Consider the following 229,330-nt stretch of genomic DNA (forward strand, 5'->3'; position numbering starts at 1 on the left):
CAGCCGGCGAGGTGGCGCCAGCGGGGGGCCAGCCGGGACCAGGGTCCGCTGGCGGCGATGGTGCCGTCGACGAGGACCACGACGCGGTCGGCGCGGGCGAGGGCGGCGGTCTTGGAGGTCGCCCCGACCACGGTGGTCCCGCGGGCACGCAGCGACTCCCACAGCTCGATCTCGGTGGCGGCGTCCAGGGCCGAGGACACGTCGTCGGCCAGCAGCAGCTCGGCGTCGCAGGCCAGGGCACGGGCGAGCGCGACGCGCTGCACCTGCCCGCCCGAGAGGCGTACGCCGCGGTGCCCGACCAGCGAGTCGGCGCCGCCGGCCTCCTCCACGTCGCGGCCCAGCCGGGCGGCCGCGACGGCCGGGTCGACCTGGCGGTGCTGGTGGTCGAGGCTGATGTTGTCGCGGAACGTGCCGGAGAGCACGCGCGGCACCTGGGCCACGTGGGCCACCCGGCCGGGACGCAGCTGGGTCTGCGGCTCGTCGAGCAGCCGACCGTTCCAGCGCACCTCCCCGGTCGTCGACACCAGCCCGGCCAGGGCGCCGAGCAGGCTGGACTTGCCGGAGCCGACCTGGCCCAGCAGCAGCACCAGCTCGCCCCGCGCGACCTGCAGGTCGATGCCGTGCGCGCCGACGGTGCCGTCGTCGTGGACGGCGCTGAGGCCGCGCACGTCGAGCTCGTGCAGCGGGTCGTGGCTCTGGGCGGCCGGACGGGGCGCGGCGCCGCTGACCAGGTCGACGCCCGGCGGCTCGGCCATCAGGTCTCCGCCGCCGGCGAGCCGGCTGGTCTCGTGCATCCAGGCGCGGGTGCCGGGGGCCTCGGTCACGATCGACCCGGCCACGCGGCCGAACCAGTCGAAGCCGGCCACGGCGTTGGCGACCAGCAGCGCGGTCGCCAGGCCCCAGCCGTCGGCGACGTAGATGCCCCAGGCCGCGACGACGCCGAGCTGGACCATCACGATCGGGACACCGTCGAGCAGGGCCTGCACCCGGTGCTCCTTGACCGCGGCCTCGACCCGTCCGGAGTCGACGTCGCGCAGGTGCTGGTGGACCTCGGGGGTCGCGGCCGCCAGCTTGACGGTGCGCACCGACTCGAGCGCCGAGACGAGGGAGCGCCCGAACTGTGCCCGCGCGGACGACGACGCCGCGGCGGAGCGTCCCGCGACGCGCCGCCCGAGGGAGGAGGCCGCGGCCGAGATGACCATCACCGCGAGCAGGACGCCGCCGGCGAGCAGGCTGCCGGCCAGCACCGAGGTCAGCGCGACGATGAGCAGCCCGTTGACGAAGTCGACCCAGCGGTCGGCGTACCGGGCCAGCCGGTCGGCGTCCATGGCGCGGGCCACGACCTCGCCGGGAGGGGTGCGGGTCAGGCGGTGCTGCTCGGTCTGGCCCTGCAGGACGGCCGCGCGCACGCGCAGCATCACCGCGATCCACCAGCGCGGGTAGACCTTGAAGGCCTGGGCCAGGATCAGCGGGGAGACCATCAGCGAGGCGATCAGCGCGACGGTGAGGCCGAGCGGGCGGCCGCCGTCCTGGAGGTCGGTGACCAGCAGCCCCCAGATCCAGCCGGTGACCGCGCCGAACGCGCCGGTCATCGCCGAGACCGTGAACAGTCCGGCGCCGACCAGGCCCCAGCGGGGCTCGACCAGCAGCGCGTTCCAGGTGGCCCGGGCCAGGCTGGGCAGCGGGCGCAGCGCGGGGGGCGCCGGGGGCAGGCCGGTACGCCGCGCACTGCCGATGTGGGCGGTGGCCGCCCGGTCGTCCGTGCCGTCCGGGCGGTCCGTGCCGTCGTCGGCGGCGCTGGCCTGCTCGTGCGCGGAGGCGTCGAGCAGCTCGCGGAACGGTCCGGGCTCACGGGCCAGGACTCCGCGCGGGCCCTGCTGGACCACCCGTCCGGCCTCGAGCACCGCCACCTGCGAGGCGCGCTCGGTGGTGCCGAGCCGGTGCGCGACCAGCAGGCCGGTGCGGCCGGTCAGCAGCCGGTCGGCGGCGCGCACGACGCGCGCCTCGGTGACCGGGTCCATGCGCGCGGTGGCCTCGTCGAGCACCACCACCCGGACGTCGCGCACCAGCAGGCGGGCGAAGGCGACCAGCTGCTCCTCCCCGGAGGAGAGCGTCGTGCCGCCGGGCCCGAGCGGGGTGTCGAGGCCCTGGGGCAGGCCGGACACCCAGCTGTCGAGCCCCAGCTCGGTGACCGCCGCCTCGACCCGGGCACGGGCACCGTCGGCGAAGAGGGCGATGTTCTCGGCCAGGGTGCCGGCCAGGATCTCGGTGCGCTGGGTGACCACACCGACGGCGCTGCGCAGCGACTGCAGGTCCAGGTCGAGCACGTCGGTGCCGCCGAGCACGACGCTGCCGGGCTCGGGGTCCACGGCCCGCGAGACGAGGGAGGCCAGGGTCGACTTGCCCGAGCCGGTGCGCCCCACGAGCGCGCACGTGGTGCCGGCGGGCACCGTCAGGTCGACGCCCTGCAGTGCGAAGGTGCCGGTGCCGTAGGAGAAGTGCAGGTCGCGCAGCTCGAGGTCGAGGGCGCGCTGGCTCAGCTGTTCCCCGCCGACCGGCTCCGCCTCGGCCCCGAGGAGCCCCCGCAGCCGCAGCACCGCACCGAAGCCCGCCTGCAGGTCGGGCAGGTGCCGGGCCAGCTGGTCGACCTGCCCCACGAAGGTGGTGGTGACCAGGAACAGCGTCACCAGCGCGGCGGTCGAGAGCGAGTCGCCGAGCACCAGGGCCACCCCGACCACGGCGGTGCCCGCGAGCATCCCGTGCAGCAGGGTCCCGGTGCGCCGTCCCACCTGGCTCTCCAGCTGGAGCACCTCGGCGAAGCGGGCGTGCACCGTCGCGGCGAGCTCGGTGCAGCGGCGTACGAGGTAGGCCTGGCCCAGCGTGGTGCGCAGGTCGTCGCGGGCGGCGATGCCCTCCTCCATCGCCGCCGCGTGGTCGGTCCAGGCGATCTCCTCGACGATCTTGCGCTCGGAGATCTGCGGCAGCAGCGGGCGTACGACGGCGACCGCGGCGACGCCCGCCAGCGGGAAGAGGAGGAAGGCCGGCCACCAGGTCAGGCCTGCGACCAGCCACAGCGGGCCCGAGGCGAGCAGGGTGCGGATCGCCATCCACACGCTCTGGCGCAGCAGCGAGCCGACCTCGTGGGTGTCGTCGTCGACCCGGTCGAGCACCTCGCCGACGGCCTGCTCGTCGAGCGCGGCCAGCGGCTGCATCATCGCCGCGTCGAGCAGGTCGGCGCGCAGCCGACCCTCGGCCCGGTCGACCACGCCGGCCCAGACGGTGCGCCCGATCGAGTCGAGCACCGCTGCGCCCACCACGCACACCGCCAGCGCCCACACCAGGGCGGTGGTGGCGTCCTCGGCGAGCTGCCCGGCCACCGCGGACCCGACCGCGGTGCCGACGGCCCCGAGCAGGGATCCGAGCAGGGCCAGGAGCGCCCACGGGCTGCGCATCCGACGCCAGTCGACGGGTCGTCGGTGGGCGGCGGGGCCGGTGGGCTGGTGGGTCTGGGCGAGCGCGGGGTGTGCGCCGAGATCGGTCGTAGTCACGGTGCTTCAAAGGTAGGCCCTCGCACCGACTCCCCGCCTCTGCTTTTGCGGGTACCCCCGGGGGTGTGACGAGCACGACACCCCGCCCGGAAGAGCTCCGGGCGGGGCGTCGTGGTTGCTGCTGTGGTGCTCAGACCTCGAACTGGCCGCTCTCGAGACGCTGCTTGACGTCGGAGAGGAACCGGCCGGCGTCGGCACCGTCGACGAGACGGTGGTCGTAGGTCAGCGCCAGGTAGACCATGTGGCGCACCGCGATGGTCTCGCCCAGGTTCGGGTCGTCGATGACCACCGGGCGCTTCACGACCGCGCCGGGGCCGAGGATCGCGACCTGCGGCTGGTTGATCACGGGGGTGTCGAAGAGCGCACCCACGCTGCCCAGGTTCGTGATCGTGAAGGTGCCGCCGGACAGCTCGTCGGGGCCGATCTTGTTGGTGCGGGTGCGCTCGGCCACATCGGCGATCTTCTTGGCCAGGCCCGAGATCGACAGGTCGCCGGCGTCCTTGACCACCGGGGTGATCAGGCCCTTCTCGGTGTCCACCGCGAACGCGAGGTTCTCGCGGTCGTAGTAGGTGACCTCGCCGGCCTCGGTGTCGATCGTCGCGTTCAGCGAGGGGTGCTGCTTGAGCGCGTCGACCGTCGCCTTGGCGAAGAACGGCAGGTAGGAGAGCTTCACGCCCTCCCGCGCCAGGAAGTCGGCCTTGTGGGCCTCGCGCAGGCGCGCCACGTTGGTGACGTCGACCTCGATCACCTGGGTGAGCTGGGCCGAGACCTGCAGCGACTCGACCATGCGCGAGGCGATGATCTTGCGCAGCCGGGACAGCTTCTCGGTCTTGCCGCGCAGCGGCGACGGCGTGCTGGGCGCCGACGCGCCACCGGACGGTGCGGACGAGGCGCCGGACGCCGCGGGAGCGGCCGGGGCCTGCTCCTTCGGCTTGGCCGCCTCGAGGACGTCCTGCTTGCGGATGCGGCCACCGACACCGGTGCCGGTGACGGTGTTGAGGTCCACGCCGTGCTGGCCGGCGAGCTTGCGCACCAGCGGGGTCACGTACCCGGGACCGTCGTTGCTGGAGGACGCGCTCGACCCGGAGGCGGGCTTCTCCTGCTCCTTGGTCGGCTCGGGGGCCTTCTCCTGCGCCGGCTCGGCCGGCTGCTTCGGCTCGGGAGCCTTCTCCTGCTTCGGCTCCTCCTTCTTCGGCTCCGGCTCGGGCTCGGGCTCGGGCTCCGGCTCGGGCTCGGGCTCGGGCTCGGGCTCCGGCTCCGGCTCGGAGGACTGCTCACTCGCGGAACCGTCACCGATGACGGCGAGCTCGGCGCCGATCTCGACGGTCTCGTCCTCGGCGACCTTCACCTCGAGCAGGGTGCCGGCCACGGGGGAGGGGATCTCGGTGTCGACCTTGTCGGTGGAGATCTCGAGCAGCGGCTCGTCGACCGCGACCTCGTCGCCGACCTCCTTGAGCCAGCGGGTGACCGTGCCCTCGGTGACCGACTCGCCCAGCTCGGGGAGCGTGACGGTCGTGCCACCGCCGCCGGACTTCTTGGTGTCCGCGGCGGGCTTCTCGGTCTCCTCGAGCGGCTGGTCGTCCGAACCGTCCGACTTCTCCGACTCGGGCGTCTCGTCGCCGGCGGGGAGGTCGCCGGTCTCGTCGGCGATCTCCTCCTCCTGCTCGGCCTTCTTCTCGGCCTCGCCCTCGTCGGCCGGCTCGGCCTCGGGGGTGGCGCTGTCGCCTCCCTCGGAGCTGTCGCCCGAGGACTCGCCCTCGTCACCGATGACGGCCAGGAGGGCGCCGATCTCGACGGTGTCGTCCTCGTCGACCTTGATCTCGAGCAGCGTGCCCGCGACCGGCGACGGGATCTCGGTGTCGACCTTGTCGGTGGAGATCTCGAGCAGCGGCTCGTCGACGGCCACGGTGTCGCCGACCTGCTTCAGCCAGCGCGTGACGGTGCCCTCGGTGACGGACTCGCCCAGTTCCGGGAGGTTGACTTCGGTGGCCAATGCAGTTCCTTCGCTCGCGGTCTTCAGTGGGAGTGCTCGGTGGTGCGGGTGTGACGGGGTGTGTCGGGCTCCAAGGCTAGGAGGCCGTCACGAATGTGCATGCAGCGCCTTGCCGGCCAGGGCGAGGTGCGCCTCGCCGAGAGCCTCGTTCTGGGTGGGGTGGGCGTGGACCAGGGGCGCGACATCCTCGGCGTGCGCCTCCCAGCCGTAGATCAGCTGGGCCTCGCCGATGAGCTCGCCGACCCGGTCGCCGACCAGGTGCACGCCCACGACCGGACCGTCGGTGCGGCGTACGAGCTTGACGAAGCCCTGGGTCTTGAGGATCTGGCTCTTGCCGTTGCCGCCGAGGTCGTAGGTCAGCGTCTCGATCGCGTCGTCGCCGTACGTCGAGCGCGCGGTGGCCTCGTCGAGTCCGACGGAGGCGACCTCCGGGTGGGAGTAGGTCACCCGCGGGATGCCGGCCTCGTCGATGGGGGCCGGGTCGAGCCCGGCGATGTGCTCGGCCACGAAGATGCCCTGCTGGAAGCCGCGGTGCGCGAGTTGGAGCCCGGGCACGATGTCGCCGACGGCGTAGACGCCCTCGAGGTTGGTGCGGCAGCGGTCGTCGGTGCGCACGAAGCCGCGCTCCATCTCGACGCCCTGCTCGTCGTAGCCGAGGCCGTCGGTGCTGGGACCGCGCCCCACCGCCACGAGGAGCAGCTCGGCCTCGATGACGTCGCCTCCCTCGACCGTGACGGCGACCCCGTCGTCGGTGGTCTTCACGCTCTGGAACGGGGTGCCGGTGCGGGCCTTGATGCCGCGCTTCTTGAACGCCCGCTCGAGGACCTTGGAGGACGCCTCGTCCTCGGCGGCCACCAGCCGGGGCAGCGCCTCGACGATGGTCACCTCGGCGCCGAAGCTGCGCCACACGCTGGCGAACTCGCACCCGATGACGCCGCCACCGAGCACGACCACGGAGGCCGGCACCCTCTCGAGGCGCAGCGCGTGGTCGGAGGTGAGCACGTGGGTGCCGTCGACCTCGAGGCCGGGCAGCGAGCGGGCGTACGAGCCGGTGGCCAGCACGACGTGGCGCCCGGTGTAGGCCGTGCCGTCGACGGTGACCTCGCGGGGACCGGTGAGCCGGCCCTCGCCGGCGACGACGGTGACGCCGCGCCCCTTGACGAGGCCGGTCAGGCCCTTGAAGAGGCGCGAGACGACGCCGTCCTTGTAGGAGTTCACCCCGGCCATGTCGATGCCCTCGAGCGTGGCGCGCACGCCGAACTGCTCGGAGTCGCGGGCGGCGTCGGCGATCTCGGCCGCGTGCAGCAGGGCCTTGGTCGGGATGCAGCCCATGTGCAGGCAGGTGCCGCCCAGGTCGCCCTTCTCCACCAGCGCCACGCTCAGGCCGAGCTGGGCAGCGCGCAGCGCGCACGCGTAACCCCCCGAGCCAGCGCCGAGGATGAGTACGTCGAAGTCGGTGTCAGGCACCGTCGTCCTTCCGGTGGGTCGTCACGATCGCGCGGCCATCCTTGCACTTAACCCGGGCGTGTCCACACCGACCTTCGGGTGGGTTGGCAGACTGGACCCCATGGGAATGATGGATCGCTTCCGCCGCGGCTCGAAGATGCGCATGCGCAGGCCCGCGAGCGACGCCGCCCGCACAGGGTCGACCACGGTGCGCGCCTCCGACGCGGTGGACCGCGAGCACCTGAGCTCGTGGGTCTCCGAGCGCCGCGGGGTGGAGGGGTTCGTCGAGCCGCGCACCGCGGTCAGCGACGTGACGCTGCTGCTGGTGGCCCACGACGGTGAGTGGACGCGGCGACGCGTTCCGTCGGTCAGCTGGGCGCACGACTTCTGCAACCGCTTCCAGGTGCCGTCGTACGACGCCGGGCTGGTGGGCATCCCGCAGCGGATGCGCGACTACAACAGCCGGATGAAGCAGCAGAAGAAGCTGGGCGAGCAGGGTCCCTGACCCCGCTCGCCCCGCCCCTCGGCGTCGACCCGCTCAGGCCAGGCCGCGGGCCAGGTCGACCAGAGTGGTCACGGCGAAGCCGGTGCCCCCGGTGGTCAGGTGCCCGTCGGGGCCGCCGGCGTTGTACGACGGCCCGGCGATGTCGAGGTGCGCCCACGGGCGACCGTCGGTGAACTCGCGCAGGAACGCGCCGGCGAACAGTCCGCCGCCCCAGCGCACCCAGTCGTGCTGGGCGAGGTCGGCGATCTTGCTGGAGGTGACGCGCTGCTTCATCTCCTCGGGGATCGGCATCGCCCAGATCGGCTCCCCGGCGCTGGTGCCGGCCGCGACCACCTGGGCGACGACCTCCTCGGAGCCCATCACCCCGGCCATCTTGTTGCCGAGCGCGACGACCATGGCTCCGGTCAGGGTGGCGACGTCGACGATCAGGTCGGGCTCGGTCTCCACCGCGCGCACCAGCGCGTCGCCGAGCACGAGGCGGCCCTCGGCGTCGGTGTTGAGCACCTCGACGGTGCGGCCGCCGTACATCGTCAGGATGTCGCCGGGTCGCGTCGCGTCCCCGGAGACCATGTTCTCGGCCATCGGGGCGAAGCAGGAGACCTTGACGGGCAGACCGAGCTCGGCGATGGCGAAGGTGGCCTGGATGACCGCGGCGGCGCCGGCCATGTCGGACTTCATCTCGTGCATGCCCTGGGCCGGCTTGATGCTCAGGCCGCCGGAGTCGAAGGTGATGCCCTTGCCGACCAGCGCGAGGTGCGTGGTCGCGCCCTTGGGTGCGTAGGTGATCTCGACCAGCCGGGGCGGGGCCGAGGAGCCGGCGCCGACCCCGAGGATGCCGCCGCAGCCGAGCTCGGCGAGCTCGACCTCGTCGAGCACCCGCAGGGTGATCTTGGGGGCGCCACGACCCTTGCCGAGCTCCTTGGCGCGCGTCTGCGCCGACTCGGCGAAGGCCGGCGGGCGCAGGTCGCCCGGGGGAGTGTTGACCCAGTCGCGGGTGGCGGCCACCGCGCGGGTGACGACCTGGGCCTCCTCGAGCGCGGTCACGACCTCCTTGCGGCGCGCGCCGCCGCTGAGGATGACGACGTCACCGGCGGTGGTGTCGTCCTTCGCGGTGTCCTGCTTGTACGTCGTGAAGGTGTAGGCGCCCAGCGCCCAGCCCTCGGCCACGGCGCGGACCTCCGCGGCGGTCTCGGCCGGGAGGGCCACGGCGACGCTGGCGGCGTTGGTGACCGCGCGGGCGGCGGCACCGGCGGCGCGGCGCACGTCAGCGGGCTGCGGGTCGGTGCCGAGTCCGACGAGGACCAGCAGCGGGGCGCCGATCACGCCGGAGGTGGGGATGCGGGTGACCTCCCCGACCGTGCCCTTGACGTCGAGGGAGGCGAGGAGGGGTCGCAGCTTGCGGCCGTAGGCCTTGGCGACGTCCTCGGCGCCGGGCGCCAGCTCGAGCCCCGGCGCGGACGCCGACGCGCCCTTGGCTTGCTTGCGGCCGCCCGACGGGCTGCTCTGGACGATCCCCACGACCACGGCGTCGGCCTTGGTCTTGGCGGGGCTGGCACTGCGGAGTATGAACGAGGTCACCGCGCCACACTAACCATCCGCGGCCACGTCGCACGCCACCCCGGTTCGGGCCCCGTGCGCCGCCCCGGTCGATGTCGGGGGCTGGGGTAGGTTCGCGCCATGGCTGAGCTGCTGACCTCTCCGCTGCACGACCGGCACCTCGCGCTGGGTGCCAAGACCGCCCCGTTCGGTGGCTGGGAGATGCCGCTGGAGTACCCGACCGGCGTGGTCGCCGAGCACACCGCGGTGCGCACCGCCGTGGGGGTCTTCGACGTCAGCCACCTCGGCAAGGCCGAGGTCACCGGCCCCGGTGCGGCGGCGTACGTCAACGCCTGCCTGACCAACGACCTCGACCGCATCGGGCCCGGCCAGGCGCAGTACACGCTGTGCTGCGACGACGAGACCGGCGGTGTGGTCGACGACCTGATCGTCTACCGCTACTCCGACGAGCGGGTGCTGCTGGTGCCCAACGCCGCCAACACCGCCGAGGTGGTGCGCCGCCTCGCCGCGAGTGCCCCGGACGGGGTCACCGTCACCGACCTGCACCGCGACCTCGCCGTGCTGGCGGTGCAGGGCCCGCACAGCGACGAGGTGATGCAGGCGCTCGGCCTGCCCGTCGACCACGACTACATGAGCTTCGCCGAGGCGACGTACGCCGACGCCACGGTCGTGGTGTGCCGCACCGGCTACACCGGCGAGCGGGGCTACGAGCTGGTCGTGGCGAACGCCGCCGCCGGCGCCCTGTGGGACGCCCTGCTGGCCGCGGGCGCCGACCTCGGCATCCTCCCGTGCGGCCTCGGCGCGCGCGACACGCTGCGCACCGAGATGGGCTACCCGCTGCACGGGCAGGACATCTCCCTCGACATCACCCCCGTGCAGGCGCGGATGGCCTGGGCCGTGGGCTGGGACAAGCCGACCTTCTGGGGCAAGGAGGTGCTCGCCCGCGAGCGCGCCGAGAAGCCGCGCCGGGTGCTGCGCGGCATCGTGGCCACCGGTCGCGGCATCCCGCGCCCCGGCATGAGCGTCTCGCTGACCGCCGACGTCCTGGTCGGCGAGGTCACCTCCGGCACCTTCTCGCCCACCCTGCGCAAGGGCATCGGCCTGGCCCTGGTCGCCGCGAGCGTGCACCCCGAGGCGGAGGTCGGCGTCGACGTCCGCGGGCGCCGCGAGATCTTCCAGCTCACCAAGCCCCCGTTCCTCGACCCGTCGGTGAAGGAGTCCTGAGCAGTGAACCTGCCCGAGCAGCCCGCGACCTTCCGCCCGCCCACAGCCGAGGAGCGTCCCTGGTGGTGGCGCCTCGAGGACGCCTCCGGCCAGGAGGTCGAGGTCGACGGCGACCTGGCCGGTGAGCGCTTCGCCAGCCAGGCCGACGCCGAGTCCTGGGTGGGCGAGGCCTTCGCGGACCTCGCCGACCAGGGCGTCGACGCGGTCGTCCTCTTCGAGCTGGAGCGACGGGTCTACGGCCCGATGTCGCTGCACCCCTGACCACCCCGCACCGGCGGAGCTGAGGGTCACGTGCACGGTGGCGCGGGCGACGACGAGGACTTCGCGGCGTACGTCGCTGCGAGACGCGCCGCTCACGTGCGGGCCGTCGTGGCGCTCGGATCACCGCCGGGTCACGCCACCGCGCTGACCGACCGGGCCCTGGCCCGGGCCCGCGCCGAGTGGCGCGTCCTGCGCGAGAGCGCCGACCCCGGGGTCGAGGTGTGGCGCCTGCTGCTCGAGGTGCGGGCCGAGGACACGACGCGCTGGTGGCACAGCGAGCCGGCGACACCGGCCCCGGGGCTCGACCGGCTCACGCCGGTGCGGCGCACGTGCCTGGTGCTGGCAGCGGTGGCCGGTCTCGACGACGCCGCCCTGGTCGAGCTGACCGGCGAGTGGCCCCGACCTGGCGACCCCCGCACTGAGGACCTCTCCCAGGAGGCCCGCGACCTGGCGGCCGGCGTCGAGGTCACACCGCGAGCGGCCGGTGCGGTGGCCGCGGTCCCGCGCGGGCGGCGGGTGCCGCGCCGTGTGCTCGTCGGCGGCGTCCTGCTCGCGGTCGTCGTCGGGCTGGGCACCTGGCAGGCAGCCGGCCCCGGGGGTCCCGACCCGGACGCGGGCGGGCTCGGCCCGGTGCCGGTGCGTGCCGTGCGCAACTCGGTCCCCACGGCGTGGGCCGCCGCGGGCGAGCTGGTCGTCGACGACAGCGCGCTGACGCTGCCCGGTGTACGACGCCTGGTCCGCGTCCGGGGCGCCGTGGTCTACAGCGACGGCTCGGGCCGGGTCGTGCGCACCGACGCCACGGGGGAGCGGCTGCAGCTGGGCACCTCGGCGCCGGGTGCGGCGCTGGTCGTCGAGCGGGAGCGGGCCTGGGTGGCCTGGACGGACGTCGCGGGCACGGAGCTGGTCGTCGCGGACGTCCGCACGGGCGAGGAGCTGGCCCGGCACGGCCTCGACCCGGGGCCGCCCGCCCCGGGCCCGCTGAACCTCGAGGGCCCCACCCTCTACTACGTCGACGGGTCCGGTTCGCACACCTGGGACCCCCTGGCCGACCCCGACGGACAGGCGGGCGACCCACCCGAGGGGCCGGGACCGGCCGGCCTCCTCGACGTGGACGGTCTCACGACGGTCGTGCAGGTGGGTGAGCGGCGGATCCGGTTCGACGGGCCGTTCGCCCCGGCGCGCACGCGCCGCGGCGTCGGCGCCCAGCTCTCGCCCGGGGGCGGCTACGTCCTGACCCGCACCGGCCCGGACCCCCGGGCGCCGGTCCGTGTCTACGAGACCGCCAGTGGCCGCAGCCGCCGCACCGGCATCGGTGCCGAGGAGATCGCCCTCGACGCCGTCTTCAGCACGACCGGGGCCATCACCTACGTCGTCGGCGACGCCGACCAGGTGGCCGCCGCGGGCGAGTTCCGCCGGCTGTCGGGAGCCCGGGGGTGGTTGTTGCGGACCTGTTTCATCCGCTCCGGCACCTGCGTCGACCACCTGCGCGTCTCGAGCGCCGACGGCGAACCGGTCCTGGCCCGGTGACCGCAGCCGCCTACGCTGGGGGCGTGCGGATGAGCCAGGTCGACGTGTTCAGCACCGAGCCGCTGCTCGGCAACCCGGTCGCGGTCGTCCACGACGCCGACGACCTCACCGACGAGCAGATGGCGGCGTTCGCGCGCTGGACCAACCTGTCGGAGACGACGTTCCTCCTGCGGCCCACCGTGGAGGGCGCCGACTACCGGCTGAGGATCTTCACCCCCGGCGAGGAACTGCCGTTCGCGGGGCACCCCACGCTCGGGTCGGCGCACGCCTGGCTCGAGGCCGGCGGGCGGCCGCAGGCTGACGACGTCGTGCAGGAGTGCGGAGCCGGTCTGGTCACGGTGCGCCGCTCCGGCGAGCGCCTGGCCTTCCGGGCGCCGCCGCTGGTGCGCGCCGGCCCGGTCGGGGAGGTTGACCTCGGGCGGGTGCGCCGTGCCCTGGGACTGGGCGTCGAGGACGTGCTGGCCTCCGCCTGGGTCGACAACGGCCCCGGGTGGGTCGCGGTGCTGCTCCGCGACGCCGACGCGGTGCTCGCCCTGGCCCCGGACTGGTCGGCGTTCGACGACCTCGAGATCGGTGCCGTCGGCGCCCACCCGGCGGGCGGCGAGGCGGCCCTGGAGGTGCGGGCGTTCTGCCCCGGCATCGGGGTCGCCGAGGACCCGGTCACCGGCAGCCTGAACGCCGGGATCGCCCAGTGGCTGCTCGGCGAGCGCGTGCTCGGCGACGCGCTGGCAGCGTCGTACGTCGCCGCGCAGGGCACCGCGCTCGGCCGGCGCGGGCGCGTGCACGTGGAGCGCGTGGGCCACGGCGCCGAGGCCGAGGTCTGGGTCGGTGGCGCGACCCGCACCACCATCGCCGGCGAGCTCGACCTGCGGGGCTAGGGTCGTCCCCGTGCAGGCCTACCTCGACCTCGTCCGACGCATCCTCGACGAGGGCGTCGAGAAGTCCGACCGTACCGGCACGGGGACGCTCAGCGTCTTCGGCCACCAGATGCGCTTCGACCTGCGTGAGGGCTTCCCGCTGGTGACCACCAAGAAGGTGCACACCCGCTCGGTCTTCGGCGAGCTGCTGTGGTTCCTGCGCGGCGACACCAACGTCGCGTGGCTGCAGGAGCGCGGCATCAGCATCTGGGACGAGTGGGCCGACGAGCACGGCGACCTCGGCCCGGTCTACGGTCACCAGTGGCGCTCCTGGCCCACCCCCGACGGGCGCCACGTCGATCAGCTGGCGCAGGTCGTGGAGCAGATCCGCACCAACCCCGACTCGCGGCGCCACATCGTCTCGGCCTGGAACGTCGCCGACGTCGACGACATGGCGCTGCCGCCGTGCCACACGCTCTTCCAGTTCTACGTCGCCCCGTCCCCCGACGGCGGCCCGGGCCGGCTGTCGTGCCAGCTCTACCAGCGCTCGGCCGACACCTTCCTCGGCGTGCCGTTCAACATCGCCTCCTACGCGCTGCTGACCCACATGGTCGCTCAGGTGACCGGTCTCGAGGTCGGCGACTTCGTGCACACGCTGGGCGACGCGCACCTCTACACCAACCACCTCGAGCAGGCCCGCCTCCAGCTGACCCGGGAGCCCCGGCCGCTGCCGACGCTGCACCTCGACCCCTCGGTCACCGAGATCGACGCCTTCGAGCTCGACCACCTGCGCCTCGAGGGCTACGACCCGCACCCGGGGATCAAGGCGCCGATCGCGGTATGACTGCTGAGCACTCCGCGGGCCGGCGGGTCGTGCTGGTCGCGGCGTACGGCCGCAACCGCGTGATCGGTGCCGACGGCGAGATCCCCTGGCACCTGCCCGAGGACTTCGCGCACTTCAAGCGCGAGACGCTCGGCCACGTCCTGGTGATGGGCCGGCGCACCTGGGACTCGATCGGGCGCCCGCTGCCGGGGCGCAGCACCGTGGTGCTGACCCGCGACCCGGCCTTCGATCCCGGCTTCGAGGGCGTGCACGTGGTGCGCGGCCTCGAGGAGGCCCTGGAGGTCGCCGCCGAGCTGCCCGGCGACGTCGTGGTCGCCGGGGGAGGGGAGGTCTACCGCCTCGCCCTGCCGCTCGCCACGCACCAGGTGCTGACCGAGGTCGACCTCGAGCCCGCGGGAGACGCGACGTACCCCGACTTCCCGCTCGAGGAGTGGGCCGAGACCCGCCGCGAGCACCGCCCCGACCTGGGTCTGGACTGGGTCTGGTGGGAGCGCCGGGTGGCTGCGTCGTGAGGGTCCCGTGATCGTTGTCGCCGCCGTCGCCTTCGTGCGTGACGGCCGGGTGCTCACGGTGCGCAAGCGGGGCACCACCCGGTTCATGCTGGTCGGCGGCAAGCTCGACCCCGGCGAGTCGGCGTACGACGCCGCGGTGCGCGAGACCCGCGAGGAGGTCGGCCTCGACGTGGGTGCACCCGGCGCGCTCGAGCCGCTGGGCGTCTACCTCGCCCCGGCCGCCAACGAGCCCGGGCGAGAGCTGCACTCCACCGTCTTCACCGCCCCGCTGCCGGCCGAGCCGCACGCCGCCGCCGAGATCGCCGAGCTGCGCTGGATGTCGCTCGACGGCGACGGCCACCTCGACCTGGCCCCGATGCTCGAGCACCACGTCCTCCCGGCGCTGCGGGCCCGCCACCAGGTGCGCTGAGCCCGCCCCCGTCCGGGTCGCCCTCTCCATTCGTCGATCGGTCGATCAATGCGGCGCCTCGTTGATCGACCGATCGACGATCGTGGAGTGCCGGTGCCGGTGCCGGTGCCGGTGCCGGTGCGGGTGCGGGTGCCGGGGAGGCTCTGTCACCTGACGTCGGGCGAGCAGGCACGCGAGACACCGCGCCGGAGCCAGCGGTCAAGCTCCTCGTCGGTGGCGACGGCAGCGATCGACACCACCAACCAGCCGCGCATCTGCCTCCCGTGCATCTCCATCGGCCGCACCCCTGGCTCGTCGAGCCACGCGTCGGCCTCGCCCGGGTCCACGCGCACCATCAGGTCCCCGCCGCTGGCCACGGCCACCGCCATGTGCCCGCCGACCATGAAGCCGAGCCCGCCGAACATCTTCTGCGACCGCACGTCCGGCAGGTCCCCGAGCAGCTCGGCTACCCGAGCTGCGAGCACCTCGTCGTAGGCCATGGACCTCAGTACAGCACCACCTGGCAGGCTGGTGCCATGGAGCTGCGCATCTTCACCGAACCCCAGCAGGGCGCCACCTACGACGACCTGCTGCGGGTGGCCCTGGAGGCCGAACGACTGGGTTTCGGGGCGTTCTTCCGCTCCGACCACTACCTCGGCATGGGCACCGAGGGACTGCCCGGACCCACGGACGCGTGGGTGAGCCTGGCCGGGCTGGCGCGTGAGACGAGCACCATCCGCCTCGGCACGATGATGACCAGCGCCACCTTCCGCCACCCCGGTCCGCTGGCGATCTCGGTCGCGAACGTGGACCAGATGAGCGGCGGGCGGATCGAGCTCGGCCTGGGTGCGGGCTGGTTCGAGGCCGAGCACCAGAAGTACGCCATCCCGTTCCCGCCGGTGGGGGAGCGCTTCGACCGCTTCGAGGAGCAGCTCGCGATCGTCACCGGGCTGTGGGCCACCGAGGGCGGCTTCACCTACGAGGGCACCCACCACTCGGTCATCGACTCGCCGGGTCTGCCCAAGCCGGTGCAGCGCGACGGGCGCGCCGGTGGCCCGCCGGTGCTGATCGGGGGCGGCGGGAAGAAGCGCACCCCGGCCCTCGCGGCGGCGTACGCCGACGAGTTCAATCTGCCGTTCATGTCCTTCGAGGACGGCCTGGTGCAGAACGACCGGGTCCGGGCAGCCTGCGAGGCGATCGACCGCGACCCGGCCTCGCTGATCTTCTCCAGCGCCCTGGTGCTGTGCGTCGGCGAGACCGACGCCGACGTCGTGCGCCGCGCCGAGGCGATCGGCCGCGACGCCGACGAGCTGCGCCGGAACGGCCTGGCCGGCACCGTGGCAGAGGTCCTCGAGAAGATCGGTCGCTACGCCGAGTCCGGTCAGAGCCGTCTCTACCTGCAGACGCTCGACCTCTCCGACCTCGACCACCTGCGCCTGGTGGCCGAGGAGGTCATGCCCCACCTGTGAGCCGAGGCGCGAGCGCACCTCGACCAGCGATAGCCTGACCCCATGCAGTCGACCCCCGCGCCCTTCGGACGCGTGCTCACCGCGATGGCCACCGCATTCCACGACGACGGGTCGGTGGACCTCGACTCGACCGCCCGGATCGCGGCCTACCTGGTCGACCACGGCCACGACGGCGTCGTCGTCTCCGGCACGACCGGCGAGGCGCCGACCACCACCGTGGCCGAGGACGGGGAGATCCTGGCCGCGGTCAAGGACGCCGTGGGCGCCCGCGCCACCGTCATCGCCGGCGTCGGCACCAACTCCACGTCGCACTCGGTCGAGCTGGCCCGCCAGGCCGAGAAGCTCGGCGCCGACGGGATCCTGCTGGTCACGCCGTACTACAACAAGCCCGGCCAGGCCGGCGTGCTGCACCACTTCCGCAGCGTGGTCGAGTCCGCCGACCTGCCCGTCATGCTCTACGACGTCCCCGGACGCACCGGCACCACGATCGCGATGGACACCTTCGAGCAGGCCTTCGCCTGGGACCGTGTCGTCGCGGTCAAGGACGCCACCGGCGACCTCGTGCGCGCGGTGCGCCTGAGCCAGATGGGCTACGCCGTCTACTCCGGCGACGACGAGGCGAACCTGGGCTACCTGGCGCACGGCGCCGTCGGCGTCGTCAGCGTCGTGGGCCACGTCGCCGGGCGCGAGCTGCGCGCCCTGGTCGACGCGTACGCCGCCGGCGACCACGCCGGCGCCCTCCAGATCTTCACGCGGCTGCTCCCCGCGATCGACGCCGTGATGGGCGTCGACAACTACGGAGCCACCACCGCCAAGGCTGCGCTGCAGCTGCTGGGTGTGCTCGACAACCGCAACGTCCGCAGCCCGCTGGTGGCGCTGGACGAGGCCGAGGTGGACGCGCTGCGCGTCGGGCTCGACGCGGCTGGGCTCCTGGCGACCAGTGCGTCCGAGGCCTGACCCACAGATCGGACCTGCATGTCTCATCCCCACCCCGAGCTCTCCGCTCCGCCGGCCCTGGCCGACCACGGACTGAGGGTCACGGCGTTCGGTGGTCTCGGCGAGATCGGTCGCAACATGACCGCCTTCGAGCACCAGGGACGCCTGCTCATCGTCGACTGCGGCGTGCTGTTCCCCGAGGACCACCAGCCCGGCGTCGACCTCGTCCTCCCGGACTGGTCCTCGATCAGCGACCGGCTCGACACCGTCGAGGCGCTGGTGCTGACCCACGGTCACGAGGACCACATCGGGGCCACGCCCTACCTGTTGCGCGAGCGCGGCGACATCCCGCTCGTGGGCTCCGAGCTGACGTTGGCCCTGCTCGGCTCGAAGCTGCGCGAGCACCGGCTGCGCGAGACGGTGCACCACGTGGTCAAGGAGGGCGACCGGATGAGCTTCGGGCCCTTCGAGCTCGAGTTCGTCGCGGTCAACCACTCGATCCCCGACGCCCTGGCGGTCGCGATCCGCACCAGCGCCGGCACCGTGCTGCACACCGGCGACTTCAAGATGGACCAGCTGCCCCTCGACGGACGGATCACGGACCTGCGGGCCTTCGCCCGGCTGGGGGAGGAGGGGGTCGACCTCTTCCTGACAGACTCCACCAACGCCGAGACGCCCGGGTTCACCCCGACCGAGAAGGCGATCACCCCGGTCATCGACCAGGTCTTCCGGGAGTCGAAGCAGCGCATCATCGTCGCCTGCTTCGCCTCCCACATCCACCGCGTCCAGCAGGTCCTCGACGCGGCGTACGCCCACGAGCGCCAGGTGGCCTGGGTGGGGCGCTCCATGGTGCGCAACATGGGCATCGCCCGCGACCTGGGCTACCTCCGGGTGCCGCCGAACACGGTGGTCGAGGCCAAGCAGCTCGCCGACCTGCCCGCCGAGCGCCAGGTCCTCATCTCGACCGGCTCGCAGGGCGAGCCGATGAGTGCGCTGAGCCGGATCGCCCAGCGCAACCACCACTTCGTGCACATCGAGGAGGGCGATACCGTCCTGCTCGCCTCGAGCCTGATCCCCGGCAACGAGAACGCCGTCTACCGCGTCATCAACGGCCTGTCGCGCTGGGGCGCCCGGGTGGTGCACAAGGGCAACGCGATGGTCCACGTCAGCGGGCACGCCAGCGCCGGCGAGCTCCTGTACTGCTACAACATCGTGAAGCCGCGCAACGTGCTGCCGGTGCACGGCGAGATCCGGCACATGCTCGCCAACGCCGAGCTGGCCCGGATGACCGGCGTCGAGAACGTCGTCGTCGCCCAGGACGGCATGGTCGTCGACCTCGTCGACGGGGTGGCCGAGATCGTGGGCAAGGTCGACTGCGGCTACGTCTACGTCGACGGCTCCTCGGTCGGCGACGTCACCGAGTCCGACCTCAAGGACCGCCGGATCCTCGGCGAGGAGGGGTTCGTCTCGGTGATCGTGGTGCTGGACTCCGTGACCGGCAAGGTCGCCAGCGGGCCCGAGATCCACGCCCGCGGCAACGCCATCGACGCCGCAAGCCTCCAGGAGGTCAAGCCGGCCATCATCGAGGCCCTCGACCGGGCCGTGGCCGAGGGGAACACCGACACCTACGCCCTGCAGCAGACGGTGCGCCGGGTCGTGGGCCGCTGGGTCTCCAGCACCCACCGCCGCCGCCCGATGATCATCCCGGTCGTCCTCGAGTCCTGACCCCCACGGACGAGCGGTCACTTTTGCACCACCCACCGGTCACTTTCGCACCGTGGACCGGCCCGGCCGGGTGCACAAGTGACTGCTCGGTGGTGCGAAAGTGACCGCTCGTGCGAAACCCTCAAGCGACACGTGAGGGTGGTGCGGGTGTTAATCCCTGGGACGGGTGAGGCGTTCACCTAGGGTGTGGACCATGGCGACCCGTACGTCTTCCCCGCCGGGGTCGCGGAGCACGAGCACGTCCACGACCGGTTCCTCGAGCCGGTCCGGAAGCTCAGGCACCCGATCCCGGAGTACATCCACCACCAGCGCTGCGCGCGCGACCTCGACCGGCAAGCGCCCGTCGAGCTCCAAGCGCGCCACCCCGACGAAGAGGAGCAGCACCGCGAAGCGGCCGGCTCCGCGCGCCGTGCGCAGCGGTCCCGGCCCGGTGCTGCTGACCCTGGGCGCGCTCGCCCGGGGTGCGGTCGCGCTCTGGCTGGCCTTCGCCCACGGCGTCGGCGCGCTGGCGCGCGGCATCGGGCGCGGTGCCCGTGACCTCGACCCCGAGCACCGCCGCGACGGGGTCGGCCTGCTGCTGCTGGGCCTCGCGGTCGTGAGCGCCGGTGCGGTCTGGTTCCAGATCCAGAGCCCGGTCACCGACCCGGTGCGCGTCGCCGTCGCCGGATCGGTCGGCAAGCTCGGCTGGTTCGTCCCGATGGCCCTGGTCTGGGTGGGCTGGCGCACCATGCGCGACCCGGTCAGCAACGGACCGGCCGGGCGCCAGGTGATCGGCTGGACCGCGCTCGCGTTCGGCCTGCTCGGCATCGTGCACATCGCCAACGGCAGCCCGCAGCCGGTCGCCGGCGACGCCACCCCGCTGCAGTCCGGCGGGGGAGCCGTCGGGTACGTCGTCTCCTCGCTGCTGCTCGACCTGCTCCGCTCGCCGTACGTCGTCGTCCCGCTGCTGCTGATGCTGGTCGTCTTCGGCGTCCTGGTCGTGACCGCTACGCCGGTCTACCAGGTGCCCCAGCGGCTCGCCGACCTGCGCGACCAGGCCCTGGGTCGCCACCTCGACGACGAGGACGGCGCCTCGCCCCGTGGGCGCGGACGCCGGGCCTCCGGCGACATCGACCCCGACATGGGCGACCCCGCCTACGACACCCCGGTGCTCAGCGACCGGGAGCTCGACAAGCGCAAGCGCAAGCGTGAGCGCGACGCCCTCGACGTGGCGCTCGACGAGGACCTCACCGTCGAGCAGCAGGCCGCCCGCGGCCAGCGCGAGGACAGCAGCGTGGGCGTCGACATCTTCGCCCCCGCCGCCGCGGCCGCGGTCCCTGGCGGCGCCGACAAGCCCGGCAGGGCAGCGAAGGCCGGCAAGCCGGAGATCGCGACCGCGGAGGCCACCGAGGACCTCGAGCCGCCGCCGCACACCCCGCTGCCCCCGCGCGTCGAGCAGCTCTCGCTGTCCGGCGACATCGCCTACTCGCTACCGGCCAACGAGGTCCTCAAGCCCGGTTCGGTGCACAAGGCCCGCTCGCAGGCCAGCGACGACGTGGTCGCGCGCCTGACGAACGTGCTGGACGAGTTCGGCATCGACGCCCAGGTCACCGGCTACACCCGCGGCCCGACCGTGACCCGCTACGAGGTCGAGCTCGGCGCCGGCATCAAGGTCGAGAAGGTCACCGCGCTGAGCAAGAACATCGCCTACGCCGTGGCCTCGGCCGACGTGCGGATCCTCAGCCCGATCCCCGGCAAGTCCGCGATCGGCATCGAGATCCCCAACGTCGACAAGGAGATCGTCAGCCTCGGCGACGTGCTCCGCTCGGGTGCGGCCCGCAACAACCACCACCCGATGGTCGCGGGGCTCGGCAAGGACGTCGAGGGCGGCTTCGTGGTCGCGAACCTCGCGAAGATGCCGCACCTGCTCGTGGCCGGCGCGACCGGATCGGGCAAGTCGAGCTTCATCAACTCGATGATCACCTCGATCCTGATGCGCTCCACGCCCGACGAGGTCCGGATGATCATGGTCGACCCCAAGCGGGTCGAGCTGAACGCCTACGAGGGCGTCCCGCACCTGATCACCCCGATCATCACCAACCCCAAGAAGGCCGCCGAGGCGCTGGCCTGGGTCGTGCGCGAGATGGACATGCGCTACGACGACCTGGCCAACTTCGGCTTCCGCCACATCGACGACTTCAACAAGGCCGTGCGTGCCGGGGAGGTGGAGGTGCCGGCGGGCAGCGAGCGCGAGCTCGCGCCGTACCCCTACCTGCTGGTCATCGTCGACGAGCTCGCCGACCTGATGATGGTCGCCCCGCGTGACGTCGAGGACGCGATCGTGCGGATCACCCAGCTGGCCCGTGCGGCCGGCATCCACCTGGTGCTGGCCACCCAGCGCCCCAGCGTCGACGTCGTCACCGGTCTGATCAAGGCCAACGTGCCGAGCCGGCTCGCCTTCGCCACCTCCAGCCTCTCCGACAGCCGGGTCATCCTCGACCAGCCGGGTGCGGAGAAGCTGGTCGGCCAGGGCGACGGGCTCTTCCTGCCGATGGGCTCGTCGAAGGCCGTGCGGGTGCAGGGCTCGTGGGTCACCGAGGCGGAGATCGCCCAGGTCGTCGCGCACTGCAAGACCCAGCTCGAGCCGACCTACCGCGAGGACGTCACCGCCCCGGCGGCCGCCAAGCGCGACATCGACGACGACATCGGCGACGACATGGACCTGGTCATCCAGGCCATCGAGCTCGTCTGCTCCACCCAGTTCGGTTCCACCTCGATGCTGCAGCGCAAGCTCCGCGTGGGCTTCGCCAAGGCCGGCCGTCTCATGGACATCATGGAGTCCCGGGGCGTGGTCGGTCCCTCCGAGGGTTCGAAGGCACGAGACGTGCTCGTCAAGCCCGATGAAATCGATGGCCTGATCGCCACCCTGCAGGGGGAGATGTGAGCGAGACCCAGATGGACCAGACCCAGCCCGAGACCCAGCCCGAGACCGGGGGCGAGAACCAGACCGAGCACCGTGTCGTCGAGGTGCGTCGCGACGTGCGCGTCGCCGGTGCGCTCGGCGTCGTGGCCGCGCTGGTGGCCGCGGCGTACGTCGCACGCGTCGCCGGTGGCGGGAGCGCGCTGGACTGGGCGCTGCTGACGCTGGTGGGTGCCATCGCCGTGGTGCACCTGGCGACGCTGGCCGACAGCCGTGCGCCGCTGTTCGTGGCCGACGAGCAGGGTGTCCGGCTGCGGCGCGGCCGGACCTGGCACGGGCTGCCGTGGTCCGACATCGACGCCGTCGAGGTGCTCGCCCGCCGGCGCTGGTGGCGCGACGGCTCCGTCGACGTGCTGTCCGGTGAGGACGAGCCGCGCAGCGTCGCCCTGGCCCTCGCGACCACCGTGACCGGCGTCCCCGAGGGCAGCGACCTGGTCGCCGCGCTCGACGAGCTGGCCGGGGGAGCGACCGAGGTCGCCGAGATCCAGGGCTACGAGTACGTCGACGAGCACGAGTGGGCGGCGACGCGCACCGACGACGAGCCGGAGCTCCCCACCGGAGCGACCGACCAGCCCAACGAGGACGAGGACGAGGACGAGGCCGAGATCGACATCGAGGACGAGTCCGGGAACGACGAGCCCACCGGGGTCGAGGAGGCTGCGCGGCACCGCCTGCCCGACCCGCGCCCGCTGCTGGCCCACGCCATCGGTCGGGTCGCCTCCGGGCTGCCGGAGCGGTTCCGGCCGGCGGCGACGGACGCACCGGTGGTCGAGCCCGCGGCGGCCCACGCCAGCGCGACCCCGGCGCCGACGCGGGACCCGGTCACCGCGGTGCGCGCCGAGATCCGCAGCGACGTCACGATCGGGCGCGGCGACGACTTCCAGACCCAGGTCTTCGGGTCGAACGCGCTGCGCCTCGACCACGCCGAGGGGGACGACGACACGGCCGTGCGGTTGCCCGAGGGGCGCGAGCTGCGCCGTCCCGGCAGCGTCTCGCTGGTCGAGGACACCGTCGTGTGGGGGGACCGCGACGGTCGGGTCCGCCCGATCGCGACCGAGGGCTCCCCGGTCGAGCCGATCGTCATCGACGACCTCGGCGAGCCGGCGCCCGACCCCGTGGTCGGCCCCGAGCTGGCCGCCGCCCGCACCCGCCTGGGGCTCACCGTCGACCAGCTGGCCGACCGCACCCGCATCCGCCCGCACGTCATCGAGTCCATCGAGGTCGACGACTTCGCACCCTGCGGTGGCGACTTCTACGCCCGCGGCCACCTGCGCACCCTTGCGCGGGTGCTGGGCACCGACGCCACCCCGCTGCTCGCGCACTACGACGAGCGGTACGCCGACGCCCCGATCAACCCGCGGCGCGTCTTCGAGGCCGAGCTCGGCTCGGGCGGCGCGATCCGCGCGACCCGTGGCGGGCCGAACTGGTCGGTGCTGATCGCCGCGGTGATGGCGCTGGTGCTGGCCTGGTCGGTCGCGCGCCTGATCACCGACAGCCCCGTCGAGCTGCGCGACCCGGTGCCGCAGCTGTCCACGGCCGGCGCCACCAGTGCCGGCGCGCCGGTGCCGGTGGTGCTCAACGCCGCCGGTGGGGGCGCGGAGGTCGTGGTGCGCGACGGCGCCAACGAGCTGGTCTATAAGGGCTCGCTGTCCTTCGGAGAGGTCAAGGTGCTCCCCAAGGTCTCGCAGCCCGTGCGCGTGCAGTCCAGCGACGGCTCGCTGGAGATCACCGTGGACGGGGTCGAGCAGGGAGCGCTGGGCAGTACCGGCCAGGAGGCCCAGAACACCTTCGTCGCCCGCGACTGACCCACGACCGCACGGCCGCCCGCACGGGCGGCCGTGCGCTGGGTCACCCGAGCCCGTCCCCGCGGCCCCGCGGGTTCGCGTCGGTGCGCGCCCGGCGGCCATACTCGAGGACAGCCATGACTACCCAGACCCCCACCCCGGACCAGTCCACCGCCCCCGACCTGTTGTCGGTGGCGATGGTGACCCTCGGCTGCGCGCGCAACGAGGTGGACTCCGAGGAGCTCGCGGGCCGCCTCGAGGCCGGCGGCTTCCGCCTGGTCGAGGACGCCTCCGAGGCCGACACGGTCGTGGTGAACACCTGCGGCTTCGTCGAGGCCGCCAAGAAGGACTCGGTCGACACCCTGCTCCAGGCGGCCGACCTCAAGGTCGAGCACGGCGGACGCGCCCAGGCCGTCGTGGCCGTGGGCTGCCTGGCCGAGCGCTACGGCAAGGACCTCGCCGAGTCGCTGCCCGAGGCCGACGCGGTCCTCGGCTTCGACGACTACCCCGACATCGCGGCGCGGCTGCGCTCGATCGTCGCGGGGGAGACCCACCAGGCCCACACGCCCCAGGACCGTCGCCGGCTGTTGCCGATCAGCCCGGTCGACCGCGCCGACACCGAGTTGGCCGTGCCGGGCCACGGCGACGTCACCACGGTCGGCCAGGGCGGGCCCGCCACCGGCCCCCGCGCCGTACGCCGCCGCCTCGACTCCGGACCGATGGCCCCGCTCAAGCTCGCCTCGGGCTGTGACCGGCGCTGCTCGTTCTGTGCCATCCCCGCCTTCCGCGGCTCGTTCGTGTCGCGTCGCCCCGCCGACGTGCTCACCGAGGCCCGCTGGCTGGCCACCCAGGGCGTGCGCGAGCTCTTCCTGGTCTCCGAGAACTCGACCTCCTACGGCAAGGACCTCGGCGACCTGCGCCTGCTCGAGACCCTGCTGCCCGAGCTGAGCGCGATCGAGGGCGTCGACCGGGTGCGGGTCTCCTACCTGCAGCCCGCCGAGACGCGCCCGGGCCTGATCGAGGCGATCGCCACCACCCCCGGCGTGGTGCCCTACTTCGACCTGTCCTTCCAGCACGCCAGTAACGCGGTGCTGCGCCGGATGCGCCGCTTCGGCGACCCGGAGAGCTTCCTGGGTCTCCTCGAGCAGGTCCGCTCCCTCGCCCCCGAGGCGGGGGTGCGCTCCAACGTCATCGTCGGGTTCCCCGGTGAGTCCGAGGACGACCTCCAGACGCTGTGCGACTTCCTGGTGGCGGCGCGGATGGACGTCACCGGTGTCTTCGGCTACTCCGACGAGGACGGCACCGAGGCGGCCCGCCTCGACGGCAAGCTTGACGAGGACGAGGTGCGGGCCCGCACCGAGCACGTCACCGGCCTGGTCGAGCAGCTCAACGCCGAGCGCGCGGAGGAGCGCGTGGGCGAGCGGGTGCGGGTGCTGGTCGAGAGCCTCGTGGACGAGGACGGCGCCCCGATGGTCGCCGGCCGCTCCGCCCACCAGGGCCCCGAGGTCGACGGCACCACCTACCTGCCGGCCTCGGCCGGTCTGCGGATCGGGGACCTCGTCGACGCCGTGGTCACCGACACCGAGGGCGTCGACCTGTTCGCGGAGGAGAGCCGATGAGCGGGACGACCGGGGGGACCGGCCAGGAGGCCCGTCCCAGCAACTGGAACCTGCCCAACGCGCTCACCACGCTGCGCATCGTGCTGGTGCCGTTCTTCGGTGCGGCGCTGCTCATCGACGGCGGCGACTCCGCCGTCTGGCGCACCGTCGCCTACGTGATCTTCGCGGTCGCGATGATCACCGACAAGATCGACGGCGACATCGCCCGGGCCCGCAACCTGGTCACCGACTTCGGCAAGATCGCCGACCCGATCGCCGACAAGGCCATGACCGGGATGGCCCTCATCGCCCTCGCGATCATCGGCGACGTGTGGTGGTGGGTCGCGATCGTGGTGCTGGTGCGTGAATGGAGCGTGACGCTGCTGCGGCTCTCCATCGCCAAGCGGGTCGTGCTGGCCGCCAAGGACCTCGGCAAGCTCAAGACGACCGTGCAGGTGCTCTCGCTCGGCGCGCTGACCCTGCCGTTGCGCGACCCCGACCTGCCCGCGGTGCTCGACGTGCCCGGTGAGGTCCTCTTCTACGTCGCCCAGGTCCTGCTCGCCGCGGCGGTCGCGCTGACGCTGTGGTCGGGCTGGGAGTTCTTCCGCGACGTGTGGAAGCAGCGGGACTCGCTGTCCGGTCCCCGCCCCCCGCGCCCCTGACGGTCGCCCGGGCTATCACGCCGGTCGCGCGGGTATCTACGGCGGAACCTGTCGAGAGATCCACGTCACTTGTGGCAGTGGTTCACCCGATGCCGGATCGACACCGTTTCGCCCGGCCCTGTTCACGCCCGGCTAACGACTTTGCCGCCCCGTGAGGGTTACGTTGCCGTCGCCGTATCCGGACGACGTCAAAGGACCCCCACACGTGTCATCTCGTTCCTGGGCAGGGCGCGCCACCCGCCCCCTGGCCGTCGGGCTCGGGCTGGGCCTCGCGGCCAGCGCCCTCACCCTGACCACCACCACCGCGGCGTACGCCGCCGACCCCGTCGACGTCACCATCGTCGGTATCAACGACTTCCACGGCCGTCTGCTGCCGGCGCGGGACGCGGGGGGTGCTGCCAAGCTCGCGAGCGCCGTCGACTCGGTGCGCGCCGCGCACCCGAACACGATCTTCGCCGCGGCCGGTGACCTCATCGGCGCCTCGACCTTCGAGTCGTTCATCCAGCAGGACAAGCCGACGATCGACGCCCTGAACGAAGCGGGCCTCGACGTGTCCGCGGTCGGCAACCACGAGTTCGACCAGGGTTACGACGACCTGGTCAACCGGGTCATGAAGCCCGCCTCCGACGCCAACCCCTACGGCGGGGCCGAGTGGGCCTACATCGGCGCGAACGTGAAGATGCGTGACACCGGCTCCGACGCCCTCGAGCCGACATACGTGCAGACGGTCGGGACGGGAGACCAGGCCGTCGAGGTCGGCTTCATCGGCGCCGTGACCGAGCACCTGCCCGAGCTGGTGACCCCTGCGGGCATCTCGGAGATCGTGGTCACCGACATCGTCGACGAGGTGAACGCGGAGGCGGACTCCCTCGAGGCCGCCGGCGTGGACGTCATCGTGATGCTCGTCCACGAGGGCGCGCCGAAGGCGAGCTGCACCGACATCGCGGCGCTGGGCGCCGACACCGACTTCGGCTCCATCGTCAAGGACGTCGACTCCTCGGTGGACGCCATCGTCTCGGGACACACGCACCTGGCCTACGACTGCAAGATCGGGTCCGCCGAGGCGCCCGCGACGCTGCGTCCGGTCGTGTCCGCCGGCCAGTACGGCTTCAACATCAACCGGCTCAGCTTCAGCGTCGACCCGGCCAGCGGGAGCATCGCGGGCGTCGACACCGAGCTCATCAACGTCGCGCGCACCGCGGAGCCCTTCCCGGAGGACGCGGCGGTCAAGAAGATCGTCGACGACGCCGTGGCTGTCTCCGACGAGCTCGGCGCGGCACCTCTCGGCGAGATCGCCGGTCCCTTCACCCGCGCCAAGCGTGCCGACGGCACCACCGAGAACCGGGGCGGGGAGTCCACGGTGGGCAACCTCGTCGGGGAGGTCCAGCGATGGGCCACCGGCACCGACATCGCGTTCATGAACCCCGGTGGTCTGCGCGACGACATCATCGGCCTCGCCGAGGGTGGCTACCCCGCGACGGTGACCTACAAGCAGGCCGCGATCGTCCAGCCCTTCGCCAACACCCTGGTGAAGATGGGGCTGACCGGCACCCAGCTGAAGTCGCTGCTCGAGGAGCAGTGGCAGCCGGACGGCTCCTCGCGCCCGTTCCTGCACCTCGGCGCCTCGGACGGCTTCGAGTGGACCTACGACCCGACCGCGGCGCGCGGCGAGCGGATCACCGGCATGTGGCTCAAGGGTGAGCCCATCGACGCCGGGACCACCTACTCGGTGACCGCCAACTCGTTCCTGGCCTCGGGCGGTGACAACTTCGGCACCTTCGCCGCCGGTTCGAACCCGACCGACACCGGTCAGTCCGACCTGCAGGCCATGGTCGACTACATGGAGGAGTTCGGCTCCGAGGCCCCCGTGGCCGTGGACTACGCCCAGCACAGCGTGGGTGTGAGCTTCCCCGACGACGCCCCGGCGACCTACGCCGCCGGTGACACCCTGGCGATGGACCTCTCCTCGCTGCTGCTGGCCCCGACCAAGGATGTCGCCGGTCTCAGCGACGACGAGGTCGAGGTCTTCCTGGCCGGCAGGTCCGTGGGCGTCTTCGACGTCGACAACACCGTCGTCAGCGACGTCGCCGACGAGAACGGCACCGCCTCGGTCAGCCTGACCGTGCCCGCCTACTCCGGTTCGCCGGACTCGGTGCGCGTGGTCGGCACCACCACCGGCACCGAGGTCGAGGTCCCGGTCGCGTTCGAGGCCGGCACCGACGCCGTCGTCGAGGCCAAGCGTCGCCCCAAGGGCGCCATCAAGGCCGGCAAGCGGCTCAAGGTGACCGCGATCGTCACCATCGACGGTGAGCCCGCCTCCGGCGAGGTCACCCTCACCGGCTCGGGCGTCGACAAGACGATCGAGCTGAACAAGAACGGCAAGGCCAAGACCAAGGTCGGTCCCTTCACGAAGGGCAAGCACACCATCCTCGTCAGTTACGGGGACTTCTCGGACCTGTTGCGCTTCCAGGTCCGCTGATCCACCCGGAGGCCCGCCGACCGAGTCGGCGGGCCTCCGGCCTTTCCAGCCCACCTCCCTCCTCGGAAGGCTTTCCCATGCCTGTCTCCACCCGGGCCACCCGTCGGTTGGCCCCGCTGCTCGCCGGCACGCTCGGCCTCGCGGCGCTCGCCACCGGCGTCAGCATCGCGCCCGCCTCAGCCGTCAGTCCCGGCCTCGTCATCAGCGAGGCGTACGGCGGCGGCGGCAACTCCGGCGCCACCTACACCCACGACTTCATCGAGCTGCACAACCCCACCGACGCCGCCATCAGTGTCGACGGGATGTCGGTGCAGTACCGCTCCTCCGGAAGCAACAGCGCCGCCACCGGCGTGACCCCGCTGAGTGGCACCGTGCCCGCGGGTGGTCACTACCTGGTCCAGCAGAACGCCGGAGCCAACGACCAGCTCGACCCGTTGCCGACCCCCGACGCGACCGGCTCGGTCTCCATGTCCGGGACGGCCTTCACCGTCTGGCTGGCCGAGGGCACCACCGCCCTCAACCCGGTCGCCGGGTCGGTCACCTCCGCTCCGGGCGTCGTCGACCTGCTCGGCGTCAACAGCAACACCTTCGAGACCGCCAAGACCGGGGCCACCAGCAACTCGACCTCGGCCGGGCGGACGTCGCCCGACGGCGACAACAACCTCGCCGAGTTCACCGTCGGCGCGCCCGGCCCCCAGAACAGCGGAGGCGGTGGCGGAGAGCCGGAGCCGACCGAACCCGTCGAGGCCACGATCCCGGAGATCCAGGGCAGCGGCGCGACCTCCCCGCTCGCCGGGCAGGACGTCGTCACCACCGGCGTCGTCACCGCCGCCCCGCGGTTCCTCTACGGCTTCTACCTCCAGGACCCGCAGGGCGACGGCGACGCCGCGACCTCCGACGGGGTCTTCGTCTACTACCCGCAGGGCTCCGGCTCGATCAGCGTGCAGCCCGGCGACCACGTCGAGGTCACCGGCGAGGTCGACGAGTACGCCGGCCAGACGCAGGTGGTCTCCTCCGAGGCCGGCACCGTCGCGCTCGTCGAGCCCGCCGACGAGGTGTCGGCGTACACGGGGCAGTGGCCGGCCACCGACGCGGCCAAGGAGTCGCTCGAGGCCATGCTCTTCAGCCCGCAGGGTGGGTTCACGGTCACCGAGACCTACAACACCAACCGGTTCGGCGAGGTCGGTCTGGCCCGCGGCGACAAGCCGTTGATCCAGCCCACCGAGGTGGCCGACGCCCAGGACGCGGCGGCCATCGCCGCGGTCGAGGCCGACAACGCCGCCCGGGCGATCACGCTCGACGACGGCTCCGGCACCGACTACACCCGCAACAGCTCGCTCACCCCGGCCTACATCTCCAACGAGGCCCCGGTCCGCGTGGGTGCCGCGGTGGACTTCACCGAGGACGTCATCCTCACCCAGGGCGGTTCGCCGAGCTCGCCGACCTACCGGTTCCAGCCGCTGGTGTCGGTCGACGGGGAGAACTTCCCGGCGACCTCGCCGGCGACGTTCGAGAACACCCGCACCGAGGCACCCGACGCCGCCCAGATCGCGGCCGACGGCACCCCGGACCTGACGGTGGCGTCCTTCAACGTGCTGAACTACTTCACCACCCTGGGTGACCCCGACGACGACAACGTCGGCAACGACGGCTGCACCTCCTACACCGACCGGGACGGCGACGGCACCACCGTGCGCGGCGGCTGCGACCTCCGCGGCGCCTGGGACCCCCAGGACCTCGCCCGGCAGCAGGAGAAGATCGTCGCGGCGATCAACGGCCTCGACGCCGACGTCGTCGGCCTGATGGAGATCGAGAACTCCGCAGCCCTGGGCGAGGAGGCCGACGAGGCCACCGAGACCCTGGTCGCGGCACTCAACGCCGACGCCGGTGCCGGCACCTGGGCGGCAAACCCGTCCTCGACCGAGCTGCCCGCCGCCAGCGAGCAGGACGTCATCACCAACGCCCTGATCTTCAAGCCCGCCGCGGTCGAGCGGGTCGGCGAGGCCCGTGCCCTGGGCGACCAGAGCGCGAGCGGTCAGGCCTTCGGCAACGCCCGCGAGCCCATCGGGCAGGTCTTCGCCCCCGTCGACGGAGGCGAGGACGTCCTCGTCGTCGTCAACCACTTCAAGTCCAAGGGTTCCGGGACCAACGACGGCACCGGCCAGGGCAACGCCAACCCCGACCGGGTCGCCCAGGCGACCGCGCTCGAGGCGTGGGTGCCCGCCGTCCAGGGCGACACCGGCACCGACGCGGTGCTGCTCGTCGGTGACTTCAACTCCTACTCGATGGAGGACCCGCTGCAGGTCCTCTACGAGGGCGGGTACACCAACGTGCAGGAGCTGTCCCCGGTCGAGGAGTGGTCCTACTCCTTCAGTGGGCTCTCCGGCTCGCTGGACCACGTGCTCGCCAACGAGGCCGCGCTCGAGCTGGTCACCGGTACCGACATCTGGAACATCAACTCCGGTGAGTCGATCGCCATGGAGTACAGCCGCTTCAACATCCACGGCACCGACTTCCACGCCCCGGGTCCCTACCGCTCCAGCGACCACGACCCCGTGGTCGTGGGTCTGGACACCAGCGACGAGGCCGAGCTCGCCGACGCCGACCTGCGCGTCAAGGTGCGTCCGAAGCACCCGAAGGTCGGCCAGCGCAACGTCAAGGTCGAGGTGCGCGTGGTCGCCGAGGGCACGGTGCCGACCGGCGAGGTGAGCATCGAGCTGCCCGACGGTTCGACGTACACCGCGGTGCTGGACCGCAAGGGGAGGGCCAAGATCAAGGTCCGCAAGGCCTTCCAGGAGTCCGGCCGCCAGAAGATCGTGGTCCGCTACTCCGGTGACGACGCCGTCGCTGCGACCGAGGAGAGCGTGACCGTGCACGTCAAGAAGAGCAAGAAGAGCAAGAAGAGCAAGAAGGGCAAGAAGTAGCAGCAGCAGGACCGCTCAGCGGCCCGTCCGCACCCCGCTCAGCGAGGTGCGGACGGGCTGTTGCTGTTGCGGGCCAAGGCGAAGGCGGCCTGGGTGAGCGTGAGGTGGCTGAAGGCCTGCGGGAAGTTCCCGACCATGCGGCCGGTGGCCGGGTCGTACTCCTCGGCGTAGAGGCCGACGTCGTTGGCCAGGCCCACCAGCCGGTCGTACAGCGCCGTGGCGTCCTCCATGCGCCCGGCCTCGGCGTAGGCCTCCACCAGCCAGAACGAGCAGGCCAGGAACGGGTGCTCGTCACCGTCGAGGCCGTCGACGCCCGAGGAGGTGCGGTAGCGCAGCACCAGCCCGTCGCGCATCAGGTCCTCCTCGACCGCGCGGATCGTGCCCAGCATCCGGGGGTCGTCGCCGTCGACCAGGCCGAACGCGCCGAGCACCAGCAGCGAGGCGTCGACCTCGTCGGTGTCGTAGTGCTGGGTGAAGGTGCCGCGCTCCTCGTCGTAGCCGCGGGTCAGCACCTCCTCGCGGACCTCGTCGCGAATGCGCCGCCACTCCTCGACGGGGCCTTCGAGCCCGTGCTCCTCGACCGCGCGCACCGCTCGGTCGAAGGCCACCCACACCATCGCCTGGGAGTGCGTGAAGTGGCGCGGCTCGCCCCGGACCTCCCAGATCCCGCTGTCCGGCTCGCGCCAGTTCTCGGCCAGCCCGGAGAGCAGCGCCGTCTGCAGGGCCCAGGCGTTGGGGTCGGCCTCGTCGGTGGCCCCGCGCACCCGCTCGAGGGCATCCATCACCTCGCCGATGACGTCGTGCTGCAGCTGGCCGACGGCGGCGTTGCCGACCCGGACCGGACGGGAGTCCTCGTAGCCGGGCAGGTGGTCGAGCTCGTACTCCTCGAGCCGGCGGGCGCCGTCCACGGCGTACATCACCTGCACGTCGTGCGGGTCGCCGGCGACGGCGCGCAGCAGCCAGTCGCGCCACAGCATGGCCTCGTCCGAGTAGCCGGCCTCCAGCAGGGAGGCCAGGGTCAGTGCCGCGTCGCGCAGCCAGCAGTAGCGGTAGTCCCAGTTGCGGGAGCCGCCGAACGCCTCGGGGAGCGAGGTCGTGGGGGCGGCGACGATCCCGCCGGTGGCCTCGTGGGTCATCAGGCGCAGGGTCAGCAGCGAGCGCTTGACGGCCTCGGGGTGCCGCAGGTCGGTGCGGCACAGCTGGGCCCAGTCCTCGTCTTGGTCGATGGTCTGGCGGATGCGGTCGTCGAGCTCGCCGAGGTGCTCCACGCGCCGGTGCGAGGGCATCCAGGCCATCGAGTAGGTCAGCTCCTCGCCGGCCTCGACGTCGAACTCGTCGTTGTGCGTGTGGTCGCGAGCGGTGGGCAGCCGGGGACCGCGCAGGACCAGGAGGTCGGGGCCGGCGACGGCGGTGATGACCTGCTCGCCGCCGATCTCCTCCCGGCGCACCCACGGCACCACCTGGCCGTACTCCATCCGTACCCGCCACTGCAGGCACAGGCGCACGGTGCCCTCGACGCCGCGCACCCGGCGCACGACGTCGGCGCGGCCGTCGCCGCGGGGCATCAGGTCGGTGAGGGTCACCGTGCCGGTCGCGGTGCGGAAGGTGGTCTCGAGGACCGAGGAGGAGGACAGGTAGCGCCGGCTCGACTCGTACTCGCCCGCGGGCTCGATCTGCCAGTGCCCGTGCTCCTCGCTGCCGAGCAGGGCCGCCATGCAGGCCGCGGAGTCGAAGCGGGGCAGGCACAACCAGTCGATCGACCCGTTGCGGCCCACGAGGGCGGCCGTGCGTCGGTCCCCGATGAGGGCGTAGTCCTCGATGCGCAGAGCCATGTCGCGACCCTACGTGTGCCACGCTCAGCACGTGGACGACACCGACGAGACCACCCAGGCGATCGTGCGGGCGCTGCACGCCACGCTGCGTGAGCGCGGCGCCACACTGGCCACCGCCGAGTCGCTGACCGGGGGGCTGCTGGCCGGGCTGTTCACCGCCGTGCCCGGCTCGTCCGCGACCTACGCCGGCGGACTGGTCACCTACGCCACCGAGCTCAAGCAGTCGCTGCTGGGAGTGCCGGACGCGCTCGTGGCCGAGCACGGCGTGGTGTCCGGGGCCTGCGCGGTGGCGATGGCGCAGGGTGCGCGGACGGTGACCGGGGCGACGTACGCACTGAGCACCACGGGGGTCGCGGGCCCGGACCGCCAGGAGGGCCACCCGGTCGGGACCGTCTTCGTGGGGGTGGTGGGCCCCGGGGTGGAACGGGCCGTGCCGCTGCTGCTGCCCGGGACCCGGAGCGAGGTCCGCAGTCGCACCTGCCGCGAGGCGGTGTCGGTGCTGACGCAGATCCTGGCAGGGTGAGCCGAGGAAGAACGGGGGCTCCGCTAGTGTTGGCACCCATGCACGCCCGATCCCGAGGCCCGCAGTCAGGAGAACCCCGCATGGTGCTGTTTCGTCGGTTGCTCGGCGACGTGCTCCGCGCGCAGCGCGTCGAGCGCGGCATGACCCTGCGTGAGGTCTCCGCGGAGGCCCGCGTGAGCCTCGGTTACATCTCCGAGATCGAGCGGGGGCAGAAGGAGGCGTCCTCCGAGCTGCTCGCCTCGCTCTGCAACGCCCTCGAGGTACCGCTGTCCTCGGTGCTGCGCTCGGTCTCGGACGCGGTCGCCCTCGAGGAGGCCGTGGCCGCGGCCACACCGATGGTGCCGCGCCCCGCAGCCGCCCGACGCGACAGCGTCGTCGCCTCCGCCGCCTGAGCCAGGTGCCGCAGTCGGCCGCTGGTGAGGCGAGAGTCATCACGCTCTGCGGCTCGACCTCGTTCGAGGCTGCGTTCGCGGAGGTCAACCGGCGGCTCACGATGGAAGGTTGCGTCGTGCTCAGCCTCGGGATGTTCCACCTGCCCGATCTGCCGGGCTACGACTGGACGGCCGACGGCTCGGACCTGAAGGGGCGGCTCGGTGACGTGCACTTCCAGAAGATCCGCATGGCTGACGAGGTCTACATCGTGGATCCCGGCGGCTACGTCGGTGAGTCGACCCGGCGGGAGATCGCCTACGCGGAGTCGCTCGGCAAGCCGGTTCGGTATCTGAGTCGCGACGAGGGCCGCGCCCGCCTCTGCGAGTGAGGTGTGATGGATCCACGCTCCCATGGGCATGGAAGCGCGCGGATCGCGGCAGTTCCGGGCGGTGCTTCAGCAACCGTTCTGACTGCCCGTTCGGTTGCCGGTTCACCGCTGGCCCCCGTCCGGCCAGGTCGGCGGTGCATCGGTAACCGGATGCGGTCGGCACATGGTTGCTGGGTCACCGCTGACCCGCGCGCACGACTATCCGAGGCTCGGCATGAGCGTGCGTCTCCACGGCTGGATGTATCCCACCTCAATCGCAGAGGGGGGCGCTGGTACCTACGTTCTCTGTTCGTCGATCGGTCGAAGAGCTCGCGGATGCGTTGATCAACCGATCGACGATCCTGGGAGAGCCCTACCCGGAGTGGTCCCCGGCTCCGGCTGGCAGCGCGGGCACCAGTAGATCGCCCGCTCGCGCCCGGCCGGTCCCTGCTGGGCCACGGCGATCGGGGTGCCGCAGCGCCGGCAGGGGGAGCGGTCTCGGCGGTAGACCCACATCCGCTCCCGTTCGCGCAGGTCGCCGGTGGTCGACTGCACCGCCCGCTCCTTGTTGAGCTCGAGCATCTGCCGGCCGCGACGCACCACCCGGGCCAGGCCGCCCACGTCGGCGATCGGCAGGCGGGGGTGCAGGCCCGAGACGAAGCACAGCTCGGCGACGTACATGTTGCCGAGCCCGGCGAGCCGGGTCTGGTCACGCAGGGCGTCCCCGACCTCGCGGTCGGGCTCCTCCAGCAGTCGGCGCAGCGCCTCCGGCTCGTCCCAGTCGGGACCCAGCAGGTCGGGGCCCAGGTGGCCCACCACGGAGTCCTCCTCGGCGGTCGGCAGCAGTGCGACGATGCCGAGGGAGAAGCCGACCGCGGTGACCCGGTCGTCGCCGAGCACGACGCGGGCCTGGTGCGCCGGGCGCGGCCACCGACCGCCCTGCTTGAGCACCCGCCAGGCGCCCTCCATCTTGAGGTGCGTGTGCAGCGTCAGCGGGGGACCGACGGGCGGGCGCAGCCTCGTCAGCAGGTGCTTGCCACGCGAGGCGGTGCCCTCGACGTGCGAGCCGACCAGGTCGGCGGTCGCGTGCTGCGGCACCCGCAGGTCCGCCACCGTGAGCGTGTGCCCGGTGAGGGCCCGGTCCAGCAGCCGGGCCGCCCGGTAGACGGTGTCGCCCTCAGGCACGGTCGGGGGTCCGCAGTCGTAGCCCGCGCGGGGTGGAGACGAAGCCGGCCTGTGTCAGCGCCTCGCGCAGCGGGGTCCCGCCCTTGCCCAGGAGCTGCTCCCCGTCGGCCTTCTCGACGGTGAGGCGCCCCAGGGCGCCGCGGCCGGCCGCCGCGGCCAGGGCGGCGACGGCGGGGCCCAGGAGATCGGCCTCCTCGCTCCAGGTCAGCAGGGTGCGGCCGCCGCGCTCGATGTAGAGCACCAGGCGCCCGTCGACGAGCACGACCATCGCCCCGGCCTTGCGCCCGGGTCGGTGGCCGGCCTCGCCCTCCTCGCGGGTCGGCCAGGCCAGCGCCGCGCCGTAGGGGTTGGCCGGGTCGGTGGCGGCCAGGGCGAGGGCGACCGGGGCCTCGTCGCGGCCGCCGGCGTTGTCGGGACGGGCGACGCCCTCGGCGAAGGTGCGCAGCCGGTCGACCGCGCCCGAGGTGCCGAACTGGGCGGCGCCGAGCCCGGACACGAAGTACCCACGCCGGCAGCGGCCGGTGTCCTCGAAGGCGGAGAGCACCTTGTAGACCGCGGCGAAACCGCCGGGGACGCGCTCGCTCACGACGGCCCCGCGCGTGACGACGCCGTGCCGGTCGAGCAGCCGCTCGGCCACGGCGTGCGCCCGGCGGGTCGGGTCGGCGTCGATCGCGGGCAGCAGCGCCCAGCGCCCGGCGGTCTCGGGCGGGCCGGTGCGTGCGGTGGTCGGGCGGGCGCCGGAACCGGTCGTCGACCCCATCCTCGGGCGCCCCATCCGAGCCCGCGGCGGCGGGCGTCGGGTGCGGTGGCTCGCGTTGCCACCACGGGTCAGGGCGCGCAGCGGCGTCAGGGTGTCGTTGCTGACCCGACCTGCCCACACGAGCTCCCACAGCGCCGCGGAGAGCACGGGGTCGCTCGCCTCGACGCCGGCGGCGTGCACGGTGTCGGCGAGCTGGCGGAAGAAGTAGGCGCCGCCACCGGCCAGGGCGTCGAGCACCGCCTGCCCGGCCTCGGAGTGCTCGGGCGCCTGCGGCTCGGGCAGGGTCAGGTCGGCGGAGTCGGCCAGGTGCAGCGAGACCCAGCCGTCGGAGCCGGGCAACGTGCCGTGCCCCGCCCAGATGACCTCGCCGGAGGCGGTGAGCTCGTCGAGGTACGACGCCTCGTAGTCGCGCACCCGGGCGGCCAGGACCAGCGGCTCGAGCGCCGACGCGGGCACCGGGCAGCCAGCGAGCTGGTCGATCGCCGACAGCACGCCGTCGACGCCGCGCAGGCCGCCCCGACCGCTGCCGGCGCGACCGCCCGCGGACGGCGCCGCGGCCCACACGTGCTGCCACGCGCCCAGGAAGCGGCCCAGGGCGTCCGGCTCGACCGGCTCGACCTCCTTGCGCAGCCGGGCCAGCGAGCGGCGACGCAGCTTGCGCAGCACCTCGGCGTCGCACCACTCGGTGCCCGAGCCCGCGGGACGGAACTCCCCGTCGAGCACGCGGCCCTGGGAGCCGAGACGCTGCAGGGTCTGGCGGACGACGGCGGTGCCCAGCCCCAGGCGGGCGGCGACGTCGTCGACGGTGAAAGGGCCGTGGGTGCGGGCGTGGCGCGCCACCAGGTCGCCGATCGGGTCCTCGACGAGGTCGGTGAACGCGTCGGGCGTGCCCGGCGGGACCGGCACCCCGAGACCGTCACGCAGGCGCCCGATGTCCTCGATGGCGCTCCACCGCTCGGCACCGGCCATCCGGACCTCGACGATGCGGCGACTGGCGGTGAGCTCCTGGGCCCAGGCGTCGACGTCGGCGCCGGGCACCGAGCGGGCCACCACCTCCTCCCGGGAGAGCGGCCCGAGCAGGCGCACCAGGTCGGCGAGCCCCTCGGCGTTGCGGGCCCGGCGGTCCTCGCTGAGTCGTTGCAGCTCGGCCTCGACCTCCTCGAGCACCTCGGGGTCGAGCAGCTCGCGCAGCTCGGCGCGCCCGAGCAGCTCGGCGAGCAGGCCCTGGTCGAGGGAGAGCGCGGCCGCCCGGCGCTCGGCGATGGGGGAGTCGCCCTCGTAGACGAACTGGGCGACGTAGCCGAAGAGCAGGCTGCGGGCGAAGGGGGAGGGGGCGTGGGTGGTGACCTCGGCGACCTGCACCTCGCGGCGCTCCACGCGGCGCATCAGCCCCACCAGGCTCGGCAGGTCGTAGACGTCCTGCAGGCACTCGCGCACCGCCTCGAGGATGATCGGGAACGAGGGGTAGCGCGAGGCGACCTCGAGCAGCGCTGCGGAGCGCTGGCGCTGCTGCCACAACGGTGAGCGCCGCCCCGGGTCACGGCGCGGCAGCAGCAGGGCCCGCGCCGCGCACTCGCGGAAGCGGGAGGCGAACAGCGACGACCCACCCACCTCCTGGGTGACCAGGTCGTCGACCTCGTCGGGCTCGAAGACCACGAGGTCGGCACCCGGCGGCTCGGCGTCGGTGTCGGGAACCCGGATCACGATGCCGTCGTCGGAGGCCACGGCCTGGCCGTCGACGCCGTACCGCTCCCGCAGGCGGGCGTTGATGGCCAGCGCCCACGGCGCGTGCACAGGGGTGCCGTAGGGCGAGTGCAGCACCAGGCGCCAGTCGCCGAGCTCGTCGCGGAAGCGCTCGACGAGGAGCGTGGTGTCGCTGGGCAGCAGGTTCGTGGCCTCGAGCTGCTCGTGCAGGTAGGTGACCAGGTTGCCGGCCGCGAACTCGTCGAGACCGTTCTCGCGGGCGCGTGCCTCCGCCTTCGCCCTCGGCAGCGCGCCGAGCTCTCGGGTGAAGGCGCCGACCGCGGCGCCGAGCTCGGCGGGCCGGCCCAGGCCGTCGCCCTTCCAGAACGGCAGCCGGCCCGGGATGCCCGGCGCCGGGGTGACCAGGACCCGGTCGTGGGTGATGTCCTCGATCCGCCAGCTGGTGGCGCCGAGCGCGAAGATGTCGCCGACGCGGGACTCGTAGACCATCTCCTCGTCGAGCTCACCGACCCGGCGACCGGGGCCCTCGCCCCCGACGAGGAAGACGCCGAAGAGGCCGCGGTCGGGGATGGTGCCACCGCTCGTCACCGCGAGCCGCTGGGCGCCGGGCCGGCCCGTCAGCTCGCCGGTGACCCGGTCCCACACGATGCGCGGGCGCAGCTCGGCGAACTCGTCGCTGGGGTAGCGCCCGGCCAGCAGGTCGAGCACCCCGTCGTACGCCGAGCGGGGCAGGCCCGCGAACGAGGCCGAGCGTCGCACCAGGTCGTAGAGCTCCTCGACCCCCCACGCCTCCAGCGCCGTCATCGCCACGACGTGCTGGGCCAGCACGTCGAGGGGGTTGGTCGGGACCCGCAGCGACTCGATCGCACCCGCGCGCATCCGCTCGACCGACACCGCGGTCTGGGCGAGGTCGCCGCGGTGCTTGGGGAACAGCACGCCGCGCGAGACCTCGCCGACCTGGTGGCCGGCGCGGCCCACCCGCTGCAGCGCGCTGGCGACGCTGGGCGGGGACTCGATCTGCACGACGAGGTCGACCGCGCCCATGTCGATGCCGAGCTCGAGGCTGCTGGTGGCGACCACCGCGGGCAGGCGGCCGCGCTTGAGGTCGTCCTCGATGAGCGCCCGCTGCTCCTTGGAGACCGAGCCGTGGTGGGACTTCGCGATGACGGGGGCACTGCCCTCGGTGGCCCCGGACTGGCCCATGGCCTGGGCCGGGATCCGGTCGCCGGGCTCGGCCTCGACCCCGGCCCGCTGGGCGGCGATCTCGTTGAGCCGGGCGGTCAGCCGCTCGGAGAGGCGGCGGGAGTTGGCGAAGACGATCGTCGAGCGGTGCTGCTCGATCAGGTCGACCACCCGCTCCTCGACGTGCGGCCAGATGCTCGAGACCCGCTCTCCCGCGCCCTCGTCGTCCGCGTCGGAGGCGTCTGTCCCGCCAGGGCTGGTCATGTCCTCGACGGGCACCACCACCGAGAGGTCCCAGCGCTTCTCGCTGGGCGGGGCGACCACCTCGACCGGGGCGGTGCCACCCAGGTAGCGCGCCACCTCCTCGACGGGACGCACGGTCGCGGAGAGCCCGATGCGCTGCGCCGGCCGCTCGAGGAGGGCGTCGAGCCGCTCCAGGGAGATGCCGAGGTGGGCTCCGCGCTTGGTGCCGGCCACGGCGTGCACCTCGTCGAGGATCACGGTCTGCACCCCGCGCAGCGCCTCGCGCGCCTGCGAGGTGAGCATCAGGAACAGTGACTCCGGCGTGGTGATCATGACGTCCGGCGGTGTGGTGACCATCTTGCGCCGGTCGGCGGCGCTGGTGTCGCCCGACCGGACCCCCACCCGGACCTCGGGCAGCTCGGCGCCGAGGCGGGCGGCGGTGTGGCGGATGCCGGTCAGCGGGGCCCTGAGGTTGCGCTCGACGTCGACCGCGAGCGCCTTGAGCGGGGAGATGTAGAGGACCCGGCAGCGCTGCTGCTTGTCCTCCGGGGGGGCGTCGGTGAGCAGCCGGTCGATCGACCACAGGAAGGCGCTCAGCGTCTTGCCCGACCCGGTCGGGGCCACGACCAGCGCGTGCCGCCCGGCGCCGATGGCCTCCCAGGCGCCTGCCTGGGCCGGGGTCGGCTCGGCGAACGCCGCCTGGAACCAGGTCCGCGTCGGTTCGCTGAAGCGGTCCAGTGCGGGGTGGGCGGCAGCGACGTCGGGCACGGCGCAAGTCTGTCGCACCGCACCGACACCCGCGCCCACCCCGGAGGGCCGGGCCGGGGATCAGCCCAGGTGCAGCTTCATCCCGTCGTGCGAGGGGACGTAGCCCAGGCGTTCGTAGAAGCGGCGGGCGTCCTCGCGTGCCCGGTCGGTGGTGAGCTGCACCAGTCCGGCGCCGTGGCTGCGGGCGTAGCCGGTCACCCACTCCAGCAGGGCGGTGCCGAGACCGAGGTCGCGCACCGAGGTCGCCACCCGGACCGCCTCGACCTGCAGCCGCAGCGTGGCGCCGCGGGAGAGGTCCGGCAGCATCACCAGGTGCAGGGTGCCCACCACCGTGCCCTCCGGCGCGCGCACCGCCACCAGCAGGTGGTCGGGGGAGCGGTCGATGCGGGCGAAGGCGCGCAGGTAGGGCTCGGGGTCGGCGGTCTCCCGCTGCCGGCCCAGCTCGTCGTCGGCGAGGAGGGCGACGAGCGCCCCGACGTCGCCGCGGCGCGCACGGGTGACGGCGTACGCCGTGCCGGCGACGTCGAGGGTGCCCAGCCGGGAGGCGTCGTCGGCGATGCCCATCAGGCAGCACCGATCGGGCTGGGCAGCAGGTGGGACGTCACGGGGCCGAAGATAGCGGCTGGTGGGGGTGGGTGTCCCCTAGAGTGCTCGCGTGCCCGATGCCCCTCCCGACCCGGACTCCATGATCCACGCCTCCGGGTTGCGCAAGAGCTTCGGCGACTTCGAGGCGGTGCGCGGGATCGACGTCGACGTGCGGCGCGGGGAGGCGTTCGGCTTCCTGGGCCCCAACGGGGCCGGCAAGTCCTCGACGATGCGGATGGTCGCGGCCGTGTCGCCGATCAGCGCCGGGCGGCTGCGCATCCTGGGCATGGACCCCGCGGTGGACGGCCCGTCGATCCGCGCCCGGATCGGGGTCTGCCCGCAGGAGGACACCCTCGACACCGAGCTGTCGGTGCGCGACAACCTCTACGTGTACGGCCGCTACTTCGGGCTGTCGCGCCACGAGGTGCGCGAGCGGGTCGACGAGCTGCTCGACTTCGTCCAGCTCACCGAGAAGGCCGGCGCCCGCGTCGAGGACCTCTCGGGCGGCATGAAGCGGCGCCTGACCATCGCCCGGTCGCTGGTCAACCGGCCCGAGGTGCTCCTGCTCGACGAGCCCACCACGGGGCTGGACCCGCAGGCCCGCCACGTCGTGTGGGACCGGCTCTTCCGGCTCAAGCAGCAGGGCGTCACGCTCGTGCTGACCACGCACTACATGGACGAGGCCGAGCAGCTGACCGACCGGCTCGTGGTGATGGACAAGGGTCTCATCGTCGCCGAGGGCTCGCCCCTCCAGCTGATCCGCGAGCACTCCACCCGCGAGGTCGCCGAGCTGCGCTTCGGGGTGGCCCGCGAGGGCGAGAGCCACGCGGGCGTCGCCGACCGGGTCGCCGATCTGGCCGAGCGGGTCGAGGTGCTGCCGGACCGGCTCCTGCTCTACACCGCCGACGGCGAGGAGACCATCGCCAAGGTCCACGAGCGCGGCCTGCAGCCGGCCGCGACCCTGGTGCGCCGCGCCACCCTCGAGGACGTCTTCCTGCGCCTGACCGGACGGACCCTGGTCGAGTGAGCGGCAGCACCGCCCCGGCCGGCCCCCTCCAGGGTGCGCTGCGCCTGCTCGACTACTGGGCGACCGTCTACCGCCGCACCTGGCGCGGCAGCATCGTCTCCTCGTTCGTCACCCCGCTGCTCTACGTGCTGGCGATGGGGGTGCTGCTCGGCGGCTTCGTCGAGGCCGACGCCGAGACGCTGGAGGGCGCGACGTCCTACCTGGCCTTCGTGGTGCCGGGGATGGTGGCCGCCACGTCGATGACCACGGTCGTCGGTGAGGTCACCTACCCCGTCATGGCGATGGTGAAGTGGAACAAGACCTACTACTCGATGACCGCCACGCCGCTGAGCGTGCCGGACGTGGTGCTGGCCCACCTCGGCTTCGTGGCCTTCCGGGTCGCGGTCACCGCGGCGGTGTTCCTGGCCGTGACCGCGCCGTTCGGCGTCTACGCGTCGTTGCCGGGCGTGCTGGCCGCGTTCGTGGCCCAGGTGCTGATCGGGATGGCCTTCGCCGCGCCCCTGTACGCCTTCTCGGCCGGCCTGCGCGACGAGAGCGCCTTCTCGATCGTGTTCCGCCTCGGGATGATCCCGATGTTCCTCTTCTCCGGCGCGTTCTTCCCGGTCTCGAACCTCGACGCACCCCTGGAGGCGCTGGCGGTGGCCACGCCGCTGTGGCACGGCGTGGACCTGACCCGGATGCTCGTCCTGGGCCTGCCGGACTGGTCGATGGTGCTGGTGCACGTCGCCTACCTCGCCGTCCTCGTCGTGCTCGGCTGGTGGTGGGCCGTGCGCCGCCTGACCCGGCGGATGGTCCTGTGATGACCCCGATCACGGGTGCGGTGGCCACGGGGCTGATCCTGCAGCGCAACTTCATCGCCTACCGGCGGGCCTGGTGGATCTTCGCCACCGGCTTCCTCGAGCCGGTCTTCTACCTCTTCTCCATCGGCGTCGGCGTCGGCGCGCTGATCAGCGGCTTCGAGGTGGGGGGTCGCGAGATCCCGTACGCCGAGTTCGTCGCACCCGGCATGCTCGCGGCGTCCGCGATGAACGGGGCGGTGCTCGACTCGACGTTCAACTTCTTCTTCAAGCTCAAGTACAGCAAGCTCTTCGACCAGATGCTGGCGACGCCGCTGACCACCACCGACATCGCCCGCGGAGAGCTGGCCTGGTCGCTGCTGCGCGGCGGCGTCTACTCGCTCGGGTTCCTGCTGGTGATGCTGGCGATGGGCCTGGTCTCGTCGTGGTGGGCGGTGCTGGTGGTCCCCGCGGCGCTGCTCATCGGCCTGGCCTTCGGCGGGGTCGCGATGGCGCTGACGACCTGGATGCGCTCCTGGCAGGACTTCGAGCTGGTCACCCTCACGACGCTGCCGATGTTCCTGTTCTCCGCGACCTTCTTCCCGGTCACGACCTACCCCGGGGTGCTGCGCTGGGTCGTGGAGGCGACCCCGCTCTACCGCGGTGTCGTGCTGTGCCGCGAGCTGACCACCGGCGCGGTGTCGTGGGACTCGGCGTTCTCGGTGGTCTACCTGGTCGCGATGGGCGTGGCCGGGCTGCTGGTGGCCCGCCGGCGCCTCGACTCGCTGCTGCTGACCTGAGCAGCGCATCATGGTGCCCGTGAGGCACACGGAATTCTGGGCACGGCTCGACGAGGCCCTCGGCAAGGAGTCCGCCGGCTCCTGGGCCGAGCTGTTCGTGCTGCCCGAGCTCGGCAGTCGCACCACCAGCCAGGCCCTCGAGGCCGGCATCGCTCCGAAGCAGGTGTGGGCCGCGGTCTGGAACGCGCTCGAGCTGCCGGAGCGCTACCGGTGACCGCACCGACCACGACCCCCGGGGACCCCCTCGGAGCGACCACGGTCGCGGCCGTGCAGCGGCGTACCGTCGCCGTGCTGGTGCTGACCCAGGCGGTCGGCGCGGTGGGCATCACCATCGGCATCGCGACCGCCTCCCTGCTCGCGCGCGACATCTCGGGCAGCGACGGGCAGGCCGGTCTGGCCCAGACCTTCCAGGTGCTCGGCGCCGCCCTGGCCTCCTACGTCCTGGCCCGGGTGATGGCGATGCGCGGGCGTCGCCTCGGGCTGACCACCGGCTACCTCCTCGGTGCCTGTGGTGCTGTGCTCGCCGTCGTCGCCGGCACCATCGACTCGATGGTCGTGCTGCTGCTGGGCGCGGTGCTGCTCGGTTCGACGACCGCCGCCAACAACGCCGCCCGGTACGCCGCCACCGACCTCGCCGAGCCGGCCCAGCGCGGCCGGGCGCTGGCGATCGTCGTGTGGGCCACCACGATCGGCGCGGTCGCGGGCCCCAACTTGACCGGCCCCGCCGCGGCCCTGGCCCGGTGGCTCGGGCTGCCCGAGCTGACGGGCCCCTTCGCGCTGGGCAGCATCGGCATGCTGCTGGCCGCCGCCCTCGTGAGCACCCTGCTGCGCCCCGACCCGCTGCTGCTGGCCCGCGAGGTCGCCGGCACCGCGGGCCAGGTGCCCTCGGGCACCTCGTGGGGCCGGGTGGTCGCCGCCGTGCGCGAGCGCCCGGTCCTGGTCGCCGCCGTCGTCGGCCTCGCCGGCGCGCACGCCGCGATGGTCGCGGTGATGGTGATGACCCCGCTGCACATGGAGCACGGGGGAGCCGAGCTGCGCATCATCGGTGTCGTCATCAGCGTCCACGTCCTCGGCATGTTCGCCTTCGCCCCCGTCGTGGGGTGGCTGGCCGACACGCTCGGCCGCCCGGTCACCCTCGGCACCGGCGGCGTCGTCCTCGTCGTCGCGCTCGTCATCGCGGGCTCGGCCCCCGAGGGCTCGTCGTGGCAGATCTTCGGCGGCCTCTTCCTGCTCGGGCTGGGGTGGTCCTTCGCCACGGTCGCCGCCTCGACGCTGGTCGCCGACCACGCGCCGCTCGACGCCCGCGCCGACGTCCAGGGCGCGGCCGACCTGGTGATGAACCTGGTCGCCGCGGCCGGTGGTGGGCTCGCCGGCGTCGTCGTGGCGCTCGCCGGCTACCGCGCCCTGTCGCTGGGCACCGTCGCGCTGGGCCTGGCCGTCCTGGCGGCCGCGGTCGCCGCGCACCGCCTCACCCCCGTGGCGGCCGCGGAGCACCCGGGCCACCTGACAGAGTGAGCGCCATGAGCCAGACGCGTGCAGACATCGCCGTGATCGGCGGCACCGGTTTCTACTCCTTCCTCGAGGACCCCGAGGAGGTGCGCGTCGAGACGCCGTACGGCGACCCCTCGGCGCCGGTCGCGATCGGCACCGTCGCCGGTCGCAGGGTCGCGTTCCTGCCGCGGCACGGCACCTCTCACGAGTACGCGCCGCACACCATCCCCTACCGCGCCAACCTGTGGGCGCTGCGCTCCCTGGGCGTGCGCCAGGTGCTGGCGCCCTGCGCGGTGGGCGGGCTGCGGCCCGAGGTGGCCCCGGGCGACGTGGTGGTGCCCGACCAGCTGGTCGACCGCACCTACCGCCGGGTCCCGTCGTACGTCGAGGGCGGTGCGGTGCACCTGCCCTTCGGCGACCCCTACTGCGACCGGTTGTCCGCGGCGGTCGCCGGCACCGCCGACGACGTGCACCGCGGCGGCACGATGGTGATCATCGAGGGCCCCCGCTTCTCCACCCGCGCCGAGTCGCGCCACTACGCCGACCAGGGCTGGACCCTGATCAACATGACCGGGCACCCCGAGGCGGCGCTGGCCCGCGAGATGCGCCAGTGCTACACCCCGATCGCGCTGGTCACCGACATGGACGCCGGCGCCGAGAGCGGTGCGGGCGTCGGCCAGGCGGAGGTCTTCGCACGCTTCAAGGCCAACCTCGAGCGGCTGACCGGTCTGCTCACCGACGCGATCGCCGCGCTGCCCGACCCCGACGGCTGCTCCTGCTCGACCTGGGCCGACGGACTCGAGCTGACCTACTCGATCCCGGGCGAGGTCCCGGCGCCGGTGTTCCCGTGAAGGTCCTGCTCACCGGCTCGGCCGGGTTCATCGGCGGCGCCATCGGCGACCGGCTCGAGGCGTCGGGCGACGAGGTGGTGCGCGTCGACCTGATGCTGCCGATGGCGCACGGATCCGTCACCGCGCCGTCCGGCACCCACCAGCTCGACGTCCGCGACGCCGACTCCTGGCCGGCCCTGCTCGACGGCGTCGACGTGGTGTGCCACCAGGCCGCGATGGTCGGCGCCGGTGTCACCGTCTCCGACCTGCCGCTGTACGCCGCCCACAACGATCTCGGCACCGCCGTGCTGCTGGCCGCGATGCACGAGGCCGGCGTGCACCGGCTGATCCAGGCCTCGAGCATGGTCGTCTACGGCGAGGGCCGCTACACCTGCCCCACGCACGGCGACCAGGTGCCGCCGCCGCGTCCTCGCGAGGCCCTCGAGGCCGGCCGGTTCGGCAACCCCTGCCCGGTGTGCGGCGAGCCGCTGGGCTGGGCGCTCGTCGACGAGGACGCCCGCCTGGAGCCGCGCTCCAGCTACGCCGCCAGCAAGGTCGCGCAGGAGCACTACGCGACCGCGTGGGTGCGCCAGGCCGACGCCGCCGCGGTGTCGCTGCGCTACCACAACGTCTACGGGCCCGGCATGCCCCGCGACACGCCGTACTCCGGGGTCGCGGCGATGTTCCGCTCCTCGTTGGAGCGCGGCGAGGCGCCGAAGGTCTACGAGGACGGCGCGCAGATGCGCGACTTCGTGCACGTCGACGACGTCGCCCGGGCCAACGTGGCGGCGCTGCGAGCGGTGCTCGAGGCGCCCCAGGGCCACCACCGCGCCTACAACGTCGCCTCCGGGCACCCCGTGGGCATCCGCGACGTCGCGACCCTGGTCGCCCGCGGCACCGGCAGCGACCTGGAGCCTGAGGTGACCGGCGGCTACCGCCTCGGCGACGTCCGGCACATCGTGGCGTCCCCGCAGCGGGCCGCCGACGAGCTGGGCTTCACCGCCACGGTGCACCCCGACGTCGGCCTGGCCGCCTTCGCCACCGCCCCCCTGCGAGCCTGACCCGGCCCAGATGTCTCGCCGAGCCGGCGCAGATGTCCCTCACCAGGACGTGTAGAGCAGGTGCTGGACCAGCACCGCCCAGACGATCTGCAGGGCGAGGCCCCACCGGCGCCACCCGGAGGGCAGCAGCGCGACCGCCAGGGTCAGGAACGGGATGAACGGCAGCCAGATCCGCTCGACCTCCGACTTGCTCATCCGCGACAGGTCCGCGACCAGGACGGCGAGCACCGCGCCGAGGACCAGCAGCGCCACGATGCGCGTGTCGGGGCGCGCCTCCGGGCGTTGGTCGGGGCGCCCGTCGGGACTGCGGCGGGCACGCCGGGCGGCGTGCGCGAGACCGGCCCCCACCAGTGGACCCGCACTGACGGCGAGCGCGGCCAGGTTGCCCCACATCCAGTACCAGGCGGGCCGGTCGGCGGCGATGCCCTCCCAGTAGCGCTCGGTGAGCACGGGGTAGGCCTCCCACCAGGCGAAGCCCGCGAGCGCCATCAGCAGCACGGGGACGAGCGCGGCTGCGACCACCACCGGCAGCGGGCGCCACGAGCGGGCGGCCAGCAGGACCGCGAGCGCGACCAGCCCCATCAGGCCCATGCCGTAGGACAGCAGCACCCCGCTGCCCAGGACGAGGCCCGCCCCCACCGACCAGGGCAGCCAGGCGCGACCGGTGCTCACCGCAGCCCGGGCCAGCAGCGCCAGACCGGCGGCCAGCACGGCGGCGAAGACGGCGTCGGCCGAGACGGCCATGAAGACCGCGGCGGGGGAGAGGACCAGGAACGGTGCCGCGTCGCGGGCGAGCCGCTCCGCGCCCAGGGAGCGCACCAGCGCCAGCACCGAGACCACGGTCGTGGCGCCCACCACGGTGACGACGAGACCGGCGGCCAGCGACCCGCCCAGCCCGACCCGGACCAGACCGACGAAGAACAGCAGCGCCAACGGCGGGTGCCCGGCGGCCTGGGTGGGCCAGTTGTCGGGGTGGCTGTAGGGGATCCGGTCGATGTAGGTGCGCAGCATCTCCGGGACGTCGTCGACCTCGCGCGCGCTCGGCAGGTACTCCGAGGAGTGGTCGAGGACCCGCGAGATCCCCTCGGGGCCGTCGACGAGGGCCAGCGAGAGCATCCAGGCCAGCGCCAGCACGTAGGACACCGCCAGGAGCCGGCCCCACGACGCGGAGGCGGCGAAGCGGGGGAACCACGCCCAGCCCAGGAGCGCGACGAGCAGCGTCGGTGCGGTCCCGGGCCCCACGAGCTTGGGCTCCCAGAAGCCGTGCAGCGGCGGTGCCGCCCAGGGGTGCGCCGAGCGGCTGGCCCGGCTCCAGGTCTCCCAGTCGAGCAGCACCGGCAGCGCGAACGCGGCCAGCACCAGCAGCAGCGCCAGCGCGAGCCCGGTGCCGGCCGCCCGCGAGCGGCGTACGGGCGCGGCGGGGGGTGAGGGCATGCCCAGACCCTAGAGGCGAGGCCGGCACTGGGGGCCCGCCCCTAGGGTCGGGGCATGGCTGTCGCTGATCTCGTCCTGCCCTGCCGCGACGAGGCACCCGCCCTCGAGGCACTGCTCCCGCTCATCCCGGAGGAGTTCTCGGTGATCGTCGTCGACAACGGCTCGCGCGACGCCACGGCCGAGGTGGCACAGCGGCTGGGTGCGCAGGTGGTCCGCGAGAGCGTGCCGGGCTACGGGGCGGCCGTGCACACCGGCCTGATGGCCGCCACCCACGAGTACGTCGCGTTCATGGACGGCGACGGCAGCTTCGACCCCGCGGAGCTGCTGGCGCTGCTCGACGACGTCGCGTCGGGCCGCGCCGACGTCGCAGTGGGTCGCCGGCGCCCGGTGGCACGAGGGGTGTGGCCCTGGCACGCCCGGATGGGCAATGCTCTCATCGTCGCCTGGTTGAGACGGAGGATCGCGATGGACGCGCACGACATCGCCCCCATGCGGGTGGCCCGTCGCCAGGCCCTGATCGACCTCGGGGTCGAGGACCGCCGCTTCGGCTACCCCGTCGAGCTGCTGCAGAAGCTCACCCTCGCCGGCTGGCGGGTCTCCGAGCGCGACATCGGCTACCACCCGCGGGCCGAGGGCACCCGGTCGAAGGTCTCGGGGTCCGTCAAGGGCACCGTGCGCACCGCCCGCGACTTCTGGCGGGTGCTCTCGTGACCCCTCCCCGGATGCTGCCCCGGATGCTGGTCGTCGCGAAGGCGCCCGTGGCCGGGAAGGTCAAGACCCGCCTGGGGGCCGACATCGGGCTCGAGGCGGCCGCCGAGGTGGCCGCCGCCTGCCTCCTGGACACCCTCGCCGCGTGCACCGAGGCCGTCGGCGCCAAGCACTGCCACCTCGACCTGGCCGGTGACCTCGCCGACGGCGTGCGCGCCGACGAGCTCGTGGCCGCGAGCGCCGGCTGGACCACCAGCCCGCAGCGCGGCGACGGCTTCGACGAGCGCCTGGCCCACGCCCACGCGTCGGTGGCCGCCACCGGCCCGGGCCCGGTCGTGCAGGTCGGCATGGACACCCCGCAGGTGACGCCCGCCCTGCTCCTCGACGCCGCCGCCGGGCTCGCCGACCACGACGCCGTCCTGGGCCCCGCCGACGACGGCGGCTGGTGGGTGCTCGCGCTGCGGGACCCGCTCGCCGCGCAGGCGCTGGTCGGGGTCGAGATGTCCACGCCGACGACGTACGACGACACCCGCGCCGCGCTCGAGGCCGCGGGCCTGCGGGTCGGCAGCACCGCCACCCTGCTCGACGTCGACACCGTCGCCGACGCCGAGGCCCTCCTGGCCGACGCCGCGCCCGGCGCCCGGTTCGCCGCCTCGTGGAAGGTGCTGGTGCCCCGATGATCCAGCGCGACGAACCGTTCTCGACCGTCTTCGCCCGTGCCCTGCAGGGCATCCCGTGCCGGGTCGTCGGCCTCGACGACGGGCCCTCCGTCCTGCCGATGGGGGAGTGGACCCGCGAGGCGGACGAGCAGGACCTCGCCGTGCTGGCGCACTGCAGCGGCCCCACCCTCGACATCGGGTGCGGCCCCGGCCGGATGACCGCGAGCCTGGCCCGGATGGGCCACCAGGTCCTCGGGATCGACGTGGTCCCCGAGGCCGTCGAGCAGACCCGGCAGCGCGGGGTCCCGGCGCTGCTGCGCGACCTCTACGACGCCCTGCCCGACGAGGGGCGCTGGGAGACCGTGCTCCTGGCCGACGGCAACGTCGGCATCGGCGGCGACCCGGTGGCGCTGCTGCGACGCTCGCGCGAGCTCCTCGGGAGCTTCGGCCGCGTCGTGGTCGAGGTCGCGGCGCCCGGGACGGCGCTGAGCACCCGGTGGGTCACCCTCGAGGCCGGCGAGGCGCGCAGCCGTCCCTTCCGCTGGTCGGTGGTCGGGGCCGACGACATCGCGACCGTCGCCGCCAAGGCCGGTCTGGGAGTGACGACCTGCACCGGCGTGGGCAGCGGCGACCGCTGGGTCTCCGTGCTGCAGGTGCGCGGATGAGCGCATCACTGCGGCTGCCCGACGAACGCTCCTTCTCGACCCGGCTGCGCAGTGCCGCGGTCGCGGCCCGGGTCGGCACCGTGCTGGGCGTGTGCTTCGCGCTGGCCTTCCTGACCGGGCTGGTCAGCCACTACGCCCAGAACCCCACCCAGCCGGTCCCGTTCCCGACCAGTCCCGCGTGGGGCTACCGACTCACCCAGGGGCTGCACATCATCAGCGGCACCGCCGCGGTGCCGCTGCTCCTGGTCAAGCTCTGGACCGTCTACCCGCTGCTGCTGGCCCGCCCGTCCCTGCGCCTGCGCCGCCTCGCGGTCGAGCTCGCCGAGCGGCTCTCGATCCTCCTGCTCGTCGGCGCCGCGCTGTTCCTGCTGGTCACCGGGCTGCAGAACATCAGCCACTGGTACCCCTGGGCGTTCTCCTTCCGCTCCACCCACTACGCGATGGCCTGGATCGCGATCGGATCGCTGGTCCTGCACGTCGCGGTCAAGCTGCCGCTGGTGCGGCACGCGCTGACCCACGACGTCGACGACACCACCCTCGACCGGCCCGGCGCGGCCGAGCCGGGCGCGGCCGAGCCGGGCGCGGCCGAGCCGGCTGCGGCCGGACCCGGTGCCCTGGGCCGCCGCGGCCTCCTGCGGGCGACGTGGCTGGCCACCGGCGCGGTGGTGCTCGCGACCGCAGGGTCGACGGTGCCGTTCCTGCGCTGGGTCTCCGTCCTGGCGGTGCGCTCGGGCGAGGGCCCGCAGGGCGTGCCGGTCAACAAGACCGCCGAAGACGCCGGGGTCACCGAGGCCGCACAGGACCCGGCGTACCGCCTCGAGGTGGTGCACGGCGAGCGCAGCGTCTCCTTGGACCGCGACGACCTCCTGGCCCTGCCGCAGCGCAGCGAGGAGCTGCCGATCGCCTGCGTCGAGGGCTGGAGCGCCTCCGGCACCTGGAGCGGCGTCCGGCTGCGCGACCTCCTCGACCTGGTCGAGGCCCCCCAGGACGTCGAGGTGGTCCTCACCTCGCTGCAGGAGTCGGGGCCGTTCCGGGTGACGCTGCTGCAGAGCGGCTTCGTCGACGACGACCGGACCCTGGTGGCGCTGGGCCTGGCCGGGTCGCCGCTCGACCTCGACCACGGCTACCCGGCCCGCCTGATCGCACCCAACCGACCCGGCGTGCTGCAGACCAAGTGGCTGAGCCGCATCGAGGTGCGGACGTGAGCCCCGGCCGTCTCCTGCTCGGCGCCGCCGGCGCGTCGGTGACGGCGTACGGCGCCTGGTTGCTCTGGTCGCGCCGCGAGCCGGCCGACGTGCTCGACGCCGCCGTGTGGGCCGGGGGTGCGGTGCTGGTGCACGACGTGCTGCTCGCAGCCGTGCTCCTGCTCGCGGGGCTGGTGCTCGCCCGGCTGGTCCCGGCCGTGGCCCGGGCCCCGGTCGTGGTGGGCGCCGTCGTGCTCGGCAGCCTGAGCCTGGTCGCGGTGCCCGTGCTCGGCAGCTGGGGGCGCGACACCGACCCGACCAACGAGACGCTGCTCGACCGCGACTACGTCGCCGGGTGGTGGGTGCTGGCGGCGCTGGTGGCCGCGGGCGTGCTCGTCGGGGTGGCCGTGCGCCTCCTCCGCGCCCGGCACGCGCGTCCCTGAGACCCGCTCGCCCGGCCGGCCGGGCGACACGCCGACCCTGCCTCCCACCTCGAACAGGTGTTCGGCCTACAGTAGGTGCACAGGTGACGCGCAGGACGCCGTTCCCCACAGGCCCGGGCTCCCGGCCCGGTCTTGTCGGTGGTCCCCTCTAGCGTCGGCCACGACGACAGACCACATGACCGCGGGGCCGCCGGCCCCGCACACGGACGGAGACATCATGGCTGGTGCAGACCGCGACAAGGCGCTCGACGCCGCACTGCTCAACATCGAGAAGCAGTTCGGCAAGGGTTCGGTGATGCGCCTCGGTGACGAGACGCGCGCCCCCCTCGAAGTCATCCCCACGGGCTCGATCGCCCTCGACGTGGCCCTGGGCCTCGGTGGGCTGCCGCGCGGTCGCGTGGTGGAGATCTACGGCCCAGAGTCCTCGGGAAAGACCACGGTCGCGCTGCACGCGGTGGCCAACGCCCAGGCCGCCGGCGGCATCGTGGCGTTCATCGACGCCGAGCACGCGCTGGACCCCGACTACGCCAAGAACCTCGGCGTCGACACCGACGCACTGCTGGTCTCGCAGCCCGACTCGGGTGAGCAGGCCCTCGAGATCGCCGACATGCTCGTGCGCTCGGGTGCCCTCGACCTCATCGTCATCGACTCCGTGGCCGCGCTCGTGCCCCGCGCCGAGATCGAGGGCGAGATGGGTGACAGCCACGTCGGCCTCCAGGCCCGGCTGATGAGCCAGGCGCTGCGCAAGATGACCGGTGCCCTGAACAACTCGAACACCACCGCGATCTTCATCAACCAGCTGCGCGAGAAGATCGGCGTCATGTTCGGCTCGCCCGAGACCACCACCGGTGGTCGGGCGCTGAAGTTCTACTCCTCGGTGCGCCTCGACGTGCGCCGCATCGAGACGCTCAAGGACGGCCAGGACATGGTCGGCAACCGCACCCGCTGCAAGGTGGTCAAGAACAAGGTCGCGCCGCCGTTCAAGCAGGCCGAGTTCGACATCATGTACGGCAAGGGCATCAGCCGCGAGGGCGGTCTGATCGACGTGGGCGTCGAGGCGGGCCTGGTGCGCAAGGCCGGCGCTTGGTACACCTACGAGGGCGACCAGCTCGGCCAGGGCAAGGAGAACGCGCGGACCTTCCTGCGCGACAACCCCGACCTGGCCAACGAGCTGGAGAAGAAGATCCTGGAGAAGCTCGGGGTCGGCCCGCAGGTCGACGCCGAGGTCCCCGCCGAGCTCGCCGAGCCTGTGGGTGTCGACGACTTCTGAGGACCGTCCGCCGCCGTCCTGGGCGGGGGACGTGTCCGTCGGTGTCGATGCCTGGACCCAGCGCGCCGCGCCGGACCCAGGTCACCAGCCGGTGCCACCGCCCGACCCGGTCGCCGAGGTGCCGCACGCCGACCCCGAGTCGGTGGCGCGCACGATCCTGCTGGACCAGCTCACCGGGCGGGCCCGCAGCCGCAAGGAGCTCAGCGACAAGCTCGCGGCCAAGCTCGTCCCCGACGACGTGGCCACGCGGCTGCTCGACCGGTTCGAGGAGATCGGCCTCATCGACGACGAGGCCTTCGCCCGGTCGTGGGTGGCTGCTCGAGGGCCGGGGGAGGGCGGCACCGGGCGCCGCCTCGCGCCCCGGGCGCTGTCCCAGGAGCTGCGGCGCAAGGGCATCGACGACGAGATCGTGCGCGAGGTGCTCGACGAGGTCGACCCGGACGACGAGGAGCAGGCCGCCCGGGCCCTGGTGCGCAAGAAGCTGCGATCGTTGAGCCGCGTCGACGACGTCACCGCGACCCGTCGGCTGGTCGGGATGCTGGCGCGCAAGGGCTACGGCTCCGGGCTGTGCTTCCTGGTGGTGCGCGAGGAGCTCGCCGCCGCCGACCGCGACGCGCCCGAGCGGTAGCCCCGCTGCGGGTCCGGGGTGGCAGGATGCCCCGGGTGATCGCCGAGCACCTGCGCCTGCCTCCGGGCCCCGTCGACCTGGCCGCAATCCCGACCGGGGCCACCCCCGGCTTCGACGGCGGCAAGAGCGACGGCAAGGAGGCGCTCACCGAGCTCGGTGACGAGCTGAGCGACCTGCAGGAGCGACTGTTCGCCGAGGGTCGCAGCGGCGGGCACCGCAGCCTGCTGCTGGTGCTGCAGGGCATGGACACCTCCGGCAAGGGGGGCGTGGTGCGCCACACCGTGGCCCTCGTGGACCCGCAGGGCATCGAGGTGACCGCGTTCGGCCGTCCCACCGAGGAGGAGCTGGCCCACGACTTCCTGTGGCGGGTGCGCAACGCGCTGCCGGCCCCGGGCCGGATCGGCGTCTTCGACCGCTCGCACTACGAGGACGTGCTGGTCGCCAAGGTGCGCGAGCTCGTGGACGCCGACGAGGTCGAGCGGCGCTACGACGCCATCAACGAGCTCGAGGCCGAGCTGGTCGCCGGGGGCACCCCGGTGCTCAAGTGCTTCCTGCACATCTCGCCCGACGAGCAGCGCGAGCGCCTGCTCAAGCGGCTCGACCGGCCCGAGAAGCACTGGAAGTTCGACCCCGTCGACATCGACGACCGCCAGCTGTGGCCCGAGTTCCGCGACGCCTACGAGACGGCCCTGGAGCGCACCAACACCGAGGTCGCGCCGTGGTACGTCGTGCCCGGCGACAAGAAGTGGTACCGCAACCTCGCCGTCGGCCTGCTGCTGCGCGACGCCCTGGCGCACCTCGCCCCGACCTGGCCCCCGGCCGAGATCGACGTCGAGGCCCAGCGCCAGCGGTTGCTCGACGAGCAGCCGGTCCAGTGACCTCCGTGGTCCCCGTGGAGGCGCTGGCGCGCGTCGCCGTCACCCGCTACGTCACCCCGCTGCGCGAGGGCGGCAGCCTCCCCGGCATCGTCGAGGCCGAGGACCTCGGCACCTACGTCTGCAAGTTCCGTGGCGCGGGTCAGGGCCTGCGGGTGCTGGTCGCCGAGGTGGTGGTGGCTGAGCTGGCCCGCCGCGTCGGGCTGCGCACCCCGCGGCTGGTGGTGCTGGACCTCGACCAGGAGCTGGCCCGCTACGAGGCCGACGAGGAGGTCCAGGACCTGCTGCGCGCCAGCGTCGGGTGCAACCTGGGCGTCGACTTCCTGCCCGGCTCCTTCGGCTTCGACGGCGCGCTGCCGACCGGCTCGTCGCCGGACGAGGCCGCCCGGGTGCTGTGGCTCGACGCGTTCTGCGCCAACGTCGACCGGTCCTGGCGCAACCCCAACCTGCTGGTCTGGAACGGCGACCTGTGGGTCATCGACCACGGCGCCTCGCTCTACTTCCACCACGGCTGGCCGGGGGGCACCCTGCTCAAGGAGGGCGCGGCCCGGCGCTTCGCCCAGCAGAAGTGGAACGTGGACGACCACGTGCTGGTCGAGCACCTCGACCGGCTCCCCGCCGTCGACGCCGCCATCAGCGCCGCGCTCGACCCCGAGGTCCTGCCCGAGGTGCTCGCGCTGGTGCCCGACGAGTGGCTGGAGCCGGTGCCGGGTGCGGACACGCCCGCGCAGGTGCGCGCGGCGTACGTCGAGTTCCTGGCGGCGCGGCTGGCGACCCGCGACTGGCTGCCCTCCGGCGCGACGGGCGGCAGCCGGTGACCGCCCTGGCCTACCAGTACGTGACGTTGCGCTGCGTGCCGCGCGTGGACCGCGAGGAGTTCCTCAACGTCGGCGTCGTCGTCTACTGCCACGCCCGGGAGTACCTCGATGCCGCCTGGCACGTGGACCGCGCCCGGTTGGCTGCGCTCGACCCCGGCCTCGACCTCGACCGGGTCTGCGAGGGCCTCGAGGTGGTGCGCGGCGTCTGCGCCGGCGAGCCGGGCTCCGGGGTGGCGGCCTCGCACCCGATCAGCATGCGCTTCGGGTTCCTCAAGGCGCCGCGCAGCACCGTCCTGCAGCCGGGGCCGGTGCACGGGGGACTGACCCGTGACCCGGCCCGCCAGCTCGAGCACCTGCTGGAGCGGCTGGTGCTCTGAGCCGGCGCGCCCGTCAGACCGGGACGAGCTCGACGGCACCGACCGCGTAGCGGGCCAGGATGGTGCGGGCGATCTCGGGGTGCGCGCCGAGCGGCTCGGAGACCGCGACGGCGCCGGCCTCGAGCGCGAGCTCGGCGGCCCGGTCGGGCAGGAAGCCCGGGGCGAGGAACAGCGAGGCGACCGCGATGTGGCGTCGACCCTCGGCGCGGAACGCCCGCACCGCCTCGCCGGCGGCAGGCGGGGCCGCGGAGGCGAACGCGGCGGTCACGGGCAGCTTGTGGTGGGTGCCCCACAGGCGGGCCATCCGGGCGACGCTCTGGTTGGCCAGCGCGTCGCTGGTGCCGGCCGCGGCCAGCACCAGGGCGTCGAGCTCCCGCACCCGCGAGCGCCTCAGCGCCTCGCGCAGCCGCACGTCGAGGACCTCGAGGAACGAGGTCTCCAGACCCAGCACGTCGGTGGCGCGGACCTTCAGCCCCGGGTGCCGCTGCATGGCGGCCTCGATCGCCGCGGGCACGTCGACGGTGGCGTGGTGGGCGCGCGTCAGCAGCAGCGGCACGACCACGATCTCGTCGTGACCGGCGCGCACCAGGCGGTCCACGACGGTCTGGAAGGAGGGCTTGCTCAGCTCGAGGAACGCCTTCTCGATGCGCAGGTCGGGTCGCGTGCTGCGGACCTCGTCGACCAGCGCACCGATCGTCTCGGCGGAGCGCGGGTCTCGGCTTCCGTGGGCCAGGGCCACCAGGGCGGGAGCGGTCATGGGAGGGACCTCCTCGGGTCGGGGGGTGCGACGGGACTCATGCGTGGATCCCGCACTCGGTCTTGGTGGTGCCGGCCCACCGGCCGCTGCGGGCGTCGTCGCCGGGGGCGACGCGCCGGGTGCAGGGCCAGCAGCCGATGGAGGGGTAGCCGTCGTGGACGAGCGGGTTGACCAGGACGCCGTGCTCGGCGACGTAGGCGCCGACCTGGTCGTCGGACCACCGCGCCAGGGGGGAGACCTTCACCTTCTGCTTGCGCGCGTCCCAGCCGATGACCGGGGCGATGACCCGGTCATGGGTCTCGGCGCGACGCAGCCCCGTCGCCCACGCGTCGTACGACGCCAGGGTGCGGCGCAGCGGCTCGACCTTGCGCAGCGCGCAGCACAGGTCGGGGTCGGTGCGGAAGAGCTCGGGCCCGTGGGTGGCGTCCTGCTCGGCGACGCTCTGCTCGGGCAGCACGGTGCGCATGGTGACGTCGAGGGTGGCCTCGACGGCGTCGCGGGTGCCGATGGTCTCGATGAAGTGGTAGCCGGTGTCGAGGAAGACCACGTCGACGCCGGGCACGACCCGCGAGGCCAGGTGCGCGAGCACCGCGTCACCCATGGAGGAGGTGATCGCGAACCGGTCGCCGAAGGTGGCCGCCGCCCACTCGATGATGGTCTCGGCGGGCGCCAGCTCGAGCTCCGCACCCCAGTGCGAGACCAGGTCGCGCAGCTCCTCGGGGCTGCGACCCTCGGTGCTGGTGGCGCGGTTGTCCCGCGCGGCGCGGGTCGTCGCGGTGCTCATCGCGGGCCCTCGTCGACGACGTCGGCCGGGCGCAGCTGCCCGATCATCCGCAGCGAGAACGCCCGCAGGCACGAGCGGCAGGCCCACGAGCCGTGCGGGGACGAGACGGTGCCGTCCTCGGCCACCACCTCGTGCGGTCGCAGGTCGTCGTCCCCGCAGTAGGGGCACTGGTAGGGCACCGCGCGCTCGCTCATCAGGCGCCGCCCCGCAGCAGGTCGTCGTCGGCGCGGGCGACCCAGTCGGCGAAGGGCTCGTCGGCCCCGGTGCGTCCGGCCAGGTAGTGGGTGACCACGTTGTCCACGTAGTCGCCGAGGCCTTCGCTGGTGACCTTGTGGGCGCGCAGCTTGCGACCGAAGCCGGCGTCGATGCCGGTCGCGCCGCCCAGGTGCACCTGGAAGCCCTCGACCTGACGGCCCTCGTGCATGACCAGCTGGCCCTTGAGGCCGATGTCGGCCACCTGGGTGCGGGCGCAGGCGTTGGGGCAGCCGTTGACGTTGATGCTGATCGGCACGTCGAGGTCGGGCCGGCGCTGCTCCAGCTCGGCGACGAGGTCGCGAGCCCGGTTCTTGGTGTCGACGATGGCGAGCTTGCAGAACTCGATGCCGGTGCAGGCCATCGTGTTCTGCCGCCAGCCCGAGGGCCGCGCCGACAGTCCGATGGAGTCGAGGCGGGCGACGAGGTCCTCGATGCGTGCGGGGTCGGCGCCCAGCAGGACGATCTTCTGGTACGCCGTCAGGCGGGCGCCGGCCAGGCCGAACTCCTCGATCACGTCGGCGAGCGCCAGCAGCGTCTCGCCGGAGATCCGGCCGACCACGGGGGCCACGCCGACGTACTTGAGCCCGTCGACCTGGTCGTGCACGCCGATGTGGTCGCGGTGGGCCCGTGGCGAGACGGGGGAGTCGCAGTCGACCAGGCGACGCTGCAGGTACTCGGTCTCGAGGACCTCGCGGAAGCGCTCCACGCCCCAGTCGGCGACCAGGTACTTCAACCGCGCCCGGTTGCGCAGGCGGCGGTAGCCGTAGTCGCGGAACACGGCGGCCACGCCGGCCCAGGCGTCGGCCACCTCCTCGAGCGGGATCCACACGCCGAGCTTCTGGGCGAGCATGGGGTTGGTCGAGAGACCGCCGCCGACCCACAGGTCGAAGCCCGGGCCGTGCTCGGGGTGCACGGTGCCCACGAACGAGATGTCGTTGGTCTCGGGAGAGACATCGTGGGAGGGGTGCCCGGTGAGCGCGGTCTTGAACTTGCGCGGCAGGTTGGCGTACTCGGGGTCGCCGATGTAGCGGCGGTTGATCTCCTCGAGCGCGGGGGTGCCGTCGATGATCTCGTCGGCGGCCACGCCGGCCAGCGGCGAGCCGAGGAAGGGGCGCGGCGAGTCGCCGCAGGCCTCGAGGGTGCTGAGACCGGCCGCCTCGAGGCGCTCCCAGATCTCCGGGACGTCCTCGATGCGGATCCAGTGGTACTGGATGTTCTGGCGGTCGGTGACGTCGGCGGTGTCGCGGGCGAAGTCGACACCTACGCTGCCCAGGGCCCGCACGGCTGCGGCGTCGAGCAGCGTGCCGTCGGTGCGCACCCGCATCATGAAGAAGCGGGCGTCGAGCTCCTCCTCGGACAGCACCGCGGTCTTGCCGCCGTCGAAGCCGGGGGCGCGCTGGGTGTAGAGGCCCATCCACCGGAACCGTCCGCGCAGGTCCGCGGGGTCGATGGAGTCGAAGCCGAGACGCGAGTAGGTGTGCAGGATGCGGGCCCGCACGTTGAGCGGGTTGTCGTCCTTCTTGGTCTGCTCGTTCTTGTTCAGCGGCTCGCGGTAGCCCAGGGCCCACTGGCCCTCCCCGCGCTTGGCGCGGGGGCGGGCCGGAGGGGCCGGGGGAGAGGTGAGGAGCTCGGTCATGGCGTGTCCTTCGGGAGCGGGTGCGCGGAGTGCGCGGGAAAGGGCGGCTCAGGAAGGTCGACACATGGAGCTACGGGTGCGACCGAGGTCCACGTGGCGGCGGACCACCAGGTGCACATGGGTCACGTCGAGGCTCATGACGAGGAGTCTCAACCTCTGGACCGTCGTCCCACAAGGCGAATTCTCATGCAGTGGGACGGGTGTCCCGACATGTGGACAGAGAGCGCGGTTCTGCGGCGCACCGCCGCCTCCAGTGCGTCGTACGTCACACCCTCATGGGTGACGAGCGTGGCTGTGGGGCGTGGGCTCGCTGCCCGTCGCTGCGTAGGCTGACCCCCATGAACGACGACCTGTCCCGTCTGTCCAGCAGCGCCTACTCCCAGGCACTCGAGGTCATCGCCTCGGTGGAGCCCCGGATCGCCGAGGCGACCCGCGCCGAGCTCGCCGACCAGCGTGCCTCGCTCAAGCTGATCGCGAGCGAGAACTACGCCTCGCCGGCGGTGCTGATGACGATGGGCACCTGGTTCAGCGACAAGTACGCCGAGGGAACCGTGGGGCACCGCTTCTACGCCGGCTGCCAGAACGTCGACACCGTCGAGTCGATCGCCGCCGAGCACGCGCGCGAGCTGTTCGGGGCGGAGTACGCCTACGTCCAGCCCCACTCCGGCATCGACGCCAACCTCGTCGCCTTCTGGTCGATCCTGGCCCACCGGGTCGAGGGCCCGTGGCTGGAGAAGGCCCAGGCCAAGAATGTCAACGAGCTCACCGACGCCGACTGGGAGTCGCTGCGCAAGGAGCTGGGCAACCAGCGCCTGCTCGGGATGAGCCTGGACGCCGGCGGGCACCTGACCCACGGATTCCGCCCCAACATCAGCGGCAAGATGTTCCACCAGCAGCAGTACGGCACCGACCCGACCACGGGGCTGCTCGACTACGACGCCGTCGCCGCCAAGGCTCGGGAGTTCAAGCCGCTCGTGCTGGTGGCCGGCTACTCCGCCTACCCGCGCCGGGTGGACTTCGCCAAGATGCGCGAGATCGCCGACGAGGTCGGCGCGACGCTGATGGTCGACATGGCGCACTTCGCCGGTCTGGTCGCCGGTGGGGTCTTCACCGGCGACGAGAACCCGGTCCCGCACGCGCACGTCGTCACCACCACCACGCACAAGTCGTTGCGCGGCCCGCGCGGCGGGATGGTGCTGGCCACCGAGGAGTACGCGCCCAGCGTCGACCGCGGCTGCCCCATGGTCCTCGGCGGCCCGCTCTCGCACGTGATGGCCGCCAAGGCCGTCGCGTTCGCCGAGGCCCGCCAGGACTCCTTCCGCACCTATGCCCAGCAGGTCGCCGACAACGCGAAGTCGCTCGCCGAGGGCTTCCTGACCCGCGGGGCCGACCTGGTCACCGGCGGCACCGACAACCACCTCGTGCTGCTCGACGTCAGCAAGTACGGCCTGACCGGGCGCCAGGCGGAGACGGCGCTGCTCGACGCCGGTGTGGTCACGAACCGCAACTCGGTGCCCGCCGACCCCAACGGCGCCTGGTACACCTCCGGCATCCGTCTCGGCACGCCGGCGCTGACCACCCGCGGCTTCGGGCACGACGAGTTCGACACCGTCGCCGACCTGATCGTCGACGTGCTCTCGAACACCCAGGCCGGCACCACGAAGGCGGGCGGCCCCTCCAAGGCGTCGTACGTCCTCGGCGACGGCGTGGCCGACCGGGTCAAGGCCGCCTCGGCCGAGATGCTCGACAAGCACCCGCTCTACCCGGGCCTCGAGCTCTCCTGAGCCCGGCCCGCTGACCTGGCCAGCAGGTCGAGGGCGAGAGCGGTGATGGCCGCGCGCGCAGGCGCGAGGGCCGCCACCCGCTCCGGCGGACCCTCCACGAGGTCGAAGGGCAGCGCGGACAGCCCGGCGAAGAGGAACAGCTGGAGCGCGTGCGCCCGGCGGAGGGTGGTGGCGTCCACCACCACCCCCTCCGCCGCCAGCCCGTCGGCGTACGCCGCCAGCACCAGCTCGTCGAGGTCCACCAGGTCGTCGGCAGGTCGCCGGCCGATCTGGATCTCACCCACGAGCAGCTGGGTGAGGTCGTGGGCGACCGGCTGGAGGTTCCACAGCCCGAAGTCGATGAGCACGAACCCGTCGGCGTCGTCCGGGTCGGGGAGCAGGTTGTTGGGGCAGGCGTCCCCGTGGGCGGCGAGGGTCGGCAGGGTCTCGATCTCGGCGACGAGGTCGGGCAGGTCCTCGGCCGCGGCGAGCAGGGGTGCCCGGAGGTCGGCGAACGCCGCGAGCCCCGGGTGCTCCCAGATGCTCGAGCGCAGCACGGGCAGCACCTGACCGGCCACCCGTCCCTCGAGGTAGCTGCGGACCGTGAGCGGGAAGTCGCCCAGCAGGGCCCGGGCCCGGGTGGCCGGGGAGCCGGCCAGCCGTCCGAGCGCGCGTGCCGCCGCTGCGAACCGGTCCCTCGTCCAGGGCTGCTGCTGCGCGGGCACGACCTCGAGCCACAGCGCGGCCATCGGTCCGGGCAGGTCGGCGACGTCGTAGGCGTGCGGCATCCGCAGGCCTGGCGGCAGCACGTCGGCCAGGTCGGAGCGGTAGACCGCGGGCTCGGTGCGCCACGGGAAGGAGGCAGCAGCCTGCTCCCGCAGCTCGGGGGGCACCTGCGCGAAGAGCGGGGAGAGCTGCCAGGGGCGCACCGTCTTGACGAAGAACGCGAACGGACGCGACCCCGCCGCGGTGGTCGCCTCGCCGCGGACCCACCAGCGTCCGGCCGTGGTCAGGGCGGGGATGTCGTAGGCCACGGTCTCGACGTGGCCCGCCAGGTCAGCGACCGGGGCACCGACCTGTGCCTCGACCAGGGTGCGCAGCCGCTCCGGGGTCGGGGCGGCCGGCCCCAGCAGGTCGAGCTCGCGGATCACCCCTCCAGTGAACGACTGCCCCCGGCGCGGGTCAACGGCAGCGGCAGGCGTGCCTCAGAGGGTGGGGGTGGTGCGGTCCACGACCGCGCGCAGGTCGCCGCCCTCGAGGGTGCCCAGCACGCCGTCGTACGTCGGTGAGAGCCGCGAGGCGCAGAACAGGTCAGCCACCTCGGCGGGCGCGTGGCGCACCAGCAGGGAGCCCTGGAGCACCGCAGCCATCCGCGAGGCCAGTCGGCGGGCGTTGCGCTCCATGCCCTCCGGCTCGCCCATCAGCGAGCCGATGAGGGCCAGGGTGTCCTCGACCGCCCGGTCGAGGCGGTGGTCGCCGCCGCGGGCCAGACCGACCTCGGTGATCCAGGCGTCGAGCGTCGCGGGCTCCCGGGTGAGGGCACGCAGCACGTCGAGGGCGTTGACGTTGCCCGAGCCCTCCCACACCGAGTTCAGCGGGGCCTCGCGGTAGAGCAGCGGCAGCACCGACTCCTCCACGTAGCCGTTGCCGCCCAGGCACTCCAGCGCCTCGGCGACCATCGTCGGGGTCCGCTTGCACACCCAGAACTTCGCCAGCGGCAGCGCGATGCGTCGCAGCGCCGCCTCGTGGGGGTCGTCGAGCGCGTCGACGGCCGAGGCCAGGCGCAGCGCCAGCGCGGTCGCGGCCTCGGACTCGACGGCGAGGTCGGCGACGACGTTCTGCATGAGCGGCTTGTCGACGAGCCGGGAGCCGAACGCCGAGCGGTGCGTGACGTGCCACGACGCCTCGGAGACCGCGCGGCGCATCAACGAGGCCGAGCCGAGCACGCAGTCGAGGCGGGTGGCGGCGACCATCTCGATGATGGTGCGCACGCCGCGGCCCTCGTCGCCGAGGCGCACGGCCACGGTGCCGTCCATCTCGAGCTCGGAGGAGGCGTTCGAGCGGTTGCCGAGCTTGTCCTTGAGGCGCACCACGTCGAGCTGGTTGCGGGTGCCGTCGGGCAGCACCCGCGGCACCACGAAGCAGGTCACGCCGGCGTCGGTCTGGGCCAGCACCAGGAAGACGTCGTTCATCGGTGCCGAGGTGAACCACTTGTGCCCGTGCAGCGTGTAGGTCCCGTCGCCGCCCGCCGGCCGGGCCTGCGTGACGTTGGCCCGCACGTCGGAGCCACCCTGCTTCTCGGTCATGCCCATGCCGGCCAGGGCGCCGAGCTTCTGGCTGGGGGAGCGCACGCCCGGGTCGTAGTGGCGCGAGGCCAGCAGCGGGGTCCACTGCTGCGCGATCGCGTCGTCGGCCCGCAGCGCCGGGACGGCGGCGTACGTCATCGAGATCGGGCAGCCGTGCCCGGGCTCGGTGTGCGACCAGGCCATGAAGCCCGCGGCGCGGCGCAGGTGGGCGTGCCGGTCGCCGGCGGCCTGCTCCTCCCACGGTGTCGCGGCCAGCCCGTGGCCCACCGCGCGCTCCATCAGCCAGTGCCAGGAGGGGTGGAACGCGACCTCGTCGATCCGGTTGCCGTACCGGTCGTACGGCGTGAGCTCGGGGTGGTGCTCGTTGGCGAGCTGCCCGTGCTCGCGGGCGTCGGCCGAGCCGGCCTCGGCGCCGAGACCGACGAGGCTGTCGAGCACCTGCTGGTCGCCGTGGCGCAGCACGCCCTCGGTGAGGGCGGCGTCGCTGGTCACGACGTTGTGGCCGGCGAGCGGGGGTGCCTGGTTCGTGACGACGCGCAGGTCCGCGCGAGCGCTGCTGGAGGTCTGCATGCGGATACCGTAGGCGCATGGCCCCGCAGACCGGTCGATACGCCCGGGCGGGCGCCGCCGGCCGGGCCCACGCCGCCCAGGTGCGTGCCGCGCTCGAGGTGCGGGCCCGTCGGGCCGGGCACCTGCTGTGGCGCCTGGTGGTCACGACCGTCGGCAGCTGCCTGCGCTACCGGGTGACCGGGCTGGCCGCCGAGGCGGGCTTCTTCGCGATCCTCTCGGTGCCGCCGTTGATCTTCGCGCTGGTGGGCGGCGCGGGTTTCGTGACCGACCAGTTCACCGCGGCCCAGATCGACGACGTGCGGCGGGCGATCCTCGAGCTCTCCTCGCGGCTGCTGAGCGACAGCGCCGTCACCATCGTCGAGCGCACGATCGACGACGACGTGGTGGCGGGCGGCCGCTTCGACGTCATCTCCCTGGGGTTCGTGCTCGCCCTGTGGTCGGGCTCGCGCGCCCTCAACGTCTTCGTCGACACGATCACCGTGATGCACGGGCTCGGCGGGCACCGCGGCATCGTGAAGACCCGGGCGCTGTCCTTCGTGCTCTACGTGCTGGCCATGATCACCGGGGTGGTCTCGCTGCCGCTGGTGGTGGCGGGACCGACGATGGTGCGCCAGGTGCTGCCCAACCGGGTCGACATGCTGATGGCGTTCTACTGGCCGGTCGTGGTCGCGGTGTGCATCTGCTTCCTGGCCACGCTCTACCACCTCTCGGTGCCGGTGCGGACCAACTGGAGCTTCAACCTGCCCGGGGCCACCTTCTCGTTGCTGGCCTGGATCGGCGGGTCCTACGTGCTGCGCTGGGTGCTGACCGTGACCGCCGCGGAGTCGCGCTCGATCTACGGCCCGCTGGCAGCCCCGATCGCGATCCTGCTGTGGCTCTACCTGCTCGCGCTGGCGGTGCTGATCGGCGCGGCCGTCAACGCCGCCTTCGACACCGTCTTCCCGCAGTCCGCGACCACGCGCGCCCGCCTGGAGCTGGTGCAGCGCTTCCGGGCGCGCATGTCGCGGGACCGCCTCACTCCGCCCGGGGATCCCGTCGAGTAGGTTCGCCCCTGTGAACCAGCCGCCCCGCGACCTGACCGAGGGCCGTGAGCGGGGGACGTTCTCGCTGCCCGAGGCGGTCCGCTCCCCGTGGTTCGAGCTGTCGCGGCGCCTGTTCGCGGCCATGGCGATCCTGGTGGGCACCGTGCTCCTGGTCTACCTGGACCGCGACGGCTACCAGGACGGCACCGGCACGCCCGGCGTGAGCCTGATCGACGCGATCTACTACACGACCGTCACCCTGAGCACCACGGGCTACGGCGACATCAGTCCCGTCTCCGACAACGCTCGTCTGATCAATGCCTTCGTCATCACCCCCGCCCGCATCGCGTTCCTGGTCCTGCTGATCGGCACGACCATCGAGGTGCTGGCATCGCAGGGCCGCGAGATGTTCCGCGTCGCCCGTTGGAGGAAGCACATGGACCACCACGTCGTCGTCATCGGCTACGGCACCAAGGGCCGCAGCGCGGTGCAGACCCTGATCAACAACGGTCTCGACCGGGAGGCGATCGTCGTCGTCGACCCCAGCGAGGTGGCGATGCAGGACGCGCACGCCGACGGCCTGGCCGTCGTCACCGGCGACGCCACCCGGCGCGGGGTGCTGCGGCGCGCGGGCGTCGCCGAGGCCGAGCAGGTCATCATCACGACCGACCGCGACGACTCCAACGTGCTGGCCACGCTCACCGTGCGCCAGCTCAACCCCGACGCCTACATCGTCACCGCGGTGCGCGAGCACGAGAACTCGCCGCTGATGCGCCAGTCGGGCGCCAACTCGGTGATCACGTCCTCGGACGCCGTGGGCCGCCTGCTGGGCCTGTCCAGCGTCTCGCCGAGCCTGGGCTCGGTGATGGAGGACCTGCTCACCTACGGCGAGGGGCTCGAGGTCGCCGAGCGGGACCTGCTCGTCACCGAGGTCGGTCGTCCGCCGCAGTCGCTGCCCGACCAGGTGATCTCCGTGGTGCGCGACGAGAAGGTCTACCGCTACTTCGACCCCGTGGTCAGCCAGCTGGCCCGCGGCGACCGGCTGATCGTCGTACGCCCGGCCAAGGAGCTGCCGTGGGCGCCGCGTCCGGGCACCCACAACGAGGACGCTGCGACCGACGAGGACTGAGCCGCCCCGCGGTTCAGCAGGTGGGGACCCGGCTCCAGGCGAAGTAGCCGAACTTCGCCGACCGCGAGCGGGTGCGCATCTTGACGCGCACCTTCTGTCGCTGCAGCTCCCCGGTGCTGCTGAACCGGGCGAAGACCTTGCGCCCACCGCTGCGCGTCCAGCCGCTGTGCGCCGACGACGTCCAGACCTTGCCGACCTCGGCGTTCTTGACCCAGACCTCCGCGCGGCGCTCGGCCTTCTTGTGCCGGTTGCGCATCCGCACCAGCAGGTGGGAGTAGCCGTCACCGGAGGCCGGCCGGCAGGCCTGGAGCTTGGCGCGCTTGTAGGTCTTCATCGTCTTCCAGCGCTTCGACGGCGCGGCGGCGGCCGCGGCGACCTGCTCGACCTGCCCGGCGTCGTCGGCGGGGACGTCGTCCGGCCGGGGCGCCGAGGCGGTGACCAGCGAGGGGGAGACCAGGACCGCGGCGACCACGAGCGCGGCAACGAGCGGCGCCAGCGCTGCGACGAGGCGCGGCTGTCGTGCGGCGGGGGTGGGGCGGTCGTGGGGGTTCGGCACGGTGTTCCTCCGCTGATCGGCTCCGGTGGCGCGGTCGGCTCGGGGGCAGGACGCCCCCGACGGTAGCCGACCCGCTCCGGTGCAGCAGCACCGGCGTTGGGTCGAACGCACGTTCGAACCTGTGGGAGGATCGGGGGATGGCCGGCGGGATGAACAAGCGGGGGAGCGGGGTGCCGCTCGGTGAGCGTCGCCGCAGCGACCGGCCGCCCGCGGCCGCGCCTGCGCGTCGTACCCCGACGTCCCCGTGCCCGGCCCGGCACTGCTGGGTGGGCGACCCCCTCGACGCGGAGGGGGAGAAGCGGCCGGGGCTCCTGCTGGAGTGGCGACAGGGCCCGGACGGCTGGCAGGGCCTGGTGGTGTACGCCGCTCATGTGCGGCCCGGCTCGTGGGGCCTGGTGCAGGAGTGGCTGCCCAGCTCCAGCCTCATCCCGCTGTGAGGATGCTCAGCGGCGCCGGGACCGCTCGCAGGGCGGGATCTGGGTCCAGCGCAGCGAGCGCACCGGACTGGCGTCGTGAGGAGTCCGCAGGCGCACCCGGACCCGCTGGGTGACCAGGCGACCCGTGGTCGAGACCCGGGCCAGCGGCGTGGCGCGCCCCGGGCGCACCCACGGGCTGCGTGCGCCACCGTTCCACGGGAGCGAGTACGCGCGGTCCTTGAACGAGACCTCGGCGCGACGCAACCGCTTGTCGTGGGCGTTGCGCAGCCGCAGCACGATGCGCCGGAAGCCGTGGCTCTTCGGCGGGCGACACCCCTCGAGGACCGCGCGCCGGTAGGTCGTCAGGCGGGACCAGCTGCGCGGCCGGTGGGTCCGCTTCTTCTTGCCATTCGACTTCCGGCCCCACACCTGGTCGTTCGCGCCCCGGCTGGTCGACCCCTGGCTGGTCGACCCCTGGCTCGTCGACACCTGGCTGGAGGGGGCTGCGGAGACGCTCGAGACCTCGCGAGGGGCGGCGGCCGTGCTCGTGGGTGCGAGGGTCAGCGCGAGGGTGGCGGTGGTCGCCGCCGCGGCGGCGCGCAGGGCGGAGGTCGTCGGCACGAGGTCACGGTAGTCCGCCCTGTGACTGCTGGGACGTATGTGACTGCTGTGTCGTTCGTGAGGTCTGTCGGCCGTGCCGGGCAGGCGCTCTGACCCGTCTCCGGCGGGGACACGCCGGAGACGGCCGGGAGAGCGCCCAGGACCGCGACCACCGGGACGTTGTGGGCGACGGCGTCGAGACGATGGTGCCTGCTCGGCGTGAAGGGTGCAGGAAGTTGAGGCATCTCGCACGGCGTCCAGGGTGAAATGTGGAGAGCTGTCCAGACGGGTCGGTCTGGGGGCCTCGTCGGAGGTCAGCCGGAGAGGGAGACGGTGAGCAGGACGACGGCGTCCTGGAGGGCCTCGAGGTCGTGGCGGACCGGCGGGATCACCACGTGGTCCCCGGTGCGCGCCTCGACCTGGTCGTCGCCGGCGTGCAGGACCACGGTCCCGTGGATGACCTGCAGGGTGGCCTCGCCGGGGCTCTCGTGCTCACCGAGACGGTGTCCGGCAGTGAGGGCGATCAGGGTCTGGCGCAGCGAGTGGCCCTGGCCGCCGTGCATGGTCACGGCGCTGCGGCCGGCGGTGGCTCCCGCGGCCTTGGCGAGGTGTTCGTGGCCGAGCGTGGTCAACGAAGTGGCGTTCATGGCGCCATCCTGCCCGTGCGGATGGTCCTGCGTCAGGGGTCGCCGGGCAGGGAGCGAGGGGACCTTGGTCCTGTCCACAGATCCGCGCCAGGCCCTTCTCCTCGAACTGGCGTTCGAGTAAAATGCGTACATGATCGAGACCGACAGCCACGGGCAGCCTCTCGAGGTCGACGACCTCGAGGGTGACTGGTTGCTGGACTTCGCGCACGAGGCGGAGGCCGAGTCCCGCAAGGCCGAGCGGCGTCGGATGCGGGTCGTGCTGCGCTGGTGCGAGACGCACGTGGCGGTCGACGACGACCACCGGTTGTCGTGGGGCGAGCAGGAGCGGGTCTGGGACTGCGACGCCTGGATCGGTGGAGAGGGGGTGCCGGCGGTGGCGGAGTTCGCCGCCGAGCCGCTGGCTGCGGCGATGCGGATGTCGCCGGCCGCGACCACGGCGCTGATGGCCGATGCGCTGGAGCTGCGGCACCGGCTGCCGCAGATCCATGCCCGGGTCGAGCGGCTCGAGTCCACCTTGTGGCGGGCCAGGCGGGTCGCGAAGGCCACCCAGTCGTTGTCGCCCGAGGCTGCTGCGCACGTCGATGCGACGCTGGCGCCGGTCGTGGACTCGGTCGGTGCGACCCGCATCGACCGGGCGGTGGCCGAGGCGGTCGCGCTCTTCGAGCCCGAGACGCTCGAGGAGGCGGAGGAGTCGCAGACGAAGTCGTGGGGCGTGAGCCTGCAGCACCACCGCCCCGACACCTCGGTCTCGGGACAGTGGGGCGGCACCTCGTGGCTCTCGATCACCGGTGACACCCCCACGTTGCAGCGGCTGCACGACCTGATCCTCGACACCACCCAGCCCGCCACCGGCCCCGAGGCCGAGCCGGACCTCGGCCTCGGCGTACGCCAGATCCGGGCGCTGGCTGCAGTCCTCGACGGGCTCGGTGTGCCCCGCCCCCGGGTCCGGCTCAACATCGACATCAGCGCCGAGGACCTCACCGACCACGACAGCGCGGACACCGCAGGTGGAGTGGGCACGGTCCAGGGCCTGGGGCCCGCGACGCTGGCCAAGATCCGCGACTGGCTCGCCGGCGCCCAGGTCAGCGTGCTCCCGGTCCTGGACATGGCCCGCACCGACTCCGTCGACGCCCACGACCCGCCCCGGTGGATGCACGAGCTGGTCACCCGCCGCGACACCCACTGCGTCTTCCCGTTCTGCGACGTCCCCGCCAGCCGCTGCGACCTCGACCACATCGAGCCCTACGTCCACCCCGACGACGGCGGCCCACCCGGCCAGACCCATCCAGGCAACCTCGCGCCGGCCTGCCGCCACCACCACCGCGCCAAGACCATCGACGCGTGGAGCTACGAGCGCACCGAGCACGGCGACTACCTCTGGACCAGCCCCACCGGGCAGGTCTACGCCGTCACCCGGCACGGCACGCTCGAGCTCAGGTCCTGAGCTTCCCCTCGTCTGCTCGACCCTCGGCGTTCGAAGGCAGTGTCTGTCAGGCTCTGGACCCCGGGCTACTGCGGTGGTACGACGGAAGGCATGACGAGACTCGAGAGTGGCCAACTCCTTGCCGAGCTCGAGCCGACGGTGGCGGACAACCTCAACCGGCACCTGGGCCTGGCCGACGAGTGGATGCCCCACGAGTACGTCCCGTGGAGCCTGGGCCGCGACTTCGCCGACCTGGGTGGGGAGCCCTGGGAGAGCGCCCAGTCGCAGCTCTCACCGATCGCGCGGACCGCGCTCGAGGTCAACCTGCTCACCGAGGACAACCTGCCCAGCTATCACCGCGAGGTGGACCGCGCCTTCGGCCGTGACAGCGCCTGGGGCACCTGGGTCAACCGGTGGACGGCCGAGGAGGGCCGACACGCCTTCTGCATCCGGGACTACCTGCTCGTCACTCGCGGCGTCGATCCGAACGAGCTCGAGCGGGCCCGGATGGAGACGATGGAGCTCGGCTACGACACCCAGGACAAGGCGCTGCTCAACGTGTGCGCCTACGTGTCCTTCCAGGAGCTGGCGACCCGTGTCTCGCACCGCAACACCGGCCGCTACACGGAGGAGCCGATCGCCGAGAAGCTCCTCACCCGGGTGGCCAAGGACGAGAACCTGCACATGATCTTCTACCGCAACATCGTGCAGGCCGCGCTCGAGCTCGCCCCGGACCAGACGATGCGTGCGATCACCGACGAGGTGCTCGACTTCCAGATGCCCGGCAACATCATCCCCGGCTTCAGTCGCAAGGCCGTTCAGATGGCCAAGGCCGGGATCTACGACCTCCGGATCCACCACGACGACATCGTCAGCCCGTTGCTGCGGCAGTGGGGTGTCTTCGAGGTCGAGGGGTTGCAGGCCGAGGGTGAGAAGGCGCGCGACGAGCTCGCCGCCGCCGTGGCTGCCCTCGACGCCGAGGCCGCTCGGTTCGTCGAGCGACGAGACGAGGTCGCGGCCCGCAAGGCGGCCCGCCAGGCGGACGCCTGAGACCAGAAATGTCGAAAGGCCGGCATCCTGTCGGAAACCGGCCTCTGACCTGCAGTGGAACTGGTGGGCGATACTGGGTTTGAACCAGTGACCTCTTCCGTGTCAAGGAAGCGCGCTACCGCTGCGCCAATCGCCCGAGGTGGAGACGGGATTTGAACCCGTGTAGACGGATTTGCAGTCCGTTGCCTCGCCTCTCGGCCACTCCACCAAGGAGGTCTAACCAAGAGAGAGACCTCTCCGAGCGGACGACGAGGCTCGAACTCGCGACCTCAACCTTGGCAAGGTTGCGCTCTACCAACTGAGCTACGTCCGCTTGCCGCCTGGGGTTTCCCCTGGGCTGCGAAAGGAACATTAGCGGAACCCCCAGGTCGCGCCAAATCAGGGTCCGGTTCGCGTGGCGTGGCGCCTCCTGCGGCCTACAGTGAGCGCCGTGCGCGCCTGGGTGAACGGACAACTCCTCGCTGATGCCCACCAGCCGGTGGTGCAGGTCAGCGACCACGGCTTCACGGTGGGGGACGGGGTGTTCGAGGCCGTCAAGGTCGTCGACGGCCGGCCCTTCGCCCTGGACCGCCACCTCGCCCGGCTGCTGAGCAGCACCGCGGGGATGGGCCTGCCGCTGCCGGACGAGGACGCCGTCCGCCGTGGGGTCGACGCGGTCCTCGCCGCGGAGCACCTGACCCTCGGGCGTCTGCGCATCACCGTGACCGGGGGACCGGCGCCGCTGGGGTCCGGGCGAGGGGACGCTGCGCCGACGATCGCGGTCGTCGCCGCGCCGATGCCGCCGGCCGCGTCCTCGGCCCGCGTCGCGACCGTGCCGTGGCCGCGCAACGAGCGCGGCGCCCTCGCGGGCCTCAAGACCACGTCGTACGGCGAGAACGTGGTGGCGCTGGCCGAGGCCAGGCGCCGCGGTGCCGACGAGGCCGTCTTCGCCAACCTGGCCGGCCACCTCTGCGAGGGCACCGGCTCCAACGTCTTCTACGCCGTCGGCGGCGAGCTCCGGACCCCGACGCTGGCCAGCGGCTGCCTGGCCGGGGTGACCCGAGCGCTCGTCCTCGAGTGGGTGGGTGCCCGCGAGGTCGACGAGCCGATCGAGGTGCTGCTGCAGGCTGACGAGGTCTTCCTGGCCTCCACCACCCGCGACGTGCAGCCCGTCTCGCACTGGGACGAGCGTGACCTGGGGGAGCCGGGCCCGCTGACCCGGGCCGCGGCCCGCGTGTGGCGCGAGCGGGAGGCCGAGGTGCTGCGGAGCCGGGGTCCGGATGCGGGCCCTTCCCGGTGATGCGCTAAAGTCTGCGACCGCACCTCCGGGTGCACCAGCGGGGCGATTGGCGCAGTGGTAGCGCGCTTCGTTCACACCGAAGAGGTCACTGGTTCGAACCCAGTATCGCCCACCGTATTGAACAGCCCCCGACCTGCGGAACGCGCAGGTCGGGGGCTGTTCTGCTTCGTGGCCCGCGCGGACTCATCGAGCTGCGCCGCCCGAGCGTAGGGCGACAGCGACCTCGAGCTGGAACAGGCGCCCGAGCCGACCACCCTGATCGGCACGTCCGTCGACGTCGCCCCCGATGAGGAGCCCGCCGGGGCAGCGTCGCCACGCCACCAGGCCGACTGATCAGGGAGCCTAGGGCGCGTCCTTACCTGGTTCTGGCGATGATCGGCCCCGGTGCCGGCTGTTAAGCCAGTGGATGCACGCATCCCGCGCACACCACGAGGAGCATCCTGATGGCGACCTACGTCTACCGGTGCGACACCGACGGGCCGGTCGACGTCCCCCTGCCGATGGGGACCGCACCCTCGAGTCTCCCGTGCCCCCGGTGTGCCCGCGAGGCGGTCCGCCTCTTCTGCCCGCCCCGGGTGTCGACGGGCTCTCGCCGGATCGTCGAGGCGATCGACCGCGCCGAGCGGAGCCGAGACGCCCCGGAGGTGGTCACCAGGGTCCCGGGCGCCGGCGCACGTCGCCCGCCGGTAGCAACGGCGACGAACCCCCTCACCCGGCGACTGCCACGACCCTGAGACACGGAGGTAGCGCACATGGGAATGGTCGGTCTGCTCTATGTGGGAGCGGTGCTCTTCATCAACGGCCTGATGCTGCTCGGCTACGTCGAGGCGAGGTCCGCCGGACCACTGAACATCTTCGTCGGTCTGCTGCAGGTGGTGACCCCGACGTACCTGATCTTCACCGCCAACGGTGACGGCGACGTCATCCTGGGCGCCTCGGGCCTGTACCTCTTCGGCTTCACCTACCTCTACGTCGCCTTCAACGTCCTCGGTGGGTTCGACGGCACCGGCCTCGGCTACTTCTCGCTCTTCGTGGCCGTGTGCGCCCTCGTCTACTCCGCGCTGAACTTCGGTCGGCTGGACGACAACGCCTTCGGTGTCATCTGGCTCTACTGGGCCTTCCTGTGGATGCTCTTCTTCCTGGTGCTCGGGCTCGGTCACGACGAGCTGGCGAGGTACACCGGAGCCGTCGCGGTGGTCCAGGGCTGGCTCACCGGGGTCGTGCCCGCCTTCCTGCTGATGACCGGCAGCTGGGCCGGCAACATCGACACCGCCGCCATCGTGCTCGCCGTGGCAGCGGTCGTGCTCTTCGGCGGCGCCTATCCCCGCTACCGGGGCCGCCCAGCCGCGCCAGTGCCCGCCACCGAGGCCACTCGCTGACCCTCCAACACCCGCCCAAGAAAGGTTCCGACCATGCCCGAGCTCGTGTTCCCCCTCGACTCCACCAAGCGTTTCACCGACCAGGAGCTGCTGGGACACAACCGCTGGCATCCCGACATCCCGGCCGCGGTGCACGTGAAGCCCGGTGACTCCTTCCGGGTCCACTGTCGGGAGTGGTTCGACGGTGCGATCCACAACGACGACTCCGCCGACGACGTGCGCGACGCCCCGCTCTCGACCGTCCACGTCCTCAGCGGGCCCATCGCGGTCGAGGGCGCCAAGCCGGGAGACCTGCTCGTGGTCGACATCCTCGACCTCGGTCCCATCCCGCAGGAGGACTCCGGGCCGCTGGCCGGACAGGGCTGGGGCTACACCGGCATCTTCGCCAAGCAGAACGGCGGTGGCTTCCTGACCGACCAGTTCCCCGACGCCTACAAGGTGATCTGGGACTTCATGGGCGGGACCGCGACCTCGCGGCACGTGCCGCACGTGTCGTTCACGGGCATCGTGCACCCCGGCCTCATGGGCACCGCCCCGTCCGCCGACCTGCTGTCACGGTGGAACCGGCGCGAGGGCGACCTGATCGCCCAGGACCCCGACCGCGTGCCGCCCCTGGCGCTGCCGCCACTGCCGGAGGACGCCATCCTCGGTGGTCTCGAGGGCGATGCCTTCGAGCGGGCCGCCGCAGAGGCCGCGCGGACTGCGCCGCCGCGTGAGAACGGCGGGAACCAGGACATCAAGAACTTCACCAAGGGGACCCGGGTGTTCTACCCGGTCTACGTCGACGGTGCCCACCTGTCGATGGGGGACCTGCACTTCAGCCAGGGCGACGGCGAGATCACCTTCTGCGGTGCCATCGAGATGGGTGGCTTCATCGACCTGAGGGTCGAGCTGATCAAGGGCGGCATGGAGGCCTACGGGGTGGGGGAGAACGCCATCTTCATGCCCGGCAACGTCGACCCGCAGTACAGCCAGTGGTTGGCCTTCTCGGGCACGTCGGTCACCCTCGACGGGACCCAGCACTACCTCGACTCCCACCTGTCCTACCAGCGGGCCTGTCTGCACGCGATCGACTACCTCACGACGTTCGGCTACGCGCCGGAGCAGGCCTACATGATCCTGGGAGCTGCTCCGATCGAGGGCCGGCTCTCCGGCGTCGTGGACATCCCGAACTCCTGCTCGACGGTCTACCTGCCCACGGCGATCTTCGACTTCGACGTGACCCCCGGTGCCGACGGACCCGCGAGGATCGACCCCGGCATGGGGGTCCCGAGATCGTCCTTCTGAGCGACTGAGCGACTGAGCGATTGACCGGCTCAGCCTGGTCGGCACGTCCTTCGATGTCGCCTCGGGTGAGGAGCTTGCGACGGCAGCGTCGTGGCGCAATCAGGGGCGACTGGAGTCGTCGTGCTGCTCGACATCGACCACTCGCTGCAGCACGTCCTCGGTCGCTCAGACCGGGTACCGACCGTCCGGCGTGACGATGGTGCCGGCCTTGCCGCCGAGGATCGCGGCGGCGTCCTCCAGCCGACCGACCGCGGCCATGTTCCCGGTGACCTCGACGAAGCGGCAGACCGCCTCGACCTTCGGGCCCATGGAGCCGGCCGCGAACTCCTCGCGGCGCAGCGCGACCGCCGAGGCGCGCAGGATGGGTTCGGGGTGGGCGGTGCCGAAGCCGCGCACCACGTGCGGCACGTCGGTGAGGACCAGCAGGACGTCGGCGTCGAGCGCCTCGGCCAGCACCGAGGTCGTGAGGTCCTTGTCGACGACCGCCTCGACGCCCTCGAGCCGACCCTCCTCGTTGCGGATGACCGGCACGCCCCCGCCGCCGGCGCAGACCACGATCGCGCCGCTCTCGAGCAGCAGCCGGATCACCCTCGTCTCGATCACGCGCAGCGGCGTGGGCGAGCCCACGACCCGTCGCCACACGTCGCCGTCGGGCTTGACCGTCCAGCCCCGCTCCGCGGCCAGCCGCTGCGCCGTCGGCTCGTCGTAGACCTCGCCCACGAACTTCGACGGGTCCGCGAACGCGGGATCGCCGGCCTCGACCAGGGTCTGGTTGATGATCGCGGCGACCTGGCGGCGGGGGAGCGCGTTCTGCATCGACTGGAGCAGCCAGTAGCCGATCATCCCCTGCGTCTGTGCCCCGAGGACGTCGAACGGGTACGGCGTGGTCAGGTTGGGGTCGGACGCGCTCTGCAGCGCCAGCACCCCGACCTGCGGACCGTTGCCGTGTGTGATCACCAGCTCGTGCTCCGCGGCCAGCGGGGCCAGCGCGGCCACGGCCGTGGCCACGTTGTGCTCCTGCACCTCGGCGTCCGGCGTCTGGCCGCGGCGCAGCAGCGCGTTGCCGCCGAGCGCGACGACGATGCGCACCTCAGCCGCCCAGGGTGGCCACGAGCACGGCCTTGATCGTGTGCATCCGGTTCTCCGCCTGGTCGAAGACGATGGAGTGCTTCGACTCGAAGACCTCGTCGGTGACCTCGAGCGCCGACATGCCCGTGGCCTGGTAGAGGTCCTCACCGACCTTGGTGTCCCGGTCGTGGAAGCCGGGCAGGCAGTGCATGAACTTCACCCGCGGGTTCCCGGTGAGTGCGAGCAGGTCCATGTTGACCTGGTAGGCCTTGAGCAGGTTGATGCGCTCGGCCCAGACCTCCTTCGGCTCGCCCATGGAGACCCAGACGTCGGTGTAGACGAAGTCCACGTCCTTAACGCCCTCGGCGACGTCGTCGGTGAGGGTGATCCGGGCTCCCGTCGCAGCCGCGATCGCCCGTGCCTGCTCGACCACGGTGTCGTGGTTCCACAGCTCCTTCGGAGCCACGATCCGCACGTCCATGCCCATGAGCGCTCCCGCGACCAGCAGGGAGTTGCCGACGTTGTTGTGGGCGTCGCCCACGTAGGCGAACGCGACGTCGGAGTCGTTCTTGCGGGTGTGCTCGCGCATCGTCAGCATGTCGCAGAGCGACTGGGTCGGGTGCCAGTCGTCGGTCAGCCCGTTCCACACCGGCACCCCGGAGTGCTCGGCCAGGGACTCCACGTTGCGCTGCGCCGAGCCGCGGTACTGGATGCCGTCGTACATCCGACCGAGCACGCGTGCGGTGTCCTCCATCGACTCCTTGTGGCCGATCTGCGAGCCGCTCGGGTCGAGGTAGGTCACGTTGGCGCCCTGGTCGAAGGCGGCCACCTCGAAGGCGCACCGGGTGCGGGTCGAGGTCTTCTCGAAGATCAGCGCGATGTTCTTGCGGATCAGGCCCGGCTGCTCGGAGCCGGCGTACTTGGCCCGCTTGAGCTCGGCGGCGAGGTCGAGCAGGAAGCGCCACTCCTTCTGGGTGAAGTCGATCTCCTTGACGAAGCTGCGGTTGCGCAGGTTGAACGCCATCTCAGATCCCCTCCCGCTCGATGGGGCAGGTCATGCAGCGCGGTCCGCCGCGGCCCCGGCCCAGCTCGTTGCCCTGGATGGTGACGACCTCGATGCCGTTCTTGCGGAGGTGGGTGTTGGTCGTGACGTTGCGCTCGTAGGCGACGACCACGCCGGGACTGACGGCCAGGACGTTGCAGCCGTCGTCCCACTGCTCGCGCTCCGCGGACTTCACGTCCTGGGTCGCGGTGAGCACCTTGACCCGGTCCAGTCCCAGGGAGTCGGCGATGGCGGCGTACATGTCCTCGGGAGCGTGCGCGGTGACCTTGAGCTCCTTCTCCGAGTCGCCGGGCTCGATCGTGTACGACGGCAGCAGGCCCAGGCCTGCGTACGACGTGAAGGTCTCGGCGTCGAGCATCGTCATCACCGTGTCGAGGTGCATGAAGGCCCGCTTGACGGGCAGGGAGAGCGCCACGATCCTCGTGGCCCTCCCCGCCGCGAACAGCCTCTGTGCCAGGCGTTCGACGCCCTGCGGCGTGGTGCGCTCGCTCATCCCCACCAGCACCGCGCCCCGACCCAGCACGAGCATGTCGCCGCCCTCGGCGGTGGCCCGGCCGTTGACCTGGCCCTCGGACCAGACCTGGAAGTCCTCCTCGGCGAACTGCGGGTGCCACCGGTAGATCGCCTCGTAGTGGATCGTCTCGCGCACCCGTGCCTTCATCCGCATCGAGTTGATGGCCACGCCGTCGTAGATCCACGCCGAGGTGTCTCGCGTGAACAGGTGGTTGGGCAGCGGCGGCAGGAAGAGGTCGTCGAGGTCGAGCGCGGAGATGACCACCGACGGCGGCTGCTCGACGCGCTCGAGGAGCTCGCGCTTGGTCATGCCGCCGATCAGGTAGCTCACCAGCGTCTCGTCGTCCATGGCCGAGAACGTGTTGTGCAGCGCGTCGGTGGCCATCGGGCCGTAGACCCGCTCGTCGAAGGAGGCGTCCAGGATGTGCGTGCGAGCCTCCGGGATCGCCACCGTCTCGCGGAGCAGGGTGTCGAACATGTGGACCCGCACGTCGAGGTCGCGCAGCGTCTCCGCGAACGCGTCGTGCTCCTGCTTGGCCCGCTTGACCCACAGCACGTCGTCGAAGAGGTAGGAGTCCTTGTTGGTCGGGGTCAACCGCTTGAGCTCCAGGTCGGGGCGGTGCAGGATCGCCTGCCGCAGGACGCCCACCTCTGAATCCACGTGCAACGTCATGAAAGCCTCCTGGACCTCGTCGACCGGCCTCGTGGCCGTCCGCCCCACCCTCCGTGAGAGGCGGCGGCCCGCGCGAGGGCGAAGGGCCGCTGGTCCCGGGACCTTCGGCACCATCGGCGTGGGTCGCTCTGCTGCTTCGCTGGCCTGTGTCAGACATCCGACAGCGTTGAAGGGCTGGACATGAGCACCGAGACACCCCCGGCGTCACCCGCGGCGGCGGACAGCACGAAGCGCCGCTTCAGCTTCCCCAGCGCCTTCACCGTCCTCTTCGCGGTGACGGTCGCGGTGTGGCTGGTGGCGTTCCTGGTGCCCACGGGCACCTACCGGATGAGCGAGGAGACCGGGGGGCCGGTGCCGGGCAGCTACCAGGGCGTGGAGTCGGGGCTCTCCTTCGGCGACCGGGTGATGGAGCTGTTCCTGGCGCCGATCAACGGCCTGTACGGCGTCCAGTCGGCCGAGACCGGCTTCATCGGCCCCTACGAGAGCGGTGAGCTCTTCGGGGCGGCCGGTGTCTTCCTGTTCGTGATCGCCATCGGCATCTTCATCACCATGTCGATGCGCACCGGTGCCATCGACAACGCCATCGCCCGCGTGGCCCAGCGCTACGGCTCCAAGGGTGCCGTGGTGATCGTCCTGCTCATGGTGCTGCTGTCCATCGGCGGCACCACGGAGGGCATGGCCGAGGAGACGCTGGGCTTCTACGCCCTGGTCGTGCCGCTGGTGCTGAGCCTGGGCTACGACCGGATGGTGGCCGCCGGCACCATCTTGATCGGCGCCGGCATCGGGGTGCTCGCCTCGACCGTGAACCCGTTCGCCACCGGGGTGGCCTCCGACGCGGCCGGGATCTCCATCGGTGACGGCATCGGCTTCCGGCTGCTGATGTACGTCGTCCTGGTGCCGGTCGGCGTGCTCTACGTGCTGCGCTACGCCCGCAGGGTCAAGCGCGACCCCTCCACCTCGTTGACGACCACCCAGCCCGGTGACGACGAGCTCGCGGCCCGCGGTGTCGAGCAGGTCACGATGACCGGTCGCCAGAAGGCGGTGATCGCCGTGGTCGCCGCCACCTTCGCGTTCATGATCTTCGCCATCGTGCCGTGGGCCCAGGTCGTCAACGGGCCGGCAGCGGACAGCTTCGCCTGGCAGCTCGACTGGTACTTCCCGGAGCTCGCCGCGCTGTTCATCGTGATGTCGATCGTGGTCGGGCTCATCGGGGGACTGGGGGAGAAGGGGCTGACCGACACCCTCGTGCGGGGTGCCGGGGACTTCATCGGCGTGGGGCTGATCATCGTGCTCGCGCGGGGCGTCACGGTGATCATGAACAACTCGCTGATCACCGACACGGTCCTGAACTCCATGGAGAACGCCGTCAGCAACACCTCCGCCGGGCTCTTCGGAGGGTTGATGTTCCTGCTCAACGTGCCGCTGGCGTTCCTGGTCCCCTCGACCTCGGGGCACGCCGCGCTCGCGATGCCGATCCTCGCGCCGCTCGCGGACTTCGCGAACGTCCCGCGCTCCCTGGTGGTGACCGCCTTCCAGTCGGCGTCCGGCGTCGTCAACCTGGTCACGCCCACCTCCGCGGTCGTGATGGGCGGGCTCGCGCTGGCCAAGGTGCGCTACGACCAGTACCTGCGCTTCGTGGCGCCGCTCCTGGTGTTCCTGCTGGCGGCCTGCACCCTGCTGATCGCCGGGGCCGCGGTGCTGTCGTAGCGCCGCCCCCCGGGGCGTAGCCTCGGCGCGTGGCGTTGGACATGCAGGAGCTCGGCTGGGCCGAGACCCCGATCGGGGTGATCAGCCTGCGTCGTCGCCACGAGCCGGGCGTCGGTCACGACGTCTACGAGGTCAAGATCGACGACGAGTTCCTGATGTCGAGCCTCTTCCACGTGGTGGAGACCGAGCTCGCGCACCTGGGTCTGGCCCGGGCCGAGGGCGAGCGGCTGCACGTGCTGGTCGGGGGACTGGGGCTGGGCTACACGCTGGTGGCCGCGCTCGAGGACGACCGGGTCGAGCAGGTGCAGGTGGTGGAGGCGGTCGCCGCGGTCATCGACTGGCACCGCCGTGACCTGCTGCCGGACACCGCCGGCCTGGCCGCGGACCCGCGCTGCGACCTCCACCTGGGCGACTTCTTCGCCCTGGTCGCCGACGGCGCCACCCCGCGGGCGACGTACGACGCCGTGCTGCTGGACATCGACCACTCGCCCCAGCACGTGCTGCACCCCAGCCACGCCGCCTTCTACACCGCCGACGGGCTGCGACGCATGGCAGCGCGGATCGTGCCCGGTGGCGTCTTCGCCCTGTGGTCCGACGACCCGCCCGACCCGGTCTTCCAGGCCGCGCTCGCCGAGGTCTTCGTCGAGCCGGTCGCGCACGTGGTCACCTTCGCCAACCCGCTCACGGGTGGCGAGTCGGCGAGCACGGTCTACGTCGCCACCAGGTAGCCAGGCTCAGCCCGGTCGCGACGTCCCACAGGCCCCACAGGGCCGCGACGAGCACCACGCCGCCGAGGTCGGCGAAGAACCCCAGCGCGAGCACCACCGCCAGTGCGGTGTTGCGCACGCCCAGCTCGAACGTCATCGCCCGGACGCCCCGCTCCGGGAGCCGGCAGGCGCGGGCCGTGCCGTAGCCGACCCCGAGCGCCAGGAGGTTCTGCGCCGCGATCGCCAGGGCCACCACGCCGACGTAGTCGATGAAGGTGCGCAGCTGCCCGGCCAGACCGCCGACGACCACCAGGAGCAGCAGCACCAGCACCCCGGGCTCGACGTACCTCTTGACCCGGGTGGTGAGGGCCGGCCACCGCCAGGCCACGAGGAGACCGGCCGCGAAGGGCAGGCCGATCAGCAGCGCCACCTCGCCGACCACGTCCCACGGCTCGAGGGAGACCTCGCGCATCAACGCGTCGGCGGCCGGGCTGAGCCCGGTCCAGAACGCGAACGCCGCCGGGGTCGCCACCACGGCCAGCACCGTGGAGACACCGGTGAGCGAGATCGAGAGCGCGACGTCGCCGCGTGCCCGGTGGGTCAGCAGGTTCGACAGGTTGCCCGCCGGGCAGCAGGCGACGAGCAGCATCCCGATGGCGACCGAGCCGCGGACGTCGAGCGCCATCACGAGCAGCACCGTCAGGCCGGGGGCGACGACGTACTGCGCGACGAGGCCCACCGCGATGACCGCCGGGCGCCGGACCACGTCGCGGAAGTCCGTGAGCCGCGTGTCGAGCGCGATGCCGAAGAGGAAGAGCCCGACCACGACTTTGACGACCACCTGGACGCCGTCGGGCAGGTCGAGGCTCAGCCGGTCGATGTCGGGGGCCAGGGCCACCAACTGGCAGTGAATTGTCATGTGGCAGTAGGATGACAGTATTGGCGGCACGGCGCTACGGTTCCCCGGTGACGACTTCCTCGGGCTCCGCACCGATCCCCGGCCGCCAGCTCATCACCTCGCGGGTGCACGGCTCCGAGCCCCGCTTCGTGGGTTACCCGCAGCCACCGGCGGGCGCACCCAACGTGGTCATGGTGGTCCTGGACGACGTGGGGTTCGCCCAGCTGGGCTGCTTCGGCGCCACGCTCGAGACGCCGAACATCGACCGGCTCGCCGAGCAGGGCCTGCGCTACAACCGCTTCCACGTCACCTCGGTCTGCTCCTCGACCCGCGCCGCGCTGCACACGGGGCGCAACCACCACGCCGTCGGGATGGGGGTCACCGAGGAGGCGGCCCTCGGCTTCCCGGGCTACACCGGCCGGATCCCGCCGTCGGCAGCGATGCTCGCGCGCCTCCTGCGCGACGCCGGCTACAACACGATGTCGGTCGGCAAGTGGCACCTCACCCCGAAGCACGAGTACTCCTCGGCCGGTCCCTTCCACCGCTGGCCCCTGGGCATGGGCTTCGAGCGGTTCTACGGCTTCCTCGGCGCCGAGACGAGCCAGTGGGCCCCCGAGCTGGTGCGCGACAACACCCAGGTCGACCCGCCCCGGACCCCGGAGGAGGGCTACCACCTCACCGAGGACCTGGTCGACGAGTCGATCCGGATGATCCAGGACCAGCAGCAGGCCGAGGCCCGCAAGCCGTTCTTCCTGCACCTGGCCACCGGCGCGGCCCACGCCCCGCACCAGGTGCCGCCCGAGTGGGTGACGCCGTACGAGGGCCAGTTCGACGACGGCTGGGAGGTCTGGCGAGAGCGTGTCTTCGAGCGCCAGCTCGCCGCCGGGGTGGTCCCGCCCGAGACCCTCCTGACCGAGCGTCCCTCCTGGGTGCCGGACTGGGACGGGCTGCCCCCCGAGCAGCGCCGGCTGTTCGCGCGCTACATGGAGGTCTTCGCCGGCTTCATGACCCACACCGACCACCACCTCGGGCGGCTCTTCGACCACCTGGACGAGCGGGGCATCGCCGACGACACCCTGGTCATGGTGCTCTCGGACAACGGGGCGAGCGCCGAGGGAGGGGTCACCGGCACCCTCAACGAGGCGGCCGGCTGGCTCGGTCACCAGGAGGACGTCGAGGCCTCCATCGCCCGCAGCGACGAGATCGGCGGCCACGGCGCCTACAACCACTACCCGTTCGGCTGGGCCTGGGCGGGCAACACCCCGCTGCGCCTGTGGAAGCGGCACGCCTGGCTCGGCGGCGTGCGTACGCCGCTCGTCGTGCGGTGGGGCGCACGGGTCGCCGACCCCGGTGGCGTCCGGGGGCAGTTCTGCCACGCCGTCGACCTCTTCAGCACGATCCTCGACGCCGCCGGCGTCCCGGTGCCCGAGACCGTCGACGGCATCACCCAGCAGCCCGTCGACGGCACCTCGATGCTCGCCTCGTTCACCGAGCCGGACGTCGCCGAGCACCGCCGCCTGCAGTACTTCGAGATGATGGGTTCGCGGGGGCTCTACCAGGACGGCTGGAAGGCCACGACCAACTTCGTGCCCAACCAGTTCAACGAGCGCGACGCGATCCCGGGCAGCCACGACTTCGCGACCGACCGCTGGTCGCTGTTTGACCTGACGCACGACTTCTCCGAGGCCACCGACCTCGCCGACGAGCACCCCGACGTCGTCAAGCGGCTCGAGGCGATGTGGTGGGCGGAGGCGGGTCGCCACCAGGTGCTGCCGCTCTTCGAGTTCCCCGACTCGATGGCCCACATGCACCCCGGCCCGTTCCCGGCCCCGCACCGGGTCAGCTACACCCCCGGTGGCGGCCCCATCCAGGACAGCCAGCTCCCGTCGCTGTTCGGCGGGTTCGAGCTGAGCGCGGAGGTGGTGGTCCCCGAGACCGGCGCCGAGGGGATCCTCGCCGCGATCGGCGACGCCCACGGCGGGTGGGGCTGCTACCTGCTCGACGGCGTCCCGGTCGCCGCGTTCGCGATGCTCGACGGCCTGGTGCGCGTCGCCGGCACCGAGCCGCTCGCTCCGGGGCGGCACCGGATCGGGGTGCAGTACGTGCCCGGTGCCGAGCCGCTCGCCCGGGTGCTCGTCGACGGGGTCGAGTGCGCTGCGGCCCCGCTCCCGGGACTCTTCTTCTTCCCGAACCTGTCCACCGCCGCGGTGGGCATGTTCATCGGTCGTGACCGCGGCCTGCCGCTGTGCCGCGACTACCGCCCGCCCTTCGCCTTCACCGGCGAGCTCCTGCGGGTCGACATCGAGGGGGGCAACCCCGAGGCGCGGGCCGACGAGGAGACCCGGTTGCGCGCGGCGCTGGGCTCGGACTGAGAGGCTCGCTCCATGACGGAGGAGAACCCGGGGCTGCGCGAGCGCCGCAAGGCCAGCACCCGACGCGCGCTCGAGGACGCGGCCCTCGAGCTCTTCGCGCGCGACGGGTTCGACGCGACGACCATCGAGACGATCGCCGCGGCCGCCGACGTGTCGCCCCGGACCTTCTTCCGCTACTTCGCCTCCAAGGACGACGTCGTCAACCCCCAGCGCGAGGCTCGCCAGGCCCAGCTGCGCGACGAGGTGCGGGGGCTGGCGGCCACGCTCACCGATCTGGAGGCGGCGGCGGCGGCCTTCGCCGCGCTGTGCCCGTCGTTCGAGGCCGAACGCGACCGGATGCTCCTGCGTCGCCAGGCGGCCGCGACCTCGCCCGCGCTGCGCGGGCGGATGCAGGACGTCGTGCACTCGTGGCAGCGCACGCTCCTCGAGGCGCTCGCCGCACGCCGCGGCGTCGACGTGCGCGAGGTGGAGGTCCAGGTCGCCGCCGCGACGGCCGTCGCGCTCTGGCAGACCGCGATCATGCGGTGGTTGAGCGACGACGGAGCCGCCCTGGCCGACGAGCTCGCGGCCTGCTTCTCCGCCCGCCAGGTGTGATCCCTAGGGACGGGCGCCGCGCAGCACGTGCGCGCTCATCGGACCAGAGACGGGCCCCTCGCCCAGCAGCGCCGTGAGCTCGTCGGCGACCCGCTCGGTGGCCTCCGCGAGGTCGCCGCGCTCGGCGAGCCCGGCACGCAGCGGCGACCCGGTGCACACGCCGCGGGCGAAGCTGCGGGCCGAGGGAGCCCGGCTGGTGAGCGCGACGGTCTCGACCTCGACGTCGACGAGACCCGCGGCCCGGGCGTCCGCCCGGAACCGCGCGACGTCGGCGTACCCGTGCGGGACCCGCACCACGAAAGCGGGCGGGTCCTCGGGGAAGACCCGCTCCAGCGCCACGACCAGCTGCGCGGCGAGGTGGTTGGTCTCCACGGTGTCCCAGGTGCTCACCAGCAGCGAGCCACCGGGTGCCAGCACCCGGGCGGCCTCGCCCAGCGCGGCGACCCGGTCGGGGAAGAACATCACCCCGAACTGGCAGACCACCACGTCCACCGAGCCGTCCTCGAACGACAGGTCCATCGCGTCGGCCTGGCTCCACCGCGCCTGCGGCACCCGCCCGCGCCCGTGGTCGACCATCGCCTGGTTCAGGTCGGTGGCGGTGACCTGGGCCGCCGGGAGGGCGGCGACCAGCTCCGAGGTCAGTCGGCCGGTGCCGGCCGCCAGCTCGAGCACGCTGCTGGGGTGGCAGGCGGCGACGCGGGCCGCCATGTCCTCGGCGTACGGCGCGAAGAGCACCGGGCCGAGCAGCGCGTCGTAGGCGGCGGGCATGTCGGCCGCCCACGTGGTGTCGGCGTCGGGAGCCATCTGTCGACGATAGACCCGGGCGGCCCGCGTGGGAACGGGCGGAAACCGATGCGTCGTTCGCCCGGCGTGCTGGATACGATCGCCGGGTCAGCCCTCCCGGGCCCCGCCACGAATGGAGCACCCTGTGTCCGACCTCAAGATCGCCCTCGTCCACGCCGGTGAGCGTGAGGTGCGGGAGGTCACGACGGGCACCAAGGCGTGGGAGCTCTTCGCCGAGGACCCGGCCGTGGTCGTGGCCCGCGTCAACGGCGACCTGAAGGACCTCGCCCACGAGCTCGCCGACGGCGACGAGGTCGAGGGCGTGCTGATCGACAGCCCCGACGGCCACGACGTGCTGCGCCACTCCACCGCCCACGTGATGGCCCAGGCCGTCCAGGACCTGTTCCCCGACGCCAGGCTCGGCATCGGCCCGCCCGTCGTCGACGGCTTCTACTACGACTTCGACGTCGAGACCCCCTTCGTGCCCGAGGACCTGGTCAAGATCGAGTCGCGGATGCGCAAGATCATCAAGGAGGGCCAGAAGTTCTCCCGCCGGGTCACCAGCGACGCCGACGCGCTCACCGAGCTCGCCGACGAGCCGTACAAGATCGAGCTCATCGGTCTCAAGGGCGGAGCGGCCGACACCGAGGGTGCCGCCGTCGAGGTCGGCGCCGGCGAGCTGACGATCTACGACAACGTCGACCGGAAGGGCGAGACCGCCTGGTCGGACCTGTGCCGCGGCCCGCACCTGCCCACCACCAAGCGGATCCCGGCCTTCAAGCTGATGCGCTCCGCGGCGGCGTACTGGCGCGGGGACGAGAAGAACAAGCAGCTCCAGCGCATCTACGGCACCGCCTGGGAGTCCAAGGAGGCGCTCGAGGCGCACCTGCACCGCATCGAGGAGGCCGAGCGCCGCGACCACCGCAAGCTCGGTCGCGACCTCGACCTGTTCAGCTTCCCCGACGAGATCGGCTCCGGCCTGCCCGTCTTCCACCCCAAGGGCGGGGTGATCAAGCGGGAGATGGAGGACTACGTCCGTCGTCGGCACATCGAGGAGGGCTTCGAGTACGTCGGCACCCCGCACATCGCCAAGGAGGGTCTCTTCCACACCTCCGGGCACCTGCCCTACTACGGCGAGGGGATGTTCCCGGCGCTCGACGTCGATGGCATGGACTACCGCCTCAAGGCGATGAACTGCCCGATGCACAACCTCATCTACCGCTCGCGGCAGCGTTCCTACCGCGAGCTGCCGCTGCGCCTCTTCGAGTTCGGCAGCGTCTACCGCCACGAGAAGTCCGGGGTCGTGCACGGCCTGACCCGCGTCCGCGGCTTCGCCCAGGACGACTCGCACTCCTACGTGACCGCCGAGCAGGCGCCCGACGAGATCCGCCACCTGCTCGACTTCGTGCTCGGGCTGCTGCGCGACTTCGGTCTCGACGACTTCTACCTCGAGCTGTCCACCCGGGACGCCTCGAAGGACAAGTTCATCGGCTCCGACGAGGACTGGGAGGTGGCGACCAAGGTCCTCGAGGACGTGTGCCTCAGCACCGGGCTCGAGCTGGTCCCCGACCCGGGCGGCGCGGCGTACTACGGCCCCAAGGTCTCGGTGCAGGCCCGTGACGCCATCGGCCGGACCTGGCAGATGTCGACGATCCAGTACGACTTCAACCAGCCCTCAGCGGAGCGCTTCGCCCTCGAGTACGTCGCCAACGACGGCAGCCGCCAGCAGCCGGTGATGATCCACTCGGCCAAGTTCGGCTCCATCGAGCGGTTCATGGGCGTGCTCGTCGAGCACTACGCCGGCGCCTTCCCGCCGTGGTTGGCCCCCGTCCAGGTCCAGGCGATCCCCATCGCCGAGCGGCACGCCGACTACCTCTACGAGGTGGCGAAGCAGATGAAGCCGCTGGGCCTGCGGGTGGAGGTCGACGACTCCGACGACCGGATGCAGAAGAAGATCCGCAACGCCCAGCTGCAGAAGGTGCCGTTCATGATGATCGCCGGCGACGACGACATCGCCGCCGGTGCGGTCTCGTTCCGCTACCGCGACGGCCGCCAGGACAACGGGGTGCCGCTCGAGGAGGCGATCGAGCGGGTGCGCGCCGCCGTGGAGTCGCGCGAGCAGGTCTGAAGCGGGTGCGGCAGTCGGCGCGCCGGGCGGCAGGACTCGCACTCGTGCTGGTCCTGTCCGCCTGCGGTGGCTCGGCCGAGCCACCGCAGGCGGAGCCCGCGCAGCCGGCTCGGTCGACGGGTCCGCAGGCTGAGCAGGAGCCGCTCACGGTTCCCGAGGTGCCCGACGACCTCGAGGAGCGCGCCGACGAGGCGGCGATGGCCGACCTCGCCGCCCTCGCGGAGAAGGAGGCCGGCCGGCTGCCCCGGGCGGTCCGGGGGCCGCTCGAGGGCTCGGACATCAGCTGGCCGCAGTGCCCCCGCGGCCAGGGCATCCCGGAGCGTCGCACGCTGGGCCTGCCCATGCCGCTCGACTCCGCGCGCTACGTGGTGATGGGGCTGACCAACGGCCCGGCGTTCTTCCCCAACCCCTGCCTGGCCGAGCAGGTCAGCTGGGTGCGTGAGCGCGGCCTGCTCGCCGGGGCCTACGCCGTCACCAGCTACCCCGACCCGCAGACCCTGGCAGAGCTGGGGGAGCGCGGCCCCTACGACACCGGCGGTTCGGGCGATGCCTACGCGCGCCAGCGCAACGTGGGGTACCAGCAGGCGCTGTTCAACATCACCACCATGCGCGAGGCCGGGCTTCCGGCACCGATGATCTGGGTCGACGTCGAGCCGGTCCGCGACTGGGAGTGGTCCGACGACCTGGCGGCCAACGCCGCGGTGGTCGAGGGCGCCCGCCGCGGCTACGAGGACAAGGGCTACCGCATCGGCATCTACTCCACCGCCCACCTCTGGGCCCAGGCGGTCGGGGGCCTGAGCCTGGGCGTGCCCGAGTGGCGCGCGGCCGGGCCGACCTCGCGCGCCGAGGCGCTGCGCCGCTGCGGGGCGTCGTACGTCGTCCAGGGCGGGCCGGCGGCGATGGGCCAGTGGGTCGAGGACGACCGCGACCTCAACGTCACCTGTCCCGGCACCGACGAGCAGGTGCTGGGCTGGTTCCACCGGTTCTGACGCGCGCGTGGGCGAGGGCTCGATTTCCCCAGATCCGGATAGCCCCGGCCCCTTGCCGCGGCCGCCCCACCCGAGGAGGGTCGAGGGTGCGGGGGAGCCGCCCTCGCGGGGGAGAGGACACCACCATGCATGCACGCTCGACCACCATCACCGGGGATCCGTCCTCGGTCGACGACACCATCGCCTACGTGCGCGACGAGGTGATGCCGATGCTGACCTCGATGGACGGGTGCGTGGGGCTGTCCCTGGTCGTGGACCGTGAGATCGGTCGGGTGATCGCCACCAGCTCCTGGCGCGACGAGGAGGCGATGCACACCGGGGACCGTCAGCTGGGCCCGATGCGGGCCGAGGGCGGCAAGATCCTCGGCGGCAGCCCGCACGTCGAGGAGTGGGAGGTCGCCATGATGCACCGCGACCACGCCACCGGTGCCGACTCCTGCTGTCGCGTCACCTGGGGGCGACCCGCGGACCTCGACCGGTTCATCGCCGGGTGGCGCGAGCAGATGCTGCCGCGCATCGAGGCGATGCCGGAGTTCGCGGGGGCGAGCATGCTGGTCCAGCGCGGCTCGCGGCGCGCCTGCGTCACGGTCGCCTTCGACACCCGCGTCGGGCTGCTGTCGACGAGGGACGACGCCGCCCGGCTGCGGGAGCACGCCGTCGTCCACCTCGACGCCGAGATCCTCGACATCGCCGAGATGGAGCTCGCGATCGCCCACCTGCGGGTGCCCGAGCTGGTCTGACCGGGCCGCAGCGACGGGGGGTGCCTAGGATCGGGGCGTGGACCACGAGACGCTGCGCCAGGACGGCATCGGCAGCCCCGACGAGCTCGACCGGCTGTGGACGCCGCACCGGATGGCCTACATCCGGGGGGAGAACAAGCCCACCGACGGGTCGGCGGGGGAGTGCCCGTTCTGCCGGGTGCCGCGCCTCGGCGACGCCGAGGGCCTGGTCGTGCACCGCGGCGAGCTGGCGTTCGTGCTGCTCAACCTCTACCCCTACGCCCCCGGGCACCTCATGGTCTGTCCCTACCGCCACCTGGGGGACTACACCGAGACCACCGACGAGGAGGCCGCCGAGATCGCCGACCTCACCCGGGCCGCCATGCGGACCGTGCGGGCCACGTCGGCCGCTGGCGGGTTCAACATCGGGATGAACCAGGGCCACATCGCCGGCGCCGGCATCGCGGCCCACCTGCACCAGCACGTCGTACCGCGCTGGCCGGGCGACCAGAACTTCATGCCGATCATCGGTCGCACGAAGACGCTGCCCGAGCTGCTGGGCGAGACGCGCGACCTCCTGGCGGGGGCGTGGCAGCAGTGAGCCGGCACGACCGATAGCCTGCGACCACCATGTTGGACAGGTTCAAAGGCTTTTGGCAGGGCGTCGTGCTCGCCCCCTTCGTCACGCTCTTCATCAGGCTGGGCATCAGCCCCGACGTCGTCACCCTCGTCGGGACCCTCGGCGTGGCCGCGGGCGCGTTGATCTTCTTCCCGCAGGGCGAGCTGCTGATCGGTGTGCTGTTCATCACCGCGTTCGTCTTCAGCGACCTCATCGACGGGCAGATGGCCCGCACGATGGGTCGCTCCTCGACCTTCGGTGCCTTCTGGGACTCCACGCTCGACCGGATCGGTGACGGCGCGGTCTTCGGCGGCCTGGTGCTCTACTTCGCCGGCCCCGGTGACAGCACGCTCTACCTGGCGCTCTCGCTGTACTGCGTGGTGATGGGCTCGGTGACCTCCTACGCCCGGGCCCGTGCGGAGTCGCTGGGCATGGACGCCAAGGGCGGCATCGCCGAGCGCGCGGACCGGCTGGTGCTGATCCTGGTCGCCACCGGCCTCGGTGCGATCTTCGGGATCCCCGAGCTCATGTTCGCCGCCCTGTGGATCCTGGCGTTCGCCAACACCGCCACCGTGGTCTTCCGCATCGAGAAGGTCCGCAAGCAGGCCGTGGCCCGTGATGTCCACGACGCTGCTTGAGAATCGGCCTTCGCCGTAAAGGCTCGTAGAATCGAGGCATGACCCAGACGCCTCAGCAGCCCGCCGCCGACCAGCCCGGGACGGGCACCGACCGAGTCAAGCGCGGCATGGCCGAGATGCTCAAGGGCGGCGTCATCATGGACGTCGTCACCGCCGAGCAGGCCAAGATCGCCGAGGAGGCCGGAGCGGTCGCGGTGATGGCACTCGAGCGGGTGCCCGCCGACATCCGCGCGCAGGGCGGCGTCTCGCGCATGTCCGACCCCGACATGATCGACTCGATCATCGAGACCGTGTCGATCCCGGTCATGGCCAAGGCCCGCATCGGTCACTTCGTCGAGGCGCAGGTGCTGCAGAGCCTCGGGGTCGACTACGTCGACGAGTCCGAGGTGCTCACCCCGGCCGACTACACCAACCACATCGACAAGTGGCAGTTCACCGTGCCGTTCGTCTGCGGTGCCACCAACCTGGGCGAGGCGCTGCGCCGCATCACCGAGGGCGCGGCGATGATCCGCTCGAAGGGCGAGGCCGGCACCGGTGACGTCTCGAACGCCGTCACCCACATGCGCACCATCCTCGGGGAGATCCGCCGGCTCGGCGCGATGTCGCGCGACGAGCTGTACGTCGCCGCCAAGGAGCTCCAGGCGCCCTACGACCTCGTCGCCGAGGTCGCCTCGGCCGGCAAGCTGCCGGTCGTCCTGTTCACCGCCGGCGGCATCGCCACCCCCGCGGACGCGGCGATGATGATGCAGCTCGGCGCCGACGGCGTGTTCGTGGGCTCGGGCATCTTCAAGTCGGGCAACCCCGCCCAGCGCGCCGAGGCCATCGTCAAGGCGACCACCTTCCACGACGACCCGGCCATGGTCGCCAAGGTCTCGCGGGGCCTGGGTGAGGCCATGGTCGGCATCAACGTGGAGGACATCCCGCAGCCGCACCGGCTCGCCCAGCGTGGCTGGTGACCCGGCCCAGATATCGCGCTGACCCGGCCCAGATATCGCGCTGACCCGGCCCAGATATCGCGCTGACCCGGCCCAGATATCGCGCTGAGCAGGGGCCCCTGACCGGTCGGTGGTGCACAACTGACCGGTCGGTGGTGCAGAAGTGACCGCTCGTCCGTCACCTCAGCTCGGGGCAGTCCAGCTGCTCGCGGTCGGCGGCGCCGAGCGCGTCGTAGTCGCCGACCAGGTCCAGGACGGCGCCCTGCGCGTCGAGGTAGGCGCGGAAGTCGTACTGGTCCTGGGCCCACCACAGCTGCGGCTCGCCGCCGTTGTCGATCGTGTACTCGCCCGAGGGGTCACCCATCTGCTCGACGACCCTCTCGCGGTCGGCTCCCAGCTCCAGGTCGCACCAGGCCCGCACCCAGCGCTGGGGTGCCTGGCTCGAGGCACCCTCGGTGGCCTCGAGCCGGGGCTCCGTGCGCAGCACCCGCCACTGCGCGCGGTGGTAGACCAGCTCGGCGGTCTCCGAACCGGCGGCGAAGCTGGCGGCCACCGTCGCCTTCTCCCGCGTGGCCCGGGTCGTCTCCAGGCTCAGCGGGTCGAACTCGCGCAACGGGTCCTCCCACAACAGCGCCACGAAGCCGGTGCACGGGTCGCCCAGCTCGGCGCGATCGAGCAGGATCGCCTCGAAGCGCAGCGAGATCGTCAGGTCGGGGGCATGGCGCGCGCAGGCCGCCTCGGCGTCCTCGGCCTCGAGCGCCTCCAACCAGGCCAGGTACGCCGCCTGCGGCTCGTCGCTCGCTCCGTTGGCACCGGTGGCCGAGGTGCTGCTGACCAGCCCGCGCGGCTCGTCCCGCCCGTCCCGGTCGGCCCCGTCGCCGCCGCAGGCGCTCACCCCGAGGGCCAGCGTGACCAGGGGGACCACGAGGCTCGCTGCGCGCATGGGGGTCACTGTGCCACCCACCGTGGGGGCTCGCACGGGGGTCTCTAGACTCCGCGCGTGCCTGTCTCCACCTCGCCGACGATCGGTGTCCTCGCCCTGCAGGGCGACGTGCGCGAGCACCTCGCGGCCCTCGAGGGCCTCGGCTGCGCCACCCTGCGGGTACGCCGCCCGGCCGAGCTCGCCGCGTGCGACGCGCTGGTGCTGCCGGGCGGGGAGAGCACGACCATGGCCCGCCTGGCCAGGACGTTCGAGCTGCTCGAGCCGCTGCGGGAGGCCATCGCCGACGGGCTGCCGGTGCTCGGCACCTGCGCCGGGATGATCCTGCTGGCCGAGCGGGTGGTGGACGGCGCGGCAGGTCAGGAGACCCTCGGCGGCATCGACATGACCGTGCGGCGCAACGCCTTCGGACGCCAGGTCGACTCGTTCGAAGGGCCCGTGGAGATGACGGGGCTGGACGCGCCGGTGCACGGCGTCTTCATCCGCGCCCCGTGGGTCGAGCAGGTCGGTCCCGGGGTCGAGGTGCTTGCCCGTGTCCACCACGGGGACGCCGCAGGTAGGATCGTCGCGGTCCGTGAGGGCCACCTGATGGCGACGTCGTTCCACCCCGAGGTGGGGGGCGACTCCCGGGTCCACCAGTTGTTCGTGGACCTGGTCCGAGCCGTCTGAGCAGGAACCGGCCCTCGCGGGCCGGCGACGCAGGTGAGTTCAGGCGAGCCGAGTAGAAGAGGAAACAGATGTCCGGGCACTCCAAGTGGGCGACCACGAAGCACAAGAAGGCGATCGTCGACGCCAAGCGCGGCAAGATGTTCGCCAAGCTGGTGAAGAACGTCGAGGTGGCGGCCCGGATGGGCGGCGGTGACGTCACCGGCAACCCGACGCTCTACGACGCGATCCAGAAGGCCAAGAAGTCGTCGGTCCCCAACGACAACATCGACCGCGCGGTCAAGCGGGGCTCCGGCGCCGAGACCGGCGGAGCCGACTACCAGACGATCATGTACGAGGGCTACGGCCCCAGCGGCGTCGCGATGCTCATCGAGTGCCTCACGGACAACAAGAACCGTGCCGCGATGGAGGTCCGCACCGCGATGTCGCGCAACGGCGGCTCGCTGGCCGACCCGGGGTCGGTCTCCTTCCTCTTCCACCGCAAGGGCGTCGTGGTGGTCGCCAAGGAGCAGGACGGTCGCTTGGTCGGGGAGGACGACCTCCTCGAGGTCACCCTCGACGCCGGCGCCGAGGACGTCAACGACCTGGGGGAGGCCTACGAGGTCGTCTCCGAGGCCACCGACCTGGTCGGGGTCCGCACCGCGCTGCAGGCGGCCGGCATCGACTACGACTCCGCCGAGGCGCAGTTCGTCCCCGACATGCAGGTCTCGCTCGACAAGGACGGCGCCGAGAAGATGTTCCGCCTCGTCGACGTCCTCGAGGACCTCGACGACGTGCAGAACCTCTACGCCAACTTCGACGTGCCGGACGTCGTGATGGCCGAGCTCGACGCGACCGAGGACTGAGTCCCCGGCCCCGGCCCGCGTGTCGTGCCTGGGTCGCGCTGGCGGTCACGTAACGTCGGGTGCGAACAGACGTTCGACGAGAGGGTGACGGATGCGCGTGCTGGGGATCGACCCCGGGCTGACCCGGTGCGGCATGGGTGTCGTCGACGGCTCGGTCGGTCGGCCGCTCACCCTGGTCGACGTCAACGTGCTGCGCACGAGCAGCGACCTCCCGGTGGCGCAGCGCCTGGTCACCATCGAGCAGGGGGTCGAGGCCTGGATCGAGGAGTACCGCCCGGACGCGGTCGCGGTCGAACGGGTCTTCGCGCGCTCGGACGTCTCGACGGTGATGGGCACCGCCCAGGCCAGCGGCATCGCCATGGTCGTGGCCGCGCGTCGGGGTCTGCCGATCGCGCTGCACACGCCCAGCGAGGTCAAGGCGGCCGTCTCCGGCTCGGGGCGCGCCACCAAGCAGCAGGTCGGGGCGATGGTCACCCGCATCCTGCGCCTCGACGCCCCGCCCAAGCCGGCCGACGCCGCCGACGCCCTGGCCCTGGCCATCACCCACATCTGGCGCGGCGGGGCGCAGGCCCGGCTCGACCAGGCGGTCGCCCGCCAGACCCGCGCCGTGCCGACCCGCGCGGTCCCCACCCGTGCCACCACCACCCGCACCATCCCGAGGAGGACCCCGTGATCGCCTACGTCCGAGGCCCGGTCGCCGCGGTGACGCCGACCAGCGCCGTGCTCGAGGTCGGCGGGATCGGCCTGGAGCTCCTCTGCACCCCCGGCACGCTCGCCACGCTCTCGCCCAAGGTCGGCACCGGGCAGCAGGCCACGCTGCCCACCTCCATGGTGGTGCGGGAGGAGTCGCTGACGCTCTTCGGTTTCCTCGACGAGGACGAGAAGGTCTGCTTCGAGCTGCTCCAGACCGCGTCGGGGGTCGGCCCCAAGCTCGCCCAGGCGATGCTCGCGGTGCTCGCCCCCGACGACCTGCGCCGCGCGGTGGGCGGCGAGGACGTCAAGACCTTGACCCGGGTCCCCGGGATCGGCCAGAAGGGTGCGCAGCGGATCATCCTCGAGCTCAAGGACCGTCTCGGCGCCGCCGGCGCCGGTCGCAGCGCCAGCCCGGCCTCCTCGACCGTCGCGCCGTGGCGCGACCAGGTGCAGCAGGGCCTCGTCGGGCTGGGCTGGACGGTCAAGGACGCCGAGCAGGCCGTGGACGAGGTGGCCCCGGAAGCGGGGGAGGACCCCGACGTCGCGACGCTGCTGCGCTCCGCGCTGCGCATGCTCTCGAGGGTCTGACCCGCGATGCACGACGACCAGTACTCCGACCGGGACCCCCTCGCTGCCGCCGAGGAGCACCACCTGCGCTCCCTGACCGTGGCCGAGGCCGACGGCGACGAGCGCGCCGTCGAGGCCGCCCTGCGCCCGCGCAGCCTCGACGAGGTGGTGGGTCAGCAGCGGGTGCGCGACCAGCTCGGCCTCGTCCTCGAGGCGGCCCGCCGGCGCGAGCGCTGCCCCGACCACGTGCTGCTCTCCGGCCCGCCCGGCCTGGGCAAGACGACGCTGGCGATGATCATCGCCCACGAGATGAGCGTGCCCCTGCGCTTGACCAGCGGGCCCGCCATCACCCACGCGGGGGACCTGGCCGCCATCCTGTCCGGGCTCAACGAGGGCGACGTGCTGTTCATCGACGAGATCCACCGGATGTCGCGTCCGGCCGAGGAGATGCTCTACATGGCGATGGAGGACTTCCGGGTCGACGTCGTCATCGGCAAGGGCCCCGGGGCCACCGCCATCCCGCTCGAGATCCCGCCCTTCACACTGGTCGGCGCGACCACCCGGGCCGGCCTGCTGCCGGGGCCGCTGCGTGACCGGTTCGGCTTCACCGCCCAGCTGGAGTTCTACGACCCCCGGGACCTCGACACGATCGTGCACCGTTCGGCGGACCTGCTCGGGGTCGAGCTGACCAGCGAGGGCTCGGCGCAGATCGCCTTCCGCTCGCGCGGCACGCCGCGGATCGCGAACCGGCTGCTGCGCCGCGTGCGGGACTACGCCCAGGTGCGCGCCGGCGGGGTGGTCACCCTCGCGGTGGCCGAGGCCGCCCTGGAGCTCTACGAGGTCGACGACCTGGGTCTGGACCGTCTCGACCGTGGCGTCATCGACGTGCTGTGCCGCCGCTTCGGTGGTGGCCCGGTGGGCGTGTCCACGCTCGCGGTCGCCGTGGGGGAGGAGCGGGAGACCGTCGAGGAGGTCGCCGAGCCGTTCCTGGTGCGCATCGGATTCCTGGCCCGTACGCCGCGTGGTCGGGTCGCGACGCCGGCGGCCTGGGCGCACCTCGGCCTCACGCCGCCGCCGGGAGCCGTGGGCGACGAGCGGGCCCTCTTCGAGACCGACCCGGGCTGAGCACGACCCGTCGGGGCGGGGATGCTGGAGGTCACACCCCCGCGGCTACACTTTCGCGCGGCCGTCCCGGGCTCGTTCCCGGCGGCCACACCTGTCGTATATGTGGAGAGGTCCGTCGTGGAGGGCTTAGCCCCGTTCCTGCCCCTGGTGGGTATCGCGCTCGTGTTCTGGCTGCTGATCATCCGACCGCAGTCCCGCCGCAACCGCGAGATGATCGCCATGCAGCAGTCGATCAGCGTCGGGGACGAGGTGCTGCTGACCTCCGGGATCCACGGCACCGTCCGCGGCCTCGACGACGACTCGTTCGAGCTCGAGGTGGCCCCGGGCGTCGCGCTCCGGGTGGCCCGCGGCGCCGTCGGGCGGATCCTCCCCCCCGACGCCCCGGACACCTTCGACGCCCCCGAGGAGCTCTGAGGTGGCCGGTCGCAGGCCCAGTCCCGGACGCACCCTGGTCGCGTTCTTCGTCTCGGTGGCCGTCCTCTTCGGCCTCGTCGCGCTGGCCGGCAGCTGGACGCCGCAGCTTGGCCTGGACCTGCAGGGTGGCACCAGCATCACCCTGCGGGCCGAGGGCGACCCGACCGACGAGTCGCTCGAGGAAGCCCGCAAGATCATCGACGACCGCGTCAACGGCTCCGGGGTCGCCGAGGCCGAGGTGACCACGCAGGGCGGCCAGGACATCGTCGTGGAGGTGCCGGGCAAGAACCGGCGCGACCTGCTCGACACCGTCCAGCGCACCGCCCAGCTGCGCTTCCGGCTCGTGGCCTGCTCCCAGGCCGACGGCCGCTGCCAGAGCACCACCGGCCTCCCCGACGGAGTCATCCCCGAGGCGCCCGGCGCCGAGGGGCTCACCGGTCAGCCCCAGGACCAGCAGCAGGGCAACAACCGCCCGTCGGTCGGGTTCGGCGTCAAGGCCGGCACCGAGACCGACGGCCCCACCGGTGAGCCCAGCGACGAGCCCAGCGACGAGCCCAGCGACGAGCCCAGCGACGAGCCCAGCAAGAAGCCCGGCAAGAAGGGCGGGCAGCCGGACGCCTTCGCGCAGTGCGTCACCGCGGCCGCTGACGACAAGCTCATCGACGACCCGCTGAGCTGGATCGACACGCCGACCACCGAGTGCGTCACGGCGTTCTCCCAGTACCAGTGCCCGGCCGACGGCCCGGCGTCGCCGATGAGCGACGACCCGGACGCCCCGCTCATCACCTGCGACGAGGACGGCGTGGCCTACCTGCTGTCCCCGGCGATGATCGAGGGCACCGCGCTCTCCGACGCCTCGTCGGCGATCCCGCAGGGCGAGGTCGCCTACGTCGTGCAGCTCTCCTTCGACGGGGCCGGCACGAACATCTTCGCCGACATCTCCCGTGGCCTGTACGGCACCGAGAAGCAGTTCGCGATCGTGCTCGACGGCGAGGTCCTGTCGGCGCCGACCATGAACGGCGTCATCGTGGACGGCAACGCCCAGATCAGCGGTGACTTCACCGAGACCAGCGCGGGCAGCCTCGCGACCAGCCTGAAGTTCGGCGCCCTGCCGATCGCCTTCGAGGACGACCCGCTGACCCAGGTCATCGGCCCCACCCTCGCCGGCGACCAGCTCTCGGCCGGCCTGCTCGCGGGCGGCATCGGGCTGGGCATCGTGATGCTCTACTGCCTGCTCTACTACCGCGGGCTCGGCACGGTCGTCATCGCCTCGCTGCTCGTCGCGGCGGCGATCACCTACGGGATGGTCCTGCTGCTCAGCGAGACCGCCGGGTTCACCCTGACCCTGCCCGGCATCGCCGGGCTGATCGTGGCGGTCGGGATCACGGCCGACTCCTTCATCGTGCTCTTCGAACGCATCCGCGACGAGATGCGCGACGGCAAGTCGATGCGGGTCGCGGTCGAGTCGGGCTGGAAGCGGGCACGCAACACCGCCGTCGCCGCCGACGCGGTGTCGCTCCTGGCCGCGGTCATCCTCTACATCTTCGCGGCCGGCGTGGTGAAGGGCTTCGCCTTCGCGCTCGGCCTGACCACGGTCATCGACCTGGTCGTGTTCTTCTTCTTCACCAAGCCGGCCGTCTCCTGGCTGGCCCGCTTCCCGTTCTTCCACTCCGGCCACCGCCTCTCCGGTCTCAACGCCGAGACCCTCGGCGTCGACCGGCTCCCGGCAGGAGGGACCGTCTGATGGGCAGGTACTCGCGACTCGGCAACGCCCTCTACACCGGGGACCGCTCGATCGACTTCGTCGGCAAGAAGTGGCTCTGGTACGCCATCTCGGTGGTCCTGGTGGCCGTGGCGATCCTCGGGGTCAGCGTGCGCGGGCTCGACCTGGGCATCGAGTTCACCGGCGGCACGCAGTACCGCGTGAGCCTGGGCGCCAGCGCGACCCAGCAGCAGGCCGACGAGCTGCGCGCCAGCGTCTCCGGCACCGGTGTCGACGGCGCCGCCTCCCCGGTGGTCAGCACCCTGGGCGAGCAGGCGCTGCTCGTGCAGACCGGACAGCTCTCGCAGGACGACAGCGACACCGTCGCCCGGGCCATCGTCGAGGCGACCGGGATCGACCCCGCCGCGGACCTGTCGCAGGAGGACATCGGCGCGAGCTGGGGGGCCGACGTGGCCCGCTCCTCGCTGATCGGTCTCGCCGTCTTCCTCTTCTTCGTCATCCTCTTCATCTGGGCCTACTTCCGCGAGTGGAAGATGTCGGTGGCCGCCCTCGTCGCGCTGGCCCACGACGTGGCCATCACGGTCGGCGTCTACGCCCTGCTCGGCTTCGAGGTCACGCCCGCGACCGTCACCGGCCTGCTGACGATCCTGGCGTTCTCGCTCTACGACACCGTGGTCGTCTTCGACAAGGTTCGCGAGAACACCGCCGGGCTCGGCCGCGGCGGCACCACCTACGCCCGGGCCGCGAACCTCGCGGTCAACCAGACCCTGGTGCGGTCGATCAACACGTCGCTGGTGGCGCTGCTCCCGGTCGGGGCGATCCTCTACGTGAGCGCCGTCCAGCTCGGGGCCAGCTCCCTGCAGGACCTCGCGCTCGCGCTCTTCGTCGGCATGGCGGCCGGCACCTACTCCTCGGTGTTCATCGCCACCCCGCTGCTCGTGGACCTGAAGTCCGGCGAGACCGAGGTGGTGATGGCCGAGCGTCGCGCCAAGGCACGCGCCCGGGCCGGAGACCGCTACGCGGCGGTCCCCGGGTACGTCGAGGGCATGGCGGCGCCCGTCGAGCCGGGGACCCGCCCTGGGCCGGCGGCGCCGATCGCTCCGAGCGCACCCGTGACCGCACCCCGCACGGCCCCGCCGCGGGCCACCGAGCCCATGGGTCGCGGCCGCACCGTGCCGCAGGCGCGTGGCCCGGTGGGTCCCAGCGGGGCCTCGGGTCGCCAGCAGCCGAGCCGGCAGAGCCGCTCCAAGCGCGGCAAGAAGTGAGCCTGGTCGCGGCCCGCGAGGCCCTGGACCGGTTGATCCGCGACGTCCCGGACTTCCCCGAGCCCGGGGTGGTCTTCAAGGACATCACCCCGGTGCTGGCCGACCACGCCGGGCTGGCCGCGGTCGTCGCCGGGCTCGCCGAGGCCGGTCGCGACGAGCAGGGCAGGTCCGTGGTCGACACCGTGGTGGGCATGGAGGCCCGGGGGTTCATCCTCGGCGCTCCCGTCGCGCTGGCGCTGGGTGCCGGGTTCGTCCCGGTGCGCAAGGCCGGCAAGCTGCCCCGCGAGACGCACGCGGTCTCCTACGACCTGGAGTACGGCTCGGCGACCCTCGAGCTGCACACCGACGCCGTGCGCGCCGGCAGCCGGGTCCTGCTGGTCGACGACGTGCTCGCCACCGGAGGCACCGCGCGGGCCACCGTCGAGCTGGTGGAGCGCTGCGGCGCCACGGTCGTCGGAGTGGCGGTGCTGATGGACCTGGCGTTCCTGCCGTGGCGGGACGCGCTCGGCGAGGTCGCGGTCACCACGTTGCTCAGTGTCGGGTCCGACCGGGCCTAGACTGACGCCGTGAGCACGGATCGCCCCGCCCCCCGAACGAGGCGGTCCCGGAGCGCCTCCAGGACAGCGTCCCGGTCTCCTCGCGCAGCATGCGGTCACGGCTGGCCCGGATGGGTCATCGCAGCCAGGGCGGCAACCCGGTCCTCGAGCCGCTCTTCCGCGCGGTGCGCGCCAACCACCCCAAGGCCGACCTGGCGCTGCTGGAGCGCGCCTACGTCACCGCCGAGCGGCTGCACGGCACCCAGATGCGCAAGAGCGGCGACCCCTACATCACCCACCCGCTGGCGGTGACCACGATCCTGGCCGGGATCGGGATGACCGAGCCGACGCTGGCCGCCGCGCTCCTGCACGACACGGTGGAGGACACTGCGTACACGCTGGAGGAGCTGCGGGTCGACTTCGGCGAGGAGGTGGCGCTGCTGGTCGACGGGGTCACCAAGCTCGACAAGGTCGTCTACGGGGACTCAGCGCAGGCCGAGACCATCCGCAAGATGATCGTCGCGATGTCGCGCGACATCCGGGTGCTGGTCATCAAGCTCGCCGACCGCCTGCACAACATGCGCACCCTGCGGTTCGTGCCGCAGAAGAGCCAGGAGCGCACCGCCCGCGAGACCCTCGACATCTACGCACCGCTGGCGCACCGACTGGGCATGAACACCATCAAGTGGGAGCTCGAGGACCTCGCGTTCGCCACCCTGCACCCCAAGATCTACGACGAGATCGTGCGGATGGTCGCCGAGCGCGCGCCCTCGCGCGACCAGTTCATGGCCCAGGTCATCACCCAGGTCGAGGCCGACCTGCGCGAGGCCAAGGTCAAGGCCAAGGTCACCGGTCGACCCAAGCACTACTACTCGATCTACCAGAAGATGATCCTGGGCGGACGCGAGTTCTCCGACATCTACGACCTGGTCGGCATCCGGGTGCTGGTCGAGGAGGACCGCGACTGCTACGCCGTCCTGGGCGTCCTGCACTCGCGGTGGAACCCGGTGCTGGGGCGGTTCAAGGACTACGTCGCGATGCCGAAGTTCAACATGTACCAGTCGTTGCACACCACCGTCATGGGCCCGCAGGGCAAGCCGGTCGAGATGCAGATCCGCACCTTCGCCCAGCACCGCCGCGCGGAGTACGGCGTCGCGGCGCACTGGAAGTACAAGGAGGACGGTCGCACCGGGGTCGACACCGAGAAGCGCGCCGACCTCGACGACATGTCCTGGGTGCGCCAGCTGCTCGACTGGCAGAGCGAGGTCGAGGACCCGGGCGAGTTCCTGGAGTCGCTGCGCTTCGAGATCAACCGGGCCGAGACCTACGTCTTCACCCCTCGCGGCGACGTGATCGCGCTGCCCTCGGGGTCGACCCCGGTCGACTTCGCCTACGCGGTGCACACCGAGGTGGGGCACCACACCATCGGTGCCCGGGTCAACGGTCGGCTGGTGCCGCTGGAGTCGCGCCTCGACAACGGCGACGTCGTGGAGGTCTTCACCTCCAAGTCACCGAACGCCGGACCCTCGCGCGACTGGCTGACGTTCGTGAAGTCCCCGCGTGCCCGCTCCAAGATCCGGCAGTGGTTCACCAAGGAGCGCCGCGAGGAGGCGATCGAGCGGGGCAAGGACCAGATCGCCAAGCTGATGCGCAAGGAGGGGCTGGCCCTCAAGCGGCTGCTCTCGCACGAGTCGTTGATGCTGGCGGCCGAGCACTTCAAGCTCGCCGACGTCACCGCGCTCTACGCGGCGGTGGGGGAGAACAACCTCTCCGCCCAGGCCGTCGTCAAGCAGGTGCTCGAGGTGCACGGGGGAGCGCAGGGCGCCCAGGAGGACCTGGCCGAGGCCGTCACCATCACCGGGCGCCGCGGGCACCGCCGCCCCACCGGGTCCGGCGACGCGGGCGTCGTCGTCAAGGGCGCCTCCGACCTGTGGGTCAAGCTCGCCAAGTGCTGCACGCCGGTGCCCCCCGACCCGATCCTGGGCTTCGTCACCAAGGGCGGAGGGGTGTCGGTGCACCGGCGCGACTGCACCAACGCGACGGCCCTGCAGTCCCAGCCCGAGAAGCTGCTCGACGTCGAGTGGGCGCCGACCACGACCTCGACCTTCCTGGTCAACATCCAGGTCGAGGCGCTCGACCGGGCCCGGTTGCTCTCCGACATCACGATGGCGCTCTCGGACGCCCACGTGAACATCCTGTCGGCGCAGCTGGCCACCAACCGCGACCGGGTCGCGAAGAGCCGCTTCACCTTCGAGATGGCCGAGACCAAGCACCTCGACACCGTGCTGCGCGCGGTGCGGGGGGTGCCCGGCGTCTTCGACGCCTACCGGGTCACCCAGTAGGCCGCGGCCGGACTCGGTTCAGCTGCCGTACTCCGCGGACGCGCGGCGCGCCATCTCCAGGAACGACTGGCGCGAGGCGAGGTTCTCCTCCAGCTCGGCGACCTTCGCGGCGCTGCCGGCGGCGCGCGCCTTCTCGAGGTCGGCCTCCACCTGGTCGATGGCGGCCTGGAGCTTGGAGACCATGTCGTCGGCGCGCGCGGACTTCTCGGGGTCCGAGCGACGCCACTGCTCGTCCTCGTGGCCGCGGATGGTCTGCTCGACCTTGGCGATGCGACCCTCGAGCTCCTTGATCCGGGCGCGCGGGACCTTGCCGGCCGCGTCCCAGCGCTCGGCGATGACGCGGTAGGCGCGCTTGGCGGCCTCGATGTCGCCGGTCTCGGCGAGCGCCGGCAGCAGGGCCTCGGCCTCCACGATCAGGGCGTCCTTGACCTCGGCGTTGGCCGCGAACTCCTCGTCGAGGGCGGCGTTCGCGGCGTCGCGGGCACCGAAGAACTGGTCCTGGGCGCCACGGAAGCGCTTCCAGAGCCGGTCGTCGACGTCCTTGGGTGCCGGGCCGGCGGCCTTCCAGTCGCGCATCAGGTCGCGGTAGCGCCCCGCTGTGGGACCCCAGTCGGTGGAGTCGGCCAGCGACTCGGCCTCGGCGGCGAGCCGCTCCTTGACGGCCCGGGCGCCCTCGCGCTCCTGGCTCTGCTGCGCGAAGTGGGCCTTGCGGCGCCGGGTGTAGCCGGTGCGGGCGGTCGAGAAGCGACGCCACAGGGCGTCGTCGGAGGCCCGGTCGATGCGCGGGACCGCCTTCCACTGCTCGAGGAGGTCGCGCAGACGGTTCGCTCCGTGGCGCCAGTCGTCGCTCTCGGCGAGCTTCTCGGCCTGGACCACCAGCTTCTCCTTGGCGGCCCTGGCCTCGGCGCTGCGCTTCTCCTTCTCCACCCGACGCGCCTCGCGCTGGGAGGCCAGCACCGGCGCCAGGGCGTCGAGGCGACCCTCGAGGCCGGCGAGGTCGCCCACGGCGTTGGCGCCGCTGACCTGGGCGCGCACGGTGCGCACCGACTCTGTGGCCTCCTCGGGCGACATCACCCCGGAGTTGACCCGCTTCTCGAGCAGCTCGACCTCGAAGGCGAGTGCGGCGTAGCGCTCGGTGAAGAAGGCGAGTGCCTCCTCGGGCGTGCCCGCGGGGTAGGACCCCACGGACCGCTCGCCGTCGGCGGTCTTGACGTAGACGGTCCCGTCGTCGTCGACCCGGCCCCACTGGTGGCTCGTCACAAAGATTCCCTGTGTCTCGGTGCCCCGGTGCGAGAGGCAGGTGAAGATGTGCGTCACATGCTAATCGCGTCGTGCTGGTTCGGCTCCCGGCGCCCCGGTCGATAGTGTGACGCCGTGTTGATCGCCGGCTTCCCCGCAGGCCCTTGGGGCACCAACTGCTACGTCGTGGCCACCGGACCGGGCTCCGAGTGCGTCGTCATCGACCCGGGCAAGGACGCCGCCCAGGGGGTCGCCGACGTGGTCCGCGAGCACCGGCTCAAGCCGGTCTCGGTGCTGGTCACCCACGGTCACGTCGACCACATGTGGTGCGTGGCCCCCGTGGCCGGCACGTACGACTCGACGGCCTGGATCCACCCCGCCGACCGGCACCTGCTGAGCGACCCGATGGCGGGGATGTCGCGCGAGACCACCCAGATGCTGCTCGGGGGGTCCTACGAGTGGGCCGAGCCGGACGACGTGCGCGAGCTCGCCGACGACCAGGTGCTGGAGCTGGCGGGGCTGCGCTTCGTCGTCGACCACACCCCCGGGCACACCGAGGGGTCGGTGACCTTCCGGACGCCGTACGACGCCCAGGACGTCTCCGAGGTGATGTTCTCCGGCGACCTGCTCTTCGCCGGCTCCATCGGGCGCACCGACCTGCCCGGCGGCGACCACGCGACGATGCTGCGCAGCCTGGCGACCAAGGTGCTGCCGCTCGCCGACGACATCGTCGTGCTGCCCGGCCACGGTGAGCAGACCTCCATCGCCCGAGAGCGGGCGACCAACCCGTTCCTCCAGGACCTCTGAGGACCCATGAGTGCCAAGATCCGCCCGCTGAGCGGGTTCCCCGAGCTGCTGCCCGCCGCCCGCGCGGTCGAGCGCGAGGTCATCGCCTCGCTGTCGCGCACCTTCGAGCTGCACGGCTTCACCAACATCGAGACCCGTGTCGTCGAGCCCCTGGACCGGCTCGCGAAGGGCGGTGAGATCGACAAGGAGATCTACGTCCTGCAGCGCCTGCAGCAGGGCGGGGAGACCTCCGAGGCCGAGCTCGGCATGCACTTCGACCTGACCGTGCCGTTCGCCCGCTACGTGCTCGAGCACGCGGGGCACCTGGAGTTCCCCTTCCGGCGCTTCCAGATCCAGCCGGTCTGGCGGGGGGAGCGACCCCAGGAGGGCCGCTACCGCCAGTTCACCCAGGCCGACGTCGACATCGTGGGCCGCGACGTCCTGGACTTCCACCACGACGTGGAGGTGATGCGGGTGATGGTCGAGGCGCTGGACGCGCTCCCGGTGCCCGCGCTGAGCTTCCAGTTCAACAACCGCAAGCTGATCCAGGGCTTCTACCGCGGCCTGGGCGTGCCCGACGTGACCGCGGCCATCCGCACCATCGACAAGCTCGACAAGCTGCCGGGCGAGAAGGTCGCGGAGCTGCTGGTCAGCGACGCCGGCGCGACGCCGGAGCAGGCCGAGCGCTGCCTGGCCCTGGCCACGATCCGGGTGCCCGACACCTCCTTCGTGGAGCAGGTGCGCGCGCTCGGGGTCACCGACGACCTGCTCGACGAGGGGCTCGCCGAGCTCGCCGCCGTCATCGAGGGCTGCTCCGCGGCCGAGCGTCGCCACGTCAGCGTCGAGGCCAACCTGCGGATCGCGCGCGGGCTCGACTACTACACCGGCACGGTCGTCGAGATCTTCATGGACGGCTACGAGCGGCTGAAGTCGGTCGGCGGTGGTGGGCGCTACGACGCCCTGGCCAGCGACGGCCGCACCACCTACCCCGGCGTCGGCGTCTCCTTCGGGGTGTCGCGCTCGCTGATCCCGCTGCTCGCCGACGGCGTGCTGGCCGGCAGCCGACCGGTGCCCTCGGCGGTGCTCATCGCCGTCACCAGCGAGGACAGCAGGCCCGAGTCCGACGCCATCGCGGCCGCGCTGCGCGCCCACGGGGTGCCTTGCGAGGTCGCGCCCACCGCCGCCAAGTTCGGCAAGCAGATCCGCACCGCCGAGCGTCGCGGCATCCCGTACGTCTGGTTCACCGGCGAGACCGGTCACCAGGTCAAGGACATCCGCACGGGGGAGCAGGTGGACGCAGACCCGGCCACCTGGGCCCCGCCCCACGACGACCTCCGACCGAAGGTCGTCTCCCGCACAGATCAGGAGCAGAACCAGTGATCCGCACCCATGACGCCGGCGCCCTGCGCGCCGAGCACGTCGGCCAGACCGTCACCCTCGCCGGGTGGGTGGCCCGGCGGCGCGATCACGGCGGCGTCGCCTTCCTCGACCTGCGCGAGGCCAGTGGAGTGGTCCAGGTGGTCGTGCGCGACGAGCAGGTCGCCCACCAGCTGCGCAACGAGTTCTGCATCAAGGTCACCGGCGAGGTCGGGCTGCGTCCCGACGGCAACGCCAACGCCAACCTGCCCACCGGTGAGATCGAGGTCGTCACGACCGACCTCGAGGTGCTGAGCACCGCCGCCCCGCTGCCGTTCCCCATCGACGAGCACGTGGAGGTGGGGGAGGAGGTCCGCCTCAAGCACCGCTACCTCGACCTGCGCCGCGCCGGACCGGCCCATGCCCTGCGGCTGCGCAGCAAGGTCAACAAGGCAGCGCGCGAGGTCCTTGACCACCACGACTTCGTCGAGGTCGAGACCCCGACGCTGACCCGCAGCACGCCCGAGGGGGCCCGCGACTTCCTGGTGCCGGCCCGCCTGCACCCGGGCAGCTGGTACGCCCTGCCGCAGAGCCCGCAGCTGTTCAAGCAGCTGCTGATGGTCGGCGGCATGGAGCGCTACTACCAGATCGCGCGCTGCTACCGCGACGAGGACTTCCGCGCCGACCGGCAGCCGGAGTTCACCCAGCTCGACATCGAGATGTCCTTCGTGGAGCAGGAGGACGTCATCTCCTTGATGGAGGAGGTGCTCTGCGCCATGTGGGCGCTCATCGACGTCGAGATCCCGCGCCCGATCCCGCGGATGACCTACGCCGAGGCGATGTCCCGCTTCGGCTCCGACAAGCCCGACCTGCGGATGGGCCTCGAGCTCGTCGAGTGCACCGCGTTCTTCGCCGACACGACGTTCCGGGTCTTCCAGGCCGAGTACGTCGGCGCCGTGGTGATGCCCGGCGGTGCCAGCCAGCCCCGCAAGAAGCTCGACGCCTGGCAGGAGTGGGCCAAGCAGCGCGGCGCCCGCGGGCTGGCGTACGTGCTGGTGGGTGAGGACGGCACCCTGAGCGGTCCGGTCGCCAAGAACCTGAGCGACACCGAGAAGGAGGGTCTGGCCGCGCACGTGGGCGCCGGGCCCGGCGACTGCATCTTCTTCGCCGCCGGGGCGACCAAGTCCAGCCGGGCCCTGCTCGGCGCGGCCCGCCTGGAGATCGGCCGCCGCGGCGGCCTGATCGACGAGTCGGCCTTCGCCTTCACGTGGGTCGTCGACGCGCCGCTCTTCGAGCCCGCCAGCGAGGCGGTCGCCAGCGGCGACGTGGCCGTGGGCGCAGGCTCCTGGACGGCCGTCCACCACGCCTTCACCAGCCCCCAGCCGGAGTTCCTCGAGTCCCTCGAGTCGGACCCCGGGCGGGCCCTGGCCTACGCCTACGACATCGTCTGCAACGGCAGCGAGCTCGGCGGCGGGTCGATCCGGATCCACCGCGAGGACGTGCAGCGGCGGGTCTTCGAGGTGATGGGGATCGGCGAGGAGGAGGCCCAGGAGAAGTTTGGGTTCCTGCTCGACGCCTTCAAGTACGGCGCGCCGCCGCACGGCGGCATCGCCGTGGGCATGGACCGCATCTGCGCGATCCTGGCCGGCGCGGACTCCATCCGCGACGTCATCGCCTTCCCCAAGTCCGGAGGCGGCTACGACCCGCTCACCGCGGCCCCGGCCCCGATCACGCCCGAGCAGCGTGCCGAGGCCGGCGTGGACGTCGAGCCCGAGGACGAGGACGACTCGGACGAGGCCCCGCAGACCCAGGTCTGACCCCTCCTGAGCCGACCGCGACGACCCCCTTCCGCCCTGGAGCGGAAGGGGGTCGACGCGTCTCGGTGGTCGAGACCAGATCGTTACTCCCGAGTGACCGTCGTTGCGGCACCGGTCACATAGAGTCTCGCTCGGCGCGCTGCCAGCGCGTGCCGGGAAGCCCCCGGCGGACCAACCAGATGGGGTGAGCATGTCGTCGGCACAGATGGCCGGACCCGAGAAGCTGGGTCACATGAGCGACGAGCCACCCGGGCCCGACCGCAGCACCAAGAAGGCCAGGTCGATCACCGGCAAGTCGCCGATGCGGATCGCCATGGGCCGCTTGATGCGCGACAAGATCGCCGTCGTGTGCCTGGCCACCGTCGTCTTCTTCGTCCTGATCGCGATCTTCGCCGGGGTGCTGCAGCGACTGTTCGGTGTCGACACCAACACCGTGCTGCCGAGCCAGTTCCTCGACCTCGACGGCATCCCGCGCCCGGAGTACGGCCCGCCGTACGGCGCCTTCACCATGGAGCACCCGTTCGGCATCGCGCCGCGCACCGCGACCGACAACCTCGCCTTCTGGCTCGAGGGTGCGCGCAACTCGCTGGAGATCGCGACCCTGGCCACGATCGTGGCGACCGTCGTGGGAATCACCCTCGGTCTGCTCGCCGGGTTCCTCGGTGGCGTCGTCGACAAGGTGATCTCCTTCATCACCGACTTCTTCCTCACCCTGCCGTTCCTGCTGGCCGCGCTGACCATCGCGCCGATCGTCAGCGAGCGGTTCCGCGACAGCGCCAACTACGTGACCATCCAGGTCGTCCAGCTCGTGCTCGTGCTGGCCTTCTTCGGCTGGATGGGCCTGGCGCGACTGATCCGCGGAGAGGTGCTCTCGCTGCGCGAGCGCGAGTTCATCCAGGCCGCCCGGGTGCTGGGCATGCCCACCCGCCGGGTGCTGACCCGCGAGCTGATGCCCAACCTCGCCGCGCCGATCGTGGTCAGCACGTCGCTGATGCTGCCGGCCTTCGTCTCCGCCGAGGCGGGTCTGGCGTTCCTCGGCATCGGCATCACCTCGCGCCCCTCGTGGGGCCAGACGCTGACGCAGGCCACCAGCTTCTTCAACGACTACTCCCTCTACCTGTGGCAGCCGCTCCTCGGCATCGTGGCGCTCGTGCTGGCACTCAACCTCTTGGGCGACGCAGTGCGTGACGCGCTCGACCCGAAGACCCGTCGCTGACGGGGTACGACGTGTCGCGAATCCTCCTCGCGGCACCATCCAAGCAACGAAAGGCTGGACCATGAGACGGACCAAGCCGCTGGCGGTTGTCGCCGGCGCTGCGCTGTTGACCCTTGCCGCGTGTGGTGGCTCGGGCAGCGGTGGCGACACGAACGCGGACGAGCGCGAGTACGGCGCCGCCTCGGAGACCATCGACAAGGACCCCGAGGCCCAGGGCCCGGCCGAGGACATCGAGGGCGCCACCGCTGGTGGCACCGTCACCGTCTTCCTGCCCGGCGACCCCGGTCCGGACGACCTCGACCCCACCAACGGGTGGTCGGTGACCGGCAACTCGATCCAGCAGGCGCTCACCAGCCGCTCGCTGACCCAGTACAAGCGTGACCCCGAGTCGGAGACCGGCGAGATGATCCTGGTCCCCGACCTGGCCGTCGACCTCGGTCAGCCGAACGAGGACTTCACCGAGTGGACCTTCGAGATCCGCGACGACGCGACCTGGGAGGACGGCAGCCCGATCACCGCTGAGGAGGTCGCCTGGGGCATCAACCGGTCGATGGACTCCGAGCAGTTCCCCTCGGGCCCCGGCACCGAGTACTCGCAGACCTACTTCCTGGGTGCGGGCGAGTACGAGGGCCCCTACACCGACAAGGGCACCGACTGGGAGGGCGTCGAGTTCGACAACGACGCCTCCACCGTCACCATCAAGATGGCCAAGACCTTCCCCGACATGGACTACTGGGGCGCCTTCATGGCGATGGGCCCGGCTCCGCTCGGCAAGGAGAGCCAGCCGCCGGCCTACGGGCAGAACATCAAGTCGAACGGCCCCTACAAGGTCGACTCGTTCCGCCCCGGCGACGAGCTGGTCCTGGTCAAGAACGACCAGTGGAACCCCGACTCCGACCCGGCGCGCCACCAGTACGCCGACAAGTGGGTCTTCAAGTTCAACGCCGACGGCGACCAGACCGACCAGATCATGCTCAGCGACAACACCGAGTCGCAGACCGCGCTGTCCACGCAGCTCGGCTCGAGCAGCTACACCGACGGTTCCGACAAGCTCGGTGACCGCCTGATCCAGCAGTCCTCGCAGTGCACCAGCTTCCTGTACCCCGACTACGAGTCGACGGACCTGAACTGGCGCAAGGCCGTGGCCTACGCCTACCCCTACGAGGACGTGTGGCAGGCCAGCGGCGAGGTGCCGGGCGTGACCCGCGTGCCCGCCAACTCGATCATGCCCCCGGGCATGGCCGGCAAGAGCGACTACTTCGTCGACGGTGAGCAGTTCACCTTCGACCCCGAGAAGGCCAAGGAGCTCCTCGCGGAGTCCGACACGCCCGCCGAGATCTCGATGATCTTCTACGAGGCCGACCCGCTGCAGGTCGCGGCGCAGAAGGTCATCACCGAGGGCTTCGAGCAGGCCGGCTTCAAGGTCAAGGCGACCGGCGTCCAGGAGTCCCCGTACTCCACCTGGACCAACCCGGACGACAAGCTCAACAAGAGCCTGAACCTGCGTGGCGTCAACTGGTGCTCGGACTGGCCCTCGGGCCTGACCATGGTGCCGCCGCTGACGCGCACCGGGGCGACCTACAACACCGGCTTCTTCTCGGAGCAGGCGATGGACGACAAGATGGACGAGATCCCGACCCTGGACCTCGAGGAGCAGGCCGCTGAGTGGGGCGCGCTCGACGAGGCCATGTCGACCGAGTTCTTCCCGATCATCCCGACCGCGTTCCGCAACGACCTGTACGCGTTCGGTACCAAGATCGGCAACCCGTCCGGTGACGGCTCCATCGGTGCCCCGAACTACAAGGACATCTTCGTGATGCAGTGATCGACCTCGTCGATCCGCACCACGTGAGCCCTTCGGTTCACCGCACCACCTGATAGCACGACAGTGACGGGGGCCTCCCGAGACCCGGGGGCCCCCGTCACTTCCCTCCTGCACGGAAGAGAGATCCTCGATGTTCGCCTACATCGTCAAACGGCTCCTGGCCGGCGTCCTGGTGCTGTTCCTGGTGTCCATGTCGATCTTCCTGCTCTTCTGGTACGGCCCCAACGAGCCCGCACGCGTCATGTGCGACACCAAGACCTCCAACCGCTGCAACGCCGAGCGCCTGGACCGGTTCACCGAGGAGCTGGGCTACAACAACGCCTGGTACGCCGAGTACGGCGACTACGTGAAGGGCGTCTTCGTCGGCCGCGACATCACCGTGGCCGCACAGACCACCCGCTGCGACGCCCCCTGCTTCGGCCTGTCCTACAAGAACGGCCAGCCAGTGTGGGAGGACATGAAGGACCGCCTGCCGGCCACCTTCTCCGTCGCCATCGGCGGCGCGACCCTCTACCTCCTGCTCGGAGTGCCACTAGGGGTGGCGGCCGCGCGAAGACGCGGCACGGTGCAGGACAAGGCGCTCGTCTCCTCCTTCCTGTTCCTCAGCTCCGTGCCGTACTACCTGTTCGCCCTGCTGACCTGGCTGTTCTTCTCGCTGAAGTGGGAGGTCCCGTTCATCGGCAACACCGGGTACGTGCCCTTCACCGACTCACCGACCGCCTGGTTCGGCGGTCTCGCGCTGGCCTGGATCTGTCTGGGCATCTTCGGGTGCACGCAGTACACCAGGTATGCGCGAGGTGCCATGGTCGAGGCGTTGAGCGAGGACTACATCCGCACCGCCAAGGCCAAGGGCCTGCCCGCCCGCACGGTCGTCTACAAGCACGGGCTGCGCGCTGCGCTCGTGCCGATCGTGACGATCTTCGGCATCGACTTCGGCACCCTGCTGGCCGGCACCATCTTCACCGAGCGCATCTTCGACATCGAGGGCATCGGGCTGTGGAGCCTGCGCGCGGTGGTCCAGCGCGACCTGCCGATCGTCTCGGCCACGGCGCTGTTCAGCGCCGTGATCCTGATCACGGCCAACCTGATCGTCGATGTCATCTACTCCGTCCTCGACCCGAGAGTGAGGCTGTCGTGAGCGACGCCGAACCGTTCCTCGTCGTGGAGGACCTCACGGTCCGCTTCCCGACCGAGGACGGCCTCGTCACCGCCGTGCAGGACCTGAGCTACACGGTCCGCAAGGGTCAGACCCTGGGCATCGTGGGCGAGTCCGGCTCCGGCAAGTCGGTCTCGTCGATGGCCGTGCTGGGGCTGCACGACGCACGCACCGCCCGGATCACCGGGTCCATCCGCGTCGACGGCCAGGAGGTCGTGGGCATGAGCGAGTCGGGGCTGCGCAAGCTGCGCGGTCGCCAGGTCGCCATGATCTTCCAGGACGCCCTCGCCGCGCTGCACCCCTTCTACAAGATCGGGCCGCAGCTGGCGGAGGCCTACCTGGTCCACCATCCCAAGGCGACCAAGCGCGAGGCCCGTCGCAAGGCCATCGAGATGCTCGACCGGGTCGGCATCCCGCAGCCGGACCGCCGGGTCGACGACTTCGCGCACCAGTTCTCCGGTGGCATGCGCCAGCGCGCGATGATCGCGATGGGCCTGATCAACGACCCGTCGCTGCTGATCGCCGACGAGCCGACGACCGCGCTCGACGTCACGGTGCAGGCCCAGATCCTCGACCTGCTCCAGGACCTGCAGAGCGAGTTCGACTCCGCGGTCATCATCATCACCCACGACCTGGGTGTGATCGCCGAGATGGCCGACGACGTCCTGGTGATGTACGCCGGTCGCGGTGTGGAGTACGGGCCGTGCAAGCAGATCCTGACCCGGCCGCAGATGCCCTACACCTGGGGTCTGCTGTCGTCGGTCCCGGACGTCACCGGTGACACCGACTCCAAGCTGATCCCGATCCCCGGCAACCCGCCGAGCCTGCTCAACCCGCCGACCGGGTGCGCCTTCCACCCCCGCTGTGTGCACAGCGACAAGGTCGGAGGGGACCTGTGCCGGACCACGATGCCCCCCTTCGAGGAGGGGACCGCGGGCCCGGGGCACCTCAAGCGCTGCCACCTGCGCGACCCCGAGGTGATCTTCGAGCGGGAGATCCTGCCGGTCATCGCCCCCGAGCTGCTCGAGGAGAGCTGATGTCGAACATCAACCTGGACACCGACCCCGAGCGCAACCCGGCGAACCCGGAGACCAAGCACGCCGCGGAGCTGGCCGGCCCCGACGACCAGACGAAGCTCACCTTCGCCCAGCTCGCCGCCCAGGGCCACGGGGCGACCCGGCTGAACCCGGACGCCGAGGCGGTCCTGTCGGTGGACGACCTGAAGATGTACTTCCCCGTGAAGTCCTCGGGCGTCGTGCGCCGCACCATCGGCCACGTGCAGGCCGTCGACGGCATCAGCTTCGAGGTGCCCCGCGGCGGTTCGCTGGGCCTGGTGGGGGAGTCGGGGTGCGGCAAGTCCACCACTGGTCGCCTGATCACCCGGCTCTACGAGCCCACCGGTGGGGCGATGTACTTCGGCGAGGACCGCGTCGACCTCGCGAAGCTCTCCAACCGCGCGATGAAGCCCTACCGCCGCGACGTGCAGATGATCTTCCAGGACCCCTACACCTCGTTGAACCCCCGGCACACCGTGGGCTCGATCGTCGGGGCCCCCTTGGCGGTGCACAAGGTCGTGCCCAAGAACAAGATCAAGGACCGCGTCAAGGAGCTCCTCGAGGTCGTCGGCCTCAACCCCGAGCACTACAACCGCTACCCCAACGAGTTCTCCGGTGGTCAGCGCCAGCGCATCGGCATCGCCCGGGCGCTGACCCTGAACCCCAAGCTGCTGGTGGCCGACGAGCCGGTGTCCGCGCTCGACGTGTCCATCCAGGCGCAGGTCGTCAACCTGCTCCAGGAGCTCCAGGCCGAGATGGACATCGCGTTCCTCTTCATCGCCCACGACCTGGCGATCGTGCGGCACTTCTGCCCCGAGGTCGCGGTGATGTACCTGGGCAAGATCGTCGAGATCGCGGACCGCGAGACGATCTACGGCTCGGCGCACCACCCCTACACGCAGGCGCTGCTCTCGGCCGTGCCCGACGTCAAGCAGGCCGCGATCGGCGGTCGGCGCGAGCGGATCCGGCTCGAGGGTGACGTACCCAGCCCGATCAACCCGCCCTCCGGCTGCCGGTTCCGCACCCGCTGCCACCTCGCCCAGGACATCTGCGCGAAGGTCGAGCCCCCGCTGCTGCAGATCGGGCCCCGCCACAAGGTCGCCTGCCACTTCGCCGGCGAGCTCGGTGACGCGCCGCGAACCCCGGTGACCTCCGGACTGCTCGGGGTCGACGGCCAGGGCAGCCCGGACCCGTCGGTGACCCCCGAGGAGCTCGCGACCGGACCCGGCTACGAGAAGCGCTGGTTCGACGTGAAGTCGAGGCAGATGGTCTCGGCCTGAGCCCCGGCTCCTAGGCTGGCGGGGTGGACGGACTCTTCGACGCCCCGGCCGGGCGCACCAGCGGGGGCGGCTCCCTGGCGGCGACCTCGCACGCCTCGGCGCCGCTGGCGGTGCGGATGCGTCCGCGCACGCTCGACGAGCTCGTCGGCCAGTCGCAGCTGCGCGAGCCCGGATCCCCGCTGCGCCAGCTCATCGAGGAGCAGCGCTCCCTCTCGCTGCTGCTGTGGGGACCGCCCGGCACCGGCAAGACGACGATCGCCGCGATCATCAGCCAGCAGACCGACCGCCGGTTCGTGGAGGTCTCGGCCGTCTCCGCGGGCGTCAAGGAGGTGCGCGCCGCCATCGACGGCGCCCGGGCCGAGCTGGTCGCGACCGGTCGCGAGACCGTGCTCTTCGTCGACGAGGTGCACCGCTTCAGCAAGGCCCAGCAGGACGCGCTGCTGCCCGGGGTCGAGAACCGCTGGGTGACCCTGGTGGCGGCGACCACCGAGAACCCCTTCTTCTCCGTCATCTCCCCGCTGCTCTCGCGCAGCCTGCTGCTGCGGCTGGAGTCCCTGACCGACGCCGACGTGCGGTCGGTGCTCGACCAGGCCCTCGTCGACGAGCGGGGGCTGGCGGGGGAGTACACGCTGGACGAGGAGGCCGCCGACCACCTGGTCCGGCTGGCCGGCGGCGACGCGCGCCGCTCCCTGACGTACCTGGAGGCAGCCGCCGGAGCGGCCCGGTCTCGCGGTTCCCAGGAGGTCGACCTGGCCACCGCCGAGACCGCCGTGGACCAGGCGGCCGTGCGCTACGACCGGCAGGGCGACCAGCACTACGACGTGACCAGCGCCTTCATCAAGTCGGTGCGCGGCTCCGACGCGGACGCCGCGATGCACTACCTGACCCGGATGATGGAGGCCGGCGAGGATCCGCGGTTCATCGCCCGCCGCCTGGTGATCCTGGCCAGCGAGGACGTCGGGCTCGCCGACCCGGGCGCGCTGGGCATCGCCGTGGCCGCGGCCCAGGCGGTGCAGCTCATCGGGATGCCCGAGGCCAAGTTCAACCTGGCGCACGCGACCATCGCGCTGGCGGTCGCGCCGAAGTCGAACGCCGTCACCACCGCGCTGGCCGCGGCGTCCGCCGACGTGCGGGCCGGTCGGATCGGGCCGGTGCCCGCGCACCTGCGCGACGCCCACTACGCGGGGGCCGAGGACCTCGGCCACGGCACCCGGTACACCTACAGCCACGACGAGCCCTACGGCGTCGCGGAGCAGCAGTACGCGCCCGACGTGGTCGCCGACGCGTCGTACTACCGGCCCAAGGAGATCGGAGCCGAGGCCGCCATCAAGGAACGGTGGGAGCGAGTTCGCCGCATCATCCGCGGGCGGTAGGGTCGGGCCCCATGACCGAGCAGTGGAGCGTGCCCGCCTGGGCCCTCGTCGCCACCACCGTCGCCGTGCTCCTGCTGGGTCTGCTCGCCGCCACCGCGCTCGTGTCCGTGGGGCGCGCGCGCCGACGCGCGGCGGCCGAGCTCGACGCCGTGCGCGAGGGCGCCGAGCGGCTGCTGGCCCGGGTCGAGGAGGTCGAGCGTCGACTCCTGCACGAGCGGGGCACGCAGCGCGACGAGCGGGAGTACCTGATCACCCACGTCGGCGAAGGCCCGTCGGTGGCGGACGCTCCCGAGGACGTCCCCACCGTCCCCGCACCCCTCTTCGCCGACATCGTGCTGCGCGAGAGCGCCGTCCAGGCCGCCTCGCTCGCGCACGGCCTGCGCCGGGCCCTGGCCCCCGAGACCCGCCACCGCATCCGGTTCGCGATGCGACGTGAGGTCAAGCGGGCCCGCAAGCAGCGCCGCACGAATGTCCGCGCCGCGCGCCGCGCGGAGCCCGCCGCATGAGCCGCGGGCTCTGGTTCGTGGCCGGAGCCGGCGCCGGGGTCTACGCGATGGTGCGTGGTCGTCGTGCCGCCGAGGCCCTGAGCCCCGACGGGCTGCGCGACCGGGCCGGCGCGGTGGCCCTGGGGGCGCGGATGTTCCGCGACGAGGTCGCCCAAGGTCGCGCCGAGGCGGAGACGGACCTGCGCCGGCGGCTCGCCGCCTCAGATCCACGGGCCCTCGAGAGCCAGCACCAGCACGACACCCAGCACCAGATCCAGCACCACCACCCTGAACAGGAAGGCACCAGCTGATGGAGACCGCGGAGATCCGACGGAGGTTCGTCGCTCACTTCGAGCGTCACGGGCACACGGTGGTCCCCTCGGCCTCGCTGCTGCTGGACGATCCCAACCTGTTGTTCGTCAACGCGGGGATGGTCCCGTTCAAGCCCTACTTCCTGGGCCAGGAGACCCCGCCGTGGCAGCGCGCGGCCAGCGTGCAGAAGTGCGTGCGCACCCTCGACATCGAGGAGGTGGGCAAGACCACCCGGCACGGCACGTTCTTCCAGATGTGCGGCAACTTCTCCTTCGGCGACTACTTCAAGGAAGGCGCGATCCGCTTCGCCTGGACCCTGGTCACCGGCTCCGTCGAGGACGGCGGCTTCGGCTTCGACCCCGAGAAGATCTGGGTCACCGTGCTGCCCAGCGACACCGAGGCCACGCAGCTGTGGCACGAGATCGCCGGCCTGCCGTTCGAGCGGATCCAGGAGCGCGGGCTCGAGGACAACTACTGGAACATGGGCGTGCCCGGCCCGGGCGGTCCCTGCTCGGAGATCTACGTCGACCGCGGCCCCGAGTACGGCCCCGACGGCGGCCCGAACGCCGACGAGGACCGCTTCCTGGAGATCTGGAACCTCGTCTTCATGCAGGAGTCGCTGAGCCAGGTGCGCTCCAAGGCGGACTTCGACGTCGAGGGCCCGCTGCCGGCCAGGAACATCGACACCGGCATGGGTCTGGAGCGGGTGGCCTACCTGCTGCAGGGCAAGGAGAACCTCTACGAGATCGACGAGGTCTTCCCGGTCATCGAGCGCGCCGCCGAGCTCACCGGCCGCACGTACGGCGCCGACCCGGTCGACGACGTGCGGTTCCGGGTCGTGGCCGACCACGTCCGCAGCGCCCTGATGCTCATCAGCGACGGGGTGACGCCGGGCAACGAGGCGCGCGGCTACGTGCTGCGCCGGCTGCTGCGCCGCGCGATCCGCTCCATGCGGCTGCTGGGTTACGACGGGCCGGCGCTGCGCGAGCTGCTGCCCGTCAGCCGGGACCGGATGAAGCTGTCCTACCCCGAGGTCGAGTCCGGCTTCGACCGCATCAGCCGGGTCGCCTACGCCGAGGAGGAGGCGTTCGCCAAGACCCTGCTGGCCGGCACCGAGCTCTTCGACCGCGCGGCCCAGGACGTGCGCGGCACCGGGCAGTCGGCGCTGTCGGGGGCCCAGGCGTTCACGCTGCACGACACCTACGGGTTCCCGATCGACCTCACGCTCGAGATGGCCTCCGAGGCCGGGCTGAGCGTCGACGAGGACGGCTTCCGGGCCCTGATGGCCCAGCAGCGCGAGCGCGCGAAGGCCGACGCCAGGTCCAAGAAGGGCCAGCACGCCGACACCGCCGTCTACCGCGGCGTCCTCGACGAGCACGGCCCGACCGACTGGTTGGCCTACGAGACGCTCGAGACCGAGTCCCGCAGCCTCGCCCTGTTCTCCGGCGGCGCCCCCGTGCCGGTGCTTCGCGCCGGCGAGGTCGGCGAGCTGGTGCTCGACCGCACCCCCTTCTACGCCGAGTCCGGTGGCCAGGCCGCCGACGCGGGCACCATCGAGTTCGACGGTGGCCGCCTCGAGGTGCTCGACGTGCAGCGCCCGGTGCGCGGCCTGGTCGTGCACCAGGTCCGCGTGGTGGAGGGTGAGCTGCCCGCGAGCACGAAGGCGCTGCACGCCCGGGTCGACCACGAGTGGCGCACCGGTGCCCGCCAGGCCCACTCGGGCACCCACGTGGTGCACGCGGCCCTGCGCGAGGTGCTCGGCCCCTCCGCCCTCCAGTCCGGGTCCTACAACCGGCCGGGCTACCTGCGCCTGGACTTCGGCTGGACCAGCGCGCTCAGCCCGGCCCAGGTCCACGACATCGAGCAGGTCTCCAACCAGGCGCTGCGCGCCGACCTGCCCGTCGGGTGGCAGTACATGACGCTCGAGCAGGCCAAGGAGTGGGGCGCGATCGCGCTCTTCGGCGAGACCTACGACGACACCCAGGTCCGGGTCGTCGAGATCGGCGGCCCCTGGTCGCGCGAGCTGTGCGGCGGCACGCACGTGGAGCACTCCTCGCAGATCGGCACGGTCGTGGTCACCGGCGAGGCGTCCGTGGGCTCGGGCAACCGGCGGATCGAGGCCTTCACCGGTGTCGAGGGCTTCGCCTACCTCGCCCGCGAGCGCGACGTCGTCTTCCGGCTCACCGGCCTGCTCAAGACCCAGCCCGACGACCTCGTCGACCGTGTCTCCGACCTCGTCGAGCGGCTGCGCTCGGCCGAGAAGGAGGTCGAGAAGGTCCGGGTGGCCCAGCTGCTCTCCGGTGGAGCGGCGCTGGCCGCCGACGCCCAGCGCATCGGCGGCGTCCACGTGGTGGCCCACCGCGTCGACGGTGCCGGCGGCGGCGACGTGCGCACGCTGGCGACCGACGTCCGGGGACGCCTGCCGCAGGGTGAGCCCGGTGTCGTGGTCGTCCTCGGTGCCCTCGACGGAAAGGTCGCCGTGGTGGCCGCTACCAACGACGAGGCGCGGGCCCGCGGCCTGAGCGCGAACGACCTCGTGCGGGCCGTCGGCCCGCTGGTGGGTGGCAAGGGCGGCGGGAAGGCCGACGTCGCCCAGGGCGGCGGCACCGACACCTCCCGCCTCGACGAGGCGCTGGCGCTGGTCGCGACCGAGGTCTCGCGCACGGTCGGGGCCTGAGGCGGGTGCGGCACGGCGTACGGCTCGGCGTGGATCCGGGCGACGCCCGGATCGGGATCGCGCGCAGCGACCCCACCGGGTTCCTGGCCACACCGCTCGAGACGGTGCGCCGCGGGGGCGGCGACCTGAAGCGGATCGGCGCCCTGCTGGCCGAGATCGCCGAGGACTCCGACGTCCTGGAGGTGGTCGTGGGACTGCCCCGGTCGCTGAAGGGCGGCGAGGGCCCGTCGGCGGTCAAGGTCCGCGACTTCGCCGCCTCGCTGGCCCGACGGGTGGCACCCGTCCCGGTGCGTCTGGTCGACGAGCGGCTCAGCACCGTGTCGGCTGAGGCTATGCTGCGCGACCGAGGCCGCAAGGGCAGCAACAGGCGTGCGGTGGTGGACCAGGCTGCGGCCGTGGTGATCCTCCAGCACGCACTGGACACCGAACGCGCTACGGGCACCGCTCCGGGCGAGATCGTCGAGGAGCCGGCATGACTGAGCACGAGCACAACGACGCACCGTTGCTGCCCGCGGAGCCGGAGTACGTCCCCGGCGGGTCGCGCCGGCGCAAGCGCAAGCGGCTGCCCGGCTGCCTGGCCGTGCTCGTGGCGCTGGCACTCGTGGTCGGTGGGGTGTGGCTGGCCGGCAGCAAGGTCACCGACTTCCTCAGCGACAAGTTCGCCTCGGCGCCCGACTACGACGGCCCCGGTCGCGGCAAGATCGTCTTCGAGGTCGCCAGCGGCGACTCGGCGGCCGCCATCTGCCGGGGGCTCAAGGACGACGACGTCGTCGCCTCGGTCGACTCGTGCATCAGTGCCGCCCAGGCCAACGGCGACTCCGCCGGCATCCAGGTCGGCTTCTACGAGCTCAAGAAGGAGATGGCCTCCGCCGACGCCATCGACGTGCTGGTCGACCCGGCCAACCTGCAGACCAGCTCGGTGACGGTGCCCGAGGGGCTGAACGTCGACCAGGTGGTCGAGGTGCTCGCGAAGGGCACCGAGTTCGGCGCGTCCCGCTTCCGCAACGTGCTCGACCAGCCCGCGAAGCTCGGTCTGCCCGACTACGCCGAGGGCAACCCGGAGGGCTACCTGTTCCCCTCGACCTACGCCTTCGGTCCCAAGGACAAGCCGGCCGACATGCTCAGCGCCATGGTCGACCGCTGGGAGCAGGCCGCCGAGGACGCCGACCTCGAGGGCGCCGCCGAGGAGCTCGGCTACACCCCGCACGAGCTGATGACCATCGCCAGCCTCGTCGAGGCGGAGGGCCGCGGTGACGACATGCCCAAGGTCGCCCGCGTCGTCTACAACCGCCTCGAGCTCGAGCCGAACCCGACCGCGGGCTTCCTGCAGATCGACGCCACGGTCAACTACGCGCTCGACAAGTCGCCGATCGCCCGGCTCACCCTCGACGAGATCGACTCGGTCGCCGACTCGCCGTACAACACCTACAAGCAGAAGGGCCTGCCCCCGGGCCCGATCGAGGCGCCCGGAGACGCGGCCATCGCGGCTGCGGCCGCCCCGGCCGAGGGCCCGTGGTTCTTCTACGTCACGGTGAACCTCGAGACCGGCGAGACCAAGTTCACCGACTCCTACGACGAGTTCCTCGGGTTCCGCAGTGAGCTCGACGAGTACTGCGACACCCAGTCCGATCGTTGCTGAGACACCCCGGATGACCAGTCCCGTGCGCTGCGCCGTCCTGGGCGACCCGGTCGACCACTCGTTGTCGCCCGTCCTGCACCGGGCGGCGTACGACGCGCTCGGCCTCGCGCAGTGGTCCTATGACGCGGTGCGGGTGCCGGCCGGCACCCTGGCGACCTTCCTCGACGGGCTCGACGACTCGTGGCGCGGGTTGTCGCTGACGATGCCGCTCAAGCGCGAGCTGCTGCCGCTGGCCGGTGAGGTGAGCGAGCGGGCCCGCCTGGTCGGTGCCGCCAACACGCTGGTGCTCGGACCGGACGTGCCGGTCGGTGGCCTGGCCGACAACACCGACCTGCCGGGGGCCGCCGCCGCGGTGCGCGAGCGCTGGGCCGGTGCGGTGGCGGACGTCGTGGTCCTCGGCGGCGGCGCGACCGCGGCCTCGACCGCGCTCGCGCTGTGCGACCTCGGGGCGACCCGGGTGCGCATCCTGGCCCGGGCACCGGAGCGGGCAGCCGACACGGTGGCGGCCGTCGCCGCCCACCCCGGCCGGCCCGACGTGCAGGCGCTGGCCCTGCCGGACGCACGGGTGCGGGCCGACGTGGTCGTCTCGACCGTGCCGGTGGCCGCCCAGGTGCCGGCGCTGCTCGACCGGATCGAGGCGCCGGTCGTCTTCGAGGTGCTCTACGACCCGTGGCCGACCCCGCTGGCCGCCGCCACGCTCGAGCGCGGCGCGGTCCTCGTCGGCGGGCTCGACCTCCTGGTGCACCAGGCCGCTCTCCAGGTCGCGCTCTTCACCGGCCGCGAGGCGCCGCTCGAGACGATGCGCCAGGCGGGGGAGCGAGCCCTCCGCGAGCGCTCGGGCCGCCCGTGACGCTCCTCCTGGCGGTCCTCCTCGCCGCCGCGGCCGGCGCGCTGGCGCCCCTGGCCGTGCGCCGGCTGCCCGAGCCGGACCCCACCGCCGACCGGCCCGCCGACGAGCCTGCACCGCCGTCGTACGCCGCCGTCGCGGCCCGACCGGGCCTCGGGGTCGCCCTGGCGGTCGTCTCGGCCGCGGTCGTGGCTGCGTCCGGCGTGCTGCTGGGCACGGGCTGGGTGCTGGCCTACGTGGTCGTCGCGACCCCGGTGTGCGCCTGCCTGGCCTACGTCGACGCCCGCACCCGGCTCCTGCCCAAGCGCCTGGTGCTGCCCGCGACCGGCCTGCTGCTGGCGCTGGCGCTGGGGGAGTGGGTCGTCACCGGGGACCACACCGACGTGCTGCGCGCGGGGCTCGGGCTGCTGATCCTGCGCTCGGTCTACTGGGGACTGTGGTTCGTGCACTCGGCCGGCATGGGCTTCGGCGACGTCCGGCTCGCGGCGCTGCTCGGCCTGGTGCTCGGCCGGGCCGGGGCGTCCGAGCTGCTCGTCGGGGCCTACACGGCCTTCCTGGTCTTCGTGCTGCCGGCGCTCGTGGTCGCCCTGGTGCGCTGGGACCGCTCCCGGTTGCGCACCGCTCATCCGTTCGGCCCGGCGATGATCGTGGGCGCGCTGATCGGGCTGCTGGCCGGGCCCGAGATCCTCGGCGGTCTCGCCGGCGGCTGACCGGGTCAGCACGTCACGACGGGCATGGAAGACTGCGCCCATGCTTCGTTGGCTCACCGCGGGCGAGTCCCACGGCCCTTCCCTGGTCGCGATCCTGGAAGGGCTTCCCGCCCATGTCCAGGTCACCTCTGACGACATCGCCGAGTCCTTGGCCCGGCGTCGCCTCGGCTACGGCCGTGGCGCCCGGATGAAGTTCGAGCAGGACGAGGTCTCCTTCACCGGCGGCGTGCGCCACGGGCGCACCCAGGGGGGACCGGTGGCGATCACGGTCGGCAACACCGAGTGGCCCAAGTGGGAGCGGGTGATGTCGCCCGACCCGGTCGACCAGGACGAGCTCGACGCCCTGGCCCGCAACGCGCCGCTCACCCGACCGCGACCCGGCCACGCCGACCTGGCGGGCATGCAGAAGTACGACTTCGAGGAGGCCCGACCGGTCCTCGAGCGCGCCTCGGCGCGCGAGACCGCCGCCCGCGTCGCGCTCGGACGGGTCGCCACGAACTTCCTCGAGCAGGCCTGCGGGGCCCGGGTGGTCTCGCACGTGGTCGAGCTCGGCGGCGTGCGCGCCCCCGACGGCTCCTGGCCGGCCGACGCCGACGCCGCCACCGTGGCGCGCCTCGACGAGGACCCGGTGCGCTGCCTGGACCCCGGCACCTCGAAGGCGATGGTGGACCGGATCGACGCGGCCCACAAGGACGGCGACACCCTGGGTGGCGTGGTGGAGGTCGTCGTGCACGGCCTGCCGCCCGGCCTCGGGTCGCACGTGCACTGGGACCGTCGGCTCGACTCCCGGCTCGCCGGGGCGCTGATGGGCATCCAGGCGATCAAGGGCGTCGAGGTCGGGGACGGCTTCGCGCTCGCCGCGACCCCCGGCTCACTGGCTCACGACGAGATCGAGTCAGGGCCCGACGGCATCCGCCGCACCAGCGGCCGCGCCGGTGGCACCGAGGGCGGCATGACCACCGGTGAGGCACTGCGGGTGCGAGCGGCGATGAAGCCGATCGCGACCGTCCCGCGGGCGCTGCGCACCATCGACGTGACGACCGGCGAGGAGGCGGTGGCCCACCACCAGCGCTCCGACGTCTGCGCGGTCCCCGCCGCCGGCATCGTCGCCGAGGCGATGGTCGCGCTGGTCGTGGCCGACGCGCTGCTGGAGAAGTTCGGTGGCGACTCGGTGGCCGAGACCCGGCGCAACGTCGAGGGCTACCTCGAGCACCTGCGGTACCGATGAGCCCCCGGGTGGTCCTCATCGGGCCGATGGGGTCGGGCAAGACCACGGTGGCGACCCTGCTCGCCGACCGGTGGGGCGTGCCCGTGCGCGACACCGACCACGACGTCGAGGCGGGCGAGGGACGCGAGATCTCCGAGATCTTCGTCGACGACGGGGAGGCCCGCTTCCGCGAGCTCGAGCGCGCCGCGGTGAGCACCGCGCTCGCCGAGCACGACGGCGTTCTGGCCCTGGGCGGGGGAGCGGTGCTCGACGAGGGCACCCGCACGCTGCTGGACGGGCACACGGTGGTCTTCCTGCGGGTCGGGCTCAGCGACGCCGTCAAGCGCGTCGGTCTTGGCGTGGGCCGCCCGCTGCTGCTCGGCAACGTCCGGGCCCGCATCAAGGCCCTGCTCGACGAGCGCACCCCGGTCTACGAGGCGGTCGCCACGCACTCCGTGGTCACCGACGGCCGCAGCCCCGACGAGATCGCCGACGAGATCGAGGCGCTCCTGGGTGGAGCAGCCCGGTGAGCGTCCCACCCAGCGTCCCGCCCAGCGTCCTGCCCAGCGTCCTGCACGTCGGCGGCGCGTCGCCGTACGACGTCGTGATCGGCCACGGCGTCGCCGACCGGCTGGTCGGGCTGCTCGGCGAGCAGCCGCGGCGGGTGGCCCTGGTGCTGCCCGAGACGCTGCGCGAGCTCGCCGCCCCGGTGCTGGCAGCCCTGCAGGGCGCCTACGAGGTGACCGAGCTGGTGGTCCCCGACGGCGAGGCGGCCAAGACCGCCGCCGTGGCCGCGGCCTGCTGGGAACAGCTCGGCGAGGCGGGCTTCACCCGCTCCGACGCCGTGGTGACCTTCGGTGGCGGGGCCACCACCGACCTCGGCGGCTTCGTCGCCGCCAGCTGGCTGCGCGGGGTGCGCGTCGTGCACGTGCCCACCACGCTGCTGGCGATGGTCGACGCGGCCGTGGGCGGCAAGACCGGCATCAACACCGCCGCGGGCAAGAACCTCGTCGGCGCCTTCCACGAGCCCGCCGGCGTCCTGTGCGACCTGTCCCTGCTCGAGACGCTGCCGCGCGTCGACCTGGTCGCCGGGCTCGGCGAGGTCGTCAAGTGCGGCTTCATCGCCGACCCGCGCATCCTCGAGCTGGTCGAGACGACCGATCCCCAGGCGCTGACCGCGGACTCCCCGGTCCTGCGCGAGCTCGTCGAGCGCTCGGTGCGCGTCAAGGTCGACGTCGTGGTCGCCGACCTGCGCGAGACCGGTGGCAGCGACGGGCACCCGGGCCGGGAGGCCCTCAACTACGGCCACACCATGGCCCACGCCATCGAGCGGGCCGAGGGCTACCGGATGCGCCACGGCGAGGCCGTGGCGATCGGCTGCGTCTTCGTCGCCGAGCTGGCCCGCCGTGCGGGGCGTCTCGACGACGCCACCGCGTCGCGGCACCGCACGGCGTTCGCCCGGGTCGGCCTGCCGGTGCGCTACGACGCCGCCGACTTCGAGACGCTGCTCGCCGCGATGCGTGTGGACAAGAAGGCCCGCGGCGACCAGCTGCGCTTCGTGGTCCTGGAGCAGGTCGGGCGCCCGGTGGTGCTCGCCGGCCCCGACGAGGCGCACCTGCGCGGTGCCTACGAGGTCATGAGCGGGGTGCGCGCGTGAAGGTGCTGGTGCTCAACGGCCCCAACCTGGGCCGGCTCGGCCGACGCCAGCCGGAGATCTACGGCACCACCACCCACGTCGAGCTCGCGCAGCTGTGCGTCGCGTGGGGTGCGGAGCGCGGGCTCGAGGTCGAGGTGCGCCAGACCAACCACGAGGGCGTGCTCGTCGACTGGCTCAACACCGCCGCCGACGACGCGACCCCGGTCGTGCTCAACGCGGCCGCGTGGACCCACTACTCCTACGCGGTCTTCGACGCCTGCGCCCAGCTGGTCGCGCCGCTCGTGGAGGTGCACCTCTCCGACCCTCGCGCCCGTCCCGAGGAGTTCCGGCACCACTCGGTGGTCACCCCGCACGCGGTCGAGGTGATCGCCGGGCACGGGGTGGAGGGCTACCGGATGGCCCTCGACGTGCTCGCGGGCGGCGTCGGCCCGTAGACTGCCGCGCTGTTGTCCCGTCTCTCCGACGACCCTCCGACGATAAGGCTGACGTACGCGCATGGCATCGACCAACGACCTGAAGAACGGCATGGTTCTCGTGATCGACGGAGGCCTGTGGGCCGTCACGGAGTTCCAGCACGTCAAGCCGGGCAAGGGCCCCGCGTTCGTGCGCACGAAGCTGCGCAACGTCGAGTCCAACAAGAACGTCGACCGGACCTTCAACGCCGGCACCAAGGTCGAGACCGCCACGGTCGACCGCCGCAGCATGCAGTACCTCTACAACGACGGCACGTCGTACGTCTTCATGGACACGAGCAACTACGAGCAGCTCGAGGTCCCGCCGGAGATCGTCGGCGACAGCGCGAACTTCCTCCTCGAGAACAACGAAGCGATCGTCGCCACCCACGAGGGCCGCGTGCTCTTCATCGAGCTGCCGCCCTCCGTGGAGCTCCTGGTCACCTTCACCGAGCCCGGCCTGGCCGGCGACTCCGCGACCGGACGCACCAAGCCGGCCACCCTGGAGACCGGTCACGAGATCCAGGTGCCCCTGTTCGTCAACCAGGACGAGAAGGTCAAGGTCGACACCCGCGACTCCTCGTACCTGGGTCGCGTCAAGTCGTGACCGCCTGATGTCGGCCCGGACCAAGGCCCGCAAGCGCGCCCTCGACGTGCTGTTCTCCTCCGAGCTGCGCGACGAGCGGCCCCTCGAGGCGCTCCAGCGGGTGCTCGCGGACGCGGAGCGCCCCACGCCCGAGTACGCCGTCACCCTGGTGCGCGGCGTGGCCGAGCACCAGCAGCAGATCGACGAGCTCCTGACGTCGTACTCGCAGGACTGGACGCTGGAGCGGATGCCCGCGGTGGACCGCAACGTCCTGCGGCTGGGGGTCTTCGAGCTGCTGCACGCCGACGACGTGCCCGACGCCGTCGCGGTCTCCGAGGCGATGGCGCTCGTGCGCGAGCTCTCGACCGACGAGTCGCCGCAGTTCGTCAACGGGGTGCTCGGCACCATCCAGCGCAACAAGGCCAGCATCCTCGGCGACGCCTGACGGAGCACCGACGCGTGACCTGACCGGGTGACCTCGGCCCGCAGCGCAGACGGCATGCTGGCCCCATGGACCAGCCCACGGATCAGCAGCCCACGGATCAGCACAGCACGCACCAGCAGAGCACGGACGTCGACCTCGTCGTCATCGGGCTCGGGCCCGGCGCGGAGTCCCTGGTCACCGGGGCCGCGGAGGCGGGCCTGCGGGTCGTGGCCGTCGACAAGCACCTGGTCGGCGGCGAGTGCCCCTACTACGGCTGCGTCCCGTCGAAGATGATGCTGCGCGCCGCCCACACGCTGGCCGAGGCTGGTCGGGTGGGCGCGCTGGCGGGCGAGGCGCAGGTGGCGCCGTCGTGGGCGCCGGTGGCGCAGCGGATCTCCGAGGAGGCCACCAGCGGCTGGGACGACGCGATCGCCGTCCAGAGGCTCGTGGACGCGGGTGTGACCTTCCACCACGGGATCGGGCGCCTGACGGACACCGGTCGTGTGAGCGTCGAGCTGCCGGACGGGACGTGGCGCCACTACGAGGCCTCCCGCGGCGTCGTCCTCAACCCCGGCACCCGCCCCGCCGTGCTGCCGATCGACGGCCTCGCGAGCACGCCCTACTGGACCAACCGCGAAGCCGTGCAGGCCACGAGCCTGCCCGGGTCGATGATCGTCATCGGCGGCGGGCCGATCGGGGCCGAGATGGCCCAGGTCTTCTCCCGCTTCGGGGTGCGGGTGACCCTCCTCGAGGTCGCGCCCCGCATCCTCGGACCGAGCGAGCCCGAGGCCGCCGCGATCCTCGAGAAGGTCTTCGTGGACGAGGGGATGCGGGTGATGACCGGCGTCGAGATCACCTCGGTCTCCCACTCCGACGCGGGCTTCGAGGTGTCCCTGGGATCCGGCGACTCGCTGCAGGCCGACCGGCTGCTCGTGGCGGCCGGACGCACCCCCAACCTCGACGACATCGGGCTCGAGACCGTCGGGCTCGACCCGTCGGCGCGCACCGTCGAGGTCGACGAGCGGATGCGCGCCGGCGACCGGCTCTGGGTGATCGGCGACGTCACCGGCAAGGGCGCCTTCACGCACGTCGCGATGTACCAGGCCGCGATCGCGCTGCGCGACCTCACGGGCCAGGACGGCGCCCCGGCGCGCTACCACGCCGTCCCGCACGTCACCTTCACCGACCCGGAGGTCGGTGGGGTCGGCCTGACCGAGCAGCAGGCCCGCGACGCGGGGCTGCAGGTGCGCGTCGGCAGCGCGCCCATGGAGACCTCGTCGCGCGGCTGGCTGCACGGACCGGGCGGCTCGGGCCTGGTCAAGGTGGTCGAGGACGTCGACCGGGGTGTGCTCGTGGGCGCGACCGCCATGGGACCCTCCGGCGGCGAGGTGCTGGGCTTCCTGGCCGTCGCCGTGCACGCCGAGGTCCCGGTGGCCACGCTGCGCACGATGATCTACGCCTATCCCACGTTCCACCGCACCATCGAGACCGCGCTCGACCACCTGGAAGAGGGACAGTGATGGGCAACGCATCCGACCTGGGCAAGAAGGCCGAGGACCACGCGTGGGTCGACCACGCCGCGCGAGCGGGCATGGTCGCCTACGGGGTCGTCAACGTGCTCATCGCCTGGCTGGCCCTGCAGCTGGCCTTCGGCGACCGCGAGGGCAGCACCACCAGCAGCGGCGCCATGTCCCAGCTGGCCCAGCAACCGTTCGGCAAGGTGCTGGTCTGGCTGGTGGCGGTCGGGATGCTCCTGCTGGTCGTGTGGAAGGGGCTCGAGGCCGCCTTCGGCCACACCGAGGAGGACAGCGGGAAGAAGACCGGCAAGCGGCTCACGTCCGGCGGCAAGGCCGTGATCTACCTGGCCATCGCGATCAGTGCCATCCGGGTGGCGACCGGCTCCAGCAGCAGCGGAGGCGGCGGCAAGGGCGGGGGCGGCACCGATTCCACCACCCGGACGCTCATGGACCTTCCGGGCGGCCAGGTGCTCGTCTTCCTCGTCGGCCTGGCCATCATCGGCTACGGCATCTTCCAGATCTACTTCGCGTGGAGCGAGAAGTTCCGCGACCACATCACCAGCGAGGGCGAGCGCGGCAGCTCCGGGACGGCGTACGTCGCGTTCGGCAAGGCCGGCTACACCGCCAAGGGGATCGCCGTCGGGATCGTCGGCGGGCTGTTCCTCTACGCCTCGGTCACGCACTCGGCGAAGAAGTCCGGTGGCCTCGACGTGGCGCTGCAGAAGGTCCTGGAGCAGCCGTTCGGTCCCTTCCTGCTGGCCGTGCTGGCCGTGGGCATCCTGGCCTACGGACTGTTCTGCTTCGCACGCGCACGGCACCTGTCCCGGTGAGCACCACGCACCGGGTCGTCGACGTCGTCGTCCTGGGGGTGGGCACGGGCGGCGAGCACGTCGCGCGCAGGCTGGCCCGGTCCGGGCTGCGGGTCGTCGCGGTCGAGTCGCGCCTCGTCGGGGGCGAGTGCCCCTTCTACGGATGCACGCCGTCCAAGCTCCTGATCCGCAGCGCCGACGCCCTGGCCGAGGCCCGCCGCGCCGACCACCTCGGCGGCAGCGTCGAGGTGCGCGCCTCGTTGGCCCCCGCCGCGGCGAGGATCCGCCAGGCCACCCACGACTGGCACGACGACGGCCACGTCGGGCCGCTGGAGGAGGACGGGGTCCGCGTCGTGCGCGGGCACGGCCGCCTGGCCGGCACCGGGGTCGTGGACGTCGACACCCCGGGTGGCGTGACCCGCCTGGTGGCCACCCGCGGGATCGTGCTGAACACCGGCACCGCGCCGGCGGTGCCGCCCGTCGACGGTCTGGAGGGGACGCCGTACTGGACCAACCGCGACGTGTTCACGATCGAGGAGGCGCCCGAGTCGTTGGCCGTCCTCGGCGGCGGGCCGATCGGGGTGGAGCTGGCCCAGGCGCTGGCGCGGTTCGGCACCCGGGTCACCCTCCTCGAGGCGGGGCCCCGGCTCCTGGGGGCCGAGGAGCCCGAGGCCGGCGACCTGCTCGCCGACGTCCTGCGCGCGGAGGGTCTCGACGTGCGCCTCGACGCCGAGGTCACCCGGGTCGAGCACGACGCCTCCGGGTTCCACCTCACCGTCGGCGGCGACCGGGTCGACACCCAGCGGCTGCTGGTCGCCAGCGGCCGCTCGGAGAACCTCGGCGACATCGGTCTCGAGACCGTCGGGCTGGACCCCTCGGCCGACCACGTCGAGGTCGACGAACGCTCCCGGGCGGGAGCGAGGCTGTGGGCCGTCGGTGACATCACCGGGCACGGCGCCTGGACCCACGTGTCGCTCTACCAGGCCGCGCTCGTCGAGCGTGACGTCCTCGGCGACGAGGACGGCCCGTGGGCCGACTACCGCGCCGTCAGCCGGGTGACCTTCACCGACCCCGAGGTGGGGGCGGTGGGCCTGACCGAGTCCGAGGCCCGCGAGCAGGGGATCGACGTCGTCGTCGGGACCGCCGACGTCGCGCGCTCGCCCCGCGGCTGGATCCACGAGGCGCAGGGGCTCGTCAAGGTCGTGGCCGACCGCGAGCGGGGCGTCCTCGTCGGGGCGACGACGGTGGCGCCGTACGGCGGTGAGGTGCTCGGGCTGCTCAGCACCGCGGTGCACGCACAGGTGCCGGTGGCCACGCTGCGCGGCATGCACTTCGCCTTCCCGACCTTCCACGGCGTCATCGAGGTGGCGCTCAAGCAGACGGGTCTGTGACGCGAGTGTGACCTCGCCGCGATCGGGGAAGGAGGAGCCGAGCACCCCTTACCCCCGCGGAGGAAGCATGACCCAGGGTCACTCGGACACCAGCGACCGGCTCTACACGCGCGACGAGCTCGACCGCTACGCCGCAGCGGCGGGGGACCCGCTGACCGATCCGCTGGGTCCGCCACCGAGCTGGACGCCCGACCAGACCCGCGAGGTCCCGGTCGTGGAGACGGCGACGGCGCCGCCCCCGCCGCCTCCGGCGGCACCATCGGCAGCGACTCCTGCCGCCCCGCCTGCCGCCCCGCCGGCCGCCCCGCCTGCTGCCCCGCCGGCCGCGGTCCCTGCTGCTGCTCCTGCGGCGGTGCTCACCGACGAGCCGCGGCGGTTCATGACCGCGACCGACTTCCTCGACCGGCGGGCCGAGGAGACCGACAGCGGCCCGGCCACCTGGGGCTGGCGCGGCCTGCTGAACCGCTGGAGCGGTGGCCTGTTCAGGCTGGCCATGGGACCGGCCGAGCAGGACCACGAGCAGCAGCGATCCGTGATCCAGCGTGACTTCGACGGTCCGCGCACGATCGCGTTCATCAACCCCAAGGGCGGGGCCGCCAAGACCACCGGTGTGCTGGCCGCCGGCTACACGTTCGGCACCGTGCGGGGCGGCGGGGTGGTGGCCTGGGACAACAACGAGACGCGCGGCACGCTGGGCATCCGCGGCACGCGCAGCACCCACCGCAACACCACGAGGGAGCTGCTCGAGGACCTCGAGCGGTTCACCGACGTCTACCAGTCGCGCATCGGTGACCTCGGCGCGTTCGTGCGCTCGCAGGGCGACGCCCACTTCGACGTGCTGGCCTCCGACGAGCGCCCCGACGTCACCGGGATGATCCACGCCGACGACTTCGCCGCGGTGCACGCCCTGCTCGAGCGCTTCTACCGCATCATCCTCGTCGACACCGGCAACAACATGCGTGCCGAGAACTGGCTGGCCAGCGCCGCCGAGGCCGACCTGCTCGTGGTCACCAGCACCGTGCGCGAGGACACCGGCTACTCCGGGCTGTGGATGCTCGACGCCCTCCAGGACGCCGGCCACACCGACATCAAGCACAAGTGCATCACCGTGCTCTCCGACCCCTCGCCGAAGGTCGACGACAAGCTGGCCGCCGACCTCGTCGCCGTCTACGAGCAGCGCACCCGCGCGGTCTACCGCGTGCCCTACGACGCCGCCCTCGTCGCCGGCTCCGTCGTGCCGTACGCCGAGCTCTCCGCCGCCACCCGCCGCTCGTGGCTGGCGGCGTGCGCCGGGATGGCCGAAGCGCTCTGATGGGAGACTGGCGGCATGCGTTCAGTCGTCTACACCCAGACCGGTCCGTCCTCCGTCCTCTCCCTCGTCGAACGTCCCGTGCCCGAGCCGGGGCCCGGTGAGGTCCGGGTCCGCCTGGTCCGCGCCGGGGTGAACCCGACGGACTGGAAGTTCCGCGCCAACGCCAAGAACGGGCCCTGGGACGAGGTCGTCCCCGGGCAGGACGGCGCGGGTGTCGTCGACGCCGTGGGGCAGGGCGTCGAGGGGTTCGCCGTGGGCGACCGGGTCTGGACCCTGGTGGCCCAGTGGTCCCGTCCGGGCGGCACCGCCGCGGAGCACACCGTCCTGCCCACCACACGGGTGGCCGCGCTGCCGGACGTGGCGTCGTACGACCTCGGTGCCGCGCTCGGCGTGCCCGCCGTGACGGCGCACCGGGCGCTGACCGCCGGCGAGGACGTCACCCGGCTCGCGCCCGGCGCCATGGAGGGCCGCACGGTCCTGGTGGCCGGCGGGGCCGGCGCGGTCGGCAACGCCGCGATCCAGCTCGCGGTGTGGGCCGGCGCCACCGTGGTCACCACGATCAGCAGCGACGAGAAGGCCGCGCTGGCCCGCGCGGCCGGCGCCCACCACGTCGTGAACTACCGCACCGAGGACGCGGCCGCCGAGATCGGGCGGATCGCGCCGGGCGGCGTGGACCTGGTGGTCGAGGTCGCGCTGGCCGAGAACCTCGCGCTGGACGTCGAGGTGCTGCGCAACCGCGGCACCCTGGCCTACTACGCCGACAACGGCGGGGCCGAGGCCGCGCTGCCGGTGCGCGCCGGCTTCGCGAAGAACCTGCGCCTGCAGGGACTGCTGCTCTACACGCTGGGCGAGGACCTGCTGGCCGCCGCCACCGAGGACGTCTCGGCCGCGGTCGCCGCGGGTGCCCTGCGCGTCGGCGCCGAGGTCGGCGTGCCGCTGCACCACTTCTCGCTCGAGCAGACCGCCGCCGCCCACGACGCCGTCGAGGCCGGCACCGTCGGCAAGGTGCTGATCGACATCGCCACGGACGACACCGGGGCCTGACGCACTCAGTCCTTCGCGGCACCCCAGCCGTGCCAGCGGTCGATGCGCACCCCGGCGCTGGTGCGCGGCGACTCGCGGTCCGGGTAGGGGCGGTCGGCGTAGTGCCGCGAGAGCCGGTCGATGTCGACGAGACCCTCGTCGGGCTGCATCTCCACGACCTCACCGAGCAGCGACACGTGGGTGTACCAGCTCTCGCTGTCGAGCACGGTCACGCTGATCCGAGGGTCGCGGCGCAGGTGGCCCAGCCGGACCCGGGAGTCGTCCATGTTCACCAGCACGGTCCCGGCCCGGGGTCCCTCGGTCTCCAGGAGGTACCAGGTGGGCACGGTGACCGGGGTGCCGTCGCGGCGCAGCGTCGCGATCACGCAGGGGTGCGGGTGCCGCAGCAGCGCGGTGACGTCCTCGGGCAGCGGGGGAGTGGCCATGAAACCGATCCTAAGCCGTCGCCGCCCGGCTAGGCTCCCTCTCCGGTGAGGGTCGGTGGAGGGGGAGTCGTGCTGCACGAACGGGACCGCACCGGGTGGTCGGACTCCTCCGCGCGAGACGTGCTGCAGCTGATGGTCGAGTCGGTGGCCGAGCTGATCGGCTTCCGGGTCGCGGCGCTCTCGGTCGTGATCGGCGACGAGCTGGTGACCACGGCCTACACCGGTCCGAAGGAGCTCGACGAGGACGCCTGGGCGAGCGACCCGGTCTCCGTCCTCGACGAGATCCTGGCGGTGGCCGAGCCGTGGGGTCGGCTGCACTTCATCGACGGTGAGCGCCATGGCGGCGACCTGTCGGGGCACTGGGTGGTCAGCCTGGTCGAGCAGGCCGACGGCCCGGACGCCTGGCATCCGTACGACGGCCTCATCGGCGTGCTGCGCGACGACGACGGCACACCGGTGGGGGTGCTGTCGGTGGACCAGCCGCTCTCGGGGCGCCGGCCCGACCCGACGCAGGTACGGCTCCTGGAGCGCTACACCGCCCAGGCCGAGCGCGCGGTGCTGACGACCCTCGAGCGCGAGGCGCTGCTGGGTCGGGTCGGGCACGCCGAGCACGCCCGCCGGCTGGTGCGCAGCGCGGCGCGGGGCACGCACGGCTCGCTCGACGAGATCGTGGAGAGCACGCACCAACCCCTGGTCGAGGGCTTCGCGGCCAGCGCGTCCTGGATCCAGGTGCGCAGCGGCAGCGGCGAGGGCTGGTCGGGGGCGGGGATCGCGCGCCGCCGCGACGGGCAGGAGGTGCCGCTGCCCGCGTCGGTGACCGGGGCGGCGGGTCGCCTCGCTCCGGTGCTGTGGGAGCGCCAGGAGGTGCTCGTGCTGGACCCGAGAGGGGACGGCGACCTGGGGATCGACCTGCCTACCGACCTGCCCAGCGAGCTGTCCGCGGAGCTCGAGGACGCCGCGCGCCGGGGTCTGGCGTGGCTGGGCCCGGCCCGTGTCATCGGGGTGCCGCTGGGCGCCGGACCGACGTGTCTGGGGTTCCTGGTGCTCAGCCGTCGGGCGCAGGACCCGCCCTGGTCGGTCGCGGAGTCGACCGCTGCGCTGGAGCTGGGCCACGACCTGGGCTCCGTCCTGACCACGGTGCGCGCACTGGAGCGCGAGCGCCGGCTGGTGCTCGAGCTGCACGAGCTCGCCGAGGACCGGGCCCGGCTGGTGGCCACCCTGACCCACGAGCTGCGCACGCCGCTCACCGTGGTGGCCGGCAACCTGGAGATGCTCGAGGACCTGGGACCCGCCCCCGCGGCAGCCCGGCACCACGACGCGATGGCGCGCGGCACCGCCCGGATGCAGCAGATCGTCGACGACATGCTGCTGCTGGCCCGGGTCAGCGACCCCCACCACCCCCTGGTGCGCCTGCCCGTGGTCGTCGACCGGGTGGTCGCGGGCATCGAGGCGCTCGTGCGGCCCACCGCCCAGGCGGCCGGCCTCGACCTCGTGGTGGAGGTGCAGGACCCCACCCTGCTCGTGAGCGGCGACCCGGCCGAGGTCGACCGGGCGGTGGGCAACCTGGTCAGCAACGCCATCAAGTACTCCGAGCCGGGCGGCACCGTCACCGTGTGCGCACGTCGGGCCGGCGACGACGTGCTGCTCGAGGTCGCGGACGACGGGATCGGCATCTCCGAGGACGACCAGGCCACGCTGTTCCGGGCCTTCTTCCGCAGCAGCAACCCCGTGGCGCTGCGCCAGCCCGGCACGGGGCTGGGCCTGGTCACGGTCGCCCGCATCGCCGAGCGGCACGGTGGCTCCGTGGCCGTGCGGTCCGAGCTCGGCCGGGGCACCGTCTTCACGCTGCGGCTGCCGGCGGCGCACTGCTAGGGTTCCCCCGATCGACATCCTTTAACGAGCCGTCCTGTGAGGCGGAGAAGGAGGTCCGGCCACGTGAGTGCGCCTTCCGAGACCACCGACGAGGGCCGCGTGGTCCTCGATGCCCGTGACATCGCCCGGGCCCTGACCCGCATCTCCCACGAGATCCTCGAGCGCAACAAGGGTCCCGAGGACCTGGTGCTGCTCGGCATCCCGACGCGCGGCGTGGGCCTGGCCCACCGCATCGCCGACCGGATCGCCGTCACCGAGGGGATCACCGTGCCGGTCGGCGCCCTGGACGTCACCCTCTACCGCGACGACCTGCGCCAGCACCCGGCGCGCGGTCCGCAGCGCACCGAGGTGCCACCCGGCGGCATCGACGGACGCACCGTGGTGCTCGTCGACGACGTCCTCTACTCCGGTCGCACCGTGCGCTCGGCCCTCGACGCCATGAGCGACCTCGGCCGGCCCGCCGCCGTGCGCCTGGCGGTGCTGGTCGACCGGGGCCACCGCGAGCTCCCGATCCGCGCCGACCACGTGGGCAAGAACCTGCCCAGCGCGCGCACCGAGCGGGTGATGGTGCGGCTCGAGGAGTACGACGACCACGACGAGGTCCGCATCGCCGGCACGCCGGGCAGCGACACCACGGGCACCGACACCACGGGCGGGACGGAGGGGTCGTGAAGAAGCACCTGCTCTCCATCGACGACCTCAGCCTCGACGACATGGACACCCTCTTCGCCACCGCCGCCGAGATGCACGACGTGCAGCGCCGCGAGGTCAAGAAGCTGCCGGCGCTGCGGGGGCGCACCATCATCAACCTGTTCTTCGAGGACTCCACCCGCACCCGGTCGAGCTTCGAGATCGCCGGCAAGTGGCTCTCGGCCGACACCATCAACATCACCGGCAAGGGCAGCTCGGCGTCCAAGGGCGAGAGCCTGCGCGACACCGTGCTGACCATCACCGCGATGGGCGTCGACGCGGTGGTCATGCGGCACTCGGCCAGCGGTTCCGCGCTCCAGGTCTCGCAGTGGGTCGACGCCAGCGTCATCAACGCCGGCGACGGCACCCACGAGCACCCCTCCCAGGCGCTGCTCGACGCCTACACCCTGCAGCGTCGCCTCGGCACGCTGGAGGGCAAGCGGGTGCTGCTGGTCGGCGACCTGACCCACAGCCGGGTCTTCCGCAGCAACGTCAAGTGCCTGACCCGCCTGGGTGCCGAGGTCACGGTCGTGGCCCCGCCCACGCTGATGCCCAGCGGCGTCGACGCCTGGTCGCGCGAGGCCGGCTTCGCGACGTCGTACGACCTCGACGAGGTGCTGCCCCAGGCCGACGCCGTGATGATGCTGCGGGTGCAGCGCGAGCGGATGAGCGGCGGGTTCTTCCCGAGCGCGCGGGAGTACACGGTCGGCTACGGACTGACCCGGGACCGCCTCGCGGTGCTCGGCCCGGACGTGCCGATCTGCCACCCCGGCCCGATGAACCGCGGCCTCGAGATCGCCGCCGACGCCGCCGACGCCGCCCAGTCGCTGGTGCTCGACCAGGTGTCGGCCGGTCTCGCCGTGCGGATGTCGATCCTCTACCACCTGCTCGCCGGAGAAGGAGCCTCGTCATGACCGAGAACCACCCGGGACAGGTCCTCGTGCGCGGCGCCTCCCTCCTCGGCGAGCGCAGCGCCGACCTGCTGCTCACCGACGGCGTGATCAGCGAGATCAGCAGCGAGCCCGGCTCGCTGTCGGCGCCGGGCGCGCGCGTCGTCGACGCCGACGGCCTGGTGGCGCTGCCCGGCCTGGTCGACCTGCACACCCACCTGCGCGAGCCGGGCCGCGAGGACGCCGAGACCGTGCTGACCGGGTCGCGGGCCGCTGCGGTCGGGGGCTTCACCGCCGTCCTGGCGATGGCCAACACCTCGCCGGTCACCGACACCGCCGAGGCCGCCGAGCGGGTCCACGACCTCGGCCGCGCCGCCGGCCTGGTCGACGTGCAGCCGGTGGGGGCGGTCACCAAGGCGCTGGCCGGCGAGGAGCTCGCCGAGCTGGGCCTGATGGCGCGCTCACGGGCCAGGGTGCGGGTCTTCTCCGACGACGGACGCTGCGTGGCGAACCCGCGCGTCATGCGCCGCGCACTCGAGTACGTCAAGGCCTTCGGCGGGGTGGTCAGCCAGCACTCCCAGGACCCCGACCTCGCCGGACCCCAGTCGTGCTGCCACGAGGGCGAGCTCTCCGGTCGGCTCGGCCTGCCGGGCTGGCCCGGTGTCGCGGAGGAGGTCATCGTCGCCCGCGACGTGATGCTCGCGCGGCACACCGGCTCGCGGGTGCACGTCGCCCACGCCTCGACCGCCGGCACCGTCGAGGTGCTGCGCTGGGCGAAGTCGCAGGGGATCGCGGTCACCGCCGAGGTGACCCCGCACCACCTGCTGCTGACCACCGACCTGCTCACCGGCTACGACCCGACGTACAAGGTCAACCCGCCGCTGCGGCCCGCCGAGGACGTCGAGGCGCTGCGTGCGGCGCTGGCCGACGGCACCATCGACGCCGTCGCCACCGACCATGCCCCGCACGCGCGCCACGACAAGGAGCACGCGTTCGTCGACGCGGCGTTCGGGATGCTCGGGCTGGAGACCGCCCTGTCGGTGGTCGCCTCGGTGATGGTCGAGCCCGGCCTGATGGGCTGGAGCGACCTGGCCCGGGTGATGTCGACGACCCCGGCCGCCATCGCCGGGCTCGAGGGGCAGGGACGCGGGCTCGAGGTCGGGGCGCCGGCCAACCTCACCCTGGTCGACCCGAGCGCCTCGCACACCGTGGACCGCGCCGCCTCGGTGTCGCTGTCGCGGAACAACCCGTGGCACGGCCGCACCTTCGGCGCCGCGGTGCAGGCGACCTTCCTGCGGGGCCGGCCCACGGTCCTGGACGGGGTGCTGGTCTGAGCCAGGCGCTCGCCCGGCTGCTCGCCGACCCGCCGGACCTGCCGGTCGTCGGCGGGCTGGACGCCCTGCGAGCGGCCCTGGCCGAGCGCGGCAGCGCCGTGGTGCAGGCGCCCCCGGGCACCGGCAAGACGACGATGGTCCCGCCGGCGGTGGCGATGGCGTGCGAGGGCCGGGTGATCGTCACCCAGCCGCGACGGATCGCGGCCCGGGCCGCCGCACGTCGGTTGGCCTATCTGCTCGGCGAGCCCGTCGGGCAGAGCGTGGGGTACGCCGTGCGTGGCGAGCGCCGGACCTCGGCGGCGACGCGGATCGAGGTCGTGACCACCGGGCTGCTGCTGCGGCGGCTCCAGCGCGACCCCGAGCTCCCCGGGGTGGGCGCGGTCGTCCTCGACGAGGTGCACGAGCGCCAGCTCGACGCCGACCTGACGCTGGCGCTGCTGGTCGACGTGCGGTCGGTGCTGCGGGAGGACCTGCTGCTGGTGGCGATGTCGGCCACGGTGGAGGCCTCGCGCACCGCCGCGCTGCTGGGCGACCCGCCGGTCCCGGTGGTCGACGTGCCGGGGGCCCTGCACCCGGTCGAGCGGCGCTGGTCGCCGCTGCCGCCCGGGGTGCTGCGCCTCGACGACCGGGGCGTCACGCCGGCGTTCCTGGACCACGTCGCGGCGACCACGCGCACCGCCCTGGCCGACGGCGCCGGCGACGTGCTGGTATTCGTCCCGGGCGTGGCCGAGGTGGACGGGGTGGTGCGGCGGCTCTCGGGCGTCGAGGCCGACGTACGCCCGTTGCACGGGCGGTTGAGCGGTGAGCAGCAGGACCTCGCGCTGAGCGCCGGTCCGCGGCGCCGTGTCGTCGTCTCGACCGCGGTGGCCGAGTCGTCCCTGACCGTCCCGGGGGTGCGCTCGGTCGTGGACGCGGGGCTCTCCCGCGAGCCGCGCACCGACCACCGCCGCGGGCTCGCCGGGCTGGTGACGGTCCGGGTCTCGCGCGCGGGCGCCGAGCAGCGGGCCGGCCGGGCCGGGCGCGAGGGGCCGGGCCGGGTGCACCCCTGCTGGTCCGAGGCCGAGCACGCCCACCTCCAGGCGCACCCCGAACCCGAGATCGCCGTCGCCGACCTCACCGGGCTGGCGCTTGAGCTGGCGGTGTGGGGCACGCCCGACGGCTCCGGACTCGCCCTGCTCGACCCGCCTCCGGCGCCGGCGCTGGCCACTGCCCGCGCCACCCTCGCCGACCTGGGCGCGGTGGACGTCGAGGGTGCGGTCACCGACCGCGGTCGCGAGATCGCCGGCGTGCCCGTCGACCCGCGACTGGCGCGGGCGCTGCTGGACGGCGCGGGCCTGGTGGGGCCCCGTCGCGCGGCCGAGGTGGTGGCGATGCTCTCCGAGGACGTCCGCCCTCCCGGTGGCGACCTGGTCGCCGGGCTGCGGCAGCTGCGCCGCGGCGGAGCGGGCTCCGGGTCGTGGCGCGCCGCCGTCGATCGGCTGGTGGCGGTCGTCGGGCGGGGAGCGTCCTCGACCGACGGCCTGACCGACGACCTGGCGGTCGGGCTGGTGGTGGCCCTGGCGCACCCGGACCGGGTGGCGCGCCGCCGCCCGGGCGGGCCGTCGTACCTGATGGTGGGCGGGACGGGCGCCGTGCTGCCCCGCGGGGAGTCGGCGCTGGCCGGTCTGGAGTGGCTGGCGGTGGCCGACGTCGATCGCCGGGCGGGGGAACGGGAGGCGCGGGTGCGCTCGGCCGCGCCCCTCGACGCCGACCTCGCCCTCGAGGCCGCTGCTGCGCGGTGGGTCGAGGACGACGAGGTGAGGTGGCGCGACGGCCGGGTGGTCGCGCGCCGGGTGACCCGTTTGGGGGCGATCGAGCTGGCTGCCGCGCCGCTCTCCAGGCCGCCGGTCGAGGCGGTGGGTGCCGCCGTGCGCGACGGGCTGCGGCGCGAGGGGCTCGCCGCCCTGCCCTGGAAGGAGCCGGCGCGCGACCTGCGGGCCCGGCTCGCGTTCCTGCACGCCGCGGTGGGGGAGCCGTGGCCCGACGTCGGCGACGACGCCCTGCTCTCCGGGTTGGACCAGTGGCTCGACCTGTCCCGGGTGCGGTCGGGGCGCGACCTCGCCCGCCTCGACGTGCTCGCCGGGCTGCGCGGGCTGCTGCCCTGGCCCGAGGCCGGTCGCCTCGACGACCTCGCCCCCGAACGGATGCCGGTCCCCAGCGGGTCCACGCACCGGGTCGACTACACCGACCCCGAGCAGCCGGTGCTGGCGGTGAAGCTGCAGGAGGTCTTCGGGTGGGCCGCCACCCCGCGCCTGGCCGACGGCCGGGTGCCGCTGCTGCTGCACCTACTCTCGCCCGCCCGCCGCCCGCTCGCCGTCACCGCAGACCTGGCGTCCTTCTGGGAGTCCGCCTACCCGGGCGTGCGCGGCGAGATGCGCGGGCGCTACCCCCGCCACCCCTGGCCCGAGGATCCGTGGAGCGCCACGGCCACCGCGCGGACGAAGCCCCGCGGCGGGTGAGGGACGAGCGGTCACTTCTGCACCACCCAGCGGTCACTTCTGCACCCCCGAGCAGTCGATCGTGGCCCGCAGCGGCGTACGGCGGTGACCGCTGGGAGGTGCACAACTGACTGGTGGGTGGTGCAGAAGTGACTGCTCGGCAGTGCGGGTCACTCGTCGGTGGGGGTGCCGAACCTCGCGACGTGGTGCCAGAGCTTCTTGAGGTCCTGGGGATCCTCGATCCCGGCGATGACCGCCCGTCCGACCGTGGCCGCGTCCAGCAGCCCGTCGCGCGCGATGCGGCGGCCGACCTCGACCACGCGCGGGCCGCGGAACTCCGGGTGCGCCTCGAGGGTCTCCACCCGGAGCAGCCGGCCCTCGTGCCACTCCAGCGGTACGCCGAGCGCCCGGGCGTGCTCCTCGGTCGTGGTGCCGCGGAAGCAGGGGTCCAGCACGAGGGCCTCGACGTCGCTCGCGACGTGGACGGTGCCGTGGACGTGGGCCTCGATGTAGTCGTCCAGGAGGTCGGCGTCGGTCGCGTCGGCGAGGTGGAGGAGGCCGAAGCGGGCGGTGGTGGCCATCGCCGTCGGCTCGAAGACCGAGTCGGGGAAGCAGAACGTGGTGCGGTCGAGGACGGCCCCGGTCAGACGCAGGTGCGCCGACCCGAACCGCGGTGCGGCGCCGATGCGCCGTCGGCGGTGGTTGAGCGCGCCGTACTTCGGCCGCTGCGTGACCGGGGCGTCGTCGTAGGCGTGCCCGAAGATGCGCTGCTCCCACCGCCACCGGTCACCACCGGGGCGGGCGGTGAGGCCGCCGTTGCTGGTGCCCGTCTCGAACTGCGACCGGTAGACGCCGTCGCGGGCGAGCCGCTCGACCACCGTCGCGCCGGCGACCGGGCGGTCGGGGTGGAAGTTCAGCGTCACCCGCAGGGAACGGTCAAGCACGCCGCCGGTCGCCGCGCGGGCGACGTGCTCGATCGCGCGGTCGGCCCACCTGCCCTGCTCGCTCATCATGCGCTGATGATGCCTGCCACGGGTGAGAGGCGGTCCGGGACCGGATCACCGCGGCGCGTCGGGTGCTGACCGAGCCGGGTCCCCCGGGACGGGTCGCACCGAGGTGCACCCACAGCACCGCACCACCCTCTTCCTGACGCGACGGCTGTGATCGCGCACCGCGGCGGCGTACGTCGGTGACCTCTGGGGGGTGCAGAACTGACTGGTGGGTGGTGCAGAAGTGACCGCTCGGCGGTGGGGGGAAGCGTGGGTGCGACGGGCGGCGGGAGGTCCTAGTCTGGTGATGTGGGGCACACACCGGACGCCGTCGGGGCCCTCGCCCGCGCGCACGAGCACGCGCTGGGCTGGCTCTCCGGCCTGCCGGAGCGCGCCGTCCCTGCGGCGGCCTCGGTCGCCGACGTGGTGGCGGCACTGGGGGCCGGGCTCCCCGACGGTCCGAGCGACCCGGCGGCGGTCGTCGACCTGCTCGCCGAGGCGGTGGACCCGGGGCTGACGGCGATGCCGTCAGGTCGGTTCTTCGGGTTCGTGATCGGGGGCACGCACCCGGCGGGGATGGCGGCGGACTGGTTGACCTCGGCATGGGACCAGAACGCCGGGCTGCGCACGGTCACGCCGGCCGCGACCGCGGTCGACGACATCGCCGAGGCGTGGGTGCTCGACCTGCTGGGTCTGCCGCCGGACAGCGCCGTGGGCTTCGTGACCGGTGGCACCATGGCCAACTTCACCTGCCTGGCAGCCGCCCGTGACGCGGTGCTCGCCCGTGCCGGTTGGGACGTCGGGAGCCACGGCCTGGTCGGCTCGCCGGGGGTCCGGGTGCTGGTCGGGGCCGAGCGGCACGCCTCCGTGGACCTGGTGCTGCGCTACCTCGGCCTCGGCACGCCGGAGGTCGTCCCGGTCGACGAGCAGGGCCGGATCGACCCGGTCGCGCTCCGCGAGAGCCTCGCGGGCGGCGACGAGCGGCCGGTGGTCGTGGCCCTGCAGGCGGGCAACATCCACTCCGGCGCCTTCGACCCGTTCGGGGAGGCGATCGCGGCGGCGCACGAGCACGGGGCGTGGGTGCACGTCGACGGTGCGTTCGGGCTCTTCGCCGGGGCCGCCCCGGCCTACCGGCACCTCGTCGACGGCTACGAGTCCGCCGACTCCTGGGCCACCGACGCCCACAAGACGCTCAACGTGCCCTACGACTGCGGGCTGGCGATCGTCCGCGACCCGCGTGCGCTGCGGGCGGCGATGTCGATGCACGGCGACTACCTCATCCACGACGCCGCGGGGGACCCGTTCGAGAAGGTCCCCGAGCTGTCCCGCCGCGCCCGCGCGTTCACGGTGTGGGCGGTGCTGCGCTCGCTCGGGCGCAGCGGGGTCGCGGAGCTGGTCGAACGCCTGGCGGGCCATGCCACGGCCTTCGCCGACGGCATCGCCGCCATCGAGGGAGCCGAGGTGCTCAACGACGTGGTCTTCACCCAGGTCTGCGCGGCCTTCGGGGACGACGACCGCACCCGTGACGTCGTACGCCGGATGCTGGAGGACGGCACCGCCTGGACCAGCGGCTCGCTGTGGCGCGGACGGGCGGTGCTGCGCATCTCGGTGAGCAACTGGTCGACCACCGACGCCGACGTCGAGCGCACGCTGGCCGCCCTGGGGGTCGTGGCTCAGGCGTTCTCCCAGAGCCCGATCAGGTTGCCCTCGGTGTCGGTGAAGTAGCCGGTGAAGCCCATGTCGCCGACGGCCATCCTCTCGGTCACCGGCGTCCCGCCCGCCGCCGCGACGCTGCGCAGCGCCTCGTCGACGCTCGGTACGTCGATGACGATGCCGGGGCCCTTGCCCGGGAACTCGTCGCTGCGCCTGAACATGCCGCCGTTGATGAAGCCCGGCTCGCTGGGGCCCTGCTCGGGGTCCGTCGGCCCCGTCATCACCATCGTGTAGTCCATCTCCGGCACCGGCACCAGCTGCCAGCCGAAGACGTCCCGGTAGAAGCCCCCCGCCCGGTCGCCGTCGTCGAACGGGATCTCGAAGTGCATCACCTTGCCGCTCATGCTGCCTCCCTCGTAGGTGGACCCTCGACGATCCTCCGCCCGGGGGACGCGGTCAACGGGTGGGCCCACGACGACGCACTCCCCGCAGCTGCGGGGAGTGCGTCGTCGCGCGTGGCGGTGCTCGGCATCAGCAGGTGGGCTGGGGCCCGTCCAGGCCGACGTTCCAGTGGGCGCGGACCATGAAGCAGGGGCGCTCCTGGTCTGCGGGTCCGTACCCCGGGTGGGGCTCCGGGACGGAGGCGCCCGCACTGCCCGCCAGGGCGAGGCAGAGCAGGGCGCCGGATGCAGCGAGGATGGTGCGGCGGTGGGACATGGCTGGCTTCTCTCGGCAGGGGATGTGCTCCTCCCTCGAGGGTGCTCCGCCCATGCCGGTGGGGGTATTCGTCATCAGGCGTATCTTGCGACCCGTTCCTGCAGGTCGAGGTCGGGCTCGTCGCAGCCGCGGAGCACGGCGAGCGCCTCCAGCCGTCCGTGCACACCGAGCTTGGCGTAGACGTGCTCGAGGTGCTTGCGCACCGTGCTCGGTGCGACGAAGAGGGCCGCGGCGATCTCGGCGTTCGACGCGCCTGCGGCCACGTGGTTGAGGACCCGTCGTTCCTGGACCGTCACCGTGGCCGGCAGCCGGGGGGTCGGTCGTTCACGCAGCAGCCGCTGGAGCAGCGGCGCGACGAGCCTGAGCATCGTGAGGTCGCGCTCCGAGAACCGGCGGTAGCGCCGGTCCAGGTAGATCTGTGCGACGCGGTCGCCGCCGACCCGGAAGCCGAGCGCGACCCCGTCCACACCCGCGAGCGCCTCGCAGGCGGCCGCTGCCAGGGGTTGCTCCGGCCAGTGGACGAAGCCGACGTAGAGCGGTCCGTCCTCCGCCGCCTCGGGGTCGTCCCGCGGCGCCCAGTCGGGCAGGAACACCCGTTCGGCCACGACCCGCCCGGTGTGCTCGACCAGCGCGGCCCCCAGCCCGTCGGCGGGCACCAGGGTCAACAGTGCGTCGAACGCCGCGGCCGGGGGCATCGGGTCGCCAGGAACCGGCTCCGTCGCGACCAGGAGCGCCAACGCGGCCTGTTCGGCGGGTCGTAGGACCAGATCGACCATCGGTGGCTCCTCGGGGGAAGGCTTCGACGCTACGCCCGCCCGCAGTCGGGCGCATCTCCATTACTCGGCACGCGGCTCGTCTCGCGCCGGCTGGTCCCTGGCCGTGCCGGGGGTGGAGCGCTGCTAGAGTCGGCCCCGCTGCTCACATCCTTTAACGATCCGTCCTGTGAGGCGGAGAAGGAGGTACGGCGTGCCTCTGCATGCCCCTGCCCCGGCGATCCTCGTGCTCGAGGACGGCCGCACCTTCCACGGCGAGGCGTACGGCGCCCCCGGGGAGACATTCGGCGAAGCCGTCTTCAACACCGGCATGACCGGCTACCAGGAGACGCTCACCGACCCGTCCTACCACCGCCAGGTGGTGGTGATGACGGCTCCGCACATCGGCAACACCGGGGTGAACGACGAGGACCACGAGTCCCGCCGCATCTGGGTGGCCGGGTACGTCGTGCGCGACCCCGCGCGCATCCCCAGCAGCTGGCGCTCGGTGCGCTCGCTCGACGACGAGCTGCGCGACCAGGGGATCGTGGGCATCAGCGGGGTCGACACCCGGGCCCTGACCCGGCACCTGCGCGAGCGCGGCGCGATGCGGGTCGGCATCTCCTCCACCACGACCGATGCGACGGCCCTGCTCGAGCGGGTGCGCGCCTCGGGCGAGATGGCCGGCACCGAGCTGGCCAGCGAGGTCTCCACCACCGAGGCCTACGTCGTGCCCGCGCACGGCACGAAGCGCTTCACCGTCGCCGCGCTCGACCTCGGCATCAAGTCGATGACGCCCCAGCGGATGGCCGAGCGCGGCATCGAGGTGCACGTGCTCCCCGCGACCTCGACCCTCGACGACGTCCTGGCCGTGGCACCCGACGGGCTCTTCTACTCCAACGGCCCCGGCGACCCGGCGGCCACCACCGACCAGGTCGAGCTGCTCCAGGCAGCGCTGGAGCGCGGGCTGCCCTACTTCGGGATCTGCTTCGGCAACCAGCTCTTCGGCCGCGCCCTGGGCTTCGGCACCTACAAGCTCACCTACGGCCACCGCGGCATCAACCAGCCGGTGCTGGACCGCACCACCGGCAAGGTCGAGGTCACCGCCCACAACCACGGCTTCGCGGTCGACGCACCGCTCGAGGGCGCCACCACCACGGCGTACGGCGAGGCCTCGGTCAGCCACGTGTGCCTCAACGACGACGTCGTCGAGGGCCTCGAGCTGCGCGACGCCGCCGGCGCCCTGAAGGCCTTCTCGGTGCAGTACCACCCCGAGGCCGCCGCCGGCCCGCACGACGCGGCGTACCTCTTCGACCGTTTCGTGGACCTGATGTCCGCCTCCACCCCGAAGGTCGGTGCCTGACATGCCCAAGCGCGAGGACATCAAGAGCGTGATGGTCATCGGGTCCGGCCCGATCGTCATCGGCCAGGCCTGCGAGTTCGACTACTCAGGCACCCAGGCGTGCCGGGTGCTCAAGGACGAGGGTCTGCGGGTCATCCTGGTCAACTCCAACCCGGCCACGATCATGACCGACCCGGAGTTCGCCGACGCCACCTACGTCGAGCCGATCACCCCGGAGTTCGTCGAGAAGGTGATCGCCAAGGAGCGCCCCGACGCGCTGCTGGCCACCCTCGGCGGCCAGACCGCGCTCAACGCCGCCATGGCGCTGGACGCGGCCGGCGTGCTGGAGAAGTACGACGTCGAGCTGATCGGTGCCTCCATCGAGGCCATCGACCGCGGCGAGAACCGGCAGGTCTTCAAGAAGATCGTCGAGAGCCTCGGCGGCGAGTCCGCCCGCTCGGTGATCTGCCACTCCATGGACGACTGCCTGGCCGCCGTCGACGAGCTCGGCTACCCGATGGTGGTGCGGCCCTCGTTCACGATGGGCGGCACGGGGTCGGGCATGGCCTACGACGAGAACGACCTGCGCCGCATCGCCGGCGCCGGCCTGTCGGCCAGCCCCACCACGGAGGTGCTCCTCGAGGAGTCGATCCTGGGCTGGAAGGAGTACGAGCTCGAGGTGATGCGCGACACCGCCGACAACGTGGTGATCGTCTGCTCCATCGAGAACCTCGACCCGATGGGCGTGCACACCGGCGACTCCATCACGGTCGCGCCGGCGATGACGCTGACCGACCGCGAGTACCAGCACATGCGTGACATGGCGATCGGGATCATCCGCGAGGTCGGGGTCGACACCGGCGGCTGCAACATCCAGTACGCCGTGAACCCCCGCGACGGGCGCCTGGTCGTCATCGAGATGAACCCGCGGGTCAGCCGCTCCAGCGCGCTGGCCTCGAAGGCGACCGGCTACCCGATCGCCAAGATCGCCGCCAAGGTGGCCATCGGCTACACCCTCGACGAGATCCCCAACGACATCACCGTCCGGGCCGACGGCTCGAGCACCCCCGCTGCCTTCGAGCCCACGCTCGACTACGTCGTGGTCAAGGTGCCGCGCTTCGCCTTCGAGAAGTTCCCCGGCGCCGACCCGACGCTGACCACCCACATGAAGTCGGTGGGCGAGGCGATGTCGATCGGGCGCAACTTCACCGAGGCGCTGCAGAAGGCGCTGCGCAGCCTGGAGTCCAAGGACGCCGTCTTCGACTGGGAGAAGGACGAGGTCACCCTCGACAAGGCGGCGCTGCTCGAGGCGATCAGCACCCCGCACGACGGCCGCCTGCGCAAGGTGATGGACGCGATCCGGGCCGGCGCGAGCCCCGAGGAGGTCTTCGACGCCACCGGGATCGACCCGTGGTTCGTCGACCAGCTCGCCCTGATCAACGAGATCGCCGTCGAGGTCACCGCGGCACCCGAACTCACCCCGACGCTGCTGCGCAGGGCCAAGCGGCACGGGTTCTCCGACCACCAGATCGGCAAGATCCGGGGGATGAGCGCCGACGTGGTCCGCGGCGTGCGCCACGCCCTGGGCATCCGCCCGGTGTTCAAGACCGTCGACACCTGCGCCGCCGAGTTCGCGGCGGCCACGCCCTACCACTACTCGACCTACGACGAGGAGAGCGAGGTGCTGCCGCGCGAGAAGGGCGCGGTGATCATCCTCGGCTCCGGGCCGAACCGGATCGGACAGGGCATCGAGTTCGACTACTCCTGCGTGCACGCCTCCCTGGCGCTCAGCGAGGTCGGCTACGAGACCGTGATGGTCAACTGCAACCCCGAGACCGTCTCCACCGACTACGACACCTCCGACCGGCTCTACTTCGAGCCGCTGACCCTCGAGGACGTGCTCGAGGTCGTGCACGCCGAGATGGCCGCCGGCCCGGTGATCGGGGTCATCTGCCAGCTCGGCGGGCAGACCCCGCTCGGGCTGGCCCAGGGCCTGGCCCGCAACGGCGTGCCGATCGTGGGCACCAGCCCCGACGCCATCGACCTGGCCGAGGAGCGCGGCGCCTTCGGGCGGGTCCTGGCCCAGGCCGGCCTGGTCGCGCCCAAGCACGGCACCGCGACGTCGTACGTCGAGGCCCAGCGCATCGCCGCCGAGATCGGCTACCCGGTCCTCGTGCGGCCCTCCTACGTGCTCGGTGGGCGCGGCATGGAGATCGTGTACGACGACGAGGCCCTCGAGGCCTACCTCGAGAAGTACGTCGCCGCGGGACTCATCAGCCACGAGGCGCCGGTGCTGGTCGACCGGTTCCTCGACGACGCCGTCGAGATCGACGTCGACGCCATCTTCGACGGCGAGGAGCTCTTCCTCGGCGGCGTGATGGAGCACATCGAGGAGGCCGGCATCCACTCCGGCGACTCCTCCTGCGCGCTGCCGCCGATCACCCTCGGGGAGCTCGAGATCGGCCGCATCCGCGAGGCCACCGAGGCGATCGCCCGGGGTGTCGGCGTGCTCGGGCTGATCAACATCCAGTTCGCGCTCGGCTCGGACATCCTCTACGTCCTCGAGGCCAACCCGCGGGCCAGCCGCACGGTGCCGTTCGTCTCCAAGGCCACCGCCACCCCGCTCGCCAAGGCCGCGGCCCGGGTGATGCTGGGCGAGTCGATCGCCGACCTGCGCACCGCCGGCCTGCTGCCCGCCACCGGTGACGGCGGCTCGCTGCCGGCCGACCAGCCGATCGCGGTCAAGGAGGCGGTCATGCCGTTCAACCGGTTCCGGACCCCCGACGGCGCGCAGGTCGACACCGTCCTGGGCCCCGAGATGAAGTCCACCGGCGAGGTGATGGGCTTCGACCGCGACTTCGGCACCGCCTTCGCCAAGGGCCAGGCCGCCGCGTTCGGGCCGCTGCCCACGTCCGGCAAGGTGTTCGTGTCGATGGCCAACCGCGACAAGCGCTCGATGATCTTCCCGGTCAAGGTGCTCGCCGACATGGGCTTCGAGATCCTGGCCACCCAGGGGACCGCCGAGGTGCTGCGCCGCAACGGCGTGGCCGCCGCGGTGGTGCGCAAGCACTACGAGGGCGAGGGGTCGGAGGGGGAGCGGACCGCGGTCCAGCTCATCCACGACGGCGAGATCCAGCTGATCGTCAACACGCCGTACGGCGCCGGTGGTGGCGGGCACGCCCGCCTCGACGGCTACGAGATCCGGACCGCGGCGGTGATGGCCAACGTGCCGTGCCTGACCACGGTGCAGGGCCTGGGCGCGGCGGTGCAGGGCATCGAGGCGATGCGCCGCGGCGACATCGAGGTCCGCTCGCTCCAGGACTGGGCCGCCCAACGGCAGATCCAGCGGCAGATCCAGGAATGAGCCCGGACATGAGCCCAGGAGTGAGGCCCTACCGGCTGCTCTTCGACCGGGTCGCGACCCGGATGGACGCCGAGCGCGCCCACCACCTCGGCTTCCGGGCCGTGCGGGCCGGGTCGAAGGTGCTCCGGCACCTGGCGACGCCGGGTCGACCGGTCCGGGCGCTGGGCACCACCTTCCCCAACGTGCTGGGCGTGGCGGCCGGCTTCGACAAGAACGCCGTGGGCATCGACGCGCTGGGGACGCTGGGGTTCGGGCACGTCGAGATCGGCACGGTGACCGGGCTGGCGCAGCCGGGCAACCCGACACCACGGCTCTTCCGCCTGCCCGAGGACCGGGCGGTGCTGAACCGGATGGGCTTCAACAACGACGGTGCCGAGGTGGTGGCCGCGCGGCTCGCTGCTCGCGCCCGTCGCCGCGGGCAGCAGGAGCAGCTGCGGCCCGGCCCGGTCCTCGGGGTCAACATCGGCAAGTCGAAGATCGTGCCCGAGGACGACCAGGCCGCGGTCGAGGCCGACTACGAGCGCAGCGCGCGCCTGCTCTCGCCCTACGCCGACTACCTCGTGGTCAACGTGTCCTCGCCCAACACCCCGGGGCTGCGCTCCCTGCAGGCCGTCGAGCGGCTCGAGCCGCTGCTGGCCCACGTGCGGCGCACCGCCGACGCGGCGACCGGCGGGCGCCGGGTGCCGCTGCTGGTCAAGATCGCCCCCGACCTCGCCGACAGCGACGTCGACGCCATCGCCGACCTGGCCGTCGCCGGGCACCGCGACGGGGTGCTCGACGGGCTGATCGCCACGAACACCACCATCTCGCGTGCCGGGCTGCGCACCCCGGCGGCCGAGGTCGAGGCGCTGGGTGCCGGCGGGCTCTCGGGACGTCCGTTGACCGCGCGCTCCACCGAGGTCCTGCGCCGCCTGCGCGAGCGGGTCGGCCCCGAGCTGACCCTGATCGGTGTGGGTGGCATCAGCAGCGTCGACGACGCCCGCGACCGGCTCGCTGCCGGGGCCGACCTGCTGCAGGTCTACTCGGCGTTCATCTACGAGGGCCCCGCCTGGCCGCGGCGCCTGGTGCGGGGTGCGCAAGCGTGAGCGTGCCCGTCCACGTCACCGGGGAGGTGCTGGCGAGCAAGCGCATCGGCGCCTACCAGCACCTGACCCTGGTCGCGCCCGGCGTGGGGGAGCGGTTCCGTCCGGGCACCTTCCTGGCGGCCTCGATCGGTGCCCCCGGCGACATCGGGGGCCGCACCCGGCTGGGCCGGCGGGCGCTCTGGATCCACCAGGTCCGCCCGCTCGGCGGCTACGCCGCCACGGTGCAGGTCGTGGTGGAGCCGGTCGGGCCCGGCACCCGCTGGCTGGCCGCCCTCGAGCGGGGCGACCGCGTCGAGGTCACCGGCCCGCTGGGCCGTCCCTTCGCGCTGCCCAAGGAGCCGGTGCCGACCGTCCTGGTCGGCGAGGGGTACGCCGCCGCCCCGCTGTTCGCGCTCGCCGAGCGGCTGCGCGAGCGCGAGTGCCCGGTCACCCTGGTGCTCGGCGCCGCCGACGACGCGCGGCTGCTCAACGCCCTCGAGGCCCGCCGCACCGCCCGCGCCGTCACGGTCGTGACCCGCGACGGCTCCGTCGGGACCCGCGGCGAGATCGCCGACGTCATCGACGAGGTGCTGCGCCGGGCCGACGCCGACGTCGTCTACGCGGCCGGGTCGACCCCGATGCTGCACGCCGTCGCCCGCGCCGCCGAGGCCCACGGCGCCTGGAGCCAGACCGCCCTGGAGCAGCCGCTGACCTGCGCGACCGGGTTGTGCCTGGGCTGCCCGGTGCCGGTCGTGGGGGAGGACGGGGTGGCCCGCACCGCCCGCGCCTGCGCCGACGGCCCGGTGCTGCGCGGCGACCGGGTCCGCTGGGCCGACCTGGTGGGCACATGACCGAGCTCGCCGGGCTGCGCCTGGCCTCGCCGGTGGTCGTCGCCGCCGGGTGCGGGGGCACCGGCCGCGAGCTCGCGGCGTACGGCGCACTCGCGGAGCTGGGCGCCTTCACCACCCGCAGCATCACCCTCGAGCCGCGCAGCGGCGGCCCCCTGCCCCGGTTCGTGGAGACGCCCGCCGGCTTCGTGCACGCCACCGGGCTGCCGAACCCCGGCATCGACGGCTTCCTGGCCACCGAGCTTCCGTGGCTGCTCCAGCAGCGCACCCGCGTCGTGGTCTCGGTCGCCGCACGCAGCCTCGGCGACCTCGTGGAGCTGGCCCGGCGCCTGGGCAGCGCGCCCGGCGTGAGCGCCGTCGAGCTCAACCTCGCCCCGCCCGAGGGCGACGACCTGCTGGTCTCGCGCGAGCCGTTCCAGGTCGGTGCCGCCGTCGCCGCGGTGCACCGGGAGCTGCCCCGCGGGGTGCCGGTCCTCGCCAAGCTGCGACCCGACGTCCTGCGCGTCGTCGAGGCCGCCCGCAGCGCTGTCGAGGCGGGTGCCGAGGCGGTGGTCGTGGGCCAGTCGCTGCCGGCTGCGATGCCCGACGGGCGCGACGCCGGCCTCAGCGGCCCCGCGGTGGGCCCGCTGGCCCTGCGTTGCCTCACCGAGGTCGTGGCCGCCCTGCAGGTGCCCGTCGTGGCCTGCGGGGGAGTGGCCACCGCCGAGGACGTGCGGGTCCGGCTCGCCGCCGGGGCCGCGGCCGTCCAGGTCGGCTCCGCACTGCTGCACGACCCCACCACCGCCGCGCGGCTGGTCGCCGCCCTGGCCAGCCACGAGGGAGAACGCCGATGACCCCCTTCGGAACCCGTCTGCACGCCGCGATGGCCGAGCGTGGCCGACTGTGCGTGGGCGTCGACCCGCACGCCGCGCTGCTGCGCGAGTGGGGTCTCGACGACGACGTCGCCGGCCTCGAGCGGTTCGCGCTCACGACGGTCGAGGCGCTCGCCCCGATCTGTGCGGTCCTGAAGCCGCAGTCGGCGTTCTTCGAGCGCTTCGGCAGCCGGGGGGTGGCCGTCCTGGAGCGGGTGGTGCTCGAGGCGCGGGCGGCCGGCGCGCTGGTGCTGCTCGACATCAAGCGCGGCGACATCGGCTCCACGTCGCAGGCGTACGCCGACGCCTACCTCGACCCGGCCTCGCCGCTGGCCTGCGACGCGGTGACCCTGAGCCCCTACCTCGGTCTCGGCTCCCTGGACCCCTTCGTCGAGACCGCCCGCCGCCACGGCGCGGGCGTCTTCCTGCTCGCGCTGACCTCCAACAAGGAGGGCGCCGAGGTGCAGCACGCCGTCGGCGCCGACGGGCTCCGGGTGGCCGACCGGGTGCTGGCGCACCTGAGCGCGCTCAACGAGGGGGCCGAGCCGCTGGGCTCCTTCGGAGCCGTCGTGGGCGCCACCATCAGCGCCCCGGTGACCGGCCCGGCCTTCGACCTGGACTTCGGCGGGCCGGTGCTGGCTCCCGGCTTCGGCGCCCAGGGCGGCACCGTGGCCGACCTGCAGCGGATCTTCGGCTCCTCCTCGGCCCACGTGCTCGCCAGCTCCTCGCGCGACGTGCTGCGCCTGGGCCCCGACCCGGTGGCGATGGCCGAGGCGGTGCACGGCCTGCACGACCAGCTGGCGGTCCTGGCATGAGGGGCCGGCACGAGGGAGCCGGCATGAGGGCGAGAGCGGCGCTGGTCGGCGCTGCCGTGCTGGTGGGCCTGCTCACCGGCTGCAGCGGCGACCCGTTCGAGGCCTACTGCGAGCGGGTGGAGGAGCACCAGGTCGCGCTCACGGAGGCGGTCGCCGCGGGCGGGCCTGACGCCCTGCTGAGCGTGCTGCCCGAGCTGCAGGACCTGCGTGAGGCGGCCCCGCGCGACGTCGCCGACGAGTGGCAGCAGGTCGTGGGTCGGGTCGAGGCGCTGAGCGAGGCGCTCGAGGACGCCGACGTCGACCCGGCGTCGTACGACCGCGAGGACCCGCCCGACGGCATCGACGACCAGCAGCGGGCCGCGATCGACGGCGCCGCCCGGGAGCTGGTGCGTCCCACCACCCTGGCCGCGCTCGGCGACATCGAGACGCAGGTGCGCGACGTGTGCGGCACCCCTCTGTACCAGTGAGCCCGGAACAGCCGTTGTCGGGCGTGCGCGTTGCCGCCCGCTGAGACTTCTGACTAGATTGGCCCCTTCCTGCTCCGCCCGATGCACCGACGAAGGACCTGAGACGACCGTGGCACTTCCTCCGCTGACACCCGAACAACGACAGGCGGCGCTCGAGAAGGCGGCGGCCTCCCGTAGGGAGCGGGCCGAGGTCAAGAACCGGCTCAAGAACTCCGGCGCCTCCATCGTCGACGTGCTGGCCGAGGGCCAGACCAACGAGGTGATCGCGAAGATGCGGGTGGTCGACCTGCTGCAGTCGATGCCGGGGCTCGGCAAGGTGCGCGCCAAGCAGATGATGGAGCGTCTCGGCATCGCCGAGAGCCGCCGGGTCCGCGGGCTGGGCACCAAGCAGGTCGCCGCCCTCCAGAAGGAGTTCAGCTCCCGAGAGGCACGTTGAGCCCCGCGGAGCCCGTGCGTCGTACCCGTCTCCTCGTGCTGGCCGGCCCTACGGCCGTCGGCAAGGGCACGGTCGCGGCTGCGGTGCGCGAGCTGCACCCCGACGTGTGGATCTCGGTCTCGGCCACGACGCGCTCGCCGCGACCCGGTGAGGTCGACGGCGTGCACTACCGCTTCGTCGACGACGCCCAGTTCGACCGCCTCGTCGCTGCCGGCGAGATGCTCGAGTGGGCGGTCGTGCACGGCGCGGCCCGCTACGGCACCCCGCGCGGCCCGGTCGAGGAGGCGCTCGGCGCAGGGCGGCCCTCGATGCTGGAGATCGACCTGCAGGGCGCCCGGCAGGTGCGCACGACGATGCCGGACGCGCTCTTCGTCTTCCTCAAGCCCCCGTCGTGGGACGAGCTGGTGCGCCGGCTGGTCGGCCGGGGCACCGAGACGCCCGAGGAACGCGAGCGCCGGCTGGTCACGGCGCGCGAGGAGCTGGCGGCCGAACCCGAGTTCGACGTCACCATCGTCAACCACGAAGTTCACTCCGCGGCCCACGACTTGGTAACCTTGATGATGCTCGACCCGAGCGACCACCCCAACGATCTGTGAGGCGCCTAGATTGTCTGCCCCGAACATCGAAGCCGTGGGGGTCACCAACCCCTCGATCGACGACCTGCTGACGAAGACCGACAGCAAGTACAAGCTGGTCCTCTACAGCGCCAAGCGTGCCCGTCAGATCAACGCCTACTACTCCCAGCTCGGTGAGGGCCTGCTCGAGTACGTCGGCCCGCTCGTCGAGACCCACGTCCAGGAGAAGCCCCTCTCGATCGCGCTGCGCGAGATCAACGAGGACCTCCTGACCTGTGTCGACATCGACCCTGCCGAGCTCGCCGCCGAGGAGGCCGCCGCCAAGGCCGCCGCCGCCGACGGTGCCTCGTTCAGCCAGGGCGAGTGAGCTGAGCACCTCCTCCACCACGCAGGCCGCTTCCCCGTCGGGGGAGCGGCCCGCTGTCGTGCTGGGCGTCTCGGGCGGGATTGCGGCGTACAAGGCCTGCGAGCTGCTGCGCCGCCTGAGCGAGTCGGGCCACGACGTCACCGTCGTGCCGACCGCCGCCGCGCTGCGCTTCGTGGGCGCACCCACCTGGGCCGCCCTGTCCGGCAAACCGGTCAGCGACGAGGTCTGGTCCGACGTGCACGAGGTCCCGCACGTGCGGATCGGCCAGGAGGCCGACCTCGTCGTCGTCGCCCCGGCCACCGCCGACCTGATGGCCAAGGCCGCCCACGGGCTCGCCGACGACCTGCTCACCAACACCCTGCTCACCGCGCGCTGCCCGGTGGTGCTGGCCCCGGCCATGCACACCGAGATGTGGGAGCACCCCGCCACCCGCGCCAACGTCGCCACCCTGCGCGAGCGGGGCGTGCTCGTCCTCGAGCCAGCCGAGGGCCGTCTGACCGGTGCCGACACCGGGAAGGGCCGCCTGCCCGAGCCCGCCGAGATCTTCGAGGTCTGTCGCGACGTGCTCGCCGGCGCCGGACGGCGCGACCTGACCGGTCGCCACGTGCTGGTCTCGGCCGGCGGCACCCGCGAGCCCCTCGACCCGGTGCGCTTCCTCGGCAACCGGTCCTCGGGCCGCCAGGGCTACGCGCTGGCCCGCGCCGCGCTCGCCCGGGGCGCCGAGGTCACCCTGGTGGCCGCGAACTCGTCGCTGGCCGACCCCGCCGGGGTCAAGGTCGTGCACGTCGAGACCACCGCCGAGCTGCGCGCGGGCGTCGTCGAGGCCGCCGCCGGCGCGGACGCGGTCGTGATGGCCGCCGCCCCCGCCGACTTCCGCCCCGTCGACGTCAGCAGCGCCAAGCTCAAGAAGCGCGAGGACGGCACCGCCGCCCCCGTCGCGCTGGTGCAGAACCCCGACATCCTCCGCGAGGTCGCCCACGAGCGCGCCCGGCCCGGCCAGGTCGTGGTGGGCTTCGCCGCCGAGACCGGGGACGCCGACGGCAGCGTGCTGGACCATGCCCGCGCCAAGCTCGCCCGCAAGGGCTGCGACCTGCTGGTGGTCAACGACGTCAGCGGTGGCGCCGTCTTCGGCAGCGAGGACAACCAGGCCGTCATCCTCGGCGCCGACGGTGCCGCGGTCGACGTACCGTTGGGGCCCAAGAGCGCGCTGGCGCACGCGATCTGGGACCAGGTCACCCTCCGGATGAGGGACTGAGCCCGCCCGACCGGTAGGAATGAGACACCGACCCGGTGGTACCGGGTGCTGTCTAGTCTTGCGACGATCGCCGCAACCCGAGGAGCCGACATGTCCGGACGCCTGTTCACCTCCGAGTCTGTGACCGAAGGTCACCCCGACAAGATCGCTGACCAGATCAGCGACGCCGTGCTCGACGAGATGCTGCGCCAGGACCCGCACAGCCGGGTCGCCGTCGAGACGCTGCTGACCACCGGCCTCGTCGTCGTGGCGGGCGAGGTCTCCACCACCGGCTACGTCGACATCAAGTCGATCGTGCGCCAGCGGATCCTGGAGATCGGCTACGACCACTCCGAGAAGGGCTTCGACGGCGCCTCCTGCGGCGTGATGGTCGCCATCGGCGGCCAGTCCGGCGACATCGCCCAGGGTGTCGACACCGGCTACGAGTCGCGCCTGGAGTCCTCGGTCGACGCCATGGACAAGCAGGGCGCCGGCGACCAGGGCCTGATGTTCGGCTACGCCTGCGACGACACCCCCGAGCTGATGCCGCTGCCGATCAAGATCGCCCAGGTGCTCTCCGAGCGGCTCTCCGAGGTCCGCAAGGACGGCACGCTGGCCTACCTGCGTCCGGACGGCAAGACCCAGGTCACCGTCGAGTACGACGAGGACAACCGCCCGGTGCGCATCGACACCGTCGTGCTGTCCACGCAGCACGCCGAGGACGTCGACCTCGAGACGATGCTGCAGCCCGACATCAAGAAGCACGTCATCGACCCGGTCTTGGCCGGCTTCGACATCCCCAGCGAGGGCTACCGCCTGCTGGTCAACCCGACCGGCCGGTTCGTGGTCGGCGGCCCGATGGGCGACGCCGGGCTGACCGGGCGCAAGATCATCGTCGACACCTACGGCGGGATGGCCCGCCACGGTGGCGGCGCGTTCTCCGGCAAGGACCCCTCGAAGGTCGACCGCTCCGCCGCGTACGCGATGCGCTGGGTGGCCAAGAACGTGGTCGCCGCCGGTCTGGCCCGACGCTGCGAGGTCCAGGTCGCCTACGCGATCGGCAAGGCCCAGCCGGTCGGGGTGTTCGTCGAGACCTTCGGCACCGGCACCGTCTCCGACGACCGGATCCAGGCCGCGGTGCTGGAGGTCTTCGACCTGCGCCCCGCCGCGATCATCGACGCCCTCGACCTGCTGCGCCCGATCTACGCCCAGACCGCCGCCTACGGCCACTTCGGTCGTGAGCTGCCCGACTTCACCTGGGAGCGCACCGACCGCGCCGAGCAGCTCAAGGCCGCCGTCGGCGCCTGACGGCCGACCTGCATGAGTCCCCGGTCGACCGGGGACTCATGCACTTGATGGGTGTTGCAACGCCCAACAAGCGCAGGACTTGCCTGACAAGTGGCCCCGTACGCCGCTCGGCCGGCGAGGCCGTCCCCGGCTGCTGCTAGAACAGCACCCATGCCGACCGGACCCGATGACGCGCAGCCCGAGCTGCTGCCCGGGCTGGTGCGCGCGACCCTGAAGCAGTCGCAGGCCAAGGCGCGGGCCACCCGGGAGCGCAAGGCGGCCCAGGCGGAGACCGCGTCGGAGCTGCCGGTGGCGCGGGTGCTGGTCGACGTGCCGCTGGCGCACCTGGACCGGCCCTTCGACTTCTCGGTGCCGGCCACCATGGCCGACGACGCGCGTCCGGGTGTGCGGGTCAAGGTGCGCTTCGCGGGCAAGGAGACCGACGGGTTCCTGGTCGAGCGGGCCGCGACCACCGAGCACACGGGCACGCTGCTGCCGCTGCGCCGGGTGGTCAGCCCCGAGCCCGTGCTGACCCCGGAGGTGGCCACGCTCACCGCCGCGGTCGCCGCGCGCTACGCCGGCACCCGCTCCGACGTGCTGCGCCTGGCCGTCCCGCCGCGGCACGCCACCACCGAGAAGGCCGAGGACCCCGCGCCCGCCCCCGTCGTACGCCGCGACCTCGCGGAGGCCGTGGACGCCTGGGCCGGGCACACCCACGCCGCCGCCTGGCTGGGCCACCTGCACGACGGGGCGGCCCCCCGGGCGGTCTGGAACCCGCCGCCCGGCGCCGACTGGCCGCACCTGGTCGCGCAGGCCGCGCTGGCCGCTCCGGGAGGGGTGGTCGTCTGCGTGCCCGACGGCAAGGACGTCGACCGGGTCGACGCCGCCCTCACCGCCCTGACCGGCGACCGCCCCGAGCACGCGGTCCTGACCGCCGACCTCGGCCCGGCGGCCCGCTACCGCTCGTTCCTGCGCCTGGCGCGGGGGCACCGCCGGATCGCCGTGGGCACCCGGGCGGCGGCGTTCGCCCCGGTGGCCGCCCTGTCGCTGGTGGTGGTCTGGGACGACGGCGACGACCTGCACGCCGAGCCCCGGGCGCCCTACTGCCACACCCGCGAGACGCTGCTCCTGCGCGCGGAGTGCGCCGGCGCGGCGGCGCTGGTCGGGGGCTTCGCTCGCACCGTCGAGGCCGACCACCTGCTGCGCACCGGGTGGGCCCACGAGCTCAGCGCCCCCCGCGAGACGGTGCGCGCCGCGGTCACGGTGGCCATCGCCGGGGCCACCGACTTCGACCTCGTCCGCGACCCGCGGGCGCGCACCAGCCGGCTGCCCAAGCAGGTCCACGACCTGCTCAAGCAGGCGCTGCCCGAGGGACCGGTGCTGGTGCAGAACCCGCGCCAGGGCTACGCCGCCGCGCTGGCCTGCGAGCGCTGCCGCACCCCGGCGCGCTGCACGGTGTGCACCGGCCCGCTGCGCCAGCCCGGCCCCACCGACCCGCCCGCCTGCCGCTGGTGCGGCACGGCCGCCCCGGCCTGGGCGTGCTCGGAGTGCGGGCACCGCGGGCTGCGGGCGCCGGTCCTGGGCCAGGCGCGCACCGCCGAGGAGCTGGGCCGGGCCTTCCCGCACGCGCTGGTGCGCACCTCGGCGCGCGAGCACGTGCTCGCGCACGTCGACGCCCGCCCGGCGATCGTGGTGGCCACCCCGGGCGCCGAGCCGGTGGCCGAGGGCGGCTACGCCGCGGTGGTGCTGCTCGACGCCTGGCTGCTGCTGGCCCGCCCCGACCTGCGCACCGTCGAGGAGGCGGTGCGCCGCTGGGCCAACGCGATCGCGCTGGTGCGTCCCGGCGGCCGCGCCCTGGTGGTGGGCGACCCCGCCCTGGCGTCGTTGCAGGCGCTGGTGCGCTGGGACCTGGGCGGCTTCGCGGCCCGCGAGGCGGCCTCCCGGGTCGAGGCGCACCTGCCGCCCGCCTCCCGGCTGGCCACGATCACCGGCGAGCCGGGCGCGATCGACGACGCCCTGGTGCTGCTCGAGGCCCCCGAGTCCGCCGAGGTGCTGGGCCCGGTCGAGCTGCCCGAGGACGAGGGCCGCAGCCGGGTGGTCGTGCGGGTGCCGCGCCACCAGGGCGGTGCGTTGTCGCAGGCGCTGGGTGACCTGCAGCGGATGCGCTCCTCGCGCAAGCTCGACCCGGTCCGGATCCAGGTCGACCCGCCGAGCCTGTAGCCCCGGCCGCACTCCTAGGATGGCCGCCATGGCCACCCAGCCGATCCGCCTCTTCGGCGACCCGATCCTGCGCAAGCCGGCGATCGAGGTCGTCGACTTCGACCGTGAGCTGCGCCTGCTCGTGGGAGACCTCACCGACACCATGCTCGAGGCCCCCGGCTCCGGCCTGGCCGCGCCGCAGATTGGCGTCGGGCTGCGGGTCTTCACCTGGTACGTCGACGGCGAGGTCGGCCACCTCGTCAACCCGCGGCTGGACCTGTCCGAGGACGAGCAGGAGGGCCCGGAGGGCTGCCTGTCGCTGCCCGACCTGGTCTACGACTGCCGTCGGGCCCTCTCCGTGGTGGCCCGCGGCTTCGACATGCACGGGGAGCCGGTCACCATCGAGGGCTCCCAGCTGCTCGCACGCGCCATCCAGCACGAGACCGACCACCTCGACGGCGTCCTCTTCATCGACCGGCTCGACGCCGCGGCCCGCAAGGCCGCGATGCGCGAGATCCGTGAGTCGGAGTGGTTCGGCCTCGAGAAGCCCACCGTCAAGCTCAGCCCGCACGCCACGCGCGGGCTGGGCCTGTGAGAAGAGAGATCCCCTGATGCGCGTCGTCTTCGCCGGCACCCCCGAGGTCGCCCTGCCCGCCCTGGACGCGATCGTCGCGTCCGACCACGAGCTGGTCGGCATCGTCACGCGTCCTGACGCCCCGTCGGGGCGCGGCCGCAAGCTGGTGGCCAGCCCCGTGGCCCAGCGCGGCGAGGAGCTCGGCGTACCCGTCCTCAAGCCCGATCACCCCCGCGAGCCGGAGTTCCAGGCGGCGCTGCGCGAGCTGCGCCCCGACTGCTGCCCGGTCGTCGCGTACGGCGCCCTCCTGCCGCAGTCGGCCCTCGACATCCCCGAGCACGGCTGGATCAACCTGCACTTCTCCTGCCTGCCCGCCTGGCGCGGCGCGGCGCCGGTGCAGCACTCGATCTGGGCCGGCGACGAGGTCACCGGCGCCACCACCTTCCGCATCGTCAAGGCGATGGATGCCGGGCCCATGTTCGGGGTGATGACCGAGCGCATCCGCGACACCGACACCGCGGGCGACCTGCTGGGCCGGCTCGCCGAGGGTGGTGCCGGGTTGCTGGTGCAGACCCTCGACGGCATCGAGGACGGGTCGCTGGTGACCCGCGAGCAGCAGGAGGAGGGCGTGTCGATGGCGCCCAAGATCCTGGTCGAGGACGCCCGCGTCGACTGGAGCGAGCCGGCCGTGGCCGTCGACCGACGGATCCGCGCCTGCACCCCGTTCCCCGGCGCCTGGTCGCTCTTCGAGGGTGAGCGGATCAAGATCGGCGCGGTGAGCATCGAGGAGGCCTCGCTGCCGCCCGGCGAGATCGAGGTCGGCAAGAACCACGTCCTCGTCGGCACCGGCTCCCAGGCGGTCCGCCTGGGCGAGGTGAAGGCGTTCGGCAAGAAGCAGATGGCCGCAGCCGACTGGGCGCGCGGCGTCCGGCTGGCCAGCGGGGCCCGGCTCGGGGTCTGAGGTGGCGCGCCCGAGGGTGGACCCCGCGCGCATGGTGGCCTTCGAGGTCCTCCGGGCGGTGCGGGTCGCGGACGCCTACACCAACCTCGTGCTGCCCGCGCTGCTGCGCAAGCACCAGCTCAGCGGGCGCGACGCGGGGTTCGCCACCGAGCTGGCCGCCGGCACCCTGCGCCGCCGCGCGACGTACGACGCCGTGCTCGCGGCCTGCATCGACCGGCCGCTGCGCAAGGTCGAGGTCAAGGTGCTCGACGCGCTGCGCCTGGGCACCCACCAGCTGCTGGCGATGCGGGTGCCGCAGCACGCGGCCCTGTCCACCACCGTCGACCTGGTGCGCTCCGAGGTCGGGCCCGGCGCCGCCGGGTTCGCCAACGCGGTGCTGCGCAAGGTCTCGCGCCAGGACCTCGACGCCTGGCTGGCCGAGATCGCCCCCGACCGCGACACCGACCCGCTCGCCCACGACGCGCTCGTGCACAGCCACCCCGTGTGGGTGGTCGAGGCGCTGGGGGAGGCGCTCGACGCCGTCGGTGCCGCCGACGAGGTGGGCGCCCTGCTCACCGCCGACAACGTCGCCCCCTCCGTCACCCTGGTGGCCCGCCCCGGGCGCAGCAGCCGTGACGACCTGCCCGGCGAGCCGACGCCCTTCTCGCCGTACGGCGTGGTGCTGGCCTCCGGCGACCCCGGCCAGGTGCGTGCCGTGGCCGACGGCGTCGCCGGCGTCCAGGACGAGGGCTCCCAGCTGGTGGCCGTGGCCCTGGCCGAGGCGGCGCTCGAGGGCCGCGACGAGGAGTGGCTCGACCTCTGTGCCGGGCCCGGGGGCAAGAGCGCGCTCCTGGCCGGCCTCGCCGCCGGGCGCGGTGCCGGGCTGCTGGCGGTCGAGAAGGCCCCGCACCGCTCCGCCTTGGTCGCGCGCGCCCTCGCGGGCGCCGACGGCGTGCGTGGCGTCGTCACCGCCGACGGCACCCGCCCGCCGCTGGTGGCCGGGACGTTCGACCGGGTGCTCGTGGACGCGCCCTGCACCGGCCTGGGGGCGCTGCGCCGCCGCCCGGAGTCGCGATGGCGTCGCAGCCCGCAGGACCTCGAGGTGCTCGTCGACCTGCAGCAGCGCCTGCTCGCCTCGGCGCTCGACCTGGTGCGTCCCGGCGGGGTCGTGCTCTACGCCACCTGCTCACCGGTGCTCGCCGAGACCCGCGACGTCGTGGCCCAGGCGCTCGCCACCCGCGGAGACGTCGAGCTCCTCGACCTGGCCCCGCAGCACGCGCAGGTGCCGGACTGCGCGGGCCCGCTTCCCGGCACCGTGCAGCTGTGGCCGCACCGCCACGGCACCGACGCGATGTTCCTGGCCCTGCTCCGCCGCACGGGTGAGCCCGACCGGGACTAGGGTCGGCGGATGCCCAGCACGTCGCCAGCGGTGGAGATCGAGGTCGACGACCGGGTCGTGCGCGTCAGCAACCCCGACCGGGTCTACTTCCCCGAGATCGGGGCGACGAAGCTCGACCTCGTCGAGTACTACCTCGCCGTCGGGCCGGGCATCGTGAACGCCCTGTGGGAGCGCCCGTGCATGCTGCACCGCTTCCCGAAGGGCCTCGACGGGCCGAAGGTGCACCAGAAGCGGCTGCCGAAGGGTGCCCCCGACTGGGTGGAGACGGTGCGCCTGCACTTCCCGCGCTGGGACCGCACCGCCGACGAGCTGTGCGTGACCGAGCTGGCGTCGGTGATCTGGGCGGTGCAGATGTCGACGGTCGAGCTCCACCCCTGGAACAGCCGGCGTGCGGACACCGAGAAGCCCGACGAGTGGCGCATCGACCTCGACCCCGGCCCCGAGAGCGACTACGCCACGGTCCGGCGGGTCGCCCACGTGGTGCACGAGGTGCTCGACGAGCTGGGTGCGGTCGGGTACCCCAAGACCAGCGGCAGCAAGGGGCTGCACGTCTACGTGCGCGTCCCCGCCGAGCACGGGTTCACCGAGGTGCGTCGCGCCGCGCTGGCGTTCGCCCGCGAGGTCGAGCGCCGCAGCGGCGACGTCACCACGACCTGGTGGACCAAGGACCGCGACCCGGCGGCGGTCTTCGTCGACTACAACCAGAACGCCCGCGACCACACGATCGCCGCGGCGTACTCGGTGCGCGGGGTGCCGGACGCCCGCGTCTCCACGCCGGTGCGGTGGGAGGAGATCGACGACGCAGACCCCCGAGACTTCACGATCCGCACGGTCCCGCAGCGCTTCGCCGAGCTCGGCGACCTCCACGAGGGCATCGACGAGCACCCCTTCGACCTCGCACCCCTGCTGGAGTGGGCGGAGCGCGACGACATCGACGTCGACGTCGACGCGGACGCCTGAGCCCGAGATTCACCCTCAGGGGTTGAGCAGATCGTGCTCCACGTGGACATGGAGGAGGAGTGAGCACTTCCCCAGAACCCTCGTCCAGCCCCGCTCTCGACCGGGTGCGCCGCACCGCGAGCGAGGTGTTCGGCCGCGACGTGCTGCGGCCGGGCCAGGCCGCAGCCTCCACCTCGCTGCTCGAGGGGCACGACGTGCTGCTGGTGGCCCCGACCGGCGCCGGCAAGTCGCTGACCTACCAGGTGCCCGGGCTGCTGCTCGACGGGCCGTGCGTGGTGGTCTCCCCGCTCATCGCGCTGCAGCAGGACCAGGTCGGCGGGCTGATCGAGCACGGCGCCCGGGCGGCGCGGCTGAGCTCGGCGGAGACGGAGGCGCAGCGCGAGCAGGTGCTGGCCTCCCTGGAGGCCGGTGAGCTGGACTTCGTCTTCCTCGCCCCCGAGCAGCTGGCCGTCGACGAGGTACGCCGTCGGATCGCCGCCGCGCGGCCCGGGCTCGTGGCCGTGGACGAGGCGCACTGCGTCTCGACGTGGGGCAGCGACTTCCGTCCCGACTACGCGCGGCTCGGCGAGCTGATCGACGAGCTGGGCCAGCGACCCGCCCGGCCGCGGGTGGTGGCGATGACCGCCACCGCCGCGCCGCCGGTGCGCGAGGACATCACCGCGCGTCTGCACCTGCGTGAGCCGCGCACGGTGGTGACCGACTTCGCCCGGGAGAACCTGTCGTTCCGGGTGGTGCCGGTCGCCGACGGGGCGGGGCAGCAGCGGGCGGTGCTGGAGGCGGCAGCCGCACCCGGCTGCGGCATCGTCTACTGCCGCACCCGCCCGGCGACCGAGGAGTACGCCGACCTGCTGGGTGCCGAGGGCCGGCGGGTCGCGGCGTACCACGCGGGACTGCCCCAGCGTCGCCGCGCGGAGACCCTCGAGGCGTTCCTGGCCGGGGAGCTCGACGTCGTGGTGGCCACCTCAGCCTTCGGGATGGGCATCGACAAGCCCGACGTGCGGTGGGTCGTGCACGCCCAGGCCCCGGAGTCGCCCGACACCTACTACCAGGAGGCCGGCCGTGCCGGTCGCGACGGCCAGGAGGCCGTGGCCACGCTGGTGCACCGGCCCGAGGACCACGCGCTGGGCCGCTTCTTCGCCCCGTCGGTCCCCGGGCGCGGGGAGGTGCGCCGGGTGCTGGCGCTGGCCCCGGGCGTGGAGATGGCCGCCGCCCAGGAGGAGACCGGCCTGGGGCGCCGCAAGATCCAGCGCATCCGCAACCTGGCGCACCTGGCGGAGGAGTCCGGACGGGGCACCGGCGCCGACGCGGTGCTCGAGCTCGCCGAGGCGCAGCGCAGCCTGGAGCGCTCCCGGGTGGAGATGATGCGCGCCTACGCCGAGGGTCGGCGCTGCCGCGAGGAGCTGCTGCTGGCCTACCTCGGTGCGTCGCTCGACGAGCGCTGCGGACGCTGCGACACCTGCGAGGACGGCCGGGCCGAGGAGGGTCGGGCCGAGGAGGGTGCGCCGGCCGAGGCGACCTACGTCCTGCAGGAGCGGGTCGTGCACGCCGAGTTCGGTGCCGGGGTGGTCAGCGACGTGGAGACCGATCGGGTCACCGTGCTCTTCGACGACGTCGGCTACCGCACGCTGTCCCTGGAGGTGGTCGAGCGGGAGGACCTGCTCGACACCGTCGGCTGAGGAGCGCCATGATCAGCGGATCATCCCCAGCACCCGGAGCCGCCATGAGCATCCCCGCCGACCTGTCCTACCGCTTCCGGCCCGCGAACCCGGTGCAGCGGGCGCTGCAGGCGCTGGTGGCCTCGCGGCCCGGGGCGTGGGTCTTCTCCCGCACCCTGCCGCACCTGGACTCCGTCGTGCAACGGCTGTCCGGGGGACGGCACACCGTGCCCGGGCTGCTGGCCGGGCTGCCGGTCGTGCAGCTGACCACGACCGGACGCCGCAGCGGCCAGCGGCGCACCACCCACCTGATCGCGATCCCGTACGACGACACCCTGGCGCTGCTCGGCACGAACTTCGGCCAGCCAGACACCCCGGCCTGGGCGCTGAACCTCGAGGCGCAGCCGCACGCCACGCTGGCCTACCGCGACGCCGAGGTCCCGGTGGTCGCCCGCCTGGCAGACGCGCAGGAGATGGAGCAGGTGCTGCGCCGCTCCGAGGAGCTCTACGTCGGCTACCGCCGCTACCAGTCGCGGATCACCCACCGCCGGCTGCGGGTGTTCGTCCTGGAGCCTGCGGCGTCCTGACCGACGCGTGAGAGGATCTCCGCTCGTGGGCATCCAGATCACTCCGAGCATCCTCAACGCCGACTTCGCCGACCTCGGGGCGGAGGTGGCTCGCATCCCCAGCGCCGACTGGGTGCACGTCGACGTGATGGACAACCACTTCGTGCCGAACCTGACGTTCGGCCCGACCATGGTCGAGGCGATCGCGCGCTCGACCGACATCCCGCTCGACGCGCACCTGATGATCGACGACCCCGACCGGCACGCCCCGACGTACGTCGAGGCCGGCTGCGCGTCGGTCACCTTCCACATCGAGGCCGCGGCCGCGCCGGTGCGCCTGGCGCGTGAGATCCGCTCCGCAGGCGGGCGGGCCAGCATGGCCCTCAAGCCCGCGACGCCGATCGAGCCCTACGAGGACCTGCTGCCCGAGCTCGACATGCTGCTGCTGATGACGGTCGAGCCGGGCTTCGGCGGCCAGAAGTTCCTCGACCTGGTGCTGCCCAAGATCCGCCGGGCCCGGGCGATGATGGCCAAGCACGGCGTCGAGACCTGGCTCCAGGTCGACGGCGGCGTCTCGCTGGAGACCATCGAGCGCTGCGCCGAGGCCGGCGCCGACGTGTTCGTGGCCGGCTCGGCCGTCTACTCCGCCGACGACCCGGACGCGATGGTCCAGGAGCTGCGCGCCTCGGCCGCCGCCGCCCGGGGCGGGCAGGCGTGAGCGACTACGCCCGCGCGGCCGGGCTGCTGCGCACCGTCACCGCCGACCTCGCCGCCGCCGAGCTGGCGAAGCCCGTGCCGTCGTGCCCCGGGTGGACGGTCTCCGACGTGCTCACCCACGTCGCCGACAACCTCACCGACGAGCTGGAGCAGGCGGGGCACCGGCCCGAGACCGCCGACGTGCTCGCCGCCTACGAGCAGCACCTGGCCGACGTGCCGGGCGTCGATCACACGGTGCTCGACCTGACCCTGCACGCGTGGGACGTCGGGCACGCGCTGGGACGTCCCGTCGAGCTCGACGCCGCCAGCCTCGACTTCCTCGAGACCTTCGCGACGGCGGCCGGTGAGCGGCTGCGCCGGGACGAGGCGTTCCGGCCGGTCGAGGCGTCCGCCGACGCCGACCGGGCCACGCGGGTGCTGGCGGCGTACGGCCGCACGCCCTGACCCCACGTGGTGGGACTCACGGTCGCACCGAGGCCCGTGTGTGATTGACTCCTCCTGACGAGTGAACATTGCTCGCGTGCTCTGGGGTCGGTGAAAATCCGAGCCGGCGGTGACTGGTCGATGTCGACCAGAAGTCCGCGACCCGGTCACCGCCAGTGACCGGTTGACCAGGTGAAGCTCCTGGACCGACGGTCAAAGTCCGGATGGGAAGTGCACGCACAGCAGGCTCAGCCGCCGCCGCTCCGCGCGCGGTGACGAGTCCGCAGTCAGCCCCGGGGTCCGCGACGGACCGAGAAGGGCAGCGGACGTGAGCAGCACCGGCCACGAGCAGCACGCGATGCGTCGCGCCCTCGAGCTGGCAGCGACCCCGGGGGTCCCGCTGCACCCCAACCCCCGGGTCGGCTGCGTCCTCCTGGCCCCCGACGGGACCGTGGTCGCCGAGGGCCACCACCGCGGTGCCGGCACCCCGCACGCCGAGGCGGACGCCCTGGCGCGCGCCGGCGGCGCCGCCCGCGGCAGCACCGCCGTGGTGACGCTCGAGCCGTGCGACCACACCGGGCGCACCGGCCCGTGCTCCCGGGCCCTGGTCGAGGCCGGCGTACGACGCGTGGTGCTGGCCCAGCGCGACCCCAACCCGCTCGCCGCCGGGGGAGTCGCCACCCTGCGCGCGGCGGGCGTCGAGGTCGAGACCGGCCTGCTGGAGGCCGAGGCGCGAGAGCTCAACCGGGTGTGGAGCTTCGCCGTCGAGCGCGGTCGCCCGTTCGTGACCTGGAAGCTGGCCACCACGATCGACGGGCGCAGCGCCGCCGCCGACGGCACCAGCCGCTGGGTCAGCGGCACCGCCTCGCGCCGGGACACCCACCGGCTGCGCGCCCTGGCCGACACGATGCTCGTCGGCACCGGCACCGTGGCGGTCGACGACCCGCTGCTGACCGTGCGCGACGCCGAGGACCGGCCGCTGCCCCGCCAGCCGCTGCGGGTGGTGATGGGGGAGCGCGACCTCGACCCGCGGCGCCGGGTGCTGCAGCCGGTCGAGGGTGTCCTCGACGCCCCGACCCTGCACCTGCGCACCCGCGACCCCCGCGAGGCCCTGGCCGCGCTCGCCGCGCGCGAGCGCCGCCACGTCTTCCTGGAGGGCGGCCCGACCCTGGCGGCGGCGTTCCTCGCCGCCGGCCTCGTCGACGAGGTCGTGGCCTACGTCGCCCCGTTCTTCCTCGGCGCCGGCCACGCGGCCGTGGCCGACCTGGGCATCCGCACCATCTCCGATGCCTGGCGCCCCCAGGTCACCGACGTCACCGTCCTGGAGCCGGTCGTGGCGGGCGAGCAGCCCGACGTCCGCTTCACGCTCGTCCCGCACGCGCAGCCCATCCCCACCACACGAGGAGACGCCTGATGTTCACCGGCATCGTCGAGGAGCTCGGCACGGTCACCGCGATCGACGACCTCAGCGACGCGATCCGCCTCTCGATCACCGCAGACGTCGTCCTGGGCGACACCGGCCTCGGCGACTCCATCGCCGTCAACGGCTGCTGCCTCACGGTGGTCTCGATCGAGGACAGCACCTGGACCGCGGACGTGATGAAGGAGTCGCTCGACAAGACGTCGCTGGGCACCCTCACCTCCGGTGACCGGGTGAACCTCGAACGCGCCGTCACCGCGCAGAAGCGCCTCGGCGGCCACATCGTCCAGGGCCACGTCGACGGAGTCGGCGAGGTCCTGCGGCGCGAGCCGAGCGAGCACTGGGAGGTCGTCGAGGTCTCGATGCCGCCCGCGCTGGCGAGGTACCTCGTCGACAAGGGCTCCATCACCGTCGACGGCGTCAGCCTGACCGTCGTCGAGGCCGGGCCGACGAGCTTCACGATCAGCCTCATCCCCGAGACCCTCGCCCGCACCACCCTCGGTCACCGCCAGCCCGGCGACCGGGTCAACCTCGAGGTCGACATCCTCGCCAAGCACGTCGAGAGGCTGCTGGCGGCGCACCTGCCCAGCAGCCAGCAGAAGGAGCACGACGCATGACCGAGCAGAACCCCACGCTGCACCGCATCCGCCTCGACAGCGTCGAGCGCGCGATCGCCGACATCGCCGCCGGCAAGGCCGTCGTGGTCGTCGACGACGAGGACCGCGAGAACGAGGGCGACATCATCTTCGCCGCTTCCAAGGCGACCCCGGAGCTGATGGCGTTCACGATCCGCCACTCCAGCGGCGTGATCTGCGTGCCGATGCCCGCAGCGATGCTGGACCGCCTCGAGATCCCGCTGATGACCCCGCACAACAAGGACAAGCTGCGCACGGCGTACACGATCTCGGTCGACGCCCGCGACGGCGTCTCCACCGGGATCTCGGCGGCCGACCGCGCCCACACCGCGCGGGTGCTGGCCGACTCCGCGACCGAGCCGTGGGAGATCACCCGGCCAGGCCACGTGTTCCCGCTGCGCTACCGCGAGGGCGGTGTGCTGGTGCGCCGCGGCCACACCGAGGCCGCGGTGGACCTCGCGTCGCTGGCCGGGCTGACGCCGGCCGGTGTGCTGGTCGAGGTCGTCAACGACGACGGCACGATGAAGCGGGCCGCGGAGCTGCGCGCGTTCGCCGACGAGCACGACCTGGCGATGATCTCGATCGAGGACCTGGTGCGCTACCGCCGCCGCCACGAGACGCTGGTGGAACGCTCCGCGGTGACCCGCCTGCCGACCCGGCACGGCGACTTCACGGCGTACGGCTACCGGATCACCGTCGACGGCTCCGAGCACGTGGCGCTGGTCTACGGGGACCCCGAGGACCTGAGGACCGAGGTGCCGGTGCTGACCCGGGTGCACTCCGAGTGCCTGACCGGCGACGTCTTCGGCTCCGACCGCTGCGACTGCGGCCCCCAGCTCGACGAGGCCCTCGAGCGCATCGTGGCCGAGGGGCGCGGCGTCGTGGTCTACCTGCGCGGGCACGAGGGTCGTGGCATCGGCCTGCTGGGCAAGCTGCAGGCCTACCAGCTCCAGGACGGCGGTCGCGACACCGTCGACGCCAACCTCGACCTCGGCCTGCCCGCCGACGCGCGGCACTACGGCACCGCCACCCAGGTCCTGCGCGACCTCGGGGTGCGCTCGGTGCGCCTGATGACCAACAACCCCGACAAGGTCAGCAGCCTCGAGGACTTCGGGGTCCCCGTGGCCGAGCGGGTGCCGCTCACGCCGCACCCCAACGACCACAACCTGGCCTACCTGCTGACCAAGCGGGACCGGATGGGCCACGTGCTGCCGGACCTCGAGGGTCCCGCGGCCGACGCGACCACGAACGGAGTCATCTGATGAGCGGCCACGGCGCCCCCACCGCAGAGCCCGTCGACTGCAGCGACCTGCGGGTCGCCGTCGTCGCGGCCTCCTGGCACACCGAGGTCATGGACGGCCTCCTCGCCGGCGCCCGACGGGCCGCGGCCGACTTCTCGGTGCGCGACCTCGAGGTGGTCCGGGTGCCCGGCACCTTCGAGCTGCCCGTGGTCGCCTCGGCCCTGGCCGAGCAGGGCTACGACGCCGTCATCGCCCTCGGCGTCGTGATCCGCGGCGGCACCCCGCACTTCGACTACGTGTGCAACGCCGCCACCGACGGCCTGGGCCGGGTGGCACTGGACCACACCGTCCCGATCGGGTTCGGCGTGCTCACCTGCGACGACGACCAGCAGGCGCTGGACCGCGCCGGGCTGGAGGGCTCGAAGGAGGACAAGGGCTACGAGGCGACCGCCGCCGCCCTGCACACCGCCCGCACGCTGCGCTCCCTTCGCAGCTGAGCTGCCGCGGCATCTGCCAGGGTGGCCTCATGGGTGGGGGACTGACAGCACTGCTCGTGTCCGCGTGCGTGGCGGGCGCGGTGCTCGTGTGGGTCGTGGTCGAGACCGTGCTGGGTGTCGGGGCCGACCGGTTGCGGGAGCGTCCGTCCTTCTCGGTGCGCTGGCAGCGGCGACCGGGCCTGCGGACCGCGGGACTGGCGCTGCTGGGTCTGGGCGCCGGCGCCGGCGTGCTCGGCGCGGCGGCGCTGACGGGCGATGCCGCCCACCGGGGGGAGGGCCTCGACCTCGTCGGGGCCGCCACCGCCCTGGTCCTCGTCGGCGTCAGCCTGCTGGCGGCGTGGTGGCGCCTCGCCGGGCGTCGTCCCTGAGCGGGACCGCCCCGCCCGTTCGCTCCTCGGCCAGCAGCGCGTAGTCGTAGGAGTCGACCCAGCCGAGGTCGCGGTGCAGCGAGTCGGCGACACGGTGCGCCTCGCGGCGCATCCCGACGCGTTCCATCAGCCGCCAGGACGCCGTGTTGCCCGCGAAGCAGTTGGCGCTCACGCGCCGCAGCCCCAGGTCGTCGAAGCAGATCGTGAGCAGCGCCTCGACCGCCTCGGTGGCCAGCCCCCGACCGGCGTACGCCGGGTCGAGCACCCAGCCGAGCTCTGCCTGCACGCCCGCGGCCGCACCGGCCGTGTCGAGCTGGGCCCAACCGTCCTCGACGCGGAGCATCAGGTCGCCCACCAGGCGGCCCTCGTGCTCGACGACCAGGGTCCTGGCCAGGCGCTCCGGACGGCCGAACCACGTCGCGAAGGCGGACAAGTCGCCCTGGTGCCCGGCGGCGTCGGCCCACGTCGTCGAGCCGCCGGTAGGCCCACACCGCCTCGACGTCGGCAACGAGCGCGGGGCGGATCCGCAGCCGCTCGGTGCGCAGCGGCCAGGTCAGGTCGGTGAGCGTCGGGGCAGCGTCCACGGGGTCATTGTGCAGCGCGGCTGTCGTGCAGGTCTCGTTCCTGCGATCCGGTTCCGGGTGCCGGGGCCGGACCGCCTAGGCTCTGGGACCGTGAAGACGTTCGAGGAGCTCTGGACCGAGCTGGCCGAGAAGGCGCGGACCCGTCCCGAGGGGTCGGGCACCGTGCAGGAGCTCGACGCCGGGGTCCATGCGATCGGCAAGAAGCTGGTCGAGGAGGCCGCCGAGTCCTGGATGGCCGCCGAGCACGAGGGCAAGGAGCGGGCGGCCGAGGAGATCAGCCAGCTGCTGTACCACCTCCAGGTCATGATGCTCGCCCTCGGCCTCGAGCTCGACGACGTCTACGCCCACCTCTGAGAGGCCCCACCCCCATGTCGTTGCTGCGAGTGGCAGTCCCCAACAAGGGCTCCCTGTCCGTCTCCGCCTCCGAGATCCTCAAGGAGAGCGGCTACCGCCAGCGTGAGGACAGCAAGCAGCTCACGCTGACCGACGCCGAGAACGGCGTCGAGTTCTTCTACCTGCGCCCGCGCGACATCGCGCTGTACGTCGGCGAGGGCACCCTCGACGTCGGCATCACCGGTCGCGACCTGCTGCGCGACTCCGGCGCCCAGGCCGACGAGGCGCTGACGCTGGGCTTCGGCCGCAGCCGGTTCCGCTTCGCGGCCCGCCCGGGCCGGTTCACCGAGCTGGCCGACCTCGCCGGCGCCCGCATCGCGACGTCGTACGTCGGCGTGGTGAGCGCGTTCCTGGAGGAGCGCGGCATCGAGGCCAGCGTGACCCGCCTCGACGGCGCGGTCGAGACCAGCATCCAGCTCGGGGTGGCCGACGCGATCGCCGACGTCGTGGAGACCGGGAGCACGCTGCGCCAGGCGGGGCTCGAGGTCTTCGGCGAGACGATCCTGGAGTCCGAGGCGGTGCTCATCAGCCGCCTGCACGACGTGCACCCCGGTCTCGAGTCGCTGCGTCGACGCATCGAGGGCGTGCTGGTCGCGCGCAGCTACGTGATGATGGACTACGACATCCCCACCGACATCGTCAGCGAGTCGGTCCGGCTCACGCCCGGGATCGAGAGCCCCACGGTGGCGCCGCTGCACCGCGACGGCTGGTCGGCGGTGCGGGCGATGGTCCCGCGGGCCGGGTCCCAGCGCCTGATGGACGAGCTCTGGCAGATCGGCGCGCGCGGCATCCTGTTGACGGACATCCATGCCTGCCGCCTCTGAGGGCCACGACCCGGCCGCGAGCCTGGGTCCCGAGCTCCCGCACACCTGGCGCCCGCTCGGTCCTCGCGTCATCGGCGTCGTCCTCGGCGTCGGGCTGCTGGTCGTCTTCGCCGCCGCCTGGATCAGCCTCGGCCCGGAGGTCCGCGCCCGGTTCACGACCTTCCAGCGCGGCACCCTGGTCTTCCTGGGGGCCCTGGGCTTCGGCGCGATGTTCGCGCTGGTGCGCTCCCGGGTGGTGGCCGAGCGCGACCGGCTGGTCGTCGTCAACGGCTTCCGGCGCCGTGAGCTGGCCTGGGAGCAGGTCGTGGGCGTCCAGCTCGCGCCCGGAGCCCCGTGGGCCACGCTCGACCTCAGCGACGGCACCACCGTCGCGGCCATGGGCATCCAGGGTTCCGACGGTGGCCGTGCCCGTCTGGCTGCGCGCCAGCTGCGCGCCCTGGCCGCCGAGCTGCCCCGCTAGGAGCGTCCGGCCGGAGCTGGCTCAGTCCAGCGCGCGCAGGCCCCACGAGGCGGAGTGCTCGTCGCCGGGCTCACCGGCGGCGGCCAAGGTGACCAGGTCGGTGCCCGAGCGCAGCGCGTCCGGGGGAGCGGTCATCGGCTCGACCGCCAGCGAGCGGCGGGCCGTGGCGCCTGCGTCGTCGGCGGAGTAGACCTGCAGGTGGGTCCAGGCGGGGTCGACCCAGAGGCTGACCCCCTGACCGGTGGACGGGTCGCGCAGGCTGGTGGTCGCCTGCCCGGACTCGTCGCGCTCGAGGTCGGTGAACGTCGTGTCCAGCACCGTGCCCCGCACCGGCCGGGAGACCCGGAAGTCGAGCTCGCCACCGTCGACCGGCTCGGTGCCCACCGGCAGCATCCGGTCGTCGACCAGGTAGCGGGTCGAGGCCGGCAGGGTCAGCTCCAGGTCGTCCACCGGCCCGTCGCCGACTCGCAGGTACGGGTGCGCCCCGGCGGCGTACGGCGCCGGCTCGGCGGACATGTTGGTCGCCGTCAGGGTGACCGTCAGCCCGTCCGCGGACAGGTCGTGGAGCACGTGCAGGTCGAGGGTCCAGGGCCAGCCCGACCGCGCCATCAGCCGGTAGGTCAGGGAGACCGAGTGCGCGGTGTGCTCCTCGAGCGTCCACGCCGCCCAGCGCACCAGGCCGTGCGAGGCGTTGCGGCGCTCGTGCTCGCTCAGCGGCAGGCTCAGCTCGCGCCCGCCGAAGGTGAAGCGTCCGTCGCCGAGCCGGTTGGGCCACGGTGCCAGCAGCTGTCCGCGCCCGCCCCGGGACACCTCGTCGACGTCGAACCCGTCGACCAGCGCCCGGCCGGCGTACGACAGCTCGCGCAGCGCCGCGCCGCTCTCGGTGACGACGGCGCGGTAGCCGCCCGCTGCGATCTCGAACTGGTCCCCGCTGGGTGCAAGCATGCGCGCCACCCTAGGACGCGCCCGGCACGACGGTGCGCGGGCCGGTGCGCCCGGTGCCGTCGACGACCACGTCGGCCCGGCCCCGGGTGCCCTGCCGCTCGAAGTGGTGCTCCTCGGCCTCGGCCCAGGCGTCCCAGTGCTCGGCGAGGCCGTCGCCGTCGCGGTCCAGCCCGCGCTGCAGCCGCAGCCCGGCCGGCGCCTCGACCCACACGAGCACCGTGGTCATCGGCGAGATGCGGGCGGTGCCGGCGCCGACGCCCTCGACCACCAGCAGCGGGACCGGCTCGACGATGACGTCCTCGGCCAGCGCGCCGGCCTCCCAGTCGTAGCGCTGGTAGCTGCACGCAGCGTCGCGGTCGAGCGGGGAGAGCAGCTGCTCGAGCTGGTCGGGCACCCCCGGCAGACCGTCCCAGCCGACGTACAGGTCGTCGAGGTGCACGACCCGGGTCGGCACCTCGGCGGCAGCCGCTACCGCGGCGGCCAGGGTGGTCTTGCCGGATCCCGCGGGCCCGTCGATGCAGACCAGGCGGCCCTCCCCGCCGAGCGACGGTGGCCTGCTGAAGGCCAGGTCGAGGACCAGCCGGGCGACCTCAGAAGACGAGTCCGTGACCACGGTAGGTGCGCACCTCCTCGGCGAAGCGGTCCCCGGCGAGCAGCTGCACGGTGCGTCCGTGCTCGAAGAGCTCGCCGGCCTTGGCGTGGCGGAACCAGACCAGGTCGCCGATCGACAGCATCGGCGCGGACGGTCCGGTCAACGGGGTCTGCACCTCGCCGGCCCCCTCGAGACCGGTCAGGTGCAGGCCCGGGGGAGCCCACGGCAGGGGGAGGCGGTCGGCCCCGGCCGCCCCGGAGGCCGCGAAGCCTCCGCCGTGGACGGTCGCGATCGTCGGCGAGGGACGCCGGGTGACCGGCAGCCCGACGTACGCCGCCGGGCGGGGATCGAAGGAGCGGTAGTGGTCGAAGAGCGCCGGCACCAGCAGGCCGGAGCCCGCGGCGACCTCCGTGACGACGGGGTCGGCCGCGCTCGCCTCCACCGACCCGGTGCCGCCGGCGTTCCACAGCTCCAGCCCGGCCGGACCGACCAGGGCGGTCAAGGCCTCGGCGAGGACCCGGCGGCGCTCGGTGAGCTGGCTCAGCGAGGCGTCCTTCAACCGGCGCACCACCAGCGACCGGGCGCGCGCGGTCGGCACGTCGTCGGGGACGCCGGCCACCTGGCCCTCGTAGGTCATCGCACCGACCAGGGTGAACCCGGGCCGGTCGACCACGGCCCGGGCGAGGGCGAGCACCTCGTCGACGTCGTGCAGGGGCGAGCGCTTGGGGCCGACGTGCTGCCCGCCCATGCGCAGACCGGCGTCGACGTCGATCGCGATGCGCACCGGCACGGCCCGCGACGACCGCACGGAGTCGACCAGGTCGAGGTGGGCCACGTCGTCGACCATCAGCGTGATGCGCGCCGCGGAGCGCGGGGACGCGACCAGGGTGCCCAGCGCGTCGCGGTCCACGGTGGGGTAGGCCACCAGCAGGTCGTCGCTGATCTCCTGCTCCTCCAGCCACAGCGCCTCACGCAGCGTGTAGGAGAGGACCCCGCGGAACCCGTCGCGCGCCAGGGCCCTGCGCAGCAGCGCCGGGACCCGGACCGACTTCGAGGCCAGGCGCAGGGGGGTGCCGCCCGCGCGGCGCTCGAGGTCGGCGGCGTTGGCGTCGAACGCGTCGAGGTCGACCACGAGCAGCGGAGTGGGCGGTGGGGTCGGCAGGGCCCGCACCGCGGTGTCGAGACGGGCCCAGAGCCGGCTGCGAGCAGCGGGGCTGCCGGGGCTGTCGGGACGAACCATCAGGAGATGCCGCGCTTGCGCAGCAGGGCCTCGATGTCGGCGAGGTCGTCGTCGATCGCCGGTCGGCCCTTGCCACCCTGCTCGACCGCTGCCGGGCGGTCACCGCGCCCGGGCTCGACGGGTTTGCCGGCCTTCTCGCGCCTGCCGGCCTTGAGGGGGGTCCCGGTCCGCTGGCGGCGCCTGGTCAGCAGCCGCGCGCCGACCAGCAGCAGCGCCGAGACCCCGGCCAGGGCGACCCCGGTCCACACGGCCGGGCTGAAGACCAGGCCGAGCGCCCAGTCGGTGACCGCGTCGGCGATGCGGGTGAACATCCGCAGGGTCCTGGTCAGGTACGCCGCCGGCACCAGCAGCGTCAGCGCCGCTCCCCGCATCGCGGGCACCAGGCCCCGACGGCGCCAGGCCACCACGGTGTACAGACCGCCGAGCACGGTCAGGGTGATCGCGAGCGCGGTCCAGGCGGCCTCGTCCATGACCCAAGCCTGTCACAGGACCCCAGCACCCATCGGCCGTCTCGTCCGGCGACGACTCGACCGGGCCCGCGCCGACCGGGGACACTGGGCGCGTGGACGACCAGCACCAGCACCAGCGCCTGCTCGCCGGCCCGGGGTTCCCGGGCGACACCGGGGGAGCCGACGCCGCGCTCACCGCCGCGCTGGCGGCGTACGACGCCGCACCGCGCGACCCCGACACCTACCTCGCCTGCCTGGACGCGTTGACCACCGCCCGTCTGCTGGTGCCGGTCGTGGCGCTCCTGGGCGAGGTCGAGGTCGACGAGCGCGGGCTGGCCCGCGACAAGTCCAGCGACATGGCGGCGGTCCTGCTGACCGGCGCCGACGGACGCACCGCGCTGCTCTCCTTCACCAGCACCGAGACGATGGCGGGCTGGGATCCGCAGGCCCGCCCCGTCCCGGTCACCGCGCCGTACGCCGCCCAGGCCGCGGTGCAGGAGGAGGCGGCGGCGCTGCTGGTCGACGTCGCCGGTCCGGTCCGGCTGGTCGTGGAGGGCGCCGACCTCGAGGCCCTGGGGGCGGGCTGGACGCCGGTGCGGGTCGGGACCGGCATCGGGTGGCTGCGCCCGACCCCCTGAACCGTCCCCGAGACCCGCGCGCGCCTCGTTTGGGCGCGGGTGCCGCTCTCCGCTAGAGTGGCTCTCGACCGATTGGTTCGCCGTGCTCCCTGCAAGGGGTGGTGCTCGGGCTGATCTTCAAGCGGAGGCCAGGCACGATCGTCTCCCACCCGCAACGACCGCCGCAGCACCACCGCACAGGTCGTCGGGTCCGGTCCGGGAGAGCGCCACGCGTGCTCCCGATGATGTGGGATCCCTGCGAGGGGTGACGCGTCGCGACTGGCTTCCGCTTGCTGCAAGCGGAAGCCTTTGTACGTTCTGGGCCCGGCACTCGACCGGGACCCGACGCGCGAAGACCTCCGAGGACATCCCCATCAGGAGGACACATCAGCACCGAGCTTCGAATCAACGACCGGATCCGCGTCCAGGAGGTCCGTCTCGTTGGCCCCAGCGGCGAGACCGTCGGCATCGTTCCCACCGCCGACGCACTGCGCCTTGCCCAGGAGGCTGACCTCGACCTCGTCGAGATCGCCCCGATGGCCCGCCCCCCGGTCTGCAAGCTCATGGACTACGGCAAGTTCAAGTACGAGAACGCGCAGAAGGCCCGCGAGGCGCGCCGGAACCAGACGAACGTGATCATCAAGGAGATGAAGCTTCGTCCCAAGATCGACGCGCACGACTACGAGACCAAGAAGGGTCACGTGGTCCGGTTCCTCAACGCCGGCGACAAGGTCAAGATCACGATCATGTTCCGCGGTCGCGAGCAGCACCGTCCCGAGCTCGGCTACCGGCTGCTGCAGAAGCTGGCCGAGGAAGTCACCGAGCTCGGCTTCGTGGAGTCCTCGCCCAAGCAGGACGGCCGCAACATGACCATGGTCCTGGGCCCGCACAAGAAGAAGGCCGACGCCAAGGTGGAGCACAAGGCCGCCAAGGAGGCCAAGGCCGCTGAGCGTGCCGCCGACGAGGCCGAGGAGCGCGCCGAGCGCACCGCGGCGAACGCCGGGCGCGAGACGGCTCCGAAGAAGGAGCGCGGTCGCTCGGAGAACCTCGATCCCGAGATCGAGGCCTGAGCCCGCACCACGACTGCCGCAGCACGCAGCATCGTCGGGGCAACGAGCACCTCACACCCGTCGTGGCTGTACCAACGAGAGAGAGACACAGATGCCCAAGAACAAGACCCACTCCGGTGCCGGCAAGCGATTCCGCGTGACCGGCTCGGGCAAGATCCTCCGCGAGAAGGCCGGCAAGCGCCACAACCTGGAGAAGAAGGCCTCGAAGGTCACCCGTCGGATGACCGGCACGGTCGAGGTCGCCAAGGCGGACGTCCCGCGCGCCAAGAAGATGCTCGGCCTCTGAGCCTCGCCCACCAGTCAATCCCGGGCCGGCACCGGCCCTGACGCCGATCACCTCGATCGGCAGAGCACCAAGGAGACACCATGGCACGCGTCAAGCGCGCAGTGAACGCCCAGAAGAAGCGTCGTACCACCCTCGAGCGCGCCAGCGGCTACCGCGGCCAGCGCTCGCGCCTGTACCGGAAGGCCAAGGAGCAGGTCACCCACTCCCTGGTCTACAACTACAACGACCGGCGCAAGAACAAGGGCAACTTCCGCAAGCTGTGGATCCAGCGGATCAACGCGGCGGCTCGTGCCCAGGGCATGACGTACAACCGCTTCATCCAGGGTCTGAACCTGGCCGGCATCGAGGTCGACCGCAAGATCATGGCCGAGATGGCCGTCAACGACGTCGCGGCGTTCAACGCCCTCGTCGAGGCCGCCAAGAAGGCCCTGCCCGAGGACGTCAACGCGCCCAAGGCCGAGGCCTCGGCCTGACTCCCTCCTTGGGCCCCTCGGCTCCCCTCGTCGCGGGCAACGCCCGCGTCAAGGACGCACGCAGGCTCAGCCGCCGCTCGGTTCGCTCCGAACGGCGGCTGTTCCTCGCTGACGGCCCGAAGGCCGTCGAGGGCGCCCTCGAGGTGCCGGGGCGGCTCGTGGAGGTCTTCGCGACCCCCGCCGCCACCGAGCGGTACGACGCCCTGGCCCGCGCCGCGCGCGAGGCCGACGTCGCCTGGACGACGGTCGACGACCGCGCCCTGGCCTCGCTCAGCGACGCCGTCAGCCCGGCGGGCCTGGTCGGGGTGTGCCACTTCCTCGATGTCGGCCTCGACGAGGTGCTGGCGAGCGCGCCCCGGCTGCTGGCCATCTGCGCCGACGTGCGCGACCCCGGGAACGCCGGCACCGTGATCCGCTGCGCCGACGCGGCCGGTGCCGACGCCGTCGTGCTGGCCGGCAGCTCGGTCGACGCCTACAACCCCAAGACCGTGCGCGCCTCGGTCGGCTCCCTCTTCCACCTGCCCGTGGTGGTCGAGCCCGACGCCGCCGCCGCGGTCCGGGCCGCCCGGGCGGCGGGCCTGACGGTGCTGGCCGCCGACGGCGCCGGTGAGCGCGACCTCTACGCCGACGCGCCCCTCGAGGGCCCGGTCGCCTGGTTGCTCGGCAACGAGGCCTGGGGCCTGCCCGAGGACCTCGCTGCGCTGGCCGACCACCGCGTCGCGATCCCCATCCACGGTCGCGCCGAGAGCCTGAACCTCTCCACCGCGGCCGCGCTGTGCCTCTACGAGACCGCCCGGCACCACCGCCGCGGCTGAGCCGGCTCCTAGGCTGTGGCCATGACCCCGGTCCCGCGCCCGCCGTCCGACGAGGTCCGAGCCGTGCTCGACGACCTGCCCGACGGCGTGGTCCTGGCCGGCGGGGACGGGCGGGTGCACCACGTCTCCGCGCCCGCGGCCCGGATGCTCGGGCTGGTGGCCGCCGACGCCCCCGGTCGTCCGTTGTCCGAGGTGCTGCGCCTGCAGGACCAGGAGGGCGCCTCCTGGTGCGCATCAAACTCGCCCTTCCAGGGGCTGGCCACCCGCACCGCGGTCCCCGAGCAGCCCTGGCTGCTGCCCGACGGCAGCGAGGTCCTGGTCTCGGCGCGGATCCACCGCACCGCCCTGAGCGAGCCGGTCGACCGGGTCGCGATCACCCTGCGCTCCGGGCGCGGCCGGGCCCGGCTGGACCGTGAGCGCTCCGACCTGGTGGCCACGGTCGCCCACGAGCTGCGCTCGCCCCTGACCGGGGTGAAGGGGTTCGTCCAGGCGCTGCTCAACCGGTGGGACAAGCTCAACGACGACCAGAAGAAGCTGATGCTCACCACCGTGGCCTCCGACTCCGACCGGCTCAGCCGGTTGATCGCGGAGCTGCTCGACGTCGCCCGCATCGACACCGGGCGTCTGCAGCTCTACCCGCGCCCCACCGACGTCGCCGTGGTCACCGGCCGGGTGGTCGACTCGGTCCGGGCCGCGACCAGCCGCGAGATCGTCCTGGACGCGCCCGACGACCTGCCCCCGGTCCAGGCCGACCCGGACAAGCTCGTGCAGGTGCTGACCAACCTCGTGGAGAACGCCGTACGCCACGGCGAGGGCACCGTGCGGGTGACGCTCGAGCGGGTGGAGGCCCAGCCAGGGGCGGCCACGGAGTCCGCGACGGCTGTGCGGATCACGGTCCAGGACCAGGGGGAGGGCATCCCCGAGGAGCTGCGCCGGCGGGTGTTCACGAAGTTCTGGAAGGGCGGCGCCCGCGGCGGCTCCGGGCTGGGCATGTACATCGTCGGGGGGCTGACCCGGGCCCACGGCGGCCACGTGGCCATCGACGACGCGCCGGGCGGGGGCGCCCGGGTCGGGGTGACCTGGCCGGTCGCCGACGACGCCTGAGCGGTCCCGGTTCGTCGGGACCGGGCCTGGCTTCCTAGACTTCGCCCGAGCTACCAGCGAGAGGCAGTGATGTCGGGCCCGAACAGCGACTACGACCCCGTCGAGGTCACCCCGCTCCAGGCGGAGGAGGTCGAAGCAGCCCGCGACGCCGCACTCGCGGCGATCGCCGCGGCCGCCGACCTCGAGGCGCTCAAGCAGGTGCGCCTCGAGCACGCGGGGGACCGCTCGCCGCTGGCGCTGGCCAACCGCGAGATCGGGGCCCTGCCGCCGCAGGCGCGCAAGGAGGCCGGTCAGCGCGTGGGCCAGGCCCGCGGCGCGATCAACCAGGCGCTCGGCAAGCGCCAGGTCGTGCTCGAGGCCGAGCACGAGGAGCAGATGCTCGTCGTGGAGACCGTCGACGTCACGCTGCCCACCGACCGCCGCCGCCCCGGCAGCCGGCACCCGCTCACCCTGCAGTCCGAGCTGATCGCCGACCTGTTCGTCGCGATGGGCTGGGAGGTCGCCGAGGGCCCGGTGGTCGAGGCAGAGTGGTTGAACTTCGACGCCCTCAACCTGGGCCCGGACCACCCGGCGCGCACCATGCAGGACACGTTCTGGACCGAGCCCGCCGACCACCACGTCGTGCTGCGCACCCAGACCTCACCGGTGCAGGCGCGCACCATGCTCACGCGCGAGCCACCGATCTACGTCGTGTGCCCCGGTCGGGTCTTCCGCACCGACGAGTACGACGCCACGCACAGCCCGATGTTCCACCAGGTCGAGGGCCTCGTGGTCGACAAGGGCATCACGATGGCGCACCTCAAGGGCACCCTCGACCACTTCGCCGGCCAGCTGTTCGGCGACGGGATCACCACCCGGTTCCGTCCCTCCTACTTCCCCTTCACCGAGCCGTCGGCCGAGGTCGACGTGCTCTGCTTCGTCTGCCGCGGCGAGGGCATGGTCCCAGCCTCGAGCGTCTTCCCGCTTCACGACGGAGACATTCTGTGCCGCACCTGCCGCGGCGAGGGCTGGATCGAGTGGGGCGGCTGCGGCGTGGTCAACCCGCGGGTCCTGGTGGCCTGCGGCGTCGACCCCGACGTCTACAGCGGCTTCGCCTTCGGCATGGGCATCGACCGCTCGTTCATGTTCCGCCACGGCCTGGAGGACCTGCGCCCGCTCTTCGAGGGCGACGTCCGGTTCAGCGCCGCATTCGGCACCGAGATCTGAGGAATCATGAAGGCACCCGTCTCCTGGATCCGTGAGTACGTCGACCTGCCCGCCGAGGTGGGCACCGAGGAGCTCACCGACCGCCTGACCATGCTGGGTCTGAAGCTCGAGGCCGTCGAGCGCCCCGGTGAGGACATCACCGGGCCGCTGGTCGTGGGCCGGGTGCTCACGATGGAGCCCGAGCCGCAGAAGAACGGCAAGACCATCAACTGGTGCACCGTCGACGTCGCGGACGCCAACGGCACCGGCGAGCCCCAGGGCATCGTCTGCGGCGCGCACAACTTCGCCCCCGGCGACCTCGTCGTGACCGTGCTGCCGGGCGGCGTGCTGCCCGGCGGGTTCGCGATCAGCGCCCGCAAGACCTACGGCCACGTCTCGGCCGGGATGATCTGCTCGGCGGCCGAGCTGGGTCTGGGCACCGACCACGACGGCATCATCGTGCTGCCCGCCGACGCGGGGGAGCCGGGCCAGGACGTGCGTCCGCTGCTCGGCTTCGACGAAGAGATCATCGAGTTCGAGATCAACCCCGACCGTGCCTACGCGCTGTCGCTGCGCGGCGTCGCCCGCGAGGCCGCGCTGGCCTTCGACGCGCCGTACGCCGACCCCGCCGACCGCGACGTGCCCGCCGCCGACGACGCGGGGTGGCCCGTCGAGGTGGAGGACCCGACCGGCTGCCCGGTCTTCGTGGCCCGCACCGTCAGCGGCTTCGACCCCACCGCACCGACCCCCGCGTTCATCGCCGACCGCATCCGGATGGCCGGGATGCGCCCCATCTCCCTGGCCGTCGACATCACCAACTACGTGATGCTGGAGACCGGTCGACCGATCCACGGCTACGACGCCGACAAGGTGCAGGGCACCGTCCGGGTCCGCCGCGCGGCGCAGGGCGAGCAGCTGACCACGCTCGACGGCACCCGCCGCACCCTGTCGTCCGAGGACCTCGTGGTCACCGACGACTCCGGCCTCATCGGGCTCGGCGGCGTGATGGGTGGCGAGACGACCGAGATGTCTGCGACCACCACCCGGGTGCTGGTCGAGGCCGCGCACTGGGACGCGGTGTCGATGTTCCGCACCGGCAAGCGGCACAAGATCAGCTCGGAGGCGGGCAAGCGCAACGAGCGCGGTGCCGACCCGACCACCTGCGAGCCCGCGGCCGACCGCGTGGTCGAGCTGCTGACGACGTACGGCGGCGGCACCGTCGACCCCGGCGTCACCGTCGTGGGCACCCCGGCGCCGCGCGAGGCGGTCCCGGTGGCCGCCGACCTGGCCCGCCGGGTCAGCGGGATGCCGATCGACGACGAGACCGCGGTCGCGCACCTGCGCGCCGTCGGCTGCGAGGTCCGGGTCGAGGGCAGCACCCTCAGCGTCGTGCCGCCGCAGTGGCGCCCCGACCTCACCGACAGCCAGGACTTCTCCGAGGAGGTCGTCCGGGTCGTGGGCTACGACCGGGTCCCCTCGGTCCTGCCGACCCCGCCCTCGGGACGGGGCCTGACCCGTGAGCAGCGGCTGCGCCGTCGGGTCGGCCGCACCATGGCCGGCCAGGGCTTCGTGGAGGTCCTCACCTTCCCGTTCGTCGGCGGCGAGGACCTCGACCTCCTCGGCCTGCCCGAGGACGACGACCGGCGCTCGTTGCTGCGGCTGAGCAACCCCCTCAGCGCCGAGGCGCCGTACATGACGTCGACGCTGCTTCCCGGCCTCCTGCGGGCCGCGGCGAAGAACGTCGGGCACGGCACGACCTCGTTCGCGATCTTCGAGAACGCACCCGTGACCACGCCCCGCGAGAGCGGCCCGGCGCCGATCCTGCCCGTCGACCGGCGCCCCACGGACGCCGAGCTCGCGGAGCTGGAGAAGGCGCTGCCGGCCCAGCCGGCGCACCTGGGTCTGGTCGCCGTCGGCGAGGCCGACGCCTCCGGCTGGTGGGGCCCGGGTCGACCCGTCGACTGGTCCGACGCCGTCGCTGCCGTCCGCGGGGTGACCGACTCCCTCGGTCTCGCGCTCGAGACCCGGGCGGCCACCCGCGCCCCCTGGCACCCGGGCCGCTGCGCCGAGCTCGTCGTCGACGGGGTCGTCGTCGGTCACGCCGGCGAGCTGCACCCGCGCGTGTGCGCCGCCTTCGGGCTGCCCGCACGCTCGGTGGCCGCCGAGGCCGACCTCGACCTGCTGCTGGAGCGTGCCGTGGACCTGCGCCCGGCGCCGTCCTTCTCGACCTACCCGGTCGCCAAGGAGGACGTCGCGCTGGTCGTCGACCAGGACGTGCCGGCAGGCGCCGTCGAGTCGGCGCTGCGCGAGGGCGCCGGCGAGCTGCTCGAGTCGGTGCGCCTCTTCGACGTCTACACCGGCGACCAGGTCGGCGAGGGCAGGAAGTCGTTGGCGTTCGCGCTGCGGCTGCGCGCCCCGGACCGGACCCTGGCCGAGGGCGAGGCCGCGACCGCCCGCGAGGCCGCCGTGGCGCTCGCCGCCGAGCGCGTCGGGGCGGTCCAGCGCTGACCCGGCCCAAATGTCGCGCTGAGTCGGCGCAAATGTTTCCCCTGTGGGGAGATCTGCGCCGACTCGGCTGAACATCTGGGCCGACTCGACCCCCGGTTGTACAGCCTCATGCAGTGATGCGTATAGTCCTGCATATGGCGAAAGTGCGAGTGGCCGTGGCCGGAGCGAGCGGGTACGCCGGAGGTGAGGTCCTCCGACTGCTGCTGTCCCATCCCGAGGTCGAGATCGGTGCGTTGACGGGGGCCTCGAACGCCGGGCAGCCGCTGGGCGCGCTGCAGCCCCACCTGGTGCCGCTGGCCGACCGGGTGCTCGAGCCGACCACCATCGAGGTGCTCAGCGGCCACGACGTCGTGTTCCTCGCCCTGCCGCACGGCCAGTCCGGCGAGGTGGCCGCCCAGTTGGGCGACGACACCGTCGTCATCGACTGCGGTGCCGACTTCCGGCTGCGCGACGCGGGGGAGTGGGCCAAGTTCTACGGCGGCGAGCACGCCGGCACGTGGCCCTACGGCCTGCCCGAGCTGCCCGGGCAGCGTCAGGAGTTGCGCGGCGCGCGGCGCATCGCGGTGCCGGGCTGCTACCCCACCGTGTCGACGCTCAGCCTGGCTCCCGCCGTGGCGGCCGGCATCGTCGAGCCGCGCGTGTCGATCGTCGCGGCCAGCGGCACCAGCGGGGCCGGGAAGGCCGCCAAGTCGCACCTCCTGGGCTCCGAGATCATGGGCAACGCCAGCGCCTACGGCGTCGGCGGCGACCACCGGCACACGCCCGAGATCACCCAGAACCTCTCCGCGCTCGTCGACGAGACGGTGGCCGTGAGCTTCACGCCGCTGCTGGTCCCGATGTCGCGCGGCATCCTGGCCACCTGCTCCGCCGACCTGCGCGCCGGCCACGAGGTCGACGCCGAGGAGGCGCACGCCATCTACGCGCAGGCCTACGCCCACGAGCCGTTCGTGCACGTGCTGCCGAGGGGGCAGTGGCCCCAGACCAAGTCGGTGATCGGCTCGAACGCCCTCCACCTCCAGGTCACCGTCGACGAGGTCGCGGGGCGCCTGGTCGCCGTCGGCGCCGTCGACAACCTCGCCAAGGGCACCGCCGGCGCCGCCGTCCAGTGCATGAACCTCGCGCTCGGCCTCGATGAGGGCACGGGCCTGACCACGATCGGACTGGCTCCCTGATGAGCATCACCACCCCGCAGGGCTTCTCCGCCGCCGGCGTCCCCGCCGGCCTGAAGTCGACGGGCGCCAAGGACGTGGCGCTGGTCGTCAACGCCGGCCCGCGCTTCGACTCCGCCTCCGTCTTCACCGCCAACCGCTGCAAGGCGAACCCGGTGCTGTGGAGCCAGGAGGTCGTCAAGGACGGCACCGTGCGCGCGGTCGTGCTGAACTCCGGCGGCGCCAACTGCTACACCGGCCCCGAGGGCTTCCAGACCACCCACGCCGTGGCCGAGAAGGTCGCCGAGCACGTCGGCATCGCCGCCGGCGACGTGGTCGTGTGCTCCACCGGGCTGATCGGGCTGGTCAACGACCGCGAGCAGGTCCTGGCGGGCGTCGACGCGGCGTACGCCGCCCTGTCCGGGGAGGGCGGGAACGACGCCGCCGAGGCGATCATGACCACCGACTCGGTCAGCAAGCAGGTCGTCGTCGAGGGCGCGGGCTGGAGCATCGGCGGGATGGCCAAGGGTGCCGGCATGCTGGCCCCGCAGCTGGCCACGATGCTGGTCGTCATCACCACCGACGCCGTGGTCCCGGCCGACGAGCTCGACGTCGCGCTGCGCGCGGCCACGCGGGTCTCCTTCGACCGGCTCGACTCCGACGGCTGCATGTCGACCAACGACACCGTCACCGTCATGGCCAGCGGCGCCAGCAGCATCACCCCCAGCCCCGACGACTTCACGGAGGCGCTGACCCAGGTCTGCACGGACCTGGCGATGCAGCTGCTGAAGGACGCCGAGGGCGCCGACCACGAGATCGCGATCACGACGCTCAACGCGGCGACCGAGGACGAGGCGGTCGAGGTCGGGCGCAGCGTCGCCCGCTCGAACCTCTTCAAGGCCGCGATCTTCGGCCAGGACCCCAACTGGGGGCGGGTGCTGGCCAGTGTCGGCACCACGCAGGCCACCTTCGACCCCGCGGACCTCGACGTCGCCATGAACGGCGTCTGGGTGTGCCGCGAGTCCACTCCGCACGCCGACCCCGAGACCGTCGACCTGTCGGCCCGCGAGGTCAGCGTGACGATCGACCTGAAGTCGGGCACCGAGCGCGCGACCGTGTGGACCAACGACCTGACCCACGCCTACGTCCACGAGAACAGCGCGTACTCCTCATGAGCACGCCTAGGAACGAGCAGATGATCTTCAGCGAGGTCCAGCCCGCCGATCCCGAGAAGGCAGTCGTCCTCTCCGAGGCCCTGCCGTGGCTCAAGCGCTACCACGGCAAGGTCGTGGTGGTGAAGTACGGCGGCAACGCGATGACCGACGACGTCCTCAAGCGCGCCTTCGCCGAGGACATCGCCTTCCTGCGCTTCGCCGGCTTCCGCCCGGTCGTCGTGCACGGCGGCGGACCGCAGATCTCGGCGATGCTGGACAAGCTCGGCATCGAGTCCGAGTTCCGCGGCGGGCTGCGGGTGACCACCCCCGAGGCCATGGACGTGGTCCGGATGGTGCTGGTCGGCCAGGTGCAGCGCGAGCTGGTCGGTCTCATCAACGAGCACGGCCCGCTGGCGGTCGGCCTGTCCGGCGAGGACGCCGGGCTGTTCACGGCCGAGCCGACCAACACCATCGTCGACGGCGAGGAGGTCGACCTCGGGCTGGTGGGCGAGGTCGCCAAGGTCCGCCCCGAGGCGGTGCGCGACCTGATCGACGCCGGTCGGATCCCCGTGGTCTCCAGCGTCGCCCCGGACGTCGACGGACTGGTGCACAACGTCAACGCCGACACCGCGGCCGCCGCCCTGGCCGTCGCGCTCGGCGCCGAGAAGCTGCTGGTGCTCACCGACGTCGAGGGCCTCTACCGCGACTGGCCCGACAGCGACGACGTGATCTACGAGATCAGCCCCGAGGCGCTCGCCGACATGCTGCCGAGCCTGGCCGCCGGGATGGTCCCCAAGATGGAGGCCTGCCGCAAGGCGGTCGCCGAGGGCGTCCCGCGCGCGACCGTGGTGGACGGGCGCGAGAAGCACGCGGTGCTCCTCGAGCTGTTCACCAACGAGGGCGTCGGAACCCAGGTGCTGCCCGGCGTCGAGACCAAGGTGCGCAAGGCACGGCAGAAGGCGGTGCGCAAGTGAGCGGCCACACGGAGCTGCAGACCGGCCAGCAGGTCGGGGAGCGGTACGCCGCGTCGCTGATGAACACCTTCGGCCCGCCCAAGCTCACCCTGGTGCGCGGCGAGGGTGCCCACGTCTGGGATGCCGACGGCAAGGAGTACGTCGACCTGCTCGGCGGGATCGCCGTCAACGCCCTCGGCCACGCCCACCCGGCGCTGGTCGCCGCGGTCACCGACCAGCTCTCCACGCTCGGGCACATCTCCAACTTCTTCACCTCCGTCCCGCAGGTCGAGCTGGCCGAGAAGCTCGTCGCCCTGGTCGGCGCCGGTCCCGGCAAGGTCTTCCTGGCCAACTCCGGCGCCGAGGCCAACGAGGCCGCCTTCAAGATGACCCGGCGCACCGGGCGGACCCACGTCGTCGTCGCCGAGGGCGGCTTCCACGGCCGGACCATGGGCGCCCTGGCGCTCACCTCCAAGGCCGCCTACCGCGAGCCCTTCGAGCCGCTGCCCGGCGACGTCACCTTCGTCCCGTACGGCGACGTCGACGCGCTGCGCGAGGCCGTCACCGAGACCACGGCGGCCATCCTGCTCGAGCCGATCCAGGGCGAGGCCGGTGTCGTGATGGCACCCGCGGGCTACCTCCGCGCCGCCCGGGCGCTGGCCGACGAGTCCGGCGCGCTGCTGTGGCTCGACGAGGTGCAGACCGGCATGGGCCGCACCGGCGACTGGTTCGCCCACGCCGGCCACGTCGTCCCCGACATCCTGACCCTCGCCAAGGGCCTCGGCGGCGGCTACCCGATCGGTGCCGTCGTGGGTCTGGGGCGCGCGGCCGACCTGCTCGAGCCCGGCAACCACGGGACCACCTTCGGTGGCAGCCCGGTGGCCTGCGCCGCGGCGCTCGCCGTGATCCGCACCATCGAGGAGGACGGGCTGCTCGAGCACGTCCGCCGCGCCGGTGAGCGCCTGCGCGAGGGCCTGGCTGCCGACGCCCGGGTCACCGAGGTGCGCGGCGAGGGGCTGCTCATCGGCCTCGACCTGGTCAGCGAGACCGCGGCCGCGGTCGTCGAGGCGGCCCAACGGGCCGGCTTCATCGTCAACATGCCCACGCCGAGCCGCATCCGTCTCGCGCCGCCGCTGGTGCTCACCGACGCCGACATCGAGTCGTTCCTCACCGCGTGGCCCACGATCCTGGACGAGGCGGGCACCTGATGACGCTGCACTTCCTGCGCGACGACGACCTCGGGCCCGAGCAGCAGGCCCAGGTCCTGGACCTCGCAGCGGCCATGAAGCGAGCGCCGTACGACGCGAAGCCGCTGGTGGGTCCGCAGTCGGTCGCGATGATCTTCGACAAGCCCACCCTGCGCACCCAGACCTCCTTCGGGGCCGGCATCGCCGAGCTCGGCGGGAACCCGCTGCTGGTCGAGGGGCGGCTGGCCGGCATCGGCATCCGCGAGTCGGTCGAGGACGTCGCCCGCGTGCTGGGCGGTCAGGTCTCGGCGGTGGTCTGGCGCACCTTCCACCAGTCCGACCTCGAGCTGATGGCCGCGCACTCCGGCGTACCCGTCGTCAACGCCCTCACCGACGACTTCCACCCCTGCCAGCTGATCGCCGACCTGCTCACCGTGCGGGAGCGGTGCGGCGGGTTGGCCGGGCTCACCGTGGCCTTCGTCGGCGACGCGGCCTGCAACATGGGCAACTCCTGGCTGCTGGCCGGCACCACGGCCGGCATGCACGTGCGGGTCAGCGCCCCGGAGGGCTTCATGCCGGCTCCGGAGATGATCCAGCGCGCCACCGAGATCGGGGCCACCACCGGCGGCTCGGCCCTCGCCGTGCCCGACCCGGTCAAGGCCGTCGCCGGCGCCGACGTCGTGGTCACCGACACCTGGATCTCGATGGGCAAGGAGAACGAGGAGCAGGCCCGCGAGGTGGTCTTCGGCGACTGGTCGCTGACTGCCGACCTCCTGGCCCACGCCGCCCCCGACGCCGTGGTGCTGCACTGCCTGCCGGCCTACCGCGGCAAGGAGATCACCGCCGAGGTGCTCGACGGCCCGCAGAGCGCCGTGTGGGACGAGGCCGAGAACCGTCGGCACGCCCAGAAGGCGGTGCTGGCCTTCCTCCTCGCCGACGGCGCCCCGCCACCCGTGGGCGGTGACCCGGCATGACCGAGTTCGCCATGCGGCCCACCACCAAGAACGCCCGGCACCAGCGCATCGTCGAGCTGGTGAGCACCCACGAGGTGCACTCCCAGAGCGAGCTGGCGCTGCTGCTGGCCGGCAGCGGTGTCCGGGTCACCCAGGCGACCCTGTCGCGCGACCTGGTCGAGCTCGAGGCCGTGAAGGTCCCCGCGGCCTCCGGTGCGCTGGTCTACGCGGTCCCCGCCGAGGGCGGCGACCGGCGACCGGTCGCGCCGACGGACTCCTCGGCCGGGCGTGCGCGCCTGGCCCGCCTGTGCGCCGAGCTGCTCGTCAGCGCCGACGCCACCGCCAACCTGGTGGTGCTGCGCACCCCGCCCGGCGCCGCACAGTTCCTGGGCTCGGCCTTCGACAAGGCCGAGTTCCCCGACGTCCTCGGCACCATCGCCGGCGACGACACGGTCCTGGTGATCGGCCGCGAGCCGACCGGGGGCGACGCCCTGGCGCGCCGCTTCCTCGACATGGCCGAGCACCCGACGTACGACCCCACGAACCCCATCACGAACCCCGCCACGAACCCCGCCACGAACCACAGTCTTCACAACGAGGAGCGCGCATGAGCAAGGTCCTGACCACGCTGCCCAAGGGGGAGCGCGTCGGCATCGCGTTCTCCGGAGGTCTCGACACCTCCGTCGCCGTCGCGTGGATGCGAGACAAGGGCGCGGTGCCCTGCACCTACACCGCCGACATCGGCCAGTACGACGAGCCGGACATCTCGGGCGTCCCCGACCGGGCGCGCGAGTACGGCGCCGAGATCGCCCGCGCCGTCGACTGCCGCACCCAGCTGGTCGAGGAGGGCTTCGCCGCCATCGCGTGCGGCGCCTTCCACATCCGCTCCGGCGGCCGGACCTACTTCAACACCACGCCCCTGGGCCGCGCGGTGACCGGCACCATGCTGGTGCGCGCCATGCACGAGGACGGCGTGGACATCTGGGGTGACGGCTCGACCTTCAAGGGCAACGACATCGAGCGGTTCTACCGCTACGGCCTGCTGGCCAACCCCGACCTGCGCATCTACAAGCCGTGGCTCGACGCCGACTTCGTGCACGAGCTCGGTGGCCGGGACGAGATGAGCCAGTGGCTCACCGAGCACAACCTGCCCTACCGCGACTCCAAGGAGAAGGCGTACTCCACCGACGCCAACATCTGGGGCGCCACCCACGAGGCGAAGATGCTCGAGCACCTCGACACCTCGCTCGAGGTCGTCGAGCCGATCATGGGCGTGAAGTTCTGGGACCCCGAGGTGGAGATCCCCACCGAGGACGTGAGCATCACCTTCGAGGCCGGTCGTCCGGTCGCGATCAACGGGACGCGCTTCGAGGACCCGGTCGACCTGGTGCACGAGGCCAACACGATCGGCGGGCGCCACGGCCTGGGCATGTCCGACCAGATCGAGAACCGCATCATCGAGGCGAAGTCGCGCGGCATCTACGAGGCGCCCGGGATGGCGCTGCTGTGGATCGCCTACGAGCGGCTGCTCAACGCCATCCACAACGAGGACACCATCGCCAGCTTCCACAACGACGGCCGCCGCCTGGGCCGGTTGCTGTACGAGGGCCGGTGGCTGGACCCGCAGGCGCTGATGATCCGCGAGGCCCTGCAGCGCTGGGTGGCCTCGCTGGTCACCGGCGAGGTGGTGCTGCGGCTGCGCCGCGGCGAGGACTACTCGATCCTGTCCACCGACGGACCGGCGTTCTCCTACCACCCCGACAAGCTGTCGATGGAGCGCACCGAGAACTCCGCCTTCGGCCCGCTGGACCGCATCGGCCAGCTCACGATGCGCAACCTCGACATCGCCGACAGCCGCGCGAAGCTCGAGCTGTACGCGGGCCAGCCGCTGGACCAGGGCCAGGTCCTGGTCGAGAACGGCACGCTCTACGGCGAGCTCGAGCCCGGTGGTGCGAACAGGATCGCCGACAACCCGCGCTCGCCCGACGACATCGACGACGAGGCGCTCGACGCCGCGGCGATGGAGTCCGGCACCGACTGATGGGTCCCCACTGATGGAACCGGTGCTGCGCGCGACCGCCCGGGTGCTCCCGGTCAGCCCGGCAGGCGAGTGCCTGCTGCTGCTCGACCAGGACCCCGGGCGGCCCGGCCAGCTGCGCTGGGGCACCGTCGGGGGTGCGCTGGACCCGGGCGAGACCCACGTGGAGGCCGCGCTGCGCGAGCTCCACGAGGAGACCGGCGTCGTCGTGGCCGCCACGCAGCTGGTGGGCCCGTTCCACCGCGACCGGCGCCACTTCACCTACGACGGTCGCGCCTACCTGGGCGACTCCACGTTCTTCGCCCTCCACCTGGAGCGCGAGGTGCGGCTCACCTTCGAGCACCTGGAGCCCGGCGAGGTCGACAACGTCGTGGAGGCCCGGTGGTGGACCCCGCGCGACGTCGCGGCGGACGGCCGCCTCGTGGCCCCCGACCTGCCTGAGATCATGAGCGCCGCGATCGTCGCGGCGAGAGGAGCAGCACCAGCGTGACACGTCATCAGCCGGGCAAGCAGGACGCGACCAACACCGGCAAGCTGTGGGGCGGTCGGTTCGCCGGCGGTCCCTCGCCCGAGCTGGAGGCACTCTCGCGCTCCACCCACTTCGACTGGCGGCTCACGCCGTACGACCTCGCGGGGTCGCGCGCCCACGCCAACGCCCTGCACCGCTCGGGGCTGCTCACCGCCGCCGACCACACCGAGCTGCTCCGGGGCCTCGACGTCCTGGGGGAGCGGCACGCGGGCGGCGAGCTGCACCCCGACCCCTCCGACGAGGACGTCCACGGCGCCCTCGAACGGCTGCTGCTCGAGGAGGTCGGCGTCGACATCGGCGGACGGCTGCGTGCCGGGCGCTCCCGCAACGACCAGATCGCCACCCTGTTCAAGGTCTTCCTGCGCGACCACGCACGGGTGGTCGCGGCCCAGGTCCTCGACCTCGTCGACGCCCTGGCCGGACAGGCCCGGGCCCACTTGGGCGGCGAGGACGCCGAGCCCACGATCATGCCGGGGCGCACGCACCTGCAGCACGCCCAGCCGGTGCTGCTCGCGCACCACCTGCTGGCGCACGCCTGGCCGTTGCTGCGCGACGTGGACCGCCTCGCCGACTGGGACGCCCGCGTGGCCGCCGACTCGCCGTACGGCTCGGGGGCCCTGGCCGGGCAGAGCCTGGGCCTCGACCCCACCCTGGTGGCGGCCGAGCTCGGGTTCAGCGGGTCCAGCGCCAACTCCATCGACGGCACGTCGGCGCGCGACTTCGTGGCCGAGCTGGCCTTCGTGACCGCCCAGATCGGCATCGACGTGAGCCGGCTCGCCGAGGAGGTCATCCTCTGGGCCACCAAGGAGTTCGGTTTCGTCACGCTGCACGACTCCTGGTCGACCGGGTCGAGCATCATGCCGCAGAAGAAGAACCCCGACATCGCCGAGCTGGCCCGCGGCAAGGCAGGGCGGCTCATCGGCAACCTGGCGGGGCTGATGGCCACCCTCAAGGCGCTGCCGCTGGCCTACAACCGCGACCTGCAGGAGGACAAGGAGCCGGTCTTCGACTCGGTGGACACCCTCGAGGTCCTGCTGCCGGCGTTCACCGGGATGATCGCCACCCTCGAGTTCGACGGTGAGCGGATGGCCGAGCTGGCACCCCAGGGCTTCTCCCTGGCCACCGACGTCGCGGAGTGGCTGGTGCGCCAGAACGTGCCCTTCCGGGTCGCCCACGAGGTGGCCGGCGCGTGCGTACGCCGCTGCGAGGAGCTGGACGTGGAGCTGGCGGACCTCAGTGACGAGCAGTTCCGCGAGATCTCGCCGGAGCTGACGCCCCAGGTGCGCGAGGTGCTGACCGCCGGCGGCTCGGTCGCCTCGCGTGACGGCCGCGGCGGCACCGCACCGGTGCGGGTGCGCGAGCAGCTCGACGAGCTGGTGGCCCGGGCCGGTGGCCTGCGTGAGCACCTCGCCTGAGCTGCTCCCGCTGCTGGCGGGGGACGCCGAGCAGGTGGCACCCCTCCTGCTCGGCGCCGTCCTGCGCCACGGCGACGTGGCCGTGCGCCTCACCGAGGTCGAGGCGTACGCCGGCCAGGACGACCCCGGGTCGCACGCCTACCGAGGGCCCACGCCCCGCACCGAGGTGATGTTCGGTCCCGCCGGTCGGCTCTACACCTACTTCAGCTACGGCATGCACGTGTGCGCCAACGTCGTGGTCGGCCCCGAGGGCCGCGCGGCCGCGGTGCTGCTGCGGGCCGGTGAGGTGGTCGAGGGCGTCGAGCTGGCCCGCTCCCGACGACCCCGCTCCAGCGAGCGCGACCTCGCCCGGGGCCCGGCGCGGCTGTGCCAGGCGCTGGGGATCGGGCTGGAGCACGGGGGTGGCGACCTCGTGTCCGGGCCCGTCCGGCTGCACCCGGGGGAGCCACCCCGGGAGTGGGAGTCCGGACCTCGGGTGGGCCTGCGGGGAGCGCCCGACCGGCCGTGGCGCTTCTGGCTGCCGGGGGAGCGCAGCGTCTCGACGTACCGTCCGGCCGTCCCGAGGCGACCTCGCTGAGCGGTCCCAGGACCCCCCGATTTGAGCCGGCGTCCACCCCTGTGTAACGTTCTGTTCTGCCGGAGCACGCAGCTCCACTCGCGGCCCAGAGGGTCGAAACCGAGTGGCTGAGGCATGTCCCGGCAAAGAAACACCATGAAGGTCGCACCGCCCAGCTCACCGAGTTGACGCGGTACACCCCGAGGGGTAAGTTTCTGCAGGTTGCCCCGCCGCTGGAGCCGAGAGGTTGCAGGACGGTGTGCGTCTGATTCTTGAGAACTCAACAGTGTGTCATAGTCGACGAATTAGTTTGTTATGCCCCGTCGATCACCGAAGCCCTTTTGGGGTGGGTGTGGTTGATGGTTTCTTTGGTAAGACGATGATTCTGGCAATTGTCAGTTTTGTTCTCTTGTCGGGGGCATCTCTTTTTGCTGCATCGGCCCTCAAGGGGGAAGGTGTGGTGTTGTTTTTCAACGGAGAGTTTGATCCTGGCTCAGGACGAACGCTGGCGGCGTGCTTAACACATGCAAGTCGAGCGGTAAGGCCCTTCGGGGTACACGAGCGGCGAACGGGTGAGTAACACGTGAGTAATCTGCCCCTCACTTCGGGATAAGCCTCGGAAACGGGGTCTAATACCGGATACGACACAGACCTGCATGGGTTCTGTGTGGAAAGTTTTTCGGTGGGGGATGTGCTCGCGGCCTATCAGCTTGTTGGTGGGGTAATGGCCTACCAAGGCTTCGACGGGTAGCCGGCCTGAGAGGGTGACCGGCCACACTGGGACTGAGACACGGCCCAGACTCCTACGGGAGGCAGCAGTGGGGAATATTGGACAATGGGCGGAAGCCTGATCCAGCAACGCCGCGTGAGGGATGACTGCCTTCGGGTTGTAAACCTCTTTCAGTGGGGACGAAGCGCAAGTGACGGTACCCACAGAAGAAGCACCGGCCAACTACGTGCCAGCAGCCGCGGTAATACGTAGGGTGCGAGCGTTGTCCGGAATTATTGGGCGTAAAGGGCTCGTAGGCGGTTTGTCGCGTCGGGAGTGAAAACACCGGGCTTAACTCGGTGCTGGCTTTCGATACGGGCAGACTAGAGGTATTCAGGGGAGAACGGAATTCCTGGTGTAGCGGTGAAATGCGCAGATATCAGGAGGAACACCGGTGGCGAAGGCGGTTCTCTGGGAATTACCTGACGCTGAGGAGCGAAAGTGTGGGGAGCGAACAGGATTAGATACCCTGGTAGTCCACACCGTAAACGTTGGGCGCTAGGTGTGGGGTCCATTCCACGGATTCCGTGCCGCAGCTAACGCATTAAGCGCCCCGCCTGGGGAGTACGGCCGCAAGGCTAAAACTCAAAGGAATTGACGGGGGCCCGCACAAGCGGCGGAGCATGCGGATTAATTCGATGCAACGCGAAGAACCTTACCTGGGTTTGACATACACCGGAAAGCTGCAGAGATGTAGCCCCTTTTAGTCGGTGTACAGGTGGTGCATGGCTGTCGTCAGCTCGTGTCGTGAGATGTTGGGTTAAGTCCCGCAACGAGCGCAACCCTCGTCCTATGTTGCCAGCGGGTTATGCCGGGGACTCATGGGAGACTGCCGGGGTCAACTCGGAGGAAGGTGGGGATGACGTCAAGTCATCATGCCCCTTATGTCCAGGGCTTCACGCATGCTACAATGGCCGGTACAAAGGGCTGCGATCCCGTGAGGGGGAGCGAATCCCAAAAAGCCGGTCTCAGTTCGGATTGGGGTCTGCAACTCGACCCCATGAAGTCGGAGTCGCTAGTAATCGCAGATCAGCAACGCTGCGGTGAATACGTTCCCGGGCCTTGTACACACCGCCCGTCACGTCACGAAAGTCGGCAACACCCGAAGCCGGTGGCCTAACCCCTTGTGGGAGGGAGCCGTCGAAGGTGGGGCTGGCGATTGGGACGAAGTCGTAACAAGGTAGCCGTACCGGAAGGTGCGGCTGGATCACCTCCTTTCTAAGGAGCACACGCCCCGATGTCAGACGCATGTTCTGGCACGTATGGTGGTGTTCACTAGTGGAATCGTCGATGATGTTTCTTTCACCTGTTGGTGGGGGTTGTCTTAGTACTGTCGTTCATCTCTTCGGGGGTGGGGGGCGTGGAACGGAGGAGCCTGCTGGGAGGTGGGGGACTGGCACACTGTTGAGCTTTGAGGGATCAGATTCCCTTCGGGCCGGTCTTTGACTGGTGGCGAGGGGGTTTGGTTTGCTCTGTGCCTCCTTTGCTCCGCATCTCATCTGTTGGTGGGTGTGGGGGTGTTGGTGGGCTGGTTGTTTGTGAATTGGATAGTGGACGCGAGCATCTGACGCGATGAAGGCTCTCTCCTCTTGTGTGGGGTGGGGGTGTTGGTCGTGTCTTTCTAGATGTGTAATTAAGTCTAGTCTTTGTAGTTTTTGTTGAGTGTTTGTGAGACAAGCTATGAAGGGCACATGGTGGATGCCTTGGCATCAAGAGCCGATGAAGGACGTAGGAGCCTGCGATAAGCCCTGGGGAGTTGGCAACCAAGCTGTGATCCGGGGGTGTCCGAATGGGGAAACCCAGCTGGAGTCATGTCCAGTTACCCGCGCCTGAATATATAGGGCGTGTGGAGGGAACGTGGGGAAGTGAAACATCTCAGTACCCACAGGAAGAGAAAACAAAAGTGATTCCGAGAGTAGTGGCGAGCGAAATCGGATGAGGCCAAACCATGTACATGTGATACCCGGCAGGGGTTGTGTATGTGGGGTTGTGGGACCGTATGGGAGGATCTGCCGGTCTTCCACACAGTAAGAAACTCACGTTGAAGTTGAAGTCCATTGGAAAGTGGCGCCGTAGAGGGTGATAGCCCCGTAAGTGTAAGTCGTGAGCTGTGATGCGGTATCCCAAGTAACACGGAACCCCTGAAATTCCGTGTGAATCTGGCGGGACCACCCGTTAAGCCTAAATACTCCTTGATGACCGATAGCGGACAAGTACCGTGAGGGAAAGGTGAAAAGTACCCCTGGCGGGGAGTGAAATAGTACCTGAAACCATGTGCCTACAATCCGTCGGAGCTTTGCTCACACTTTGTGTGACGGGGTGACGGCGTGCCTTTTGAAGAATGAGCCTGCGAGTTTGCGTTGTGTTGCGAGGTTAACCCGTGTGGGGAAGCCGTAGCGAAAGCGAGTCCGAATAGGGCTACTTAGTAGCACGATCAAGACCCGAAGCGGAGTGATCTATCCATGGGCAGGTTGAAGCGCGGGTAAGACCGCGTGGAGGACCGAACCCACTTAGGTTGAAAACTGAGGGGATGACCTGTGGATAGGGGTGAAAGGCCAATCAAACTCCGTGATAGCTGGTTCTCCCCGAAATGCATTTAGGTGCAGCGTCGCGTGTTTCTTGCCGGAGGTAGAGCACTGGATAGCTAATGGGCCCTACAAGGTTACTGACGTTAACCAAACTCCGAATGCCGGTAAGTGAGAGCGCGGCAGTGAGACTGCGGGGGATAAGCTCCGTAGTCGAGAGGGAAACAGCCCAGACCATCAGCTAAGGCCCCTAAGCGGTGACTAAGTGGAAAAGGATGTGGAGTCGCAGTGACAACCAGGAGGTTGGCTTGGAAGCAGCCACCCTTGAAAGAGTGCGTAATAGCTCACTGGTCAAGTGATTCCGCGCCGACAATGTAGCGGGGCTCAAGTCACCCGCCGAAGCTATGGCATTCATGCGAGCCCAGCATCCCCTTGAGGGGTGTTCAGGTGTGTGGATGGGTAGGGGAGCGTCGTGTCGCGAGTGAAGCGCCGGAGTGATCCAGGTGTGGACGCGACACGAGTGAGAATGCAGGCATGAGTAGCGAATCACGTGTGAGAAACACGTGCGCCGAATGATCAAGGGTTCCAGGGTCAAGCTAATCTGCCCTGGGTAAGTCGGGACCTAAGGCGAGGCCGACAGGCGTAGTCGATGGACAACGGGTTGATATTCCCGTACCGGCAAAGTAGCGCCCATGACGAACCTGGTGATGCTAACCATCTGAAACATCCATGATCGGACCCTTCGGGGCGAGACGCGGGTGCGTAGCGTGGGACCCGAACTGGTAGTAGTCAAGCGATGGGGTGACGCAGGAAGGTAGTCCAACCGTACCGATGGTTGTGTACGGCTAAGCATGTAGGGCGTCATCTAGGCAAATCCGGATGGCTGACTTCGATGTCGAGCTTGAGATGTGATGGGGACCCCGTATGGGGGAAGTGGATGATCCTATGCTGTCGAGAAAAACCTCTAGCGAGCTATGCGCCGCCCGTACCCCAAACCGACTCAGGTGATCAGGTAGAGAATACTAAGGCGATCGAGCGAACCACGGTTAAGGAACTCGGCAAAATGCCCCCGTAACTTCGGGAGAAGGGGGGCCCGGAACGTGAACACCCTTGCGGTGGGAGCGGGAAGGGCCGCAGAGACCAGGCCCAAGCGACTGTTTACTAAAAACACAGGTCCGTGCGAAGTTGTAAGACGATGTATACGGACTGACTCCTGCCCGGTGCTGGAAGGTTAAGAGGACCTGTTAGGTGGTAACACCGAAGCGGAGAATTTAAGCCCCAGTAAACGGCGGTGGTAACTATAACCATCCTAAGGTAGCGAAATTCCTTGTCGGGTAAGTTCCGACCTGCACGAATGGAGTAACGACTTGGGCGCTGTCTCAACCGTGGACTCGGCGAAATTGCACTACGAGTAAAGATGCTCGTTACGCGCGGCAGGACGGAAAGACCCCGGGACCTTTACTATAGTTTGGTATTGGTGTTTGGTTCGGCTTGTGTAGGATAGGTGGGAGACTGTGAAGCATTCACGCCAGTGAGTGTGGAGTCAACGTTGAAATACCACTCTGGTCGTACTAGATGTCTAACCTAGGTCCGTCATCCGGATCAGGGACAGTGCCTGATGGGTAGTTTAACTGGGGCGGTTGCCTCCTAAAGAGTAACGGAGGCGCTCAAAGGTTCCCTCAGCCTGGTTGGCAATCAGGTGGCGAGTGTAAGTGCACAAGGGAGCTTGACTGTGAGACAGACATGTCGAGCAGGGACGAAAGTCGGAACTAGTGATCCGGCGTCGGCATGTGGAAGCGGCGTCGCTCAACGGATAAAAGGTACCCCGGGGATAACAGGCTGATCTTCCCCAAGAGTCCATATCGACGGGATGGTTTGGCACCTCGATGTCGGCTCGTCGCATCCTGGGGCTGGAGTAGGTCCCAAGGGTTGGGCTGTTCGCCCATTAAAGCGGCACGCGAGCTGGGTTTAGAACGTCGTGAGACAGTTCGGTCCCTATCCGCCGCGCGCGCAGGAAACTTGAGAAAGGCTGTCCCTAGTACGAGAGGACCGGGATGGACGAACCTCTGGTGTGCCAGTTGTCCCGCCAGGGGCACGGCTGGTTGGCTACGTTCGGAAGTGATAACCGCTGAATGCATCTAAGCGGGAAGCACGTTTCAAGATGAGGTTTCCCACCGGGTTAACCGGGTAAGGCCCCCAGCAGAACACTGGGTTGATAGGCCGGAGGTGTACAGCAGCAATGCCTAGCCGACCGGTACTAATAGGCCGAGGGCTTGTCTTACACTCACTCAGCTGAACCTACAAAGTCTCGCGTCCACGAATCCACACACACAGACAACACGTGTATGATCACATGTGAATAATGGCTTGGTAACCAGCCACACCAGACGGTGAACACACCCGTCTGGGCTGGTACCGCAAGAGTTACGGCGGCCATAGCGAAAGGGAAACACCCGGTCCCATCCCGAACCCGGAAGTTAAGCCTTTCAGCGCCGATGGTACTGCAACCGGGAGGTTGTGGGAGAGTAGGACGCCGCCGGACAATAATTGGCAGCAGCCCCACCGCATCGCGGTGGGGCTGCTCGCATTTACAGGGCATTTGCGCTCGCACGACTTTCGGCAGGCCGGTCGGACAGCGGCAGCTCCGGGCGGTGGGTCGGCAACCGTTCTGGCTGCCCGTTCGGTTGCCGGTTCACCGCTGGCCCGCTCGCGCACGACTCAGGGCAGGCTCGGACGTCTCGACGCGGTGGGGTCCATCAACTGGAGTCGCAGGGGAGGGCCCGCTCCTGTCCACAGGGGGCCGCAGGGGTGTCGTGTCCACAGACGCCGCCACGAGCCCGGTGCGGCCGGCCGGTGCCTGCGAGCGTGGGTCCTGGAGGTGGTGCGGATGCCCACGAAGAAGACCGATGTGCTCAACGAGGTGCGGCTCCAGGGGCGTGTCTCGCAGCAGCCCGAGCGACGGGAGCTGCCGAGCGGGGACGAGCTGTGGACCTTCCGACTCGTGGTGCCGCGCGCTCCTCGCAGCGAGCGCCCCGACGAGCAGGGCGGTCCTCGAGGCACGGTCGACGCGATCGAGTGCGCGGTGTGGGATGCCCGGGTCCGACGCAGCGTCGCGCGCTGGCAGGCCGGGGACGTCATCGAGGTCGAGGGCGCCGTCCGACGACGGTTCTTCCGGACCGGTGGCGGTACCGGGTCGCGGGTGGAGGTGGAGGTCAGTTCGGGGCGTCGGGTCCGGCGTGGACCGGGCGCATGAGCACGCCCACGCTCGGCTTGGGCTGGAAGGACGTCGCCTTCTCGGGCAGCAGGGAGCCGCCCCCGAGCACTCCCATCACCTCGTCGAGCTCGAGGGCCGGGAGCAGCACCGCGGTGCCGAGCCCCGCGTCTGCGCCGGCGAGAGCCTGCTCGGCAGCGTGCAGGTGGTCCGCGTCGGGTCGCTGGCTGCGCGCCCGTGCCAGCACCGGGACCAGGTCGCGGTGCAGCACGTCGACCGCCAACCGGCCGGCCGGGACTCCCACCCAGGCGGACTCGTCCCGGTCGGTGAGCACGAGCACCCGACGGTCCAGCGCAGCCAGCGCCTGCTGCCGGCTGCCGGACGTGACGACGAGACCGAGCGCGCGTGCCGCGTCCACGACCTCGGGGAGGGCCACGCCCCGCAGCATCCGGTGCACGGCACCGAGGAACAACGGGGTGTCCTCGTGGTCCACCAGCATGGCGAGCCCACGCGACCACGGGCCGCTGCCACCATGGGTGGCGCACAGCCGGAGGTAGGCGGCATACCGGTGGTGGCCGTCCGCGATCAGGGCTCTGGTGCCCTCCAGCGCCGCTGCCACCCGGGCGAGGAGGTCTGGTTCGGTGAGCGCCCAGGCGCGGTGGTGCTGACCGGTGGGGTCGTCCAGCTCGACGCAGGGCGGGCCGGCGATGACGTCCGCGAGCAGCGAGCGCAGCGGCGCCGGAGCCCGGTGCGCCAGCAGGATCGGTGCCGGCTGGAGCTGCATCTGGCCCATCCGACGCTCGAGCTCGTCGACGTGTGCCGGCAGCACCCGCTCGTGGGGCAGCACCGTGCCCCGCTCTCCCGGCCGCACGGTCCGGGTCAGGTCGAGTGCCCCGACGAGGCCCCGCACGGTCATCCCTCGCGTCGTGTACTCGTGCAGCCACAGGGCCGGCGTCTCGTCCTGCACCGCCAGCCCGCGCCGGACCCACTCGGCGATGCGGTCGGGGACCTGGTCGTGCGGGTGGGCGAACGCTCGGGCGCCGGCCGCCGTACCGATCCGGTCGGCGCTCAGGTGCAGGGCCCGGAACGGCAGCAGCCGAACGGGTCCGGCGAGGGCGGCCGGGGAGACCACAGCGCTCTCATCCATCGCTGCATCGTAGGGTGCGGTCCGGACCACGGCGGGGGAGGGATGCAGGTGCTGCACAGGACGGACACGGCGTTGAGCCGACTCCACGACCTGGCGATGCTCGACCTCGACGGGGTCGTCTACGTCGACGGTGACGCCGTGGCGCACGCTGCGGACGCGATCACCGCGGCCCGACGGGAGCAGATGCGGGTCGCCTTCGTCACCAACAACGCGTCCCGGACACCCGGCACCGTGGCGGCGCACCTGCGCGAGCTGGGGGTGGAGGCCGCCGAGGCCGACGTCGTGAGCTCCGCCCAGGCCGCCGCCCGCGTCCTCGGTGACCGGCTCGGAGCCGGGGCACGCGTGGTGCTCCTCGGGGCCGTCGGGCTGCGGGAGGCCGTCGAGGCCGCCGGGCTGGTGCCCGTGGGCGTCGAGGACGATGCCGAGGCCGTGGTGACCGGCTACGGCCCGGACGTGCTGTGGCGCGACGTGATGCGCGCAGCCGTGCGGATTCGGGAGGGGCTGTGGTGGGTGGCGAGCAACACCGACATGTCGATCCCCACCGCCTACGGCGTGGCCCCCGGCCACGGTGTGCTCGTGGAGACCCTGCAGCGCTTCAGCGGTGTCGACCCCGTGGTGGCCGGCAAGCCCGCGCGCCCGCTGCTGGAGGAGACCGTGCGCCGCGTCGGTGGCCAGCGTCCGCTGATGGTCGGGGACCGTCTCGACACCGACATCGAGGGAGCCTCGGTGATGGGCATCGAGTCGCTGCTGGTGCTGACCGGCGTCACCGACCTGACGACGCTGGTGCGGGCCGAGGCCCACGAACGACCCACCTACCTGCACCCGGACCTGCGCGGACTGCTCGAGGCCCATCCCGAGGTGGAGCAGGAGGAAGGTGCCGCGACCTGTCGCGGGTGGCGGGCCGAGGTCACCGACGGACAGCTGGGCGTCGAGGGCGAGGGCGCGGGCGCCGACTGGTGGCGTGCGGTCGCGGTGGCGGGCTGGGCGCACCTGGACGCCACGGGGGAGCCCGCCGGGACCGACAACCTGCTCGAGCCCTCCTCCTCGGACGCGCGGTAGCCTCACCGCCATGACCGAGCAGCACCCGGCGAACGAGGCTCCCGGCACCGGCCCGCGCCCCGGCCCGCGCACCGGCATGGTGGCCGTCGACGACGTCGTCGCCTCCATCGAGACGCTCGACGTCCGACCGGTCGGGGAGCACCCCCGGGTCTTCGAGGCCGCGCACGACGCGTTGCGCCGGGCCCTCGACAGCGACCCGGACGTGGCGCCCGCCCGTCCGGACGAAGGCTGAGCCGGATGCCGCCCCGCCGACTGCGCCTCGACGCGGAGCTGGTCCGTCGCGGCCTGGCCCGCTCCCGCGAGCACGCCTCGGACCTGGTGACCCAGGGTCGGGTGAAGGTCTCGGGCGCGGTGGCCGCGAAGCCGGCGACGGGGGTCACCACCGACGTGGCGATCGTGATCACCGAGGTGGACGGCGTCCCCGACTTCGTCTCCCGGGGCGGGCACAAGCTCACCGGCGCGCTCGCGGCCTTCGGACCGCACGGCTTCGAGGTCGCGGGGCGTCGTTGCCTGGACGCCGGCGCGTCCACCGGCGGCTTCACCGACGTCCTGCTGCGCCACGACGCGGCCGAGGTGGTCGCGGTCGACGTCGGCTACGGCCAGCTCGCCTGGGCCATCCGCCAGGACGAGCGGGTGCGGGTCCACGACCGCACGAACATCCGTGAGCTCACCCCGGCGCTCATCGACGGACCCGTCGATGTCGTCGTCGGCGACCTCTCGTTCATCTCCCTGGTGCTGGTGCTGGACGCCGTCCTGTCGGTGTGCGCCGCGGACGCCGACCTCGCCCTGATGGTCAAGCCCCAGTTCGAGGTCGGCAAGGACCGGGTCGGCAAGGGCGGCGTCGTGCGCGACCTCGACCTGCGCGCCGAGGCCGTGACCACGGTGGCCGCCGCCGCTGCTGCGCGCGGCTGGGGTGCGGTGATGGGGACCACCAGCCCGCTGCCCGGCCCGTCCGGCAACGTCGAGTTCTTCCTGTGGCTGCGCCGGGGCCCGGCGCGCATCGGCGCCGACGACATCGCCCGACTCGTGCGGGGCGAGGACCCGGTGGGGGAGCCGGGTGAGAGGGTGGAGGCGTGAGCCAGCCCCCCGCGACGACCGACCAGCAGCCGGGGCAGCGTCGGGTGCTGATGCTGACCCACACCGGGCGCGACGAGGCCCGGGCCGTCGCCCGTGAGATCGCCGGCGCCCTGGTCGCCCACGGCATCGTCGTGCGGATGATCGACCGGGAGGCCGGGGACCTCGCCATCACCGACGGGGTCGAGACCACCGACGTGGAGGCCGACGCCAGCGCCGACTGCGAGCTGACCCTGGTGATCGGCGGGGACGGGACCATCCTGCGCGCCGCCGAGATCACCCACGAGTCCGGCACCCCGGTGCTCGGGGTCAACCTGGGCCACGTCGGCTTCCTCGCCGAGGCCGAGCACGACGACGTCGCCTCGGTCATCGACGCGGTCGTCGGACGCCGCTACACCGTCGAGGACCGGATGAGCATCGACGTCCGGGTGCTGCGCGACGGCGAGGTCGTCACCTCGACCTTCGCGCTCAACGAGGCGAGCGTCGAGAAGGCCGCGCGGGAGCGGATGATCGAGGTCGTCGTCGAGGTCGACGGGCGACCGCTCTCGCGCTGGGGGTGCGACGGCGTCGTGTGCGCCACCCCCACCGGCTCGACCGCCTACAACTTCTCGGCCGGCGGCCCCGTCGTCTGGCCGGGTGTCGAGGCGCTGCTGATGGTCCCCATCAGCGCGCACGCGCTCTTCGCCCGCCCCCTGGTCGTCGCTCCCACGTCCGTGCTCGCCGTCGAGGTGCTGGCCCGCACCGGCTCCGCGGGAGTCCTGTGGTGCGACGGCCGACGTGCCGTCGACCTGCCGCCCGGTGCCCGCATCGAGGTGCGCCGCGGCGAGCGCCCGGTGCGGCTCGCCCGGCTGCACCAGGCCCCCTTCACCGATCGGCTGGTCGCCAAGTTCGGCCTGCCGGTCGAGGGCTGGCGCGGCGCGAGCGAGCGTCGGCGCCGCGGTGAGCCCACATGATCGAGGAGATCCGGATCAGCTCGCTCGGCGTCATCGACGCCTCGACGCTCGAGCTCGGCCCCGGCCTGACCGTGATCACCGGTGAGACCGGTGCCGGCAAGACCATGATCGTCACCGCCCTGGGTTTGCTGCTGGGCGGACGCAGCGACAGCGGCGCCGTCCGGGTCGGTGCTCGCCACGCGCGGGTCGAGGGCGTGGTGCTGGTCAGCGACCTGCCCGGGCTCCGGGCCGCGGTCGAGGAGGCCGGGGGCGAGGTCGAGGACGACCGGGTCGTGCTGGCGCGCAACGTCTCCGCCGAGGGGCGCTCCCGCGCCTTCGTCGGCGGCGCGACAGTGCCGGTGTCCGGCCTGGTCGCGGTGGCGGAGCCGCTGGTGGCTGTGCACGGCCAGTCCGACCAGCACCGGCTGCTGCAGGCCAAGGCCCAGCGGGCCGCGCTCGACAGCTTCGGTGGCCCGGCCCTGGCCGAGCTGCTGGCGAGCTGGACCACCCTGTTCGACCGCCTGCGCGTGGTCGAGGCCGAGCTCGACGACGTCGTGGCGCACGCCCGCGAGCGGGCCCGCGAGGCCGACCTGCTCCGCTTCGGGCTCGAGGAGGTCGAGCAGGTCGCCCCCGAGCCCGGCGAGGACGAGCAGCTGGCGGCCGAGGAGACCCGGCTCGGGTTCGCCGACACCCTGCGCGCCGCCGCGGAGCAGGCCCGCGAGGCCCTGTCGAGCGACGAGGGCAGCCCCGACGCACTGGCGACCACCTCCGCCGCCCGGACCGCGCTCGACGGGGTCCGAAGCCACGACGCCGAGGCCGGCGAGCTGGCCGACCGGTTGGCCGAGGTCACCTACCTGCTCTCCGACGTGGCTGCAGACGTGGCCGGCTACGCCAGCCGCATCGACACCGACCCGGCCCGCCTGGCCGGGGTCTCGGAGCGTCGAGCGGCCCTGACCGCGTTGACCCGCAAGTACGGCGACACCCTCGACGAGGTGCTGGCCTGGTCCGAGCAGGCCGCGTCCCGCCTGCTCGAGCTCGACGGCACCGACGAGCGCGTCGAGCAGCTGCGGGCCGAGCAGACCGGTCTGCGGGAGGAGCTCGGTGCGGTGGCCCTGCGGCTCACAGCGGCCCGGGTGGAGGCGGCCGCCCGGCTCGCCGACGAGGTCACCACCGAGCTGGCCCTCCTGGCCATGCCGCACGCGCGCCTGGGCATCGAGGTGCGCCAGCACGAGAGCGCGGCCCCGGCCCCGGGCGACCAGCCCACCGGTGGACCGCTGCGGGTCGGCGACCGCTGGTTGCGCTACGCCCGCTCCGGCGTCGACGAGGTCGAGCTGCTGCTCGCCGCCAACACCGGCACCGAGGCCCGCCCGCTCCACAAGGGCGCCTCGGGCGGTGAGCTGTCGCGCGTGATGCTGGCCCTCGAGGTGGCGCTCGCCGGCACCAGCCCCGTGCCGACGTTCGTCTTCGACGAGGTCGACGCCGGGGTCGGTGGTGCAGCTGCGGTCGAGGTGGGGCGCCGACTGGCCCAGCTGGCCCGCACCGCCCAGGTGCTCGTGGTCACCCACCTGCCCCAGGTGGCGGCGTACGCCGACCGGCACGTGGTGGTGCGCAAGTCCCACGACGGCAGCGTCACCAGCTCGGGCCTCACGCTGCTGGACGAGGAGGCCCGCGAGGTCGAGCTGTCCCGCATGATGGCCGGGCTCGCCGGGTCCGAGACCGCGGTCGCGCACGCCCGCGAGCTGCTCGAGGTCGCGCAGCCCGCGCGCGCCCTGGCCTGAGCAGGTCGAGACCCGGCTCACACCGCAAGCCCCGGCGACACGGCGTGCGGGTTCCCCGACCACGCCCGGCGCGGTGCGACAGTGGAGAGATATGAAGCTCTCGGCCCGCCGTCGTCCCGTCCCGCCCCTGCCCGGTCTGCATGCCACCGCCCGGGTGGAGCGGCGCCCCCGCACCCTCCTGCCGCGTCTGCGTCCCGGCGACGTGGCGGTCGTCGACCACTCCGACCTGGACCGGGCCACCGCGCAGGCGCTGGTCGACGCAGGCGTGGTCGCGGTGGTCAACGCCGCCCCGATGCTGTCGGGGCGCTACCCGGCGCAGGGCCCCGAGCTGCTCGCCCGCCACGGCGTGCTCCTGCTCGACCGCGTCGGCGCAGCCGCGACCGGCGTGAAGGACGGCGACGGGGTCCGGCTGCACGAGGGTGTGCTGCACCTCGAGGACGGCCGCGCGCTCGAGGGGCGGGTCCTCGGCGCCGACACCCTCGAGGAGGAGCGGGACCGGGCCCGCCTCGGGCTCGCCTCCCAGCTGGAGACCCTGACCCACAACGCCGCCGAGCTGCTGCGCCGCGAGGAGGACCTGCTGCTGCACGGCCAGGGCCTGCCCGCCCTGGGCACCCGGTTCGAGGGCCGCTCCGCCGTCGTCGTGGTCGAGGGACCCGAGGTCGCCACGGAGCTGGCGCTGGTCGCTGCCTACCTGCGCGAGCAGCACCCCGTGATCGTCGCCGTGCACGGTGCCGCCGACCGCCTCGTCGCCGCCGGCATCCGTCCCGACGTGGTCGTGGTCGACGGGCAGGGCGATGTGGAGCTCCCTCGCGCGGCGACGCTCAGCAACGCAGCCGACGTGGTCGTGGTCGTCGCCCCCGGCGGCGGCACCGCCACGGTGGCCGCAGTGGAGCGCACCGGCGCCCGCGCCGCCACGCTCAGCACCGCCACCACCGCCGAGGACGCCGCGCTGCTCCTGGCGCACGCCGGCGGCGCGACCCCGATCGTGGGGGTGGGGCTGCATGCCGACCTCGAGGACTTCCTCGACCGGGACCGTGGCGGCCTGGCCAGCACCTACCTGACCCGGCTCGCGCTCGGCCCGCACCTGGTCGACGCCACCGCGGTGCCCTCGCTCTACTCCGGCCGGGTGCGTCCCCACCACCTGTACGTCGTGATGCTCGCCGGCCTGGTGGCGCTGCTCTGCGCCCTGCTCGTCACCCCGGTCGGCCAGGAGTGGGCCACCGCGGGCGGCGACCGCCTCAGCGAGTGGACCTCCGCCCTGACCTCCCGACTCTCCGACTCCTGAGGGAGCCACCGTGATCACCTACCGTCACCACATCGTCTCGCTGGTCGCCGTCTTCCTGGCCCTGGCCGTCGGCATCGCCGTCGGCGGCGGCCCGTTGGCCGACCCCGACCGGACCGACGCCGCAGCGGCCCCGGCCGATACCGGCAGCGAGCAGGTCGGGCTCGTGTCCGCCTACGCCGACTCCTTCGCCACCTCCGGCGCCGCACGACTGCTCGGCCAGCGGCTCGAGGACCGCTCCGTCGCGCTGCTGACCACCGGCGGCGTCGAGGAGGAGGTGGTGGTCGCGCTGACGGGGCAGATCGAGGCGGCAGGCGGCTCGGTCACGGCGCGCTACGAGCTGCTCGACCGGCTCGTGGGCGGCTCCTCCACCTCGCTCGTCGACACCCTGGGCGCCCGCCTGGCTGACGAGGTCGACGACGGTGCCGTCGACCCCGACGCGGCGGCGTACGACCGGATGGGCCAGCTGCTCGGCCTCGCCGTATCGACGTCGGCGCCCGACGGCACCCCGGCCGGTGCCGGGACCAGCACGCTGCGCCAGGGCCTGGCCGGCGCCGACCTCGTCTCCAGCAGCGACCCCGAGGCGCCCCGCGCACCGCTGGTGCTGCTGGTCCTGGGCGAGGACACCGACCCCGACGTGCTCGCGGGTCTGGTCTCCGGTGTGGCGACCGTCGCCGGCGGCACCGTGGTGGCAGCCGCCTCCGACTCCGCGGAGGACGGGACGCTGGCTGCGCTGCGCGAGGCCGGGACGCCCGGGGGAGTGGTCAGCGTCGACGGTGTCGAGAGCGCCCTGGGACACGTCAGCACCGCCCTCGCGCTGCTCGTCGCCACGAGCGGTGCCGGCGGTGACTTCGGGCCCCACGGGGCGGACGGCGCGGTCCCGGTCCCCTGACCGGTCCCGACGTGGGATAGCATGGAGTTCCGTGAGGAACTCAGGCCCGACCAAGCACGTGTTCGTGACCGGAGGCGTCGCCTCCTCGCTCGGGAAGGGACTCACGGCCTCCAGCCTGGGTCGGCTGCTGCGCTCGCGCGGCCTCCGGGTGACGATGCAGAAGCTCGACCCCTACCTCAACGTCGACCCCGGGACGATGAACCCGTTCCAGCACGGCGAGGTCTTCGTGACCGACGACGGGGCGGAGACGGACCTCGACATCGGTCACTACGAGCGCTTCCTCGACACCAACCTGTCGCAGATCGCCAACGTCACCACGGGGCAGGTCTACTCGAGCGTGATCGCCAAGGAGCGCCGCGGCGACTACCTCGGCGACACCGTGCAGGTGATCCCGCACATCACCAACGAGATCAAGGACCGCATCCTGGCCATGGGCGGGCCGGACATCGACGTGGTCATCACCGAGGTCGGCGGCACCGTCGGCGACATCGAGTCCCTGCCCTTCCTCGAGGCGGCCCGCCAGGTGCGCCACGACGTGGGGCGCGGCAACGTCTTCTTCATCCACGTCTCCCTGGTGCCCTACATCGGCCCGTCCAAGGAGCTTAAGACCAAGCCCACCCAGCACTCCGTCGCTGCGCTTCGACAGGTCGGCATCCAGCCGGACGCCATCGTGTGCCGTGCCGACCGCGAGCTGCCGGCCTCGATCAAGAAGAAGATCGCCCTGATGTGCGACGTCGACGACGAGGCCGTCGTCACCGCCGCGGACGCGCCGTCGATCTACGACATCCCCAAGGTGCTGCACCGCGAGGGGCTCGACGCCTACCTGATCCGCCGCCTCGACCTGCCCTTCCGCGACGTGGACTGGACGCTGTGGGACGACCTGCTGCGCCGGGTGCACCACCCCGAGGAGGAGGTCACCGTCGCGCTCGTGGGCAAGTACGTCGACCTGCCCGACGCCTACCTCTCCGTCGTCGAGGCGTTGCGCGCAGGCGGCTTCGCCCACGAGGCGAAGGTGAACCTGCGCTGGGTCGCCTCCGACGAGTGCGCCACTCCCGCAGGCGCGGCCAAGCACCTCGGTGACGTCGACGCCGTGTGCGTGCCCGGCGGCTTCGGGATCCGCGGCATCGAGGGGAAGCTGGGGGCGCTGACCTACACCCGCAGCCACGGCATCCCGACCCTGGGCCTGTGCCTGGGCCTGCAGTGCATGGTCATCGAGTACAGCCGTGAGGTGCTGGGTCTCGTGGGGGCCGGCTCCACCGAGTTCGACCCGGGCACCAGCGAGCCGGTCATCGCGACGATGGCCGAGCAGGTCGACATCGTCGACGGCGCCGGGGACCTCGGCGGCACGATGCGCCTGGGGCTCTACCCGGCCGAGCTCAAGGAGGGCTCGCTCGTGCGTGCGGCGTACGGCGCGGCCGAGGTCGAGGAGCGCCACCGGCACCGCTACGAGGTCAACAACGCCTACCGCGACGACCTGGAGAAGGCCGGCCTGGTCTTCTCCGGCACGTCCCCGGACAACAACCTCGTCGAGTTCGTCGAGCTGCCCAGCGACGTGCACCCGTTCTACGTCGCCACCCAGGCCCACCCCGAGTACCGCTCGCGGCCCACGCGGCCGCACCCGCTCTTCGCGGGGCTCGTGGGGGCGGCCATCGCCCGCCAGCGCGAGCTGCGCTTCCCGATCGACGAGACCGGGCTGCGACGCAGGGCCGCCGACGACCAGGCGTGACGCCGCCAGCGTGATGCCAGCAGCGTGACGCCGGGCGCGGCTAGTAGCGTCACGCTCATGCAGCCCGAGCACCCGCCCCTGGAGGACGAGCCGACCAGGTGGCCGGTGGCCTCCTCCGGCGACCTGCACCGCGACGGCTGGGTGGTCGCGCTGCGGGAGGACCACATCCGTCGGCCCGGGCACCCCGAGGAGGAGCCGTTCCGTCGGGTCGTCCTGGAGCACCCGGGGGCCGCGGTCGTGCTGGCGGTCGACGAGCAGGAGCGGGTGCTGTGCCTGTGGCAGTACCGCCACGCCGCCGGACACCGCTTCGTCGAGATCCCGGCCGGGCTGATGGACGGCGACGGCGAGGACCCTCTCGACGTGGCGCAGCGCGAGCTGGCCGAGGAGGCCGGTCTGGCAGCAGCGCAGTGGACCCACCTGGTCTCCACGTACGCCTCACCCGGGATCTCGGCCGAGCTGGCCCACCTCTACCTCGCCCGCGACCTGAGCGACGTCGGTCGCGGCGACTTCGAGCCCGAGCACGAGGAGGCGGAGATGCAGGCCGCCTGGGTGCCGTTCGACGACCTGGTCGAGGGGGTGCTGGCGGGGCGTCTGTGTGACGCACCTCTCGTCATCGCGATACTGGTGGCCCAGGCTCGCGGTCTCGCGGGCCGTTCACGGCCGGAAGCGGGTAAGGGCACATGAAGGTAGGCGTCCCGAAGGAAGTCAAGAACCACGAGTACCGGGTGGCGATCACGCCCCTGGGGGTCAACGAGCTCGTCGCGGCGGGCCACCAGGTGGTGATCGAGAAGACCGCCGGGCTCGGCTCGCAGGTCACCGACCAGGAGTACGTCGCCGCCGGGGCCGAGATCCTCCCCGACGCGGATGCCGTGTGGGGCAGCGCCGACCTGATCTTGAAGGTCAAGGAGCCGGTCGCCGAGGAGTACCACCGGATGCGGGAGGGGCAGGTGCTCTTCACCTACCTCCACCTGGCGGCCGACAAGCCGCTGACCGACGAGCTGCTGGCCCGCAAGGTCACCGCGATCGCCTACGAGACGGTGCAGCTCGACAACGGCACCCTGCCGCTGCTCTACCCGATGTCGGAGGTCGCCGGCTGCCTGGCGCCCCAGGTCGGCGCGCACTCGCTGCTCAAGGCCCAGGGCGGGCGCGGCGTGCTGCTCGGCGGCGTCGGCGGCGTGGCCAACGCCAAGGTCGTCATCATCGGCGCCGGGGTGTCGGGCCAGAACGCCGCCAACATCGCGCTGGGCATGGGCGCCGACGTGACCCTGCTCGACACCGACCTCGAGAAGCTCCGGATGTCGTTCTGGCGCTACAACAACAAGGTGCACGGGCTGGCCTCCTCGAAGCTGGCGATCGAGCAGCACGTCACCGAGGCCGACATGGTCATCGGTGCGGTGCTGATCCCCGGTGCTGCGGCCCCCAAGCTGATCAGCAACGAGCTGGTCTCGCGGATGAAGCCGGGCTCGGTGCTCGTCGACATCGCCGTCGACCAGGGCGGTTGCTTCGAGGACACGCGGCCCACCACGCACGCCGACCCCACGTTCCAGGTGCACGACTCGGTGTTCTACTGCGTGGCCAACATGCCTGGCGCGGTGCCGACCACGTCGACGTACGCCCTGACCAACGCGACCCTGCCGTACGCCGTCGCGCTGGCGAACAAGGGCTGGCGCCGGGCGCTGGGCGACGATCCGTGCCTGGCCAAGGGTCTCAACACCCACGACGGCCGGCTGACCAACGCCCCCGTGGGCGACGCCACCGGCATCGAGACCGTGTCCCTGGAGCAGGTGCTCTCCTGACCGTGCCCGCCCTCGACGCCCGTACGGCGGCCGCGACCGGTGCTCTCGCGGTCGCGGTGCGCACCTACCTCGACCACCTCTCCGTGGAGAGGGGGCTCGCGACGAACACGCTCGCGTCCTACCGGCGCGACCTGCGCCGCTACCTGGGCCACCTCGCGGCCCAGGGGGTGGAGCGGCTCGACGACGTGACCGAGGCCAGCGTCAGCGCCTTCCTGGTCGGCCTGCGCGAGGGGGACGCCGAGCACCCGCCGCTGAGCTCGACCTCCGCGGCCCGCACGGTCGTGGCCGTGCGCGGCTTCCACCGCTTCGCGCTGAGCGACGGTCTGGCGAGCAACGACCCGGCCAGCGGCGTCAAGCCGCCCACCCCGGCCAAGAGGCTGCCCAAGGCCCTGCCGCTGGGCGACGTCGAGGCGATCCTCGAGGCCGCCGGGGCACCGGGCACCACGCTCGCCCTGCGCGACCGGGCGCTGCTCGAGGTGCTCTACGGCACCGGTGCACGCATCTCCGAGGCCGTGGGGCTCGACGTCGACGACCTCGACCTCGCGCCCCAGGAGGACGGCCCGCTCGAGGGGACGGTGCTGCTGCGCGGCAAGGGCGGCAAGGAGCGCATCGTCCCGGTCGGGTCCTACGCCCGGGCCGCCGTCGAGGCCTATCTCGTGCGCGGACGGCCCGAGCTGGTCGCGGCCGCCTCGAGCGCCGGACCCGGGGGGGCGCTGTTCCTCAACGCCCGCGGCGGCCGGCTGTCGCGCCAGTCCGCCTGGACCGTGCTGACCCGGGCGGCCGAACGGGCAGGGGTGTCACGGCACGTCTCGCCGCACACGCTGCGCCACTCCTTCGCCACCCACCTGCTCGACGGCGGCGCCGACGTCCGGGTGGTCCAGGAGCTGCTCGGACACGCCTCCGTCACCACCACGCAGGTCTACACGCTCGTGACCGTCGACAACCTGCGCGAGGTCTTCGCGACCGCGCACCCGAGAGCCCGAGGCTGATGACCACGCAGGACCGCACCGCCATCCACGACGACCAGGCTCCCCAGGAGGGCCAGCAGCCCCAGGGCTTCGCCTGGCCCCGCGTCGGTGCCGACGACGACGCGGTCTACGACGCGGTGACGGCGTACGCCGCCACCAAGGGCCTGGAGCTCTACCCGCACCAGGACGAGGCGGTGCTCGAGCTGCTCGCCGGCAGCAACGTGGTGCTCGCGACCCCCACGGGGTCGGGCAAGTCGTTGGTCGCCCTGGCCGCGCACGCGACCGCGCTGGCCGACGACCGTGTGTCGTTCTACACCGCGCCGATCAAGGCGCTGGTGAGCGAGAAGTTCTTCGACCTGTGCACCGTCTTCGGCGCCGAGAACGTCGGGATGCTCACCGGCGACGCCGCCGTCAACGTCGACGCCCCGATCATCTGCTGCACCGCCGAGGTGCTGGCCAACCTCGCCCTGCGCGAGGGGCGTCACGTCGACGTGGGGCTCGTGGTGATGGACGAGTTCCACTACTACGGCGAGCCCGAGCGGGGCTGGGCGTGGCAGGTGCCCCTGCTCGAGCTGCCACAGGCGCAGTTCCTGCTGATGTCGGCCACCCTCGGCGACCTCACCGAGCTGGGGGAGGACCTCACCCGCCGCAACGGGCGCGAGACCGCGATCGTCGACGACGCCGAGCGGCCGGTGCCGTTGTCGTTCACGTGGTCGCTCGACCCGCTGCCGGAGCGGCTCGAGGAGATCGTGACCACCGGCCAGGCGCCGGTCTACGTCGTGCACTTCACCCAGGCCGCGGCTGTCGAGCACGCCACCTCGCTGCTCAACGCCGGCTGGATCCCCAAGCCCACCGGGATGACCGAACGACTGGCCGGGACCCGCTTCGGGCCGGGGTTCGGCAAGACGCTGAGCAAGCTGCTCAAGCGGGGCGTCGGCGTGCACCACGCGGGCATGCTGCCCCGCTACCGCCGCCTGGTCGAGCAGCTCGCCCAGGCCGGTGAGCTCTCCGTCATCTGCGGCACCGACACCCTCGGGGTGGGCATCAACGTGCCGATCCGCACCGTGCTCTTCACCGGGCTCGCGAAGTTCGACGGGACCCGCCAGCGGGTCCTGCGCACCCGCGAGTTCCTCCAGATCGCCGGGCGGGCGGGCCGGGCCGGCTTCGACACCGCCGGCTACGTCGTGGTGCAGGCTCCCGAGCACACCATCGAGAACGAGAAGGCCAAGGCCAAGGCCGCCGCCAAGAACGCCGCGATGAGCGAGGAGAAGCAGGCCAAGCGCAAGTCGAAGGCCCAGCTGCGCAAGCCGCCCGAGGGCACGGTGGTGTGGACCGAGCAGACCTTCGACAAGCTCGTCGCCGGCGAGCCCGAGCAGCTGATGTCGCGGATGAAGATCGACAACTCGATGATCCTCAACGTGCTGTCCCGCGACGAGGACGCCTTCGCGGTCCTGCGGCGCCTGCTCACCGACAACCACGAGGACCCGCGCGCGCAGCGTCGCCTGTCGCTGCGGGCGCTGCGCCTGGCCCGGTCGCTGGTGACCTCCGGGGTGGTGGTGCGCCTCGACCCGCCTGACGAGCACGGTCGCCGCTACCGGCTGACCCATGACCTGCCGCCCGACTTCGCGCTCAACCAGCCCCTGGCGCACTTCGCCATGGAGGCCTTCGAGGTGCTGACCCCGCCGGAGGAGTCCGGCGACCCCGTGACGCACGCCCTGGACGTCGTCTCGGTCGTCGAGGCGGTCCTCGACTCGCCGCGCCAGGTCCTGATGGCCCAACAGTGGGCGGCGCGCGGTGAGGCCGTCAACGAGATGAAGGCCGACGGCATCGAGTACGAGGAGCGGATGGCGCTGCTCGAGGAGATCTCCTGGCCGCAGCCGCTCGCCGAGCTGCTGGGCGCGGCGTACGAGGCGTACCGCGGGGCGCACCCCTGGTTGCCCGAGGACGCGCTCGACCCCAAGTCGGTGGTGCGGCAGATGTACGAGCAGGGGATGAGCTTCACCGACCTCGTCGGGCGCTACCAGCTGGCCCGCTCCGAGGGGCTCGTGCTGCGCTACCTCACCGACGCCTACCGCACGTTGCGCCAGAGCGTGCCCGAGCAGCACCGCTCCGAGGAGCTCGAGGAGCTCGTGGAGTGGCTCGGCGAGACCGTGCGCCAGACCGACTCATCGCTGCTCGACGAGTGGGAGGCGCTGAGCGACCCCGAGGGCGCGCTGGCCCGGTTGGGTGCCGAGCTCACCCAGCACGCCCCGCCGCCGCCCCCGCGTCCGCTCACGCAGCAGGGCCGCTCGTTCGAGGTGATGGTGCGCAACGCGATGTTCCGTCGGGTGGAGCTGGTGGCCCGCGACGACCTCGACGGGTTGATGGCCCTCGAGCGGGCCGCCGCCGACCGGACCGATCCGGCCCGCGAGGTCGTGATGGGCCGCTCGGCGTGGGACAGCGCGATCGAGGAGTACTACGCCGAGCACGACAGCGTCGACCTCGGGCCCGACTCCCGTGGCCCGAAGCTGCTCCTCACGTCCGCCGAGACCGGGGTGCCGGCCGGCCTCGACGAGGACGCCGCCCCCGCCCGGTTGCTGCGGGTGCGCCAGACCGTCCACGACCCGGCGGGCGACCACGACTGGGTCATCGATGCCGTCGCCGACCTCGACGCCACCGACGAGCTCGGCGAGCTGGTGCTGCCCACCGTGGCGTTCCACCGGCTCTGAGCGGACCGCTCCTCGCCCCGGGGACGCCCGCGGCGAGGTGCCGGCGATGATTTCGGGGACGACAAGGGGTCTGTGTCGTGGCCAGGCACGACCCGGAGTGCGGCGGTCGGAACCAACAGAAGGAGACCGGACGTGAGTGACGGCGCCACCCTCTGGAACGCGGTCCACCAGGAACGCCACCGTCTCGTGGGGGACCTGCAGCGCATCTCGGACGAGCAGTGGCAGGTCCCGTCGCTGTGTCCGGGCTGGACCGTCCACGACGTGCTCGCGCACCTCGTCGACTCGGCGACCACGACCCGGTTGGGGTTCGTGCGCCAGATGGTCTTTTCACGGTTCGACTTCGATCGCGCCAACGCCGTCGGTGTGGCGCGCCATCGACGCAGCGACGCGCAGGAGACGCTGGAGGCCTTCCGTGCGGCGGCAGGTCGCACCGACTCACCACCGGCCTCCCTGGCGACCCGCCTCGTCGAGGCCTACGTCCACGGTGAGGACATCCGCCGGCCGCTCGGGCTCACGGCCCACTACCCGACCGAGCACGTGGTCACGGCGCTGTCGTACATGGCGCGCACTGGAGCAGGACTTGGTGGCGGAAAGGAACGCGTCGAGGGCCTGCGGCTGAGCCCTTCGGACTTCGATGGACCCATCGGGCAGGGGCCTGAGGTGCGAGGTGGCGCCATCTCCTTGTTGATGGCAACCAGCGGACGGTCCGTCCACCCCTCAGAGCTGACCGGGGCTGGTGCGTCGACACTCGCAGCGCGGGCCTGACAGCCAGCGGCGGTCCGCTGGGTCGGGCAGTTCGTCATCCGGGTGATGAAACCGGGAGGGACCGGTGACTAGGGTCAGTGGCATGCACGAGCACCGGCGGTTCGACGACGAGGCAGCGACCTGGGACGACGACCCGGGCCATGAGGCGCGACAGGTCGCGGTGGCCCGGGCCATCGAGGAGGTCGTGGACCTCGGCTCCGGCACGCGTGCCCTCGACGTCGGCGGAGGCACCGGCCGGCTGAGCATCCTGCTCGCCGACCGCGTCGGGTCCGTGGTCGTGACCGATCCCTCGGCCGGGATGGTGCAGGTCGCCCAGGAGCGGATCGAGGCGGCCGGGCTGGGCGACCGGCTCCGCGCCGTCCGCGCGGACCTCACGACGGACCCGCTGGAGGGGACCTACGACGTGGTGTGGAGCTCCATGGCGCTGCACCACGTGCGGGACCTGGACGGGCTCCTCCGGGCGGTGTCGGACCTGCTCGGCGACGGTGGGCGACTGGCCGTCGCCGACCTCGAGGAGGACCGGGACGGCGTCTTCCACGCCGGCAAGGTCGACTTCGACGGCCACCACGGGTTCGACCGGGAGCGGCTGACCGAGCAGCTGACGCGCGCCGGCTTCACCGAGGTCGGCTTCCTCGACGCCACGACCATCGAGAAGGAGGGCCGCGAGTTCGGGGTCTTCCTGTGCACGGCGACGAAGGGTGGCTGAGACCCCACGCCAGGGGTGGTCCGCGGGTTCGTAGCATCGGTGCCATGAGTGAGGTCGAGGTCGTCCACCAGCCCGAGCAGCACCGGTACCTGGCGCGCGTAGGAGGTGCCGAAGCCGGTTCCGCGGAGTACGAGCTCGTCGAGGACCCGGCCCGGATCGTCTTCACCCACACCGAGGTCGGTGACGACTTCGGGGGCAGGGGGTGGGTTCCGCGCTGGCGCGCACGGCCCTGGAGGAGGTCCGCGCAGCGGGGGAGCGCGAGGTCGTCGCGCAGTGCTCCTTCATCGCCGGCTGGATCGACAAGCACCCCGACTACCAGCCCCTGCTCGTCGGCTGAGGAGGTCGCCGGACGGCCTCCGACTGTCCACAGATTGCTCCACAGGGTGGGGGTCGCCTGTGCATGAGCGCGGGGGCTCGTGCACAGATCAGCGTTCACGATCGCGCTGTGACGCCCCCCGCGTGACAAACCTGCGCGAGACTGTTGTGGGCGGCCCGGCCCGGTCCTAGGCTCGCCGGAGCCCGCCTCGGGTCGCTGTGTCGACAAGGAGTCCGACCGTCGCGTGCGGGGCCGGTGGAGGAGCAGCTGATGAGCGATGGTGGGATGTCCCCGGGGACCGGAGTCGGCGCGGACGTGACGCAGCTGCCACCGCTGCTCCCACCCCCCGTCCCGCCGCCCGCCCCCGATCTCGGAGACGATCTGTCCGTGAGCGAATCCCTGCCCTTCGAGCGCCCGGTGCGCAGCGACGCCGGCGCGCCGGTGATCGGCCCGACCGGTCGCCCGATGCCGGACTTCCCCGAGCCCCGCCCGCTCAGCGTGCACGGCGGCGCCCGGGTGGTCGCGATGTGCAACCAGAAGGGCGGCGTCGGCAAGACCACGACGACGATCAACCTCGGGGCCTCCCTGGCCGAGTACGGGCGCAAGGTGCTGCTCGTGGACTTCGACCCCCAGGGGTCGCTGTCGGTCGGGCTGGGGATGCACCCGCACGAGATGGACCTGACGGTCTACAACCTGCTGATGGAGCGCGACGTCACCCACGAGGACGTCATCGTGCCCTCGGGGGTCCCGGGCATGGACCTGATGCCCTCCAACATCGACCTCTCCGCCGCCGAGGTGCAGCTGGTCCACGAGGTCGCCCGCGAGCAGACCCTGCAGCGCGTCCTCGCGCCGGCGCTCGCGCACTACGACGTCATCCTCATCGACTGCCAGCCCTCCTTGGGCCTGCTCACCGTCAACGCGCTCACCGCTGCGCACGGCGTCATCGTCCCGCTGGAGTGCGAGTACTTCGCGCTGCGCGGCGTGGCGCTGCTGAAGACGACGATCGACAAGGTCCGCGAGCGGCTCAACCCCGGGCTCGAGATCGACGGCGTCCTCGGCACCATGTTCGACGGACGCACCCTGCACTCGCGCGAGGTGATGGACCGCCTCGTCCAGGCCTGGGGCGACACGGTCTTCCACACCGTCATCCGACGCACGGTGAAGTTCTCCGACTCCACGGTGGCCGGCGAGCCGATCACGAGCTACGCGTCGTCCTCCGCGGGCGCCGAGTCCTACCGCGCGCTGTCCCGGGAGGTGCTGGCCCGTTGGCTCGACGGGTGAGCATGCCGTCCGCGGACGACCTGTTCCGTCCCACGGCCCCGGCCGCCCCGCCGGAGGCCCCCCAGGGTGACGGCTCGACCCCGCCCGCGGCGGGCGAGCCCGCCCGCAAGCGACCCAGCGGACGGGTCCGCCACGACGAGAAGATGACGGTCTACATCACCTCCGACGAGCTGCTGGCCGTCGAGCAGGCCCGGCTCACGCTGCGCAGCGCCCATGCGCTGGCGATCGACCGCGGCCGCCTGGTCCGCGAGGCGCTCGCGCTGGCGCTGGCCGACCTCGAGGAGCGCGGCGAGGACAGCGCGCTCGTACGCCGCCTCGTCGAGGAGTGAGCGCCGTGCCGGTCGTGGTCGCCGAGGACGGCTCCCACAGCCCTGCGTTCGCGGTGCACCTCGACAACTTCGAGGGTCCCTTCGACCTGCTGCTGCACCTGATCTCCAAGCACAAGCTCGACATCACCGAGGTCTCGCTGTCCCGGGTCACCGACGAGTTCATCGCTCACGTCAAGGCCCTGCGGACCGCGCCGGTGCCGGAGGGGGGCACCGGCAGGGACGCAGCGCTCGACCTCGAGCAGACGACGTCGTTCCTGCTCGTCGCTGCGACCCTCCTGGACCTGAAGGCGGCCCGGCTGCTGCCCCAGGGCGACGTCGAGGACGAGGAGGACCTGGCCCTGCTGGAGGCCCGCGACCTGCTCTTCGCCCGCCTCATCCAGTACCGCGCCTACAAGCAGGTGGCCGCGGTGGTCGCGCAGCGCCTCACCGACGAGTCCCGCCGCTACCCGCGCGCCGTGGGGCTCGAGGAGCGCTTCGCCGCACTGCTGCCCGAGGTGCTCATCGGGATCGGCCTGGACCAGTTCGCCGCGCTCGCGGCCCGGGCGCTGGCGCCCAAGCCGGTGGTCGAGGTCTCGCTGCACCACATCCACGCAGCGAAGGTCTCGGTGCGCGAGCAGGCCGCGGTCGCCGTCGAGCGGCTGCGCCGCTCCGGCACGATGACCTTCCGCACGCTGTGCCGCGACTCCCCGGACACCCTGACCACGGTGGCCCGGTTCCTGGCGCTGCTCGAGCTGTTCCGCGAGGGCGTGGTCGCCTTCGACCAGGTGACCCCGCTCGGCACGCTCACGCTGCGCTGGACCGGCGACGACGAGACCGACGCCGAGGCGCTCGTCACCGACGAGTTCGAGGGCGCCCCGCCCCCCGTGCTCACCGTCGACCCGGAAGGACCCGCATGAACGAGCCCGCCGCCCCGGCCGCCCCGGAGACCCTCGAGGTCCCGGTGGCCGCGCTGCGCCCGTCGCTGGAGGCCGTGCTGATGGTCGCCGACCAGCCGCTGGACTCCGTGAGCCTCGCGAGCGTGGTGGGGCACCCGGTCGAGACCGTGGTCGCCGCGCTGCAGCTGCTCGCCGAGGAGTACGACGAGCAGGACCGCGGCTTCGAGCTGCGCCACGTGGCCGGCGGGTGGCGCTACTACACCCGGGAGGCCTACGCAGCGGTGGTCGAGCAGCTGGTGCTCGAGGGCCAGCAGGCCCGGCTGACCCAGGCCGCGCTCGAGACGCTCGCCGTGGTGGCCTACCAGCAGCCGGTCTCGCGCGCCCGGGTCTCCGCGGTGCGCGGCGTCAACGTCGACGGGGTGATGCGCACCCTGCTCACCCGCGGGCTGGTCCAGGAGGCCGGCCAGGACGCCGAGACCGGGGCGAACCTCTACCGCACCACCCGCTACTTCCTGGAGCGCATCGGGGTCTCGTCGCTCGACGAGCTGCCCGAGCTGGCGCCGTACCTCCCGGAGATGGACGACCTCGAGGACGAGCTCGAACGGGTCGGCGGCCTGCCCCGCACCCCCGACGCAGTCCAGGACCACCCTGCCGTGGAACCGATGACCGACAGCCAGGAGACCCCGTGAGCCGCGCCCCGCACGACCAGCCCGCCCCCCTCGGGGAGGGGGACGGCCGTGAGATCCCCCTCGACGACGACGGGACGGTGCGGCTGCAGAAGCTGCTCGCCCAGTCGGGCGTGGCCTCCCGGCGCAAGTGCGAGGAGCTGATGCTCGAGGGCCTCGTGGAGGTCGACGGCGAGGTGGTGACCCGGCTGGGCACCAAGGTCGACCCGCGCACCGCGATCGTGCGCGTCGACGGGCACCGGTTGCCGCCCATGAGCCCGCACGTCTACCTGGTGCTCAACAAGCCGCGGGGCGTGGTCTCGACGATGTCCGACCCCGAGGGCCGGCGCACGCTCTCCGACGTGGTGGCCGACCGGCCCGAGCGGCTCTTCCACGTGGGCCGGCTCGACACCGACACCTCCGGGCTGATCCTGCTCACCAACGACGGCGACTTCGCCCAGCGGATGGCGCACCCGTCGTACGAGGTGGACAAGACCTACGTCGCCGAGGTCGAGGGCCAGGTGCACCGGGGCACGATCAAGAAGCTGCTGGAGGGCGTCGTGCTCGAGGACGGTCCGGTGACGGTCAGCCGGGCGCGGCTCGTCGAGGGCAGCCACGGCCGCACCGACCGCGGGCGCAGCATCATCGAGCTGGTCATCCACGAGGGCCGCAACCGCATCGTGCGGCGCCTGCTCGACCACGTCGGGCACCCGGTGCTCCGACTGACGCGCACCGAGCTCGGCCCCGTGCGACTGGGCGGCCTGCCGTCCGGGGCGCTGCGCGAGCTGACCCGCACCGAGCTCGGCAGCCTCCTGGACCGCACCGAGCTGTGACCTGGGCGACCACTGGTCAAGCGGGGCGCCGAGCCCCGCAGCAGCACCGCTAGCCTGGCTCCCGGACCGGCAGCTGCTGGTCGAGGACGTGCAGGAGGAGGAACTGACGTGGCGGTGCGAGCGATCCGGGGAGCGACCCAGCTCGAGGAGGACTCCCGCGACCACATGCTCGAGCGGGTGGCCGAGATGGTGACCGACGTGATGGAGTCCAACGGGCTCGAGGTCGACGACTTCATCTCGGTGATCTTCACCGCCACCTCCGACCTGGTCGCGGAGTTCCCGGCGTACGCCGCGCGGCGACTCGGCTTCGGCGAGGTGCCGCTGATCTGCGCCCGCGAGCTCGAGATCGACCGGTCGATGCCCCGCGTGGTGCGGATGATGGCGCACGTCGAGACGGACCTGCCGCGCGCCGAGATCACCCACAGCTACCTCCACGGCGCCGCGGCGCTGCGCAGCGACCTGACCCGCGTCCGCTCGGTGCCCGACGTCGATGAGTGAGCCCGCCCGGCTGGTCGGGCCCGTCGAGGTCATCGGCACCGGCCTGGTCGGCACCTCGGTGGCGCTGGCCTGCCGCCGCGCCGGGCTCGAGGTGCTCCTCAGCGACCGCAACGACGAGCACGTGCGCACCGCGTCCGGCCTGGGCGCCGGACGCGCCCGCCGGCCTGAGGACCGGCCGCAGCTCGTCGTGGTGGCCGTGCCGCCCGACGCCCTGGGCGACACCATCAACGCAGCCCTGACCGCCTCGGACGCGGTCGTCACCGATGTCGGCAGCATCAAGGCCCGACCGCTGGCCCAGGTGCTCGCCGACCCCGGGGCCGCCGCGCGGGCCGAGCGCTACGTCGGCAGCCACCCGATGGCCGGCAGCGAGCTGTCCGGCCCGCTCTCCGCGACCCCGATGCTGTTCGAGGGCCGGCCCTGGGCGATCACCCCTCACCCGGGCTCCGACGTGGCCGCCGTGGAGCTGGTCGAGGACCTGGTGCGCCTCGCGGGCGCCGTCCCGGCGTGGCTGACGCCGCAGGAGCACGACAAGGCGGTGGCGCGGATCTCGCACGTGCCGCACCTGGTCTCCTCCCTGGTGGCCGGCCGCCTGGCCGGCGCCCCGTCGAACCACCTGTCGCTGTCGGGCCAGGGCGTGCGCGACGTGACCCGGGTCGCGGCCGGCGACCCCCGGTTGTACGGCCAGATCGTCGCCGGCAACGCCGCCGCCGTCGGGGAGCTGCTCTCCGAGCTGCGCGCCGACCTGGACGCGATGATCGAGGCCATCGCCGACGACGCGCGCGAGGACCTCGAGGACCTGCTCGGCCGCGGTGTCACCGGCACCCGCGCCATCCCGGGCAAGCACGGTGCGCCGGCGACGGCCACCGTCTCGGTCTTCGTCACCGTGCCCGACCACCCCGGCGAGCTGGCCCGCCTGCTGGCCGACGCGGTCGCCAGCGAGGTCAACGTCGAGGACATCCGCATCGACCACGACACCAGCCGGCCCACCGGTCTGGTCGAGCTGGTCGTCGACCAGCGCAGTGGCGAGCGGCTGGTCGTGTCGCTGGAATCCCGCGGCTGGGTGACGCACCGGTAGGCTGCGGGCCCGTGATCACCAAGGCCTCCGACCCCGACCCGACACGCGACACCGGCATCGTGGTGGCCGTGGACGGCACCTCGGGCTCCGGCAAGTCGAGCACGTGCCGTGCGGTCGCCTCCCGGCTGGGACTGCGCTACCTCGACACGGGCGCGATGTACCGCGCGATGACGTGGTGGATCCTGGAGCAGGGCATCGACGTCCACGAGGCGAGCACGGTCGCCGCGCGCAGCGGCGAGCCCCAGATCGTCTCGGGCACCGACCCCTCCGGGCCCACCATCCACGTCGACGGCCGCGACGTGGGCGTCGAGATCCGCTCCGACCGCGTGACCGGCGCGGTCTCGCCGGTCTCGACCGTGCCCGAGGTGCGCGCCCGGCTGGTCGACCTGCAGCGCGCCGAGATCGCGGCTGGTCTCCAGGGTGCCGGGATCGTCGTCGAGGGCCGTGACATCGGCTCCGTGGTCGCCCCCGAGGCGCCCGTCAAGCTCTACCTGACCGCCGACCCGGCCGCCCGGGCCGCACGCCGCGCCGCCGAGGAGGGTGGCAGCGACGTCGCAGCCACCGAGCAGTCGTTGCGCAGCCGCGACGCCATCGACTCCGGTCGGGCGGTCTCGCCGCTGACCATGGCCGAGGGTGCGGTGCACCTGGACACCACGTCGTACACGCTGGAGGAGGTCGTGGACCAGGTCGTCGCCCTGGTGGAGGCGCAGGAGGCGGCCACGTGAGCGGGACGCACCTCCCGCAGGTGCGCTCCGGGCACGCCGACCTGCCGCGGACCGAGCACGTCGCCCATCCGCACCGCCTGATGCTGCGCAGCCTGCGCCCGGTCTCGCGCTGGCTGCTGCGGCGCCGCTACCGGGTGCAGGTGCTGGGGGCGGCGAACGTCCCTGCCCGCGGCCCGGTGGTCTTCGCGGCCAACCACGCCGGGGTCATCGACGGGCCGATGCTGGCGATCTACGCCCCGCGTCCGGTGCACGCGCTGACCAAGGTCGAGATGTTCTCCGGGCGGCTGGGCACCTTGCTGCGCTGGGCGGGCCAGGTGCCGCTGGACCGGTTCCGCACCGACGTGGCCGCCGCGCGCAGCTGTGTGCGGGTGCTGCGCGACGACGGCGCCATCGGGATCTTCCCCGAGGGCCACCGCGGCGGGGGTGACCTGCAACGCTTCCACCGGGGGGCGGCGTACTTCTCGTTGGTCGCGGGTGCGACCGTGGTGCCCGTGTCGTTCCTCGGCACCCGGGAGCCGGGTGGGAGCAGCAGCTCGCTCCCGCGACGCGGCGCCCGCCTGCACGTCGTCTTCGGACAGCCGATCGGGATCGACGCGGCGCCGTTCCCGCGGTCCAAGGAACAAGTGGAGGCCACGTCGTTGTTGTTGTGGCAGCACATGGTGCGCGAGCTGGACGCCGCCAAGGCCCGCACCGGCTGTGAGCTCCCGGGCCCCCTGCCCGCCGGAGAACTCGAACCCGACCCCGCCACCGGGGTCACCGATCTAGGAGCACCATGACCGAGCACGCCGACGGCACCCCCACCGACGGGCCTGTCGTCGACGGCCCCCTGCCGGTGCTGGCCATCATCGGCCGACCCAACGTGGGCAAGTCGACGCTGGTGAACCGCTTCATCGGCCGCCGCGAGGCGGTCGTCGAGGACGTCCCCGGCGTCACCCGCGACCGGGTGTCCTACGACGCCCACTGGAACGGTCGCGCCTTCACCGTGGTCGACACCGGTGGATGGGACCCGGACGCCCGAGGCCTGGCCGAGCGGATCGCCGCACAGGCCGAGATCGCCATCTCGCTGGCCGACGCCGTGCTGTTCGTCGTCGACGCAGCGGTGGGCATCACCGACGCCGACGAGGCCGTGGTGCGGATCCTGCGCAAGTCCGGCAAGCCGGTCGTGCTCGCCGCCAACAAGGTCGACGACGAGCGGACCGAGGCTCAGGCCTACGGACTGTGGAACCTCGGCCTCGGCGAGCCGTTCCCGGTCTCCGCGCTGCACGGCCGCGGCTCCGGTGACCTGCTCGACGCGGTGCTCGCCGCGCTGCCCGAGCCGCCTCCCGAGCGCGACGCCGAGGTCGGCGGCCCGCGCCGCATCGCGATCGTCGGCAAGCCCAACGTGGGCAAGTCGTCGCTGCTCAACCGGCTGGCGGGGGAGGAGCGGGTGGTCGTCGACAACGTCGCCGGCACCACCGTCGACCCCGTCGACGAGCTCGTCACCCTGGGCGGTCGCACCTGGCGCTTCATCGACACCGCGGGCATCCGCAAGCGGGTCAAGGCCGCCTCGGGGCACGAGTACTACGCCTCGCTGCGCACCTCGATCGCCATCGACCGCGCCGAGGTGGCGGTGCTGGTGGTCGACGCCGACCTGTCCATCTCCGAGCAGGACGTGCGCATCCTGCAGACCGTGCGTGAGGCCGGCCGGGCGCTGGTCATCGCGTTCAACAAGTGGGACCTGGTCGACGAGGAGCGCCGCTACTACCTGGAGCGCGAGATCGAGCGCGAGCTCGTGCAGGTGCAGTGGGCGCCGCGGATCAACGTCACCGCCCGCACCGGCTGGCACGTGGACCGCCTGGTTCCCGCCCTGGACAAGGCCCTGGAGGGCTGGCAGACCCGGATCACCACCGGTCAGCTCAACTCCTTCCTCGGTCGGCTCGTCGCCGAGCACCCGCACCCGGTGCGCAGCGGCAAGCAGCCGAAGATCCTCTTCGCCACCCAGCCCTCGACGGCGCCGCCGACCTTCGTGCTGTTCACCTCCGGCAAGCTCGACGACGGCTACGAGCGCTACATCGAGCGTCGTCTGCGCGAGGAGTTCGGCTTCGTGGGCACCCCGATCGTCATCAACCAGCGGGTCCGCGAGAAGCGCAAGCGCTGAGCCCGGCGCGAGCCGGGGTGCCGATGTCGGGCCCCGGCCGGCGCTGTTGTACTGTTCACGCGTCGTGAGGCGCTGCACCGCAGCGGCTCGGGCAGTTCGGGCTGTGGCGCAGCTTGGTAGCGCACTTGACTGGGGGTCAAGGGGTCGCAGGTTCAAATCCTGTCAGCCCGACCAGAAAACCGCCTCTGACCTGCGGAAACGCGGGTCAGAGGCGGTTTCGGTTTTGACGTGGATCCTCAGAATGGTCGTTTACTAGTCGTAAACGCTTTCGGGGCCTACGAATCCGAGCTCGCGTCGTCGCTCTCAGCGAGCCGCTCGAGAAGCTTGGAGAGGTCGGCCGAGACCGGCGGCTTGGCGATGTAGTGGTCCCGAGTGACCTGGCTCGAGGAGTGGCCGAGCTGGCGCGAGGCGAGCTCTGACGTTGTGGCCTCCGAGATCAGCGTCGCCACCGTCTTGCGGAACGTGTGGGGGGTCACCCACTCAAAGCCGGTGTCCTTGCGGATCTGCCGCCACCGCCGCTCGATGTTGACGACCTGATGCCACGTGCCGTTGCGGGTGGCGAAGACGGCGTCGTTCTCGTTGGGTGTCGCGAACTCCCGGCGCACGCGGAGCAGCTCGGCTGCGAACCGGGGCAGCACCACGGTTCGCCGGCTGGCGTCCGACTTCGGCGTGGGCTTGCGATATGTGCCCTTTCCGGTCTCGGTCTTGATCGTGCCCGACACCGTGAGGATGGGCAGATCGCCATCGAGGTCCAGGTCGCTCCACCGTAAGGCGAGGACCTCGCCGACGCGGCAACCGGTGGCGAGCATCAGGTCGATGATGTCGGCCATGTCGCCGGTGGCCTTGGGGCCGGAGCGGTCTGCGTTGACCCACCGGCGTACGGCAGCGCGGATCTCAACCAGGTCCTCGACCCGAAGCGCCTTGGTCTCCTGCTTCGGTCGGTGAACCCGGCTCGTCCCGCGGGCCGGGTTCGTCGGGATCGCGTCGTGCCGCACCGCGAGGTCGAGCATGGCCCCGAGGACGACCTTGGCCTTGCGTTGCCGGTTCACGCTCTGATCGCGCAACCTCAGCAGGAGCCGGTCCAGCCGACCCGTGGTGGCCTCGCGGAGCTTCAGTCCACCAACGCTGGGCAGCACCAGGTTGTCCAGCACCCGGCGGTACTCGTTGATGGTGGTCTGCTCGATTCGTCCTTCCGCCTCGAGACCAGTGATCCATGTGTCGGCGAGGTCGATCAGCCGGGTCTCTGCCGTGAGGAGCTCACCTGCTGGCGCGGTGCGCGTGCCCAGGACGTCTCGCAGGGCTCGCTCCGCAGCGGCCTTGCTCGGACCAGTCGCGGTGACGCGGCGAGTCTTGCCGTCGGAGTCACGGAACCGGGTCAGGGCTCGATAGCTGCCGTCGCGGATCTTCTCGGTGGTGATGGTCCCCCAGGTGCCGAGGGGGAGTGGTGGCCTGGCCATGGCCTACTCGCCCTCTGCGGGCTCGAGGTGCTCGACGATCCAGGCGTCGAGGTCCGCGCGGCGGTAGCGCAGGCAACCGCCCATCTTCACGGCGCGTGGTCCGAACCCGACCCGGCGTGTCCGCCAGGTGTAGAGCGTCGCCTTCGGGATGGCGAGGTAGGCCGCAGCCTCGTCGATGGTGAGGATCATGCTCTCTTGGCTGGTGCCGACGGTGGTACTCATCGTGTGCTCCTTCGTGGCCACGAGAACAGGTTTGCCCTCGTGACTGAAGGTGTGCGGCCCACACCGCGCGGACTGTGGAGAATTGACCCCTAATCGACCTTCTGGAGCGGTCGCAGGTGCCACGCGGACCAGCGGTGTCCACGGGACCGACCGGCGAGGCGCTCGCGGACACCTCTGCTGCTGCGGGGCGTGGGTTGTCGGGTTGCGATCGAGCTTGCTGTGTTTTGCGCTCTTAGCCAGAGGTCGCAGGTTCAAATCCTGCCCCCGCTACCAAATTCAGGCTCGGAATCTACGGATTCCGAGCCTGAAAGCATTTAGAGATTTGATCAAGTGTCCACTTACGGTCCAGAAACCCGGGCCAGGAACCTGCTGCGAGGCTGACCAGCCCGCGGGTTACCGGGCCGGCACGGTTGGTGCTGGCGAGCGCGGACGTCACTGCTCACCTGACGAGCATGGAGACCACCACAACCACGCTGAGCGGCCTGGAGCCGCTCCTGAGCATCGAGGAACTCTCGGAGTACCTCCACGTGCCCGTCAGAACGCTCTACGACTGGCGCCTCACCGGCAAGGGGCCCTGCGCTGTCCATGTCGGCCGCCAACTCCGCTACTTCGTCAGCGACGTTCACGCGTGGCTTGCCAGCCAGCGGGAGCGCGAGCCGGGGCACTCGCCCGAGGGAGCGTGATGGCTCATGGCTAGGCCACGGACCCCGATCGGAACCTTCGGCGACATCTCCTACGTCAAGGCGAGCGGTGGCCAGTTCCGAGCCCGTACACGTTTCCGCGATGACGACGGCAAGGTCCGGCGAGTCTCCGCGACTGGCACAACCAAGCGGGAGGCCGAGCGCAACCTCAAGAAGATCGTCGCAGACCGCTCCTCCTACCGGTCGGCTGGCGAACTGACAGGTGACAGCACATTCACGAGGCTCGTCGATGTCTGGCTGGCAGATCTCGACCTTGAGGCAAAGGTGGCGCCGAGCACCCGAGCGCTCTACGAGCGCAACATGCGCCAGCTGGTCATGCCCGTGTTCGAGGGCTACACCCTGCGCGAGATCAACGTGAGCAAGGTTGACCAGTTCATCAAGAGGCTCGCTTCGGCGAAAAGCTACAGCATGGCCAAGCAGGCCAGAACGGTGCTCAGCCTCGCCTTTGGACTGGCGGTCCGCTACGACGCCATTCAGAAGAACCCCGTGCGCGACACAGCGCGGCTCCGCAAGCCGCCGTCGCAGGCGATGGCGCTGACCGTAGGACAGGTCGACGCTATCCGCGCCGCCATCCGTAGTTGGCGACGCGGCCCCGGCTTCGCCGGTCCGCCGCCAGACGGGCAGCTGGAGCAGATCATCGAGGTCATGTTGGGCACCTCCGCCCGGATCGGGGAGGTTCTCGCCATTCGCAAGTGCGACGTCGACGTAACGGGTGCGCCAGCCACGATCCGAATTTCCGGGACGATCGTTTCGCCGGCTGGGAAGCCGACGCGTCGGCAACCCCATCCGAAGACGTTGAAGTCGACCAGGACGGTCTCGGTCCCATCGTTCACGGCTGCGGTCCTGCGCGATCGACTTGTGAAGATCGCGTCCGAGGATCCTGAGCACCTGATCTTCTTCAGCCGCAACGGGACGCCGCTGACGACGAACAACATCCGGCGGCGGCTTCGGGCGGTCCTGGACGAGGCCGGCATTGTGGGCGTGACGCCGCACTCCTTCCGGCGAACGGTCGCCACTGTGATCGATCGCGCGGGCGGGG

General features: G+C 72.4%; 213 protein-coding genes, 5 tRNA genes, 3 rRNA genes, 1 pseudogene and 1 riboswitch (2 of these 223 running past the window's edge). Of the genes and pseudogenes, 179 read left to right on the forward strand and 43 right to left on the reverse strand.

Annotated features, from left to right (window positions below; all coding sequences use genetic code 11):
* From I601_RS14250 to lpdA, 3 genes are all read right to left on the reverse strand, one after another.
* Window positions 1–3,548, reverse strand: the 5' portion of a protein-coding gene (locus tag I601_RS14250) for an ATP-binding cassette domain-containing protein (protein ID WP_068111002.1). The gene continues 1 nt to the left of window position 1, outside the view; only the first 3,548 of its 3,549 coding nucleotides appear in the window; its start codon is at window positions 3,546–3,548; its stop codon straddles the left edge of the window (only 2 of its three bases are visible, at window positions 1–2).
* A 130-nt stretch (window positions 3,549–3,678) separates the two neighbouring features.
* The gene (sucB, locus tag I601_RS14255; protein ID WP_068111004.1) at window positions 3,679–5,541 is read right to left on the reverse strand and encodes a 2-oxoglutarate dehydrogenase, E2 component, dihydrolipoamide succinyltransferase; all 1,863 of its coding nucleotides are present in this window, start codon (window positions 5,539–5,541) and stop codon (window positions 3,679–3,681) included.
* An 87-nt stretch (window positions 5,542–5,628) separates the two neighbouring features.
* The gene (gene lpdA, locus I601_RS14260; protein WP_068111008.1) at window positions 5,629–7,008 is read right to left on the reverse strand and encodes a dihydrolipoyl dehydrogenase; all 1,380 of its coding nucleotides are present in this window, start codon (window positions 7,006–7,008) and stop codon (window positions 5,629–5,631) included.
* A gap of 100 nt (window positions 7,009–7,108) precedes the next feature.
* Here lpdA and I601_RS14265 point away from each other — a divergent pair, with 100 nt between their 5' ends.
* Complete coding sequence (locus tag I601_RS14265) at window positions 7,109–7,492, forward strand: hypothetical protein (protein ID WP_068111013.1); 384 nt, start codon at window positions 7,109–7,111, stop codon at window positions 7,490–7,492.
* A gap of 33 nt (window positions 7,493–7,525) precedes the next feature.
* Here the strand turns inward: I601_RS14265 and I601_RS14270 are convergent, their stop codons facing one another.
* Window positions 7,526–9,070 (reverse strand): leucyl aminopeptidase, encoded by a 1,545-nt coding sequence (locus I601_RS14270; RefSeq protein ID WP_068111016.1) that lies wholly within the window; start codon window positions 9,068–9,070, stop codon window positions 7,526–7,528.
* A gap of 99 nt (window positions 9,071–9,169) precedes the next feature.
* On the opposite strand from I601_RS14270, the gene gcvT reads away from it, so the two are divergent.
* From gcvT to I601_RS14305, 7 genes are read left to right on the forward strand one after another with little or no spacing between them, the layout of a single operon-like run.
* Window positions 9,170–10,273, forward strand: a complete 1,104-nt coding sequence (gcvT, locus tag I601_RS14275; RefSeq protein WP_068111021.1) for a glycine cleavage system aminomethyltransferase GcvT — start codon at window positions 9,170–9,172, stop codon at window positions 10,271–10,273.
* A gap of 3 nt (window positions 10,274–10,276) precedes the next feature.
* Entirely contained in the window at window positions 10,277–10,534 is a 258-nt protein-coding gene (locus I601_RS14280) for a hypothetical protein (protein ID WP_068111025.1), read from the forward strand.
* A gap of 30 nt (window positions 10,535–10,564) precedes the next feature.
* Window positions 10,565–12,061 carry a hypothetical protein gene (locus I601_RS14285; protein ID WP_068111028.1) on the forward strand — a complete coding sequence of 499 codons (1,497 nt, stop codon included), beginning with the start codon at window positions 10,565–10,567 and terminating at the stop codon, window positions 12,059–12,061.
* Window positions 12,062–12,090: 29 nt separating this feature from the next.
* Window positions 12,091–12,939, forward strand: a complete 849-nt coding sequence (locus tag I601_RS14290; protein WP_068114977.1) for a PhzF family phenazine biosynthesis protein — start codon at window positions 12,091–12,093, stop codon at window positions 12,937–12,939.
* 10 nt (window positions 12,940–12,949) lie between these two features.
* Entirely contained in the window at window positions 12,950–13,762 is an 813-nt protein-coding gene (locus I601_RS14295; protein ID WP_068111031.1) for a thymidylate synthase, read from the forward strand.
* Entirely contained in the window at window positions 13,759–14,274 is a 516-nt protein-coding gene (locus tag I601_RS14300; protein ID WP_068111034.1) for a dihydrofolate reductase, read from the forward strand. The genes I601_RS14295 and I601_RS14300 overlap by 4 nt, the downstream gene beginning before the upstream one ends.
* 7 nt (window positions 14,275–14,281) lie before the next feature.
* On the forward strand, window positions 14,282–14,683 hold the full coding sequence (locus I601_RS14305) for an NUDIX hydrolase (RefSeq protein WP_084527647.1): 402 nt from the start codon (window positions 14,282–14,284) through the stop codon (window positions 14,681–14,683).
* 146 nt (window positions 14,684–14,829) lie between these two features.
* Here I601_RS14305 and I601_RS14310 read toward each other — a convergent pair whose 3' ends face one another.
* Window positions 14,830–15,162 (reverse strand): TfoX/Sxy family protein, encoded by a 333-nt coding sequence (locus tag I601_RS14310; RefSeq protein ID WP_068111040.1) that lies wholly within the window; start codon window positions 15,160–15,162, stop codon window positions 14,830–14,832.
* Window positions 15,163–15,198: 36 nt separating this feature from the next.
* Between I601_RS14310 and I601_RS14315 the strand changes: the two genes are divergently transcribed.
* Genes I601_RS14315 through I601_RS14325 form a run of 3 tightly spaced genes read left to right on the forward strand, consistent with a single transcriptional unit; the run spans window position 15,199 to window position 18,792 of the window.
* On the forward strand, window positions 15,199–16,131 hold the full coding sequence (locus I601_RS14315; protein ID WP_068111044.1) for an LLM class F420-dependent oxidoreductase: 933 nt from the start codon (window positions 15,199–15,201) through the stop codon (window positions 16,129–16,131).
* Between the two features lie 42 nt (window positions 16,132–16,173).
* The gene (dapA, locus tag I601_RS14320; protein WP_068111047.1) at window positions 16,174–17,088 is read left to right on the forward strand and encodes a 4-hydroxy-tetrahydrodipicolinate synthase; all 915 of its coding nucleotides are present in this window, start codon (window positions 16,174–16,176) and stop codon (window positions 17,086–17,088) included.
* Window positions 17,089–17,106: 18 nt separating this feature from the next.
* The gene (locus I601_RS14325) at window positions 17,107–18,792 is read left to right on the forward strand and encodes a ribonuclease J (RefSeq protein ID WP_068111050.1); all 1,686 of its coding nucleotides are present in this window, start codon (window positions 17,107–17,109) and stop codon (window positions 18,790–18,792) included.
* 150 nt (window positions 18,793–18,942) lie between these two features.
* On the opposite strand, the gene I601_RS21725 is transcribed toward I601_RS14325, so the two are convergent.
* Window positions 18,943–19,176, reverse strand: a complete 234-nt coding sequence (locus I601_RS21725; RefSeq protein ID WP_068111054.1) for a hypothetical protein — start codon at window positions 19,174–19,176, stop codon at window positions 18,943–18,945.
* A gap of 25 nt (window positions 19,177–19,201) precedes the next feature.
* Between I601_RS21725 and I601_RS14335 the strand changes: the two genes are divergently transcribed.
* The 6 genes from I601_RS14335 to I601_RS14360 all read left to right on the forward strand — a co-directional run bounded on the left by I601_RS14335 (window position 19,202) and on the right by I601_RS14360 (window position 31,198).
* The gene (locus tag I601_RS14335) at window positions 19,202–21,715 is read left to right on the forward strand and encodes a DNA translocase FtsK (protein ID WP_237089418.1); all 2,514 of its coding nucleotides are present in this window, start codon (window positions 19,202–19,204) and stop codon (window positions 21,713–21,715) included.
* On the forward strand, window positions 21,712–23,556 hold the full coding sequence (locus I601_RS14340; protein WP_068111056.1) for a helix-turn-helix domain-containing protein: 1,845 nt from the start codon (window positions 21,712–21,714) through the stop codon (window positions 23,554–23,556). Before I601_RS14335 ends, I601_RS14340 begins: the two co-directional genes overlap by 4 nt.
* Window positions 23,557–23,672: 116 nt before the next feature.
* Complete coding sequence (gene rimO / locus I601_RS14345) at window positions 23,673–25,154, forward strand: 30S ribosomal protein S12 methylthiotransferase RimO (protein ID WP_068111059.1); 1,482 nt, start codon at window positions 23,673–23,675, stop codon at window positions 25,152–25,154.
* Window positions 25,151–25,795, forward strand: a complete 645-nt coding sequence (gene pgsA / locus I601_RS14350) for a CDP-diacylglycerol--glycerol-3-phosphate 3-phosphatidyltransferase (protein WP_068111062.1) — start codon at window positions 25,151–25,153, stop codon at window positions 25,793–25,795. Before rimO ends, pgsA (I601_RS14350) begins: the two co-directional genes overlap by 4 nt.
* A gap of 205 nt (window positions 25,796–26,000) precedes the next feature.
* Window positions 26,001–28,274 (forward strand): bifunctional metallophosphatase/5'-nucleotidase, encoded by a 2,274-nt coding sequence (locus tag I601_RS14355; protein WP_068111066.1) that lies wholly within the window; start codon window positions 26,001–26,003, stop codon window positions 28,272–28,274.
* Between the two features lie 77 nt (window positions 28,275–28,351).
* Window positions 28,352–31,198, forward strand: coding sequence for an ExeM/NucH family extracellular endonuclease (locus I601_RS14360; RefSeq protein WP_068111069.1), 2,847 nt, complete (start codon window positions 28,352–28,354; stop codon window positions 31,196–31,198).
* A gap of 38 nt (window positions 31,199–31,236) precedes the next feature.
* On the opposite strand, the gene I601_RS14365 is transcribed toward I601_RS14360, so the two are convergent.
* Window positions 31,237–33,030 carry a glycoside hydrolase family 15 protein gene (locus tag I601_RS14365; protein WP_068111071.1) on the reverse strand — a complete coding sequence of 598 codons (1,794 nt, stop codon included), beginning with the start codon at window positions 33,028–33,030 and terminating at the stop codon, window positions 31,237–31,239.
* A 31-nt stretch (window positions 33,031–33,061) separates the two neighbouring features.
* Between I601_RS14365 and I601_RS14370 the strand changes: the two genes are divergently transcribed.
* The 3 genes from I601_RS14370 (at window position 33,062) to I601_RS14380 (ending at window position 34,313) form a co-directional block, all read left to right on the forward strand.
* The gene (locus I601_RS14370) at window positions 33,062–33,553 is read left to right on the forward strand and encodes a CinA family protein (protein WP_068114982.1); all 492 of its coding nucleotides are present in this window, start codon (window positions 33,062–33,064) and stop codon (window positions 33,551–33,553) included.
* 80 nt (window positions 33,554–33,633) lie between these two features.
* Window positions 33,634–33,945 carry a helix-turn-helix domain-containing protein gene (locus I601_RS14375; protein ID WP_068111074.1) on the forward strand — a complete coding sequence of 104 codons (312 nt, stop codon included), beginning with the start codon at window positions 33,634–33,636 and terminating at the stop codon, window positions 33,943–33,945.
* A 5-nt stretch (window positions 33,946–33,950) separates the two neighbouring features.
* A complete protein-coding gene (locus I601_RS14380) occupies window positions 33,951–34,313 on the forward strand; it encodes a hypothetical protein (RefSeq protein WP_068111076.1) in 363 nt (120 codons plus the stop codon).
* Between the two features lie 324 nt (window positions 34,314–34,637).
* On the opposite strand, the gene I601_RS14385 is transcribed toward I601_RS14380, so the two are convergent.
* The 3 genes from I601_RS14385 to I601_RS14395 are packed head-to-tail and all read right to left on the reverse strand — an operon-like array spanning window position 34,638 to window position 40,698.
* Window positions 34,638–35,477, reverse strand: a complete 840-nt coding sequence (locus I601_RS14385) for a DNA-formamidopyrimidine glycosylase family protein (RefSeq protein WP_068111079.1) — start codon at window positions 35,475–35,477, stop codon at window positions 34,638–34,640.
* On the reverse strand, window positions 35,470–40,134 hold the full coding sequence (locus tag I601_RS14390; RefSeq protein ID WP_068111082.1) for an ATP-dependent helicase: 4,665 nt from the start codon (window positions 40,132–40,134) through the stop codon (window positions 35,470–35,472). The genes I601_RS14385 and I601_RS14390 overlap by 8 nt, the downstream gene beginning before the upstream one ends.
* Window positions 40,135–40,194: 60 nt before the next feature.
* On the reverse strand, window positions 40,195–40,698 hold the full coding sequence (locus tag I601_RS14395) for a GNAT family N-acetyltransferase (protein ID WP_084527653.1): 504 nt from the start codon (window positions 40,696–40,698) through the stop codon (window positions 40,195–40,197).
* 91 nt (window positions 40,699–40,789) lie between these two features.
* Here I601_RS14395 and I601_RS14400 point away from each other — a divergent pair, with 91 nt between their 5' ends.
* The 7 genes from I601_RS14400 to I601_RS14430 are packed head-to-tail and all read left to right on the forward strand — an operon-like array spanning window position 40,790 to window position 46,704.
* Entirely contained in the window at window positions 40,790–41,746 is a 957-nt protein-coding gene (locus tag I601_RS14400) for an ABC transporter ATP-binding protein (RefSeq protein ID WP_335582166.1), read from the forward strand.
* Entirely contained in the window at window positions 41,743–42,546 is an 804-nt protein-coding gene (locus I601_RS14405) for an ABC transporter permease (protein ID WP_068111088.1), read from the forward strand. Before I601_RS14400 ends, I601_RS14405 begins: the two co-directional genes overlap by 4 nt.
* Window positions 42,546–43,322, forward strand: a complete 777-nt coding sequence (locus I601_RS14410; protein ID WP_068111091.1) for an ABC transporter permease — start codon at window positions 42,546–42,548, stop codon at window positions 43,320–43,322. Before I601_RS14405 ends, I601_RS14410 begins: the two co-directional genes overlap by 1 nt.
* A 10-nt stretch (window positions 43,323–43,332) precedes the next feature.
* Entirely contained in the window at window positions 43,333–43,536 is a 204-nt protein-coding gene (locus I601_RS14415) for a DUF3046 domain-containing protein (RefSeq protein ID WP_335582167.1), read from the forward strand.
* Window positions 43,533–44,837, forward strand: coding sequence for an MFS transporter (locus I601_RS14420; RefSeq protein WP_068111093.1), 1,305 nt, complete (start codon window positions 43,533–43,535; stop codon window positions 44,835–44,837). The genes I601_RS14415 and I601_RS14420 overlap by 4 nt, the downstream gene beginning before the upstream one ends.
* A gap of 5 nt (window positions 44,838–44,842) precedes the next feature.
* Entirely contained in the window at window positions 44,843–45,664 is an 822-nt protein-coding gene (locus I601_RS14425; RefSeq protein WP_068111097.1) for an S-methyl-5'-thioadenosine phosphorylase, read from the forward strand.
* Entirely contained in the window at window positions 45,661–46,704 is a 1,044-nt protein-coding gene (locus tag I601_RS14430; RefSeq protein ID WP_068111100.1) for an NAD-dependent epimerase/dehydratase family protein, read from the forward strand. The genes I601_RS14425 and I601_RS14430 overlap by 4 nt, the downstream gene beginning before the upstream one ends.
* Window positions 46,705–46,743: 39 nt before the next feature.
* Here the strand turns inward: I601_RS14430 and I601_RS14435 are convergent, their stop codons facing one another.
* Complete coding sequence (locus I601_RS14435; protein ID WP_068111105.1) at window positions 46,744–48,138, reverse strand: hypothetical protein; 1,395 nt, start codon at window positions 48,136–48,138, stop codon at window positions 46,744–46,746.
* 54 nt (window positions 48,139–48,192) lie between these two features.
* Here I601_RS14435 and I601_RS14440 point away from each other — a divergent pair, with 54 nt between their 5' ends.
* The 10 genes from I601_RS14440 (at window position 48,193) to I601_RS14485 (ending at window position 55,765) form a co-directional block, all read left to right on the forward strand.
* The gene (locus tag I601_RS14440) at window positions 48,193–48,849 is read left to right on the forward strand and encodes a glycosyltransferase family 2 protein (protein WP_068111108.1); all 657 of its coding nucleotides are present in this window, start codon (window positions 48,193–48,195) and stop codon (window positions 48,847–48,849) included.
* Window positions 48,846–49,526 carry a TIGR04282 family arsenosugar biosynthesis glycosyltransferase gene (locus I601_RS14445; protein WP_218917671.1) on the forward strand — a complete coding sequence of 227 codons (681 nt, stop codon included), beginning with the start codon at window positions 48,846–48,848 and terminating at the stop codon, window positions 49,524–49,526. Before I601_RS14440 ends, I601_RS14445 begins: the two co-directional genes overlap by 4 nt.
* Window positions 49,523–50,170: a class I SAM-dependent methyltransferase gene (locus tag I601_RS14450; RefSeq protein ID WP_068111114.1), complete on the forward strand. Its 648-nt coding sequence runs from the start codon at window positions 49,523–49,525 to the stop codon at window positions 50,168–50,170. The genes I601_RS14445 and I601_RS14450 overlap by 4 nt, the downstream gene beginning before the upstream one ends.
* Window positions 50,167–51,375, forward strand: a complete 1,209-nt coding sequence (locus I601_RS14455; RefSeq protein WP_068111117.1) for a molybdopterin-dependent oxidoreductase — start codon at window positions 50,167–50,169, stop codon at window positions 51,373–51,375. Before I601_RS14450 ends, I601_RS14455 begins: the two co-directional genes overlap by 4 nt.
* Window positions 51,372–51,797: a hypothetical protein gene (locus tag I601_RS14460; protein ID WP_068111120.1), complete on the forward strand. Its 426-nt coding sequence runs from the start codon at window positions 51,372–51,374 to the stop codon at window positions 51,795–51,797. Before I601_RS14455 ends, I601_RS14460 begins: the two co-directional genes overlap by 4 nt.
* Before the next feature lie 217 nt (window positions 51,798–52,014).
* A complete protein-coding gene (gene recA / locus I601_RS14465) occupies window positions 52,015–53,067 on the forward strand; it encodes a recombinase RecA (protein ID WP_068114987.1) in 1,053 nt (350 codons plus the stop codon).
* Between the two features lie 91 nt (window positions 53,068–53,158).
* Window positions 53,159–53,695 carry a regulatory protein RecX gene (locus I601_RS14470; RefSeq protein WP_237089419.1) on the forward strand — a complete coding sequence of 179 codons (537 nt, stop codon included), beginning with the start codon at window positions 53,159–53,161 and terminating at the stop codon, window positions 53,693–53,695.
* 26 nt (window positions 53,696–53,721) lie between these two features.
* Entirely contained in the window at window positions 53,722–54,573 is an 852-nt protein-coding gene (locus I601_RS14475) for a PPK2 family polyphosphate kinase (RefSeq protein ID WP_068111124.1), read from the forward strand.
* Window positions 54,570–55,388: a HipA family kinase gene (locus I601_RS14480; RefSeq protein ID WP_237089420.1), complete on the forward strand. Its 819-nt coding sequence runs from the start codon at window positions 54,570–54,572 to the stop codon at window positions 55,386–55,388. The genes I601_RS14475 and I601_RS14480 overlap by 4 nt, the downstream gene beginning before the upstream one ends.
* Window positions 55,385–55,765, forward strand: a complete 381-nt coding sequence (locus tag I601_RS14485) for a DUF3037 domain-containing protein (protein WP_068111127.1) — start codon at window positions 55,385–55,387, stop codon at window positions 55,763–55,765. The genes I601_RS14480 and I601_RS14485 overlap by 4 nt, the downstream gene beginning before the upstream one ends.
* Before the next feature lie 13 nt (window positions 55,766–55,778).
* Here the strand turns inward: I601_RS14485 and I601_RS14490 are convergent, their stop codons facing one another.
* The 4 genes from I601_RS14490 to I601_RS14505 are packed head-to-tail and all read right to left on the reverse strand — an operon-like array spanning window position 55,779 to window position 59,197.
* On the reverse strand, window positions 55,779–56,522 hold the full coding sequence (locus I601_RS14490) for a sirohydrochlorin chelatase (RefSeq protein WP_068111130.1): 744 nt from the start codon (window positions 56,520–56,522) through the stop codon (window positions 55,779–55,781).
* A gap of 37 nt (window positions 56,523–56,559) precedes the next feature.
* The gene (locus I601_RS14495) at window positions 56,560–57,306 is read right to left on the reverse strand and encodes a phosphoadenylyl-sulfate reductase (RefSeq protein WP_084527655.1); all 747 of its coding nucleotides are present in this window, start codon (window positions 57,304–57,306) and stop codon (window positions 56,560–56,562) included.
* The gene (locus I601_RS14500; protein ID WP_068111132.1) at window positions 57,303–57,500 is read right to left on the reverse strand and encodes a hypothetical protein; all 198 of its coding nucleotides are present in this window, start codon (window positions 57,498–57,500) and stop codon (window positions 57,303–57,305) included. The genes I601_RS14495 and I601_RS14500 overlap by 4 nt, the downstream gene beginning before the upstream one ends.
* Window positions 57,500–59,197 (reverse strand): nitrite/sulfite reductase, encoded by a 1,698-nt coding sequence (locus tag I601_RS14505; RefSeq protein ID WP_068111135.1) that lies wholly within the window; start codon window positions 59,195–59,197, stop codon window positions 57,500–57,502. The genes I601_RS14500 and I601_RS14505 overlap by 1 nt, the downstream gene beginning before the upstream one ends.
* A gap of 338 nt (window positions 59,198–59,535) precedes the next feature.
* Here I601_RS14505 and I601_RS14510 point away from each other — a divergent pair, with 338 nt between their 5' ends.
* Complete coding sequence (locus I601_RS14510) at window positions 59,536–60,981, forward strand: glycine hydroxymethyltransferase (RefSeq protein ID WP_068111138.1); 1,446 nt, start codon at window positions 59,536–59,538, stop codon at window positions 60,979–60,981.
* Here the strand turns inward: I601_RS14510 and I601_RS14515 are convergent.
* Window positions 60,957–62,111 (reverse strand): phosphotransferase, encoded by a 1,155-nt coding sequence (locus I601_RS14515; protein WP_068111141.1) that lies wholly within the window; start codon window positions 62,109–62,111, stop codon window positions 60,957–60,959. The genes I601_RS14510 and I601_RS14515 overlap by 25 nt on opposite strands.
* A 54-nt stretch (window positions 62,112–62,165) precedes the next feature.
* The gene (locus tag I601_RS14520; RefSeq protein ID WP_068111144.1) at window positions 62,166–63,836 is read right to left on the reverse strand and encodes an acyl-CoA dehydrogenase family protein; all 1,671 of its coding nucleotides are present in this window, start codon (window positions 63,834–63,836) and stop codon (window positions 62,166–62,168) included.
* Between the two features lie 17 nt (window positions 63,837–63,853).
* On the opposite strand from I601_RS14520, the gene I601_RS14525 reads away from it, so the two are divergent.
* Together I601_RS14525 and I601_RS14530 are read left to right on the forward strand one after the other, a co-directional pair.
* Complete coding sequence (locus I601_RS14525; protein ID WP_068111146.1) at window positions 63,854–64,879, forward strand: YihY/virulence factor BrkB family protein; 1,026 nt, start codon at window positions 63,854–63,856, stop codon at window positions 64,877–64,879.
* Between the two features lie 121 nt (window positions 64,880–65,000).
* Entirely contained in the window at window positions 65,001–65,987 is a 987-nt protein-coding gene (locus I601_RS14530) for a potassium channel family protein (RefSeq protein WP_084528144.1), read from the forward strand.
* Between the two features lie 13 nt (window positions 65,988–66,000).
* Here I601_RS14530 and I601_RS14535 read toward each other — a convergent pair whose 3' ends face one another.
* Window positions 66,001–66,543 carry a hypothetical protein gene (locus tag I601_RS14535; protein WP_068111151.1) on the reverse strand — a complete coding sequence of 181 codons (543 nt, stop codon included), beginning with the start codon at window positions 66,541–66,543 and terminating at the stop codon, window positions 66,001–66,003.
* A gap of 137 nt (window positions 66,544–66,680) precedes the next feature.
* On the opposite strand from I601_RS14535, the gene I601_RS14540 reads away from it, so the two are divergent.
* On the forward strand, window positions 66,681–66,980 hold the full coding sequence (locus I601_RS14540; RefSeq protein ID WP_068111155.1) for a hypothetical protein: 300 nt from the start codon (window positions 66,681–66,683) through the stop codon (window positions 66,978–66,980).
* Window positions 66,981–66,986: 6 nt separating this feature from the next.
* On the opposite strand, the gene I601_RS14545 is transcribed toward I601_RS14540, so the two are convergent.
* Both I601_RS14545 and I601_RS14550 read right to left on the reverse strand, forming a co-directional pair.
* Window positions 66,987–67,580 (reverse strand): hypothetical protein, encoded by a 594-nt coding sequence (locus I601_RS14545; RefSeq protein ID WP_068111158.1) that lies wholly within the window; start codon window positions 67,578–67,580, stop codon window positions 66,987–66,989.
* Between the two features lie 293 nt (window positions 67,581–67,873).
* The gene (locus I601_RS14550; protein WP_068111161.1) at window positions 67,874–68,206 is read right to left on the reverse strand and encodes a cupin domain-containing protein; all 333 of its coding nucleotides are present in this window, start codon (window positions 68,204–68,206) and stop codon (window positions 67,874–67,876) included.
* A 130-nt stretch (window positions 68,207–68,336) separates the two neighbouring features.
* Here I601_RS14550 and I601_RS14555 point away from each other — a divergent pair, with 130 nt between their 5' ends.
* Together I601_RS14555 and I601_RS14560 are read left to right on the forward strand one after the other, a co-directional pair.
* On the forward strand, window positions 68,337–69,650 hold the full coding sequence (locus I601_RS14555) for an HNH endonuclease signature motif containing protein (protein WP_068111162.1): 1,314 nt from the start codon (window positions 68,337–68,339) through the stop codon (window positions 69,648–69,650).
* A gap of 90 nt (window positions 69,651–69,740) precedes the next feature.
* Window positions 69,741–70,679, forward strand: a complete 939-nt coding sequence (locus I601_RS14560; protein ID WP_068111165.1) for an acyl-ACP desaturase — start codon at window positions 69,741–69,743, stop codon at window positions 70,677–70,679.
* A gap of 61 nt (window positions 70,680–70,740) precedes the next feature.
* Here the strand turns inward: I601_RS14560 and I601_RS14565 are convergent.
* From I601_RS14565 to I601_RS14575, 3 genes are all read right to left on the reverse strand, one after another.
* A tRNA-Val gene (locus tag I601_RS14565) sits at window positions 70,741–70,815 on the reverse strand.
* Window position 70,816: 1 nt separating this feature from the next.
* Window positions 70,817–70,887 (reverse strand) — tRNA-Cys (locus tag I601_RS14570).
* A gap of 32 nt (window positions 70,888–70,919) precedes the next feature.
* A tRNA-Gly gene (locus I601_RS14575) sits at window positions 70,920–70,992 on the reverse strand.
* A 117-nt stretch (window positions 70,993–71,109) separates the two neighbouring features.
* Between I601_RS14575 and I601_RS14580 the strand changes: the two genes are divergently transcribed.
* From I601_RS14580 to fmdA, 4 genes are all read left to right on the forward strand, one after another.
* On the forward strand, window positions 71,110–71,958 hold the full coding sequence (locus I601_RS14580; RefSeq protein ID WP_068111168.1) for an aminotransferase class IV: 849 nt from the start codon (window positions 71,110–71,112) through the stop codon (window positions 71,956–71,958).
* 40 nt (window positions 71,959–71,998) lie between these two features.
* Window positions 71,999–72,070, forward strand: a tRNA-Val gene (locus tag I601_RS14585).
* 640 nt (window positions 72,071–72,710) lie between these two features.
* Window positions 72,711–73,337, forward strand: coding sequence for an AmiS/UreI family transporter (locus I601_RS14595; protein ID WP_068111173.1), 627 nt, complete (start codon window positions 72,711–72,713; stop codon window positions 73,335–73,337).
* Between the two features lie 33 nt (window positions 73,338–73,370).
* Window positions 73,371–74,624: a formamidase gene (gene fmdA, locus I601_RS14600; protein WP_068111176.1), complete on the forward strand. Its 1,254-nt coding sequence runs from the start codon at window positions 73,371–73,373 to the stop codon at window positions 74,622–74,624.
* Between the two features lie 165 nt (window positions 74,625–74,789).
* On the opposite strand, the gene I601_RS14605 is transcribed toward fmdA, so the two are convergent.
* Genes I601_RS14605 through I601_RS14615 form a run of 3 tightly spaced genes read right to left on the reverse strand, consistent with a single transcriptional unit; the run spans window position 74,790 to window position 77,941 of the window.
* Window positions 74,790–75,713, reverse strand: coding sequence for a carbamate kinase (locus I601_RS14605; protein WP_068111178.1), 924 nt, complete (start codon window positions 75,711–75,713; stop codon window positions 74,790–74,792).
* 1 nt (window position 75,714) lies between these two features.
* Window positions 75,715–76,716 carry an ornithine carbamoyltransferase gene (argF, locus tag I601_RS14610; RefSeq protein ID WP_068111181.1) on the reverse strand — a complete coding sequence of 334 codons (1,002 nt, stop codon included), beginning with the start codon at window positions 76,714–76,716 and terminating at the stop codon, window positions 75,715–75,717.
* Window position 76,717: 1 nt separating this feature from the next.
* On the reverse strand, window positions 76,718–77,941 hold the full coding sequence (locus tag I601_RS14615) for an arginine deiminase (RefSeq protein WP_068111184.1): 1,224 nt from the start codon (window positions 77,939–77,941) through the stop codon (window positions 76,718–76,720).
* 180 nt (window positions 77,942–78,121) lie between these two features.
* On the opposite strand from I601_RS14615, the gene I601_RS14620 reads away from it, so the two are divergent.
* Window positions 78,122–79,648, forward strand: a complete 1,527-nt coding sequence (locus I601_RS14620) for a YfcC family protein (protein ID WP_068111186.1) — start codon at window positions 78,122–78,124, stop codon at window positions 79,646–79,648.
* A gap of 29 nt (window positions 79,649–79,677) precedes the next feature.
* Window positions 79,678–80,376 (forward strand): spermine/spermidine synthase domain-containing protein, encoded by a 699-nt coding sequence (locus I601_RS14625; protein WP_218917672.1) that lies wholly within the window; start codon window positions 79,678–79,680, stop codon window positions 80,374–80,376.
* Here I601_RS14625 and I601_RS14630 read toward each other — a convergent pair.
* On the reverse strand, window positions 80,330–81,274 hold the full coding sequence (locus I601_RS14630) for a bile acid:sodium symporter family protein (RefSeq protein WP_084527657.1): 945 nt from the start codon (window positions 81,272–81,274) through the stop codon (window positions 80,330–80,332). The genes I601_RS14625 and I601_RS14630 overlap by 47 nt on opposite strands.
* 47 nt (window positions 81,275–81,321) lie before the next feature.
* On the opposite strand from I601_RS14630, the gene I601_RS14635 reads away from it, so the two are divergent.
* Together I601_RS14635 and I601_RS14640 are read left to right on the forward strand one after the other, a co-directional pair.
* Entirely contained in the window at window positions 81,322–83,625 is a 2,304-nt protein-coding gene (locus I601_RS14635; RefSeq protein ID WP_237089421.1) for an arylsulfatase, read from the forward strand.
* A 12-nt stretch (window positions 83,626–83,637) separates the two neighbouring features.
* Window positions 83,638–84,219, forward strand: coding sequence for a TetR family transcriptional regulator (locus tag I601_RS14640; protein ID WP_068111191.1), 582 nt, complete (start codon window positions 83,638–83,640; stop codon window positions 84,217–84,219).
* Window positions 84,220–84,222: 3 nt separating this feature from the next.
* On the opposite strand, the gene I601_RS14645 is transcribed toward I601_RS14640, so the two are convergent.
* On the reverse strand, window positions 84,223–85,023 hold the full coding sequence (locus I601_RS14645; RefSeq protein WP_218917673.1) for a class I SAM-dependent methyltransferase: 801 nt from the start codon (window positions 85,021–85,023) through the stop codon (window positions 84,223–84,225).
* A gap of 112 nt (window positions 85,024–85,135) precedes the next feature.
* Between I601_RS14645 and thrS the strand changes: the two genes are divergently transcribed.
* The 6 genes from thrS (at window position 85,136) to pdxS (ending at window position 91,051) form a co-directional block, all read left to right on the forward strand.
* The gene (thrS, locus tag I601_RS14650; protein ID WP_169834712.1) at window positions 85,136–87,130 is read left to right on the forward strand and encodes a threonine--tRNA ligase; all 1,995 of its coding nucleotides are present in this window, start codon (window positions 85,136–85,138) and stop codon (window positions 87,128–87,130) included.
* 158 nt (window positions 87,131–87,288) lie between these two features.
* Window positions 87,289–88,119 carry a glycoside hydrolase family 25 domain-containing protein gene (locus I601_RS14655; protein WP_237089422.1) on the forward strand — a complete coding sequence of 277 codons (831 nt, stop codon included), beginning with the start codon at window positions 87,289–87,291 and terminating at the stop codon, window positions 88,117–88,119.
* Window positions 88,120–88,244: 125 nt separating this feature from the next.
* A complete protein-coding gene (locus I601_RS14660) occupies window positions 88,245–88,859 on the forward strand; it encodes an antibiotic biosynthesis monooxygenase (RefSeq protein WP_068111198.1) in 615 nt (204 codons plus the stop codon).
* A gap of 37 nt (window positions 88,860–88,896) precedes the next feature.
* Window positions 88,897–89,439 carry an HIT family protein gene (locus I601_RS14665; protein ID WP_068111201.1) on the forward strand — a complete coding sequence of 181 codons (543 nt, stop codon included), beginning with the start codon at window positions 88,897–88,899 and terminating at the stop codon, window positions 89,437–89,439.
* A gap of 29 nt (window positions 89,440–89,468) precedes the next feature.
* Window positions 89,469–90,095, forward strand: coding sequence for a phosphatidylinositol phosphate synthase (gene pgsA, locus I601_RS14670; protein ID WP_068111203.1), 627 nt, complete (start codon window positions 89,469–89,471; stop codon window positions 90,093–90,095).
* A gap of 38 nt (window positions 90,096–90,133) precedes the next feature.
* Complete coding sequence (gene pdxS / locus I601_RS14675) at window positions 90,134–91,051, forward strand: pyridoxal 5'-phosphate synthase lyase subunit PdxS (protein WP_068111205.1); 918 nt, start codon at window positions 90,134–90,136, stop codon at window positions 91,049–91,051.
* 157 nt (window positions 91,052–91,208) lie between these two features.
* Here the strand turns inward: pdxS and I601_RS14680 are convergent, their stop codons facing one another.
* Entirely contained in the window at window positions 91,209–91,973 is a 765-nt protein-coding gene (locus tag I601_RS14680; protein ID WP_068111208.1) for a hypothetical protein, read from the reverse strand.
* Between the two features lie 57 nt (window positions 91,974–92,030).
* Between I601_RS14680 and pdxT the strand changes: the two genes are divergently transcribed.
* The 10 genes from pdxT (at window position 92,031) to I601_RS14730 (ending at window position 102,146) form a co-directional block, all read left to right on the forward strand.
* Window positions 92,031–92,639: a pyridoxal 5'-phosphate synthase glutaminase subunit PdxT gene (gene pdxT, locus I601_RS14685; RefSeq protein WP_068111212.1), complete on the forward strand. Its 609-nt coding sequence runs from the start codon at window positions 92,031–92,033 to the stop codon at window positions 92,637–92,639.
* A 68-nt stretch (window positions 92,640–92,707) separates the two neighbouring features.
* Window positions 92,708–93,481, forward strand: coding sequence for a YebC/PmpR family DNA-binding transcriptional regulator (locus tag I601_RS14690; RefSeq protein ID WP_068111214.1), 774 nt, complete (start codon window positions 92,708–92,710; stop codon window positions 93,479–93,481).
* Window positions 93,482–93,581: 100 nt separating this feature from the next.
* Window positions 93,582–94,154 (forward strand): crossover junction endodeoxyribonuclease RuvC, encoded by a 573-nt coding sequence (ruvC, locus tag I601_RS14695; protein ID WP_237089632.1) that lies wholly within the window; start codon window positions 93,582–93,584, stop codon window positions 94,152–94,154.
* Window positions 94,151–94,762: a Holliday junction branch migration protein RuvA gene (ruvA, locus tag I601_RS14700; RefSeq protein ID WP_068111220.1), complete on the forward strand. Its 612-nt coding sequence runs from the start codon at window positions 94,151–94,153 to the stop codon at window positions 94,760–94,762. The genes ruvC and ruvA overlap by 4 nt, the downstream gene beginning before the upstream one ends.
* Before the next feature lie 6 nt (window positions 94,763–94,768).
* Complete coding sequence (gene ruvB / locus I601_RS14705) at window positions 94,769–95,866, forward strand: Holliday junction branch migration DNA helicase RuvB (RefSeq protein ID WP_084527661.1); 1,098 nt, start codon at window positions 94,769–94,771, stop codon at window positions 95,864–95,866.
* 117 nt (window positions 95,867–95,983) lie between these two features.
* Window positions 95,984–96,280 (forward strand): preprotein translocase subunit YajC, encoded by a 297-nt coding sequence (gene yajC, locus I601_RS14710; protein WP_218917674.1) that lies wholly within the window; start codon window positions 95,984–95,986, stop codon window positions 96,278–96,280.
* Between the two features lies 1 nt (window position 96,281).
* Window positions 96,282–98,024 carry a protein translocase subunit SecD gene (secD, locus tag I601_RS14715; protein ID WP_068111226.1) on the forward strand — a complete coding sequence of 581 codons (1,743 nt, stop codon included), beginning with the start codon at window positions 96,282–96,284 and terminating at the stop codon, window positions 98,022–98,024.
* Window positions 98,024–99,268, forward strand: coding sequence for a protein translocase subunit SecF (gene secF, locus I601_RS14720; RefSeq protein WP_068111227.1), 1,245 nt, complete (start codon window positions 98,024–98,026; stop codon window positions 99,266–99,268). Before secD ends, secF begins: the two co-directional genes overlap by 1 nt.
* 2 nt (window positions 99,269–99,270) lie before the next feature.
* Complete coding sequence (locus I601_RS14725; protein ID WP_068115000.1) at window positions 99,271–99,825, forward strand: adenine phosphoribosyltransferase; 555 nt, start codon at window positions 99,271–99,273, stop codon at window positions 99,823–99,825.
* Window positions 99,826–99,914: 89 nt separating this feature from the next.
* A complete protein-coding gene (locus tag I601_RS14730; protein ID WP_068111230.1) occupies window positions 99,915–102,146 on the forward strand; it encodes a RelA/SpoT family protein in 2,232 nt (743 codons plus the stop codon).
* An 18-nt stretch (window positions 102,147–102,164) separates the two neighbouring features.
* On the opposite strand, the gene I601_RS14735 is transcribed toward I601_RS14730, so the two are convergent.
* Window positions 102,165–103,406, reverse strand: a complete 1,242-nt coding sequence (locus I601_RS14735) for a DUF349 domain-containing protein (protein WP_068111233.1) — start codon at window positions 103,404–103,406, stop codon at window positions 102,165–102,167.
* A gap of 114 nt (window positions 103,407–103,520) precedes the next feature.
* Between I601_RS14735 and I601_RS14740 the strand changes: the two genes are divergently transcribed.
* From I601_RS14740 to I601_RS14870, 27 genes are all read left to right on the forward strand, one after another.
* A complete protein-coding gene (locus I601_RS14740; protein ID WP_068111236.1) occupies window positions 103,521–104,192 on the forward strand; it encodes an MBL fold metallo-hydrolase in 672 nt (223 codons plus the stop codon).
* A 6-nt stretch (window positions 104,193–104,198) separates the two neighbouring features.
* Entirely contained in the window at window positions 104,199–105,551 is a 1,353-nt protein-coding gene (hisS, locus tag I601_RS14745; protein WP_068111238.1) for a histidine--tRNA ligase, read from the forward strand.
* Window positions 105,548–107,344 (forward strand): aspartate--tRNA ligase, encoded by a 1,797-nt coding sequence (gene aspS, locus I601_RS14750; protein ID WP_068111243.1) that lies wholly within the window; start codon window positions 105,548–105,550, stop codon window positions 107,342–107,344. The genes hisS and aspS overlap by 4 nt, the downstream gene beginning before the upstream one ends.
* 232 nt (window positions 107,345–107,576) lie before the next feature.
* Window positions 107,577–108,560, forward strand: a complete 984-nt coding sequence (locus tag I601_RS14755; RefSeq protein ID WP_068115003.1) for an ABC transporter permease — start codon at window positions 107,577–107,579, stop codon at window positions 108,558–108,560.
* A 61-nt stretch (window positions 108,561–108,621) separates the two neighbouring features.
* Window positions 108,622–110,385 (forward strand): ABC transporter substrate-binding protein, encoded by a 1,764-nt coding sequence (locus I601_RS14760; protein WP_068111246.1) that lies wholly within the window; start codon window positions 108,622–108,624, stop codon window positions 110,383–110,385.
* A gap of 130 nt (window positions 110,386–110,515) precedes the next feature.
* Window positions 110,516–111,523 carry an ABC transporter permease gene (locus I601_RS14765; RefSeq protein ID WP_068111249.1) on the forward strand — a complete coding sequence of 336 codons (1,008 nt, stop codon included), beginning with the start codon at window positions 110,516–110,518 and terminating at the stop codon, window positions 111,521–111,523.
* Window positions 111,520–112,578 (forward strand): ABC transporter ATP-binding protein, encoded by a 1,059-nt coding sequence (locus I601_RS14770; RefSeq protein ID WP_068111252.1) that lies wholly within the window; start codon window positions 111,520–111,522, stop codon window positions 112,576–112,578. The genes I601_RS14765 and I601_RS14770 overlap by 4 nt, the downstream gene beginning before the upstream one ends.
* Window positions 112,579–112,766: 188 nt before the next feature.
* Entirely contained in the window at window positions 112,767–113,876 is a 1,110-nt protein-coding gene (locus I601_RS14775) for an ABC transporter ATP-binding protein (RefSeq protein ID WP_157520588.1), read from the forward strand.
* 23 nt (window positions 113,877–113,899) lie between these two features.
* A complete protein-coding gene (locus tag I601_RS14780) occupies window positions 113,900–115,249 on the forward strand; it encodes a replication-associated recombination protein A (RefSeq protein WP_237089424.1) in 1,350 nt (449 codons plus the stop codon).
* Between the two features lie 11 nt (window positions 115,250–115,260).
* Window positions 115,261–115,755, forward strand: a complete 495-nt coding sequence (locus tag I601_RS14785; protein WP_068111255.1) for a hypothetical protein — start codon at window positions 115,261–115,263, stop codon at window positions 115,753–115,755.
* Complete coding sequence (locus tag I601_RS14790) at window positions 115,752–116,045, forward strand: DUF6167 family protein (protein WP_068111258.1); 294 nt, start codon at window positions 115,752–115,754, stop codon at window positions 116,043–116,045. The genes I601_RS14785 and I601_RS14790 overlap by 4 nt, the downstream gene beginning before the upstream one ends.
* Window positions 116,045–118,723, forward strand: coding sequence for an alanine--tRNA ligase (gene alaS, locus I601_RS14795; RefSeq protein ID WP_068111261.1), 2,679 nt, complete (start codon window positions 116,045–116,047; stop codon window positions 118,721–118,723). Before I601_RS14790 ends, alaS begins: the two co-directional genes overlap by 1 nt.
* 29 nt (window positions 118,724–118,752) lie before the next feature.
* Window positions 118,753–119,199, forward strand: coding sequence for a Holliday junction resolvase RuvX (ruvX, locus tag I601_RS14800; protein ID WP_418303066.1), 447 nt, complete (start codon window positions 118,753–118,755; stop codon window positions 119,197–119,199).
* Window positions 119,196–120,362, forward strand: a complete 1,167-nt coding sequence (gene mltG, locus I601_RS14805; RefSeq protein ID WP_068111265.1) for an endolytic transglycosylase MltG — start codon at window positions 119,196–119,198, stop codon at window positions 120,360–120,362. Before ruvX ends, mltG begins: the two co-directional genes overlap by 4 nt.
* Window positions 120,363–120,372: 10 nt before the next feature.
* Window positions 120,373–121,212 (forward strand): shikimate dehydrogenase, encoded by an 840-nt coding sequence (locus I601_RS14810; protein ID WP_068111269.1) that lies wholly within the window; start codon window positions 120,373–120,375, stop codon window positions 121,210–121,212.
* A complete protein-coding gene (locus tag I601_RS14815) occupies window positions 121,209–121,919 on the forward strand; it encodes a prepilin peptidase (protein WP_068111272.1) in 711 nt (236 codons plus the stop codon). Before I601_RS14810 ends, I601_RS14815 begins: the two co-directional genes overlap by 4 nt.
* Window positions 121,920–121,959: 40 nt before the next feature.
* The gene (aroC, locus tag I601_RS14820; RefSeq protein ID WP_068111276.1) at window positions 121,960–123,147 is read left to right on the forward strand and encodes a chorismate synthase; all 1,188 of its coding nucleotides are present in this window, start codon (window positions 121,960–121,962) and stop codon (window positions 123,145–123,147) included.
* On the forward strand, window positions 123,144–123,656 hold the full coding sequence (locus tag I601_RS21580) for a shikimate kinase (protein WP_068111279.1): 513 nt from the start codon (window positions 123,144–123,146) through the stop codon (window positions 123,654–123,656). Before aroC ends, I601_RS21580 begins: the two co-directional genes overlap by 4 nt.
* Window positions 123,653–124,783: a 3-dehydroquinate synthase gene (aroB, locus tag I601_RS14830; RefSeq protein WP_169834713.1), complete on the forward strand. Its 1,131-nt coding sequence runs from the start codon at window positions 123,653–123,655 to the stop codon at window positions 124,781–124,783. Before I601_RS21580 ends, aroB begins: the two co-directional genes overlap by 4 nt.
* Window positions 124,780–125,217 carry a type II 3-dehydroquinate dehydratase gene (locus I601_RS14835; protein ID WP_068111280.1) on the forward strand — a complete coding sequence of 146 codons (438 nt, stop codon included), beginning with the start codon at window positions 124,780–124,782 and terminating at the stop codon, window positions 125,215–125,217. Before aroB ends, I601_RS14835 begins: the two co-directional genes overlap by 4 nt.
* A gap of 61 nt (window positions 125,218–125,278) precedes the next feature.
* On the forward strand, window positions 125,279–125,842 hold the full coding sequence (gene efp / locus I601_RS14840; RefSeq protein ID WP_068111283.1) for an elongation factor P: 564 nt from the start codon (window positions 125,279–125,281) through the stop codon (window positions 125,840–125,842).
* A 7-nt stretch (window positions 125,843–125,849) separates the two neighbouring features.
* The gene (gene nusB, locus I601_RS14845; protein WP_068111285.1) at window positions 125,850–126,266 is read left to right on the forward strand and encodes a transcription antitermination factor NusB; all 417 of its coding nucleotides are present in this window, start codon (window positions 125,850–125,852) and stop codon (window positions 126,264–126,266) included.
* Between the two features lie 65 nt (window positions 126,267–126,331).
* On the forward strand, window positions 126,332–127,765 hold the full coding sequence (locus I601_RS14850) for a dihydrolipoyl dehydrogenase family protein (RefSeq protein WP_068111288.1): 1,434 nt from the start codon (window positions 126,332–126,334) through the stop codon (window positions 127,763–127,765).
* Window positions 127,765–128,592: a DUF1206 domain-containing protein gene (locus tag I601_RS14855; RefSeq protein ID WP_068111296.1), complete on the forward strand. Its 828-nt coding sequence runs from the start codon at window positions 127,765–127,767 to the stop codon at window positions 128,590–128,592. Before I601_RS14850 ends, I601_RS14855 begins: the two co-directional genes overlap by 1 nt.
* On the forward strand, window positions 128,589–129,962 hold the full coding sequence (locus tag I601_RS14860; protein ID WP_068111298.1) for a dihydrolipoyl dehydrogenase family protein: 1,374 nt from the start codon (window positions 128,589–128,591) through the stop codon (window positions 129,960–129,962). Before I601_RS14855 ends, I601_RS14860 begins: the two co-directional genes overlap by 4 nt.
* A 67-nt stretch (window positions 129,963–130,029) precedes the next feature.
* A complete protein-coding gene (locus I601_RS14865; protein ID WP_068111301.1) occupies window positions 130,030–131,274 on the forward strand; it encodes a MinD/ParA family ATP-binding protein in 1,245 nt (414 codons plus the stop codon).
* 15 nt (window positions 131,275–131,289) lie between these two features.
* Complete coding sequence (locus I601_RS14870; RefSeq protein WP_068111304.1) at window positions 131,290–132,318, forward strand: NADPH:quinone reductase; 1,029 nt, start codon at window positions 131,290–131,292, stop codon at window positions 132,316–132,318.
* A 5-nt stretch (window positions 132,319–132,323) separates the two neighbouring features.
* Here I601_RS14870 and I601_RS14875 read toward each other — a convergent pair whose 3' ends face one another.
* The gene (locus I601_RS14875; protein WP_068111308.1) at window positions 132,324–132,743 is read right to left on the reverse strand and encodes a TIGR03618 family F420-dependent PPOX class oxidoreductase; all 420 of its coding nucleotides are present in this window, start codon (window positions 132,741–132,743) and stop codon (window positions 132,324–132,326) included.
* Window positions 132,744–132,812: 69 nt separating this feature from the next.
* Here I601_RS14875 and I601_RS14880 point away from each other — a divergent pair, with 69 nt between their 5' ends.
* The 5 genes from I601_RS14880 to hrpB all read left to right on the forward strand — a co-directional run bounded on the left by I601_RS14880 (window position 132,813) and on the right by hrpB (window position 140,027).
* On the forward strand, window positions 132,813–134,615 hold the full coding sequence (locus I601_RS14880) for a sensor histidine kinase (RefSeq protein ID WP_068111311.1): 1,803 nt from the start codon (window positions 132,813–132,815) through the stop codon (window positions 134,613–134,615).
* A gap of 63 nt (window positions 134,616–134,678) precedes the next feature.
* Window positions 134,679–135,287 (forward strand): bifunctional pyr operon transcriptional regulator/uracil phosphoribosyltransferase PyrR, encoded by a 609-nt coding sequence (gene pyrR / locus I601_RS14885; RefSeq protein ID WP_068111315.1) that lies wholly within the window; start codon window positions 134,679–134,681, stop codon window positions 135,285–135,287.
* Complete coding sequence (locus I601_RS14890) at window positions 135,284–136,219, forward strand: aspartate carbamoyltransferase catalytic subunit (protein WP_068111318.1); 936 nt, start codon at window positions 135,284–135,286, stop codon at window positions 136,217–136,219. Before pyrR ends, I601_RS14890 begins: the two co-directional genes overlap by 4 nt.
* Window positions 136,216–137,529 (forward strand): dihydroorotase, encoded by a 1,314-nt coding sequence (locus I601_RS14895; protein WP_068111321.1) that lies wholly within the window; start codon window positions 136,216–136,218, stop codon window positions 137,527–137,529. Before I601_RS14890 ends, I601_RS14895 begins: the two co-directional genes overlap by 4 nt.
* Window positions 137,526–140,027, forward strand: a complete 2,502-nt coding sequence (gene hrpB, locus I601_RS14900) for an ATP-dependent helicase HrpB (RefSeq protein ID WP_472459328.1) — start codon at window positions 137,526–137,528, stop codon at window positions 140,025–140,027. The genes I601_RS14895 and hrpB overlap by 4 nt, the downstream gene beginning before the upstream one ends.
* Before the next feature lie 149 nt (window positions 140,028–140,176).
* On the opposite strand, the gene I601_RS14905 is transcribed toward hrpB, so the two are convergent.
* Window positions 140,177–141,019 (reverse strand): DUF3626 domain-containing protein, encoded by an 843-nt coding sequence (locus tag I601_RS14905; protein WP_068111324.1) that lies wholly within the window; start codon window positions 141,017–141,019, stop codon window positions 140,177–140,179.
* Between the two features lie 285 nt (window positions 141,020–141,304).
* On the opposite strand from I601_RS14905, the gene I601_RS14910 reads away from it, so the two are divergent.
* The gene (locus tag I601_RS14910; protein ID WP_068111327.1) at window positions 141,305–142,720 is read left to right on the forward strand and encodes a pyridoxal phosphate-dependent decarboxylase family protein; all 1,416 of its coding nucleotides are present in this window, start codon (window positions 141,305–141,307) and stop codon (window positions 142,718–142,720) included.
* On the opposite strand, the gene I601_RS14915 is transcribed toward I601_RS14910, so the two are convergent.
* From I601_RS14915 to I601_RS14925, 3 genes are all read right to left on the reverse strand, one after another.
* Window positions 142,669–143,052 (reverse strand): VOC family protein, encoded by a 384-nt coding sequence (locus I601_RS14915; RefSeq protein ID WP_068111330.1) that lies wholly within the window; start codon window positions 143,050–143,052, stop codon window positions 142,669–142,671. The genes I601_RS14910 and I601_RS14915 overlap by 52 nt on opposite strands.
* A 127-nt stretch (window positions 143,053–143,179) precedes the next feature.
* The gene (locus I601_RS14920) at window positions 143,180–143,365 is read right to left on the reverse strand and encodes a hypothetical protein (protein WP_068111331.1); all 186 of its coding nucleotides are present in this window, start codon (window positions 143,363–143,365) and stop codon (window positions 143,180–143,182) included.
* A 74-nt stretch (window positions 143,366–143,439) separates the two neighbouring features.
* Entirely contained in the window at window positions 143,440–144,141 is a 702-nt protein-coding gene (locus tag I601_RS14925) for a helix-turn-helix transcriptional regulator (protein WP_068111333.1), read from the reverse strand.
* A 190-nt stretch (window positions 144,142–144,331) separates the two neighbouring features.
* On the opposite strand from I601_RS14925, the gene carA reads away from it, so the two are divergent.
* The 26 genes from carA (at window position 144,332) to I601_RS15055 (ending at window position 170,361) form a co-directional block, all read left to right on the forward strand.
* Window positions 144,332–145,480, forward strand: coding sequence for a glutamine-hydrolyzing carbamoyl-phosphate synthase small subunit (carA, locus tag I601_RS14930; protein ID WP_068111336.1), 1,149 nt, complete (start codon window positions 144,332–144,334; stop codon window positions 145,478–145,480).
* Between the two features lies 1 nt (window position 145,481).
* Window positions 145,482–148,823, forward strand: coding sequence for a carbamoyl-phosphate synthase large subunit (gene carB, locus I601_RS14935; protein WP_068111339.1), 3,342 nt, complete (start codon window positions 145,482–145,484; stop codon window positions 148,821–148,823).
* An 8-nt stretch (window positions 148,824–148,831) separates the two neighbouring features.
* On the forward strand, window positions 148,832–149,908 hold the full coding sequence (locus I601_RS14940) for a quinone-dependent dihydroorotate dehydrogenase (protein ID WP_179948540.1): 1,077 nt from the start codon (window positions 148,832–148,834) through the stop codon (window positions 149,906–149,908).
* The gene (locus I601_RS14945; RefSeq protein WP_068111344.1) at window positions 149,905–150,738 is read left to right on the forward strand and encodes an iron-sulfur cluster-binding protein; all 834 of its coding nucleotides are present in this window, start codon (window positions 149,905–149,907) and stop codon (window positions 150,736–150,738) included. Before I601_RS14940 ends, I601_RS14945 begins: the two co-directional genes overlap by 4 nt.
* Window positions 150,735–151,568, forward strand: coding sequence for a nitronate monooxygenase (locus tag I601_RS14950; protein WP_068111346.1), 834 nt, complete (start codon window positions 150,735–150,737; stop codon window positions 151,566–151,568). Before I601_RS14945 ends, I601_RS14950 begins: the two co-directional genes overlap by 4 nt.
* A complete protein-coding gene (pyrF, locus tag I601_RS14955) occupies window positions 151,565–152,401 on the forward strand; it encodes an orotidine-5'-phosphate decarboxylase (RefSeq protein WP_068111348.1) in 837 nt (278 codons plus the stop codon). Before I601_RS14950 ends, pyrF begins: the two co-directional genes overlap by 4 nt.
* Before the next feature lie 23 nt (window positions 152,402–152,424).
* The gene (locus I601_RS14960) at window positions 152,425–152,868 is read left to right on the forward strand and encodes a hypothetical protein (protein ID WP_068111351.1); all 444 of its coding nucleotides are present in this window, start codon (window positions 152,425–152,427) and stop codon (window positions 152,866–152,868) included.
* A 109-nt stretch (window positions 152,869–152,977) separates the two neighbouring features.
* On the forward strand, window positions 152,978–153,304 hold the full coding sequence (mihF, locus tag I601_RS14965; RefSeq protein WP_068111354.1) for an integration host factor, actinobacterial type: 327 nt from the start codon (window positions 152,978–152,980) through the stop codon (window positions 153,302–153,304).
* The gene (gmk, locus tag I601_RS14970) at window positions 153,301–153,900 is read left to right on the forward strand and encodes a guanylate kinase (protein WP_068111356.1); all 600 of its coding nucleotides are present in this window, start codon (window positions 153,301–153,303) and stop codon (window positions 153,898–153,900) included. Before mihF ends, gmk begins: the two co-directional genes overlap by 4 nt.
* A 10-nt stretch (window positions 153,901–153,910) precedes the next feature.
* Window positions 153,911–154,246: a DNA-directed RNA polymerase subunit omega gene (gene rpoZ, locus I601_RS14975; RefSeq protein ID WP_068111359.1), complete on the forward strand. Its 336-nt coding sequence runs from the start codon at window positions 153,911–153,913 to the stop codon at window positions 154,244–154,246.
* A 58-nt stretch (window positions 154,247–154,304) separates the two neighbouring features.
* Window positions 154,305–155,501: a bifunctional phosphopantothenoylcysteine decarboxylase/phosphopantothenate--cysteine ligase CoaBC gene (coaBC, locus tag I601_RS14980; protein WP_237089426.1), complete on the forward strand. Its 1,197-nt coding sequence runs from the start codon at window positions 154,305–154,307 to the stop codon at window positions 155,499–155,501.
* Between the two features lie 90 nt (window positions 155,502–155,591).
* The gene (metK, locus tag I601_RS14985; protein ID WP_068111362.1) at window positions 155,592–156,788 is read left to right on the forward strand and encodes a methionine adenosyltransferase; all 1,197 of its coding nucleotides are present in this window, start codon (window positions 155,592–155,594) and stop codon (window positions 156,786–156,788) included.
* A 150-nt stretch (window positions 156,789–156,938) separates the two neighbouring features.
* The gene (locus tag I601_RS14990) at window positions 156,939–158,987 is read left to right on the forward strand and encodes a primosomal protein N' (RefSeq protein ID WP_169834714.1); all 2,049 of its coding nucleotides are present in this window, start codon (window positions 156,939–156,941) and stop codon (window positions 158,985–158,987) included.
* Between the two features lie 28 nt (window positions 158,988–159,015).
* Window positions 159,016–159,561, forward strand: a complete 546-nt coding sequence (gene def, locus I601_RS14995) for a peptide deformylase (protein WP_068111365.1) — start codon at window positions 159,016–159,018, stop codon at window positions 159,559–159,561.
* Window positions 159,562–159,577: 16 nt separating this feature from the next.
* The gene (gene fmt / locus I601_RS15000; RefSeq protein WP_068111367.1) at window positions 159,578–160,501 is read left to right on the forward strand and encodes a methionyl-tRNA formyltransferase; all 924 of its coding nucleotides are present in this window, start codon (window positions 159,578–159,580) and stop codon (window positions 160,499–160,501) included.
* 31 nt (window positions 160,502–160,532) lie between these two features.
* The gene (locus I601_RS15005) at window positions 160,533–161,879 is read left to right on the forward strand and encodes an RsmB/NOP family class I SAM-dependent RNA methyltransferase (RefSeq protein ID WP_084527678.1); all 1,347 of its coding nucleotides are present in this window, start codon (window positions 160,533–160,535) and stop codon (window positions 161,877–161,879) included.
* A gap of 9 nt (window positions 161,880–161,888) precedes the next feature.
* The gene (ligD, locus tag I601_RS15010; protein ID WP_068111373.1) at window positions 161,889–162,839 is read left to right on the forward strand and encodes a non-homologous end-joining DNA ligase; all 951 of its coding nucleotides are present in this window, start codon (window positions 161,889–161,891) and stop codon (window positions 162,837–162,839) included.
* Between the two features lie 59 nt (window positions 162,840–162,898).
* A complete protein-coding gene (locus I601_RS15015; RefSeq protein ID WP_157520197.1) occupies window positions 162,899–164,515 on the forward strand; it encodes a RecQ family ATP-dependent DNA helicase in 1,617 nt (538 codons plus the stop codon).
* A gap of 44 nt (window positions 164,516–164,559) precedes the next feature.
* On the forward strand, window positions 164,560–165,081 hold the full coding sequence (locus tag I601_RS15020) for a nitroreductase family deazaflavin-dependent oxidoreductase (protein WP_068111380.1): 522 nt from the start codon (window positions 164,560–164,562) through the stop codon (window positions 165,079–165,081).
* A 25-nt stretch (window positions 165,082–165,106) separates the two neighbouring features.
* Window positions 165,107–165,778: a ribulose-phosphate 3-epimerase gene (gene rpe / locus I601_RS15025; RefSeq protein WP_068111384.1), complete on the forward strand. Its 672-nt coding sequence runs from the start codon at window positions 165,107–165,109 to the stop codon at window positions 165,776–165,778.
* Window positions 165,775–166,221, forward strand: coding sequence for a maleylpyruvate isomerase N-terminal domain-containing protein (locus tag I601_RS15030; RefSeq protein WP_068111388.1), 447 nt, complete (start codon window positions 165,775–165,777; stop codon window positions 166,219–166,221). The genes rpe and I601_RS15030 overlap by 4 nt, the downstream gene beginning before the upstream one ends.
* 72 nt (window positions 166,222–166,293) lie before the next feature.
* A riboswitch (FMN riboswitch) is annotated at window positions 166,294–166,441 on the forward strand.
* A 117-nt stretch (window positions 166,442–166,558) separates the two neighbouring features.
* Window positions 166,559–167,614 (forward strand): bifunctional diaminohydroxyphosphoribosylaminopyrimidine deaminase/5-amino-6-(5-phosphoribosylamino)uracil reductase RibD, encoded by a 1,056-nt coding sequence (ribD, locus tag I601_RS15035; protein ID WP_068115020.1) that lies wholly within the window; start codon window positions 166,559–166,561, stop codon window positions 167,612–167,614.
* A complete protein-coding gene (locus tag I601_RS15040; protein ID WP_068111391.1) occupies window positions 167,614–168,237 on the forward strand; it encodes a riboflavin synthase in 624 nt (207 codons plus the stop codon). The genes ribD and I601_RS15040 overlap by 1 nt, the downstream gene beginning before the upstream one ends.
* Entirely contained in the window at window positions 168,234–169,517 is a 1,284-nt protein-coding gene (locus I601_RS15045) for a bifunctional 3,4-dihydroxy-2-butanone-4-phosphate synthase/GTP cyclohydrolase II (protein ID WP_068111395.1), read from the forward strand. The genes I601_RS15040 and I601_RS15045 overlap by 4 nt, the downstream gene beginning before the upstream one ends.
* Window positions 169,517–169,993, forward strand: coding sequence for a 6,7-dimethyl-8-ribityllumazine synthase (gene ribH / locus I601_RS15050; RefSeq protein WP_068111397.1), 477 nt, complete (start codon window positions 169,517–169,519; stop codon window positions 169,991–169,993). The genes I601_RS15045 and ribH overlap by 1 nt, the downstream gene beginning before the upstream one ends.
* A 29-nt stretch (window positions 169,994–170,022) precedes the next feature.
* Entirely contained in the window at window positions 170,023–170,361 is a 339-nt protein-coding gene (locus I601_RS15055) for a hypothetical protein (protein ID WP_157520201.1), read from the forward strand.
* On the opposite strand, the gene I601_RS15060 is transcribed toward I601_RS15055, so the two are convergent.
* The gene (locus tag I601_RS15060; RefSeq protein WP_068111403.1) at window positions 170,315–170,794 is read right to left on the reverse strand and encodes a GNAT family N-acetyltransferase; all 480 of its coding nucleotides are present in this window, start codon (window positions 170,792–170,794) and stop codon (window positions 170,315–170,317) included. The two genes, I601_RS15055 and I601_RS15060, sit on opposite strands and share 47 nt — an antisense overlap.
* A gap of 241 nt (window positions 170,795–171,035) precedes the next feature.
* Here I601_RS15060 and I601_RS15065 point away from each other — a divergent pair, with 241 nt between their 5' ends.
* The 3 genes from I601_RS15065 to I601_RS15075 are packed head-to-tail and all read left to right on the forward strand — an operon-like array spanning window position 171,036 to window position 172,622.
* Window positions 171,036–171,299: a phosphoribosyl-ATP diphosphatase gene (locus tag I601_RS15065; RefSeq protein WP_068111406.1), complete on the forward strand. Its 264-nt coding sequence runs from the start codon at window positions 171,036–171,038 to the stop codon at window positions 171,297–171,299.
* A gap of 14 nt (window positions 171,300–171,313) precedes the next feature.
* On the forward strand, window positions 171,314–172,162 hold the full coding sequence (gene hisG, locus I601_RS15070; RefSeq protein WP_179948541.1) for an ATP phosphoribosyltransferase: 849 nt from the start codon (window positions 171,314–171,316) through the stop codon (window positions 172,160–172,162).
* On the forward strand, window positions 172,146–172,622 hold the full coding sequence (locus tag I601_RS15075) for a PH domain-containing protein (protein ID WP_068111409.1): 477 nt from the start codon (window positions 172,146–172,148) through the stop codon (window positions 172,620–172,622). Before hisG ends, I601_RS15075 begins: the two co-directional genes overlap by 17 nt.
* 21 nt (window positions 172,623–172,643) lie before the next feature.
* Here I601_RS15075 and I601_RS15080 read toward each other — a convergent pair whose 3' ends face one another.
* The 4 genes from I601_RS15080 to I601_RS15095 are packed head-to-tail and all read right to left on the reverse strand — an operon-like array spanning window position 172,644 to window position 175,869.
* Entirely contained in the window at window positions 172,644–173,567 is a 924-nt protein-coding gene (locus tag I601_RS15080) for an aldose 1-epimerase family protein (protein ID WP_068115024.1), read from the reverse strand.
* 10 nt (window positions 173,568–173,577) lie between these two features.
* Window positions 173,578–174,180, reverse strand: coding sequence for a nucleoside/nucleotide kinase family protein (locus I601_RS15085; protein WP_068111413.1), 603 nt, complete (start codon window positions 174,178–174,180; stop codon window positions 173,578–173,580).
* Window positions 174,158–175,399, reverse strand: a complete 1,242-nt coding sequence (locus I601_RS15090) for an alanine racemase (RefSeq protein ID WP_068111416.1) — start codon at window positions 175,397–175,399, stop codon at window positions 174,158–174,160. Before I601_RS15090 ends, I601_RS15085 begins: the two co-directional genes overlap by 23 nt.
* A complete protein-coding gene (locus I601_RS15095; protein WP_068111419.1) occupies window positions 175,399–175,869 on the reverse strand; it encodes a hypothetical protein in 471 nt (156 codons plus the stop codon). Before I601_RS15095 ends, I601_RS15090 begins: the two co-directional genes overlap by 1 nt.
* A 92-nt stretch (window positions 175,870–175,961) precedes the next feature.
* Here I601_RS15095 and I601_RS15100 point away from each other — a divergent pair, with 92 nt between their 5' ends.
* The 22 genes from I601_RS15100 (at window position 175,962) to I601_RS15205 (ending at window position 200,386) form a co-directional block, all read left to right on the forward strand.
* Window positions 175,962–176,486 (forward strand): SseB family protein, encoded by a 525-nt coding sequence (locus I601_RS15100; RefSeq protein ID WP_068111422.1) that lies wholly within the window; start codon window positions 175,962–175,964, stop codon window positions 176,484–176,486.
* A 269-nt stretch (window positions 176,487–176,755) separates the two neighbouring features.
* Window positions 176,756–177,535 (forward strand): translation initiation factor IF-3, encoded by a 780-nt coding sequence (infC, locus tag I601_RS15105; RefSeq protein ID WP_241270797.1) that lies wholly within the window; start codon window positions 176,756–176,758, stop codon window positions 177,533–177,535.
* 91 nt (window positions 177,536–177,626) lie between these two features.
* On the forward strand, window positions 177,627–177,821 hold the full coding sequence (gene rpmI / locus I601_RS15110; protein ID WP_068111426.1) for a 50S ribosomal protein L35: 195 nt from the start codon (window positions 177,627–177,629) through the stop codon (window positions 177,819–177,821).
* 80 nt (window positions 177,822–177,901) lie between these two features.
* Window positions 177,902–178,294 (forward strand): 50S ribosomal protein L20, encoded by a 393-nt coding sequence (gene rplT / locus I601_RS15115; protein WP_068111429.1) that lies wholly within the window; start codon window positions 177,902–177,904, stop codon window positions 178,292–178,294.
* An 8-nt stretch (window positions 178,295–178,302) separates the two neighbouring features.
* On the forward strand, window positions 178,303–179,109 hold the full coding sequence (locus I601_RS15120; RefSeq protein ID WP_068111432.1) for a TrmH family RNA methyltransferase: 807 nt from the start codon (window positions 178,303–178,305) through the stop codon (window positions 179,107–179,109).
* Between the two features lie 21 nt (window positions 179,110–179,130).
* Window positions 179,131–180,213, forward strand: coding sequence for a sensor histidine kinase (locus I601_RS15125; RefSeq protein ID WP_068111435.1), 1,083 nt, complete (start codon window positions 179,131–179,133; stop codon window positions 180,211–180,213).
* A 69-nt stretch (window positions 180,214–180,282) separates the two neighbouring features.
* Complete coding sequence (pheS, locus tag I601_RS15130) at window positions 180,283–181,419, forward strand: phenylalanine--tRNA ligase subunit alpha (protein WP_068111438.1); 1,137 nt, start codon at window positions 180,283–180,285, stop codon at window positions 181,417–181,419.
* Window positions 181,420–181,425: 6 nt separating this feature from the next.
* Window positions 181,426–183,906, forward strand: a complete 2,481-nt coding sequence (gene pheT, locus I601_RS15135) for a phenylalanine--tRNA ligase subunit beta (protein ID WP_068111441.1) — start codon at window positions 181,426–181,428, stop codon at window positions 183,904–183,906.
* 134 nt (window positions 183,907–184,040) lie between these two features.
* Window positions 184,041–185,078, forward strand: a complete 1,038-nt coding sequence (gene argC / locus I601_RS15140) for an N-acetyl-gamma-glutamyl-phosphate reductase (protein WP_068111444.1) — start codon at window positions 184,041–184,043, stop codon at window positions 185,076–185,078.
* Entirely contained in the window at window positions 185,078–186,229 is a 1,152-nt protein-coding gene (gene argJ / locus I601_RS15145; protein WP_068111447.1) for a bifunctional glutamate N-acetyltransferase/amino-acid acetyltransferase ArgJ, read from the forward strand. Before argC ends, argJ begins: the two co-directional genes overlap by 1 nt.
* On the forward strand, window positions 186,226–187,182 hold the full coding sequence (gene argB / locus I601_RS15150) for an acetylglutamate kinase (protein WP_169834715.1): 957 nt from the start codon (window positions 186,226–186,228) through the stop codon (window positions 187,180–187,182). The genes argJ and argB overlap by 4 nt, the downstream gene beginning before the upstream one ends.
* Window positions 187,179–188,369 carry an acetylornithine transaminase gene (locus tag I601_RS15155; protein WP_068111454.1) on the forward strand — a complete coding sequence of 397 codons (1,191 nt, stop codon included), beginning with the start codon at window positions 187,179–187,181 and terminating at the stop codon, window positions 188,367–188,369. The genes argB and I601_RS15155 overlap by 4 nt, the downstream gene beginning before the upstream one ends.
* The gene (gene argF / locus I601_RS15160) at window positions 188,369–189,322 is read left to right on the forward strand and encodes an ornithine carbamoyltransferase (protein WP_068111457.1); all 954 of its coding nucleotides are present in this window, start codon (window positions 188,369–188,371) and stop codon (window positions 189,320–189,322) included. Before I601_RS15155 ends, argF (I601_RS15160) begins: the two co-directional genes overlap by 1 nt.
* Window positions 189,319–189,912 (forward strand): arginine repressor, encoded by a 594-nt coding sequence (locus tag I601_RS15165; protein WP_068111460.1) that lies wholly within the window; start codon window positions 189,319–189,321, stop codon window positions 189,910–189,912. Before argF (I601_RS15160) ends, I601_RS15165 begins: the two co-directional genes overlap by 4 nt.
* Window positions 189,909–191,342, forward strand: a complete 1,434-nt coding sequence (gene argG / locus I601_RS15170) for an argininosuccinate synthase (RefSeq protein WP_068111463.1) — start codon at window positions 189,909–189,911, stop codon at window positions 191,340–191,342. The genes I601_RS15165 and argG overlap by 4 nt, the downstream gene beginning before the upstream one ends.
* Window positions 191,343–191,355: 13 nt before the next feature.
* A complete protein-coding gene (locus I601_RS15175; RefSeq protein ID WP_068111466.1) occupies window positions 191,356–191,829 on the forward strand; it encodes an NUDIX hydrolase in 474 nt (157 codons plus the stop codon).
* On the forward strand, window positions 191,826–193,283 hold the full coding sequence (gene argH, locus I601_RS15180) for an argininosuccinate lyase (protein WP_068111469.1): 1,458 nt from the start codon (window positions 191,826–191,828) through the stop codon (window positions 193,281–193,283). The genes I601_RS15175 and argH overlap by 4 nt, the downstream gene beginning before the upstream one ends.
* Window positions 193,267–193,860, forward strand: a complete 594-nt coding sequence (locus I601_RS15185) for a DNA-3-methyladenine glycosylase (protein WP_068115027.1) — start codon at window positions 193,267–193,269, stop codon at window positions 193,858–193,860. Before argH ends, I601_RS15185 begins: the two co-directional genes overlap by 17 nt.
* 449 nt (window positions 193,861–194,309) lie before the next feature.
* Window positions 194,310–195,826: ribosomal RNA gene (locus I601_RS15190) — 16S ribosomal RNA — on the forward strand.
* Between the two features lie 453 nt (window positions 195,827–196,279).
* Window positions 196,280–199,414: ribosomal RNA gene (locus tag I601_RS15195) — 23S ribosomal RNA — on the forward strand.
* Between the two features lie 144 nt (window positions 199,415–199,558).
* Window positions 199,559–199,675, forward strand: a 5S ribosomal RNA gene (gene rrf / locus I601_RS15200).
* The 16S, 23S and 5S rRNA genes sit together here, the layout of an rRNA operon.
* A gap of 345 nt (window positions 199,676–200,020) precedes the next feature.
* Window positions 200,021–200,386 carry a single-stranded DNA-binding protein gene (locus I601_RS15205; RefSeq protein ID WP_068111471.1) on the forward strand — a complete coding sequence of 122 codons (366 nt, stop codon included), beginning with the start codon at window positions 200,021–200,023 and terminating at the stop codon, window positions 200,384–200,386.
* Here I601_RS15205 and I601_RS15210 read toward each other — a convergent pair.
* Window positions 200,346–201,491 (reverse strand): DUF1015 family protein, encoded by a 1,146-nt coding sequence (locus I601_RS15210; RefSeq protein WP_084527680.1) that lies wholly within the window; start codon window positions 201,489–201,491, stop codon window positions 200,346–200,348. The two genes, I601_RS15205 and I601_RS15210, sit on opposite strands and share 41 nt — an antisense overlap.
* Before the next feature lie 72 nt (window positions 201,492–201,563).
* Between I601_RS15210 and I601_RS15215 the strand changes: the two genes are divergently transcribed.
* From I601_RS15215 to I601_RS15340, 26 genes and pseudogenes are all read left to right on the forward strand, one after another.
* Window positions 201,564–202,550 (forward strand): HAD-IIA family hydrolase, encoded by a 987-nt coding sequence (locus I601_RS15215; RefSeq protein WP_237089428.1) that lies wholly within the window; start codon window positions 201,564–201,566, stop codon window positions 202,548–202,550.
* Between the two features lie 10 nt (window positions 202,551–202,560).
* Complete coding sequence (locus I601_RS15220; RefSeq protein WP_068111477.1) at window positions 202,561–202,782, forward strand: hypothetical protein; 222 nt, start codon at window positions 202,561–202,563, stop codon at window positions 202,780–202,782.
* A gap of 5 nt (window positions 202,783–202,787) precedes the next feature.
* Window positions 202,788–203,627: a TlyA family RNA methyltransferase gene (locus I601_RS15225; protein ID WP_068111479.1), complete on the forward strand. Its 840-nt coding sequence runs from the start codon at window positions 202,788–202,790 to the stop codon at window positions 203,625–203,627.
* 50 nt (window positions 203,628–203,677) lie between these two features.
* The gene (locus I601_RS15230) at window positions 203,678–204,577 is read left to right on the forward strand and encodes an NAD kinase (protein WP_068115031.1); all 900 of its coding nucleotides are present in this window, start codon (window positions 203,678–203,680) and stop codon (window positions 204,575–204,577) included.
* Window positions 204,574–206,334 (forward strand): DNA repair protein RecN, encoded by a 1,761-nt coding sequence (gene recN / locus I601_RS15235; protein ID WP_068111482.1) that lies wholly within the window; start codon window positions 204,574–204,576, stop codon window positions 206,332–206,334. The genes I601_RS15230 and recN overlap by 4 nt, the downstream gene beginning before the upstream one ends.
* A 91-nt stretch (window positions 206,335–206,425) precedes the next feature.
* A complete protein-coding gene (gene steA, locus I601_RS15240) occupies window positions 206,426–207,619 on the forward strand; it encodes a putative cytokinetic ring protein SteA (protein ID WP_068111487.1) in 1,194 nt (397 codons plus the stop codon).
* Between the two features lie 10 nt (window positions 207,620–207,629).
* On the forward strand, window positions 207,630–208,508 hold the full coding sequence (locus I601_RS15245; RefSeq protein ID WP_068111490.1) for a copper transporter: 879 nt from the start codon (window positions 207,630–207,632) through the stop codon (window positions 208,506–208,508).
* Window positions 208,509–208,539: 31 nt separating this feature from the next.
* On the forward strand, window positions 208,540–210,234 hold the full coding sequence (locus I601_RS15250; protein ID WP_068111494.1) for a CTP synthase: 1,695 nt from the start codon (window positions 208,540–208,542) through the stop codon (window positions 210,232–210,234).
* A 57-nt stretch (window positions 210,235–210,291) separates the two neighbouring features.
* Window positions 210,292–210,918, forward strand: a complete 627-nt coding sequence (locus I601_RS15255) for an NUDIX domain-containing protein (RefSeq protein WP_068111498.1) — start codon at window positions 210,292–210,294, stop codon at window positions 210,916–210,918.
* Window positions 210,915–212,030, forward strand: coding sequence for an alanine dehydrogenase (gene ald / locus I601_RS15260; RefSeq protein ID WP_068111501.1), 1,116 nt, complete (start codon window positions 210,915–210,917; stop codon window positions 212,028–212,030). The genes I601_RS15255 and ald overlap by 4 nt, the downstream gene beginning before the upstream one ends.
* Before the next feature lie 56 nt (window positions 212,031–212,086).
* Window positions 212,087–213,019, forward strand: a complete 933-nt coding sequence (locus tag I601_RS15265) for a site-specific tyrosine recombinase XerD (protein ID WP_179948583.1) — start codon at window positions 212,087–212,089, stop codon at window positions 213,017–213,019.
* Complete coding sequence (locus I601_RS15270) at window positions 213,019–215,706, forward strand: DEAD/DEAH box helicase (protein ID WP_084527686.1); 2,688 nt, start codon at window positions 213,019–213,021, stop codon at window positions 215,704–215,706. Before I601_RS15265 ends, I601_RS15270 begins: the two co-directional genes overlap by 1 nt.
* Window positions 215,707–215,838: 132 nt before the next feature.
* Entirely contained in the window at window positions 215,839–216,471 is a 633-nt protein-coding gene (locus tag I601_RS15275) for a maleylpyruvate isomerase family mycothiol-dependent enzyme (protein WP_068111507.1), read from the forward strand.
* Window positions 216,472–216,553: 82 nt separating this feature from the next.
* Window positions 216,554–217,177 (forward strand): class I SAM-dependent methyltransferase, encoded by a 624-nt coding sequence (locus I601_RS15280; protein WP_068111510.1) that lies wholly within the window; start codon window positions 216,554–216,556, stop codon window positions 217,175–217,177.
* 199 nt (window positions 217,178–217,376) lie between these two features.
* A pseudogene (locus tag I601_RS21730) lies at window positions 217,377–217,514 on the forward strand (GNAT family N-acetyltransferase); the annotation flags it as partial.
* 444 nt (window positions 217,515–217,958) lie between these two features.
* On the forward strand, window positions 217,959–218,774 hold the full coding sequence (locus I601_RS15290) for a ParA family protein (RefSeq protein ID WP_237089634.1): 816 nt from the start codon (window positions 217,959–217,961) through the stop codon (window positions 218,772–218,774).
* Window positions 218,759–219,103: a hypothetical protein gene (locus tag I601_RS15295; protein WP_084527688.1), complete on the forward strand. Its 345-nt coding sequence runs from the start codon at window positions 218,759–218,761 to the stop codon at window positions 219,101–219,103. The genes I601_RS15290 and I601_RS15295 overlap by 16 nt, the downstream gene beginning before the upstream one ends.
* Window positions 219,100–219,999: a segregation and condensation protein A gene (locus I601_RS15300; protein WP_068111521.1), complete on the forward strand. Its 900-nt coding sequence runs from the start codon at window positions 219,100–219,102 to the stop codon at window positions 219,997–219,999. The genes I601_RS15295 and I601_RS15300 overlap by 4 nt, the downstream gene beginning before the upstream one ends.
* A complete protein-coding gene (gene scpB / locus I601_RS15305) occupies window positions 219,996–220,667 on the forward strand; it encodes an SMC-Scp complex subunit ScpB (RefSeq protein WP_068111524.1) in 672 nt (223 codons plus the stop codon). Before I601_RS15300 ends, scpB begins: the two co-directional genes overlap by 4 nt.
* A 53-nt stretch (window positions 220,668–220,720) precedes the next feature.
* A complete protein-coding gene (locus tag I601_RS15310) occupies window positions 220,721–221,476 on the forward strand; it encodes a pseudouridine synthase (protein ID WP_068115036.1) in 756 nt (251 codons plus the stop codon).
* 108 nt (window positions 221,477–221,584) lie between these two features.
* Window positions 221,585–221,974 carry a chorismate mutase gene (gene aroH / locus I601_RS15315; protein WP_068111526.1) on the forward strand — a complete coding sequence of 130 codons (390 nt, stop codon included), beginning with the start codon at window positions 221,585–221,587 and terminating at the stop codon, window positions 221,972–221,974.
* The gene (locus I601_RS15320; RefSeq protein ID WP_068111529.1) at window positions 221,967–223,049 is read left to right on the forward strand and encodes a prephenate dehydrogenase; all 1,083 of its coding nucleotides are present in this window, start codon (window positions 221,967–221,969) and stop codon (window positions 223,047–223,049) included. Before aroH ends, I601_RS15320 begins: the two co-directional genes overlap by 8 nt.
* A gap of 11 nt (window positions 223,050–223,060) precedes the next feature.
* Window positions 223,061–223,774 (forward strand): (d)CMP kinase, encoded by a 714-nt coding sequence (gene cmk / locus I601_RS15325; protein WP_068111532.1) that lies wholly within the window; start codon window positions 223,061–223,063, stop codon window positions 223,772–223,774.
* Window positions 223,771–224,550, forward strand: a complete 780-nt coding sequence (locus I601_RS15330) for a lysophospholipid acyltransferase family protein (RefSeq protein ID WP_237089430.1) — start codon at window positions 223,771–223,773, stop codon at window positions 224,548–224,550. Before cmk ends, I601_RS15330 begins: the two co-directional genes overlap by 4 nt.
* Window positions 224,547–225,911, forward strand: coding sequence for a ribosome biogenesis GTPase Der (gene der / locus I601_RS15335; RefSeq protein ID WP_068111536.1), 1,365 nt, complete (start codon window positions 224,547–224,549; stop codon window positions 225,909–225,911). Before I601_RS15330 ends, der begins: the two co-directional genes overlap by 4 nt.
* 97 nt (window positions 225,912–226,008) lie before the next feature.
* Window positions 226,009–226,085, forward strand: a tRNA-Pro gene (locus I601_RS15340).
* A gap of 101 nt (window positions 226,086–226,186) precedes the next feature.
* On the opposite strand, the gene I601_RS15345 is transcribed toward I601_RS15340, so the two are convergent.
* Complete coding sequence (locus I601_RS15345) at window positions 226,187–227,368, reverse strand: tyrosine-type recombinase/integrase (RefSeq protein ID WP_068111538.1); 1,182 nt, start codon at window positions 227,366–227,368, stop codon at window positions 226,187–226,189.
* A 3-nt stretch (window positions 227,369–227,371) separates the two neighbouring features.
* The gene (locus tag I601_RS15350; RefSeq protein WP_068111540.1) at window positions 227,372–227,590 is read right to left on the reverse strand and encodes a helix-turn-helix transcriptional regulator; all 219 of its coding nucleotides are present in this window, start codon (window positions 227,588–227,590) and stop codon (window positions 227,372–227,374) included.
* A 452-nt stretch (window positions 227,591–228,042) separates the two neighbouring features.
* Between I601_RS15350 and I601_RS15355 the strand changes: the two genes are divergently transcribed.
* Window positions 228,043–228,273 (forward strand): helix-turn-helix transcriptional regulator, encoded by a 231-nt coding sequence (locus I601_RS15355; RefSeq protein ID WP_068115040.1) that lies wholly within the window; start codon window positions 228,043–228,045, stop codon window positions 228,271–228,273.
* 6 nt (window positions 228,274–228,279) lie between these two features.
* Window positions 228,280–229,330 carry the 5' portion of a tyrosine-type recombinase/integrase gene (locus tag I601_RS15360; RefSeq protein ID WP_068111543.1) on the forward strand. 146 nt of this gene lie beyond the right edge of the window, so 1,051 of the gene's 1,197 nt are visible here — the first part of the coding sequence; its start codon is at window positions 228,280–228,282; its stop codon lies off the right edge, out of view.

Source organism: Nocardioides dokdonensis FR1436, assembly GCF_001653335.1.
Lineage (GTDB): Bacteria > Actinomycetota > Actinomycetes > Propionibacteriales > Nocardioidaceae > Nocardioides > Nocardioides dokdonensis.

Excerpts from the sequence above, each read along its gene's own strand:
- I601_RS14265 (WP_068111013.1), top strand. The coding sequence starts at position 7,109 with ATGGGAATGATGGATCGCTTCCGCCGCGGCTCGAAGATGCGCATGCGC.
- gcvT (WP_068111021.1), top strand. The coding sequence starts at position 9,170 with ATGGCTGAGCTGCTGACCTCTCCGCTGCACGACCGGCACCTCGCGCTG.
- I601_RS14290 (WP_068114977.1), top strand. The coding sequence starts at position 12,091 with ATGAGCCAGGTCGACGTGTTCAGCACCGAGCCGCTGCTCGGCAACCCG.
- I601_RS14300 (WP_068111034.1), top strand. The coding sequence starts at position 13,759 with ATGACTGCTGAGCACTCCGCGGGCCGGCGGGTCGTGCTGGTCGCGGCG.
- I601_RS14310 (WP_068111040.1), bottom strand. The coding sequence starts at position 15,162 with ATGGCCTACGACGAGGTGCTCGCAGCTCGGGTAGCCGAGCTGCTCGGG.
- I601_RS14315 (WP_068111044.1), top strand. The coding sequence starts at position 15,199 with ATGGAGCTGCGCATCTTCACCGAACCCCAGCAGGGCGCCACCTACGAC.
- dapA (WP_068111047.1), top strand. The coding sequence starts at position 16,174 with ATGCAGTCGACCCCCGCGCCCTTCGGACGCGTGCTCACCGCGATGGCC.
- I601_RS14325 (WP_068111050.1), top strand. The coding sequence starts at position 17,107 with ATGTCTCATCCCCACCCCGAGCTCTCCGCTCCGCCGGCCCTGGCCGAC.
- rimO (WP_068111059.1), top strand. The coding sequence starts at position 23,673 with ATGACTACCCAGACCCCCACCCCGGACCAGTCCACCGCCCCCGACCTG.
- pgsA (WP_068111062.1), top strand. The coding sequence starts at position 25,151 with ATGAGCGGGACGACCGGGGGGACCGGCCAGGAGGCCCGTCCCAGCAAC.
- I601_RS14360 (WP_068111069.1), top strand. The coding sequence starts at position 28,352 with ATGCCTGTCTCCACCCGGGCCACCCGTCGGTTGGCCCCGCTGCTCGCC.
- I601_RS14365 (WP_068111071.1), bottom strand. The coding sequence starts at position 33,030 with ATGGCTCTGCGCATCGAGGACTACGCCCTCATCGGGGACCGACGCACG.
- I601_RS14375 (WP_068111074.1), top strand. The coding sequence starts at position 33,634 with ATGGTGCTGTTTCGTCGGTTGCTCGGCGACGTGCTCCGCGCGCAGCGC.
- I601_RS14395 (WP_084527653.1), bottom strand. The coding sequence starts at position 40,698 with ATGGGCATCGCCGACGACGCCTCCCGGCTGGGCACCCTCGACGTCGCC.
- I601_RS14410 (WP_068111091.1), top strand. The coding sequence starts at position 42,546 with ATGACCCCGATCACGGGTGCGGTGGCCACGGGGCTGATCCTGCAGCGC.
- I601_RS14415 (WP_335582167.1), top strand. The coding sequence starts at position 43,333 with ATGGTGCCCGTGAGGCACACGGAATTCTGGGCACGGCTCGACGAGGCC.
- I601_RS14425 (WP_068111097.1), top strand. The coding sequence starts at position 44,843 with ATGAGCCAGACGCGTGCAGACATCGCCGTGATCGGCGGCACCGGTTTC.
- I601_RS14435 (WP_068111105.1), bottom strand. The coding sequence starts at position 48,138 with ATGCCCTCACCCCCCGCCGCGCCCGTACGCCGCTCGCGGGCGGCCGGC.
- I601_RS14440 (WP_068111108.1), top strand. The coding sequence starts at position 48,193 with ATGGCTGTCGCTGATCTCGTCCTGCCCTGCCGCGACGAGGCACCCGCC.
- I601_RS14450 (WP_068111114.1), top strand. The coding sequence starts at position 49,523 with ATGATCCAGCGCGACGAACCGTTCTCGACCGTCTTCGCCCGTGCCCTG.
- I601_RS14455 (WP_068111117.1), top strand. The coding sequence starts at position 50,167 with ATGAGCGCATCACTGCGGCTGCCCGACGAACGCTCCTTCTCGACCCGG.
- recA (WP_068114987.1), top strand. The coding sequence starts at position 52,015 with ATGGCTGGTGCAGACCGCGACAAGGCGCTCGACGCCGCACTGCTCAAC.
- I601_RS14475 (WP_068111124.1), top strand. The coding sequence starts at position 53,722 with ATGCCCCGGGTGATCGCCGAGCACCTGCGCCTGCCTCCGGGCCCCGTC.
- I601_RS14490 (WP_068111130.1), bottom strand. The coding sequence starts at position 56,522 with ATGACCGCTCCCGCCCTGGTGGCCCTGGCCCACGGAAGCCGAGACCCG.
- I601_RS14495 (WP_084527655.1), bottom strand. The coding sequence starts at position 57,306 with ATGAGCACCGCGACGACCCGCGCCGCGCGGGACAACCGCGCCACCAGC.
- I601_RS14500 (WP_068111132.1), bottom strand. The coding sequence starts at position 57,500 with ATGAGCGAGCGCGCGGTGCCCTACCAGTGCCCCTACTGCGGGGACGAC.
- I601_RS14505 (WP_068111135.1), bottom strand. The coding sequence starts at position 59,197 with ATGACCGAGCTCCTCACCTCTCCCCCGGCCCCTCCGGCCCGCCCCCGC.
- I601_RS14510 (WP_068111138.1), top strand. The coding sequence starts at position 59,536 with ATGAACGACGACCTGTCCCGTCTGTCCAGCAGCGCCTACTCCCAGGCA.
- I601_RS14520 (WP_068111144.1), bottom strand. The coding sequence starts at position 63,836 with ATGCAGACCTCCAGCAGCGCTCGCGCGGACCTGCGCGTCGTCACGAAC.
- I601_RS14525 (WP_068111146.1), top strand. The coding sequence starts at position 63,854 with ATGGCCCCGCAGACCGGTCGATACGCCCGGGCGGGCGCCGCCGGCCGG.
- I601_RS14530 (WP_084528144.1), top strand. The coding sequence starts at position 65,001 with ATGGCGATCCTGGTGGGCACCGTGCTCCTGGTCTACCTGGACCGCGAC.
- I601_RS14540 (WP_068111155.1), top strand. The coding sequence starts at position 66,681 with ATGGCCGGCGGGATGAACAAGCGGGGGAGCGGGGTGCCGCTCGGTGAG.
- I601_RS14550 (WP_068111161.1), bottom strand. The coding sequence starts at position 68,206 with ATGAACGCCACTTCGTTGACCACGCTCGGCCACGAACACCTCGCCAAG.
- I601_RS14555 (WP_068111162.1), top strand. The coding sequence starts at position 68,337 with ATGATCGAGACCGACAGCCACGGGCAGCCTCTCGAGGTCGACGACCTC.
- I601_RS14560 (WP_068111165.1), top strand. The coding sequence starts at position 69,741 with ATGACGAGACTCGAGAGTGGCCAACTCCTTGCCGAGCTCGAGCCGACG.
- I601_RS14595 (WP_068111173.1), top strand. The coding sequence starts at position 72,711 with ATGGGAATGGTCGGTCTGCTCTATGTGGGAGCGGTGCTCTTCATCAAC.
- fmdA (WP_068111176.1), top strand. The coding sequence starts at position 73,371 with ATGCCCGAGCTCGTGTTCCCCCTCGACTCCACCAAGCGTTTCACCGAC.
- argF (WP_068111181.1), bottom strand. The coding sequence starts at position 76,716 with ATGGCGTTCAACCTGCGCAACCGCAGCTTCGTCAAGGAGATCGACTTC.
- I601_RS14615 (WP_068111184.1), bottom strand. The coding sequence starts at position 77,941 with ATGACGTTGCACGTGGATTCAGAGGTGGGCGTCCTGCGGCAGGCGATC.
- I601_RS14620 (WP_068111186.1), top strand. The coding sequence starts at position 78,122 with ATGAGCACCGAGACACCCCCGGCGTCACCCGCGGCGGCGGACAGCACG.
- I601_RS14630 (WP_084527657.1), bottom strand. The coding sequence starts at position 81,274 with ATGACAATTCACTGCCAGTTGGTGGCCCTGGCCCCCGACATCGACCGG.
- I601_RS14640 (WP_068111191.1), top strand. The coding sequence starts at position 83,638 with ATGACGGAGGAGAACCCGGGGCTGCGCGAGCGCCGCAAGGCCAGCACC.
- I601_RS14645 (WP_218917673.1), bottom strand. The coding sequence starts at position 85,023 with ATGGCTCCCGACGCCGACACCACGTGGGCGGCCGACATGCCCGCCGCC.
- thrS (WP_169834712.1), top strand. The coding sequence starts at position 85,136 with ATGGAGCACCCTGTGTCCGACCTCAAGATCGCCCTCGTCCACGCCGGT.
- I601_RS14660 (WP_068111198.1), top strand. The coding sequence starts at position 88,245 with ATGCATGCACGCTCGACCACCATCACCGGGGATCCGTCCTCGGTCGAC.
- pgsA (WP_068111203.1), top strand. The coding sequence starts at position 89,469 with ATGTTGGACAGGTTCAAAGGCTTTTGGCAGGGCGTCGTGCTCGCCCCC.
- pdxS (WP_068111205.1), top strand. The coding sequence starts at position 90,134 with ATGACCCAGACGCCTCAGCAGCCCGCCGCCGACCAGCCCGGGACGGGC.
- I601_RS14680 (WP_068111208.1), bottom strand. The coding sequence starts at position 91,973 with ATGCGCGCAGCGAGCCTCGTGGTCCCCCTGGTCACGCTGGCCCTCGGG.
- I601_RS14690 (WP_068111214.1), top strand. The coding sequence starts at position 92,708 with ATGTCCGGGCACTCCAAGTGGGCGACCACGAAGCACAAGAAGGCGATC.
- ruvB (WP_084527661.1), top strand. The coding sequence starts at position 94,769 with ATGCACGACGACCAGTACTCCGACCGGGACCCCCTCGCTGCCGCCGAG.
- secF (WP_068111227.1), top strand. The coding sequence starts at position 98,024 with ATGGGCAGGTACTCGCGACTCGGCAACGCCCTCTACACCGGGGACCGC.
- I601_RS14730 (WP_068111230.1), top strand. The coding sequence starts at position 99,915 with ATGCGGTCACGGCTGGCCCGGATGGGTCATCGCAGCCAGGGCGGCAAC.
- hisS (WP_068111238.1), top strand. The coding sequence starts at position 104,199 with ATGAGTGCCAAGATCCGCCCGCTGAGCGGGTTCCCCGAGCTGCTGCCC.
- I601_RS14755 (WP_068115003.1), top strand. The coding sequence starts at position 107,577 with ATGAGCGACGAGCCACCCGGGCCCGACCGCAGCACCAAGAAGGCCAGG.
- I601_RS14760 (WP_068111246.1), top strand. The coding sequence starts at position 108,622 with ATGAGACGGACCAAGCCGCTGGCGGTTGTCGCCGGCGCTGCGCTGTTG.
- I601_RS14765 (WP_068111249.1), top strand. The coding sequence starts at position 110,516 with ATGTTCGCCTACATCGTCAAACGGCTCCTGGCCGGCGTCCTGGTGCTG.
- I601_RS14775 (WP_157520588.1), top strand. The coding sequence starts at position 112,767 with ATGTACTTCCCCGTGAAGTCCTCGGGCGTCGTGCGCCGCACCATCGGC.
- I601_RS14785 (WP_068111255.1), top strand. The coding sequence starts at position 115,261 with ATGACCGAGCAGTGGAGCGTGCCCGCCTGGGCCCTCGTCGCCACCACC.
- I601_RS14790 (WP_068111258.1), top strand. The coding sequence starts at position 115,752 with ATGAGCCGCGGGCTCTGGTTCGTGGCCGGAGCCGGCGCCGGGGTCTAC.
- alaS (WP_068111261.1), top strand. The coding sequence starts at position 116,045 with ATGGAGACCGCGGAGATCCGACGGAGGTTCGTCGCTCACTTCGAGCGT.
- mltG (WP_068111265.1), top strand. The coding sequence starts at position 119,196 with ATGACTGAGCACGAGCACAACGACGCACCGTTGCTGCCCGCGGAGCCG.
- I601_RS14810 (WP_068111269.1), top strand. The coding sequence starts at position 120,373 with ATGACCAGTCCCGTGCGCTGCGCCGTCCTGGGCGACCCGGTCGACCAC.
- aroC (WP_068111276.1), top strand. The coding sequence starts at position 121,960 with ATGCTTCGTTGGCTCACCGCGGGCGAGTCCCACGGCCCTTCCCTGGTC.
- I601_RS21580 (WP_068111279.1), top strand. The coding sequence starts at position 123,144 with ATGAGCCCCCGGGTGGTCCTCATCGGGCCGATGGGGTCGGGCAAGACC.
- efp (WP_068111283.1), top strand. The coding sequence starts at position 125,279 with ATGGCATCGACCAACGACCTGAAGAACGGCATGGTTCTCGTGATCGAC.
- nusB (WP_068111285.1), top strand. The coding sequence starts at position 125,850 with ATGTCGGCCCGGACCAAGGCCCGCAAGCGCGCCCTCGACGTGCTGTTC.
- I601_RS14850 (WP_068111288.1), top strand. The coding sequence starts at position 126,332 with ATGGACCAGCCCACGGATCAGCAGCCCACGGATCAGCACAGCACGCAC.
- I601_RS14855 (WP_068111296.1), top strand. The coding sequence starts at position 127,765 with ATGGGCAACGCATCCGACCTGGGCAAGAAGGCCGAGGACCACGCGTGG.
- I601_RS14865 (WP_068111301.1), top strand. The coding sequence starts at position 130,030 with ATGACCCAGGGTCACTCGGACACCAGCGACCGGCTCTACACGCGCGAC.
- I601_RS14870 (WP_068111304.1), top strand. The coding sequence starts at position 131,290 with ATGCGTTCAGTCGTCTACACCCAGACCGGTCCGTCCTCCGTCCTCTCC.
- I601_RS14875 (WP_068111308.1), bottom strand. The coding sequence starts at position 132,743 with ATGGCCACTCCCCCGCTGCCCGAGGACGTCACCGCGCTGCTGCGGCAC.
- I601_RS14895 (WP_068111321.1), top strand. The coding sequence starts at position 136,216 with ATGACCGAGAACCACCCGGGACAGGTCCTCGTGCGCGGCGCCTCCCTC.
- I601_RS14905 (WP_068111324.1), bottom strand. The coding sequence starts at position 141,019 with ATGATGAGCGAGCAGGGCAGGTGGGCCGACCGCGCGATCGAGCACGTC.
- I601_RS14915 (WP_068111330.1), bottom strand. The coding sequence starts at position 143,052 with ATGAGCGGCAAGGTGATGCACTTCGAGATCCCGTTCGACGACGGCGAC.
- I601_RS14920 (WP_068111331.1), bottom strand. The coding sequence starts at position 143,365 with ATGTCCCACCGCCGCACCATCCTCGCTGCATCCGGCGCCCTGCTCTGC.
- I601_RS14925 (WP_068111333.1), bottom strand. The coding sequence starts at position 144,141 with ATGGTCGATCTGGTCCTACGACCCGCCGAACAGGCCGCGTTGGCGCTC.
- carB (WP_068111339.1), top strand. The coding sequence starts at position 145,482 with ATGCCCAAGCGCGAGGACATCAAGAGCGTGATGGTCATCGGGTCCGGC.
- I601_RS14940 (WP_179948540.1), top strand. The coding sequence starts at position 148,832 with ATGAGCCCAGGAGTGAGGCCCTACCGGCTGCTCTTCGACCGGGTCGCG.
- I601_RS14950 (WP_068111346.1), top strand. The coding sequence starts at position 150,735 with ATGACCGAGCTCGCCGGGCTGCGCCTGGCCTCGCCGGTGGTCGTCGCC.
- pyrF (WP_068111348.1), top strand. The coding sequence starts at position 151,565 with ATGACCCCCTTCGGAACCCGTCTGCACGCCGCGATGGCCGAGCGTGGC.
- I601_RS14960 (WP_068111351.1), top strand. The coding sequence starts at position 152,425 with ATGAGGGCGAGAGCGGCGCTGGTCGGCGCTGCCGTGCTGGTGGGCCTG.
- metK (WP_068111362.1), top strand. The coding sequence starts at position 155,592 with ATGTCCGGACGCCTGTTCACCTCCGAGTCTGTGACCGAAGGTCACCCC.
- I601_RS14990 (WP_169834714.1), top strand. The coding sequence starts at position 156,939 with ATGCCGACCGGACCCGATGACGCGCAGCCCGAGCTGCTGCCCGGGCTG.
- def (WP_068111365.1), top strand. The coding sequence starts at position 159,016 with ATGGCCACCCAGCCGATCCGCCTCTTCGGCGACCCGATCCTGCGCAAG.
- fmt (WP_068111367.1), top strand. The coding sequence starts at position 159,578 with ATGCGCGTCGTCTTCGCCGGCACCCCCGAGGTCGCCCTGCCCGCCCTG.
- I601_RS15005 (WP_084527678.1), top strand. The coding sequence starts at position 160,533 with ATGGTGGCCTTCGAGGTCCTCCGGGCGGTGCGGGTCGCGGACGCCTAC.
- ligD (WP_068111373.1), top strand. The coding sequence starts at position 161,889 with ATGCCCAGCACGTCGCCAGCGGTGGAGATCGAGGTCGACGACCGGGTC.
- I601_RS15020 (WP_068111380.1), top strand. The coding sequence starts at position 164,560 with ATGAGCATCCCCGCCGACCTGTCCTACCGCTTCCGGCCCGCGAACCCG.
- ribD (WP_068115020.1), top strand. The coding sequence starts at position 166,559 with ATGCGTCGCGCCCTCGAGCTGGCAGCGACCCCGGGGGTCCCGCTGCAC.
- I601_RS15040 (WP_068111391.1), top strand. The coding sequence starts at position 167,614 with ATGTTCACCGGCATCGTCGAGGAGCTCGGCACGGTCACCGCGATCGAC.
- I601_RS15045 (WP_068111395.1), top strand. The coding sequence starts at position 168,234 with ATGACCGAGCAGAACCCCACGCTGCACCGCATCCGCCTCGACAGCGTC.
- ribH (WP_068111397.1), top strand. The coding sequence starts at position 169,517 with ATGAGCGGCCACGGCGCCCCCACCGCAGAGCCCGTCGACTGCAGCGAC.
- I601_RS15055 (WP_157520201.1), top strand. The coding sequence starts at position 170,023 with ATGGGTGGGGGACTGACAGCACTGCTCGTGTCCGCGTGCGTGGCGGGC.
- hisG (WP_179948541.1), top strand. The coding sequence starts at position 171,314 with ATGTCGTTGCTGCGAGTGGCAGTCCCCAACAAGGGCTCCCTGTCCGTC.
- I601_RS15075 (WP_068111409.1), top strand. The coding sequence starts at position 172,146 with ATGCCTGCCGCCTCTGAGGGCCACGACCCGGCCGCGAGCCTGGGTCCC.
- I601_RS15080 (WP_068115024.1), bottom strand. The coding sequence starts at position 173,567 with ATGCTTGCACCCAGCGGGGACCAGTTCGAGATCGCAGCGGGCGGCTAC.
- I601_RS15090 (WP_068111416.1), bottom strand. The coding sequence starts at position 175,399 with ATGGTTCGTCCCGACAGCCCCGGCAGCCCCGCTGCTCGCAGCCGGCTC.
- I601_RS15095 (WP_068111419.1), bottom strand. The coding sequence starts at position 175,869 with ATGGACGAGGCCGCCTGGACCGCGCTCGCGATCACCCTGACCGTGCTC.
- rpmI (WP_068111426.1), top strand. The coding sequence starts at position 177,627 with ATGCCCAAGAACAAGACCCACTCCGGTGCCGGCAAGCGATTCCGCGTG.
- rplT (WP_068111429.1), top strand. The coding sequence starts at position 177,902 with ATGGCACGCGTCAAGCGCGCAGTGAACGCCCAGAAGAAGCGTCGTACC.
- I601_RS15125 (WP_068111435.1), top strand. The coding sequence starts at position 179,131 with ATGACCCCGGTCCCGCGCCCGCCGTCCGACGAGGTCCGAGCCGTGCTC.
- pheS (WP_068111438.1), top strand. The coding sequence starts at position 180,283 with ATGTCGGGCCCGAACAGCGACTACGACCCCGTCGAGGTCACCCCGCTC.
- pheT (WP_068111441.1), top strand. The coding sequence starts at position 181,426 with ATGAAGGCACCCGTCTCCTGGATCCGTGAGTACGTCGACCTGCCCGCC.
- argC (WP_068111444.1), top strand. The coding sequence starts at position 184,041 with ATGGCGAAAGTGCGAGTGGCCGTGGCCGGAGCGAGCGGGTACGCCGGA.
- argJ (WP_068111447.1), top strand. The coding sequence starts at position 185,078 with ATGAGCATCACCACCCCGCAGGGCTTCTCCGCCGCCGGCGTCCCCGCC.
- argB (WP_169834715.1), top strand. The coding sequence starts at position 186,226 with ATGAGCACGCCTAGGAACGAGCAGATGATCTTCAGCGAGGTCCAGCCC.
- argF (WP_068111457.1), top strand. The coding sequence starts at position 188,369 with ATGACGCTGCACTTCCTGCGCGACGACGACCTCGGGCCCGAGCAGCAG.
- I601_RS15165 (WP_068111460.1), top strand. The coding sequence starts at position 189,319 with ATGACCGAGTTCGCCATGCGGCCCACCACCAAGAACGCCCGGCACCAG.
- argG (WP_068111463.1), top strand. The coding sequence starts at position 189,909 with ATGAGCAAGGTCCTGACCACGCTGCCCAAGGGGGAGCGCGTCGGCATC.
- I601_RS15175 (WP_068111466.1), top strand. The coding sequence starts at position 191,356 with ATGGAACCGGTGCTGCGCGCGACCGCCCGGGTGCTCCCGGTCAGCCCG.
- I601_RS15205 (WP_068111471.1), top strand. The coding sequence starts at position 200,021 with ATGCCCACGAAGAAGACCGATGTGCTCAACGAGGTGCGGCTCCAGGGG.
- I601_RS15210 (WP_084527680.1), bottom strand. The coding sequence starts at position 201,491 with ATGGATGAGAGCGCTGTGGTCTCCCCGGCCGCCCTCGCCGGACCCGTT.
- I601_RS15220 (WP_068111477.1), top strand. The coding sequence starts at position 202,561 with ATGACCGAGCAGCACCCGGCGAACGAGGCTCCCGGCACCGGCCCGCGC.
- I601_RS15225 (WP_068111479.1), top strand. The coding sequence starts at position 202,788 with ATGCCGCCCCGCCGACTGCGCCTCGACGCGGAGCTGGTCCGTCGCGGC.
- I601_RS15230 (WP_068115031.1), top strand. The coding sequence starts at position 203,678 with ATGCTGACCCACACCGGGCGCGACGAGGCCCGGGCCGTCGCCCGTGAG.
- recN (WP_068111482.1), top strand. The coding sequence starts at position 204,574 with ATGATCGAGGAGATCCGGATCAGCTCGCTCGGCGTCATCGACGCCTCG.
- steA (WP_068111487.1), top strand. The coding sequence starts at position 206,426 with ATGAAGCTCTCGGCCCGCCGTCGTCCCGTCCCGCCCCTGCCCGGTCTG.
- I601_RS15255 (WP_068111498.1), top strand. The coding sequence starts at position 210,292 with ATGCAGCCCGAGCACCCGCCCCTGGAGGACGAGCCGACCAGGTGGCCG.
- ald (WP_068111501.1), top strand. The coding sequence starts at position 210,915 with ATGAAGGTAGGCGTCCCGAAGGAAGTCAAGAACCACGAGTACCGGGTG.
- I601_RS15270 (WP_084527686.1), top strand. The coding sequence starts at position 213,019 with ATGACCACGCAGGACCGCACCGCCATCCACGACGACCAGGCTCCCCAG.
- I601_RS15280 (WP_068111510.1), top strand. The coding sequence starts at position 216,554 with ATGCACGAGCACCGGCGGTTCGACGACGAGGCAGCGACCTGGGACGAC.
- I601_RS15290 (WP_237089634.1), top strand. The coding sequence starts at position 217,959 with ATGCCGGACTTCCCCGAGCCCCGCCCGCTCAGCGTGCACGGCGGCGCC.
- scpB (WP_068111524.1), top strand. The coding sequence starts at position 219,996 with ATGAACGAGCCCGCCGCCCCGGCCGCCCCGGAGACCCTCGAGGTCCCG.
- I601_RS15320 (WP_068111529.1), top strand. The coding sequence starts at position 221,967 with ATGAGTGAGCCCGCCCGGCTGGTCGGGCCCGTCGAGGTCATCGGCACC.
- der (WP_068111536.1), top strand. The coding sequence starts at position 224,547 with ATGACCGAGCACGCCGACGGCACCCCCACCGACGGGCCTGTCGTCGAC.
- I601_RS15345 (WP_068111538.1), bottom strand. The coding sequence starts at position 227,368 with ATGGCCAGGCCACCACTCCCCCTCGGCACCTGGGGGACCATCACCACC.
- I601_RS15350 (WP_068111540.1), bottom strand. The coding sequence starts at position 227,590 with ATGAGTACCACCGTCGGCACCAGCCAAGAGAGCATGATCCTCACCATC.
- I601_RS15355 (WP_068115040.1), top strand. The coding sequence starts at position 228,043 with ATGGAGACCACCACAACCACGCTGAGCGGCCTGGAGCCGCTCCTGAGC.